Below are 230,686 nucleotides of genomic sequence, written 5' to 3' on the forward strand. Positions count from 1 at the left end.
GAGTTTTTATTTTGGGGACACAACGGTAATGACACCGATACCAGTGCAACACCAGTAACCTATCAAGTCGGGTTAACGAATACCGTAACTACAACTACAGATAAGATGAATCGAGTTTGGAAAATATCAGAAGTGAATTCAGATATTCCTACCGTTGAAATAAGAGTTCATAAAAATGATTTAACGGGTCTACCAGCTGTTACCGCAGACATGGAATATGTTCTACTTGTAGCAGATGACGAAAACTTTAGTACAAATTTTAAAACACTTTTTTTTGAAGAAGATGGTGATTACTATAGAGTTAAATATGACTTCAATGGAGTAGAGTTTTTTAGTTTAGGAACAGCAGCAATAGTATACACATCAAGAGGTTTAGAATTTGATGGTTCTGACGATCATTTAAATGTTGAAAAAGGTGTGGATTTAAATAATAACTTTACAATTTCTGCTTGGGTAAACAGTTATGGCGATAATGATCGTAATAATGCAAAAACTATTTTATCAAAAAGACAAGGTGGTTCTGGATACCATTTCTACCTAAATAGTGGTAATAGATTAGTGATGTGGTGGAATAATGGATCCAACCAAAGTCTAACTAGTAATACTGCTTTAACAGATAATGTATGGAGACATGTTGCGGTAACTTATGACGGTACTATAAAACTATACATTGATGGTGTATTGGATAAAGAAATAACTAAAACTGCTCCAATTGCAAATTCGAATCTATTCACGATAGGTGCTCGTAGAAATAATAACGGTTCTTTAAATAATGAATGGAAAGGTGGACTAGATGAGTTAAGAATATGGAATCAAGCTCTGACAGAGTCACAATTAAGATATATCATGAATCAAGAAATTCAAGATATTTCTAACCAAGTAGAAGGAGAAATTTTACCGACTACGGTCACTAAAAATGAAGTTGTATCTATAGACTGGGGTCAATTATCAGCTTACTATGACTTGAACAGTTATATAGGTACAGCACTTAATGATAATTCTATTAATAAAGGATACGCTCAACTCTTTGATAGAGATCGTTTCTCTATGGATCTTCAAAAGGCTCCACTACCCTACATCTCAACCGCAAACAATGATTGGGAAGATATAAATGCCTGGGAAAACGGATCAGAACTTTTCACACCTGGAAGTTTTAGAAATATTAATGGAGCTACGGTTAAAATTGATTGGAACATCGTAAAATCAAAACATGATTTAGAAATTAATAATACAGATATAACATTATTAGGCCTTATAGTGGAATCTGATCAAATTAATGTGAACAACGATCATGGACTTACGGTTACCCATCATCTTTTACTAGATGGAACAATTGATCTAAAAAATGAGTCTCAGTTAATTCAAAATACGGATAGCGATTTAGTAGCGACTAGTACAGGTAAAATCGAAAGAGATCAACAAGGAACTTCAGATAAGTTTAGCTATAATTACTGGTCTTCTCCAGTAAGTTTAATAAATTCAAGCAGCATCAATACTAATTTTTCAATTAACGATGTTCTTAAAGATGGAACTCTTGTAGATACTCCTAGAGATCTTAACTGGACATCTACAGCAGTTAGAGATGGCGCTGCAGGTAATGCCACGACAGCTGCTACAATATCTGGTAGATGGCTTTATAAATATACCAACCTACTTGCCGGACAATACTCTAACTGGACTTACCTAGGACCCAACGGCACCTTAAAAGCTGGTGAAGGATGGACTATGAAAGGTACAGGAGCCTCTACAAGCAATCAAAATTATGTGTTTGTTGGAAAACCTAATAACGGAGATATAGACTTAACTGTTTTTGATGGTAATATATATCTTGTTGGTAACCCATATCCTAGTGCCCTTGATGCACATGAATTCATTAATGATAATCCAGATCTAGATGGTACCATATACTTATGGGAACATTGGGGTGGGAATTCACACCAGTTGCAATTGTATCAAGGTGGTTATGCAATGTATAATCTATCCGGTGGATTAGGTAACGCAACAATAGGAACATCTCATCCATCTGTTAATCAAGGTGGTATAGCTGTAAAACAACCAGAAAGATTTATTCCTGTTGCACAAGGTTTCTTTGTGACAGGTATTGCAAATGGTAGTGTGCGCTTTAGAAATGATCAAAGACAGTTTGTAACTGAAGCTTCTGGTAACAGTATCTTCGTGGCTGCACCAGGAAGCAATGCAAACAACAATCCTTTTTCTAACTATAATACGTCATCAGATTTAAGACCTAAGTTCAGATTTGGATTCGATTCTCCTAATCTTATTCATAGACAGTTATTATTGACCATAGATCCTAATGCTAGCAATGGTTTTGATAGAGCTTTTGATGGTTATCAATATGATCCACAAATTGACGATATGTCTTTTAATTTAAATAACGAAGAGTTAAATATTCAAGCCATTGATCAAGTAGACATCACTACGGTACTACCTCTTCACATTAAAGTAGGAACTGCAGGATCAATTTCAATTAAAATTGATGAGCTTGAAAACGTTGATCCTTCACTAGATATTTATCTTAAAGATGCTCTTAATAACACTTTTTATAACTTAAGAAACGCTAATTATGTAAGTGATCCACTTGCAGTAGGTGACTATAGTGATCGATTTTCAATTGTATTTAATGAACCTACAACCCTTAGTAGTGATAGCAGTCAGCTGTCTGAAAGTGATATCATAATTTTCACACCTGCTGGACAAGATGCTTTACACATTAAGAAAGGTATTCAGATGGATATCAGTACCGTAACTTTTACAAATATGTTAGGTCAACAAATTAATACTTGGGACGTTAGCAATCAACATGGAATTATAAAAATACCAGTAGACCAAATTGCAACGGGCAACTATATTGTCACAATGCAAACTAGTTATGGTACACAAATAAGGAAGGTAATCATAAAGTAATCGGGACTTTATGATTCCAAAAGAAAGCCCCAACTGGTTAAACAGTTAGGGCTTTTCTTTTATCCTATTGAGTTGACTAGTCATCAACCATCATTAAATTTTGGGAATATCTTTCAATATCTCTATTAAATACTTCCAGAATTTCTGAACTGATGGAATTTCAACATGTTCATCAGGGCTATGCGCTCCTCTAATATTAGGGCCAAAAGAAACCATATCTAATCCTGGATAACGTTCTCCTAAAATCCCACACTCTAGTCCAGCGTGACAAGCCACTACTCTAGGAGTATGATTAAATAAAGTCTCATACTTTGCTTTAGCAATTTCTAAAATAGCACTATCAGTATTAGGCTGCCATCCTGGATAATCTCCAGAAAGTACCACATTCATTCCTGCAAGTTTCATAACAGCACTTATTGATGAAGCAAGATCAGTCTTAGAACTATCTACAGAAGAACGCGTTAAACAAGCTATCTGTAAAGATCCGTTGTCCAATACTACCCGAGCAAGATTATTAGAAGTTTCAACTAGATCTGCAATATCTGGACTCATTCTGTACACTCCATTGTGAATTCCTAATAGAGTAAAAACTAAGTTGCGGCTATCACTTGCACTCAACACTAGTTTAGATGCTGTAGTGTCTGTTAAAGAGATATCGAGCTTTGCCTCTAGTGATTTGTATTCATCATGGATGGCTGCTTTACAACGTTTAAATTGATCCATTAACTCATCAGTTTTCTTAAAACTGATGATCGCATTTGCTTCGCGTGGTATCGCATTACGCAAGCTACCACCATGAATGCTTTCTACATGAACATCTTCTACCTTTTGCATCGCGTCTAGCAAGCGCGTCATCATCTTATTTGCATTACCCAAGCCCTTAATAATGTCCATACCACTATGTCCACCATTAAGTCCCTTAACCGTCAGAACTGCTGTAGTATAATCCACAGGTATGTTTTCTAGTTCGTATTCCTTGGTTGCTGTAATGTCTACACCACCTGCACAACCTATATCAATCTCATCATCTTCTTCAGTATCTAGATTTAAAAGTATTGTACCAGATAAAATCGTCTTATCCAGTTCTTTTGCACCTGTCATACCTGTTTCTTCATCGATAGTAAATAATGCCTCTATCGCTGGATGAGCAATATCACTAGAGGATAATACAGACATAATAGCCGCTACTCCTATTCCATTATCGGCACCTAGTGTTGTTCCATGCGCAGCAATAATATCTCCATCTACATACATATCAATACCTTGAGTAAGGAAATCAAAATCTGTGTCATTATTTTTTTGATGCACCATGTCTATATGCGACTGCATGATTATCGTTTTACGATCTTCCATTCCGGGACTGGCAGGTTTTTTAATAATTACATTACCTATCGCATCTTCTATAACCTCGAGACCTAGTTTTTTACCAAAATCTACCATAAAAGCTCGTACACGTTCCTCCTTTTTTGAAGGTCTCGGTACGGCGTTTAAATCTGCAAAATGATTCCAAAGCACCTGTGGTTCCTGCTTTCTTACTTCTTCTGACATAGCTTCTTTATTTTGAAGGGCTAAGATAAGATAGCATAATGGCTCTACCATTTGATTACCGCTTTTTTTCCTAACAATTGTTATATTGCTCGCATGAATTTAAAACGAAATATACTTCTTGCTTTAATCGCTAGTCTCACATTAGGCCTAGCACCATTTAGTCCAGAACCTCATATTTGGGGTAAGTTAAAATGGATTGCTGGTGGTGGCGATGGAATGGGATTAATGGATTATTGGGACACCTTCATGCATGGTGCACCATGGATTGCTTTAATACTTTTCTTATTTCTTTATATGGTAAGAAGTTTTAAAAAAGCGACAGATTCTTAAATTTTCTATTAACTGACAGCATCTTATTGGATTTAATAAAACCATGTAAATCATTCTTCAAGGTTCAATTTCATTAAACAATACTTGACATTATTCACTCTATACAACGGCTAGCGTCAGTATTATTTAGATACTGTGTTATTATACGCTTTCGCGAAAGCGAGACCAATACAACTTTAGAAATGCCATTTTTACAACAATAATGACATCGTGTCACTAACACTGTCATGGCACAAACATTGACCTAAGGAAAGTGTAAAAAATTGAACATTAAAATTAAAATACATTTATAATGAGTAAAATAATCGGAATAGACTTAGGGACGACAAACAGCTGTGTTTCTGTAATGGAAGGAAGCGAGCCTGTAGTAATTCCTAATGCTGAAGGAAAAAGAACTACTCCATCTGTAATCGCCTTTGTTGAAGGTGGTGAGATTAAAGTAGGAGATCCTGCAAAAAGACAAGCGGTAACTAACCCTACTAAAACGGTTGCATCTGTAAAGCGTTTTATGGGTAACAAATTTAGCGAGTCTAGCAATGAAGCTTCACGTGTACCTTACAGTGTAGTTAAAGGTGATAATGATACACCACGTGTAGATATCGATGGTCGTTTGTATACACCTCAAGAATTAAGTGCTATGATTCTTCAAAAAATGAAGAAAACAGCAGAAGATTATCTAGGACAAGAAGTAACTGGTGCTGTAATTACTGTACCTGCTTACTTTAACGATTCTCAACGTCAAGCAACTAAAGAAGCTGGTGAGATCGCAGGTCTTAAAGTAGAACGTATCATTAATGAGCCTACTGCTGCGGCACTAGCTTATGGTATGGATAAAAAAGATACAGATCAAAAAATCGTTGTATTTGATTTCGGTGGTGGAACACATGATGTTTCTATATTAGAATTAGGTGATGGTGTATTTGAAGTACTATCTACTGATGGTGATACACACTTAGGTGGTGATGATGTAGATCAAAAAATCATCGACTGGTTAGCAGATGAATTTAAGACTGCCGAAGATATCGATCTTAGACAAGATCCTATGGCTTTACAACGTCTTAAAGAAGCTGCTGAAAAAGCAAAAATTGAACTTTCTTCTAGCGCACAGACAGAAATTAACTTACCATATGTAACAGCTACTGCTAGTGGTCCTAAGCACCTTGTAAAAACACTTACAAAATCTGCTTTTGAGAAACTTATCTCTGACTTAGTAAAAAGAACTATCGCGCCATGTCAGACAGCATTAAAAAATGCAGGTCTTTCAACTGGTGATATTGATGAAATCATCCTAGTAGGTGGATCAACTCGTATTCCTGCTGTACAAGAAGCCGTTGAGAAATTCTTTGGTAAAGCTCCATCAAAAGGTGTAAATCCTGATGAGGTTGTAGCGATAGGTGCTGCAATTCAAGGTGGTGTTTTAACTGGTGATGTAAAAGACGTTCTTTTATTAGATGTAACTCCACTTTCTTTAGGTATTGAAACTATGGGTGGTGTAATGACTAAATTAATTGAGTCTAACACAACCATTCCTACTAAAAAGTCACAAGTATTCTCTACAGCGGCAGATAATCAACCTAGTGTTGAGATCCACGTGATTCAAGGAGAACGTTCTATGGCTGCAGATAACAAGACGATCGGTCGTTTCCACTTATCTGACATTCCACCAGCACGTCGCGGTACTCCACAAATTGAAGTTACTTTTGACATTGATGCTAACGGTATCATTAAAGTAAGTGCAGAGGATAAAGCAACTGGTAAGAAACAAGATATCCGTATCGAGGCTTCTTCTGGACTTAGTGAAGAAGAAATCGAGAAAATGAAGCAAGATGCTGCTGCAAATGCTGATGCTGATGCAAAAGCAAAAGAAACTGCAGACAAGTTGAACGCGGCAGATCAGATGATTTTCCAAACTGAGCAACAGTTAGAAGAATTTGGTGATAAGTTACCAGAAGACAAAAAAGCACCAATTACTGAGGCGCTTACTGAGTTAAAAGCTGCTTATGAAACTAAAGATATCGCAGTAATCGATCCTGCTCTAGAAAAACTAAACACAGTTTGGACAGCAGCAAGTGAAGAAATGTACAAAGCTCAAGCAGATGCTCAAGGTGGACAACCTGGACCAGACGCTGGCGCACAACAACAAGCTGGTGATGACACAAGCGATGTTGAAGATGTAGATTTTGAAGAAGTTAAATAAGCATAGCTTATTGAGTTTACAGTAGCAAATATTGTAAATAGTAATATTATAAATCCCTAAACTAAAAGTTTAGGGATTTTTTGTTTAGGGTATTTGCTTGCGCAAAAAGATACTCTCTAAAAAGGTCAGTTTGAGCTCTGCTCACCTTCAGAAAAACGAGTTATGGAACTGCATATTAAAAAAAGTAATCTTGTCAAATACGATATAGAACCATTTACCGATTCTAATGCTCCACCTCTAAATTATAAAAAGTAACTTGCTCAAAATCTGATGAACTCAGTACTGTTTTGTTACCAGAATAAACTCCTGCTTTAAAATACAACCAGTCGTTTGCAAAGCCACTTCTGGTCATGTCTACTTCTTTAGAAGCGATATTTTTCCCTTCATCATCATAGAGATCTACTTTTAGAGAATTGCCTTTTGCCTCAATTTTATATGAGAACTCTTCATTAAGCGCTATTCCATTACTAGGACTACTTGCTCCATTATATTTTCCGACAGCACTACCCTTCTCATCTACATAATTTCCTATCATATTAATATATAGTTCTTGAGAATAGCGAGGCTCGTGCGCAAAGTAGATAGCTCCTTTTCTATGATCAGGTTGTTTGTGATAATACAAACGTATAGGCTCATCATCACTCGCGTGAATTTGCCCTATTATTACCCTACCTACTTGTTCGTTGCTGCTAGAAGTCTCAGTAACACGATTAACTTTTAAAGTTGCTTTTAAAACACCATCAATCGCTCCAGCCTTTTCTTGATTCTCAATCGTTGATGAACTAAAGACCCAATTGTTACCTGTGATTCCTTTAGTGTTTATACTGGAATTATTTCCTCGCAACATTTCGCGTAGTTCTACTCTTGAATAAGTGGAGTTTTGTGTCGTCCCAGCACCTTTAGGATAATTTTTGAAAACCATTCCACCATCTTTTGGGTCTGTGTAAAACTGATTTTTAAGTGTAAATCCATTATTTATTTCTTCAACCGTTTTTTCTTTTCCAGAGGACAATGTGATTTTCCAATGAGATAAATCAAAGTTCTCAGCAGGTGTTAAATTAGGATCTAATTTATAAGATGTTGAAGTACCTTGAATGGTGTTCTTATGAGCTGAGCAGGCGTAAACAAAAGCAACAATTAAAAGTGATAATATGATGTATATCAGATGCTTTTTAAAAGAATAATCCATCGTTAATTTCATGAGCTTGTAAATTACTTAAATTGGTTGACCAATTTAACAAACCAAATATAGGTGATTAAATAAATAATAAAAGGATTTCATTTTCATTATCAATTTTATATTGGTTGTACAATAGGCAGGAACAAGCTTAAAGTTTTATATTTAAACTTTGATTTTACTCCATGAAAAACATCACCACAACCCTACTTCTACTTTTATTTTTCCAATTGAGTACCGCGCAGAATGAAACGGTAAACTTAATGAAGAAAAAAGCTTATGAATTAATTGAAGATATTAGTGATCGAGAAGCTTTTGGTTTATCGACTTATAAGAGTCATATGGTTTCATTAATTCTTTTAAATAAAGCTGCAGACTCACCAGATTTATTAATGTCTGATGAGGATAAAGAAATTATAAAAGCAGTGAGTAGAACTCGATATGCAGAACTACTTAAAGAAGACCACGACGGCATAAGAGACGCAGCACAGAAACTCAATATCAATTGGAAGAAAGTTGAATATGTGGATTTGCTCTATAAAACGCGAGCCATTTTTAAATTAGGGCAGCCAGGTTATGAAGGCTTACTAATTTTTAAAGATAAATCTCAAAAGGATGTACTCTTCACATTGCATGTAGACTTTATCATGTTGGGTACTGAGCCATACATCATTGAAATGGTGGATTTAAAAAAGGAAGAGAAATAATTAAAACATTTACTTAGATGAATAATGCAATCATAATTGCAATTACAATGGTGGTTACTCTAGCCATTGTGATTTTCTTCTTCTACTATTTATCAATAATAAAAAAGAGAGACGCTAAAACTATAGATGCTGACTGGCATCATTTTCAAAATGCTGTGAAGCATCATCGTATTCAGGCGATAGAGAAATATGGAACTCAACTAATCTGGAATGAGCACATAACGGTAGAACAAGTAAAAGAAATGTCTGCAGTGATGAAAAAGCTAGAAAAAAGCCATCCCGAATTGAATGAACTCAAACTAGTGATTTATAATAAGCGTAAAGATTGGAGTAAAAAATATCCTAGACATTATAGTGGTAATCCTTACATGTAAAGAAGCTCGGGTATTTAATATGATTTACTAGTAAAGTAGACGTTTTTTAAAGTTCTTAAGGATTGTTTAAAATACCTTTTCGCGTAAGCGAACTGTATAAATCGCTTTACCTTTACCTTATAAACAAATAACGTGGCGAGAAGAGCACCAGCATCCATAAAAGAACAAAGTAAAAAGGGAAAAACCTTCTCTTTTAGCGCATTAAAGACCTTACCTAGATTTTTTAAAGAAATTTGGCGTGCGAGTCCTAAATTATTTGTGACCAATTTTGTGGCAAGATTGCTTACAGCTATTAGTCCTGTAGCACTTTTGTGGGTCGGTAAATTAATCATCGACGAGGTGATTTTACAAATCTCACTGGATCAACAAGACCTGACGCAATTATGGACCTATGTAGGTATTGAACTAGGAATAGCTATTATAGCTGATTTATTGAATCGATTGATCAATTTAACGGACGGACTTATAGGTGATCTATATTCTAATGCTTCTTCAGAAAAAATCATTAGAAAAACTAATGAACTAACTCTAGAACAATTAGAAGATCCTGATTTTTATGATAAACTAGAGCGCGCAAGACAACAAACTAGTGGTCGTGTAGGATTGATGAGCGCCTCTTTAAGTCAGATACAAAGTATCATTTCTATAGGATCATTAATTGCTGGTTTAATTTACTTTGAGCCGTTGTTGATTATCCTATTAGTATTAAGTATCATACCATCATTTATAAATGAGGCAAAATACAGCTCTCACCGCTACTCTGTGGCACGCAGCTGGACGGCAGAACGTCGTGAACTGGACTATCTAAGGTTTATAGGAGCTAATAATCAAACCGCCAAAGAGGTCAAACTTTTTGGGCTAACCGATTATATCGCTGCACGCTTTAGAAAATTATCTGGTGATTATTATGAGATCAATAAAAAGCTATCCTTAAAGCAAAGCATTTACGGCTCTCTATTTAACGTCTTGGGAATATTATCTTATTATGGAGCTTATATTTTCATCATTTTTAAAGTGATTTCAGGTACCTTAAGTATTGGTGAATTAACGTTCTTATCTGGTTCGTTTAATAGACTGCGCAATAATTTACAAGGCTTCTTTTCAAGATTTACAGCCATTTCAGAAAGCTCTTTATATTTAAGAGATTACTTTGATTTTCTCGATATTGAGGTTATTGATGAAGCGACTGTCTACACTCCTATTCCTGCAGAAATAAAAGAAGGTTTTGAAATTAGAAACGTTCATTTTGGATATGCAGGTAGTGACTTAGAAGTCTTAAAAGGCATCAGTTTTAAAATTAGAGCTGGTGAGAAAATGGCATTTGTGGGACAAAATGGTGCAGGAAAAACTACCTTGATCAAATTGATTCTACGTTTCTATGAACCTACAAAAGGGGAAATTTTACTAGACGGAATCAATATTTCTAAATTTAATAAACAAGAGTATAGAAAACGTTTTGGAGTCATATTTCAAGATTTTTTTAAGTATGAATTCAGCTTACGCGAAAACATTGCTGTCGGAAACATTGGTGAATTAACTAACGATCCTATGATACACGACGCAGCAGATCGCAGTCTCGCTAACCAAGTAGTCGAAGTTATGAAAGATGGAATCGATCAACAATTAGGTAGACGATTTGCAAAAGGGCAAGAACTAAGTGGCGGACAATGGCAAAAAGTAGCACTTGCTAGAGCGTATATGAAAGATGCAGATGTAATTGTACTCGATGAACCTACTAGCGCACTAGATGCACAAGCAGAATATGACGTGTTTGAACGTTTTATAGGACTTACTAAAGGTAAAACTAGCATCATCATCTCACATCGATTTTCTACTGTAAGAATGGCAGACAGAATATTGGTCCTTGAAAACGGTACAGTAGCAGAAATAGGAACGCATGAAGAACTTATGTCAGAACCTAAATTATATGAAAAGCTATTTAATTTACAAGCAGCAGGCTATCAATAAAAGTACTTTATAACAATGAACGAATTAGAACAATTAGGCAAACGTAGAACCATCTTAATTTCTATTAGTATTCTGTTAGTTTCTCTTCATACCATATATTTCTATCAATCTGCCTTACCAGAAATCGATACTTCAAAACTGATACAGCAAGGTATAAGGTTTATACTGACTGTGGTTTTATTAATTTTTGTATTTCAAGCAAAACAATGGGCCAGAATTATCGCTATTGTTCTTTTTTTTTAGCACTAATAGCTGCTACCATCGGACTTGTAGCTTTATCCGGTGCTTTTGTAAATAAAATCCCAATGCTAGTTATGATATTCATTTATGCTATCGCGATTTATCATTTATGATTTTCTGAAAGTTACAAGGCCTATTTTCAATATAAAAACCCAAGAAAATAATTATTAGACACTTGCCATTTATTCACAAATGATTAATATAAACAAGATCGCTATAACCATTCAAAATGCATAATTTAGCCATCCTAAAAGACATTCATTAACTCAAAATATGACACAACAACAGTTCATTTATTTTGATTATACTCATACTCTAAAACCAAATACATGCAAGATTTAACAGGTAAAAAAGCAATAATCACCGGTGGTAGTCGTGGCCTAGGAAAAGCGACCGCAATAGCATTTGCAAAAGAAGGAATAGAAATAGCCATTACAGGAAGAAATGAAGAAGCTCTTAAAGCTACTGTTTCTGAACTAGAACAGTTAGGAGTTAAAGCTACTTATGCCACATTTGATGTAGGCAATTATGAAGAAGTACAGGTTGGTATAAAATCGTTGATAGACACTTTAGGTTCTATAGATATATTAGTAAATAATGCCGGTATTGCAGCTTTTGGTACATTAAACGATATGCCTGTAGAACAATGGAGTCAGATTATACAAACTAATGTCATGGGTATGTATTATGTTACTAAAGAAGTATTACCACATCTTATTGAACAAAATCATGGAGAAATTATTAATGTATCTTCTACAGCAGGACTAAATGGTAATGCTAGCACATCAGCATATTCTGCATCAAAATTTGCTGTAATCGGAATGTCAGAATCGTTAATGAAAGAAGTACGTAAGAATAACATTAGAGTATGTACTCTTACACCTAGCACTATTGCATCTGATATGTCTATTGATTTAGGTATTGCTAGTAAAGACTCAGAAGACAGTGTTTTACAACCAGAAGATTTTGCAGAACTAATTGTTGCAGGACTTAAATTACCTAAAAGAGCGATGCTTAAAAGCGCTGCTTTATGGTCGACAAATCCATAGTAGCATTTTTAAATCATTTCATAATGTCCTCAACTCATACCATTATATCTCAAATTTTCAAAGACATTGTACTTTCTCAAAATGAAAGTCGAATAATTGAAGATAAAATGGAACGAATTGAATTAAAAAAAGGAAGCTCTTTACTTCAGGCGCAGGACACCGTTTATCATCAATATTATGTTGATCAAGGCTGTTTACGCACCTATTTTATAGATGCTGCTGGTAAAGAGCACACCATCCAATTTGCTATTAACGATTGGTGGATTAGTGATTATACGGCTTTTTTTAATACAGGTAAGGCTATTATGAATATAGAAACGATACAGGATACTACAGTTTATAAAATTTCAAGGTCTAACATGGATGCTTTACTGCTAGAGATACCACAATTGGAAACCTTTTTTAGAAAAAAAATGGAAGGAGCTTTTGCGAGTTTTCAAAAAAGGATTCTCGCTAGCCTTTCTCAAACTGCCAAAGAACGTTATCTATCTTTTATTACTACCTACCCTAATATTGAACAAAGCGTGAAAAACTATCACATTGCTTCTTTTCTAGGTATAACCACAGAGAGTTTAAGTAGAATAAGAAAAGAAATTGCACAAAACAGTGTTTCTTAACATACATCAATTTTTAAGGCTTCTATTCATCATAATTTTGTACTAACAATATCAATAATTATAAATGAATAAAATAACTTTAGTCTTTATCGCTACATTATTATTAAGCTCTTGCGGTTCAAAAACACAAGAGAAGGATAATCTAGTAGAAAATAAAAACATAACAGAAACAAAAAACACAGCTATGAAAAATGTATTATTTGTATTAACGAGTCACGATGAATTAGGCGACACTGGAGAAAAAACAGGTTTTTGGGTTGAAGAATTTGCTGCTCCTTATTACCTACTTACAGATAAAGGTGTTAACGTTACACTTGCATCACCTAAAGGTGGACAACCACCTATTGATCCTAAAAGTGAACAACCAGATTTTCAAACACCTTCCACAAAGAGGTACTATGAAGATCAAGAAACACAGGATAAGATTTCTAAAACAATTATATTAAGCGAGATTTCTCAAGCCGACTATGACGCGGTATTCTATCCTGGTGGTCACGGACCATTATGGGATCTTGCAGAAGATGAAAACTCTATCAAACTGATTGAGTCCTTCTACAATAACAATAAAATAGTTGCTGCCGTATGTCACGCACCAGCAATTTTTAAGAATACTAAAAATACAGACGGTTCTCCATTAGTAAAAGGTAAAAAAGTTACTGGCTTTACAAATGGTGAAGAAGATGCTGTACAGCTTACAGATGTGGTACCTTTTCTAGTAGAAGATATGTTGATAAGCAACGGTGGTATTTATTCTAAAAAAGACGACTGGAATCCTTATGCCGTTGAAGATGGTTTACTGATTACAGGTCAAAATCCTGCTTCATCAGAGCTTGTTGCAGAAAAGTTACTTGAGAGATTGAAATAATCCATAAATAAGTATATAAAAAAGCCCAAAGCTATTAAATAGCTCTGGGCTTTTTTTTACGCTTTCGCGAAAGCGTAATAACCACAATTTATTGCTATTTAAACCTTATGGACGTGTTCATAATTACGTTTCACAAAGTCTAAAACGTTTGCTAGCACAGATCCCATATTACGAGATCTTTTAAACTTCACATCTTTAGTAAATTCATGTAACTCGCGACCTAGTTGTTTTGTTTTTTCTGGTGTACTTACCTTATCTGCTCTCATGCATTTCATAAGACTGCGATAGCGGCTTTGTGTATTAATCAATCTCTTAGAAATCAAAGCACGCTCTTCTTTTTTATACTGATCGATACTTTGGTTTTTTAAACGATCGGTAACATTCTGAACCATCGGTAGATTCTCTTTAAAAAACTGAGGACGATAAACTTTTAATCTACCTTCATAACACTGTTGATCAAAGTCAATCGCTCGTATGGCATAACTAACACGATCAAAATCATGTGTAGGAATCACGACATAATTATAAGCTCGCATATCACCTAAAAGTCTGATAAAACAACGCTCATTAAATTTTACAAACTCTTTTGCAATTTGTGTAAGTTCAGACTCAGTACAATCTTTAATATAGTCTGCAATAAATTCATCACCTGGTATGCCGGCAATGTGCTCTTCAATGAGCGTATTATCATAAACTAAAAAGTTGATACGATGTGGTGATAAAAGGTGCTCTAACTCTAATCCATAAACACGCGACGCATCTGCTTTTTTTACATAGAAATATGTAAAACCATCATTTAAGATGTTTCTAATCTTAATACGGAATGGTTTTGTATTACCAAAGGTGCAATAATCAACAGCATCTACACTTAAATAATCTAGTAGATCATCGCTACCATCACTGTGTAAAATATCATAGACTTTTTTAAGAGCAGCATCTATAATATCACGCTCTGAGTCTGAGTAATAGCATCTTACCCATAAGGTATCTTCTTCATTTTTATCATAGACTGTAATACAGCCTTGAAACCTTAATAGATCATCATAAGACACTTGTATACTAGTTTGCCTATTATATCTTTTTAGATACGCATTAAGTGCTTGACTTACAGGATAAGTAGGTTTTTTACATGAAAGTAATTTTTCTTCTATCATAGATTTGTACCTTTTTACGGTAACAATTTTATTATTTTACAGTCATACATAATAACCAAAATAAATCGCTTGTGAAAACTATTCTAGAAATAAAAAACCTTTCTAAAAACTACAGCGGTCTCAAAGCTGTAGATAACGTAAGTTTTAAAATAGAAAAAGGTCATGTTTATGGTATCCTAGGTCCTAATGGTAGTGGAAAGTCAACTACTTTGGGTATGGTACTCAATGTTGTGAATCCTACTTCTGGTTCTTATGATTGGTTTGAAGGGACAACAACAAATCATGATGCACTTAAACGTATAGGAGCTATTATAGAACGACCTAATTTCTATCCTAGCATGACCGCTGTTCAAAACTTAGAACTGGTTTGTAAAATTAAAAATATTGCTAAAGATAAGATTGAAGAAAAGCTGGCTGTGGTAGATTTGCTAGCACGCAAGCATAGTCCATTCAGTACGTATTCTTTAGGTATGAAACAACGACTGGCTATTGCCAGTGCACTTTTAAATGATCCAGAAATTCTAATCCTAGATGAGCCTACTAATGGTCTAGATCCACAAGGTATACGTAAGATTAGAGATATTATTCAGGACATCGCAAAGTCAGGAACCACAATTCTACTAGCTTCTCACCTACTGGATGAAGTTGAGAAAGTATGTACACATGTTATCGTATTGCGACAGGGAAAAACTCTTTATTGTGGCGCGGTAGATGAAATGAATCATAATTATGGTGTGGTACATCTAGATGCTACAAATAGAGATGGTCTTTTTGAATTTTTAAAGGGGCAACCATATGCTGTTTCTGTTAAAGAGGAAATCGAAGGTTTTAAAGTAGTCCTTAATCAACCTGTTGATCTAGGTAAAATTAATGCTGCAGCTTTTGAAAAAAATATTTCTCTCAACAAGCTTTTCCTTAAAAAACAAAGCCTTGAAGATCAATTTATTCAACTTACTAACCACAACTAGCCATGAAAAGATTACTCGATATAGAATTCCATAAATTTAAATACAGTAAAAGCTCTAAAGTCCTTACTATAATCTATTTAGTCATCGTTATTTTATTAATGTTTACTGGATTAATTCAGGTGAATATCAATGGATTTAAAGGTAGCTTATCCGATTTAGGTATTTTTAATTTTCCATATATATGGCACTTAAGTACTTACATGGTAAGTTTCTTGAAAATTTTCATTGCGATAGTAATTGTTTCTCTTACTGCAAATGAATATAGTAATAGAACTTTAAAGCAAAATCTTATTGATGGACTAAGCAAGAAAGAATTGATACTATCAAAATTATATCTAGCGATTACACTTGCACTACTTACTACAATGATTGTATTTATTGCATCTTTAATATTAGGTTTATTTCATTCTGACTATCTAGAGATTGGAATAATTTTTTCTAAAATGGAGTATCTACCTGCATTTTTCATTAGTCATTTAATGTTCTTCTGTTTTTGCCTATTTGCAGGTGTATTAGTAAAACGCAGTGCATTTGCCTTAGGATTGATAGGTGTATGGTGGATTTTCGAGCTGGTTATCAGGGGAATAAGCTCTTTCATTGATTTTAAATATGAAGTCGATACTTGGAATGTTATTCAACATATTTTACCATTAGAATCCGCTAGTTTATTGATAAAAGAGCCTTTTACAAAAATATCAATTGTACAAGGAGGAATTGAACAAATAACTCAAGGTGAATACATTAAGGATTACGGTGTAAGTTTTATAAACGTAGCAGTGTCCATGGTTTGGAGCTTTTTGTTTATTTTTTGGTCTTATAAAATCTTAAAACGTAGAGATCTATAATTAGCATAAAATTGTGATATGTATGTATTATTTTCGCAACTATGATTTTTATGAAAAAGAAAATAGTTGCGATAGTAATTTTACTAATAGTCGCTGCATCTCAATTATCAACGGCTCAATTAGAAGCCTCTAATTGGTATTTTGGGTTTAATGCTGGTATCACCTTTGATCCAGTAACTGGAGCTGTAACACCTGTTACAAATGGACAACTAGATACTTTTGAAGGTTGTGCATCAATCTCTGATTCGAGTGGAAACCTTCTTTTTTATACGGATGGAATTACTGTATTTGACAGAAATCATTTGATCATGCAAAATGGTCAAGGATTGCGCGGTAATCCATCAAGTACACAAAGTGCTATTATTATACCTAAACCTCAAGATCCAGACATTTACTACATATTTACTGTAGATACCGCTGCAACTGGTGGTCAGGATAGTGGTTTACACTGGTATGAAGTAGATATGACCGCAAACCTCAATCAAGGTGCTGTGGTTTCTAGTATTACAAATCCTAATAATTTAATTAATACATGTTCTGAAAAAATTACCGCTATTAATCATGGAGTTAATGATGAAATATTAGTCACGGCTCTTGCAGAATTTAATGGGATAGGTACAGCTTTTGATACCTTTTACACATTCACCGTTAGTCCTACAGGCATAGATCCCGTACCGGTTAAATCTCAAGTAGCTACAACTATCAATAATGGTGGACGACGTGGTAATTTAAAAATATCCCCAGATGGTCAGTACATGGTTTCTTGTAATATGGGGACGGGTAGTTTTTTATATGATTATGACCAATTGACTGGAATTGTTAGTAATGAAAGACAACTCCAATTCACAGGTCAAAATAGGAGTGGTTATGGTGTAGAGTTTTCTCCAGATAGTAGTCTTCTCTATGTTTCGGCATCAAATGATGCAAATAGTAACGATCCTGCAGCACATTCTTCTACTCTATTTCAATTTGATATGACTAGTCCTAATCCTGAGTCATCAACCGTTGTTATAGATACAAGGGCAGGATATAGAGGTTCTTTGCAGTTAGGAATTGATAAAAAGATTTATAGAGCATTATCTGATACTTATAACGATGGTCGTAGCTTTTTAGGTGTGATCAATAACCCCAACGTTGCAGGTCAAGGTTGTAACTATGTCCATGATGCAATTCCTCTAGCAGGAAGATTATCTGCCCAAGGTTTACCACCGTTTATACAAAGTTTCTTTGCTTTAATAGATGTAGAGTTTACCTGTTTAGGTGATAACACAACTTTTGAATTTGATTCAGACACACCACCTACTTTAGTAGATTGGGACTTTGGCGATGGAACGAACTCTTCTGTTGAAAGTCCTACACATGTTTATGCAGCGCCTGGTATTTATAATGTAGTACTTACTTTAACCATTAACGGTTCTGTGCGAACCTATCGTAAAAGTGTTCAAATTTTTGATACACCAATTGCAAATGCAGCAATTGATGTTAATGTTTGTGATATTAACAATGATGGTACAGAATCCTTTGATCTAACAGCAACTGCCACTCCACAAATATTAGGAGCTCAAGATGCCACCATCTTTAATGTTGAATACTATTCATCACAGGCAGATGCTGATAATGGTGCAAATCCAATATCGCTACCTTATATAGCAACAACATTGACACAAACATTATTTGCTCGTGTGAGTAATAATAATAACGAAGACTGTTATGACACGACTAGTTTTGATATTGAGATTTTTACGCAACCAGTTGCAAATGCTGTCAATAACCTAGAAGTATGTGATGATGACTTTGACGGTTTCCAAACCTTTGATTTAAGCCTTCAAACACCAGTAATTTTAGATAGTCAATCAACTACAGATTTTACAGTCAGCTACCATGCGTCTCAAGCAGATGCTGATTCTGGCAACAGTCCTCTAGCAACAAATTATACAAATGCTACTGCGTTTAATGAGAATATATTTGCTAGAGTGGTTAATATTAATGAAGCTAGCTGTGTCGACACCACCAGTTTTGATTTAATCGTTAATCCTAAACCAGTCGCAAACGATACTAATGCATTTCAGTGTGATGAGGATGGTACCTTAGATAGTAGAACTATATTTAATTTATCTGAATTTGATGACACTATAACATCTAGCGCAACTGGTGTTACCGTAACCTATCATATCAATCAGAATGATGCAGATAATAATATGTCGCCTTTAGACAATACTAGTTATACTAACACAACACCATTACAGACTGTTTATGCACGAGTTACAGATGATACTACTAACTGCTATACCACATCTCTAGTTACTTTATCTGTTAGTGCAAGTGATGCACAAGACACCATTCTTATAGGTTGTGATGATGATGGCCTTGCAGATGGTATTACCACATTTAACCTTAGTGATGCAGATAGTTCTGTATTAATAACAGCTCCTTCAAATGTAACCTTGAATTATTATGCAAGTTTAAACGATGCATTGACAGAACAAAATGTGTTACCAATCACTTATGATAATACAACTCCAAATAGTCAAATTATATTTGCAAGAGCAGAGTCACCTGATGGAAACTGTTTTGGTATTAGTGAAGTAGAACTTGTAGTTAACGATTTACCCGTTATTGAACCAATAGAGCTTATCGATTACTGTGGAAATAATCCACAACCACTTACTATTGATGCAGGTATCATAACAGGTTCTCCATCTGATTATACTTACTTATGGAGCACATCAGAAAATACATTTAGTATACAAGTAACTACTGGTGGTGATTATACAGTAGCAGTTACTGATACAAATGGATGTACTAGTAACAGAACAGTCACGGTAATTATAAGCGAGACCGCAACTATAGATAATATTGACGTCATACATGCAGGTACCTCGAGTAACGGAACAGCAACCGCTAATGTGAGTGGTTTAGGCAATTATGAATATCGAGTAAGTCTAGAAGAACCATTCCAAGACAGTCCTATATTTGATGATCTTACACCAGGTTTTTACACCTTATATGTAAGAGATAAAAATGGTTGTGGTACAGTACAACAAGAATTTAGTGTCATAGGATATCCTCGTTACTTCACGCCTAATAATGATAATTATCACGATTACTGGCAGTTGATAGGTACTTCATTCATGTTTGAGCCAGGCGCACAGATTTTTATATTTGATCGCTACGGTAAGCTATTAAAACAAATCGCAGCAGATGGTGTAGGATGGGATGGTACTTATAATGGTAATCCTATGCCTTCTAGTGATTACTGGTTCACTGCAACTTTAATGGATGGAACGACCTTTTCCTCACATTTCACTTTAAAAAGATAAAATCAAATTGCCTATTTTTACTTCTTGGCAATGAGATATATTTTAATAGGTTTTATAATTTTTTGTTCCGCTTTCGCGAAAGCGCAACTAGAATCATCCCAGTGGTACTTTGGAGTTACTGCTGGAATCGACTTCTCGTCTGGTACCGCTACGGCTACCGGCGTAGGACAATTAGTTACTGGAGAAGGTTGTGCTACAATTTCTGATGATTTAGGAAATTTACTATTCTATACAGATGGATCGTTAGTATTCGATTCCACACACACATTAATGCCTAATGGTACAGGACTATTAGGTGATTCTTCAAGTACGTCTAGTGCGATCATCGTTCCACAACCTGGTAATGATGATTTATATTATATTTTTACGGTAGACACTAGCGATCAACAATATCGCATGAATGTAGGTTTCCACTACTCTATTGTGGATATGTCTTTGAATGGAGGAACTGGTGATATTGTCCCCACACAAAAAAACATTAATCTTTTACCTCTAACTTCAGAAAAACTGACTGCAATATCCAATGCAACAGGCGATGGGTTTTGGGTTCTTACACAGTTTGAAGACACCTACTATGCTTATGAAATTACGGCAGCTGGTCTCAACCTAGCACCAGTAACAAGTATTGTTGGACCAACTATAGAATTGATCTCTACTCCTATTACTAACGTAGATGTCGCAGCAATGCGAGGATACATTAAACTCAATGCTCGAGGAGATAAATTAGTCGCAGCTCATTTTTCAAACAACACTACGGCCGAATTTTCTGGAATCACTAATGTGCTAGAAGCGCGTAGTCTTGCTTATGCACAAGGTGGCGAGTTATATTTATATGATTTTGATAATGCGACCGGCGTGGTTTCTAATCCACAACCATTAATGACTCGAGCAGATGGTGCAAGCTTTTATGGAGTAGAATTTTCTGGTAATGGAAGATATCTTTATGCTGAGGCTGACTATATGTTACCATCTACAACAGTCATATATGAATTTTTAAGAGGAGAGATTTTACAATATGACCTAACAGCAGCAAATATTGTCGCCAGTAAAACTGTAGTCCATACAGATATGATAACTCCTTTTAGAGGTGCGTTACAGTTAGGTCTAGACAACAGGATTTATCATTCCCGAATTAATGAAAGTTTTTTAAGTGTCATTAATAATCCTGATGATAACGGTACAGCATCTAATTATATCTATAATGACTTTGCTTTAACTAATGGAGCACAAGCGATTTATGGGCTACCTATTTTTGTTCAATCATTTTTATTAAATGGAGATATAAATGCAGTAGACCATTGTTTTGGAGAATCTCAAGCATTTACTTTTAATACAAGTGCACAAGTTGAAAGTATATTATGGGACTTTGGTGATATAAACAGTTCTAATAACATCTCGATGGATTTAAATCCTAGTCATATTTTTAGTGCTCCAGGAACTTATACGGTCACAGCAAATGTTGAAACACTTGTATCCAGCTTTACAGAGACTATAGAAATTACAGTATTTGAACCAGCTATTATCGATGCAGTTCCTATGGATATCGAGTTATGTGATGAAGGTTTTGATACGGCAAGTTTTAATTTATCGATTATAGAATCACAGGTCAGTTCTACCTCAAACCAATCAGTCTCCATTCACGAGACTGATGAAGAAGCTAGACTAAATATTAATTCAATTAGCACAAATCTACCTTATCAAAATATAAGTTCTCCGCAAACATTGTATGTAAGAGTAAGTAATACATATTGTTATGACATCACTTCTTTTAACATCAACGTAAAAAACTGCCCTGTTGAAGTGTTCAATGTCCTTACACCTGACGATGATGGGATAAATGATACGTTCATCGTTTCTGGATTAAGAGACGTATATGATAAACATAAAATTTTTATATTTACCAGATATGGTATGAAAATTTGGGAAGGTGACAATAATACATCTTCTTGGGACGGAACCAGTAACCGTGGACTAGCGCATAAAAAAGGCAAAAGACTACCAACTGGAACTTATTTTTATATTATAGAATTTAACGAGCCTGGTTTAAAACCCATTGCTGGATATGTTTATTTAAATTAGAAAACTAACAACCCTAAATAACTCTACTCCTAATCAAGTACATTATGAAAAAAGCAATACTCTTATTACTGACATTAGTAATTTCATTTAGCGTCACAGCTCAAGAAGAATCATCCTGGTGGATTTTTGGAGATGGTGCTGGTGTTGAATTTAATCCAAACCCACAGAATAGATCAAGTGATCCTGCCGTTACAACTTCTGGTTACGATACTGATGAAGGTGTAGCATCTATCTCTGATGAAATGGGAAACCTTTTATTTTTCACAGATGGTTCAACCGTTTGGAATCGTAATGGTGTTGCTATGCCTAACGGGACAGGATTAGATGGTAACTTTTCCTCTACACAATCTGCTATCGTTATCAAAGCACCAGAAACAGCTGGTGTTTATTTTGTAGCGACCGTAGGTGCTGGAAATACCTCACCTCTTTCTTATTCTAGAATTGAGATGGCTCTTAATGGTGGGCTAGGCGACGTTGTACCAGGTGTTAAGAATGTAACTCTACTTGCTGCTTGTGCTGAGAAAGTAGCTGCTACGATTCAAACAGGTACTAACAACGCTTATATTATGACTTTTGGTAGATCTAACGCAACTAGTGTTTCTACAGGTTCTGGTGATAACAATGCCTTATTTGCTTGGGAAGTAAGAGGTATCGCTGGTCCTAACGTATCATTTGTACTACCGGCTCCTATTGCACAATCTGCAAATGGTGGTTTGCCATATTTTTCTACTCCACTAGCTGCAACCAATGGAGACCGTGGTATGTTAAGAGTTTCACCTGACGGAACTAAACTGGCTATAGGAACTCAAAACTTAACAAATCAAGGTTTATTCTTATATGACTTTAATCCTGGTAACGGTCAATTCAGTGGTGCCGGGCTACAATTAGATAATGGTCCTGTTTATGGTGTAGAATTTTCTGCTTCTTCACAGTATCTTTATCATGATTTAAGTAGTAATTATAGTCCGACAGGTGGATCAAATAAAAGGCTAGTACAATACGACCTTTGTGATCAAGCAAATATTGTATCTTCAAGAAATGAATTTGCAAATGTTCCAGAATCTAGAGGAACATTACAACTAGGTAGAGATGGAGAAATTTATGTAGCTCGTTTTGATCAAAGTTTTTTAGGTAGGATTGAAAATTCAGAAACTGCTACTCCTACTTATAATACGACTGCTGTTGACATTTCTCCAGGAGTAGGTAAACAAGGACTTCCTGTATTTGTTCAATCTAGTTTTGCTAGTTCGTTTACCGTAAATGATCAATGTCAAGGTGATGCTACAGAATTTATACTTGCTTGTTTACCTCAGGTTGCGGCATCGAATTGGGATTTTGGTGATGGTAATACACGAATGGTTACTGGTCCTGGTATTGTGACTAATACCTATGCAACAGCAGGAACTTATACTGTTTCTGTAAACGTAACAAATGTATCTGGAGATGTTAGAGATTTTACTCAAGATATTACGATTTATGAAAACGGAATTGTAGATCCAGTAGATGTTACTCTATTAGATTACTGTGATGATGACAATTCTGGTGATGAAATCGTTGATTTATCTCAATTTACCTTAGACGTGCTGGGCGCTCAAGACGCAGCTACTTTTAATATTTCTTACTATGCAAACTCTGTTGATGCAGATGCTGGTCAGAATCCATTACCATTAAATTACAATGCCACTTTAGGCTCTAATACTATTTGGGTACGCATTGAAAACAACACATCACCTATTAATGATGGTTGTTCTGCAATCGGTTCTTTCGTATTAACTGTGAGTACGGTACCAACAGTAAGTAACATTCCAGATTATGAGGTTTGTGATGATGCAAGTCAGGACGGAATTGAAGATTTTGACTTAGCTAGTTTCTTACCTACTATAGCAACACAAGCTGGTGATCCAGTAGATGTAGACTATACAATTCATGAGTCACAAGCTGATGCAGATATGAATATGGGAGCTATCGATACAACAGTTCCTTATACTAATACGACTTCTCCACAAGTTCTTTATGTAAGACTTCAAAACATTAATGATATAGATTGTTATGGAACTGCTCCATTTAACCTAGTAATTTTAGGAGCACCTACATTAGGTACAGTTGCTAATATTGAAGTTTGTGATGATGCTCCATTAGATGGAAGTTCTGATTTCACATTATCAGACCAAGACGCAACCGTTGCAAATGGCTCTTCCGGTACGGTAACCTACCACGCAACTCAAGCAGACGCTGAAAGTGGTGCCGCAGCACTTCCTAATGTATATACTGTAAGTGGTACTGAAACCATTTATGCAAGATTTGTAAATGACGCAGGTTGTGCTGGAACGACTAGTTTTGACATTACTGTACAAGCGGCTCCTGCTATAGGAAATGCTCCAGACTTAACAAATATCTGTGACGCTACTGTAGATCTTAATCAAAATCTTTTTGAATTATCTGTTCAAGATGCGGCAGTATTAAATGGACTTAACCCAGCAGACTATACTATAAGTTATTATACAACTGATAGTGATGCACAAAACGCAACAAATGAATTACCATTAAGCTATACAGTGCCGTTCCAATCAGGAGTTACAACTGATTTGTTATTTGCTAGATTAGAAAATAATACAACAGGATGTTTCAACACATCTCAGTTCACTATCATTTTTGAACGTTGTGAAATTGTTTTCCCAGAAGGTTTCTCTCCTAATAATGATGGTATCAATGATACATTCTCTATTCCTGGACTTGCAGAGCAATACAATAACTTTAATCTTCAGATTTTTAATCGTAATGGTTCTGTAGTTTATGAAACGAGCGCAAGCAACTATGAAGAATTTGCAGGAATCCCTAATAAAGGAGCTCTTGCTGGTGACGGTTTACTACCAGTAGGAACTTACTTCTATGTAATTCAATATAATGATCAAGATGAAAAAGACACAGCTAGTTGGGTTTATATCAACTACTAGTCTTTAAATTATTAAGTACAAAATCCCAGTTAACCGCTGGGATTTTTTATTTTTAATCAAATTCTTACAATGAAAAATTTTATAACTTTTTTTGTTTTATTCATTTCGTTCTTTTCATTTTCACAAAAAGAAAGCGCTTGGTGGGTTTTTGGCGACGGAGCAGCCATTGAATTTACAGATACAGGAATTCAAAATAGATCCAATAATACTAATATCGTAACGTCTAATTTTAATACTGATGAAGGTTGTTCTTCAATAAGTGATTCTCAAGGTAATTTATTGTTTTTTACAGATGGCAGTTCTATTTTTGACAGGAATGGATCAATAATGCCTAATGGTAGCGGGCTTACCGGTAATACTTCTTCTACACAATCTGCCATGATTGTTGAAGCACCGCATGGTAATGGTGTTTATTTTATCTTTACAGTAGGTGGATCCGGTAATGGTCCATTAGCTTATAGTAGGCTAGAAATGCAATTAAATAGCGGCCTAGGTGACATAGTTCCAGGTGTGAAAAATATTGTATTACTTAACTCCTGTAGTGAAAAATTAAGCGGTATTAAAAAACAAAATAGTAATAATGTATATATTACTACTTTTGCAGAGAACGATGTGACACCAACTCAAAGTGGAACTGGAGATTTTAATTCATTATACACTTATGAGATAATAGATGTAGGAACAAATTCCTATGTGAGCCCTACTGCAGTGCCTCAAATCAACAATTCAAATAGTAATAGATTTGAATCTACAATATTTGCAACTTCCAGAGATCGAGGTCAACTTAAATTCAGTCCTAACGGAAACTATGTTGCCTTAGCTAATCAAGGGTTTTCTTCAACTTCGAGCACTGACCATGGTGCATATTTATTAAAATTTGACAATGTTAATGGTCAATTTATTGGACCTATTTTGACATTAGAAAATCAGGGATGTTATGGACTTGAATTTTCTATAGACTCTAACTACCTTTATTATGATATTAGTGAAGCCTTCTCTCCTGCTTCTACTACTACACGGACTATAATCCAATATGACATTAGTGATCCTAGTAATATTTTGAACACAAGAAATGTAATTTCTTTTGAATCCTCATTTGCGGCAAGAGGTTCTTTACAGCTAGGAATGGATGGAGAAATTTATTCTGTAGAATTAAACAATTCTTTTATAGGTCGCATTAACAATAGTAGAACAGCTGCTGCCAGCTATACTAAACAATTTTTTAATATTTCTCCAGGACTGGCTCAACAAGGATTACCGAATATCTTACCTAGCACCATTCTATCCAATTATACGTTGAGTAATCAAACGGTGAATACTTCTGAAATCCAGATATTTCCAAACCCTACTTCAGATTATTTAGGAATTACGGCAAGTGAGGAGCTAGAATCTGTTGAGATTTTTAATATGGATGGGAAATCTGTTTTATCAAAATCATTACAAACAAATAGCGCTCACATTGACCTTACCGACCTTTTCCCTGGACTACACATTGTTAAGGTGCACAATCTAACTGGTAGTACTCAAGTATTTAAAGTAATTAAGAAGTAAGTTATTTACCTTTCGCGAAAGCGTAATTATAACTATCTTCATATCACGAAAACGTTGTAAAATTTATCATTTTATTATGCATGCATAGTATTTATTTACTATCTTTGGATGTAAGATTATTAGATGAGAGATAAAACAATAGATTATATACTAAGAGCGACATGGATGTCCATCTCTAAAATGTATAATGAACAAGCCGCTGTTAAAGGTAGCACTATGGCTACCGGATTTGCGCTCATAAGCATTGACCCTATAGAAGGTACACCTAGTACTGCTCTTGGACCTAAAATGGGAATGGAAGCTACTTCCCTATCTCGTACTTTAAAGACCATGGAGGAAAAAGGTCTTATCTCAAGAAGAAAAAATCCAGAAGATGGACGCAGCGTATTAATTCATTTAACAGACTTTGGTAAAGAAATGAGAGACTTCTCTAAAAACGTCGTAAAATCATTTGATACCGTAGTAAAACAAAATATCGAAGCCGAAAAATTAAATACCTTTTTAGAAGTTGCTTATCAAATCAACGATCTAGTAGGTCAAAAAAATATTTTTAAACAAGAAGCCATAGCTGATAAATAATATGGGAAAACGTAGAATTAAACATGTAACCGTAATAGGTTCAGGAATTATGGGAAGCGGTATTGCTTGCCATTTTGCAAACATAGGTTGTGAAGTACTCCTACTGGACATCGTCCCAAGAGAACTTACAGACAAAGAAAAGGCCAAAGGTCTAACTCTAGAAGACAAGGTTGTTCGTAACCGTATGGTAAACGATAATCTTACCGCTTCTATAAAGAGTAAACCAGCACCTTTATACAATAACTCATTTGTAAACAGGATTTCAACTGGAAATCTAACAGATGATTTAGCCAAAATAAAGGATACGGACTGGATTATTGAAGTCGTTGTAGAAAGGCTAGACATTAAAAAATCTGTTTTTGAACAAATTGAGAAGTATCGTAAACCTGGTACTTTAATTACATCAAATACTTCTGGTATTCCTATCTCTTTCATGAATGAAGGACGTAGTGAAGATTTCCAAAAGCACTTTGCAGTAACTCACTTTTTCAATCCGCCGAGATATTTAAAATTATTTGAAGTTGTTCCAGGTCCTAATTGTGATCCAGCGGTTACTGACTTCTTAATGGAATATGGAGAGAAATACCTAGGTAAGACATCAGTTCTTGCAAAAGATACTCCTGCTTTTATAGGAAACCGTATCGGTATATTCTCTATTCAGAGTTTATTCCACACTGTTAAAGAAATGGGTCTTACTGTGTCTGAGGTTGATAAACTTACTGGTCCTGTCATAGGGCGTGCTAAGTCTGCCACTTTTAGAACCGTAGACGTTGTTGGACTAGACACACTTGTACATGTTGCAAATGGTGTTTATGAAAACTGCCCAGAAGACGAGCATAAAGACACCTTTAAATTACCAGACTTCATCAATACCATGATGGAAAATAAATGGTTAGGTTCTAAAACTGGTCAAGGTTTTTATAAAAAGAACGTCACTAAAGAAGGTAAAAAAGAGATTCTAGCATTAGATCTAGACTCTATGGAATATGTAGTACAGCCACGTGCAAAGTTTGCTACTCTAGAATTAACTAAATCAATAGATAATGTAGCAGATCGTTTTCCTGTATTAATTAAAGGAAAAGATAAAGCTGGTGATTTCTATAGAAAATCATTTGCTTCACTATTTGCATACGTACAACATAGAATTCCAGAAATAAGCGATGAATTGTATCGTATAGACGATGCAATGAGTGCAGGTTTCGGTTGGGAACATGGACCATATCAGGTTTGGGATGCCGTAGGTGTTGCAAAAGGTGTGGAATTAATGGAAGCAATCGGTAAAAAACCAGCTGCTTGGGTAACAGAAATGCTAGAGAAAGGATTTGAGTCTTTCTATACCGTAAAAGATGGATCTACCTACTACTACTCTATCCCAGATAAAGATTATGTAAAGAAACCAGGACAGGATGGATTTATCATTCTAGACAATTTACGTGCAAATGCTCCAGTATTTAAAAATTCTGGTGTAACCGTTCACGATATCGGTGATGGTATCTTAAACGTAGAGTTTACATCTAAAATGAACTCTATAGGTGGTGATGTTCTTGCCGGTATGAATAAAGCTATTGATATCGCCGAAGATCGTTTTGACGGTTTAGTAGTAGCAAATAATGGTGCAAACTTCTCTGTAGGAGCAAATATCGGTATGATATTTATGATGGCTGTAGAGCAGGAATATGATGAGCTGAATATGGCTATCAAACAATTCCAGGATACAGTTATGAGATTGCGTTACAGTAGTATTCCTACTATAGTCGCACCGCATCAAATGGCACTAGGTGGTGGTTGTGAAATGACCATGCACAGTGATGTTGCTGTTGCAAGTGCAGAGACTTACATCGGTCTAGTAGAATTTGGTGTAGGTGTAATTCCTGGTGGTGGTGGATCAAAAGAGATGGCATTAAGAGCTAGTGACACTTTTGAGAAAAACGACGTAGAATTAAATAGACTTAGAGAATACTTCCTTACTATAGGAACAGCCAAAGTTGCAACAAGTGCTTATGAAGCATACGATCTAGGTATCTTGAGAAAAGGTGTGGATCATGTTGTTGTAAACGATAATAGACGTATTGCTTTTGCAAAAGCACAAGCAAGACTTCTAGCTGACAAAGGTTATACACAGCCTGCTATGCGCAAGGATATAAAAGTATTGGGCCAGCAAGCATTAGGAATGTTCTTAGTAGGAACTGACGCGATGAAAGCTGGAAAATACATAAGCGAGCATGACTTAAAAATTGCAAATAAACTAGCTTATGTTATGGCTGGTGGAGATTTAAGTGCTCCTACTCTAGTGTCAGAGCAATATTTATTAGATCTAGAACGTGAAGCATTCTTAAGTCTTACTGGAGAAAGAAAGACATTAGAAAGACTTCAACACATGATCCAGAAAGGTAAACCTTTAAGAAACTAAGAAAATGACAAACGCATATATAGTTGCCGCAAAAAGAACGGCAGTAGGAAAATCAGGTCGTGGTGTTTTTAGATTTAAAAGACCCGACGAACTAGCAGCAGAAACTATTCAAGGAATGTTAAATGACCTTCCTGATTTTGATAAAGGACGTATCGACGACATGATCATAGGTAATGCAATGCCAGAGGCTGAGCAAGGACTTAACATGGCACGTCAGATATCCCTTTTAGCATTAGAAAGAGTTGATATCCCAGGTATAAGTATCAATAGATGGTGTGCATCTGGACTAGATGCTATCGGTGCAGCCGTAGCAAGAATACAATCTGGAATGGCTCAATGTATAGTCGCTGGTGGTGTAGAAAGCATGAGTTATGTTCCTATGGGTGGTTATAAACCTGCTCCAGCTTATAGCCTGGCAAAGCAAGGTCACGAAGACTACTATTGGGGAATGGGACTTACTGCAGAAGAGGTTGCAAATGATTATAAGGTTTCTAGAGAAGAGCAAGATCAATTTGCTTATGACTCTCACATGAAAGCCTTAAAAGCACAAGCTGAAAACCGTTTCCAAGATCAAATTGTTCCTATCGATGTAGAAGAAACTTACCTAGACGAGAACGGAAAAAAGAAAACGAGAACCTATACAGTAACTAAAGATGAAGGACCTAGAAAAGGTACAAGTCTAGAAGCTCTTGCGAGATTACGTCCAGTATTTGCTGCAGGTGGTAGTGTTACAGCTGGTAACTCTTCTCAAACTAGTGATGGTGCTGCTTTTACACTTGTAATGAGTGAAGAAATGGTAAATGAATTAGGTATAAAGCCTATTGCAAAACTAGTAAGCTTTGCTGTAGCAGCTGTAGAACCAAGAATAATGGGTATTGCGCCTATAGAAGCTATTCCAAAGGCATTAAAACAAGCAGGTCTTGAAAAAGAAGACATGGCTCTTATTGAGTTAAATGAAGCTTTTGCAAGTCAATCTGTCGCTGTGGTTAGAGAACTAGGTCTTAATAAAGACATCGTTAACGTTAACGGTGGTGCTATTGCCCTAGGTCATCCACTAGGTTGTTCAGGTGCTAAATTATCGGTGCAAATCTTTGATGAGATGCGTAAGAGAGGAAATCAAGGAAAACACTGTATGGTTACCATGTGTGTAGGAACTGGACAAGGCGCTGCTGGTATTTTTGAGTTTTTAAATTAAGAATTACGCTTTCGCGAAAGCGAGATAACAATACATATTATGTCAACAGAAAATAAAATAGAAATGATACGCGGTGGACAATTCATCGTTAAGGAAACAAACCCATCAGAAGTATTTACTCCAGAGGACTTCTCTGATGAGCAAAAGATGATGCGCGATAGTGTAGAAGAGTTTGTAGATAAAGAAATCGTACCGCATAAGGAACGTTTTGAAAAGAAAGACTATGCACTTACTGAAGAAGTAATGCGCAAGGCAGGTGAAATGGGATTCTTAGGAATTGCTGTTCCTGAAGAATATGATGGATTAGGAATGGGCTTTGTCTCTACCATGTTAGTTTGTGATTATATATCAGGTGCAACTGGATCTATAGCAACGGCATTTGGTGCTCATACAGGAATAGGTACAATGCCTATTACTCTTTATGGTACAGAAGAACAAAAGAAAAAATACGTTCCTAAATTAGCTACTGGTGAGTGGTTTGGGGCTTATTGTTTAACAGAGCCTGGTGCAGGATCTGATGCAAATTCTGGAAAAACAAAAGCAGAACTTACAGCAGATGGAAAACACTACAAGATCAATGGTCAAAAAATGTGGATTTCTAATGCTGGATTCTGTAATGTATTTGTGGTATTTGCTCGTCTAGAAGATGATAAAAATATTACTGGGTTTATTGTAGAGAATGATCCTAGCAATGGTATTTCTATGGGTGAAGAAGAGCATAAACTAGGTATACACTCCTCTTCTACTCGTCAGGTATTCTTTAATGATTGCTTAGTTCCTGTAGAAAATATGCTTGCTGGCCGTGGTGAAGGATTCAAAATCGCCATGAATGCACTAAACGTAGGACGTATTAAACTAGCTGCTGCATGTCTAGATGCACAACGTCGTGTGATCACTCTAGCAACTAATTATGCAAATGAGCGTGAGCAATTTAAAACACCTATCGCAAAATTTGGTGCGATTAGAAAAAAGCTAGCTGAAATGGCTACTAACGCCTATGTAGGTGAAAGTGCTTCTTATCGCGCTGCTAAAGATATTGAGAATAGAATTCACTTACGTCAAGAAGAAGGAGCAACATTTGCAGAGGCAGAATTGAAAGGTGTAGAAGAATTTGCTATTGAATGTTCAATCCTTAAAGTTGCGGTATCTGAAGATATGCAAAACTGTAGTGATGAAGGTATTCAAATTTATGGTGGTATGGGCTTCAGTGCTGATGCACCTATGGAAGCTGCATGGCGAGACGCTCGTATCTCACGTATTTATGAAGGTACAAATGAGATTAACCGTATGCTAGCAGTAGGAATGCTTGTTAAGAAAGCGATGAAAGGACATGTAAATCTTCTTGAGCCAGCAATGGCAGTAGGAAATGAATTGACTTCTATTCCTTCTTTTGATACTCCAGACTTCTCAGAACCATTATCTGAAGAGATGGACATGATTAAGAAACTTAAAAAGGTTTTCTTAATGGTGGCAGGTAGTGCCGTTCAAAAATTCGGGACAGAACTAGAACAGAATCAACAACTGTTATTAGCAGCATCAGATATTCTTATAGAAATCTATATGGCTGAAAGTGCTATCCTTAGAACTCAAAAGAACATTGCACGTACAAGTGTAGAAGAGCAAAAAGAGCAAATTGCAATGTCTCAACTATATTTATATAGTGCTGTAAAAATAATACAAAATAGAGCTGAAGAAGGTATTTCAAGCTTTGCTGATGGAGATGAACAACGTATGATGCTTATGGGCCTTAAGCGTTTTACTAAGTATATCAACCTTCCTAACATTATCGAGCTACGTAATGTAGTTGCAGATAAAGTAACTGGAGAAAATAAATATCCATTTACTAAAGCGTAGTTTATAGTTAAGTTAGATTAAGTTAAGTTGGAACCGCTATCAATACCAATTGATAGCGGTTTTTTTTATGTTAAAATGGCTAGAAGTATTAACAAATCATAAACGTAGATGATATATCCTTAATTTACTTTTGTGCCCTATGAAAGAATTATTAGAAAATTTTAATTTAGAAAAAGGATTTGAACTTATCCTAGAATACGGTATACCTTTAGTTAAGGCAATACTTATCTATCTGATAGGTAGATGGCTTATTAATAAAGTGCTGAGAGTCACACAAAAATTCATGCTTTTAAGGAAATATGATGTGACGCTTGAAAAGTTTCTTTTAAATCTTATTAAGTGGGGACTTTGGATTCTTTTAATTGTTTCAATAGTAGGGACATTAGGAATACAAACGACCAGCTTTGCAGCAATTATAGGAGCTGCAGGTCTTGCGATAGGATTAGCATTGCAAGGATCATTATCTAATTTTGCTGGTGGTGTATTATTACTTCTATTCAAACCTTTTAAGGTTGGTGATACCGTTGAAGCGCAAGGGATCATAGGTACAATTAAAGAAATTGATATTTTACAAACTAAAGTTATAACTCCACAACGTAAACTAGCTATTATACCTAATGGACCATTACTGAACGGTAATATTATTAACTTTAATACAGAAGGTATTCTTAGATGTGACACGACTATAGGTGTGAGTTATGATGCTGATATTACAAAAACAATCGAGGCACTACGCAAATTAGCTACTGATCACCCATTGGTTCTCGAGGACCCAGCACCACAAATTGTAGTCGCAGCAAATGCAGACAGTTCTATAAATATACACGTGAGACCATATACACTTACTGATGATGTATGGACAGTACACTGGTATTTACAACAAAACTTCAAACCTACCCTAGATGCAATTGGTGTTGAAATCCCTTATCCACATCAGGTAGAAATACAAAAACAAGGATCATAAAAAATCTTCCTAATTGATAAAGCCACTTTATATGAAGTGGCTTTTTTATGCGCTTTTATTGTTCAATGGTATTTATTTTACGATAAAAAACTATTTATACAAAAACTCAATTCTTTTTCAGGCTACTCACTTATCGTTATTAAATTCGTTTTTTTTTAAATCAAAACAATAAAAATGATGCAAGAACCAATCGTAGAAGCAAAAAACGTAGATGTTAATATTGACCCTAGTGGATTTAGTATTGAGAACCTGACAGGCTATGCCTTAGAATATGGAGTACCTTTATTAAAGGCAATACTGATTTATATCATCGGTGCTTTTATCATAAAAAAGCTAGTTAAATTAGTTAGCAAACTAATGGATAAAAGGGATTATGATTTAACCCTTAAAAAGTTTCTTACTAACTTAATTAAATGGGTTTTAACTATCCTATTAGTAGTTACTGTAGCTGGCACTTTAGGTATAGAAACGGCTAGTTTTGCAGCTATATTAGCAGCAGCAGGTCTTGCTATAGGTCTTGCTTTACAAGGTTCATTATCTAATTTTGCTGGTGGTGTTCTTATCTTAATTTTTAAACCTTATAAAATAGGAGATTTAATAGAAGCACAAGGTGAATTAGGAGCTGTTAAAGAAATTGATATTCTAGTTACTAAGTTGATTACACCAGCAAATAAACTAGCCATTATCCCTAATGGTCCTATGGCAAATGGAAATATTGTTAACTATACTGCTGAAGGTAAAATGAGAGTTGATACCACTGTAGGAATAGGATATGGAGAAGACATGAAACAGGCTAAAGATGCTCTTCTTGCTATGTTAGAATCTAATCCTAAGGTACTTAAAGACCCGGCACCTTCTGTTAATGTGAGTGAGCTAGCAGAAAGTTCTGTAAACCTAGCGGTAAGACCATATTGTACACCAGAAGACTATTGGGACGTTTATTTCTGGACTATTGAAAATACAAAACTTGTATTAGATAGAGAGAAAATTGAAATCCCTTATCCACATGCAGTTGAGATACAGAAAGAAGCTTAATCAATTCTTTCTTTTATGTAAAGCCTCAATTTATTTTGGGGCTTTTTTTTACGCTTTCGCGAAAGCTTAAAATGACATCACTCCTTTAACAATTTACTAAATGTTTGTAATGTTATAGGTATTATCTTAGGGCAAAATTATCAATCATGAAAAACGGTTTGCTTTTATTGCTGTTCATCAGTATGTTTTCAACAGCTCAACTGCCTAGCGCACATCAACAAGATTTATATAAAATTATAGATGAAGTAAGTGCTGATAGAATTGAAAATGATGTAAAAAAGTTGGCTGGATTTGGGACAAGAAATACATTTTCAGATACCGTATCCAATACTCGTGGAATAGGTGCTGCAAGAAGATGGATAAAAGCAGAGTTTGATAAAATATCTGCAGATTGTGGTGGTTGCCTTGAAGTATTTTACCAAAAAGATCTAGTTACTACAGATATGGGAAGTCGCGTTCCTAAAGATGCTTATGTAGTTAATGTAGTAGCCATACAACGTGGAACTACAAATCCTAACGACATGGTCATGATGAGTGGTGATATAGATTCTAGAGCTAGCGATACAATGGACTTTAAAACAGATGCGCCTGGTGCAAATGACAACGCAAGTGGTATGGCTGGTACTATAGAAGCCGCTAGGGTTTTAAGTAAGCGCAAGTTCAAAAATAGTATTGTGTACGTAGGTTTAAGTGGTGAAGAGCAAGGACTATTTGGTGGTAAGGGACTTGCCGACTATGCGAAAAAGAAAGAATGGAATGTCATAGGCTTTTTAAATAATGATATGATAGGAAATATTAAAGGTGTAGATGGAGTCATTGACAACAGAGAGTTCAGAATATTCTCAGAGCCTACTGACCCAACCGAAACAGAACGCCAGCGTAATGGTCGTAGGTTTTATGGTGGTGAAGTTGATGGTATTTCTAGACAACTAGCACGTTACATCCATAAATCAGTAAAAACCTATATGCCAGAGATGAAGCCTATAATGGTATATAGATTAGATCGTTTTGGCCGTGGTGGACATCACAGGCCGTTTGCAGATTTAGGTTTTCCAGGTATACGTATCATGGAGGCACATGAAAATTATACACAGCAACATCAAGATATTAGAACAGAGAATGGTGTGAATTATGGTGATGTTGTTGAACATGTCAATTTTCCATATGCCCGTAAACTAACTGCTGTCAATGCTATAAATCTAGCACAATTAGCCTGGGCTCCTACCCGACCTCAAAATGTAAAAATTGGTGGGATTGTAGAAGCTAATGTAAGATTAAAATGGGATCCTGTTAAAGATGCAGTGGGATATAAAATATACTGGCGTGATACAACGAGTCCTACATGGGATCATTTTAGATATGTAGGAGACGTCAATGAATATACTCTAAATGAAATCGTAATTGATAACTCGTTTTTTGGAGTTGTTGCAGTAGGTAAAGATGGAATTGAAAGCATGGTCAGTTTCCCTAGTGGCGTTTTTAGGTAGTATATCTCGATTAAAAAATAAAAAAGCCTGTTCTTAATGAACAGGCTTTTTTATGGGATACTTGTTTATTGAACTTAAAATCAGTTACTTTATTCGTTGTAATTATAAATACCCTTTATGGGGTATATAATATCATCACATAATCAACCATATTTAACCAACCAAAAACTCAACCCTATGAAAATTAGACTTGCCATTTTATGCTTATGTACTTTTGCCATATTTTCTTGTAAAAATGAAATAAAAGCAGATGAAGATATTGAAAGTAAAGAGCTCAAAAAAAAGGATACAAACAGCGCTATTTTAAAAACCAATCAAGATCCTTATGATTACTGTAGTATTCTAGAAACTTATGTTCAATTAGCAAATACAGATATGGAAACCTACCATATTGCAGAAACCGGTATGAATGATAATATAGGTTTATCTGCAATGATTTATATGGACGTCAACACCAAAACCATTACTCAGATTGATTTTGAATCTAAAAATAATTTTAAGAATGTAGAAACTGCATCATTTGAAAAAGTTGATAACGAATATGTGCTGAAAATAACGCTCTATGAATCACCACAAGCTGGTGATGTATTAACGACTATCACAGCTGCAGTTTTAAACGACGTAAAGCCTACTATGGATTTTAAAACTGTAATTGACATTAACGACGAAAGTATGACGTGTGGACAAAATAAAATGGATTTATTTATTCCTCTTAAAAAAGGTCACTCCTTTAAAAGACCTAGTTTAAGTAGTGGAAACTAGATTTTTTCTATACATAAGCCTGATTTTGTGCTTTACTCAGATAGGGAATTCCCAATCTGCCAAATTAGAGTCGTTAGGAAAGCTAAATGCAGCATCTAAATTTGTAGAGTCAAAAGAACTAATCAAAACCATGGATACTCTTGCTTTTTCAAATACTGAAAAAGCAAGGTATTATTATGAAAATGCTATAATAGAATCCAATACATCGACTGATTTAATGCATTCTTACAAGCTGTTATTGTCAGCAAAAAGACATGTTCCTGAAGACTCTCTAGAGCTTAGGTTTAAGATCAATGACGAACTTATCTATACTTACCTTTCAACTATTGAAAATGCGCTGCCGTTTGAAGATCTAGTTAGAGAAAACTGTGATATTGCTCACCTCTCACAAGATCCTAAAATGCTGGTGAATTGTGACTTTTATTATATATATAATGAAGGTTATGAGACAGAGGCAAGTATTGAGCGCTCAATAGGCAGATTACACCATTCAAAATATATCGCTAAAGAAAATGATTTAATAGATATGGTGAAAAGCATTGAATTGAATCTAGGTATTTTATACGACCTCGCAAATCGCAAAGACTCTGCTTTATATTATTTTAATTCATTAATCCCTTACTATGAACAGCAAGAAGATTTTGAAACACTTAAAGATTTATATAACAGTAAGGCTCAAACTTTAAAGCAATCTAAAAGATACGAAGAGGCTATTTATTACTACAATAAATCTTTAAATGACCACTACCCTATTGATAATCAAGAAAAAATGGTCATGGTAACTAGAAACTTAGCGGAGGCTTATTACCTTAATAAAAACTATGAAGAAAGTGCCACATTGTATCGTGATAAAATAAGAATTTCAGATTCTCTGAAAACCGTCGCTGCAGCCAGATCCTTAGAAGAACTAGAAGCAAAATATCAAACCACTCAAAAAGAAAAAGAAAATCTAGAACTTAAAGCTGATAAAGAAAAACAACGCAATCAAATTTATGCACTCTCAGGAGCAGCAATAATTTTGTTACTATCTGGTGGCCTCATCTACAACAACCAACGAAAGAAAAAATTAATTGCTCAGAAAGAGCAAATAATCCAAAAAAGTCGTGCCGATACCATTCTTAAAAATCAAGAATTAGCAACCATAGATGCTATGATTACGGGACAAGAAAAAGAACGTAAAAGACTCGCAGAAGAATTACATGATGATCTAGGAAGCACATTAACCACTGTCCGACTATACTTTGAAAACCTAAAAGAACAATTCAGTGAAGAAAAATCCGAGCTAGTTTTTAATCGAACAGAGAATCTACTAGATGAAGCATATGAAAAAATACGTCTAATGTCTCATACCAGAAATAGCGGTGTCATGGCTAGTAAGGGATTGATTCCTACTTTGGAATCGCTAGCAGACAAAGTTTCACAAGGCGGAAAAGTACATGTAGAGGTATTACATCATGGTCTGGATCAATCCTTAGAAAATAGCCTAGAACTTACTATCTTTAGAATATTGCAAGAATTATTAAGTAATATCATTAAACATGCACAAGCTACAAATGCTGTAATCAGCCTTACCGCATATCAAGACAGTATTAATATTATGGTCGAAGATGATGGTATAGGGTTCAAAAAAGAATCAAATCAAGAAAAGGCTGGTATAGGTTTACATAATATTGAAAAAAGAATTGAAGATTTGGATGGTACCATAGAAATCGATTCTCAATTAAATCACGGAACTACTGTTAATCTAGATATACCCCTAAAATGATAAGATTACTAATAGCCGAAGATCATCAATCGCTCATAGATGGTCTTTTATTACTATTTAAAGATGTTCAAGAGATTGAAGTCGTAGGTACCGCAAAAGATGGTAAAGAGTTACTTGAAAAATTAGACTTTAAAAAGCCAGATGTTCTATTAACAGACATTAGTATGCCACGTATGAATGGTGTTGAATTGTGTAAAAAAGCTTTAAAAATACGTCCTACCTTAAAAGTAATTGCCTTCTCCATGTTTAATAACGAAGATGCGATACGAGAAATGATTAAAGCCGGCGCTTATGGTTATATATTAAAAACCAGTAGTCTAAAAGAAGTCAAAACTGCTATAATTAAAGCAAGTAAAGGACAACGATACTTTGATGCTTCTATTAATATCAATGAAATAGAAAGCAATGAAATTTCTAATAATAAAACAATACTGTCACCTAGTGAAACGAAAATTTTAAAGTTAATAGCACAAGGAAAAACATCATCAGAAATTGCCGAAATACGATTTACAGCTGTTAGCACAATTATTAAACATCGTAAAAATATTATTCAAAAACTAGGCTTACAAGGCAAAGGAGAGTTATTAAGATATGCTTTACAAAAACACCAGCATTACAAGTGATTCACAATTGTTAAATGAATTATTTGTTTTTACTAGAAATACTTTAAAATATACCCATTAAAGGGTATTTTATAAATACACAAACTACTTTAACTTTGAATTGTTATACAAGATTGAATAGGAATTATTTCCTTATACAATAATTTTAGGGGGAAGGAAGTCCTGATAAGACTTTCTCATTTACGGTCGGAAATCTTTTCCGACCGTTTTTTTTATGCTTAATCGTATATTTGATAAATCAAAATTCCCTAAATGAAAGTCCTTAAATACCTCTTTCTCTTTATACTAGTAATTATCATAGGTGCAGCAGTATATTTTTCTTTACAAGATGGTACGTATTATATCACAGAAAAGAAAATAATTAAAGCACCGCCAGAGATGATTTATGAAGAAATTTCAGATTTTAAAAACTGGAACCATTGGAATCCATGGACTAATTCTACTGAAGTAACTAACACGTTAGGTGATATAACGACAGGTATTAATGGAAACTATAGTTTTAAAAATGAATACGGTAATGGTTCTATGACAATTACTGCTTTAGAACCCAACAAAAGTGTGGCGTCGGAAATAGAATATCATACTAGTATTTCTGATTCAAAAAGTGTTGTAACAATGACATTAAACCCAGTGCCTGAAGGGACAGAAGTTGTTTGGAATATTAAAGGTGAAGATGGCCTCAAAAATAAGGTTATGAATTTTATTCTAGGATTAGATCTAGAAGAGGAAATCAGACCTATGTATAAAAAAGGCCTTAATAATATAGAAGAATATCTATTAGTAGAAATGAAAAAGTTCGAAATCAGTAATCCTGGATTAGTTGATTATGGAGGTGGTTATATACTTTATCAAACAACCTCTACTAGCATGGATAAATTTTCTGGTGAAATGGCAATCATGTTACAAGATATTATGAAGTACATGAAAGAAGAAAATATATCTATGTATGGAATGCCTATGAGTATTTATGAAAAATTTGATCATAATAACAACAGTGTAATTTTTTCTGCAGCTATACCGGTAAGAGATCGTGTAATTCCAGCGACAGACGTAGCGGTATTATGTACTTATATAGAGCCTACAAGAGCGGTTAAAGTTACCTTAAAAGGTACTTATGACCACTTACAAGAAACATGGGATAAGGGACAATTATTTATGGCACAACAAGGATATATACCTGGATTACAAGCACCATTTGAGGTTTATAAGACAGATCCGGCTTTAACACCTAATCCAGCAGATAACATCACTGAAATATATTTACCAGTTGTAGAAAATGATTAAGCAGCTTCTTTTAGTATTTATTGGTGGAGGCTTCGGTTGTGTACTACGTTTTTTATTTTCTGTATGGATTAATACAGATCAGATCAAATGGATACCTACTATTGTTGCTAATGTTATAGGCTGTTTTTTGTTAGGATTATTTCTATCACTTTCTCATAAAAACATACTAGATAGTCATGGCTATATTTTATTAGGAATAGGCTTTTGCGGTGGCTTAACCACTTTTTCTACCTTTTCTGTAGATGTATTTAAACTCACTAATGAATCTAATTATTTAGGAGCCTTAATTTATCTACTATTAACTATTATTCTAGGATATATAGCCGTTTACTGTGCTTATTATCTAGGCAAACAACTTAATTAATGCCTAAATTATTTATCACCTTACTGTGCTTTTTCATTTTGATATCGTGCCAGCAAGAACAAAAACCTGTATTAACCACCACGAGCTCAACTCAGCACAAAGCTCCTACTCTATTAAAAGACGCTTATAATGTAGGTTTTTTAGTGATGGACGGTACTTTCAATACTGAACTGACTGCTCCATTCGATATTTTTCAACACACACGCTTTCGCGAAAGCGTAAAACCAATGAACACATTTACAGTTGCACAGTCTAAAAATATTATCACAACATTTGAGGGATTGAGGCTGCAGCCAGATTATGATTTTAATGACGCGCCTCGAATTGATATTTTAGTTATTCCAAGTGCCGAGCATCATCTAGATAGTGACTTAGAAAACACTGAGGTAATAAATTGGATTAAACAAACTGGTAGTGCTGCCACTTATATAACATCACATTGCGATGGCGCGTTTATGCTTGCACAAGCAGGCATATTAGACCACGTGGTGTCAACCACATTCCCTAGTGACGTCCATAAAATGAGGGAAAGATTTCCAAATCTAGACATACGGGAAAATGTATGGTTTGTACACGATGGTAAAGTAATTACTAGTGCTGGTGGTGCACGATCTTTTGAAGCTGCTATGTATTTATGTGATGTACTTTACGGGCCAGATGTTACAAATGATCTTGCTGGTGGTTTAGTATTAGAATACAATCTTGCCGACTATCCACATCTTATAATAAATCAAAAAAAAGGAAATTAATCGCCTGCATCTTTTATAGCATCAGGTAACTTTATAAGATTTTCTATTCCGGATTTTTTCATTTGTTTTTTCACATCTTGCCAGTCCTCTTTTGAAGGTTCTTTAGGTGCTTGATCTTCTGCCAGTTCTGGTTCAAAAGTTAATACAGCCCATGATGGAAAGTGGTCACTTTCAAAATTAGTACCTGTTCCAGCATCCTTTAACCTAAATTCTGGAGAGGTAAGAATATGGTCTAGTGGCCATCACATTAATGGGTACTGTGCATGGTAGGTGTTATAAAAACCTCTACCTATCCTTAAATCTAACAGCTTACCAATCGTTTTAGTAAGTTGAGTGCTATCAGACCAGGCAACATCATTAAAATCCCCTAAGACAATTACTGGAATTTCAAAATTATGACTTGCCATAGCCGTTAAAATCAACTCTTTATCGCGATCTGTACTCATAGGATTGTGCTGTGGCATCGGTGGCGTGGGATGTATGGCAAATAGCTGAAACGGTTTTCCATTTCTCATAATCACTTTAGCCTCTATAGAAGGTATATCTGGATCGACTTTAAATCTAATTTTAATATCGGTAAGTTCTAATTTTGAATAAACCAACATACCATAAGTATTATCTTGTGGTTGTTCAATCTTAAAAGGATATGCCTCACCGATTTGCTGTTTGATTTCTTCACTCCATCTTTGGTCGGTTTCTGTAAAAACAATAAGATCTGGTTTTTGCTCCTTAATTTCTTGATAAAGATTACCACCGCTATCATTTTTCTGTAAAACATTAGCCGTATAAATCTCAATTATTGAATCCTCATTAACATGCTCAGAACTATCATTTACCTCAACTTTTACAAAAGGTGTGTAATCGATAAACTTTACAAATTGAAATATAAAACAGCCTATTAAAATACTTATGTAGGCATAATCGTTTACCCATTTGGGTTTAAACGTAAAGAAATATAGAAGGATGGCCAAAAGTGTAAAAGCCGTGAGCTGTAAATGTGGAAAGTCAAAGATGCGTATCCACCAATAGTCTACAGCAATAAGAGGTAATAAACTTAATAAAGCAGCTATTAAGCCTAAAACCTGAAAAATTTTCCTCCACATAAACGTTTTATGTTAAAGATAATGAGTATTACCATTTAACCGTTTATAGTTGAGGAAAATTTAAGTTTATTTGTTAAATTTTAATAATTTATTAAAATTGGTTCCTGTTAAAATCATCATTCCCTATTCCTTTAGGATTAGGTCCCCATTGATTAGCACCATGTTTACTATCCTCAACGCAAAAAATTAGTAAGATGATACCACCTATAAAAGGTATAAGTCCCATAAAGTAAAACCAACCACTACGACCAGTGTCATGTAATCTCCTTACGATAACAGCTAATGATGGAATTATAGTAGCTAAAATGTATAATAACATAAGAATTCCAAATGGAATTGCTATTGCTTCATTTTCTGATGCAGCTCCTATAATCACAGGTACATACAAAATCATAAATACAATAAAATTAAATAATTGCCAGTACCAGTATTCTGATCTTCTTGCACGACCTGTAAAATCAGTATATTTATTAAAAACCGATTTTACTGCCTCCATCATGGTCATTCCATTGGATTCTGGCATAAATGGTTCTCTCTCACGACGTGAGCGTACTTCTGTGTTTTGGGGTTGGTTATTGGTTTCCATATGTTAAATTTAAGAAGGCAATTTAAGCACTTATTTTCTTAAATCTAATAGTGAAATGTAAGATTTTTTTTACTATGCTTTCGCGGAAGCGTTATCTAACAAGACTTCTTTAAAATGGATAACCTATAGCAAAATTGAAAACTGGGTTTTCTATATCAAAATTCCATCGCTCACCAGACGGCATAGATGGGTCATGCCATGGAGCAGCAAGATCAAAACGTATTACAAATCCCTGCACGTCAACTCGCATTCCTAATCCTGCTCCTATCCCAAATTCATTATAAAAATTACTAGAAAATTCACCACCTGGTAATCCATTACCTGCTGTGGTCCATACATTTCCTGCGTCTACAAAAAGTGCCCCTTTAAAATAACTGTAAATAGGGAAACGGTATTCAATGTTTGCTTCTAATCGTACATTACCAGATTGATCAAAAAAGGAACGGTCGTCATCGTCCTCTGGACTATAAACTCCTGGCCCTAATGATCTAGTTCTAAAAGCGCGAACACTATAAGCTCCACCTGAAAAATATTGCTTACTAAACGGTAACACATCACTATTACCATACGGTAAGCTATAACCAGCAAAAAATCGAGTGGCAATACGAGAATCTTTGTTTAACAAATAGTGAAATCTGAAGTCTACATCTGCCTTTGCATATTGTGCATATTGTAGTCCTAAAAATTCATTCTTTCCTTCTTCATTTTCTTTACTTAATAAGCTGATGCTATTACCAGCTATATCTACTGTATTATTTACATAAAACAAAGCTTTTTTACGTTCATCTATAAGCTCATTATAAGTAAAAGAATAGGTTAAACCAGAAATGAATTGCTGCTCAAAACTGTTTTGTAAAAAGGTATTCTCATCTAGTATTTCTTCAAATTCTGTAGAGGTATTTAACAGATTTACATAGTTAATAGAAATAGGATTGAACTCGTGTGTTACATATCGATTTGCTTGCCAAGTATAACCAAAACTACCTGAAAAAGTCAACAAGCTATATAGTTGACTTCTATTTAAAATAGTTGCGCTGAGACTGGTTTTGGTCTTAGGAATTGCATATTCGAAATAATCACTATCTACGTTTATAGGCGCCAGCATGCGTGGAAAGATTAAATCTGCTCCTAGTCCGAATTCTGTACTAGTCTGTCCGGCATCACTATTTCCTGCTATTTGCACTTCATAAGTACCAGTTGCTTTTATATTAAGGACTTCACCACCTTTAAAAAGATTACGGTTAGAAAACGTAAGTCCTAAACTAGGACCCGTAAAATCATTGGATTTAGTTACCGCCTGTAATTCTGCACGGATAGCTCTTTTATTCAAAGGCGATAAATAAATACTAGCTTCTAAATAATTAAGACTGTCGTTGGATTCTTGTAGTTCTTTATATTCTATATTGACAAATTTATAAGCACCTATGGATCCTAATCGTCGACTAGTGGCTCTAGACTTAGTAGGATTGTATAAATCACCTGGTTCTAACAATATAAAAGGATCTAACCGATCTGGTCTAAAAAAATCAGATTCTTGTATGTAATCCTTATCAGCATAATGTACACTATCTATAACCACAGTATCATTACTTGTTACATTATATGGGTAGACTTTTACAGCCTTTATTTGATAAGGCTTTATTGCTTTAGTAGGTACGTCTTTTTTGAGCTTTAAGAATAAATCAAACCTTCTATTATCATACTGATTAGTATCTGCCTGAAATATTAAAAACCCAGAATTAAAATTATAATAGCCTTTGCTTTTAAGGTTGTTATCTATACGCTCTCGCTCTTGCGTTAAGGCAGACAGATCAAAGCGAGATCCCACTTTAATGGGAGAATCTGACAATTGATTTTCTAGAACTTTATAAAATGGTATAGAATCATTATCAACCTGATAGGTTTTTAATCTATACGGATTAGGTAAACTTACTTGATAGGTTACACTACCTTCTTTTTGCTTTTGGTTTTCAATAGTTTTTGAAGTTATATTAGAGAAGAAAAAACCTCTATTCTCTAATCTATTGCGCAATAGATCTTTAGTTGCCTCTTGTTCTACATCAGATAAATAGACAGGCTTCTCTCCTATCTTTCTATTCATAAATCGCGCTATAAAGCCACCACTATCCCTTTTAACCTTATAAAAGTAATGCAAGCCTGGTCTCATTCCTAAAAAAGTGCTATTAGGTTGCGGTGATATAGTGAGATCTAATTGAGCTTTTAACGCAGCAACATCTTTTACATCTGTAAGTGAATCTAGCTTAATATCAACATATGTTTCATTAAGCAATAGTTCATCTTCAGGCACATATTTTTTAACAGCGCAAGAAGTTATAATTAAGAAAAAACTTAAGGTTATAAAACCGTGTATGTAACTGTTTGCTTTCAATGGCCTGATTTACTTATTATTTGATTCTGATGATTTTATGTCTTCTTGCTGTTCTTCTTCTTCCTCTTTGCGAGCCTTTTGATTTTCTTCAAGAACTGTTTTAGCAAATAAATTTTTGAATTCATTAAACTCTTTAGTGAATATTAATGATATACCACTAACTATTAACTGCCCGTCGATGACATTATCATACTGATTTCTACGAAAACCCTTTAAACGCCATTGACCAGTTTGAGATAACAAATACTCAATACTCAGATTACCTATCACTGGAGTTTCTTCACCATCTTGTGCAGATCCTTGTATATCCACCTCGCTACCTACACTCACAACCAGACGATCATTCAGTAATTTTTTGCTAGCTGTTACATCCAGCTGTGTACGTTCTTGAGAACTGGTACCTTGATAATCCGTATAACTATCTACACCAAAGCTAAAATCTATACCTGTCTTACCCAATAGCTTACCTCCATATTGATTCAATTGATCACTTAAAGCTTGATTTAAATTATCTCTTGCAATAGTCGCCGTGCCGCCATTACTTCCATCTGTACCAGAGGTAGGGAAAAATCGGTTAAGTACGAGAAGAGAAAAAACTTGCTTATTCAATTCTTGATCTTGATTATTCAGCTGTTGCAGTCTACCATATACCTGACCACCTACAGCACCTTGTTCATCATTAGGTAGATCAATTTTAAAGCTGATCTCTGGCTGCATTAATTCACCATCAACATTTAAATACACTAAGAAAGGTAATTGCTGTCGGAAACTATTCTTAGTACTCAAATCTGCACCACTAGTTTGACTCGCCATTAAAGCGCTGGCACTAGTTTCTACCTTATAAATAGCACTAACATCTAGGTTAGCATCAAAAGGATCACCAGACCAAGTAACGCTACCACCTTTGGCTAGATCAAATCTTCTAGATACTATCTCATATAAATTGAGTTGATAGTAACCACTATCGATTTCATATCGTCCCGTTAACGTCATTCTACCATTAGGTGTCATTCTATACTTAAGATCACCACTTCCAGCCACTTGTAAATTATCGCCTGTACTAGGATCAATGATAATCTTTAGTTTTGCGTCATCTCTTATTTTAAAATTTGCTGTAATATCAAATCCTGTAAGCGTTGCAGATTCCTCTTCAGTCTGCGTTAAAATTGCATCGGGATTTTGTCTATTCACAAATTGTACGATACCATCACGTTGAACCACATCTAACTCTGTTGCTGGAACAACATAGGTGACATCTGTAACGTCCTTAACAGTTAGATCTAAATTAATAACCGGTATGGTCAGATTACCTGTTATGGATGCACTTGCGTCAAAGGTTGCTTTACCATAGTAAAGATCATTATCCTTTGCGGTACTATTTAAGGCTGTAAAATCTTTTGCTTTTAATTTCAAATTAAAAGTAGGCACTAATAAACTCTTAGTTCCTATACTTCCATCTACGGTAAATATATCACCTTGAGCATCTGCTATACGCAACTTGTTTAAAGTAATACCTGCATTATCTACAGCTATTGTTTCATCCTTTAAAGTAAAATTAGTATCTAACATGGCTACATTTATACTAGCCTCATTAAATCTCAATTCTCCAATATAATCCGGATCTATAGTAGTTCCTGTTACTTTAAACTTTCCGTTAATAGAACCACTACCTTCCTTAAGTAAATCATCTGATAGACCTGCTATTGTTGATACATTAACTTTATTAATATTTAAATCTAGATTAAGGTTTGCTACTGTATCTGTTGCTTCATAATCGCCTTTAAGTTCAAGGTCTACATCTGCTCCTTTTATATCAAGATTCATATCATAGCGTGACCCATCTAACGATTTTGCATCTAGGTTCAATTGACCTAAAGGTACTTCCATAGCATGTAAATCCTTGATTTGCAAGTCTGCTAGAATACCTGTAGCACCATAAATATCATTAAGTATAAATTCCCCATTAACAGTTCCGGTTGCTAATTTCTCATCAGAATTTAAATAACTTAATAAGCCTTGAAGCTTAAAGTTTTTAAGCAACAGAGCGATATGTTCCTTATCCGTATTAGGACGATCGCTTCTTAATTCTATACTTTGATTATCATTACTTAATTTAAAATTTCTGAATAGCAATCGTTGCTCACCTACTGCTATTTCATTAGAATCAGGTATGTTCCACGGTTGTTTATTAAGAATTAAATCATCTATGGATAGATTAAATATAAGGTTATCAATTCCATCGATATCACGCTTTCGCGAAAGCGTGCTCGCAAAGTGAATTAATCTTTCTTCATCATCATAAGAAGTGAAATCTAGGTTAAGTTTATTCTCTGCAACTATACCTGTCAAAGCTGTGCGCTTAATATTTATAGGTCCTGCAGCAATATTTTTAAATCCTAATTGAAATTGTAAATTTTGAGCGTCTGACTGAGATGAAATCACTAAACTATCGATCTCGCTATCTGCATATTTGATATAATCTACCTTAATATCACTATCTAATTTACGCTCTTTTTCATTAAAATCCACTGCTATATTGATCGTGTCTAAGGATTGTAATTGTGGTAAAATCACATCACGTAGGATAGGTGCTGGCCTTATGTTACCTTTAATTTTCATTACAACCGGTTGTAAGGTGTCCATGTCCTGATTGGTCGTTAGATACCTATCTATATGGCGTTGTAATGCTGCGGTTATATTTGCTGGATCTGCATTAGATCTCAATTCTAGATCTAGCATTTTGTTATTCACATTTAAAGAAGTAGAATCGTTGGTTACAAAGGCATCCATACTTAAGGTACCTAACAAATAAGACTGTTCATCAAAAACAGCAATTCCATCTTCTACAGTAGAGTTAATTTTATAACTAGCTTCATTACCAGAATAAGACACCTCTACTTTACCAGCGGCTTTTACATTTTGAGAAGTGATACCGAAAGCTCTCAAATCTATTCCAGCGATATCAATAATGGCATTTACATCATTTGCATTTTGGTTCAATTTAAGATTTGCGTCTAACGCTATATTGATATTATCGTCCTTAAATTTTGAAGTAATTATCCCAGCTCCATTATTCATACTTCCTTTAATCGGGATATTAGTTAATGGATAGTCGTTGTAAGCAAAGCTAGTTATGGTACCTTCAATACTAGCATCTAAATCATTGACATTAAAACCATTACCGCTTGTCTGAAGTTGTAAGCTTAAGTTCCCCAATTCTGGCATGGAAAGCATTTTTGATAGCTCTAATTCTTCCAGAAATAATTTAGAGTCAAATTCAATTTTTTCACCATTTTTGAAATCACCATCGATTATCATTGAACCATAACTGGTCATTAGATTTGCTTTTCCCTGCACATTATTAACATTACCTGATACATTTGCTGTTAATTGTGCTTTTTGTGGTAAGGTAATGCCTAGGTCTTTTTCATTTATGAATGGTAACAATGAATTTCTATCGGTAACAACTTTTATGTTAGGTAAGTTAAACGTTAGTTGATCTACATCGGTAACTTGAGTTAAAGTACCATTTGCGGTTACAGAATTGCGTCCCCAATTTAAAGTAAAGCGATCTATTTTTAAATTTTCAGTGCTACCAGTAGCAGTCAGTCGTCCTGTTAATGGTTGTTTTGATAATTGCTTTACATATTCATTTCTATATAAATCGGGCTGGAAACTATAAAGATCTTTTAAGTCAAATATATACGATGGTATCGTTGCGTTTACTTTCAATGATTCTGGATTATTAACAAGCTGGTCAATACCATTGTATGCTAAACCAATTGATCCATCAATGGAACTATTATTAACTCTTGCTATTAAGTCTTTTATAATCAAATCATTATCTGTCACATTAATTTCACCTCTTAATTGATTAACCGTCAATCCAGAATACTCCTTAAGTGAAGTATTATCTAACAATACACGCGCACTTCTATCGGCAAGGTTAAAATTGCGTAAATCAACATTAATATCTGTCAACGAAATTGCGTCTGGCGATAATTGAGTAGTTGATGGTTGCGCACCATTTAGACTATAAAAAAAGCTATTGTTTTTAAAATTTAACTGATTTAAGGAAACATTTAAATCTGGCCATTCAATTGCTATAGGTTCATTGTTTGATTGTAGTGATGAATCTGCAATTTCAATCATAGATAATTCTATATGACTATCCTGCAATTTCACACCATCTACCACATATTGACTATTCTGAACGTCTGCCTTAGGAATAGATGATTCTAAAACGCCAAAATGAGTTTGCAGCACAATGGCTTCTGGTTTTGAGTTGTAATTTAATTCAACATTTGTCAATTGTATATTACGAGCTGACAACAATGGTAATGGAGAATCATTTGCATCATCTGTAATGGCCTCTGCTAGGTTCGTATCTTGCTCAGGGAAATCATCTTTTTCAGATTTAGCAAATGAGGTAACTACATCTTGCTCATAATTGATAATGGCATTTTTAAGTGACAGGTTTTCAATGTCAACTAACATGCGCTCTAGATCTAGTTCATTCATTTCTAGAATTAACTCATCAAAGATTGCAGTTGCATCCATCTCACCTACTTGATCTTTGTAAATAACATCAAAATTTGTAAGAACGATATTCCCTATATTAAGATTTAATGGTTGACTAGCCGTTGTATCTGGTGCGGTAGCAAACGCATCCATTAAAAATTGATAATTAAAACCTTCAATAGAATCTTTTCTAACAACTCTAGCTGTAAGACCATTCCATTTAAGATCATCAATATCGATACCTGTACCATTAATGAGTGGCCATAACGCTAAATCTGCCTCTAGACTACGAGAATACACTAGTGTGTCATTGTTAACATCACCCATATATAAGCCATCAACTTGAATATTACCATCAAAAGTAATGAAGGCACGATCTAACTGGATTTCAGTTCTTGTTTTTCCTTTTACATAATCGATTACCTGTCCTATTATGATACTTTGTCCCCATGGACTGCGTATGAACAGCAGCAATAAAATGAGGAAAATAAGTATTCCTAACATGGTGCGTGCAAATCTGCGCAGCCATCTGTATCGTGGTTTATTTGTGGATTTTAATTCTTTTTCTTGCAATTATTGACGGTATAAGACCTTAAGTTCTTAATAGAGTGCAAATTGATAAAAGTTCAATGATTTAACATAATTGGCCACGGTAAATTTCTGTTAAGAATGTATAATCAGATAAAAAATCAGGCTAAAAACGTTTTTTATAAGTAATTGATTTAAATAAAGCAGTAAGGTGTTATAAGTATGCTTTCGCGAAAGCGTATATGAGAAAAGCTATTCTGAATATATATATATAATATAAACTAAGCTTTTTTAGTAGGACGTTCTCCTAGATCATATTTAAAACCAAGACCGATGACCTGTCTAATTTGAAAACCTCTGGTTGTATTATCATCATATATCGCCTGAAACTCAAAGTTACCACTGATGTATTTATTGACCTTTAGAAAAAGATTGAGGTTATAATCGATATCAATATTCTCTGGATCTGCTAGATAGTCACTATATAAATTTATTACATTTTCCATTTGAATATTCTTGGCAACCTCAAATTTTGTATAACCACGGAAAGAGGCTCCTACTTCCCATCTAGCTGTTTTATTAGCCTCTACCCCAAAAAATGGTGTGTAGTCATCTACCGCATCTGGATCATTGATATCGACGTCAGTGAAGCTAGATGATACGGTTATCAATCTAGTAGTAGCAGGTGCGATGTTGAAATTGAAGTTTTTAGATTTTTTCCATAAAAAACCTAAACCTAATTGAAAATATGAAGGTGAAAAACCACCTGAGGTCTCGCGCCGCTTTTGAATAGATCTGGTAACGCCATCGTCACCTGTTTCTTCTTCTGTAAAGAATTCATATCCAGATATAAATTGTGATCTAAAGTTGAAAATAGTACTATAATTCCAGTAGCTCTGTTTAATTTGATTACCTAGTATACTATTCAATTCTAGACGATCAGTCGTCTTGCGCAAGTAGCGCTGATCTTTTACTTGAGAAAGACCAAAATCACTAATTAATTTAGTATCCCACGATAACTTCTTACGCTTGTATTGCATGTCATAACTGATCCCTAGGTTACCTGATACATTAGTAACTCCACCACCTTGCCAGTCGTCATTAAAAGCACTTTGATTAAATAAAAAACTTACTCTTCCCCATGATGCCCAGTTCGTACTTTGAGCAGTAGGAATACTATCTTGAGCAAAGTTTATTGAACTGAATAAAGCAAAGAATATGAGTGAATAAGTAGACTTCAAACTATAATTTTAAGGGTAAAAAGCAAATATATAATTACTATACTCTTATGTATGTCTACATCATTACTTTAAGTTTTCTTTAAGTTTTAGAAACCTTCTATTAAAAGGATTAATACAGAAAAAGCCTCTACTTAACGAGAGGCTTTGTTTTAATTATTATAGAATAAATATTATTCCACAACCAACTTCTCTACCTTTTGTCCTAGGTCACTTTGAATAGTAACAAAGTAAATTCCAGAGCTTAAGTTTTCTAAAGAAATGCGTTGCTCTGTTGCATTTCCAGTAAAGTTGGTTTGTGATAAAGTTCTACCGTTTATATCCATAATCGTCACGCTTTCAAGGCTATTTGAAGCAGATAAATTGATGAAGCTTTTCGCAGGGTTAGGATATACTTTTATAGAACTGTCTGTAGATTCTCCTACGCTTGCTGTGCTCATTACCGTTACCGTTTCGGTATTGGTGATGATCGGGAAATTGAAGTCAAAGAAAATCTCTGCGGTGTTATCAAAAGTATCTCCTGCTACCAGAGTATTTAATGTCTTGATTTTAAATAAGACATAACCATCGTTAGTTGCATCATTAAAATCCAGATTAATGTCTTCATGAATAAATTCTACCACATTTCCTTCCCTAATTCTCGTGTAATAATCATGACTACCACCTAGGGGAATCAACGTCGAGATATCAAATTGGGTTAAGTCAATTTCATCTTTTACTACAATATTCACAGCACTTGCCGTTCCTGTATTCTCAAAACGAATCATGTAATGAACGTACTGACCAACATCTGCTGGGTCTATGGTCTCACCTTCTAGACAGGTCTTGTCATTAGGATCATAAGAGTTGACAACGGTTTGATCAAAGACCATCACATTATCTGCTGGCATAACATCTGTTCCAGTTCCTGTAACCGTTCCAGTAAAAGTTAGGATGTCACCACCATTCAATGGATTAGTAGATTGAGTAGGCGTATTCAACGTCATTGTGAACTCATACTCTTCCATTTGGAATGGTTGCAAATTGCTAAAAGACCAACTCAACTGATTACTAGGTGTGTTTCCAGCATTAGGATTAGTCGATATTAAGGTCATAAAGTCTTCTTCAAAATCTAAGGTTACGGAACCACTAGCTGTTTGATTACCTTTGTTTTTTATCACTACTTTATAGTCCGTATCAAATCCTGGTCTTGCTTGTTCTAGTGGAACTACGATTACTTCGAGGTCTTCTATAGATCCTACTGCGGTCATGCAGAAATCAAATTCTATAATAGGCGCAATTGTATTTGAATAAAAAGAATTCTGATTTAATTGCCAAAAATTTGGATTCTCTAAAACTGGTACAATAGCGTGATTACCAGCATTAACAGGTAAAGAATAATCACCATTAAAATTTGTATAAAATATACCGTTACTATTGAAAGTGTTGTAAGTAAACTTTGCATAAGGATATCTTGGGTCATTTATATCACAACCATTCAAATCCGCATCTATGATTACAGAGCCTTCAAATTTATAAGAAACACCACCAGGGATCAATGAACAATAACTACTCAAATTTAAATTTAATCCATTAGTATTAGCCCAATTAGCTAAACCTACTAGTTCATAATTATCAGCACATACAGATTCAAGACTTGGCAAATTGTCAAATAGCCATAAGGTATTTCTACCATTCTTAATATTAATATCAGTTAATAATGGATTTCCACTCAACTCTACACTGTTTGATCCTGGAGTAGTTGTAATAAACAATAAACTACCATCAAATGAGGTCAAGTTATTACCATCAGCATTAATATCCCTTAACTCTTCCATATTATCAACTACAAGGCTTGTTAGATCATTATTACTTACATGCAATAATTCTAATCTAGAAAATGGAATTAGTGATAAATTAGTTATTTGATTATTATCTAATCTAAGTTCTGACAAATTGGGCATTTTAGATATGTCAAAAGAGTTAATGTTATTATTGTTTAGATTTAAAATATTAAATGCTAAATATTGATTATTAGATATTGAAAATGTTGATACCTGAGAATTATTGGCACTAAGGTTTCTGAGCGATGTTTGGTCTGAAATATCAAGTGTAGCAAAGTTATTATCAGAAAGGCTCACGTATTCTAACGAATATAAACCAGTTAAATCAATCGCAGTCAACAAATTGTCCTGTAAATACAACCATTCTAAATTAATTAAACCATTCAAATCGACTTGAGAAATATCATTACTTTGTAAATATAATTCCTCAAGCTGATTTGAACCTACAACGGAAATATTAGAAATAGAATTGCTTCCTAAAGATGCTTTGACCAGGGATGGTTTTGAACTAATGTCGATGGACGTAACTAATGACATAGAGATAAGAATATCTTGCAAAGAGGTTAAATTATTTAAAGACACTGCGGATAAGATATCATCATCTCTTAAAATTATATTCTCCAAAGTGGTAAGATTATCAAAGTTGACAGTTGTCAACATTCCATTATTTGAACAATTAATGGTCTTAATCGAACTTAAACCCTGAATATTAAAATTAGTAACTGGAGTATTAGTCATTTCAAGGACTTCCAGATTGCTAAAATTATTCAGTCCTGTAATATCGGTTATAGTAGTATAATTTAATTCTAATTGATAAACATTATTTGCTTCTGCTACACTTATCATTTGATCATTATTTGCATCAATAATCAAGGGATTCCCGTTTATATCCTTTGCAGTTCCATTAAATAATCCAGAAAGCACAAGCTGATTTTCTAATTCCGAATCAGGAAAACTTATATTCTGAGAAAAACCCAAACTAGAAGATAACATAACTAAAAACACTATCAATTTTCTCATAATCAATTATTTCCCACAAATAAAAGGAAAAACTAACTAACTAACTAACTAGATTTATATCTTTTTAATAAATGAATGCGGTAGAAATTACCGAATCTGCTTTGTAGTGGATTGACATATCGCACATCACATATAACCTTTGTTAATGAACCGTTCTCGACTCTCGCTCAAACTGACATCTTTCTTAATCTGAAATTTCCCTCTAACCGGTGAGGTTTCGCAAGGCATTAGCGGTGGTAATCTCACAGGTTTTCATTAAACACTGCTGATTTATTAAAAAAATTCAAATTAGTTCAAGTAGATTCCGCATCAAGTGCGGAATGACAAGGTTTTAAATGCGTTTATAGATTCATAAGATTCCGATTTCGCTTTGCTCATCGGGATAAGCGATTCATACGCTAGCAGAGCTTGAAATCATTCAAGGTTCAAAAGATCCTGAAGCGAGTTCGGGATAAGCGACCACTAAGGCTTTGCAATTGCAAAGCCAAGTGTCTGCTTACATATTTCGTCTATACTGTCCTCCTACTTCAAACAACGCTTCAGTAATCTGACCTAAAGTACAAATCTTAGTAGCTTCCATTAGATGCTCAAAAATATTTTCTTGTTTAACAGCAGCTTGTTGTATGTTAGATAGTTGTTCTTGTTGCGCTTTCGCGAAAGCGGTATGTAAATTATCCTTAGTAGCAATTTGAGCTTGTTTCTCTTCTTCTGTCGCACGTATCACCTCAGCTGGTAAAACCGTTGGGCTACCTTTAGAACTTAAGAATGTGTTTACTCCTATGATTGGGAACTCGCCTGTATGTTTCAACATCTCGTAGTGCATCGATTCTTCTTGAATCTTGCTGCGCTGGTACATGGTTTCCATCGCTCCTAGCACGCCACCACGTTCTGTAATTCTATCAAATTCTTCTAAAACAGCTGCTTCTACTAAGTCTGTCAACTCTTCAATGATAAATGCTCCTTGAATAGGATTCTCATTTTTGGCAAGACCTAATTCTTTATTAATAATCAACTGAATCGCCATCGCACGTCTTACAGATTCTTCTGTAGGTGTGGTAATCGCCTCGTCATAAGCATTAGTATGCAACGAGTTACAGTTATCATTAATCGCATACAGTGCTTGCAATGTCGTACGGATATCATTAAAATCAATCTCTTGTGCATGTAATGATCTACCACTCGTTTGAATATGGTATTTCAACATTTGTGCACGAGAATTTGCACCGTATTTGTTTTTCATCGCTTTGGCCCAAATCTTTCTCGCCACACGACCTATCACTGAATACTCAGGATCGATACCGTTTGAGAAGAAGAAACTTAGGTTAGGACCGAATTTATTGATGTCCATTCCGCGACTCAAGTAATATTCTACATAAGTGAATCCGTTTGCTAATGTGAAAGCCAATTGCGTGATAGGATTTGCTCCAGCCTCGGCAATGTGATAACCAGAAATCGATACACTATAAAAGTTACGTACTTTTTCTTCAATGAAATACTGTTGTACATCACCCATTAAACGCAACGCAAATTCTGTAGAGAAAATACAAGTGTTTTGAGCTTGATCTTCTTTTAAAATATCGGCTTGCACGGTTCCACGAACTTGTGCTAGGGTTTCCATTTTAATACGAGCATAGTCTGCTGGTTCTAGGATTTGATCTCCTGTAAGACCGAGAAGCATTAGACCAAGACCATCGTTACCTTCCGGAAGTTTAGTTACATCTACCTGACCATTTTTAGAATATACTTTTTCGCCTTGAGCGTTTAAATAAGAAGGACGTTCTACATTATTATCATCATAAACCTCTTTAAGCTTTGCCTCTACTTTATCACCTAAACCATTCTCAGTGATAAATCGTTCACAGTTCTGATCGATGGCAGCATTCATAAAGAACCCTAATAGCATAGGCGCTGGACCATTAATAGTCATCGATACTGATGTCATCGCGTGAGACAAATCAAATCCAGAATATAGTTTCTTTGCGTCATCTAGACAGCAAATACTTACTCCTGCATTACCGATTTTCCCATAAATATCTGGTCGCAATCCTGGATCATTACCGTATAAGGTCACACTATCAAAAGCAGTACTTAAACGTTTTGCTGGCATTCCAAGACTCACGTAGTGAAAACGCTTATTAGTACGTTCTGGTCCACCTTCACCTGCAAACATTCTTGTAGGATCTTCACCTGTTCTTTTAAACGGATATAATCCTGCGGTATATGGAAATTCTCCTGGTACATTTTCTTGCAAACACCATTTCAAAATATCGCCCCATGCGCTATACTTTGGTAACGCTACTTTAGGAATCATTTTATGAGATAGTGACTCTGTATGTGTTTCAATTTTAATGACCTTGTCACGTACTTGAAACTCATAAATAGGTTGCTTGTATTTATTCACCTTTGCATCCCAACCAGTAATTACTTCCCAATTATATGGATCAAGGTCTTTTAATGATTTGTTGAATTGTGCAATTAATAAATCAGCAAATTCTCTATCTTCAGCTACAACTTGTGATATGATGTAGTCTTCGTTTAAACCTTTATCAGTAATGAACCGTTCTCGACTCTCGCTCGAACTAGCATTCTCGTTTTGGTCTATTAATGTATTGATCGTTTGAAAAATACCATATAATTTTTGTGCCACGGTAGACTGTGTAGCAGCAGTATTATCATAAGCTCTATTACTTTCGGCTATCTCGCTTAGGTAACGTGTTCTAGATGGTGGAATAACAAATATCTTTTCACTTTGTGCTTTGTTAAGCTCATTTTTAGAACTTAAATCCACACCTGTTTTCTCGGTTACCTCAGCCATTAATGCTTCATATAACGCATTCATTCCTGGATCGTTAAATTGGCTTGCTATAGTTCCATGAACTGGAAGAGTTGCTGGATCTGTTTCCCAAAGATTATGATTGCGCTGGAATTGTTTTTTTACATCACGTAGTGCGTCGAGTGAACCACGTTTGTCAAATTTGTTGATGGCTACCACATTTGCAAAATCTAGCATGTCGATTTTCTCTAGTTGTGTGGCTGCACCAAACTCTGGAGTCATTACATATAAAGACACATCACTGTGTTCTAAAATCTCTGTATCACTCTGCCCTATTCCACTCGTTTCAAGAATGATCAGGTCATATTTTGCAGCTTTTAAAACATCTACAGCTTCTTGTACATGCTTAGAAAGAGCTAAATTAGACTGTCTCGTTGCAAGAGATCTCATATAAACACGATCATTATTGATCGCATTCATACGTATTCTATCACCTAATAAAGCACCACCGGTTTTACGCTTTGATGGATCTACAGAGATAACACCTATATTTTTTTCAGGGAAATCGATTAGGAATCTGCGTATCAATTCATCTACTAGAGATGATTTACCAGATCCACCGGTTCCTGTAATTCCTAAAACTGGAGTTCCTGCTAGTTCTTCTGCATCGAATTTAAATTCTGCTTGGAATTCTTCATGTCTGTTCTCTGCAAGTGATATCAATCTTGCGATAGTAGGTACATGTTTCTCTTCTAGTAATTCTTTTGTAGAGAGGTCTTTTCCTTGTTTCGCTTTCGCGAAAGCGGGAACAGCAACATCACATCGCTGCACAAGATCATTAATCATACCCTGCAAGCCCATCGCACGACCGTCATCTGGAGCATAAATACGAGTAATGCCATAATCCATCAAATCCTTAATCTCTGACGGTAGAATTACACCACCACCACCACCAAAAATCTTGATGTGACCAGCTCCTTTTTCTACTAGTAAATCACGCATATACTTAAAGTACTCGTTATGACCACCTTGATAAGAAGTCATCGCGATACCACTTGCATCTTCTTGAATAGCAGTATTTACCACTTCTTCTACACTTCTATCGTGTCCTAGATGTATTACCTCACAACCGGTAGATTGAATGATACGACGCATGATATTAATAGCGGCATCATGACCGTCAAAAAGACTAGCAGCAGTAACGATACGTACTTTATTTACTGGGATATATGGAGTTTGATCTTGCATTATGATATTCTCAATTTATAAAAGCAAAATTACGAAATCGATAGCGTAGTATGATATATTGTAATTAAACTTTTACATTTATTTATAGTCTTAATTTTATTCTTATTCTTGTTACTCATTCATTATAAAACAACCGATTATCATGAAAGTTTCTTTATCTATATTTTTACTAAGCATTTTTATAGTAACCTCTTGTAGTTCAAATGATAATAATGATGACGATATCATTATGGACCCGATAGAAATAAATTATTTCCCACCATTAACTGGCGACACATGGGAGACAACTTCTCCAACAGATTTACAATGGGATAATCAAAAGCTTACTGAACTTAACACTTTTTTAGAGCAAAATGAAACGCGTGCATTTATCATTTTAGTAGATGGTAAAATCGTCGTTGAAGAATACTGGAATAATGACTTACTAGGTCAGCCATTTGATAGTAATAGCACCTGGTATTGGGCAAGTGCTGGTAAATCTCTCGCTAGTACTGTGGTAGGTATCGCACAAGAAGAAGGTTATTTAAATATTAATGATAAGACATCTGACTATCTAGGCAATGGCTGGACCAACATGTCACAAGATAAAGAAGACTTAATTACTATAAAGAATCACTTAACTTTTACGACCGGAATCGACTATAATGTAACAGATGAACAATGTTATGATCCAACATGTTTAAATTATCTAGTAGACGCTGGGAATGAATGGTACTACCATAATGGTACGTACCTTATCACTCATGATATCCTAGAAGCAGCAACTGGTGTCACTAATAATCAGTACACCAATAGTTCTATACTTAGTAAAACAGGTATGACAGGACAATGGACGAATACAGCATTATTTACCAACGTATTTTTTAGTAACGCAAGAAGTGCCGCAAGATTTGGCTTATTAACACTTGCCGAAGGGAATTGGGACGGAACAACGGTATTAGGCGATAGTACCTATTTTAATGCGATGACAAATACTTCTCAAAATATTAATGAAGCTTACGGTTATTTATGGTGGTTAAATGGTAAAAGTACCTTAAGATTTCCTGGATCTACAGCAACTATCCCGTCATCCCTAACGCCATCTGGACCAGTGGATATGATTAGCGCCTTAGGTAAAAATGGACAGTTTATAGATGTCGTACCTAGCTTAAATATGGTGGTTATAAGAATGGGTAACGAGCCATCTGGCAGTTTAGTACCCGTTATATTACATGATGAGATGTGGGAAAAAATCGTAGAAACGATAAATTAAACAACTAAAGTTTTGTTACATACAATAAGACGCAATCTATCGGATATTATTTTTGAAGGAATTAAAAATAACGATTGAAAAATTACAGAAGATTTGCAAGAATAGGAATAGCTACTAAAGGTGCCGTTTTTTTATTGATGGGAATAACCGCACTAATTACAGCGTTTCAGCTCACCTATGCGCTTAAAAGTGGTGATGACGTTTTAAAATGGATCTCTCATTTAAGCTTTGGATGGTTCTTAATTTTATTAATGAGTATAGGTCTAGCTGGTTATATTTTCTCCAGATTCTTTCTAACTTTTAATATGCAAGATTATGACAGTGATTCTGGAAAACCAACTTTCCGTAGAGCCGCCTATTTTATAAATGGTATAGGATACTGTCTACTTTTATTTACTTGTTTAAAATTACTATTCGGTATGCCAGACGATGATGGTAATGCTGGATGGAAAATCAAAATACTACAATCGGTATGGGGAAAAATCATTGTATTTATAATTGCTACTGGACTGGCTGTAAGTGCTATTAATGAATGGTGGATCTCTTTTTCAACCATGATGGACAAAATGACTCATAAAGAAAATCTTACCGATCATCAATACAAATACCTCATGCTTTTAGGTCGCATAGGTAGATTCAGTCGCGGAATTGTATTTGCTGTTTTTGCATATATCCTAGCGCGATCTGCATATTACAATATGCAAAACTTACCTAAAGGCGCAGACGCTGCCTTTGCGTTTATGCATGTCGAGTATGGAGCTATAATTATGGGACTAGTCTCTAGCGGTGTACTTTTCTATGGTCTGTTTTTAATTCTAAGTTCTAAGTACAGAAATATACCTATCAGATAAGGTTATGAAAGATCTTGCTCCTAACCATAGACTCAATAAAACCTTCCTACCCATTATCTTAACATTTATAGGTTGCTTAATATTCATTGCTGCTCTTAAAAACCATTTATTTTTCTTGGGACCTGTAATTCTAATTAGTGTGATTATAGGTTATTTAATTGCAAGACGATCTTATAATGAACATGCTAATGCCTTTTATGATTCTGAATTTCTATATCTTACCTATAAAAGTGGGACTATCAAAATAAAGTTACAAGACATTATTAGTGTTAGACTTTCTAAACCCGAAGTAAAACTGATGGGCATTCCCTATCACGATTATATGATCACTTATCAAAATGAGGACCGATCAAAAAATTCTTATAGCTTTTTGGTGAACTCTATCAACTACAATATTGAATCGTTTGAGAAAATGATCAACTACTATTCACCTAACACTCAAATAGATCACTATTAGAACTGGAAAATACGCTTTCGCGAAAGCGTATGTAATCAACTGGTAATATTAATTAAAACATTGATGGTTCAAAGATTATAAATCAGAACATTCTCAAATACGTCTAGATGTGATAAAGAAGTTACAAATCTTCACAAATTTTTAAGAATTGAAAATTCTATCTTCACACGCAATATGAAGAAACTAATTTTTACTTTTATTGCGTCCCTTTTATTCCTAGGTCACGCCACAGCTCAAGAAAATCGATTATTCCCTACACAACCCAATACCAGTGAGATATATCACAATCTAGAGAAGTTAGGTTTTTTAGGTACGGCACTATACATAGCCGCTCATCCAGATGATGAAAACACACGTTTAATCTCATGGCTTTCTAATGATAAGATGGCACGTACTGGTTACTTATCATTAACCAGAGGTGATGGTGGTCAAAACCTTATAGGTCCAGAATTGCGTGAGCAATTAGGTATGATACGCACACAAGAATTGCTAGAAGCGAGACATCGAGATGGCGGCGAGCAGTTCTTTACACGTGCAAACGATTTTGGCTATTCTAAACATCCAGTTGAAACCCTAGAAATATGGAATCAACAAGAAGTTCTTGAAGACATGGTGCAAATTATAAGAACGTTTAAACCAGATGTCATCATCAACCGATTTAATCATCGCACGCCTGGTACCACTCATGGTCATCATACAACCAGTGCTATGTTAAGCATGACTGCATATAAAAGTGCAGCTCTTAAAACAGCATATGCGAGTCAATTAAGTCGCCTAGACACATGGCAACCTCAACGTATATTTTTTAATACTAGTTGGTGGTTTTACGGAAGTCAAGAAGCTTTTGAAAAAGCAGACAAAACCAATTTACTAGAGATCGATGCCGGAACTTATTACCCATGGAATGGTTTATCTAACAGTGAGATTGCCGCATTAAGTCGCAGTGAGCATAAATCACAAGGTTTTGGTAGTAGTGGTTCTAGAGGATCACAAACTGAATATCTCGAGTATTTAGAAGGCTCTTTCCCAACCGATAAATCAGATTTGTTCTCGGGCATTAATACTACATGGACACGAGTATCTGGTGGATCTAAAATTCAAACCCAACTTAATAAAATTCTATCGAGTTATGATTTTAAAAATCCTGAAGCTAGTCTACCAGCACTAGCTGAGTTGCATCAAGCCATTTCTAGACTTAAAGATGAGCACTGGAAAGCCATCAAATTAAGAGAACTTGAAGATATTATTCTTCAAATCACTGGTGTTTATCTAGAAGCGAGCTCAAATCAACAATATATTACTGATGGTGCCACCACACCTATTAATGTTGAGGTAACAAATAGATCTAATGATGAGATAAATATTTCCTTAACGGCTAACAATATGATAGCGTTAGATCAATCTCAAATTAACACCACATCTAATTCCAGTACAATTGTAAAAGGTACCCTAACGATACCGCAGTACTTCCAGCCCACGTCACCTTATTACCTTAATGAACCAGCATCCCTAGGTATGTATACTGTTAAGGCTATGAATGAAAGAGGTTTGCCAGAACTTGAATCACCATTTGCAGTAAAGGCAGTCGTAACCATACAGAATATAAAAATCTATAGAGACTTAAAAATTCAATTTAAATCAACTGATCCTGTACGAGGTGAGATACATGAGCCATTAAATGTTGTACCTGCCGTATCAGTAAGTGTTCAAAATCCTGTTTATATTTTTAATGAGGAATCTAAAATAATACAGGTAAGCATGACCGCAAATACAGATTTAAAAGCGGGAACTATTGAGCTATACGCACCTAATGACTGGATGATCAAACCTTCTAAAATTGAATTTGACACCATGACTTCAGGAACCGTGCGTACTTATAATTTTAACATAGTACCTCCTAAAAGAGCCTCACGTGGTGTGGTAAGTGGTCTGGTAAAAATAGGTGATCAATCATTTTCTAAAGAGGTTATTTCTATAGATTATAACCATATACCAGATCAACAGTTAGTGCGCAACAATGAAGCTCAAGTTGTTAAACCTAATCTTAAAAATAGAGCTACCACAGTGGCTTATATTAATGGCGCCGGCGATGATGTTGCCACCGCAATAGAAGCGATAGGATCAAAAGTATTCCGTTTTGAACCTAGCGAGGTTCCTAGTGATTTATCAAAATATGATGCTGTTGTGGTAGGAATTAGAGCGTTTAACGTCGCACCTACTGAAATGGCAGCGTTGCAAGAACGTATAGATACCTATGTAAAAAATGGTGGAACGTTAATGATGCAGTACAACACAAGCAGACGTATAAATCCAGATGCACTAGGGCCGTTATCTATTACGCTTTCGCGAAAGCGTGTAACCGATGAAAATGCGGCTGTAACATTATTAGAACCTAACCATGCGATTTTAAACAAGCCTAATAAAATTACAAGTGTTGATTTTGAAAATTGGGTACAAGAACGTGGATTGTATTTTCCAGAAAAATGGGATCCAGCCTTTACTCCTATTCTAGGAATGAATGATAACGGTGAAGAGATGACTAATGGTAGTTTAATTGTTGCGAGATATGGCAATGGGCATATTATATATACAGGTCTCAGCCTTTTTAGAGAGTTACCTGCTGGTGTTTCTGGAGCTTACAAATTACTTGCAAATATGGTAAGTATAGGTGTAGATGATCAACCGGTTAAAAAGAATAGTGATGAAAAGTTCTAAGAAATGGAATCGTATTTACATTCTTGTGATTGTTGCAAACATCATTTTTGCAGCTATATTTTACTTAATTACTGCCGTTTATGGAAATAATTGATTGGACGATTCTTACATCAACACTAGCCTTTATAGTGTTGTATGGAGTTTATAAAACTCGAGGAAAACAAACCAGCGAAGAGTATATTAAAGGTGGTGATGCAAGATGGTGGACGGTAGGACTATCGGTAATGGCAACACAGGCTAGTGCTATAACATTTTTAAGTACACCAGGACAGGCTTATACAGATGGTTTAGAATTTGTCCAGTTCTATTTTGGTCTGCCTATTGCGATTATCATAATTTGCGTGACATTCATTCCCATTTATCATAAGCTTAAAGTATACACTGCTTATGAATTTTTAGAAAAGCGATTTGATGTTCAAACCAGATCACTAGCCTCAATCCTATTTCTTATACAACGTGGACTAGCTGCAGGAATTACCATTTATGCGCCAGCCATTATACTGAGTGCCGTACTGGATTGGGAACTAAAATATCTAAATATAATTATAGGAATTCTAGTTATAATTTATACCGTATCTGGTGGAACTAAAGCGGTAAACGTTACCCAAAAACAGCAAATGATCATCATCATGGCAGGTATGATTACTGCCTTTGTTCTTATCGTTACACAGTTACCTGATAATGTAACCTTTGACAATGCATTAACCATGGCCGGTAGCGCAGATAAGATGAAAATTTTAGATTTTGATTTTTCATTAAATGATCGCTACAATGTATGGAGCGCCATTTTTGGTGCTAGTTTTTTAATGTTGAGCTATTTTGGAACTGATCAATCACAAGTACAACGTTACCTGTCTGGTAAATCTATTAAGCAAATGCGTATCGGCTTATTATTTAATGGATTACTTAAAGTACCGATGCAATTCTTTATTCTTATGGTAGGTGTCATGGTTTTTGTATTCTATCAATTTAATGATACACCTTTGAACTTTAATCCTGCTGCCGAAAAAGCTGTTATGGAAAGTGAATATGCAGCAGATTATGAAGCCTTACAAGAGCGCCACTACTCTATCCTGCATGAAAAGCAAACCATGCAAGATAACTATGCCAAAAAGCTGAATAATCAATACATAGCACCTGAAGATAAATTAGAGTCACGTCTGAATTACTTCCGTCAGGCAGAAGAAGAAAACAGAGAAGCTGCAAGACAATTAATAGCCAAAGCAGACGATGGTATTGAAACTAATGATAAGGACTTTGTTTTCATTCATTTTATTCTACACCATTTACCTAAAGGCTTGATAGGTCTTTTACTTGCCGTAATTTTAAGTGCTGCAATGAGTTCAACAGCGTCAGAGTTGAATGCCTTAAGCTCCACGACTGCCGTAGATATTTATAAGCGTTTTAATCACAATGATACTAAGGATGATGATCATTATGTGCGCATGAGTAAATGGTTTACACTTATGTGGGGAATAATAGCTATTATTTTTGCTAGTGTTGTATCGTTATTTGATAATTTGATACAGCTAGTAAATATTATAGGTTCGTTGTTTTATGGAACTATCCTTGGGATTTTCTTAGTGGCTTTCTATTTAAAAAAAGTACGTGGTCGTTCGATATTTATTGCCGCGTTGATTTCAGAAGCTATTGTGATAGCATTCTATTGTGTAGATGAGTTTGTTCCTGATGTGAAATTATTACCGTTCTTATGGTTGAATCCATTGGGAGCATTGATTACTGTAGGACTAGCATGGTTGATAGAATCTAGTGGTTCTAAAAATGATACTGAAGAAATTACACATTTTCAAGACGTTTAAATTTTAAAATCATATGATACATTATTATTACTCAGACGGCATAAATGAGTTCGGCCCGTTTCATCTAAATGAGTTAAAAGAAAAGGCATTACGTCCTGATTTTAAGATTAGGACTGAAAATAAAAGTTTTGTTGCAACTGCCTCTAGCATTGCAGAATTAGATGTTTTATTTCAAAAGCCTGCTGCAGCTGTTCAAAATGTGACCTTCCATAAGCAAACTAATTTACAACCAGCTACCCAGAAGTCATCAAGCGATAAATTATTGATTGCAACCCTTATTTTGTGGTTATCAACAATGTTGTTAAATGCTATTGTGAGTGCCATTTTTAGTTATAGTTACTCTTCAAATTCTCAATATATCTTTTTGGGATTAGTTAACTTAATTTCGGCTGCATTACCATTATTGATAGCTTTAAGTATACAGGATAAAACTCTTAAAGTCATCGGGATTATTATCTCCGTAATCTTGATGATTAGGTTTATTTTTGGTGCTGTGCAATTAATGACATTCTCTTTTTAAAACAAAAAAACCACTTAATTTCTTAAGTGGTTTTTTAAATCCGCTTTCGCAAAAGCGATATTATTTACAGGTTATTACATCTTAACGCCCCATTCTTTAAGGCTATCTTTATTCATCTTTACATAGTCAGCATTACCTGCAGCAGTAGCTAATGCTAGAGACTGCTTTGCAGATGCTATAGCGGCACTCGTATTGCCCAATTTAGCTTCTATAAGTGATTTTTTACGGAACATCCAAAACGCTTTAGGGCTCAATACAGTTGCCTTAGTAATCCATTCGTGTGCTTTTTCTAAATCTTTATCTGCATCAAGATAAAAAGATGCTGCAGAATAGTAATCGTTTGCGCTAGGACCTGCCATTACTTTATCAATACTAGCTTCAGTTTTTGCTTTAGTAGGCACTGAGAAAGGAACTGCTACCATAGTATTAGCCCACATAATTTGTAAATGAGCACCATCCATGTTAATCTCATTAATTGCCATGGTAAAACTTTCTTGAGTATTTTTTAGTTTGCTTACGGGCACGGTAACCATTGCAGCTACTTTAGAATCGTCCCACTCTCTAGGTGTTCCCCAATTAGAATGATCAGTATAAAAATAAACATCCCATTCTTTTTTACCAGGCTTAGTAAATACTGCATAAGTCCCAGCTTTTAATTCATTCCCAGCCACCATCACATCATCAGAGAATGAAACCTCAGAGTTAGCATTTGCACCGGTTCTCCACATTTTATCAAAAGGTACTAAATCGCCAAAGATATCTCTATCTCTCATAGCCGGTCTAGAGTATTCTAGGGTAACCTCTGTAAGACCTACAGTTTGTTTAACCATAGCACTAGGGCTAGGTTGTGGTGCTTCAATTTGTGCTGTAAGAGTTGTAGCTACAAACAAAGACATAAAAGCAAGTAATGTATATTTCATAATAGAAAAAATTGAATTAATTTAAATGTAAATAAACAGCTTTTATCGTTTATCTATTGTTAGGGTTTTCTTAATACCTTAAGCTTTGGCACTTGAAAAGAAAATCATTTTAACAGCCACAATTATTAAGATGACTCCAAAAATCTTTTTTAACAACTGTTGATTTATACTTATGGCCAATTTAGTTCCAAAATAACCACCAAAAACAAAAGCAACAGCGATCACTAATGCATAACGCCAGTCGAGTTCATGACCATTTTTATGATACGTATATGCAGCAAGAAATGTGACAGGAACTGCTAATACAGCAAGGCTTAATCCTTGTGCTTGATGCTGACTATAACCTAAAAACCATATTGCTAGTGGCACCATAATAACGCCACCACCTACTCCTACACTACCACTTAAAAACCCTGCTAATAAGCCTAATAGCAATAAGAGTAAAATAATTTCTAATGTCATTTTCTTTTTTGGTTTCATAGTTATAATAAAGGAGCCCACAATCTACAAAAAGACTCTTTAAACTTATTTGCTTTATCTCTTTTTATCCACAGCTCTAATAAAACTTCTTCGCAATATTCTAAATCCTTTTGAAATTGGACATTTAATTCTTGTGAAACCTCTTCATCATAAATTAATGCGTTAATCTCAAAATTAATATCAAAACTGCGATAATCCATATTTGAAGTCCCTATGGTACAAAACATATCATCAACTACCATTGTTTTTGCATGTAGCATTCCCCTATGATACCAGTGAACATATATACCACTTTCTAATAAATCCTGGAAATATGATCTAGACGCATATCTTGCTGCCCAGCTATCTCCTTTTTTAGGCACCATGATGTGAATTTCTACACCACTGCGTGCAGCACTTTTTAAGCTCGTTAAAATCGCTTCATTGGGTATAAAATACGGTGTGGTGATATAAATACTTTTCTCTGCTGTGTTAATAGCAATAAAAAGTGCTTCCATAATATTTGCCCAGTCTGTATCGGGACCACTAGCAGCTATTTGAACGGCTTTATTTTCAGGAAAATCAATCTCTGGGAAATAGCTAGATGGAATTTCATAATTTTCATCTTGTCGTTTCACAAAGTACCAGTTCAACAACCATTGCGCTTGCAGGCTTTTAACAGCATGACCTTCTATACGCAGGTGTGTATCACGCCAGAACTGACCATTGTGATTTACGGGCTCATTCACATAATCATCACTTATATTCACGCCACCTATATAACCTATACTACCATCTATAATAAAAATTTTACGATGATCGCGATAATTTGCCTTACGTGTAAATTTTGAAAAAAGAACGGGCATAAATGCCTCATACTCGATACCTACAGCATTCATTCTGCTCTTATTAGCTCTAGAAATAGAACTTCCTACAGAATCATAAATAATTTTAACTTTAATTCCACGTTTTGCAGCTTCTATTAAAGCATCGATCACATCTGTCCCGATATGATCGTCACTCAAAATAAAATACTCAAGATGAATATGATTTTGAGCGTTTTTAATATCCTCAAAAACACGATCAAATTTTGATCTACCGTTGATTAAAACATCTAAATTATTGCGTAACGTTAAGGGTGCTGCCTGGTTATGTCTTAACAGCTTCACCATTTTAAGACGATCTATTAAAAAAGTCTCTTCATATTTATCAAGATCATCATTTGATACATGCAAACGTTTATTCCAGTCTTGAATAAGTTCATTTGCATTAAGATCTTTTCTTTTAAAAATTTTAGATTTTCGGTATTCAAGACCAAAAAAGTAATAGATACCCAATCCTAAAAAAGGTAAGGCTACTAAAAACAATAATGAAGAAACTGTTTTACGTGGGTTCTGATTACTACGTATCAAGAAAAACGCTGCACTTAACGCAACGACATAATTGATAATAAGAAGACTTAAAAACCAATTACTAAGAACCCAGTTTAACATAACTAGTCGTAGTAACCATTTTCTGGAATTTCAATTTCGTATAATTTCCCAGACTTGTTATTCAACTTATTTTCTCTCAACCATGGATTATGGATTTTTAAAATTTTATAGTTTATAGAGTTCGCTTTCGCGAAAGCTGCTAAATCATCAATCTCATAATCCACTAAGATTTTTTTAGTAGGTACTTGGTAATAGTATTGCTCAGGCTCCACATTAAAACCAAAGCTTTCTGGACTTTTAAGAATTTCTTTTAACGCTAGAATCCTAAACACATATCTACCTGTCTCCTGTCCTAGCAATAAATCATAATAAGAAGTTGCTTGTTGTCGCTCTAACTCGCGATTTATCCCAGCATTTCCCGCATTATAGGCAGCAGCAGCAAGTGTCCATGTTCCCATTCTTTCTTTACTATCCTTTAGGTATTTACAAGCAGCGCGTGTCGCTTTCTCTAAGTGGTAACGTTCATCTACATTACTATTTACTTCTAAGTCCAATTCTTTACCAGTTGCGCTCATAATTTGCCAGAAACCACTAGCTCCTGCAGGTGACTTTACATTATCGAGACCACTCTCAATAACCGCTAGATATTTAAAGTCATCTGGGATTCCTTCTTCTGCCAGTATAGCTTCTATAATAGGAAAATATTTTTTTGATTTTTTAACTAGCATGATTCCGTTAGATTGCCAGTAGGTATTTACTAAAAATTCACGGTCTGCACGCTCTTTAATATCAGGATGATGTAAGGGTACAGATTCTCCTGCAAAATCTAATGTTTTAGGAAGCTCTAACGCATATACTCCATAATCGCCCACTCGTGATGGATCTTTTAACTCTGGAGTCTTCATAGGCTCCATTTCTTGAAGACTAGAGTTTTGTTGCACAGCACTTACTGCTAGCAATAAAACGACTACTATTCCTGCTCCTAATAATATCTTTTTCATGCGTTCTATTTTTGGTTTAAAGATAAGGGAATCCCATTGAGTCTAAAACTGTTATTGTGAAATGATTTGAGGTAAGTTATCATTAAACCAGCGGAATCTATTAATAATCATTATATGAGTTCCATCTGGTACTATAGTCACATTTTTTATGTATTTGATGGGAAAAATCGGGTCTTTATCTCCATGAATATGTATTACATCTTCAGGCATATCTTGTTGATCCCAGTTGATTATCGTATCCAGTGCCCAATCTAGATAACGTCTATCATTAACTGATAAATATTTCTTGTACAGCTCAAGCTTTTTAGGTGCAATTCCAAAGGTATACTTAACTAAAGAATCCATATTTTCAAAAAGACGAGTAGGCACGATCTTATGAAGCTTAGTGACTTTGCTAAAATGCATACGTCTAGGGAACTCGCTGTTACTTTTTGCACTAGAAATGATAATGGTTTTACGTACTATAATTTGTTTTGCAATCTCTTGAACAATGATACCACCAAATGAGACTCCTATAACCACAGGGTTTTCATGATGGATTTGTTTTATTAAACGTGTAACATAATTCTTTAAAGGCTCATTTTTTTCAGGAATGATCCAGTGCATAAAAAACATTTCAAATTGTTCTGGTGGAAGCTTAATATTCTCAAATATCAAATCAGACGCAGCCATACCAGGCATAAAGTAAACAGGAATCATATTTTAAGAATAGATTTATAATCAATGTTTTAACAGATGCTATGATTAAGAAAATGTTATTTTAAAGTATCTTTACAAAGTTAATAAGAGCAATTTTTATGCTTTCACTAATCAACCACAAAGTTTTAATAAACTTATCCTTTAGTGAATATACCTAATCATATTTAGGAGTTAAAAAGAATGAAAATGGAAACATCAACTACGATTGAAATTACTGACAACACCTTTTTACGTCAGTATGAATGTACCAAAAATGGAGATTTAGCAAAAATTGAATATTCTCAACAAGAGCGAAAAATTTTCTTGACTAAATTTATCATTCCAGAGTCTTTAGAAGATGATGCTGATTTTAAAAATGAATTTTTAAGAGCTGTATTTCTTAACATTAGAGATGAAAAGAAAATTAAAGTAGTACCTACACATCCTAAAATAGCTGGATTTGTTCGACGCAATCGTCATGAATTTAAGGAAATGCTACCTGTGGGAATTAGTATTTAAACCTAATTAACACTTAACCACATTTGTCTAGCTGCATCTAAATCTGATGGTGTATCGATACCTATACTTGCATGGTCAGTAATGATCATGCTTATTTTTTTACCATGCTCGAGATATCTTAAGCACTCTATCTTCTCTTTTAATTCTAACGGTGTTGCACTAGAATTGTAAAAATCAATCAATGCCGCTTTTCTAAATGCATAAATCCCTATATGTTTATATACTGGCACCTCTACGTCAGTTGCTCTATTAAATGGAATTGGACTGCGAGAAAAATAGATAGCGTTACCTGATAAATCAGTAATAACCTTAACGTTATTAGAGTTATGAATGTCTTTCTCTTCTTTTAGCTCATGCATTAATGAAGCTAAAGCTATTGTCTCATCATCATCATTTTCAAATACTTCTAGCAATTTTTTTAAATCTGCCTGATTAGTAAATGGCTCATCACCTTGCACATTGATGATAATATCTGCGTCTATATTTTCGACAGCCTCGGCAATACGATCACTACCACAATCATGTTGCTTTTTGCTCATTACAGCCTTACCACCATGATCTGTAATCTCTTTAAATATAATTGAACTATCTGTAGCCACAATTACCTGATCAAAAAGATTTGTAGCTAGCGCAGCCTCATAAGTTCTTACAATGACAGACTTACCGCATAGATCTTGCATCAATTTTGCTGGAAATCTACTTGCTTCATATCGTGCTGGTATTACAGCAATAACTTTTAAACTCATGAATTAAAAATTAAGTGGTAATAAATTGAAAGTGGTACGTTCCCTTACCGGAATAGCCATCTCTTTAAAAGAGTCTATGATTAAATTAATATCAGATTGATTCATTATAATAAGGTTTCTATATCGTTCTGATTTCAGTTTTAAAGTTAAACGTCTATCATTTTTAGAGAATAGCGTTATGGAAATCAATTCTTCAATTTCATTAAATGGAATTGATTTAACAACCGTTGATTTAAAGAGATAATAATAGATTGCAAACAGAGCTACTGCTATATAAGCTCCTATTAAAAATCCTAACCAGAAAGAAGAAATATCATTTATGATAATCACTGTACACCATAAAATTGATGAACACAATAATACTATTTGCATCATTCGATAAGACCTTAAGTGGTCTTCAATGCTTAATATTTGTTTTTCAGTATCAAATCTTAATACCGAAGACTTTCGACCTTTTAGTACAGACATTATATGTTGAATGGTTTATGAAATCGGCTTTCGCGGAAGCGGTTTTTTCTTAAATAACTTCTTGTACAGTTTTCTAATTGCAATAAAAATCAACACAACAATTACTGCTGCAAAAATAGGTGCTATTAAAGAAAGAAAGCTTAGAATACCACTAAAACCTGCCTCGGCAGTACTTATTACAGGATTACCTATACCACCAGTGGTTGCTGTACTGGTTAAACGAGCAGCACCAGCAGTGCTAGCTACACTTGCTGCAGTTCCACCACCTGCAATAATCGCTAGTGTCCAGGTGTATACAGGATCTAAATCTCCTACTACACTTACCATAACTGCAGTACCAGCAATGGCCGCTAGCGGTACGGTGATAGTGTCTAATAAGTTATCTACATAAGGTATATAATAAGCCATTAACTCTACAATCGCTGCAACACCTAGTATGAGAACGGCGCTTAAACTACCTGCCCAAGCCCAATCTGGATTAAGCGGTACCATACCCATGTAAGCCGCGATACTTAAAAATAAAAGCGGTACAAAAACTCTAAATCCAGCACTAGCAGAAAGTCCAATTCCCAAGCATATACTGACAAAAATTTCAAAATTTGATGTAATCCATTCCATGGTTATGATTCTATAAAATAATCCTTATTAAAGCCTATAAGATACAAATTTGTTTTGGCACGCGTCACAGCGGTATACAACCAGCGCAAATAATCCTTTGATGGACCATCTGGTAAATATGGTTGTTCTACTATCACATTTTCCCATTGTCCACCTTGTGACTTATGACAAGTTATTGCATAAGAGAATTTAACTTGTAGCGCATTAAAAAACGGGTTTTCTTTAATCTCTTTATATTGTTTCCATTTTGGTAACTTAAGATAATCCATTCTCACTTCTTGATATAGTTTATTTGAATCATCATAAGTTAAAGATGGAGATTCTGACTCGAGTGTATCAAGCAATAGTACTGTTTCAAAAGGTTTTTCATCTGGATAATCTACCATACGCACCTTTACCTCTGCAAATCTGAAGCCATAAATATTTTTAAAATTATAAATTTCTAAAATTTCTATAATATCTCCATTTGCTATAAAACCAGCAGCACTACTGGGCTTTAACCAGTGGTAATTGTTTTTTACCACCATAAGGTAGTCGCCAGATGCTAGTTCGCTTTCGCGAAAAAGAATCCTAGACCGAATTTGTTGATTATATAAATTTGCTCTTTTATTAGACCTAACGATAATGGCAGTTTCCTCATGTCCTTGAGTGTCATAAGCTGTTTGAATAGCCTCCATAATCTCGTGACCATCGATAAGTCTATTAATATCAATAAATGGGTCTACATCAAATTTGAAGTCGTTATCTAGTTCTTCTATATGATTTCTAATACGTGTAGCATTTAGCAATATGCCAGAATCCTTTTCTTGTCGCTTTACCTCATCCAGTTCAATACAAGTAACCTCTTTTAAATAACGTTGTTCTAATAGAGTAGGTTCTAAAGCAGGGGAAACATCTAGTTTTACAGGTGGTAATTGAGCTGTATCTCCTATTAAGAGAAGAATACAACCTACACCAGAATATACATACTCAATTAAGTCATCTAGTAAAGAACCATTACCACCGAACATTTTGTTCTCACTAGCAACATCAGGTATCATTGAAGACTCATCTACTATAAATAAGGAATTACGATGCTTATTTTGTTTTAAGGTAAACTCTACATTTCCACCTTTACCTTGTGCTTTGGGATAATAAATTTCACGATGTATCGTACTAGCCGTTTTATTACTATAACTACTAATTACTTTTGCCGCTCGACCTGTAGGTGCAAGCAGCACACAACTCATTTTGGCTTTCCATATATTCTTAACAATGGCACTAATTATAGTCGTTTTTCCTGTTCCGGCATATCCTTTTAATAAAAATAGTCTGTCCTTATCTTTATCAATGACAAAAGAAGATAGCTCTTCAAGCGCTCTATCTTGTTCATTTGTAGGGACAAAAGGAAAATCGGTGTGTATTATTTTGTAATATTCTGCTGCAGTCATGAATTATTGGTGAAAACCTGATGATAAACTTAACTCAAATTTGAAATGTGACGCTAGGATGAGTCAAAAAATATTGTAGATTTGTTAGCTTTGAAACCAAGATAATTATTTTAAAAAATATGACTGCTCTCATTACATCAATAGTATTAGGAATTTTAGCATTAGTAGGACTAGCTTTTCTAATTAATAAATTACCTAAGAAATTACATATTGTTATTATAGTGTTCTTATTAGCATTGATTGGCTACTTTGGATATGAACTATTTGATTCAATAGCAGCTCCGGTAAAGTTTGAAAAAGTAAAAGAAGAAAGATATAAGAAAGTAATTGCCCAATTGATTAAATTACGTGAGGCAGAAAATGCTCATAAAACAATTACTGGAAAATATACAGATGACATTAATAAACTTGCAAAGTTTGTAGACACTGCAAAATTTGCATTAGTACAAAGAAGAGATAGCTCTGTAGCTGATCGCGATAAGAACAAACGTTTTGGACTTAACGCAGACAATGGTGGTTACTACAAAGAAATTGTTGTTACAGATACACTAGGATATAAATCTGTGAAAGATTCATTATTCCAAAACGTAGATATTGCTACTTTACTAGACTATTCATTTACGACAGAAGGCAAGAAGATTGAAACTCCTGGGAAAATTTCTTTGGAAACAGGTACTTATTTTGATGATGATAATGCCATCAGTGTATTTGAAGCTAGAGCAAAGAAATCAGATATCTTATTTGATCAACCAGAAAGGTTACTTGAACAAGAATTAAGAACTAAAGCTGTAGAAGGTGTTACTGGAGAAGAAATTGTTGTAGGAAGCTTAACTGAAGTAACAACAAGTGGAAACTGGCCTAGACAATATGCCACTAGCCCAAAGTAATATGTCTGCAATGCATAAAAAAATGTCCGTCTTGATTCATCAAGATGGACTTTCTTTTTTTATCTACTCATCAAAGGGTATTGAAAATCGCATTCTTAAATCTTTTAAGCATGAGTCTAATCCGATTGAAATACTACAAGAGATTGAAAATATTTACGAAACTGAGGTTAATTTAAATCAACAGTTTGAAGAAGTAACTTTAATATATAATCACTCGATTTTTACAGGTGTCCCATCTAGCATTTATGATGAGCAACACCAGTCTGATTACTTAAAGTATAATGTACGCCTATTAGAGACAGATGTGATAAGTACGGATGACGCTATCGAAGTATTAGACTATAAAACAGTTTATATCGCTTATACTAATATTAATAATTACTTTTTTGATAAATATGGTGATTTTAATTATTACCACTACTCTACTCTTTCTTTACAAAAACACTATTCTAGAAATGACCTGTCCAAGTCAGAAGTTATCATTGATATAAAAGAGTCACAATTTTATATCACTATTTTTGAAAAAGGAAATTTGAAATTACATAATAGTTATCCTCATCAAGCAGCAGAGGATATTCTCTACTATACATTATTTACCGCACAGCATAACCAATTGGATCCTGAGAATATGGCTTTAAAGATTATAGCAAGTGCAAAAAACGATGCGGTTTACGATTTACTTTATACCTATGTACGTGAGGTTAACTACGTCATCGACTCAAACACTTATATAGAAGACATTTTATGCGTATAATTTCAGGAATACATAAAGGGAGAAGAATACAGGCTCCAAAGAATTTACCAGTAAGACCTACTACAGATATGTCTAAAGAAGCCCTATTCAACATTTTAAGGCATCGCAAGCATATTCCAGGTATCAAAGTATTAGAGCTATTTGCTGGAAGTGGTAATATGAGTTATGAATTTGGTAGTCGTGGTGCATCTAGTATTCTAGCAGTAGACCAACATAAGCCGTGTCTAGATTTTATAAAAAAAACAGCAAGCGCTTTAAATCTACCTATTGATACCAATAAAGCAGATGCTTTTAGTTTTTTAGAAAAGCATAAGGGTAGTTATGATTTAATTTTTGCAGATCCACCATACGGATTAGAAGAAGAGCAATTTCATTCCATTGCTACTCTAGTCATGGAAAACGAACTTTTAGTACCTGGTGGAATTTTTATCATGGAGCATTCTAAGCATACTGATTTATCCAACCATCAATGGTTAGAAAGCTCTAGAAGATATGGTGGTACAGTATTTAGTTTCTTTGAAAATCCTGATGAGGAAGAATAAAATCAAACTAATTTATTTCAATAAGACATTGTTTTACAATGATTAAAGAAGCTCTTCTTAAAGAATTAAACGATTTGCAATCTGAAGTAAATTTAACGGATTTTAATACGCTAGAACGTAAACTTAAATATTTTTTGAGGTTTGAATTAGGTGATAATTTAGAGAACGGAACAAAACAACGCGTTAATCAGGCTACTATTCGAGCATCAGAACTTTTTGAAAGTCATTTTACAGAAGACTCTAAAATCTATATAATTATCTATGATTTCAGTAACAAAATATTTAATAATACCTCAGTCTATATTCATGAAATTCTCAATGATAATGAAATTAAAGGTGAAAGTTATGATGAAAAGTTAGCCCTGCGATATTTTGACTATGAAACGGAAATTGAATGGGTTGAAGGAAAACTATCAATATATTCTGGAAAAAGGAACAAAATTTCTCATGAGAAAATTTTCAACGGAATTGCTAATTATGAAATGGGATTCGAACCTTACATTCATCAATTAATTTACTTTTTTGAGAAGAAAACTCAAAAATGGTTTTGGATGTATGATGATAGAGGATGTCTGATGTATAGTAATGAAACATCGGAATTAAAAGATAACTTCACAAAATTTGACTCTTGGATTGTTGAATCTCAAAGAAATCAAATGAAAGAACAATTTAGGTAATTATTTAATTCGCTATGAGTTTTGAGATTGCTTAAATGATTAAATTATATATTCCTCTTATTAAGTAAAAGACTGAAGTTAATCTTAAGAAATCTAATCCCTACCCCATCAAATTAATATCAGCGATGTTTTTAATTCTATTTCTTTCTAAGAATGCATCAATGGTTTCAAAGTGTTCTATCACACGTTGATCTTTAAATTCAAATACTTTTTCTGATAAGCCTTGCAAGAAATCTCTATCGTGAGATACCAAGATTAAAGTACCATCATAAGTAGATAAAGCTTCCTTTAAAACATCTTTAGATTTAATATCTAAATGGTTTGTAGGCTCATCGAGAATTAACAAATTCACAGGTTCTAGTAATAACTTTACCATAGCTAGCCTGGTTTTTTCACCACCAGACAAAACACTCACCTTCTTTTCTAAGTCATCACCACTAAACATAAATCTCCCTAGAATATTCTTTAATTGTGTACGCACATCGCCTTCTGCCACTTCATCAACTGTTTGCCATATTGTTAAATTATTATCTAACAAAGCTGCCTGATTTTGCGCAAAATATCCAACTTTTACATTGTGACCTAGTTGACAATTACCTTCTACTTCTATCTCATTAAGAATAGCTTTGATCATCGTTGACTTTCCTTCACCATTACGACCTACAAAGGATACCTTTTCGCCTCGAGCTATAGACATATTTGCATCTTTAAAAACCACGTGATCTCCATAAGATTTTGATACATCTTTAACGGTTACAGGATAATCACCAGATCGTGGTGATGGCGGGAAACTGAGTTTTAATGCAGACGTATCTACCTCGTCAATCTCAATAACCTGTAACTTCTCAAGCATCTTCTCTCTAGAATTAACCTGATTAGTTTTAGAATAAGTTCCTTTAAATCGTTCTATAAAAGCTTTAGTATCGGCGATAAACTTTTGTTGTTCTTGATATGCTTTAATTTGATGTGAACGACGATCTGCTCTTAACACTAGGTAATGGGAATAGGTTGCTTTATAATCATGGATTTGTCCCATGGTAACTTCAATAGTGCGATTAGTGATGTTATCTATAAATGCTTTATCGTGTGAGATAACCATTACAGCGTCTGCTTTATTAACAAGAAAATCTTCTAACCAAATTACAGATTCTATATCAATATGATTGGTAGGCTCATCGAGTAAAATCAAATCTGGTTTTTGTAATAGAATTTTAGCAAGCTCAATACGCATACGCCATCCACCACTAAATTCACTGGTTGGTCTTGTAAAATCTTCTTGTTTAAATCCTAGACCTTTGAGAGCTTTTTCTACTTCGGCATCATAATTTACTTCTTCTAGCGCATAGAATTTTTCTCCTAAATCTGTTACACGTTCAATGATTGCCATATACTCTGCACTTTCATAATCTGTACGAGTCGTTAAAGCCTCATTAAGTTCATCCATTTCCTTTTTCATAGATGTGACGTGTTTAAAGGCTTTGGCTGTTTCTTCAAAAACGGTACAATCATCTGAGGTTAACAAATGTTGTGGTAAGTAAGCAATAACAGTATCACCTGGAGTTCTCACATGACCACGAGTAGCTTTTTGTTCACCAGCGATGATCTTCATCATGGTAGATTTTCCTGCTCCATTTTTACCCATCAGTGCTATTTTATCTGTTGGATTAATGACAAATGAAACATCACTGAAAAGTGTGGTACCACTAAATTCTACGGCTATATTTTCTACTGTAATCATGTTGAAGTTTTTGCAACGGCAAAAGTATGATTATTCTATACTTATATAGAAATCTAAATATGATTAAAGAGAAGGAATTTGTAAAAATTACTAAACGTAAAAAAAGCAGGTCTATAAGCCGGATTCTGTTACTTGATTTCTCAAGCACTCTATCATTTATCTAGAATTACAATTACTTGCAATCTCTATCTGTTTACCCTTCAGAATCGCGCGGATCGCGCTCAATCTCTGATATACGCAACATTTCACCGTATAGAGTTTACCTGGTTTCACTACAGCATTACCTGTACATACTTTCTGTTGCACTAGTCCTATTACGCTTTCGCGAAAGCGTAATGACGGCCATTAACCGTTATACTATCCTATGGTGCCCGGACTTTCCTCTTCATAAGAAGCGATAGAGCGACCTGCTGACGCAAAATTACTTTAAATATTGACACCGATGTTGATAATTTAATGAAATAAAACAGTAGAAATAATAGCCAAATTTAACGAGGCGTTTATCTTTGAATCGATGGAGCCATTTATAGTATCTGCTAGAAAATACAGACCCGAGACTTTTGAAGATGTCGTAGGACAAAGCGCTATTACTAAAACGCTTGAAAATGCAATTGCTAGTAATCATCTAGCACAAGCTTTGCTATTTACTGGTCCTCGTGGTGTAGGAAAGACAACCTGCGCCCGTATTCTTGCAAAAAAAATCAATCAACAAAATGCCGAGGTTGATCCCGATGAGGATTTTGCCTTTAATATTTTTGAACTAGATGCTGCTTCTAACAACTCTGTAGACGATATACGTAGTCTTACAGAGCAAGTACGTATTCCTCCACAAGTAGGTAACTTTAAGGTCTATATTATTGATGAGGTACATATGCTATCAACAGCGGCTTTTAATGCGTTTCTTAAAACCTTAGAAGAACCGCCAGCACATGCTATATTTATTCTAGCAACTACAGAGAAGCATAAAATTATACCTACCATTCTATCTCGTTGTCAGATTTTTGATTTTAAACGTATTACTGTGGCAGACATGCGAGGCCATTTAAAACGTATCGCAGGTATTGAAGGAATTACAGCAGACGATGAAGCATTGCATATTATAGCTCAAAAGGCTGATGGTGCCTTGAGAGATTCACTTTCTATATTTGATAGGGTTGTCAGTTTCTCAGGTAAAGACCTGACAGTACAAGCGGTAACTGAGAATTTAAATGTACTTGATAGAGAGACTTATTTTAACATCAGTGACCTTATCATAACTGGTAACATACCGCAATTACTGGTAGATTATGATGTGATCATGTCTAAAGGTTTTGACGGTCATCATTTTATCGCTGGCCTTGCTTCTCACTTCAGAGATTTAATGGTTTGTAAAGACGAGAGAACTCTTCATCTACTAGACGTGTCTGATACAGTGAAAGTAAAATATGCCGAACAATCCAGAAAAGTCGATTTAGTATTTTTAAGAGAGGCCATCAATTTAAGTAATGAAGCCGATTTTAAATATCGCAGCAGTCGGAACCCGAGACTACATATTGAATTGTGCCTTATGCAGCTTGCCTCTATCTTAACAGATGGAGAAAAAAAAAATGATGTAAACTACATCATTCCAGCTTCCAATTTTAAGAATCATCCTGTTGCTGCTGAAGCGTCTAGCTCTTATCAAACACCTCAAGAACCAGCAAGTAAACAAATTGAAGAAGCTACAGCGGTGCAAGCTAGTCAACCTTCAAAAATCGAAGCGTCTAACGCACTGAATCGTACTAGTAGTAATCAAAGTATCGATATCTCTATAGATAAAAAAGAGCTAACTAAACCTATTATTGAGTCATCAACCGTTTCTCATCAGACATCTAGACAAGATACCACGACTGCCCAACAAAACTCTAATAAATCTATTGAAGAAGCTCGTAAAGCCTTATTAGATAGAAATAAAAACAATGTTAGTGGTTTATCGCTACAAGCCATTAATGCAAAAAAGGCTCATGTAGTTAAAAACAATCAGGATCACATAGAAACGGACGCTCTTCCTGAAGAAAATTTTACAGAGCAAGATGCTCAAGAGTGCTGGTCATCTTATGCCGCACATTTAAGAGAACGTGGTCAATTGATTCTAGCCTCTATAATGGAGGCTGATACACCTAAACTTATCGATCACAAACTAGTATTGCGCTATCCTAATCTTTCTATGAAAGAAGATTTAGAGAAAGCACAAGGTCAAGTTCTAGAACATATCAAAGCTGCTTTGAAGAATTATAATATAGAATTAGAAATTCATGTTGATAAAGCTGTACAGAAAAAATATGCCTATACCGATCATGAAAAATTCCTCAAACTAGTGGAAAAAAATCCAGCGATAGACTTGTTGCGTCGCAATTTTGATCTTGAGTTTTAAAACAAAAAAAGTCCTTAATTAAGGACTTTTTTTAAATATTTACACTTTAAAACTACTATAGCTTATAGGCAAGACCTAATTGAAAGTATCTATTATTTGCTTCATTAAGTTCTCCAAATTCTCTATCAAATACATTAGATAAACCATAACCATAGCGCACATCAATCGCAAAACTGTCGCTAAAGTTGTATCCAACACCACCTACAGCCGCAAAATCATAGTTATAATAATCATTATTATCTCTTTGTCCTACATTTACACCTACTTGAGGACCTAATTGTAAAAAGAACTTCTGACCTAAATTTACTTTAGCAAGTACACTTACTTGAAGCCAATTTGTTTTAAGCTCTACATTATCTCCAGATTCTAATCTGATTTCATCTGCCTTTGCACCTAATGCAGACAGACCTATCTCAGGCACTAAAGAAAAGCTTGAGCTTACTGGTATGTTAGCAAAAAAGTTTGCGTGAAAACCGATGCGGCTATCTAAATCGATATCGTCACCTTCAAGAGAAGAGTAATTCAATCCAGTTCTAAATCCGTAGCTAGCTGTAGTTTGAGCAACACCTATAACTGGGATAGATATTAAAGCTATAAAAAGTAATAATTTTTTCATTTTTAAATAATTATGGCGACAAAGTTAAAAGACACATTGATTTTGTAGTAAATATAATTCAAAACTTAGCTTCTATCGTTGATCTGCATTAAAAATAGATTTAATGATACCATCAGCAAGACCTATTTTAGGCACATATATATTCTTTGCACGACTCCATTTCATGGCACTTAAATATATACGACAAGCTGGGATAATAACATCTGCCCTATCTTGATTAAGATTTAAATAGTAAACGCGCTCTTCATAAGTATAAGATTGAAGCTTTTCATAATAGCTAGACAAGTACAAATAAGACAATGGTTTACCCGTAGATTTTTGACTAGATTTATAAATATTATTGATGTTACCACCAGATCCTAATAGTTCAACTTTAGCATAAGGCTTGCATATTTCCTTAATCCATTGTTCTGCTTCAGACCATAGTTTCTTAGTAACCATATCATTAAGCAATCGTACTGTGCCTATTTTGAATGACCTCGAAGCCTTTGCTTCACCATCTCCAAAAAGAGTAAACTCGGTACTACCACCACCTACATCAACATATAGATATACTTTGTTGTCATGTATCATAGAGTGTAAATCTGTCATCGCAATAATAGCTGCTTCATGAGATCCATCTATAATTTCAATATTGATTCCGGTTTTTTTCTTTATCTCTCTTGCTACCTCTTCTCCATTTTGCGCTTCACGCATTGCGCTTGTAGCATAAGCCTTATAATTTTCGACTTTATGAACATCCATTAGTAAAGCATACGATTCCATACTTTTTACCATCCTGTTCATATTCACTGATCCTATCTCTTTAGTTGTAAAAACATCTTGTCCTAAACGTATAGGTACCCTAACTAGGCTGATTTTTTTAAATACTGGAGGCTCATCATCAAATAAGGTAACCGATGCGATTAATAATCTAATGGCATTAGATCCTATGTCTATGGCTGCATATTTACGAATTCTAAAACTCATGTATTAAAGTTGATTTTTGTAATAATCATATGTTACAAATTGGGATCGTATAGGGCTATCATCCTGTTTTACATATAAATTAAGTTGTTCTGAACAAATCTCTCTGGCTTTTACATTATCATTCCAGCAGATATCTAAGGTATCTAAAATTTCTTTCTTAACAGATTCATCATATATAGGACAAGCAATTTCAACACGGTTATCGAGATTGCGCCCCATCATATCTGCACTCGATATATATACTTCTACATCTCCATCATTATAGAACTGATAGACTCTTGGGTGCTCAAGGTACTTATCTACGATACTAATAACCTTAATATTTTCACTCATACCTATCACTCCAGGAATTAAACAACATATACCTCTAATGATAAGATCTATTTGAACACCTGCATTAGACGCTTCATAGAATAGTTCTATCATCTTAAAATCAGAGAAACTATTCAATTTCATTCTTAAATGTGCTTTTTTTCCCGCTTTCGCCAAAGCGATTTCTCGACGAACCTTTTTCTCTATATTATTTCTAAGTGAGTGAGGAGATACTAGAAGATGTTTGTATCTATATAACTTATAATTGACTTCAAAAAAGTCAAATACTTTATCTACTTCTTTAAGTATTTTTTTATTTGCAGTAAACAAGGTGTAATCTGTATAAATACCGGCTGTAGCTTCATTAAAATTACCAGTAGATATAAATCCATATCTTACTATTTTACCATCCTCTTCTCTATTTATAACACAAGCTTTACAATGCACTTTAAGACCAGGAACTCCAAAGATGAGCTTAACTCCTTCTTCCTGCATTAGTTCTGCATAATTAATATTTGCCTGTTCATCAAATCTCGCTTGAAGCTCTATTGAAACTGTAACTTCTTTACCATTTTTTGCAGCATTTATTAATGATGCTGCGATTTGAGAAACTTCTGCAAGTCTGTAAATTGTAATTTTAATGTTAAGCACTTTAGGATCTAAAGCAGCTTCTCTTAAAAATTTAACCGTATTAGAAAAGGTATGATATGGTGCATATTGTAAAATATCTCTTTGAGAAATTTTCTCTAATAGACTACCTCTCATAGATACTCCTTTTATAGGTAATGGAGTTTTTTTCTCATACAATAAATCTGTCCTACCTAGTGAAGGAAACATTAAATAATCACGTCTATTGTGATATCGACCACCTGGTATTATAGAATCTGTATCATCTATTTCTACCTTACTCATAATAAAATTTAGTGTTTCTTGATGAATCGATTTATCATAGACAAATCTTACTGGATCACCGTCTTTGCGATCTTTAACACTACGACTTATTTTTTCAATGAGACTTTTTTTAAGGTCTATATCGATGTCCAACTCTGCATCAAGAGTCACTTTAATCATGTGCGCTTCTAGATGGCTGTATTCAAAAATATTGAAGATATAGTGCATCCTATCTCTAATCAAATCATCTAAAAGGATAATATATTGTTTATCATCACCATCAATTGAAGGTAACTCTATAAAACGATTTAGGGATTTTGGAATTTCTAGGAGCGCATATCTTACAGGTAAACTTGAATCTTTCATTACCATTCTTACAGCCAAATATCCTAAACCGTCTCGCAAGGTTGGAAATTCAGACTCATCACTTACCATTATAGTTGCAAGTGCAGGACTCACATAATTATTAAAATAAGATCTGATGTAATTTTCATGTTGGGGAAGAATTTCAGTTTCATCTACTAGAATGATATTTTCATTTCTTAGTTCCTCTTCAAGTTGATTTAGCACTTCAAAACTCTTGGCTTGATCTTTTATAACCTCGGCAGTTATTTTTTCTAATAAGTCCGCCGCAGTAACTCCACCTAATGATTTTGTAGCATTCTTACCAGCTCTTAATATACGTTGTATGGTTGCATATCTAACTCTAAAAAACTCATCTAAGTTGTTAGAAAAGATTCCTAAAAATCTTAATCTTTCAATTAAAGGAACATTTATGTCTGCAGCTTCTTGTAAAACACGATTATTAAATTTTAACCAGCTTAATTCTCTATTGAAATATCTAGGACTCATTTTAGATTTTTTGGGAAAAAGTGTGCAATTGTTTGACCGTTACTTATATCTGACCATTGAGTTGTATTAAACTCTATAATTACCGCGCCGGTAGTAGGTATATTATCAAAATAATTAGAACCTAGTGCATTCACTGTATCGGTAAGGCCGTGATTATGTGAAAAAACCATAAGTGTATCTATATCATTTGTGCATGACTTAATTTGACTAATTAAGTCATTACTATCAAATGTATAAAGCTCTCTTTTCAATTTAAATGATAGTAAATTATAATCGATATATTCACTTACAATAACGGCAGTTTGAAGCGCTCTGGCAGCAGTGCTACTCCAAATCTGTTGAGCGCTTATGAAAGCCGAATTGAGATGTTTTCCTATTAGATGAGCATCATTGATACCTCGTTCCAGTAGAACACGATCGTGATCACGAACGTTTAATTCCCAACTCGATTTGCCATGTCTGATTAAAATTAGCCTTTTCATAGCAAACTTTTTATGGAGCTAATCGATTACTAGACCAGTCTGATCCATTCATTACATATAAAAATCGATCATGAAGTCTATTGGGTCTACCCTGCCAAAATTCAAATGATATGGGAGAGATTGAGTAGCCACCCCAATTATCTGGCAATGGAATTTCTTGATTTTCAAATTTAATTTTATAATCTTCTAGTTGCTGCTCAAGTTCTGTTCTAGTTTTCACTATTGAACTTTGGTTACTTGCCCATGCTCCCAATTGGCTACCTCTAGGTCTACTTTTAAAATAGGAACACGATTTTTCAGTAGAAACTTTACTTACATCTCCTTTAATAATGATCTGTCTTTCTAAAGCAGGCCAAAAAAAATGTATTGAAACCTTGGAATGTAGCTCCATAGATTTCCCCTTCTCAGAACCATAATTTGAATAAAAGATAAAACAACCTTTTTCAACTTCTTTAAGTAACACAATACGAGATTTAGGATAGCCATCAACTCCTAGAGTGGTTAAACTCATTGCATTTACCTCATCAACCGACATATGTGATTTAGCTTCATTAAACCATTCCTCAAATAAGTCATATGGGTTTTGAGGAAGACTATCTTCTACTAAAGCACCTTTGCCATAATTTTTCCTAAGATTTTGAAGATCCCTTTGCATATAAATTGCTTTACCGCAATTTACGCAATAAAGGTTTTATAGGATAAATATGTCCATTAAAACTGAATCCATATTATATTAAAATTAGAAAAACAGAATCAATCAAAAAGTAATGATTTATCTAATTGTCTACAGGCATTTTCATAACCAATATCAAACATTTTACGCAAAGACCTAAAGCTAAATAAGCCAAATGGATAAAGCTCTTCTGGTTCAAACATTAAATCAGCTTGATAAAACTTAGAAGAATCTCGATGATATTGACTAATTGAATAAGCACGTCCTGCAACATCATAAGAATGTTTCATTTTTTTATTTAATGGCTCTATCTTGTTAACATAACTACCTAATTTTATATCACAATCTTCTAATAAGTCAATAGGAAAGTTATTAATTACTCCACCGTCAATGTAAACATTATCATTGATAGTTACCGGTGTAAATACTCCAGGAAAAGCTGCACTCGCTAAAATAGCCATGTACAACTCTCCAGAATCAAAAAGTTTAAGTGTTGCCTTATTGAGGTCTGTTGCAGCAACAATTAATGGTAGTTTTAAAGACTCAAATGAATCAACAGGAATATAGGAACTAATATGATCAATAAACACATTAGATTTTATAAAACCTGGTTGCCCAAACGCAAATTTACTAGGGTGAAATAAATTAGAACTTCTGAAAAATTTATAGATATCTTCAATATCTATGTCAGCAGCATATAAGGCGCCTATTAAAGCTCCAGCACTTGTACCTGAAATTTTATGAACTAGTACATCATGCTCTTTTAAAGCCTTAAGAACACCAGCGTGGGCAATCCCTTTTGCACCACCACCAGAAAGGGCTAATCCTACTTTCATAAAATGGAATTTAAAAATAAAAAAAACCTTAAAATCATAAGATTGAAAGGCTTTTTGTCGGGGTGGCAGGATTCGAACCTGCGACCTCCTCGTCCCAAACGAGGCGCGATGACCGGGCTACGCTACACCCCGAAAAGATCATCTATTATTTAGAAAATTGCGGAGAGACAGGGACTCGAACCCTGGCGACGGTTGCCCGTCGACAGATTAGCAATCTGCTCCATTACCACTCTGGCACCTCTCCTAAATAAAAAGAACTATGCGATTGTTTCCAAAAGCGGTTGCAAAGGTAATTGATATTATAGTTCCTGCAAGCATTTTTGAAACTTTTTTGTAAAAATTATTCTGGGTATTCTATTCTCAAATGATAGATATTAGCTAACTTCTTTTTAATCACTGACTTGATAATTTCAATTTGTTTAAACGTTATGTCAGCATTTATAAATTGTTTTTCTTCTACTTGTTTGTTAATGATATTTTCTACTAACATATTAATACTAGTAGAAGTAGGATTTTTCAAACTCTTAGAGGCTGCTTCAACACTATCTGCAATCATTAAAATTGCTGTTTCCGGACTAAAAGGTTTAGGTCCCGGATATTGATAATCCTTAATATCTAAATTAGGATTACTTGCTAATGCTTTTTTGTAAAAGTAATAAACGGTAGAATCACCATGATGAGTTCTTATAAAATCAATAATTCGGTCGGGCATTTTGTATTTCTTTGCTATCTCAATTCCCGTAATCGTATGATTAATAATAATGGAAGCACTCTCTTCGGGATCTAAGTCGTCATGGGGATTAATACCACTACCTTGGTTTTCAGAAAAATATGTCGGATTCCCCATTTTACCAATGTCATGATATAGAGCTCCCACTCTAGCTAACATTGCATTAGCATTTATAGCGTCTGCCGCTGACTCTGCAATATTAGCAACATTTAAAGAATGATGAAAAGTACCTGGCGCTTTATTAGAAAGCTCTTTTAATAACTTGGAATTAGTATCTGACAATTCTAATAAGGAAACATCACTAACTAAACCAAAAAGCTTTTCATAAATATAAATAAGCGGCCAAACAAACAACATCGCTAATCCACATAAAATGAAATAACTTACTTTATTCCACTCCCAACCTATTACACCGCCTTGATTAATAGCGTAAAATGCAAAATAAGAACTTACGTATATCAAAACAATTTGACCTATAGTAATAAAGAGATTAGCTCTTTTATAAATTTCTGAACTAGATAAAATAGTTACAATTCCGGCAATTATCTGAAGAAATAGAAATTCCTCTCCATTAGGTACTATAAAGCTTAATATTAAGATTGTCAAAACATGAGTAAACAGACCTACTCTTGCATCAAAAAAAGATTTAAGAATCAATGGTAAAATACACACAGGAACAACATATACATAAAGAGAATTTATATTTACAACTAAAGTTGTAAGTAGGATAATTGTTAGTAAGTTGAAAAATATAAAAAGTAATTTCCGAGAGTTGTTATAAATATCTGGTCGATAATTAAATAGGAATAATAGTAAAATCGTAAAGGTTAACGCCACTAAAATAATATAACCTATTAATCTCCAAACATATTGAGATTCCGACCAAGTTTGCGCTTGATAAGTTTCATTCAAAGTATTTAGTATTTGATATTTTTCTCCTTCAACAATTTCGCCTTGAGCTATTATACGAGAATTTAAAGGCACCACACCTCTAGTAGGTAATACTTTACTCACTTCATCTTCTATAATTTGATTAGTAAGATTCAGATTTAGATTTACATTGGATTTAATGTTTTTTAATAAAACCTCAGCAAGCCACTTTTTATCCTTAAACTCTGTTTCTTTAATTATAGAAGTTATTTTGTTTTTAAGGTCCTTAGGCTTCACTATTTTATGATAAGCAACCTCTTCAAAACCTTCCTTTGTTTGAATTATAACAGACTGATTTTCATCTATTTCAAGTGGCTTTTCTAGATAATAATTTGTGTAAAATTGATCTAAAACAAAGTCTACTTCATTAAATTCTCTATCTAAATTTGATGTAATGATAGTATCAGGAGTGATAATTCGATACTCATTTTGAACAATTTCCTTGACAACATAGGATATATTAGGTTCGATATCAAAATACTTAGGCGTATTCTGCTTAATAAAATCAATTTCTTGTTTAATAGCATCTGGACTTTTCTTTATAGGAAAAGAAAACGGAGCATATAATGTCTCATATTGCCATGGTTCACCTTTTTTGTAATCGTATTTGAATCGATCACTTTTAGGGAAAAAGTAGATTGTTATAATTGTGGACGCAATTATTATGGCAATTCGGATTAAAATATCCTGATACTTATAGAAACTAGAATTATTCTTTTTCATCATTTACAAATTAACAATTTAGTTTGGAGATCTGTTTAAAAGCTACATAAAATATGTTACTCTATTAATTACAACTCTAATTAAGTATAAACTTCACTTTTTATCATATGAATATTGTTTATTTTCGCGCTAAAAGAGATTGTAATGAAGAAAGTAGTTATTGTATCATATGCTAGAACACCCATAGGCAGTTTTATGGGGAAATTATCTACTATCCCTGCTACTAAATTGGGTAGTATCGCTATAAAAGGTGCACTTGATAAAATAAATTTAGATTCGAATTTAGTAGGAGAAGTTATAATGGGAAATGTAGTTCAAGCAGGCACTGGTCAGGCGCCGGCAAGACAAGCTGCATTAGGAGCGGGATTATCTATGGATGTTCCGTGTACCACCGTTAATAAGGTATGTGCAAGTGGAATGAAAACAGTAATGATGGCTGCTCAAGCTATCGCCTGTGGTGATAAAGATATTGTAGTCGCTGGTGGTATGGAAAATATGAGTATGATTCCGCATTATGTGCATATGAGAACAGGACAGAAATTTGGCCCAGCTACTTTAATAGACGGAATGCAAAAAGATGGACTCGTTGATGCATATGATCAGAATGCGATGGGTGTTTGCGCTGATTTATGTGCGCAAGAACATGATTTCTCAAGAGCTGATCAAGATGATTATGCCGTACAGTCTTACCAAAGGTCAGCACTTGCTTGGAAAAACGGGAAGTTTGATAATGAAGTCGTTCCTGTTGCTGTTCCTCAACGTCGTGGTGAAGACATTATTGTAGATCATGATGAAGAATATACGAACGTTAAAATAGAGAAAATTCCAGCTTTACGAGCTGCATTTAGTAAAGACGGTACCGTAACCGCAGCAAATGCCTCGACTATCAATGATGGTGCTGCTGCTTTGATTTTAATGAGTGAATCAAAAGCTTTATCTCTAGGCTTAACTCCTATTGCCACTGTGTTAAGCTATGCAGACGCGGCACAAGAACCAAAATGGTTTACAACTGCTCCTGCAAAAGCTTTACCTATTGCATTAGCAAAAGCAGGCCTCACTCAAAATGATGTAGACTTTTTCGAGTTTAATGAAGCTTTTGCCGTTGTTGGATTAGCTAACATGAAGATTCTAGGATTAACAGATAAAAATGTTAATGTATATGGTGGTGCAGTTTCATTAGGTCATCCATTAGGATGCAGTGGTGCACGAATTATCACAACCTTATTAAGTATATTAAACCAAGAAAATGGTTCTATAGGAGCTGCAGCAATCTGTAATGGTGGCGGTGGCGCAAGTGCAATGGTAATTAAAAAAGGTTAATTTTTTTATGAAGTACGGGATTTGCCCTATTTCGGTTGCGCCAATGCGTCTTGAAGCAAAGGATACTAGTGAAATGGTATCTCAAGTACTCTATGGAGAATATTTCAAAATAATTGAAGAACGAAAGAAATGGGTCAAAATTAGATTAGCTCATGATTCTTATGAAGGGTGGATCGATATTAAACAAATTATTGAAATAGAAGCTGAAACGTATCATGAAATTGATCGTTCTAAGCATGAATATGCCAAGGATTTAATTAGTCATATAACACATCATAATGAATCTTTGAGTACAATCACAATCGGCGCTCAGGTTTCAACTTCAAAATACCTAGCAGATTCTTATCAGCTTGAAAGTACTTCAGGAAGTAATAAATCAGATTTAATTAATAACGCCTTATTATTACTTAACTCTCCTTACTTATGGGGTGGAAGAACTCCGCTAGGAATAGATTGCAGCGGCTTTACCCAATTGGTTTATAGATTGTGTGGATTTAAATTAAATCGAGATGCCAGTCAACAAGCTAAGCAAGGAGAAGTACTTAGTTTTATAGAAGAAGCAGAAGAAGGAGATTTAGCTTTTTTTGATAACAATGAAGGTCACATAACACATGTAGGTTTAATAATGAGAGATAATTACATTATTCACGCACACGGTAAGGTCCGAATAGACCGGTTAGATCAAAGCGGAATATTTAATGTGGAAAGACATTTACATACTCACAAATTAAGAGTTATTAAAAAAATTATGTAATAAAAAAAGCCTGCTAATAGCAGGCTTTTTTTATTGCATAATTGAAAATTACAGCTTAGCCTTCATTGCTGTAATTTTATCTTCCATAGAAAATACACCATAAAGACTAATAAGCGTATTAATTATATTCTTGTTACTAGAATCAAGATTATGAGCCTTTTCATACACCTGTATTGCTTTATTATAAAGAGTTTGTTGATCAGCAGCACTTGTCGTTTCTAGATTTCCTTTTTGCACATAGGCTACACCTAAATTAGATAGAGAAATAAAATTATCAGGTTTCATAGATAAACTTTTCTCATAATACTTAATAGCCTGATCATATTCTTTAGCATTAATTGCTGCTAACGCTAGATTATCATAAACTTTAGGATCTTTAACTTCATCTGACAATGCTTTATTTGCTTCCTCATATTCTTTCATCATCCCTAAAGTCAAATAATTATCTGCTTTAGATATCTTCAAAGATTCATCATTACCATAAAGCTTTAATGCTTTAGAAAATGTTGCTTTAGCTGATGCCATGTCACCATTATTCTTTTGTAACCAAACTAAATTAGTTACTATACGTCCTAATTGTGAAGGGGATTTAGATTCTGAAGGAGAAACATGTGACCCAGTTTTAACGGACACATCTCTCAAAGTCAAATTTGGAAAAGACTCTTCTACCTTTGTCAATTTATTAACAGCTGTATAAGTAATTACTTCACCCGTAAATCCTTTATTGAATAATTTTAAATATTGCTCCTCTGCTTGTTCAAATTCTCCAACTTGATAAGCTAAATTTGCAGCATTATAAAGCATATTTAAATCCTGTGGTGATTCAGAAGAAAGTTTATTAACTATCTCTAAAGCACCACTATTATCTTTAGAATTTAATTTTTTATTTGCAATTTGCAACAAACTATCGTTAATATACTTTTTTACTTGGCCCATCAATGCAGGATTACTATACCCTAAACTTTCTGCTTTATTCATAGCATCTAAAGCAGCATAAGCAGTTTCTAAAGTAGGCTTAGTCTCACCTGTTACATCTATTAGTGATGCAGCCTTGTAAAAACTATACTGTCCTTTATACTCTTCCTCTACTTCAGATTCATTAATAGTTGAAAAAATCTCAATCGCTTCAGGTAAATCACCTTTCGTAATTGCATTTTCAATCTTTCTGAATTCACGCTTCTGAGCAAATCCTAAAGCAGCAATTGCTAGAAATAATATCGTTAATCTAATTTTCATCTTGAAATGTTTTTAATTTATTCTTCGCTATCATCATTTACAACAGTCGTGCCATCACTATTCAAATCAGCGTCACTACCGTCTTCATTGATTTCAGAGTCTTCTTCCTGAGCAACTTTCGCGACAGCGGCAATTGAATCGTTTCCTTTTAAATTAATTAAACGCACTCCTTGGGTTGCACGTCCCATAACTCTCAGGTTTTTAACATCAATACGTATAGCAACTCCTGACTTATTGATGATCATAAGTCCATCATCATCCGTTACATTCTTAAGAGCTACTAATCCTCCAGTTTTTTCAGTAACAGAAATTGTTTTCACACCTTTTCCTCCACGATTGGTTTCTCTATAATCATCTAGACTAGACCTTTTACCATATCCTTTTTCGGATACTACTAAAATATTAGAATCCATATCATTTACAGCAACCATACCGATGACCTCATCATTATCATCTGCAAGTCTTATTCCTCTAACACCGCTAGCATTTCTACCCATAGCACGTGTTTTTGCTTCGTCAAATCTGATAGCCTTACCACTTTTAAGACCTAACATCACATGGCTATCACCAGTTGTAAGCTTGGCCTCTAATAAAGTATCTCCTTCACGAATAGTTATTGCATTAATACCGTTAGTACGTGGTCTGGAATACTGTTCTAAAGATGTTTTCTTCACCACACCTTTTTTAGTACACATGATCACATAATGACTATTAATATATTCTTCATCTTTAATATCTTGAGTACAGATGACAGCTTTTACATTATCGTCTTGTTCAATATTTATTAGATTTTGAATCGCTCTACCTTTAGATGTACGACTACCTTCAGGAATTTCATAAACTCTCATCCAGAAACACTTTCCTTTCTCTGTGAAGAACAACATATATTGATGATTGGTCCCTACAAAAATATCTTCTAGGAAGTCCTCATCACGTGTTGTACTTGCTTTTTGTCCAACTCCACCTCTATTTTGAGTTTTATACTCAGTAATAGGAGTTCTTTTAATGTATCCTGCATGCGAAATAGTTATAACAACCTGTTCATCAGCAATCATATCTTCTATAGATAAATCACCACCTGCATATTCTATTTGAGAGCGACGTTCATCACCATACTTTTCCTGTACTTCAATTAATTCTTCTTTAATAATCGTCATACGACGATCTCTATTTGCAAGAATATCTTTTAAGTCAGTGATTGTAGCCATTAAGTCTTCGTATTCATTACGTAACTTATCCTGTTCAAGACCGGTAAGTTGTCTTAAACGCATTTCTACAATTGCTCGAGCTTGAATTTCTGATAGCTCAAAGCGCTCAATTAGTTTTTCGCGAGCCTCTTCTCCATTCTTACTACTTCTTATTAAAGCAATAACTTCATCTATATTATCAGAAGCAATAATTAATCCTTCAAGAATGTGGGCTCTTTCTTCTGCTTTACGCAATTCAAATTGTGTGCGTCTTACAACTACTTCGTGTCTATGTTCCACAAAATAGTGGATCATCTCTTTTACATTAAGAAGTTGTGGACGTCCTTTTACAAGGGCAATATTATTAACACTAAAAGAAGATTGTAAAGCCGTATGCTTATATAATTTATTGATGACAATATTAGGAATTGCATCACGTTTTAAAATATAAACGATACGCATTCCATTACGGTCAGACTCATCTCTAATCATAGAGATACCTTCTAATTTCTTCTCGTTAATTAGATCTGCCGTTTTCTTAATCATATCAGCTTTATTCACCTGATATGGTAATTCATCAACGATGATACATTCTCGACCTTTTACTTCTTCTAGTCTCACACGACCACGTATTTTAATACGTCCTCGTCCTGTATGCATAGCATCCTTAACACCATCATAACCATATATAATACCACCAGTAGGAAAATCTGGAGCTTTTACATGCGTCATTAATTCATCGATCTCAATGTCATTATTGTCTATGTAAGCAATAGTTCCATCAATAACTTCTGTAAGGTTGTGTGGCGGCATGTTAGTAGCCATACCTACAGCGATACCAGAAGCTCCATTAACTAATAAGTTAGGAATTCTAGTAGGCATTACAGTAGGCTCATTTAATGTATCATCAAAATTGAGCTGTGTATCTACAGTTTCTTTATCTATATCTGCAAGGATTTCTTCAGATATTTTTCTCATTCTAGCCTCAGTATAACGCATAGCTGCTGGTGGATCACCATCAACACTACCAAAGTTACCTTGACCATCAACAAGCATATATCGTAGTGACCAATCTTGCGCCATACGCACCATAGTGTCGTAAACAGACGTATCACCATGTGGGTGATACTTACCTAATACTTCACCTACTATTCTCGCACTCTTTTTATATCCTCTATTAGACAATACACCTAGCTCATACATACCGTAAAGAACACGCCTGTGTACTGGTTTTAATCCATCTCGCACATCTGGCAGTGCTCGTGACACTATGACTGACATCGAGTAATCGATGTATGCTGATTTCATCTCATCCTCGATGTTAATCGGGATTAACTTTTCTCCATCTGCCATTTAAAAAACGTTTAATTAATACTTTTTTAATAAGCAAGCAATTTAATGAAAAACCTAGTCTTAATAAGGCTTTACACCATCATAACCACTCTTTTTATTAACATACTAATAACTTAAATGTGGATAAGTTTAACAATTGGGTTATTGCGGTGTTTTAAAGGGTTTTGTCCTACGCTTTCGCGAAAGCGTGTTCTTTAAAATCATCATTTAACAAAATGGTATACATATTGAACTAAGAGAATTCATTACATTTAACTCAAAGTAGCAATATGGACGATAATTTTTCACCAAGAGTCAAGGACGTGATTGCCTACAGCAAAGAAGAAGCGCTTAGGTTAGGACACGATTTTATAGGAACAGAACATTTAATGCTAGGTCTATTAAGAGATGGAGATGGCAAAGCCATCGATATATTGAATAACTTAACAGTAGATTTAGATCATTTGCGTCGTAAGGTTGAGATACTGAGCCCAGCAAATCCTAATACCCACATAGCAGCAAATGAAAAAAAGAATTTACATTTAACAAGGCAAGCAGAACGCGCTCTCAAAACGACGTTTCTGGAAGCTAAATTATTTCAAAGCTCATCAATTAACACGGCTCATTTATTATTGTGCATCTTGCGCAATGAGAATGATCCGACAACTAAACTACTTAATAAACTTAAAGTTGATTATGACAGTGTTAAAGAAGAGTTTAAAACTCTATTATCACAAGAAGACGGATATACTGAAGAACCTATAGAAGGAGCATTTAGTGATGACAATGATTCTAATGATGATAATCCGGGAGAAGAAAAAGAAAACTTATTCTCTCAAAGCGGCTCCACTAAAGGTGGTAAGAAAAGTAAAACGCCTGTTTTAGACAATTTTGGACGCGATTTAACCAAAGCTGCCGAGGACGGTAAACTAGATCCTGTTGTTGGACGTGTGGAAGAAATACAACGTGTTTCTCAAATCTTAAGTCGTCGCAAAAAGAATAATCCACTTCTAATAGGAGAAGCAGGTGTAGGTAAAAGTGCTATTGCAGAAGGTCTAGCATTACGTATTGTAGAGCGTAAGGTATCTCGTATACTTTATGATAAAAGGGTAATAACATTAGATCTAGCTAGTCTGGTTGCCGGAACTAAATACAGAGGTCAGTTTGAAGAGCGCATGAAAGCTGTCATGAATGAATTAGAAAAGAATAAGGATATCATTCTTTTCATAGATGAAATTCATACAATCGTAGGTGCTGGTGGTGCTGCTGGATCACTAGATGCTAGTAATATGTTTAAGCCTGCACTAGCTCGAGGCGAAATTCAATGTATAGGAGCAACTACTCTAGACGAATATCGTAATAGTATTGAAAAAGATGGCGCTTTAGAAAGACGTTTTCAAAAAGTGATGGTAGAACCTACAAGCGTAGAGGAAACGATTACTATACTTAATAATATAAAAGAGAAATATGAAGAACACCATAATGTGTCGTATACCGATGGTGCTATTGAAGCTTGTGTGAAGCTTACAAATAGATATATGACCGATCGTTTTCTTCCAGACAAGGCTATCGACGCACTTGATGAAGCTGGTTCTCGTATCCATATTACAAATATAGAAGTACCGCAACAAATTCTAGATCTTGAAAAACAACTAGAGGAAGTAAAAGAAGAGAAGACTGCGGTAGTTAAAAAACAGAAATATGAACAAGCTGCAAAGCTGCGTGATGATGAGAAAAAATTAGAAAAAGCTCTTACTGAGGCTCAAGAAACTTGGGAAGAAACATCAAAACTTCATAAAGATACTGTTACCGAAGAAAATGTAGCTGAAGTAGTAAGTATGATGACCGGTATACCAGTGAATCGTATTGCTACTAAGGAGATGAAAAAACTATTCAATCTAGGAGATTCTATTAAAAATAGAGTAATTGGACAGGATAAAGCGGTAAAACAGGTTGTTAAAGCGATACAGCGTAACCGTGCTGGATTAAAGGATCCTAATAAACCAATCGGTTCTTTTATATTTTTAGGACAGACTGGTGTAGGTAAAACACAACTTGCAAAAGTGATTGCAAGTGAATTATTTGATTCTTCAAACTCATTGATACGTATTGACATGAGTGAATACATGGAGAAATTTGCGATATCTAGACTTATAGGTGCTCCTCCTGGATACGTTGGATATGAAGAAGGTGGACAACTTACAGAGAAAGTAAGGCGTAAACCTTATGCGGTTATACTTCTAGATGAGATTGAAAAAGCACATCCAGATGTATTCAACATGTTACTTCAAGTGTTAGATGACGGATATCTTACAGACAGTTTAGGACGCAAGATTGACTTTAGAAACACGATTATCATCATGACTTCTAATGTAGGTGCGCGTAAATTAAAGGATTTTGGATCTGGTGTTGGATTTGGTACCGCTGCTCGCAAAAGTGCTGAGGACGATAACGCACGTGGCGTTATTGAAAGCGCTTTGAAGAAGACATTTGCACCTGAGTTCTTAAATAGGATTGATGATGTAATTGTATTCAATGCATTAGAGAGAGACGATATACACAAGATAATTGATATCGAATTAGTAAAGCTATTCGATCGTATTAAAGGTTTAGGTTATAACTTAACCTTAAGTGAGTCTGCAAAAGATTATATCGCAGATAAAGGTTTTGATAAACAATATGGAGCAAGACCTCTTAACCGAGCAATTCAAAAATATATTGAAGATGCCCTTGCAGAGGCTATTGTAAATAGTGAATTGCAAGAAGGTGATTCTATATTTATGGACTTAGATAAAAAGTCTAATGAGCTCAAAATTAAAATAGAAAAACCTAAAAAGTCAGATAAACCAGAAACCACTTCTGAATCTACAACAGATAATTCTATAGAATCTGAATAATTATTAAATTTCAATGTAAAAAACGTCTTAGTCATCACTAAGACGTTTTTTTATGGTTTTAAATAATGGTGACTTTTAGAGGATTAAAACTATCAATTATTAGTAAACTACTATTAATCAGTTAATAAAGTCATTTCATCGAATTACTAAATATGTGATACAACGCTTTTATAGAAATTCTTCTACCTACATATCTTTAGATTAATAAAAATCACAATATGAAAAGAGTTGATTTAAATTTTGGGGTATTTGAACTTCATTCTCAAATAATCATAGGTAAAATGAATGAAGGGATTCACTATGATGTTTATAAAAACAAAGTATTTAATAATCTAATCGATAAGTTTTACGGTACTTTAAAACCTTTCTCTTTTATCTGCATAAGAGATAAAAACTACAGTCTAGATCCAATGATCCATAGATATAATTCAAAATATGAAAATTTCTGTAGTATCGCGGTTGTAGAAAGAAATCTAATGAATAAAAGCACGGTACAACTAGAAAGTATATTTTTTAAGCCTGGTAAATTCTGTAAATTCTTAAGTGTCACAGAAGCCATTTTATGGGCTAATCATCAGATCGCTTTAAAAAGACTTGAAACCGAAAAAATAAACTTACTTAACTAAAACATACTTATCATCAACATATAGAAACGTCTAAATTCATATTTTGATATTTCTACATGATAGCTGTTATTGCTTTTAATCGAATAAAGACAAATGGTATAATATTGATATAGAACTACAACGTTTGAGTCATAATTTTTTGTTTCTATTAAGGATTAATTAATCAATTTATTACATTTTTATTATGCGCGCATAATAAAAAACACGTAGTTTTGCACGCTTTTTAAAAGTAGAATTATGAAAACAGTTGATTTACAGTTTGGTGAATTTCAATTTTATCCTGAAGTTATTATAGGTAAAATTAAAGAAGGGATTCACTTTGACATGTCTAAAAATCAAGAACTCGTGCAAGTAGCTATAGAACACTACGGTCTAGACTTTCCACTTTTTTATATCAGTTTAAGGGAAAATGATTATAGCATTGACCCATTAGTTCACACTAATAATTCAAAATTTAAAAATTTGTGCGGTATTGCTATCGTAGAAAAAAGACTTCAAGGTAGTAGTACCGCTAGTTTAGAAAGTAAATTTTTTAAACCTGGTAAACTATTAGCTTTTCAAGATGTTGAAGAAGCAATAGTGTGGTCTAACAAAGAAGTTTCTCAGAGAGTAATTGATATCAATACTGGATTATCCCTTAATTAAAAATAACATCAGCATCAAGTTTAGTATGCTCCATCATCTGTTTAGCTTTTACTATATCATCGTGCAAGACGCGATCAGTATCCAAAGTTGAAACACTCACTCTTAAACTAGATTTAAGATGTTCTAAAAAGGCAGACGTTTTTTTAGGGTGACGTTCCTCAATACCTTGTGCAGCGGCTAATAATTCGATTGCAAGAACAGATTGAACATTTTTAATAATGCGGTTTGCTTTAGTTGCGGCATTAGCTCCCATACTTACATGATCTTCTTGCCCGTTTGAAGATACTATACTATCAACACTTGCTGGTGTAGCATATTGTTTATTCTGGCTTACGATACTTGCAGCAGTATATTGTAAAATCATCATACCACTATTTAATCCAGGATTATTTACTAAAAATGCAGGTAAGCCTCTAGTGCCACTCATTAACTGAAAGGTTCTGCGCTCACTAATGCTAGCAATTTCGGCCATGGCGATACCCAGATAATCTAAAGCTAGTGCTAACGGTTGTCCATGAAAATTTCCGCCTGAAATAATCGCTTCTGATTCTGGAAAAATATTAGGATTATCCGTCACAGAATTCACCTCAGTTAACACAGTTCGTTTTACAAATTGTAAGGTATCCCATGTTGCTCCATGCACCTGCGGTATACATCTAAAGCTATATGGATCTTGAACATTAACCTTCTCGCCTACCGCAATTTGACTATCTTCTAATAAAGAAAGTATCAAATCTGAACTACGCAATTGTCCTGCATGTGGTCTTATAAGATGAATGCGTTTATCAAAAGGAGATAGGTTACAATCAAAAGCATCAACAGACATAGCACCAGTGACATGAGCCCAATACCATAATTTATGAGATTGGATTAATGTATGCGCTGCAAAAGCTAACATAAATTGTGTACCGTTAATCAGTGCAAGTCCTTCTTTAGATTGCAGCTTTAATGGTTCCCATCCCATTTTTTCATTCAATACAGCCGCATTAATTTTTTCTCCTTTAAAGTAAACTTCTCCTTTGCCTATTAAAGGTAAGGCAAGATGTGCTAGAGGCGCAAGATCACCACTTGCACCTAGCGATCCTTGCTCGTATATCACAGGATAAATCTCATTATTAAAAAATGCAATTAAACGTTCTACTACAGCTCTACTAATTCCACTATGTCCATAACTTAAACTTTGAATTTTTAGAAACAGCATCATTCGCACGATTTCTTGTGCAACCTCATCACCGGTTCCACAAGCGTGTGACATCAAAAGATTATGCTGTAATTGCTGTAGCTCACCAGGACCTATGTGCGTATTACATAAAGATCCAAAACCTGTATTAATACCATAAGTAGCAGCAGCATCTTCACCACTGAAACGATCGTCTAAATAACTTCTGCACTTATCAATACGTTCCTTAGCATCAATCGATAAGGTTAATTTTACTGGTTGTTCTACTATATTATATAACTGTTCTAGAGTTAATAACTTAGACGATATAAGATGTTCCATTTAATAGGGCTGTTTATGGATATGCAATTATAAGTAAAGTAAAGTTAAACGAGACAGGATTCTTATTGTTGCTGCGGTTGTTGAGGTTCTGGTCTAAATAAATCTAGTATTGCAGCACCTACAAAATTTGATATAATACTTGCCTTTAACCCTTCGTGCGCATAGGTTTGACTAGCTATATCTCCAGCTCTACCATGCAAAAAGACTCCAAATACTGCTGCCGTAAGTGCATCGTATTTTTGAGCCAGTAAGCCAGCTATTATACCAGATAGAACATCTCCACTACCTGCTGTTGCCATTCCAGGATTACCTGTATCATTAATATAAAGATTCTTACCAGATACGACTATAGTGTGTGCTCCTTTAAGAACAATAATAACGTCTTTATCTATTGATAGCTTTTTAGCTTTCTCTAGACGATCATAATCATCCTTCCACTGCCCTATCAGATTTTCTAACTCACCATCATGTGGTGTTAAAATGGAGTTTTTGGGAATTAATTTCCAATAAACCGAGTTATCAGATAGAATGTTTAACCCGTCTGCATCGATAACTACTGGTAGAGACTGTTGTGATAACGCTTTCGCGAAAGCGGAACTCACATCATCACCAGTACCTAATCCAGGACCTACACATAAAGTGATGTCTTTTATATCATGCTCAAAATCAGTAATGAAATCTTCACCTAAACTAGATATGGTCATGATTTCTGGTAAGCTACTTTGTAAAATGACATTTGCATGTGCAGGAATATATGCGGTCACTTTTCCAGCTCCCATGTTCAATGCTGCACTATTGGAAAGCACTGCAGCGCCTACTTTTCCTTTACTACCAGCCATTGTGAGCACATGCCCATAATCGCCCTTATGACTAAATTTCTCGCGTGGCTTATACATGCTTTTTGCAGCATCTGGTGTAATGATTTGTGCCAGCGGTTCTACTTTCATCATGTACTCTGGATCAAGTCCTATTTGAACAACCTCAAAAGTACCTGTAAATTTACCTGTCTGTGATAAGAAAAAACTAAGTTTAGGTGTCTCAAATGAGAACGTGTGCTGTGCCTGTATTATAGGTGTGGCTATATCTTGTGGTGTGTTTGCATACAAGCCACTAGGCATATCTATCGCAAGTTTAAAGGCAGGCGTTTTATTAAGATAATGTACTAGATCTGCCATCCAGCCATCGATAGGTCTATTAATTCCTGTTCCAAATATGGCATCTATAATTATATCCTGAGGATGCAAATCAGGAAAATCTTCCTTACAAGAAAGTAAAATAGGCCAGTCTTTAGTAACCTCTTTTATTTTATCATAATGATATAAAAATTCTGGCGCACGCTTTTTACTGCAATTGGTCACATAAGTCGTGACATGATAACCATGTTGAATCATTTGTCTCGCAAGAGCTAGTCCATCACCACCATTTTTTCCTATGCCACAAAATATTTTAATAGGTACAGGTGATCCCTGCAATCGCTGGTGAATCTTATCAAATATAAGTTTTGCGATATGCCCCATTAAATCATTGCTCGAGATCTGGTTCTTATCTATGGTAGACTGATCAGCTTCTGCTAGCTGTTGTGCGCTTAGTATTTTCAATGTATTTGTTTTAACAGCTTGCAATTTAACAAATGAGTGTCTATTCTTTTAATGCTTATGGTAGTATTTCACATTTTTCTATGACTATGTTTTTTAAAATTAAAAGGTTTAATCCATACATTTGCTGCACTGAAAAAAACACCTCATGAAAAATACAGCACTTACAGCAATACACGAAGCGCTAGGCGCAAAAATGGTTCCTTTTGCAGGTTTTAATATGCCTGTACAATATGAAGGAGTTAATATTGAACACCAGACCGTACGTGATAATGTAGGTGTATTTGATGTTTCTCACATGGGCGAATTTTTGATATCTGGTCCTGAAGCTTATAATTTAGTTCAGAAAGTATCTTCAAATGACGCGTCCAAACTTACTGTAGGTAGAGCACAATATGCATATTTACCTAACGAGACTGGTGGTATCGTTGACGACATGATTGTATATAAAATCAAAGAAGATCAATATTTACTAGTTGTTAATGCGTCTAACATAGATAAAGATTGGGCTCATATCACAAATCATAATACCATGGGAGCTGATATGAGAAATCTATCTGACGATTACTCTTTACTTGCTATACAAGGTCCTAAAGCAGTTGAGGCCATGCAGTCCTTAACACCTGTAGACTTAAGCGCTATAAAATTTTATCATTTTGAAGTGGCAGAATTTGCTGGTATAGAGAATGTCATAATAAGTGCTACTGGCTATACCGGTTCTGGTGGTTTTGAAATTTATTGTAAGAACAGTGAAGTAGAACAAATCTGGAACAAAGCATTTGAAGCAGGTGCAGACTTTGGAATTAAACCTATCGGTCTTGCTGCTCGTGATACACTGCGACTAGAAATGGGTTATTGTTTATATGGTAATGATATCGATGATACAACATCACCATATGAGGCTGGTCTAGGTTGGGTAACTAAGTTTACAAAAGAGTTTGTGAATCACGAGCAACTTCTAGAACATAAAGAGAAAGGAGTTGACAGGAAGTTAATCGCTTTTGAAATGGATGAGCGTGCTATACCTCGTGGTGGTTATGAAATTAAAGATAGTAACCAACAAGACCTAGGGATTGTAACCAGTGGTACCATGTCTCCATCAATGGGAATAGGTATAGGTATGGGATATGTACCACCGATATTTGCGACACCTGGAAGCAAAATCCACATCCAAATACGCAAGAAATTAGTACCTGCTACCGTTATTAAATTACCATTTTATAAAAAGTAATTAATTGAATCGTATTCTTATTTTAGGAGGTAGTGGCTTTATAGGTAATGCACTCTACAAAGAGCTTGCACCCTATTATGATGTCCATGCTACTTATAAAACAGATCACAAAGACTTTGATAAGAATCAACATTTCCACCAGCTGGATATGGAACTAGAAGATATTCATGGTCTTTTAGATTCTCTAAAGCCTAAATTTATAGTTAGTGCAGTGCGTGGTAATGTTAACTCGCAGGTACATTTGCACATGAGGCTTATAGATTGGGTTCTTAAAAACGATTCTAGAATTATATTTATGTCTAGCGCAAATGTATTTGATCGTTTTACAAATTTCCCTAGTTATGAGTATGATAAAACATTCTCTGAGAGTGTTTATGGTAGATTTAAAATAAAAATAGAGAACGCCTTATTGAGGTTGCATCCATCTAAATATGTGATTTGTAGAATCCCTATGATTTTTGGTAATAACACACCACGAGTAGATGATTTGAAACAACAGTTAGAACAAAAGGAAGCTATTGAAGTGTTTCCAAATGTAGTTATTAACGCTACTCATATTAATAAATTAACACAGCAAATTCACTATTTGATTAATAAGCGACGTCGTGGTGTTTTTCATTTAGGCAGTATGGATTTAATACATCATATTGATTTGATACGCGAGATATGTCAGGCTTTAGGCTATCCACATCCATTATTAAAACAGGTATTTAATAGTAATGAGGACCGTCAATTATCTGTACTTCCTAAGGATAATATGCTGCCTAAGCATTTACAATTAACTATTGAAGAAGTTATTGAAAGCTGCGCTGTTCTTTAAGGTTTGCTTTCGCGAAAGCGGTTCCTAAAAGGAATTAATCCTTAACAGTGTTTCCCAACATTTTATAAGTAAAACCGCCTAATATTAAAATAACGATTCCCATGATGGACCAAAGCCATAATTCATTATCAAATAATGAAGTCTTGCTTTGAAGATTCTTCTTTGATACCAGATTCTCATTACCTACGGTGAGTGCTTTAATATTTACTGGCACATTGTTTTTAAAATTAATAATATCATATTGTGGTTTATGAACTGATTTATTTCCATAAACAAGTTTATAGTCTGCAGACTCTGTAAATCTCGCAATCAACTCATATTTGAATCCTTTTACCTCAACAGATTTGATATCCAATGGTTGATTATCACCGTTAGAAATCACCATTTTAAATTTCTTAGCCATCGTGCTATTAAACTCAAATTCATTATCTTCTAAAGATGTTAATGTTCCTCTTTTAAATGTTGTATAATTATAGAGATATCCTTTCTCCGTTTTTACACTATCTAATAAATATCGCATACTGATAGGTCTAAAATAATCATTGCTACCATTTACATTTATCTTCATAGAACTTACCGGTACCGGATTTACTAATTCAAATTCGACCTCGCTGGACTTCATTTTTTTGTCTTGTGAAGTCTTTATTTCTTTTACTTTATAATCTATTAAAATACCATCTGTCAGTTTTTGCATAAATATATGGACAGACGTTAAGGTAGGTTGCTTATCACTCTTAACTGCGATACGATAGTACAGGTAGTTAGCGGTTGGAAACTTTAAGTTGGTATAACTATAATTTGTAGATGTATTATCTATATCTAAAATTCTATAGTTTTCTAGAATATTAAACCATTGCTTCTGGTCGTGACTACCTTCTAAATTTACTTTCCAGTCAAAGTTTGCGTCTGCAAATAGAAGTTTAATGTCACTTATATCTGATTGTTGATTTAGCTTAATAGTGTAAAAATACCCGTCATCTGTTTTAGAGGAGTTGATGATCTGACAACTATGTTCTTTTATAACTAGATGATCTTTATTAACCTTTAAATAATAAGGAACCTCAATTGTATCCATCTTTTCATTAATACCATAAATGCGTATATCTTGAAATGATGGTTGTAATTTACCAAAAACATTATCTGGTATGGTAACGCTATGCCAATCATCACTTATACCTTTAAGAGAGCGTTCATAACTATAGTTTGGTATTTGAGCAGTAGCACACCAACTTATCAGTAGTATAAAGCTAACGCACAATTTAATTTTTATATGAAACATTTTAAATATCGTTTTGGTTGTCAAATTCATCAATGAATTCCTTTGTTTCTTCAATAGATTTCATGGAATTTGTATCGCTGGTATAGTTAATTTTATTCTTATTCTTATTGTATAAGAACGAGATAATTAGCAATAGTATCCCTAGAGAAACGAATACAATCGTTTTAGATATAGTATTTAAATGCGCTATATCATAAAAGAATAACTTAATTAAGGTAATTGCAAATAGTGCCATTCCTCCTATTCTCAAATATGGTTTATTCTTTAAAATACCGAAACCTATTAAAAGGAAAGAATAAACACCCCATAGAATACTTAATCCTAATTTATAAGAATCTCGTGCACCTGCCAGATCTAACCAATGAATCAACTCACTACTCACCACCCAAACTATTGTTATGTGTAAAATAACATCATAAGCAATCTTGAAGCCTTTATGAATATCATCTTTTTTAATGTAACGATATAAGGATAGCATTGAAAAACCTAGAAACGCAAAAGATATATAGCGTATTATTAGATAAAACGAACCTCTATTATAGTAGATGGACGGTTCTATATAAGCATCTCTTAGTTCACTTAATGCGTATAATCCTTGTGTTAGAAATACAACGACACTTATAATTGTCAGTATCAAGATTGAATTTTCTAGGACTATGTTTTTAATCTTTTTGTAGTTTAAATACCCAATGACACCTAAAAATAGTAGCGTATAGTTAATAACCCAAACTATTTTAAAATCCCTTAAACTATAATCATTAACGGTAACTACATAATCACTGATAGATTTATTCTGTAGTTCTGACAATGAAAACAACTGATTCCAATAAGCTTCTATTTCCAACCTAAAAGAATAGTACAAACTGAATACAAACAATATAGGAACAGCATATGACACTATCTTTAACCAAGTGCTACCTTCTTTTAATGACGATAGGAAATCACCCTTACTTTGTAAGAATACTATAAAACCGATTGCAGTTGTAAATAGAATAGAAGTTAGAAAACTAGTATTTAACAATGGTGTTATTAAGTTATCCTCTAGATGGTAATAGCTATCATAATTATACGACCAGTCATGAATCAAACTTATGAAAGCAAGTGCTATCAATGGGTAAGATAGCTTTTCATAAATAGAAATCTTTTTTGATGTACCCAGCCAAAACAATAATGTAGCTTGAGCTGTCCATAATAAAGTAACCCAATTACCATCTAGTTGTACTGGTATAGCAATGGATATAAATGCTAGTACTAGTGCTGTTGCTAGATAGAATAACTTCTTATCACTCAATTGCTTTTTATAAATGATAGTAGCTACTATAAAATGGATCACAGCATTTCCTAAGGTAAATAGTCCTAGATAGTCCTCGCCAATTGCGTTATCATTAAGAATTGCATAACCTAATCCATAAAATATGAACGAATTCATTAAAAGCATTACGATATCAGTAGCTGCAAAACCTTCTTTCTTGACCAATTTATAAGCTAAGAAAGTCAAATAAAAAGTGAGATAAAAAAGTAGTAAGAAACTTAAAGCAAGGATAAAGTAAGAATCATTGCTATAGTCCATCACAAACCATGATAGATAAATTAACCATGTCAATCCAAAAGCCGAATAATATAATGGTTTCCAATACTTTTTAAAGGCAATTATTAAAATCCCAATATTAATAATAGCGATATAGCTGAACAAGACTTCTACTCTACCAGAATCATTACTTAATAAAAATGGAACTGCATAGGCACCTACTAAACCTAGATGTGCTATAATCTGGCGGTTATAATTTAAAGATGCCACTATAGTAAATACCGTAAATAAAACCATCATAGCAAATGCTAACGTCTGCGGTATTAGTTCATAAAAACTATAAGCAAAAAAGGTAATAAAGTAAAGAATAACAATCGCGCCACTTACCAGTACTGCGCTGTAAGACTCGTATTTCTTCTTTAACTTAATCCCAAATCCTAATAAGCCGATAGCAGATAAATAACCTAATACAATACGCGTTAAAGGACTTATTAATTCATTCTCAATTGAATATTTTGCTCCTATCCCTATCCCTATCACTAATATTAGAATTCCTATTTTGTTCAATAAGTTTTCTCCTATAAACTTTTCAAGATTAGATTTTCTAAATGGTGAAAGCTTCTTAGACTTTTGAGAAGTATTATGAGTTACTTTACTATTTTGATTTTTCTGATGTTGAAAACTTGGTTGTGCTATTGTCGCTTCATCATGGACATTGGAATCTATCCATTCCCTATGTCCAGTCACAATAGGTTCACTTTTAACCACATAATCGGTTTGATCTAATGTTGCTTTTTCAACATTATCAGATGCATCAATAGAAGATTGTAATTGATCTAGTTTATTTTTTAACTCAAATATCTCATACTTAAAAGCCTCTTGCTTTCTAGAGAGTATTCCTATTTGTTCAATCAATTGCTTGATTGTCTCTTGATGATTTGTCATAACAGAATTCTTGTAGGAGATATATTGCTAGATATCAACTGCTAATTTAATTAAAAACAGAGTGTTAGTTTATGCTTACACAATACGTGGTTTGATAATCTTAAATCAATAAATGACTAAATAATCTATTGTTTAAAAAATCATACACTCATATATCAAATAAAAATAGGTCAGCTTGTATAATAAAGATGACCTATTATTTTTAAAATATTACGATTAAAACAGATTTACATCATATTCCGATCATTATGGAATGTATCGATCTGTTCCCCAATTAGGTTCACGTTTTTCTAGGAAAGCCTCACGACCTTCTCGAGCTTCATCAGTCATGTAAATAAGACGTGTCATTTCACCTGCAAATACCTGCTGCCCTACCATACCATCATCTGTTGCATTCATAGCAAATTTTGCCATTTTAATTGCTATAGGAGATTTTTTAAGTATTTCTTGTCCCCAATCATAGGCTGTTTGATCCAGCTCTTCATGCGGTACTACAGCATTAACCATTCCCATGTCCATAGCCTCTTGAGCGCTATAGGTTCTTCCTAAAAAGAAAATCTCACGTGCTTTTTTCTGTCCTACCATCTTTGCTAGATAGGCACTTCCATAACCAGCATCTACACTAGCCACGTCGGTATCTGTTTGTTTGAAAACACCATGCTCTTTACTAGCGATGGTCATATCACAAACTACATGTAGACTGTGTCCACCACCTACAGCCCATCCAGGTACGGCACATATCACCACCTTAGGCATAAAACGGATCATGCGTTGTACTTCTAGAATATTTAATCTACCAGTACCAGAATCATCCTTATAACCATCATGACCACGAGCATTTTGATCGCCACCACTACAAAAAGCCCATCCACCATCTTTTTTAGACGGTCCTTCACCGGTTAAAATAACCACTCCTATAGATAGATCTTCTTGTGCATCATAAAATGCTTTAATCAATTCGGCAACTGTTTTAGGTCTAAAAGCGTTGCGCACCTCTGGTCTATTAAAAGCTATACGGGCAATACCGTTACTTTTTTTATAGGTGATATCTTCAAATTCTATGGCAGTTTTCCAGTTGATGGACATATATATAATTTTAGATTACAAATATAAGTCCTATCCTATTGATACCATACTCTCACCACCTCAATCATATAAACATAGCCGCCGCCCATATTCAATTTTTTGGTGTTTGTTTTCTTTTTTGTGTAGCTCATTGTGGGAACTAATAAGGTTTCTACATTAATGATTTTAAAATTGTAATTTTTACGGATCCATTCATTAACGCGCTCTAGAACCGCTTCTGTTGATTCATAGTCATTTCCCGACCAAAAGCTTTTTTTAATTACTTGTGGTTCAAAATCTTTAAAGTGTATTTCGTTTGTCATATTTAATTAGTAGCAGTTAGGGCATAATTGTTACGCTTTCGCGAAAGCGTATTTCATCAAGTCAAACTAAGGTTTCATAGAATGAGAATGACATAATATGATTTTACCACGTATTTTACACCTAATAATCAATAATTTAGTAAAATGATTCAGCAATTGTAGGGGATTGATGAGTTATTAAAATCGGGATAGGCGCATCTGTCTCGATTTCTTGTTTAAGAAATTCATGTTAATCTTACACAAAACAAGTGGCCGTATCGTAAATTTGTAGCATGAGCGAGGAAAAAAAACCAGATTATGTTGTGTATGATGAAGAAACTGGCACTTATAATGCCGCACTTCTTCCCTATTCCAGTGGCGTTGCAGCTCCTAAAATAACAACACCTGATATCACATCATGGAAGCAAACCAATATTAATAAGGTCAACCATGAAATCAAATCCAAATTTGAACAACTCAAAGCAGAGTATGATGCCATAGTTAAAAAATTTAAGGATAACCAATTGGTATATGGAGCAAAATTCTCTTTTGAACCTATTGTAGGCGAAATCTACCACCTATATTTAGGTAAAGACGGCAGGCATTTCCTATCTGTCATTGCACCAAAAGAATGTAATTGGGATTTTGTAGGAACCTATCGCTTATCGAGTGAAAAGCTTTGGGAGCAGATTGAGGTCTCCTAGTTTTAAAAAGCCAAACCTCACAGGTATTGATTTTATGAGCAATATTTTATGTAATATATTGATTTCTTAATAAATCTATACTGATTTTAATGACTGAAACCTGTGAGGTTTTAGTATTAATGATTTTGATTCATGACGATTAAACCCCAACGGTTTCGCTTAAAAAACTCTTCAAACTTTATAAATATGACACATTTTAAAATCCATGCTTTAGTTTAAATACTAAACCTTTGGAGTTTAGCCGCAAGTGTAATTTAAAATCTCATTTTCCTTTTTCAGGGAAAGAAAAATCATTCTTTATTGAATCAAGTCAAACCTCACCGGTTATGACTTTACGAGTACTACTCTATTTAGAATCTTGATTTCTTCATAAATCTATAATGATTTTCAGAGCAAAACCTGTGATGTTTCATCTAGTCTAAAATATTTTTCAACTAAGTTTTTAGTTTAAACTAAAAACTTAGTTTATATTTGAACTAAGAAATTAGTTGAACATGAAAACACTCACCACTGCCGAAGAAGAAATCATGCACCATTTATGGGAGCTTAAGGAAGCAAATGTCGCAAGTATTATAGATCAAATGCCTGAACCAAAGCCAGCGTACAATACCGTTTCTACCATTATAAGAATCTTAGAGAACAAGAACTTTGTGGATTACCGTAAAGAAGGTCGTGGTCACATCTACTTCCCTAGCGTTTCAAAAGAAACATATACTGCGGCAAGCGCACAAAAAATGGCGAGCAACTATTTTAAAGGTTCGTTTAAAAATATGGTGTCGTTTTTTATGCAACAGGAAGATCTTAGCGTTAAAGATCTGGAAGAAATACTTAAGGATATAAATAAGAACTGATGGAAAATTATATCACCACCACAATCATTCTATTTACGATTGCAACACTTATTTATGAGTTATTGCTTAAAAACACTACCTTCTTTACTACAAATAGATTGTATCTCATAGCTATTCCAGTATTATTATGGTTTGTTCCTTTTATAAACATAGAGACTTTAAATCAAGAGCCTGAAGGTATTCCCATTGCTCCATCTTCTCATGTTGTATCTCAAATGACTTTCAACAAGTTTCAAACTGCTACTGAACCTAAATACCAATCACCTACTCCACAAGCACCAACTCTTGAAGAGCCTACTGTAACTTTCTCATGGTGGTGGATTTATTTTGCAGGAGCTTTTATATCGTTACTCTGGTTTATAAAAAATTATTATCAACTCAGCTTACTTCAATCTGCCGGAAAGGAATGTGAAACGAATGGAATTAAATACTATCGAATTAGTGATAGTAATATAGCTCTGTCTTTTCTGGGTAAAATCTTAATTGGTGAACAAATCGAAGAGCATCAATTAGACACTATTTTAGAACACGAGCAAGTACATATTGTTCAAAATCATCATCTTGACCTTTTATTCTTTCAGGTTTTAAATATTGTATTGTGGTTCAATCCGTTTAATTATCTATTTCTAAACAGATTAAAATTAACGCATGAACTCCTCGCAGATGCCGCTGTAGCAAACCAAATAGGTAAGCAACATTACACTGAATTATTGCTTAATAAACGATTTGCAACAAGTGATATTCCGTTTGCAAATATGTTCTTCAACATTAAAACTATTAAGACACGTATATCCATGTTATACAAAGATTCCAGTCCTAAAATCGCTAGCGTGAGATATTTAAGCTTGTTATTGTTACTAACTAGTGCTGTGGTTTATACTTCTTGTACAACCATAAAAGAAAAAGAACCTACTCTTGAAAATCAAATTAGTGAATTGAATAATAGAATCAAAGTGTTGGATTCTATAAGCCTCAAAGATTTAAATTCACTTTATGAATTACAAAATGTTATTACTTCATATTGTATTGATGAAGGTTTTGATTTTGCAAAAATCACTTCAAAGGATGATTTGAAGATAATTGATAGTATTTATAGAACATTAAAAGCTAAGGACTCTATGAAGTTAAAAGCTTTTAATCAAACTGTTACTCGTAAGGAATATTCAGAATTTGTAGAATGGGCTCGAGATAGTATTGACAGAACGAAAGCACGAATTACAGAAGATGGTAAGACCTTGACTTTTGATTATAAAAAACAAGAAAATTTTATTCTTCCTCTCTATTCTGAATTTAAGTTTGGTCAAAAAGATTATTATAAAGGAATTAGTGAAGAAGATAAACTATGGTACAAGAATTATGATTATAACTTTTGGGATTCTAAAAAAGATATAATAATCGATTCTACTAACGCAAAACAATTAGTCAAAGATTTTGCAACATATCGTAGAACAAAAGAAGGAATGCGTTACTTTGAAATTAAAAGGCAAATCACGACTAACGGAACATCCATCGTAATAGATGACAGTAAAGAGCCTAAAGATATAATGACGATAATTGAAAATCCTAATGGTAAAGTATTATACGGCACTTTCCCCTCACAAGGTGAAACTGGACTATCAGATATCAAATATGAAATCTTCAAACATTGGGCATTGCAAAACTATCCATCGCTTAAACAAACTGTAGTTTATAGTGAAGGAGCTATTAAGGATTATTACAACGGTAAATACAACGAATAACTAGACTCCACCAACTCAAAGCAAAGCGATTTCTTTTAACAGAAATCGCTTTTCCTTTTTATGCTAAAAAAATTAGCAATACAATCACCTAAATAACAATGTTTTATAAATTTTTTACTACTATGTTTTACAAAGTAGTGTAACATTTTAAAAAAAGTGTCGTCATATAAGCATAACAACAAAAAACAACTATTATGAAAGCGAGCGACACCTTTAAAACCATCACTGAATTAACGAATAAAAGATTCCGTCCAGACAGAACTTACAGCGATAACTGGAATGCAAAAAGACGTTACAGATTAGCATAATACATGCTATTAACTACTCTAATATTATAACCACATAAACTTACTATCATGCGTATTACTAATAGATTTATCGACTCTGATTCTGATTTCCCGATGTTATCACGTAACAGAATCACACCTAGAACAGGAAATGCTACTGACGATTGGGGAATTTCACCTTATCAAGCATAGTACTCTATATTAATTTATCATTTAGGATTTAGTTTGAATTAGCCTTCACTCGCCTATCATATAAATTATAACTAACCATAAACTGTGAAATCTCTTTTCAAATTGAAAAGAGATTTTTTTATATGTCCCTAAAAGAACTTTTTAAGATGCTTTCCTCTTTAAAAAACTTCTAATTGAAAAAATGAGGAGTAACACTCCAAGACTCAAAATAAAATATGAGGACTTATTACTTGGGACCGTATTTTTATCAATTATAATAAATTTCTTTACCAGTTTAGGAGAAGTACTGGCCAAGTGTCTCCACTGTTTATTATCTAGATCTATCCCGTACCTAACTAATCCAGTATAGGTTATACTATCTTTAAAGATGAGATGTTTATATTTTTCAATAAAATGATCTGTTTTTACTGGATCAGTTTGAGTATTAATTAAATTAAATACGTCTAAAACATTTTGAGACTTTTCAGATACAAAGACCGCTATAGAATCATTTTCAGTATTTAATGGAATGAATAACTCTTCGGCAAGACCATTACCAAAAACACTTTCAAAATAAACGGCCTCAGTTAAATTAACTTTACAATTTTCTAATTGCAGCCACTCTTTCTCAGGTAATTCACCATCAGTTAATGAATTAACATCAATAATAGAAGGTGTTTTATTTTGACTTGCGGTATAAACACCTTGACCACCACCCCAAATGCAAACTAATGCGATTAACAATAAAATATATCTCATAATTATTTTTTTGTTCTTATTAATATTAATAAGAACAAAAATAGAGTGTAATTATTAGTATAACAATACCTCAAAAAGGTTTTTTTATGAAGCTCATAGGAATCTTTTTTGTTCAATTGATTACATTTAGATACACTTAATAAAATATCATGAAAGTTTTAACTACTATAATGTTATTGATTGTGTTGAGCTCTTGTAAAAAGAAAATTCAAGAAAAAGAGCTAGTGGAATCTACAACAGTTACAATATCAAAATCAACTATATCTAACAATGCTCCTCAAGTAGATAATATTCCCTTTATTGACGATCAAAAAAACTATAGCATTACACCTATTGTTGAAGATCTTGATAATCCGTGGGGAATGACCTGGTTACCTAATGGTGACTTGCTCTATACAGAGAAAGAAAGACGACTTTACAAGTTCAATGGCTCAAAAAGCTTAGAGATTAAAGGTGTGCCAGAGGTTTACTTGCGTGGTCAAGGTGGATTACTAGACGTGACTGTTCATCCACAATTTGAAAAAAACAACTTCATTTACATCTCTTATGCTTCAAAAATGGGTGGTGGCGATGGAGGAAATACCACTATCGCAAGAGCTGTACTTAAAAACAATAAGTTAGAAGACCTAGAAGTCCTTTATAAAGCGATGCCCAATTCTAAAAAAGGGCAACACTTCGGTAGCAGATTTACATGGGATCGCGAAGGTCATTTATATTTCTCCATAGGTGATCGAGGTAACCGTGATGTGAATCCGCAAGATATTTATAGAGACTGTGGTAAAATTTACCGTATTAATGATGACGGCAGCATTCCTGACGATAATCCATTTGTAGAGATTGCAAAAAGTATTGATACCATAGGAATTAAAACTGCTATTTACAGTTATGGAAATAGAAATCCGCAGGGAATGACGACTCATCCAGTAACTGGGAAGATTATAGCTCATGAGCATGGACCACAAGGTGGCGATGAGATTAATATTATAGAATCTGGAAAGAACTATGGCTGGCCAGTCATAAGCTATGGTATTAATTATAGCGGCACGACATTTACTGACATTACAGAAAAAGAAGGCATGGAACAACCTATTTACTATTGGGTACCCAGCATTGCACCTAGTGGTTTTGCTATTATTAATAATCCAGCTTATAAAGAATGGAATGGTAACTTCTTAGTGGGATCATTAAAATTTCAATATCTTGAAATGCTTTATATGGACGGTAATCGAGTGACAAAAAGAGAAAAGGTTGCCGATAAAATAGGTCGCTTGCGCAATGTAAAAATAGGTCCTGATGGACTTATTTATATTGCTGTCGAAGGAAAAGGAATATTTAAAATCGAAAAAAAATAATATGAAATATTTAATTACTCTAGTTGCTCTTATGGTGTTAACCAGTTGTGGCAATTCTAAAAACGAAACTACGGCAGCCGCTCCTGTAGAAAAAAAGGAGATTAAAAAAACACCTCTAGAAGCAAGTGTCGCAAGAGGTAGAGAAATTTATAGAGAGAATTGTGTGACCTGTCATATGACTAGTGGAAAAGGTGTTCCAGGTGCTTTTCCTCCTCTTAATCCATCAAACTGGCTGACAGATAAACGAACGGAAAGTATCCATGCTGTAAAATACGGCCTTAAAGGACCTATTGAAGTCAATGGACAATCCTATGATAATATCATGCTATCACTAGGTCTAGAAAATGATGAAGTCGTTGACGTGATGAATTATACTATCCAAACTTGGAACAGTGGTGATATGGTGACACTAGAAGAAGTTGAAGCGGTAGAGAAGTAAATGAAATATTGGATTTTATATATCATTTTAATTGGGCTGGCTTCTTGTGAGGAGAAAGTAGCGTATGATGATGAATATAAATATAGCATTTGCCTTAAAGTACTCGAGAAAACTTTTCCAGCAGACAATAATGAAACTTTTATTATTAATCCAGAAATAAAAGATTTTAGGTTTAACGATGTATATATATTAATGTATCCTGAAAGAAAGCATACTTTTAATGAACACAAAAGTGAATATTTAAAAGAAATGGGATTAAGCCTAAACGCATATGAAGATGCTTTATACCTTAATACAGCAAATTCTTTTGATTTAAACAAACTTCAAAAATATAGTCGAAGTAAAAATGTAGTAAGGTTATCATACATTAGAAATAATCTGATTTTTATGGACGTCATTACTTATTGTGATGAATTAACAGTTAAAAGTCTAAAAAATGTCAATGAGAATGATGGGCCTATCTTTAGTATCACTTCATTCTTCATAAAAATTGATGATCAAGGTAATGCTGTCTATCAAGTCTACAATGGTTTAAGTTTTATGGTTCCGTGCCATTAGAATTTATAATATGCATATAAAAAAAATCCCGATGCTCACGCATCGGGATTTTATATGTTTACTAGTTAATTTCTAGTTGTATACAGATTCTTTTCCGTGGTGTACACAAAGCATGTAATAGATACAAGCGCGATACTTTGCACGCTCACTCTTACCGTACTTTTCAATAACAGCCTCTACAGACTCCATTAAATTATCACCTGAAAGACCTAATTTTTTCTTCAAGTAGTTAGTTACCACACGTTCCATCTCGCTTTTTTCAGCACTTACAGTTTCAGCATCTTTGTTATAGATTGATGGCCCTAATCCTTTAGTTACTTTTCTCAATAACTCTTCATCTAGTTTACCACCTACTTTTTCTTTGTAAGCTTTGGTATACTTCTCTACTCTTTCATCAAATTTACTCATTGTATTTTACGTTTATTAGTTAAGACTTTAAATGTAAGAATTAATAAGATATGATGAAATTCTATTTGAGAAATTTAAAGTAGTCTAGAAGAACGGTATCATTTTCAAGTCTAGGTGTAAATATTTCTAGTAATTGAGGTTTTGAATTATCATTCAGGAATTTTTCATACGCTTTCGCGAAAGCGTCTTCTCCATCAACCCTATGATAATTAATATCATACATTTTACATAAATGACTAGCGTCTAACTGGTGAGTCGTTTCAAAATAAGTATCAAAGGTGTGATTATCTTTTTCACCAGGTAGAATACGGAAAATTCCGCCACCACTATTATTGATAACAATTATTTTAAAATTTGCTGGAATGTAATTATTCCACAAAGCATTGCTATCGTACAAAAAGCTTAAATCACCTGTGATACATACAGTAGGTTTATCTTGAGCAACAGCAGCTCCTATGGCTGTGCTCGTAGAACCATCTATACCGCTAGTTCCTCGATTAGAGAATACGGTGTGCGTCGGGTTCATAGGGAAAAGCTGCGCATATCTGATTGTACTGCTGTTTCCCAATTGCAAAACGATATCATCAGGCAAACTATCAAATATCAAATTGAAGGCTCTAAAATCGCTCCATGGTATTGCAGCTAGGTAATCCGTTCTTTTGATTAGATAATTATTAAAAAACTGCAGCCAGTAATCTCTATAACTATCTGAAGTTTCATTTATAGATAATTGATCAACCCAATGTGATGGAGCTGTTTTAATGTGTCCAGCTAACTTGAAAAAAGTATCATATGCACGACGATTACCGATATGGTAATGATATTGTGTCTCAAACCTGCGCAGGTATTGTTTGATTTTTTTAGAAACGATCATTCCACCTATGGTAACGACCATATCAGGTTGCAAATGCGCAATAGCATCTTCATCATTTTCAATAGGCGCGATTAGGGTATCTATTCCCCATATAATTTTCTCATGTCTGATGTTAGAACTCACTTCACTCATTACCAACACTGTTGGATCACTGGTTAATAAGTTCAACTGATCTTGAGTAAATACATCAGGATTTAAAGTAGATAAAATGACCAACTTACGATTAGCTTTCTCCCATCTATCTATAAATAAGGATGGTATACTCGCATTAGTTTCAATAATAGGATCAACCACCTTAGGATCGACTTGAGGAACATTTACCGTATTGTAGAGCGGTTCTTCAAATGGTATATTGATATGTACAGGTCCATGATTTGTTATGGCGACATTAATTGCTTTATTGATTAGCCTTTCATTAGTCGCCATCGCTTCTTGATCATCTAGACTATTAATCATCTCTAGATGTGTATCATAAAGAATATGATTAGCATAAACATGTTGCTGTCTGATCGTTTGTCCATCACCTATATCTATTTTATGTGGTGGACGATCTGCACTAAGGACTATTAAAGGAATCTCACTATAAAAAGCCTCAGTAACAGCAGGATAATAATTTAACAATGCACTTCCACTGGTACAAACTACTGCTACAGATTGCTTTAATTGTTGTGCGATACCCATTGCAAAGTGTGATGCACACCGTTCATCAACAATACTATAACACTTAAAATAAGAATCGTTTGTAAAACCTATGGTAAGCGGTGCATTTCTAGATCCTGGAGAAATAACAATATGTTGCACTCCTCTTTTTTTAAAAAGAAGTAGTACCTGTTGCGCGTGAAGTATGTCTGATAGCATTATAGCAAAGGTAAAGCAGGCTTCAACAATCTTCAAATATGAATTGCTAAATGAATTACAATTATTTCAAATATTATAAGTCACTTCAACTGTTTATGCAGACCGTTTGACAATAGAAATGTCATTTTAAAAAATTGCGCTTTGCTATTCAAAATAAAATCATCATCTTTAGTTCTCTTAAACTGACCAACCTATGAGAATATTCAAATTTGTAATCCTCTACACCTTTATAGGAATATATGAATCGGTACTATTTGTAAGCTCAACAGCTACAAAGGTTAAGAACTCATTTACAAGAACAATTTCTCAATCTAGAACACAAACATCTAGAACTACTGCCCCACAAAGAATGCGCGGTGCTTTACTTAAAACAGCATTTAGAAGTATTTTATAATAATCGATGCATCGTTTGCAACTTTGCCCTAGTCTCTTGATACTCTAGCAAAGCATCACTTTTTGCTGTAACGCCACCACCTACATAAATAATGGCCTTTTTATCTACCAGTTGCATACATCTTAAATTTACAAAGTAATGATGTGAAGCACCGTTTACAATCCCTAAATAGCCTGTATAATAACTTCTATCATAGTTTTCGTTATTAACAATAAACTCCATAGATTCATCTCTAGGTAATCCGCAAACTGCTGGTGTAGGATGCAAAGCACCTAACAGATGTTCTATCTGATTTGTACTAGATCGAGCTTGTATAAAAGTTCGTAAGTGTATTAGATGTCCAGCTTGAACCGTTTCTACTGGTGATTGTTTGATATCTATTGCACCAGACTCCTTAAATTTAGAGATGATAAAGTCTGTTACTAATTGTTGTTCTTCTTTTTCCTTATCGCCCCATACATGATTTAAACTACCATCATCAACTGCTGTACCTGCAAGTGACATGGTAGAAACCTGAAGCGGTATGGCATCAGTTCTCGATTGTGCTGAATACAAACCATCACTTTGAGCATTCATCAATAATTCTGGAGTTGCACCCATCCATTTACCTACCTGTGGATGATAGAAAAAATATCCATTTGCGGTTGGATAGGTATCTAACAATCTCTCAAAAATAGTAAGATCAGAATCCTCAATAGCAAACTCTTGTTTTCTGGAAAGTACTACTTTACTTAATTGCTTTTTTTCTAATCGTGTCATGGCCTTTTCAAAAAGCTCTAAGTAAGCTTTTCTACCATCTTCTGGAATTATCGACTGTTTAATTTCTGGTGCTGATGCAGAAACATCATACCTAAAGTTTAAGACCTTATCAGCATGAATATAAACCTGATTTTCATTACTTTGGAATTTTGAAAAAACAGCATAAGCCACTTTGTCAGGTGTTGTTTTATGCCAGGTTTGATCATTTTGAGCAACTACTTTTACCTCAGCTGAACCTGCCATTTTAAGTGCCAAAAACGGAAGGTCTTGCTCAAGAAGGAAGTTTAAATATTGGAATAACTTTTCGCGCAAGCGGTATAATTTAAAAGGTTTAAGAGTCTTTTTTTAAAGCGATTGTGGTGAGCTTACAGATTGATATCAATCTTTCTTCTTCATCCACTATTCTGATTTCCCAAAGCTGTGTCGTTCGACCTTTATGCAAGAATCGAGCTGTCGCAAATACATCACCATCCTTTTTTGATTTGGTGTGATTTGCACTTATCTCTAATCCTCGTATTACAAATTCTTTTGTATTCAAAAAAATATAACTCGCCGCACTACCTACAGACTCTGCTAGAGCGACGCTAGCACCACCGTGTAACACTCCATCTGGTTGATGAACTCTCGATGTCACTGGCATGCGAGCTGTTAGAAAATCCTCACCTACATCAACAAACTCAATCTCAAGAGTTTCCATAAGTGTATTTTTACATATCTGATTGCAACTAGCAAGTATCTGTTCTTTGTCCATATCTTTACCAAAAATAAGGAACAGTCGTCAAACTATGGTAAAAACAATCGCTTATCAACATACTAATTCATACGAGGTATTAAATCCTGTAACTGAAACTACAGAGAATATATGGATTTGTTTTCACGGCTTGGGATACCTCGCTAGGTTTTTTAAAAGATATTTTACTGATTTAGACCCGTTAAAAAATGCAGTGATTGTTTTACAAGCGCCTTCAAAATACTATCTAGGTAAAAACTTTAAGCACGTAGGTTCTAGCTGGCTTACTAGAGTTGACACAGATCAAGAAATGCAAAACAACCTTAATTATGTAGATGCAGTTTTAAAAGAAGAAGGCTTACACCGCGATGAAAGAATGGTAATCATGGGTTACTCACAAGGTGTTTCAATTGCCACAAGGTTCTTATTACACTACAATTCGCCAGTTAAAGCTTTAGTAATGCACAGCGGCTCTATCCCTAACGAATTCAATGAATTAGATGGTGTGAAATTTAAATCTTTATCCACCAGAAACATTCATATATCTGGAACCAAAGACGAATATGTCACTGCTGATTTAATACAACGAGAAAATAAAAAAATCCAGATGCTTTTCGGCACGGAATGTGAATTACACAGACCAGATATAAAACATGAAGTTGACACTCAATTACTAGTCGACATCTCAAACACACTTTAAAAATGGAAATCATATTTGCTACTCATAATAATAATAAGCTCAAAGAAGTTCAAATCATGATGCCAGAAAACATCAAACTATTAAGTCTTGATGATATAGGAATGCATGAAGATATTCCCGAGACTTCAACAACTATTTCTGGTAACGCAGCACAAAAAGTTCAATTTATCAGACAGCGTTATGACCTACCTGTTTTTGCAGATGATACAGGATTAGAAGTCTTTGCTCTTAATAATGAACCAGGTGTTTATAGTGCCAGATATGCTGGCGAGCATAAAAGTAGTGAAGACAACATGGAACTTTTACTCAAAAACCTAGAAGACAAACGAGATCGTAGCGCCCGATTTGTGACCGTATTTGCACTAGACATGGATCGATACCAGACGCTTTTTGAAGGTGTTTGTGATGGTGTAATAACTAAGTCCTATCATGGCGATAAAGGTTTTGGGTACGACCCTATTTTTATGCCTAATGGTTATGAAAAAACCTTTGCTCAAATGAGTTTAGTCGAGAAAGGTGAAATAAGTCATCGTGGTATTGCGTTGAAAAAGCTAATTGCTTATTTAACTTAAGGTAGTTAATTAATTAATAAACCTCATTAAAACCCAACTCGTTACATTATTTTAGCTCACAGAATGAAAGCATTACAACAACTTACCCTACTATTAATCCTCTTAATTACAAGCACAGGTCTTGCTCAGGAGAATACGACTAGCACTGAAACATCTAAAAGCACGTCTGTTTTTGGTAAAATACTCAATGCCAAAAATGATAGCATCATCAGCAATGTGAATATCGTTAACCTTAATCAAGTAAAAGGTACGATCTCTACAGAATCTGGAGCTTTTAAAATTCCAGCTCGTGTTAACGATACGCTATTCTTCTCATATATAGGCTTTGAGACCATCACAGTTAAAGTAACAGAAGACTGGCTCAAATTTGGAGATGTCACTATTTCTATGACCGAAAAAGGAATCGCATTAGAAGAAATCGATATTAAAGTGGTGGCGCTTACAGGATTTTTAGAGATCGATGCGCGCAAAGCTCCTATCTATAATAATAGACGCTACAGCATTAGCGGTTTACCTAAAGCTTATGAAGCTGGTAATGATGAACCAGGCGCTGTAACTAAGGTATTGGGCTCTATATTTAATCCAGCAGATTTCCTTTATAATGTATTTGGTAAGAAAGGTACTTCCATGCGCAAATTAAGGCAGATTAAAGAACAAGATGAGATACGTAACTTACTACAAAGTAAGTATGACCGAGAGACCTTAATGAACTTACTTCAAATGGATAAAGTAAGTATTGATGCTATCTTACGCAATTGCCAGTACTCTAAATCCTTTATTGATACCGCAAATGATCTTCAAATACTAGACGCTATAAGCGAGTGTTATGAAGAATACAAGGTTCTTAAACGCAATTAAATTAAACCATCACTAAACTATATTATCTTGAATTTTAAACACACCATACTAGCCGTAAGCGCTGTTGCCCTTATCGCTTCTTGTTCTAGCAAGAAAAAATCCAACGAAGAAAAGGATAAAAAAGAAATGGTATCTACAAACGCATATGCAGATGTAGACGCTATGAAGTATGCTAATACAATTACTTTAGACGAACTTAGAGACCAACTATATTACTATGCTAGTGATGAAATGGAAGGTCGCTACACAGGATCTCCAGGACAGAAAAAAGCGGTAGAGTATCTTCAGTCCTTATATGAGAAAATGGGCGTCGCTGGTGGAAATCTGGACGGAAGCTATTTTCAAACGGTTCCTGGTAGTTACTTCAACAAACCAGACCTTACCTCAGAAAATGTTCTAGGATTCATTAAAGGAACTGAAAAGCCTGAAGAAGTACTGGTAATATCTGCTCACCTAGACCATATCGGTACTAAAAATGGTGTCGTATTTAATGGTGCAGATGATGATGGTAGTGGTACGATTGCACTTATCGAGATTGCCGAAGCTTTTAAGAAAGCAGCAGAAGATGGATACGGACCTAAACGCTCTATCCTATTCTTACACGTTACTGGTGAAGAGATCGGACTTTATGGTAGTAAGTACTATTCTGAGAATCCTGTATATGCTATGGAAAATACGATTGCAAATCTTAACATAGACATGATCGGTCGTATCGACCCTAAAAGAGAAGCAAAAACAGACTACATCTACTTAATAGGTAGTGATATGTTAAGTCAGGACTTACATGATCTTTCTGAAATGGCCAATGAAAAATACATGAAGTTAGATCTAGATTACACTTATAATGGTAAAGATGATCCTAACCGTTTTTACTATCGCTCTGACCACTATAATTTTGCAAAGAATGATGTGCCAGTGATTTTCTATTTCAATGGTACACATGAGGATTATCACCGTGCAGGCGATACACCAGATAAAATTGAGTACGAGCTTTATCAAAAAAGAGCTCAACTCGTGTTTGTAACTGCTTGGGAACTTGCAAACAGCCAAAGCAGACCTACTTTAAAATAGAGTTCTTACCTTAATAAAAAAAAGCAGCTTTCTAAATTAGAAAGCTGCTTTTTTTTATGCAGTTATTTTTGATATCTCGCTTTCGCGGAAGCTAACTAATTAAGCATCTACACCAGCAAACTCTTGTTGAATTGCAAGGCGTAATCTACGGTAGTAGTCCTCTTCTAACCAATCCTTATAGTTGTTTGTATTATTGATGATGCAATAAGAGTAACGACGGATTCTATCTTTAATATCTTCCTTAAGTAGTTTTGCAAGAATACGTGCATCAAAAACGTCTTCACTATTCTCCACACACCATTGTACGTGTTGTGCGATAGATTCATCTAAGACTTCTTTAGACTTACGATTTTCTTTAGTGATGCGTTTATAAGCACCTTTTACATCAAAAGTAAAATCAGTGGTGTTAGGAAACTCTGCTTTTACATCGACAGGTATTCTGTAAACAAAATTGCGTTCAATCTCTTCATCAGATACGATGTTCTCTACATAGAAATCCGGAGATCTGAATACTTGTTGCCAGTCCACAGGCTCATTCCATAAACCAAAACGAGCCACATTATTTCCTAGATCGACAATATGGAACTCTTTTTTATCTTTAAGGATACGAGAACCACGACCGATCATTTGATAATACAACGTCAATGATTTTGTCGCTCTGTTAAGTATAATACACTCTACACTAGGCTCATCAAAACCAGTTGTTAAGATACTTACCGACGTAAGAACAGCATCTGGTTTATTTTTAAACCACTTAAGAATCTCTTTACGCTCTTCTTTAGTATTGGTATTATCTAAGTGTCTTACTTCTATTCCTGCTCTTTTAAAAGTCTCTTCTACCTCTATTGAAGTACGGATACCGTTGTTAAAGATTAAGGTCTTCTTCCCTTTACACACATCGTTATAGGATTGCAGCAGCTTATCTTGCATTGATGAGTCGATGTAAAGCTTCTCACTAGACTTAACGGTATAATCACCGTTCATACCTATAGTAAGTCCACTAAGTCCTACATCATAAGTATGTGTAACAGCTTGTGCTAAGAATCCTTGATTTACAAGAGATGATATACTATCTCCTACGATAAGTTCTCTATAGTTATCCTTCATAGGTAACTTAAAGTTAGAACTTAAAGGTGTTGCTGTAACTCCTAAAATAAAACAGTGCTCAAAGTACTTGAATAATTTTCTGAAACTATTGTAGTGTGCTTCATCAATAATCACAAGACCGATATCCTCTAACTCAAGTTTATCATCTTGTAATCTATTGTTCAATGTCTCCACCATCGCCACAAAACATTCATACTCATTTTGATCATCAAGCTCTTTTACCTTAGAGTTGATCACTTTATTCTTCACATTAAAGCCATTAAGCATTTTAGAGGTTTGCTTACATAACTCGATACGGTGCGTGAGAATAACTACTTTTTTCTGCTTCTCTTTAAGATACTTTCTTACAATTTCTGAGAAAATAACCGTTTTACCACCGCCTGTAGGCAGTTGATATACAAGGTTATAATCGTCTGATTTATTATCGATACGGTCAAAAATCTCTGCAAGATCACGTTTCTGGTAATCATACAACGACTTTACTTTAGTATCAGGATTAGTGGTCATCAATGGCTTTCTTTAAATTTTGAGATTTGCAAAAATAGCGCTTTTAAATACTTTATACAGCCCATTTTTCTAGGTTTAACTAATAAATTTTTCTTTCCATTATATTAACAATGAACACCGCCTAAAATCATTATTTTTGTAGACTTATTTAATTAACAGTGTCAGATACAGCTAAAAGACATAAAAGCAAATTTAAATTCAATAGAGCGCACCGCTATTATAAGCTTACTGGGTTCTATTCTTTTGTAGTAGAGAGCATTAAAAAATCAATGCCGCCAGTACTTGTTGTGGTAGGTATTCTTGCTGCCATTCACTTCTGGGTGATGGATATTCCTTCTATGCTAGAACTAGCGGTAGAGAAATTACCAGATTATGGGGTTTTAGCTTTTTTCTATGTTTCTGAAACTATTCTAGGATTGATTCCGCCAGAGTTATTTATTGCATGGGCAGGAAAAACCGCTACACCTATTTTAAACTTATCTTTAATTGCACTGTTCTCCTATTTAGGCGGAATGACCGCTTATTTCTTAGGACGTCGTGCTCTTAAAATACCTAGTATACATTATTACCTTGAGGTAAGAATGGCAAAACAATTAGTAATGGCCAGAAAATGGGGTGGTATTCTTATCGCTGTAGGTGCTTTACTTCCACTGCCATTTTCTATTTCTAGTCTGGTGGCAGGTATGTTAAAGTATGATTTTAAATGGTGGCTTATCATCGGTCTATTGCGTTTTGTGCGTTTTGCGATTTATGGTGCCGCTATTTTTCAGGTAGTGTAATTTTTGATATTTAGTAGTTAGACGATTCAGGTGTTACACACCTACTTTTCCATCACTGGCAGATGCTGAAATAAATTCAGCATGACAGGTTTTAAATGGTACATAAAAAAACGCTTCAATTTCTTGAAGCGTTTTTTTCTAATTCTAAGTATTTAAAAATACTTACTGCTTTTTAGCATCTATTTTTGCTTGTTCCATACCTGACTCGATCATATCAAAGAATTGATCTAGTTTAGGAAGGATGATGATTCTAGTTCTACGGTTCTTTGCTCTACCTTCTGCAGTATCGTTACTGGCAATAGGCACATAGTAAGAACGTCCAGCTGCTGTCATTCTAGCAGGATCGATTTGTTCTTTCTCTTGTAAATAACGGGTAATCGATGCCGCACGAGCAGTACTCAAATCCCAGTTATCCTTAAACTTTCCAGATGCAATAGGTTGACTGTCTGTGTGACCTTCAATCATTACTTCCATGTTGGACTTATCTTTAAGTATCGTACCTACTTTACCTAATACATTATAAGCGTTACTATTGATCTGATCACTACCGCTAGAGAATAATAGTTTATCACTAATAGAGATAAATACCACACCTTTCTCAACGTTTACGTTAATATCTTCATCATTAACATTACCTAGTGAGCTCTTAATACTGGTTACTAAAGCAATTGTTACACTATCTTTTTTAGTAAGCGCATCATTTAAAGAACGGATTTGTAAATCTTTCTCTTTGATACGTTCTAACGAAGTTTCTAAAATCTCTGCATCTTTTTTAGAAAGAGTCGCTAGATCACCTACATTATTAAGTAAGGACGCATTACTTTCTCTCAGGTTTTGGATTTCGCTCTGTAAAGCACTTAATCTTGCTTGTGCAGCTTTCTCATCAGACAGACAGGCGTTAAGTTTAACGGTTGCGGTATCTAAAAGTTCTTGAGTAGATTGCTGTTTAGCAAGTGCTGCTTCCAGGTCTTTTTTTGATGCACAAGAAAATAGTGTTCCTGCACACAAAATCGCTATGATTATTTTTTTCATTGTTATTGTTTAATTTGAATTCAAAAATAAGAAAATGACAATTCTTGTGTTAATACTTAACAGACATTTATCAATTATTATTTTACAGATTGATAATTTGAACGGTTTTTAACAAAAAACTGATAAACTATAGAGAATACCGCAGGCTTAGTTGATGTTTTCTTAGCATATCGTTTTACTTCTTGTCTTTTTTGAAGCATGGTTCTTAGTCCACCATAAAACGATGCGTGCGCTTTTAATATTGCCATAAAGTGCGCTGGTTTTGCCTTAAAGAGAAATTGCAAACCAGCAAGCCCATCCAGTACCATGCGCAAGAATAAGATGCCCAACCAGTTAGCACTATGATCGTTCTTTACGATATTATAAAGACTGTTTCTAAAATTGTAAAAAGTCTTACGTGGATTGAGTGCCGCTAGCGTTCCACCACCTAGATGATATACGGTAGCATCTGTGGCGATCGCTATTTTATAACCGGCATGACGCAAGCGCCAGCACAGATCAATCTCTTCTTGATGGGCAAAATAAGCCTCATCCAGTGCGCCTACTTCTAGAAATGCTTTCTTCTTGACAAATAATGCTGCTCCACTAGCCCAATCCAGATTTGTACTATCGCTATACTGTTGATGGTTCTCTTCTACCTGGTCAAAAATGCGACCTCTACAATAAGGATATGCCAGTCTATCCAGATAGCCACCTGCCGCACCTGCATATTCAAAATAGGTGCGTCGCTTATCATCCAGCAGCAATGGTTGTGCTGCTGCAATAGTAACATCAGACTTAAAAAGTGTGGTGATAGGTGCTAGCCAGTCCTCAGTGACCTCTATATCATTATTTAATAAACATATGATCTCTTCATCGACAGATTGTAGGGCAACATTATAGCCACCGGCATAACCGCGATTTTCATCCATCGCTATGATCTTTACAGATGGATACTGCTCTTTTACCCATGATAGCGATGCGTCTGTTGAGGCATTATCTGCCACATAAACGGTATGCTCTTTACTATATAAGACGACGCTGGGTAAATAGCGTTGCAATAGCGCTAGACCATTCCAGTTTAAAATAACGATTCCTATTTTCATGTATAATCTGGTAAATCCTGGATAAATTGATAGCGTTGCGCCTCATAATCCATGGTGCAAAAGTAATGTTCCATTCCATTAGTGACCATTAAATACTCAGATTCTAGTGCGAGATTGTATCGCGCGATCTGGTCAAACACGGATTGATCTATTTTTATTTGCGGCGCTTTACACTCAATCACCGCATATATAGAACCATCTTTATTAAAAACGAGGATGTCATATCGCTTCTTTGTTCCTGCGACATTGAGCTGTTTTTCTACATTAATAAGACTGTGTGGTATACGCTTTCGCGAAAGCAGCCAAAACACCACATGCTGCCTCACCCATTCCTCTGGTGTGAGATGGACAAATTTTTTACGTATCTGGTCAAAAATCAACCGACCTTTTTCAGTACTTTTAACCCTGAAATTTCCTGCCGGTAGTCGTAATGGCGTCATACCGCAATATTACAAAAACCACCACGGCTCTTTATGAGTGATACCAAAAAAATTATAGAAGATATAAAGAATAGGAAACTTGCGCCTATTTACTTTTTATATGGTAATGAACCTTATTTTATTGATGAGATAAGCGATTACATTGCTGCAAATGTACTGGACGAAGGCGAAAAAGGCTTTAACCAGATGGTGCTGTATGGTCGTGATATAGACATGGGCGAGCTGGTTGAAAATGCAAAGCGTTTCCCGATGATGGCAGACTATCAGGTGATTATCGTTAAAGAGGCACAAGATCTAGCACGTCACTGGGATAAGTTTGAATCTTATGCAAAACAGCCGCAACCTACTACGATTCTAGTCTTTAATTATAAATACAAAACGCCTGACAAGCGCAAAAAGGTGTTTAAAGAAATGGCAAAGAATGGTGTTTTCTTTGAAAGCAAACCGTTGTATGAAAATAAAGTCCTGCCATGGATCAATAGTCATTTAAAGAGTAATGGTTATAACATTGAGCCCAAAGCTGGACAGATGCTGATTGAGTTTCTGGGAACTGAGATTGCCAAAATCAAAAACGAACTGGATAAATTAATGATTATTGTCCCTGCGGGAACCATGATCACACCACAGCTGATTGAAGAAAATATAGGAATCTCAAAAGATTACAACAACTTTGAACTGCGCAAGGCGCTGGGATCTCGAGATACGGTAAAGGTGAATCGCATTATCAACTATTTTGCCGAGAATCCTAAGGACAATCCACTGGTGGTTACCATAGGTCAATTGCACAGCTTTTTTGTACAGTTATTAAAATTGCACGCGATGACCGACCGCAATCCACAAACGGTGGCAAGACAGATAGGTGTGAGTCCGTTTTTTGTACAAGAATATTTTACGGCAGCAAAGCACTACCCTATGAAACACTGCAGTCATGCGATCAAGATCATACGCGATATAGATATGAAGTCTAAAGGTGTAGGAACTAATAAACCACAACAACACGATTTACTACAAGAGTTGATCGTTAATATCATGTATCCATAATGTCTACTAAATTTAAAGCCTGGATCAGTGCCGCACGATTAAGAACCTTGCCATTAAGTATCAGCGGAATTCTAGTGGGAAGTGCTTATGCTTATTTAAGAGTTAGTCATCTTGAATATTTAAAAACATCAAATGTGCTAGGCGTTTTTAGTTTTGCGATTGAGGATTTTGTAAGTGATTTTTATTTCCTCATCCCTATTCTTGCACTCATCACCACATTAGGTTTTCAAGTGCTGTCTAATTTTGCAAACGATTATGGCGATGGCGTTAAAGGAACTGATAATGATGACCGTGTAGGACCTATGCGTGCGCTGCAAAGTGGTATCATTCTCGCACACGAGATGAAACGTGCGATGATCATCACTGCTGTGTTGACCTTAATAAGTGCGATAGCATTGATTTATGTGAGTCTAGGTATAGAGCAACTATTGATTTCGCTCTTCTTCTTGGTGCTGGGAATAGCAGCCATTTGGGCAGCGATAAAATACACCGTAGGTGATAATGCTTATGGTTATCGCGGTCTGGGCGATGTGTTTGTCTTTATATTCTTTGGTCCTGTAAGTGTGATGGGGATTTTTTACTTGATTACAAAAGCGGTGGACTGGAATATGATCTTGCCATCCATCACTATAGGATTGCTAAGTGTTGCTGTATTGAATCTCAATAACATGCGCGATATCGAGAGCGATAAAAAAGCTGGTAAAAACACCATCGTGGTAAAAATGGGTTCAATGAAAGCCAAGCTGTTTCATTATACTTTAATCACCATAGCATTAGTAACCGCATCCTTATTCTTTATCACCTTATATTATAAAGAAGTCATGGATGAAAACATGACACAACCATCATTGTTGATGTTCTTACCACTACTCGCTTTTCTACCGCTATTTTTACATTTAAAAGTGGTAGAATTAAACAAAGTACCAGCCCTACTCGATCCAGAATTAAAAAAGGTCGCGCTATCGACTTTTGCCTTTGCGTTATTATCTGTGCTATCGGCATGGATCGTTAGTTGATCATCTTATCAACAGATTAACGATTTGTTTTCCAGTTGTTTAATGAAAAACGGACAAATAATAACTTTTGCTTAACACTCTGTTTTAACAAATGTTAAGCTTGGATTTGGGATTATGTTCTAAATTAGAGCTGAATTTAAAACGCAGAATATCTGAATATACTTTACTTTAACTAAATCCTGAATTGTTATGGCTAGAGCTATGTTTGAGTACACTAAAACGGTACTAGAAAAGGTTAGTTTTAATCCTACACTCTTTTGTAAAGAATTTCAAAAGGCTGTAGAACGTTTATTACCATTTGAAATCGAAGAATTGATGATATGGATGAAACCTATGTTGTTGCAGCATCCAGAGCTAGCAACCTGCGTACCGTTACTACCCAAATAGAAATTTGACATTTTAAGAAAGAAATCCCATTGAAGTAAATCTTTAATGGGATTTTTTTGTTACCCATTTTTTTGAAGGAATTATCCACAGTTATGTTGATAAAGTATTCATTTTAATTCTTTTGGTACTTTATGGATCAGTAGGAATTTGCGTAGGTTTGAATTTACAACCGTTAGCCACAAGATAAAAAAACATCGTAAATGAATAAAGACAGAGCTGTAACCTACAGTCTTTTAGCACATATTAGAAATAATGGAACTTTGATAAAAGGACCGTTGGATATTTTCAAACCTTTAGTTAAAAGAATAATTTCTTTAATGAATAAAAAAGGTATTTATAGTGGCAAGAGCACAATGGAAATTAAAAAAGAGTTTGATTCTATTTATGATATTGACATTCCAATACCAGTTTTAAATAATGTCTTAAGACAAATCGCAAAGGACATAAATACTAACGAAAAAAAATCATTTGTTTTATATAAAGATAACGCATATAGCATATCTGAATACTCTTTTTTAGATTATGAAGAAACAATTTCTGCAAAGGAGTCAGCAATTAACGACATTGAAACTTTATTCCAAAAATTTTGTGAATCTTCTGATTTTGAAATTAAAAATAGTACTTCAATTTTCAGTTTTATTGAGCAAAATAAATTTGAACTTTCAAAATATTTTTCAAGTGATAATTCAATAGAAAAAGAAGATTTTACTGCGGAAGCTCAATTTGTCAATTTTTTTAGAAAGATACCGACTGTATATAGTCAGATTAAGGATATTTATATTGGTGCAATCATTTCTGGATTTATTATGTATAATCCTAGTGAAACAGAAATTGACGTAGAACTTCTTTTTGATACTAATTTCATAGTAGGACTATTAGACCTCAATACGCCAGAATCAACTCATACCTGTAAAACTTTGGTCGAAATTGCGAAAAAGCAAAATTTTAAAGTACGCGTTTTGACTGATACGATAGATGAAACAAAGAATTTATTAGACCAAAAAGCAAAATATTTTGATGCATCTTTTTTGCAAAGAAAAGTTTACGCTGAAGATATTTACAACGCCTGTGACAGAAAAGGCTTGAAAAAAAATGATTTAGAAAAAATTGCAGATAATTTGGAATTAGAATTATCAAATCTTGGTATATCAATTATCAATGACGAAAAATCCAAAAATGAAGCTAAATTTTCAAAGGTGTATGCTGAACTAAAAGAATTTAGACATAGTAAGATTTCAGCACTTCACGACGCAACTGCAATAACACACGTTAAAAGAACACGAAAGAAAAATATAAAAGAATTTGAGAAGGTTAATTGTTGGTTTGTAAACAATGTGACGACAGGAGAAGAATTAACCTTTAATAATGACAAAAGATTTCAGCCTGAAATCATTAATGCTGACAACCTATTGAATATTTTGTGGTTAAGTAATCCACAAACTAAATTAAAAATGGATGCTGATGATTTAGCAGACATTGGATTAACGTCTTCTATAGCAATAACTCTAAACCGAGATTTACCAAAATCTAAAATTATTAGAGAGTTAGATGATAATATTCACAAATACGCAAGTGAAGACTTAAGTGATTCGGATATTGTTAGAATTGCCACTAGAATTACTAACAAACAACTCACCGACATAAAGGAATTAAATAATTTAGCACAAAATAAAAAAGAAGAATTTGTCAGAAGATTAGAAGAAGAATCTAATAAGCAAAAGAAACTTGAGGAACATAGACACAAAAGGCTGGAAGACGTTCTAAAAGAATTTACCGAAAAATCAGAAGCTTTTTATAGCAGTCAAAAAAATATTGAAGGTAAGGATGAGCTAAAAAATCAAAGACTTGAAAATCTAGAATCAACAAATATTAATCTGAAAGAAAGATTGATTGATTCTAAAATGAAAAATTGGAAAAGAAAAAGTGTCTTAGTATTATTGGGTATCTATGCTTTTATAGGTGTTGTTTTTCTAATAATAATGTTTTTAAATTCTTGGGATATTTCAATTGCTACTAAGTATGTAACAGATTTCAAAGCAAATTTTATGGTTGCATTTGGGTTATGGACATTAGCAGTAATTTTGAACATTTTCGGTTTTAAACTAGTTTATGACCGTTATTTCAATAATTCGAATATTAATAATAAAAGAAAAACAATTAAACTGGAATAAATCCTGTGACTAAAAACATATACAACTCATATACAGTTATTTACTTAATCAAAGTAAAGGTATATTTGGAAAGTCGCCAAATTTTTAAAATTGGCTTATTGAGAAAAAAAGATAATAATTAAAATTTAAAAATTCGGCTAGTGCTTAACTGAAAAGTAATTACTAATCCACAAGATACTAGCAACATACACAACCGTTATTACCAATTTTAAAAAAAACTGATGAAAAAAATATTTGGAACTTTAATGGTGATTCTAATATCGCAACTTGGTTTTAGTCAGAACTATCAATCGGAATTTCAAAAATTCTGCGAGACGAATGACACGATAAATCAATTGAAAACTTTGAAAAAATGGCAATCTGAAAACCCAAAAGACGCCGAACTTTTTACAAGTTATTTTAACTATCATTTTATGAAATCTCGTCAAGAAGTCTTGGCTTTGACTACTGATCAACCAAATGGTGAAAGTCTTGTTTTAAAAGACAGTTTAAATCAAAACGCTGGATTTATAGGAAGTCAAATTCACTACAATCAAACGGAAGTTAAAAAGGGACTTGATAAAATTGACGAGGGAATTAAACTATACCCAAATCGACTTGATATGAGATTTGGTAAAATTTATGCACTCGGACAAATTCCTGATTGGACAAAATTCACAGCGGAAATTTTAAAAACAATAGAATTTTCTGATAAAAACAATAATGAGTGGACTTGGACTAATAATGTAAAACAAGAAAACGGAAAAGAATTTTTCCTTTCATCGTTACAAGATTACCAGGTTCAGTTATATAATACTGGTGACGACGAATTGTTAAAAAATATGAGAGAAATAGCAAATAAGGTTTTGGAATTTTATCCAAACCATATTGAGAGTTTATCAAATTTGTCGATTACATATTTATTAACTGGAGAATATGACAAAGGAATTGAACCTCTTTTAAAAGCGGAAAAGATAAACCCAAAAGATTATATCGTTCTTGGAAATATTGCTCAAGGCTACAAACTGAAAGGCGACAAAAAAAAGGCTTTTGAATATTACGAAAAAACAGCTGAATACGGAGACGAAAGAGCTAAAGAATATGCTAAACAACAAATAGCTGAATTGAAACAATAAAAACTGGTGCTAACAAAGAACTGAGGTAAAAAACAACACTCGCACCACTCACTCTAAATAACCCATAAAATCAACATCCATGCACATCTTTTTTAAACTATCGGTTTTTTGTTTGTTGATGGTGTTGGTTGGTCAGGCGCAACATCGTGTGCCTTCTGATTTTATCCCAGAAAACTATAGGGAATTTGAAACCATTTATGGAGACCTCAATAAAGATGGTCTAGAGGATTGTGTATTAATTATTAAAAAGGTAGATACTACTCAAATTGTGGTCAATCAATACGATAAAAAAGTAGATCGTAATAGACGTGGTATCATCGTGCTGTTTAAAAACGAGAACGGTTATCAGCTCGCAGATCAAAACCTAGATTGTTTCTCTTCAGAAAATGAAGATGGTGGCGTTTACTTTCCGCCAGATTTATGGATCTATATTAAAGACAACAAATTGCATGTACATTACGGTCATGGTCGTTATGGTTATTGGGACTACACGTTCCGTTTTCAAAACTCTAATTTTGAGTTAATAGGTTATGATTCTAGTAGTAATCGTGGACCAGTGACTTTAAGAGAAACCAGTATCAACTTCTTAACTAAAAAGAAGCTCGTCAAAGTAAACACCAATGAAGATTCTGAAGGCGGCGATGAAAGCTTTAAAGAAATCTGGAGTGATATTGAAATCGATCACCTCATCCAGTTGTCACAGATCAAAGACTTTGATGCATTAGAGATGTTTCAGTTTTAGAAAGTTATATATTGCTATTACAAGTGGCTTCTTCTCTCCTATTTTGATATTACTGATTGATTCTAGAGCTTTTTTTGATAAGCAAGACATCTTGAGAACGTCGCTAAAATTCAAATGATTGTATATTTAAAATGGTAATCTTTAAAAAATACTGTTATGTGCTTTATCCTCTAGGTTAATGTTTATTTTACGCTACATTTCAAACACATAACCATTTGCAATCATAAGATGCACTTAAAATCTAGAATTTAAATATGAATTTGCAACCCTTAAGAATTGAAGCTGGTTGGCAAGTGACCTACAACCAATTTTATGAAGTGGATCCCATACCAGGTCAAGAATCGTATTTTGAAGGTTCTAGTTTATTGATGTTGCGTAATAATGGGCGATTAAAATTAATAGACCTACAATGGCGACCAGAACTAGATCTGAATGGTGAATATCAATTACAAGTTTTAAATTTTGTAGAAAATTTTAATCCAATCACTAACGAGTTCGATACAGAACCTAATTGGGAACATCCTGTTTTAAATTTTGCTACAAAATCTAGGTTAGTACTTGTTGAAAAACTAGAAGACTTATTGCGAACGCTACCCGTTTTTGAGGACCCTAGAATGATAGAAAGAAGAGGTGTGATCGATAAGCTTTCAGAATCATACCGTTTGAGAATAGTAGAAAACGGTATCTCTACCGATTACATCAATGATATACTAGAAAACGGCAGCGCTCAACTCCAAGTTTATATCTTAAATCATAAAGATCTCACACGAGATATACTATTAAAGTTCGCAGAAAATGGACTCACCAAAAAGGTGAAAAACCAAGCAAAACAAAAATTAACGAGTAAAGGTTTTAGAGCATAAAATCTAATGCGATAAAATCATTACTTATCTTCATAAACTAGGTAGCATATTATTGATGGATACACTTTACTTATCGGCTGCCTAACTAAGTCTATTATTTTAAAAAATGAAAAACAAAACTTTTGGATATACCGAAGATTGGAAAACGAGTCACATGGCCTATTGGGTTCATATCGAGGCAGATGATAAGCCTTGGTACACATCTGAAAAATTTGATCCTCCAGCACCAGTTCGTCACGGCAGTTTAGGTTATCGTTACTTGACTATTGAATTAGATGGATTTAGATTTATGTTTACTAGTGAAGCTCAATTTGAAGAATTTAAAAAGATAATGGCTAGAAAACTACTTCCTACGACTATAGAGCTTTCCAGTAAAAGACCAGGAAGAAAAGGCCCCAATAGTCACTGGTTAAGTCGTTTACCAGCTAAAACAAAACCATGGAAATACCGAGGAAAGTTGATTAAATATTGTAACCAAATAGATTTTAACGAGAACTAAACGACTCACAAAAGCAAAGCTTAAACATGAGCTATCCAGAAATAGCTCATAAAATTATTCAACTTAAAGACGCAGATCTAGCCTTGCGAAATGAGCTTATTCAAAAAGGCCAACTCAGTAACGGTTATGATACAGATATGGAGCAATTACATATCAAAAATGCTGAACAATTAGATGAAATCATCAACCTCATCGGTTATCCTACCTTTGAAAAAGTAGGACAAGAAGCTAGTGAAGCGGCTTGGCTTATCATACAACATGCGATTAGCAAACCAGACTTTATGAAAAAGTGTGTACAGCTATTACAACATACAGATCATAACGATACCGTAAAATTAAATTTAGCTTACCTGACAGATCGCATTGCTGTATTTGAAGAAAGACAGCAGTTGTATGGAACTCAATTTGATTGGGATGCAAACGGAGAATTATCACCACAGGGATATGACGACCTCAACAAAGTAAATGAAAGAAGAAAAGCATTAGGACTTCATACTTTAGAAGAGCAAACACAAATGATAAGACAACGAGCTAAAGAGGAAAACCAATCGAAACCAACTGATCTTGAAAAACGGAAGGAAGAAATAAGAGTGTGGAAAAAAAAGGTAGGTTGGATGACATAGAGATCACTATAAAATCCACTAGAACCCTATAGCGATTTGGGTTGTTTTAATTTATTATAAAGAGTATAATCAGCTCAATCTATAAGAAATTAACAAAATTTAACATTTCTATTAAACCTTTTTAAAGAATGGTAGTCAAAGATTTATGACCAACTCATTTTAATTATATGAAAAATGCTTTTCTTGTATCACTAATTATCATAGTACTATGTTCTTCTTGCGATAGTAATGATGATGGATATAGTCCAGTACAAGATGATGTACTTGCAGGATTAAATCTACCCGATGATTATTACAATTATGCAAACATCACATTGCCTAACTATTATACCACGAGCGAGTTTCCGTCTCAATTTCAATTTAGAGCTGTTACTGCTTACGATAATACACCTGCCGATAATCAAATCACTGATGCCGGTGCTACACTAGGTAGAGTATTATTTTATGATCAAAAGTTAAGTGCTAATGGGTCCGTTTCTTGTGCGTCATGTCACCAGGCTGAGCATGGTTTTTCTGACCCAAATATTCAAAGTATAGGTTTTGATGGCGATTTAACGAGAAGACATTCTATGGGACTAGTTAATGCGAGATTCTATGCCGGTGGACAGTTTTTCTGGGATGAACGAGCAGCAACACTTGAAGAACAAGTATTGATGCCATTTCAAGATGATGTAGAAATGGGATTAACCTTAACACAATTAGTTCAAATTGTAAACGATCAAAGCTACTACCCTACTTTATTCAATGATGCCTTTGGTGATGAATCCATCACCAGCGATAGAATCTCTAAAGCACTTGCCCAGTTTGTGAGAAGTATGGTAAGTACAACTTCTAAATATGATCAAGCAAGAAGCGAAGTCTCTTCGCCAATTGTTTCTTTTCCAGGATTTACAGCACAAGAAAATCAGGGAAAGCAACTTTTCTATGCACCACGACAACTTACTAATGGAGTAATGGGTAACTGCGTGGGCTGTCACCAGACTGAGGCTTTTGTAGGACCTTTTCCTGTGACTAACATTCCACTTTCTACCTTTGCCACTAGCAATGGATTAGACACTACTTCTACCATAGATCTAGGTGTTAATGAGGCAACCGGTAACCCTAACGATATCGGTAAATTTAAAGTACCATCTTTAAAAAATATAGCAATACGCTCGCCATACATGCACGATGGTAGGTTTACATCGTTAGAAGAAGTGGTGAACCACTATAGTAATGGGATTCAAAATCATTCTAGTCTCATTTCACCTTTGGTAAATTCCAGCGGGCAAGTTGGTCAATTTAATTTTACACAAGCAGAGAAAGAGGCTCTAGTCGCCTTTTTAAAAACGCTTACCGATGATCAAATGATTAATGATGTAAAATATAGCAATCCTTTTGATTAAATATATTTTTACAATGAGCTGTTCCGTTTACGCTTTCGCGAAAGCGTGAAAACTACAACCTATGAAATATAAATTATTATTACTGATCACAATCTTGCTAGCCGCATGTACAGAAAGTAACGGCTTAAGCACTACAGATGACGTAAATCCCACTTCAAGTTCTCCTAATATCCTATTAATTATTGCAGATGATTTAGGAAAAGATGCTGCAAACGGATTTTCAGAGGGAACCATAAAACCTAGTACGCCTAATATAGAGGCTATAAGAAACACAGGTTTATCATTTACTAACTTCTGGTCCTATCCAACTTGCTCGCCTACGAGAGCATCGATTTTAACAGGGAAATATGGCTATAGAACTGGTGTAAAATGGGCTAGCGATGAAATCGATATATCCGAAAAAAGTTTACAGCAATACATCAATGAAGAAACTAATGATAAGTATGCCACAGCAATAGTAGGTAAATGGCATTTATCTGGTAATAGCAGTACGTTCAATCCAGAGGTCATGGGAATTGACTACTATGCTGGTCTTATAAGAGGCGAAGCGCAAAGCTATTATAACTGGTTACTTACAGAAGATGGTGCAGGCACTATCGAGACAGAATATGCTACTACTAAATTTACAGATATAGCGACCCAATGGATTGATCAACAAGAGAAACCTTGGTTTTTGTGGTTAGCTTACAATGCACCTCATACACCTTTCCATGTGCCACCTAGTGAGATGCATTCTCAAGGAAATTTAGCTCCGTTTTCTAGTGGTATGGATGAAACACCTTATTACATGGCAGCGATTGAAGCAATGGATTATCAAATAGGTCAACTACTTGAAAACATGACAGCAGCCGAAAGAAACAATACAATCATCATTTTTATAGGTGATAATGGGACACCTAATGAAGTGGTACAATCACCGTTTAACTTTAGTACTGCAAAAGGATCGTTGCATCAAGGAGGAATTAATGTCCCGATGTTTATATCGGGTAATGGCGTTACACGATCTGGTATCGATGAAAACTTAATAACGAGTAGTGACTTATTTTCTACCATCGCACAAATGGCAGGTGTTTCTTCAACCGAGATTAATGACAGTAAAAGTTTTAAAAACCTATTGTCGCAATCTGAGACCATTAGAAACTTTCAATATTCAGAAAAAGATGATGGTAGTAATAGTATATGGGTGATTAGTGATGGTAATTATAAACTATTTAAAAACGCTAATGGAAATGAAGAGTTTTACCATCTACCTAATGATCCCTATGAACAGATTAATTTACTGAACGGAAGTTTATCACCAACCGAAAATTCAGCAAAAGCAACGCTAGAAAGCCAACTAAGCATTATCAGAAATTAGTGATGATGGATTAAAATGGATCTTTGAACTAAAAATACAATTGCCATTGGCTTAATTAAAGGTAGCATCTTACTATAGACCTAGATCTAATCATCTAAATTTGCAGCCAGATAGCAAACAATAAAAATACCTTGCAAGAAGATTTAAAACAGCATAGAAATCAATGTTACACTTGTATGAGACCTGTAAGCACTTGCGTTTGTAAACATATCAAAACGTTGCAAACTAATACCAGGTTTGTTATTTTAATGCATCCCAAAGAGTATAAGAAACAAAAAAATGGTACCGGTCACATGACCAACCTACAACTAGAGAATGCAGAAATTATCGTAGGTGTAGATTTCAATAGGCATCAACGCGTTAATGAAATTCTGGCAGATCAAAATAACGCTTCCTTCCTACTCTATCCTGGTAAACAAAGTTTCAACTTGTCTACCAGTAATGATACAGAAATGAATGATTTTATGGGACAGCGTCCCTATCTATTTATACTAGATGGTACCTGGCCATGTGCTCGTAAAATGCTTAAACTAAGTACAAACTTGCAACAGCTTAAAAGAGTAAGCTTTGACAATACTATTAAATCAAAGTTTATCATCAAGCAACAACCAGAATCTCTATGTTTAAGTACCATAGAATCTGTTTATACCGTATTGAACTTACTTAAAACTGGCGGACTAGAAAATTGCGATACAGGTAAGTTTCTAGTTCCATTTGAAAAAATGATCGAATATCAACTGGATTATATGTTGAATCCAGAAAGTAAGAACTATGCAAAAACAGCAAGTAGAGAAATAGCTCCAAAGTTTCAATACAAGAAAAAGACACAAAGAAGCACCATTCTAGAATCATAGATTCACTTCTTGAAACGGATCGCTCAATATACTGCCGCTTCCATATCCTTTATAACAATTACTTAAAACGACTGAAAAGTCATCAATTTTAGATAATTTCACAGTCTCAAAAAACGCATCGCAATGGATTTTAATGTAGGAGATCAAGTAGACCTCATCATAGTAAATGAAACGCCTCTAGGTTACACGGTAATGATTAATGGTGTCCATGAAGGATTACTATATAGAAACGAGGTCTATGTAGAGTTAGAAGATAATTCTAAGCATACAGGCTATATTAAAAATATAAGAGAAGATGGCAAAATAGATGTTTCTCTAAGACCGCAAGGCTTCCTTAACGTGATCGATAGTGATGTAGACAAAGTGATGTCCTTGCTCAATGAAAGTCCTTATGGATACTTACTATTAACAGATAAAAGTCCGCCAGACCATATACGCTATCACCTTAACATGAGTAAAAAGGCTTATAAAAAAGCCCTAGGTCACCTCTACAAGCAGAAGCTGATTACTATTTCTGATGAAAAAGTAGCGCTGGTAGGTAAGAAATAAAGCTACCTCTACCATATCAATACCTATATCAAACCCTACTGGCTATCACTGGTAGGGTTTTATTTTAATGTAATCCACCATACTTTGTGAATAGATAAAGATGTTTTAATTACGCTTTCGCGAAAGCGATAACCAACTGTCATACAACTAATTGAATTATATAACTCTTTTCTAATACTTTAGGAACTGTGATAAGTTGTACCTTTTTTAAAATTTAAAAATGGTTGTACGATGAAAAGAAATTTGTTCTCACTTTTATTACTAGGATCTTTATTATTAACCTCTTGTGGCTCAGAGATTCCGATTGAACATTTAGAAGTCAAACCAGATAAAAACACGTACACAAAAACCATTTTAGAGAATGAAATAAAAGGTATTCATGTAGAGCACATTGCTCTTACAGGAGAACACCATCTAGAAGATCAATCGCAGGATGGATTTAAATACATCTATTTATTTGTAAAAGGAAACGGAACTGTAAATGCTGCAAATAAGGATTATGACATCGTACCAGAAACCATTTTACTGCCTAATGCGGTGTCATCTATTACTGTAAATACAACCGTAAGTGACACATTACATTATCTTAAAATATCTAGTAAGCTAACAGATCAAGATCTTATGGATCTAAAAGAGTTTCCTGTAGAAAACACTCTACAGGTATACTATGCAAAATTTACTGATTGTAAATCTTATACCGAGCCTATTAAGAGTCCTAATACGGTAAGTCGTACTATATTGCCTAATCAATATATTCCTAGAATTGCAATGGGTACCGTACAAACGACTGGACCAGATCGAGTAGGTGCGCACGAACATCCTATGTTAGAACAGTTATTTTTAGGCCTATCAGATAATAACTGTACTGTTTATGCAGATGATGCCCAGGTAGATTTCCCTGAATATTCTGTACTACACATTCCGTTAGGCTCTAGTCATTCTGTATCTGTAGAACAAGATGAATTGATGTATTATGTTTGGATGGATTTTTTCAGAGATAAAAAAGGGGAAGAATGGCTTAAAACCCATAATCAAGATGAGGATGAAGAATAAGTAAGTCTGCTGCTTATCAAATAGAAATAGCTCCAATCATCTGTGAATAGATCATTGGAGCTATTTTATGTTTTAAATGATTTTAAATTAATCTAGGAGCAATTAAATTACTTTTTTGAAATAGGACTTACAATCTGCACGTTAGAAAAAGCGATGGCGCCTTTAATAACACCTGCAATAACATTTTGCAACGCATCTATAATCTGTAATTTTAATTCACTTTGATGGTAAATTAAGCTTACCTCGCGTGCTGGTGATGGATCTTCAAAAAATCGTAAATTTTCTTTTTTACGATCACTTAAATCCATGGTGTTTAAATAAGGTAATAAAGTCATACCTAGACCTTCATCTGCAAGTTTAATAAGCGTTTCAAAACTTCCACTTTCCAGCATAAAATGTTCATCCTCAGTATCTCTGGTGTTACGACATAGGTTCAATACACTGTCCTTAAAACAATGTCCATCTTCTAATAATAGTAGCTCGTCTGCGTTTAGGTCCTCTACCTTAATTTTAGACTTTTCTTGACCTGCATATCTAGGATCATAAACTACAAAAGGCTCGTAGTATAAAATACGCTCTTTTATCATATCGTTATTAAGAGGTGTTGCTGCAATTGCTGCATCGATACTACCATCTTGTAAGGCATCAATAATACTATCTGTTGTCAACTCTTCAATACGTAGTTTAACTTTAGGATATTTATTGACAAAATTGCGTAAAAACATAGGTAACAATGTAGGCATTACCGTCGGTATCACTCCTATTTTAAACTCTCCTCCTATGTAACCTTTCTCTTGATCTACTATATCTTGTATACGGTTACTTTCATTGACGATATTACGCGCCTGATTCACAATTTTCTTTCCTGTTTCAGTAAGTTCAATAGGCTTTTTAGAGCGGTCAAATATCTGGATATCTAGCTCGTCTTCCAGTTTTTGAATTTGCATACTTAAGGTAGGTTGCGTTACAAAAACCTTCTCTGCTGCCTTAGTAAAATTTTGATATTGTGCTACAGCAAGAACGTACTTCAGTTGGGTGATAGTCATTATAGATATTTTAAACAAAAATAGATGATAGTATGTGATTTATCTATTGTAAAAACTTCCTTTTTTCTGGTCTATTTAACGTTTGGGACGTATTTTTAATAAACTTTTTAATTTCGCTTTTGCGAAAGCGTGATAAACCTCACATATTAAGAGATTTAAAGCTGATAAATCGCAGAAACATTATCGATTATAAAAATAAAAAAATGCTGGAACCTTTAACTAAAATTATCGCTTACACTTTTACTTTTATGATCCTTGCTGTAGGAATATGTGCAGGAGTTGTACTTTATATAGATCATAATGCGACATCCAATCACAGCAAACTGGCGATACAAACTGGTCCTGATTTAACACTTAAACCTCAGTTCAATGAGCAACAACTACTAGGTCAAAATTTATTCAAAGCAAATTGTGCTTCATGTCACAAACCTAACAAACGTGCGGTAGGACCTGCACTAGCTGGCGTGTCTAATAAATACGACCGAGACTGGATTTATTCTTGGATAGAAGATCCGCAGGCAAAAATAGCTAGTGGTGACGCAGACGCGATTAAAATCTATAATGAGTATAACCAAACTAATATGAATGCTTTTCCGCAATTGTCTCATGATGAAATAGATGCTATACTTGCATATGCAGATTACTATCTATAATGAAACATGGAATAACAGCCTGTGAATGGTGCCTTACTGAGTGTGATAACGACCATTTACAATGTAAGAAGTGTGGTGGACCTATTGCAGTTTTAGAACCTTGGGTTTTACAGTGTGGCTGGTGCAGCTCTTCTAACCGACGAGATTTAACCACAAATTGTAACAGTTGTGGTGGTGAGTTACCTCACATACCTGGCACACCTAGATTACCAGAACCACCTGTGGCACCTCGATATCTTGCACCAGGCTATGAGAAAAAAATCAAATATTGGAAAAACCCATCTTTTTTAGTCGGTGCTATTTTTTGTATTTTTCTTTTTCCAGGATTGTGTTTTTGGCCCATGTTGATTATTCCTTTAATAGGCTTTTTTATCTTGCGATGGAGTTTGAAAAATTCCAATCATAAATTAAATGCTCTCAAATCTGGTGTGCCTACACGTGGTATCATCTTAGATGTTTTTATCGATATGAATCAACATATCAATAACAGAAATCCTGTGCGCATCGATTATGAATTTGACACTCCAGATGGTAAACATACTGATTTTGTAAACGTATGGGATGAAACCAACTTACGCAGACCATCGGGAGAACACCTATGGATTGTCTTTAACCCTAAAAATCCGGCCGAGAATAATATCTGGCCACCATTAAGTTAATAACAGGCTATAATTAGTTACTTACACAAATAGATAAATTAACATTTTGTCAACTCATTATTGCTGTAGGTACATCTACTTTTATACAATCATTACATTTATATGAAGATCACAGCATTTGCCGGTAGTAACAGTAAAACATCAATCAACAAGAGATTAGTTACCTATACCGCATCATTATTTAATCAACCAGACACCACAGTTCTAGATCTTAATGATTATGATATGCCTTTATATGGTATGGATCTAGAATTAGAGAATGGGATTCCCAATGATATTCTCAAAATCTCAACTATTCTTAAAGAATCTGATTTGTTAATCATATCACTAGCAGAACATAACGGTGCTTATGCAACTGTTTTTAAAAACCTATTCGACTGGTTATCTCGTGTAGATGGTACTAAAGGTTTTCATAACAAACCTATATTTTTAATGGCTAGTTCACCTGGTGGTCGTGGTGGTGCAAGTGTTTTAGAAATTGCAAAAGCGAGATTACCTTTTAATGATGGTGAAGTTATAGACACCTACAGTCTTCCTAATTTCTCATCAAATTTTAATGATAAGGATGGTATAACAGATCCAGAATTAAAATCGATACTACTCAATAAAATAGAAAAAATAAAATCACAACTTAAATTTTAATATTATGGCAACGATAACTATAGGAGGCAATGAAATCTCTACCAGTGGCACACTACCAGAGGTAGGAAGTCAAGCACCAGAATTCAAATTAAAAAAAGCAGATTTATCTGAAGCTTCTCTTAACGATTATAAGAGCAAAAGAGTCATTCTTAACATCTTTCCTAGTGTTGATACTGATGTATGTGCAACATCTGTAAAGAACTTTAATAAAAGAGCTACTGAGCTGGATAATACCGCTGTACTTTGTATTTCTAGAGATACACCATTTGCTCAAAAACGATTTGCAAGTGATGAAGGATTAGAAAATGTTGTGAATTTAAGCGATGTCATCGATGGATCTTTTGGTAAAGATTATGGACTAACTATGACGTCTGGACCGCTAGCAGGTTTCCATTCTAGAGCTGTGGTAGTTCTTAATGAAGAAGGAAAAGTTATTTATAACGAGCAAGTTCCTGAAATTGCAGATGAACCTAACTATCTTGCAGCCCTAAAGACATTATTATAATTGGCACTAGGTACATTTTTATATAAAAGATTAAAAGGTTGCGGCTATGCTTTTAAAGGCGCCGTAACCTTATTAAAAACAGAAGCTAGTATACAAGTACAAGCTTTTATTGCAGTAGTGATGACCATTGCTGGGTTCTATTTTGATATCACTAATACAGAGTGGATGATTCAAATTATATCAATAGGTCTCATTATGAGTCTAGAAGGCATGAACACCGCAGCAGAAGCTATTGCTGATTTTATTCATCCAGATTTTCACGTTAAAATAGGACATATAAAAGATATTGCAGCTGGTGCGGTTTTTATAACTGCTATAACAGCAGTAATCATAGGGCTGATCATTTATGTACCATACATTAAAGCAGTTTTATTTTCTTAACTAACTAAATATCAGTGGTGTAAATTACTTTTATTACTGTATTTTAATCTATTAATATCTTCGTTGATTATTAACTGATAACTATCTATTGATAAGAGTACAATATTGTTATTTTTGTACGTTCACCTTATTATATGGCCAAAAAGAAAACCACCAAACCCAAAACACCTAAAAAACCGCTGATCCCTAGCTTTACATTAAGTAGAGTGCAAGAGGTTATTATAGGTTTATTGTTGATGGGATTAGGTGTCATCCTTCTATTTTCATTTATTTCTTTCTTCTTTACATGGCGTGAAGACCAAAGCATATTAGGTAATATTTCTGATCGTGAGATTGTCGCACAAAACTGGCTTAGTAAAATAGGTGCTGGTCTAAGTGACTTCTTCATCTACGATGGTTTTGGAATAGCCGCTCTGTCGATTCCTGTATTGATCATCATTACCGGTATTTTCTTATTTGCTGCAAAAAAGGATGTATTTACGCTTTCGCGAAAGCGTATCCTCAATCTATGGTTTTGGGGTCTATTATTAATGTTATGGCTGTCTATGACCATGGGCTTTTTCCATGCCTCTAATCCTTTATTAGGTGGTAAAGTAGGAATGGAACTGAACGATTTCATGCAAGATTATATCGGATTGCTAGGTACGATAGTAGTCATGATTATACTTGGTATCATTTACATGGTATTGCGTTTAAATATCACACCAGAAAAAGTAAGTGCCTATTTTACTAAAAAAGCAATTGAAGTTAAAGATAGTTTTGAGCCAGATTTAATCCCATCTGATGAAGAGCAAGACTGGGAAAAATCAACTATCGAAGGACAGACAGTCGTTGAAGAGGTTACTACTCCTACTCCACCAGAATCTGATAAAATGGAAGTTACCATTTCAGAACCTGAGATTATTCCAGAACCAGAAGTAATTCCAGAGCCTGTTCTTAAAACAATTCCTAAACAAGACGATGGTGATGTTGATGTAGAAATCAACGCCGTAATCGACGAAGATGAGGATATTAATAGTAAGGCAGAAAAGATTGTAGAAGACTTTGGAGAGTTCGACCCAACTCTTGAGTTGAGCAATTTTAAATTTCCTCCTCTAGAGTTACTTAAAGATTATTCTCAAGGTAAAACCATTACTATTAATGAAGAGGAATTACAAGCAAACAAATTAAAAATTGTTGAAACCCTAAACAATTATAAAATAGGTATTGCTAAAATTACTGCGACCATAGGTCCAACGGTAACTTTATATGAAATCGTCCCTGAAGCTGGAGTACGTATCTCAAAAATTAAAAATCTAGAAGATGATATTGCCTTATCTCTAGCAGCATTAGGTATACGTATCATTGCACCTATACCTGGGAAAGGAACCATAGGTATCGAAGTACCTAACCAAAACCCTTCTATCGTATCCATGCGATCTGTGATTGCATCACCTAAGTTCCAAAAAGCCGAAATGGAGTTACCTATCGCTTTTGGAAAAACAATTAGTAATGAAACGTTTGTGGTGGATCTTGCAAAGATGCCTCACTTACTTATGGCTGGTGCGACTGGTCAAGGTAAATCTGTAGGTCTTAATGCCGTATTGACTTCCCTACTCTACTCAAAGCATCCTGCAGAGGTGAAATTTGTATTAGTAGATCCTAAAAAAGTAGAATTAACTTTATTCAATAAAATTGAACGTCATTATCTCGCAAAGTTACCAGATAGCGGCGAGGCAATTATTACCGATAATTCATTAGTAATTAATACACTTAATAGTTTGTGTATTGAGATGGATCAACGTTATGACATCCTTAAAGAAGCGATGTGTCGTAATATTAAAGAGTACAATGCTAAATTTAAAGCGAGGAAATTGAATCCTGCAAACGGTCATAAATTTCTTCCATATATCGTATTGGTAGTTGACGAGTTTGCAGATCTTATAATGACTGCTGGTAAAGAAGTAGAAACTCCTATAGCCAGACTAGCACAGCTGGCACGTGCAATTGGAATTCATTTAATTATCGCGACACAACGACCATCTGTAAATGTAATTACAGGTATGATTAAAGCAAATTTCCCTGCTCGTGTATCTTTTAGAGTACAACAAAAAGTGGATTCTAGAACGATCTTGGATAGCGGTGGCGCAGATCAATTAATAGGTCGTGGAGATATGCTTTATACTTCTGGTAATGAAATTATAAGAATACAATGTGCCTTTGTCGATACTCCAGAAGTTGAAAAAATCACCGACTTTATAGGTTCTCAAAAAGCTTATCCAGATGCTTATCTACTACCAGAATACGTAGGTGAAGAAGGTGGCACAAGTCTTGATATAAGCATAGACGAAAGAGATAGTAAATTCAGAGAAGCTGCAGAAGTGCTCGTTATTGCACAACAAGGTAGTGCCTCACTATTGCAACGTAAATTAAAATTAGGTTACAATAGAGCTGGTCGTATTATTGATCAACTAGAAGCAGCCGGAATAGTAGGTGGTTTTGAAGGTAGCAAGGCGAGACAGGTTTTAATACCGGACCTTGCATCTCTAGAAGTATTTTTAAACGAAGAAAAAAACAAAGGTTAAGACCATGAAAAAGATTTTCATTTTATTACTATTATCTGTTGCTTTTATAAGTAACGCACAATCATCAAAAGCAGAACAACTTCTTAAAGAAGTAGCGACTAAGTTTAAGAGCTATGAAAATGTAGTATTCACCTATAAAGGTAATCTTCAAAATTCAAGGTCACAATTGAATATGGATGTTCAAGGTGAAGCCACTTTGAGTGGAGACAATTATAATGTGGAGTTCTTAGGAAGCACCTATGTTTTTAACGGTGATAAACTATATGTCATTAATCGTGAAGATGAACAGGTAACCATCTCTACGCAAACAGATAATGAGGACGGACTGATCTCACCTACTAACATATTAACGTTCTATGAAAAGGGATATCGTGCAGAATGGGATATAGAACAAAATGTTAGAGGTCGTAAGATTCAATACATTAAGTTAACACCTATTAAATCAGACTCTGAGTACAAACAAGTATTGCTAGGAATAGATATCAATACAAAACATATCTATAACGCCATTGTAACAGAAGTAAGCGGTACTAAAGCTACTTTTACCCTATTATCACTTAAGACTAATCAGCCTTTATCAAAGAAATGTTTCTACTTTGATCCTAAAGATTATGATGGTTGGGATATTGAGAATCTAGACTAAGTTGAAAATACTGGATAGATACATATTGACTTCATTTATAAAGACGTTTTTAAGCGTCTTTATTGTCATTATGTTTATTCTTATCCTACAGGCCATATGGCTTTACATTAAGGATCTTGCAGGAAAGGATTTAGATATGATTACCATAGCTAAATTTATGATGTATACTATTCCTGTAATTGTACCTCTAGCGCTACCTTTAAGTATCATTCTAGCATCTATAATGGTTTTCGGTAATATGGCGGAAAATTATGAATTTGCAGCCATGAAATCTAATGGTATATCCTTACAACGTGCCATGCGATCGTTAATCATTGTTGTCGGAACATTAGGTGTCACTTCATTTTTCTTTGCAAATACGGTGATTCCTTGGGGACATTTCAAGCAAGGTAACCTAAGGCGAAATATTGTAAATAGTAAACCAGCAATGGCCATAGGAGTTGGTAATTTCAACCAATTAGGTGATATTAATATTAAAGTAGATCAAAAAACAGGTGATCGCGGTCAATTTTTAGACAACGTTCTCATCCATAAAAAAAACCCGAAGCGAAATGGGAATTATACGGTTATAAAAAGTAGAAAGGGTGAATTAAAAAGCTCCTTAAAGTCTAATATCATTCAGCTAGTTCTGACGGATGGTAATTACTATGACGACCTTTTTCCTGAAAATGCGCAAAAAAGAAGAAGCTCTCCTTTTGTACGCAGTTACTTTGATACTTATACGCTTAATGTTGACGTGTCAGGATTAAATAATGTGGACCTTAATAAAGCAGATGTTACCGATAATCATCGCATGCTTAAAATTCATGAGCTACAAACCAGTATAGATTCATTTACTACAAAGTTTAATGATAATTTATCCTTCTATCATGAAGCACAGCACAGAAAATGGGCACCAGAACTGATGAAGTCAAGAATTACTGATACCATTAAGGCTGGTAAAATCACAGATAATTTTATTAGTGAATTAAAAATATATGATCAGCGACGTACTATTGAGAATACCATCAATAAATTAAAGCAACAACGATCATCTTTAAAAAACAGGTTATTTCAACTTAGTGAAGAATCTAAACGTATCGCAAAGCACGAGATTGAAATACAGAAGAAATTTGTTCTAGGAGCTGCATGTATTATACTATTTTTTATTGGAGCACCACTAGGAGCTATTATTAGAAAAGGTGGAATGGGATTACCATTAGTAATTGCTACCTTATTTTTCTTAACCTATCACTTCATCAATATTTTTGCAGAGAAAGCTGCCGTTGAAGGTGCATTCCCTACTTGGATAGGTGCCTGGATGGGAACATTAATCATTTTTCCATTAGGCATATTACTTACCTATCGAGCTACTACAGATCAAGGATTTTTTGATTTAGGAAGTGCTGTTGAATCCTTATTTTCTAAGTTTAAAAAAAAGCCAAAGAATCCTACTAGAGCCGTCTAATTCTTATCTTTGTGCAAAAGATGAAGCCCTATGACCGCTAGTACTGCAATTCAAAAAAATACTTCCTTTAAACTAGACTCTATTGAAGATGCTATAGAGGACATCAAAAAAGGTAAGGTTATCATTGTTGTAGATGATGAAAATAGGGAAAACGAAGGTGACTTTCTGGCTTCCGCACAATCTGTAACACCAGAAATGATCAACTTTATGGCCACTCATGGTCGTGGATTGATATGCATGCCTATTACAGAGTCGCGCTGTAAAGAATTAGAACTGGATATGATGGTTACTAATAATTCTGATCCTATGGAAACTGCTTTTACGGTTTCTGTAGATCTAAGAGGTCATGGAGTAACTACTGGTATTAGTGCCAGCGATAGATCAAAAACGATCCAAGCGATGATTCATGAAGATACTAGAGGTCATGATTTAAGTAAACCAGGTCACATTTTCCCTTTAAGAGCACGAGATGGTGGCGTTTTAAGAAGAACTGGGCATACTGAAGCTGCTATTGATTTTGCAAGATTAGCCGGACATGAACCTGCAGGTGTGATTGTAGAAATCATGAATGAAGATGGAACGATGGCTCGCTTACCTCAATTGATTGAAGTTGCAAAAAAGTTTGATGTAAAATTAGTTTCTATAGAAGATTTAGTGGCTTATCGTATGAAAAACGATAGCCTCATCGAGAAAAAAGAAGACTTTAATTTACGCACTCGTTTTGGTGAATATAGATTAAGAGCTTATCAACAAACCACAAATCAACAAATACACCTAGCATTAACCTTAGGTGATTGGAATGAAGATGAGGAAGTACTAACACGTATGAACTCTACTCAGGTTAATAATGACCTTTTCAGTACGCTTACATCTGAGGCTGACAGAAAAATAGACGCTATGTTTGAACGTCTTAATAAGGAAGGAAAAGGAGCAATTGTTTTCATAAATCAGCAGTTTCAACCTGAAAATATGTTGAGTAGACTAGAACAATTAAAAGAATTACAACAAAATGGCGAGGTAAAAGCGCCACGCAAAAACCTAGATAATAGAGATTACGGTATAGGTGCTCAAATATTGCACGACTTAAAAATCTCAAAATTAAAGCTGTTAACTAATAGTGAGCAAAGTAAGCGTATAGGTATGATAGGTTATGGTCTAGAGATCACAGAAACCATAACTTATTAATTCATGTTTACTAAAACCACAGAGCAAGACTCTTTATATGATGGACTAGAAAATATGTCCACCATAGAACTTCTTAATAACATCAATCGCGAAGATCAGAAAGTAGCTATTGCTGTACAACAGGTCATTCCACAAATTGAATCTCTTGTAAATAGTATCGTTCAAAAGATGAAGTCTGGTGGTCGACTTTTTTATATAGGAGCAGGAACTAGTGGTCGGTTAGGAATTTTAGACGCTAGTGAATGTCCACCAACTTTTGGTGTATCTCCAGATAAAATCATAGGCCTTATCGCTGGTGGTGACACAGCTATAAGACATGCTGTAGAAAATGCCGAAGATGATACCAAACAAGCAATTAAAGATTTACAAGCCTATTCTATTAATGAAAATGATACCGTGATAGGTATTGCAGCCAGTGGAACCACTCCATATGTTTTAGGAGGTTTAAAAAGTTGCAATCGTTTAAATATCTCTACAGGTTCTATTACTTGTAATGCAAATAGTCCCATTGCGTTAGAATCAAACTACCCTATCACTCCTATTGTAGGTCCAGAATTTGTGACTGGCAGTAGTCGCATGAAAGCTGGTACTGCTCAGAAAATGGTTCTCAATATGATCAGTACTACAGTGATGATTAAATTAGGACATATAAAAGGTAATAAAATGGTTGACATGCAATTGAGTAATGATAAATTAGTAGACCGTGGTACTAGAATGATTATGGAACAGACGGGTATTAATTATGAAAACGCTCAAAACGCATTAAAAGAATACGGTAGTGTACGATCTGCTATCAACCACATAGACAACTGTTAATGGAACAGCAACAACCATCAACAGATAAAGAAGTATTAGGAAAAGGCATCACAAGACTTATGACTGCCATTCCATTTTTAATTGCTGGACCTATCTTAATTTATTTAGGCGCTGGAAGTGATCATCCCATCATATTCTTAATGCCAGGTATTGCTTTCTGCATACTTGCGGTTGTTTTTATTTTTCAAGGAATCAATACTATATTAGATTCCATGTTTAAATCAGATAAAAAAAGGTAATATAAACCTTCTATTCTACGTTAAATAGAAATATTTTGAATCACGCTTTCGCGAAAGCTTAAAAACTAAAGTTCTATGATTAAATATTGTTACACAGCCCTATTAATTACCGTACTACTCTTATTTAATTCCTGTAAAGAAAAAGCAGAAAATTTAAAGGAATCTAATTATATAGTAACAGGCGATGTTATTGATTATGATGGAGATGTTGCACAAGTGAACATCATGGGATTTTTTGTAGATCCATTATTTAAAGGAAGTGTGGATGAAAATGGAACATTGGAAATTGAATTACCAAATGAGTTCAATGAAACCTCTCAAAAAGCATTTGATGATTACAATTCCTTAGGCGATGCGGCATATGAATTGAGCGCAATAGGTATAGAAGATGTTTTTAGTCCACTAGAAAACCTTACGATATCAAATCCGAATGCCCAAATTGCACTGGCTGGTAAATATTACGGATTTGAAACCTATCAAGACGGTATTAGAACAGGACGAATATTCCCTGGATCTTCAAGAGAATTTATAACATATAATATAAATCCAGAAAAACACGAACCTATTGAAGGTCATTTTTATATGTGGCTATATAGTGACAGCGATACGAGTATCAAGGGTTCTAATGGTTCACCTACAGAAGTAGATGAATCGGGAAATGTCATTAAAAAATCAATTAGGAATTATAATGTTACTCTATCTAAAGGTTGGAATGTAGTTAAATACAGTGTTATCGAGTTAGATAAAAACGTAGAAGGCGATTTGCAAGTCATTAAATCAGCGTTTAATACCGCAGGAAATTATAAAAATGAAATTAAATGGCATAATTTTCAATTGTAACATAATCCGCACTCGACAAGCAGCGATTAAATCAGTTTAAAGAGGTGATTAATAGACTGACTAGCAAGCATTTTTATACAGAAGTGTTTGTTAACGAATAATAAAGTCTATATAGCGAAAACTTAACTCAATTTTGAGAAATCCTTCTAGATAGAATTAGTTTTGTCCTACCCAATTAATAGGATCATGAAAAAAATATTCACACTTTTTATTTTAGGAATTATAGCAGCTTCTTGTTCTACTGAAGATGCAAATATTGATCAATATGAAGCTCAGAACATCGATAAGATGACTGAAGCTGATTTTGTTGATTTTATGCAGACAATCGCAATCAGTCGTGACGTTTTACCTCGTGAGTTAAATCCAGAGGAGTCTGTTTACCCATTACCTATCGAATCTATCACCACTACTGGTGAAGAGAAATTTCTTATTGAAGATCCAGATTTTGGTGCTTGTTTAGTTCAAGATATCAATTTACCAGGTACTGGTGCTGTAGGTAATCTTAAGGTTACAAAATTCAATGATAACGAAGGTAACGGTAACGGTAATACTAAATTTGACTTTAAATATACTGCTGCACCAGGATGGTACATCTCTTCTGTATCTATGAATATAGTAGGTGACTGTAACCTTACTCCATTAGTTAATGGTATTCCAGATGTATGTGCTTTCAATGTAAGAAACTGTTTTTCTGGAAGACGTACAGGTGTTACTTATAGATTTAGAGATAACTGTTTACCTGACTGTACTTGTCTTGCTGCTTATGTAGTAATGTATACATTAAAGGATAACGGTTGTGTTGATCAATGTGTAGGTGTATGGGTTGATGGTGAGCAATTAGGCTTAAGTGATACTGCAAAATCTAACACTTTCTGTCAAGACGAATGTGGAGAAGTTCAAGATAACTAGAACATACTTTTTATATTAAAGCGCTCCTTAAGGAGCGCTTTTTTTTTGCCCTAATTTTAAAAATAAAAAAACAAGATTGTACGTTACTTAAACAATCATGGCATCGTTTTAGTAACTTTGTATGTTAAAATCAATTCTATTGAAAATCACAATTAGTACTATACTATTTTTCATAACCTTCCTTTGCTATGGACAGGTGCAACAAATTGAAAATAATGACAGCACGTCTACAGAGAATGATTCCATCATTAATGTAATTTCTGAATATCAATTCATTGATGAAGAAAATTATCCAGATGCTATTATTTATGCAAAATCTGATGCTCAACAAGTATATGTAGTTCATCAAGGCATTAAAATGTGGTGTGACCAGGCTGTTTTTTATAAAAAAGACAATTTCTTAAGAGCACTAGGCTCTGTACGTATGAATCAAGGTGACAGCGTTCTCATGAATTCAAAATATGCAGAATATAATGGAAATACTCAATTAGCATTTGCTGCTGGTAAAGTGAATATGCGCAGTCCAGAGACTACTTTATCTACAGACACCTTATATTTTGATCGCAATAAACAACAAGCTTATTATAGAAGTGGTGGAACAGTTAAGGATACAGCTAGTACACTTACTAGTCGTGTAGGTAGATTTTTTATGCAAGAAAAAAAATATCAATTCATTGATGATGTGGTTATAGTTAATCCTGACTATACCATTAACTCTAGTCAAGTTAATTTTTATACTGAAACGGGACATGCTTATTTATATGGTCCATCGACCATAAAAGGTAAAGCGAGTACAGTCTATTGTGAACGTGGTTTTTATGATACACGTATTGACTATGGACATTTTGTTAAAAAATCTCGAATAGATTATAATAATAGAACCGTTACCGGTGATAGTCTCTACTTTAATCGTGTTACTAATTTTGCTAGCGCGACAAATAATATAGTCGTAACAGACACCATAAATAATTCTATTATTAAAGGCCATTATGCCGAAGTCTTTAGAGACAAAGATTCTGTTTTTATTACTAAAAGAGCGGTAGCTATATCGTTGCAAGAGGCCGATTCTGTATACATACATGCAGATACTCTAATGGTAACAGGTCCAGAAGATAATCGCATTGTACGAGGTTTTAGAGATGTAAGACTTTTTAAAAGTGATTTAAGCGGTCGATGTGATTCTATTCACACTAGGCAATCAACTGGACTTACTAAAATGATTAAGAAACCTGTGCTATGGAGTGGTAAAAGTCAAATAACAGGAGATTCTATTCATCTACAAAGCAATGTAGAAACAGAAAAACTAGATTCTTTAAGAGTGTTTTACAATGCCTTTATGGTAGATAAGGATACCATTCATGATGGTTATAATCAGATAAAAGGAAAAGAGCTCATAGGGTTATTTAAAGATAATGAGCTAAATAAAGTGAAAATTGATAAAAACGTTGAAAACTTACTTTATGTTTCTAATGAATCTGATGAGCTAGTTGGGATCAACAAGGGAACCAGTAGTAAGTTAGAAATCACCTTTAATAATGGTGATATTGCCATTATAAAACCTATAGGTAATCCTAAGGATGAAACCATTCCGCCAGATGAATTACCTGAGAATGCAAGAAGACTAAGAGGCTTTAACTGGCGAGGTGAAGAACAACTCAACTCTGTAGATGATCTATTTATGGGGAAACCTAAACCTGTACTTACTAAAATCCAAGGGCTACCACTGCCTTTACAGGAAGAAGATTTCTTTGATGAGAACAACTCTTCTCAAATTAACGAAAACTCACGTTTAAAGGATAAGAAGTTAATTGATAAAAAAGAAGATCAACAATTAATAGGTAAAAAGAAATAGCCTTGAAGCAAGACTTTTTTCAATATCAAGCTCCTACTACCCCATTTGCTCCAGCTCTTGAGGTATCACATGCGCGTGGAAATTACATTTATGATGTCCACGGCAATGAATACTTAGATTGTGTGGCAGGAGTCAGTGCACTACCACTAGGACATTGTCATCCAGCAGTCACTACCGCTATTAAAAAACAAGTAGACTTATACATGCACGTGATGGTCTATGGAGAATATGCTCAAGAACCAGCAGTCGAGCTATGTAAAAAAATAGCACAACACATGCCTGAACCTCTTCAAATGACCTATCTAGTCAACAGTGGTACAGAAGCTATGGAAGCTGCTATAAAACTGGCACGTAGAGTAACCGGTAGAAGTGAATTGATCTCTATGCAAAAAGCTTATCACGGCAATACTATGGGATCCTTAAGTTTAATGGACTATGAAGAACGTAAAGCACCTTTTAGACCTTTATTACCACAAGTAAAACATATCAAGTTTAATTGTATGTCTCAATTAAACTTAATTACTTCCCTAACTGCCGCAGTAATCATAGAATCGATACAAGGTGGCGCAGGTTTTATTATCCCACATGCATCATGGTTAAAAGCGCTAAAGAAAAAATGTGAACAGACTGGCGCATTACTGATTATAGATGAAATACAACCAGGAATGGGCCGTACAGGATCCATGTTCTATTTTACACAACATGACATCATACCAGACATGGTGATTACAGGTAAAGGCCTGGCCGGTGGACTACCCATAGGAGCATTAACTGCTAGTGTAAAACACCTTAATATGTTTAAAGAAGCTCCTATGCTAGGACATATTACCACATTTGGCGGTAACCCAGTTATAGCTTCTGCCGCACTTGCCACTATGACTGAACTTGAAAAAGGAGATCTCATTAAGGATGTAAGGATTAAAGAATTACGCTTTCGCGAAAGCTTAAAAAACAAAAACATTAAAGAAATAAGAGGTACAGGATTAATGCTAGCAGCCATACTGTCAGACGATCAATATACAGCCGCGATTGTAGATGAGTGCCGTAATCGTGGTGTAATTTTCTTTCTACTTCTATTTGAAAAAAAAGCTATAAGAATCACGCCACCACTTACCATAACTCAAGATGAGATAACGAAATCATGCGCTATATTAAATGAAGTCATCAACGAATTTTATGATTAAAACCTCTAGTAAAGGCTGTTTATAAAATGTTTATAACAGATTTTGAACTCTAATGGAAAGAATGGCAAATATTTTGAACTTAGTAAGAGTACAATTCTTAAAAACCAAATATGCATTTTGAACTTAATAGTGATGGCTTCATGAGCGTTAAAAAGTTTGAATTAATGCTTAAATCCAACGAGGTTGGGTTTTTTGATAGTGAAGAATTTCAACAGATTGTAGAACATTATCTAGAAGCTGGTAAAATGATTATGGCCCGTAAAGCCGTACAACTAGGTCTATCACAACATCCCAGTTCTGTTGAAATTAAATTGTTACAAGCAGAAATTCTTGTGTTTGACAATGAATTTGAACGAGCACATGACCTATTGAATAATTTGTATGAAATTCAGCCTCACAATTCAGAGATTTATATTCAAAAAGCAAATATTTTTTCAAAAACTGATGATCACGAAAAAGCAATTGACCTACTGCAACAAGCTCTGGAGCTAACAGAAGATCAAGCAGATGTTTATAATCTGATAGGCATGGAAAATCTTTTTATAGAAGATTATAAACTTGCCAAAGTAAATTTTATCAAATGTCTTGAATTGGATGAGACAGATTATTCTGCATTATATAATATCATCTACTGTTTTGATTTCTTAAAAGAAAATACAGAGGCTATTGAATTTTTAAATAATTTTTTAAATAGCAATCCATATAGCGAGGTAGCCTGGCATCAAGTAGGTAAACAGTATTTTGATCTTAAAATGTATGAGAAAGCATTAGCCGCTTTTGATTTTGCAATTATTTCAGATGAATTATTTGTTGGTGCTTATTTAGAAAAAGGTAAAGTTCTTGAGAAGTTAGGAAAATATAATCAAGCGATAGAGAATTATCAAATTACGCTTGAGTTAGACGATCCTACCTCATTTGCCTATTTAAGATTAGGAAAATGCTATCAAAAATTAGGAGCCTATGATCTAGCCGTTAAGTTTTATAAAAAGACAGTAAAGGAAGATCCTTTGTTAGATAAAGGATGGATTGCGCTAGTCGATTTCTATTCTAAGCAATTGAATTATCAAAAAGCATTGAGCTATATTGAAAAAGCTACAGAAATAGACAGTGAAAATGCTCTTTACTGGATTAGATATGCAAAATTAAATAAGAAATTAAACTTTTTTGAAGAAGCAGAATACGGCTATCGTAAAGCGGTCGATTTAGGTAATTATGAATTAGAGACCTGGTTGCAACGTTCTGATATTCTTTTACAACTAGGAGAATTAGATGGACTTATTTCTAATCTAGAACATGGCCTAGAGTTTTATCCAGATGATGCTGAGCTTGAATATAGACTCGCTGGTGCTTACTTTAAGTTACAAGACATTACAAAAGGGAGGTTTCATTTGCAAAACGCCTTTAAAAACGACCCAGAGTTCTTTATTATTATTGAAGAACTATATCCAGAAATTGTAGGAATGGATGAAGTTAAACTTATCATCACATAAACTAAAATCATGCTGTTTTTCTCAAAGAAAAGTTTCCTTGTAGATCATCTAGAAGGACTAGTAGATATACACAATCATATATTACCAGGAATTGATGATGGTTCACCAGATTTGATTACAACTATCGAGATGATTCGTTTGTTTAAAGAAATCGGATATAAAGGTTGTATAGCAACGCCTCATACGATGGAAGATTATTATGGTAATGATACTGAAACGATCACATTAAACTATAAGGATACCATTGACCAACTTCATGCGTCCGAGAATCATTCATTTATTGTCAAGGCATCATCAGAGTATATGATGGATAGTGGATTTGAAAAGTTGATAGAATCAGAGAAAATACTTTTTCTTAAAGATCGAATAATACTTACTGAGTTTTCTTATTTTCAAAAACCAGAGTATGTAAATGAGGTCGTTTTTGATATGCTACAAAAAGACATCACTCCTATACTAGCCCACCCAGAAAGATATCGATATATAAAGGGAATTGAAGAATTTAAGGATTTAAAAAATAGAGGTTTTCTATTTCAACTAAATCTACTTTCTATACATGGGCATTATGGTAAAGACGCTCAGAAAAAGGCTATGTTGTTATTAGAACATAACTTATACGATCTAGTGGGAACAGATGCCCATAAACCAGAACATCTACGCAAAATAAAGGAAATACAAATTAAATCTAATATAATTAAGAGTATTCAACCTGTTATAGAAAATAGTAAGCTAAACTTTTAATACTTAAAAGCTTAGCTTAGCCTTTAATTTCTCCATAAAAGTTTTCTTATCTGCCGAGTAAGAATACCCATATTTATTACCGTATCCAAAGTTAGTCAACTTAACACTGTTAATTACAGCGGCTACATTAGTCAACTTTCCATCCTCAATAGTATCTGAAATAAATTCTAAGAGACCACGATCGGTGTAATTTGCCCTAGTAACATATACAGTAACATCAGCAAATTTGTTAATTAGAAAAGTATCAGTGACAACAATTGTCGGTGCAGAATCTATAATTACTAGATCAAACATTCCTTTTGCTTCATCTATCATATCTTGGGTTCTATTCTGCATCCATAATTCTGCCGGATTAGGCGGTATAGAACCTGATAATAGCATATAAAGATTACTGTTATCATCGACTGGTACAACAAGATCTTCTAACTTTAAATCTGAATTTACTAAGTACTCTGTAACTCCTTTTTTACGTTTTAAAATAGCATCAAAGAATCTATGAAGTTGTGGATTACGGATATCACCACCAATAAGTAGTACTTTCTTTCCACTATAAGCAAAAGTACTGGCCAAATTAAATGCTGTAGTGGTTTTACCTTCACCTTTTACCGTAGAGGTTACCAAAACAACTTTGGTATCATCATGATTTAAGGCTCCTAATTTATATTGTAGGTTTGTTCTAATGATTCTAAACGATTCTGCGAGAACACTACGATCATTAGGAATAATACGATCCTTTGCATCACTTTCTAACTTTGGCACCTCACCTAGAATAGATACCTGAGGTAAGTTTCTTTCTAAATCTTTTCTCGATTCAATCTTGTTATAAAAAATTTGTTTTAAATAAACAAGTCCTAATGGAATTAAAACACCTAGAACTAAAGCAGCGAGTAATATAATCTTTGGCTTAGGAGAAACAGGTGTATCTGGTGCATAACCAGAATCTACTATTTTTGCTTTAGGAGCAGTAACTGCTAGCGAAATAGCTGTTGTTTCTTGCTTTTCTCTTAATAGTAAATAAATAGCTTCAACGACTTCACGATTCCTCTCTACACTACGGCTAGTTTTCTCATTATTAGGCACTTGTGAAATGTTAGCATTGATTTGATTAGACTTTCTCAGTAGGTTGTTTTGTTCCACTTTTAAGCCATTGATATAAGCATCAAGCGAATTAAATATGCCTCTTTTTAAAGAGCTTAACTCTGTCGATAACTTAACCATAACAGGGCTTTCTGAAGTTGAGGTCTGCCCTACTCTTTGATAAGTGGTCAATACTTCATTATAATTATTAATGAGACCTATCAATGAAGGGTCATTAATTCCAAGTCCAGAAGTAGTTACACTTTTTTCAATATCTGTAATCATGAATTCTTTTAAAGACCTTCCTATGGATAATTGAGTCTCTACTTTTAAAAGTTCAGATTCAATTTCATTCACTTTTTGTAAATCCAGTGAAGTCTCAACTCCAATATCAGTAAGTCCTTTATTGGTTTTAAAAGATTCGATACCCGTTTCTACACTATCTAGATCTTTAGTGATATCATTAAGGCGCTCCTCTATAAACTCAGCAGTATTATGTGCTACGATATTTTTATCATTTATAGCGTCCTTGTTATATTCTTCAATGAGCTGATTCAATACATCTTCAGCACGTTCACCTACCACATCAGTAATAGATAAATTGACGACACTACCTCTTTTACCCGAAGTGTTTACATTTAATCTTGAGTGATAACTTTGTACTACTAATTCTTTAGGGTTTATAACAATTTTTAAATCAGAAAGCTCCTTAGCATCATCTTGACTTACATGAAATGAAAGAGGTGAAAATATCAGCGATAAATCATCTATATTGATGATTTCTCCATATTCTTTAGTCAACCACTTTGAATCAGAATTTAACCTTAATCCAAATAACGAATCACTAACTTCCTTCACATAAAATGTAATCGGTTTTGTAAATTGAATTAAAGAATCTTTTTTTAGGATATTGACATCCAAAAAGCGATTGTTATATACATCACTTTCCTTTACATTACCTTTTCTAGAATAGGTTGTCGTCAAGTTAAATTGATCTATAACATTTGATAATAATCTCTTAGATTTAAGAATTTCAATTTCATTCTCTACACTATTAAAATTGCTACCAAATAATCCCATATCACCAAGCACACCTGTTTCAGACAAACCACCACCCATTTGAGTGTCTTTAATAATTATCGATGCTGTAGCTTGATACTTTTTGGTGGCATATCTCAAATATAATTGAGAGGCCACAATACAAAACAAAACGGATAGGATAATCCATGGCCAAGCTTTTATAAACGGCTTCAGCTGATCCCTTAAAGATTGTTCGCTTGTATTATTATCTTGATTATTCATTAATTATTTATTCAAATTTGAAAACACCACTACAGTTGTCAATAATAACGAAGCTATTGAAACATAAACGGAAATATTTCTATTAAATCCAGAAGCTTGTATTTGAGCTCCATTTGGCTCAACAATTATGGTATCATTCTGATTTAGATAATAAAATGGTGAGTAAATAAAATCGGCACTCGTTAAATTTACTCTAGTAGAAGTTTGAATTCCATTCATGTCTCTAATTACAACAATATTATCTCTTCTTCCATAAACGGTCAAATCGCCAGCGAGACCGATGGCTTGCAATAATGTTATTCTATTATCATCAACGCTATATGTACCTGGTCTATTAACTTCTCCCAAAAGTGTAATCTTATAATTAATTATACGAACATCAACAACCGCATCCTTAACATATTTAAGCATTTCATTTTTTAAATGATCTTGAAGTTCAATTCGAGTATATCCACTAACCTTTACTTTGCCTAATAACGGATAATTAATAAATCCTTCGTCATCCACCAAATAACTTTGCAACGTTTCTTGTGATCTAATAGAAAGTTCTTGGTTTACAACAGGACTTACCACTTTATTAAATGGTTGAACACTTTCCATATTTTCGCTCGTGACAATAATTTTTAAAATATCGTCATTTGTAATAACAGCATCATATTTTGAAGACTGGGATTCAGATAATGCCGTATCAATATCTTGAACGTATAGAATGTCTTTTTTAGAAACACAAGAAGTTGTAAATATCGCTATTACTAAAACAATAAAACTGAATTTTAAAAGTGTGATTTTTCCCATTTTGCAAATATAAGATTTTAGATTCTTATTTTGACATCTTTATCGAGCTCTTCGTAAATACTATTCTGACTTAAAAACTCTGGTATTAATTCCTTTAATTTTTTTACAACTAAAGTGTTATTCTGTTGTTCTGCAGCAGTAGCTATTTCAATAACAAAATTATTAACCTCTTCCATACAAAGAACTTGATCTTTTGCCCTCATAATTTTCTTATGATGCGTCTGTAGTGTTTTCGCTTTATCATTTAATAATTCCTCAAATAACTTTTCGCCAGGTCTTAAACCTATGACTTTAATATCAATTTGTTCGTAAGGTACAAATCCAGATAATTTTATCATTTTTTCAGCCAGATCCATGATTCGAATAGGTTTCCCCATATCAAAAACAAAAACTTCTCCACCTTGCCCCATAGTTCCAGCCTGCAACACCAGTTGGCATGCCTCAGGTATCGTCATAAAATATCTTATAATATCTTGATGGGTGACAGTTACCGGACCACCAGCTGCAATTTGCTTCTTAAAGTGAGGTATTACGGAACCATTAGAACCTAGAACGTTTCCAAATCGAGTTGTAATAAAACATGTTTTTGATTCTTTAGCTTGTAATGCCTGAACGTAGATTTCAGCAGCACGCTTTGAAGCACCCATGACATTAGTAGGGTTTACTGCTTTATCTGTTGAAACCATTACAAATCGGTCCACACCAAATTGAGAACTAAGGTTGGCAAGATGCATTGTTCCAATAATATTAACAAATACGGCTTCTGAAGGATTGTTTTCAATAAGTGGAACATGTTTATAAGCTGCAGCATGAAAGACAACCGAGATATCCTCTTTATTAAAAAGATTAGTCAATCTCTTTAAATTACCTACATCTGCTAATACAAATTCGAAAGCAACGTCCGCAAACCTTGACCTCAATTCTAGTTCAAGCTCATGTAAAGGAGATTCGGCTTGGTCTAGAACTATAAGTTTTTTAGGGTTGAACTGAGATACTTGTCTCACAATTTCACTACCTATAGAACCTGCACCACCGGTGACTAATATAATTCTATTATTAAGATATTCATCAATAAGGGAATCATCTAATACAATAGGGTTTCGTTCTAATAAATCCTCAATTTGGATTTCTTTTATATTACCTTGAACACTCTCAGAATCATTCCATTCTTTAATAACTGGAGCATTATAAATTTGAATACCATAATTGAGACATTCATCAACAATATTGTTTTTTTGTTTATTAGAAATCGTATTACCTACGATAACGATACCGTCAATATCATAAGGTTGTAAATTTTCATATAAATCGCTGCTATACTTAAATATAGGCTTTCCTAAAATCTTAATTTTCGAATGAGATTTAGTAAAAGATACAAAGCCCGCTAAATCGAAATCTTGATTTCTAGATATAGTCATAGCTTCTCCTACTGAAATAGTATCATCATTAACTCCTAATAGTAGCACTCTTTTTTTCTCTGAAGTATTAAGATTTGTAAAAAGTTGATAAACCGACTTTACCACCATTCTGAACAATAACATTAAACCAAAAGTTATCGTGGCAAAAATCGCTAGAAAAGGTACTAAGAAAAGTTTTTTATCAAAAAGAAAATGATAACCATAACTAATCATCATTAAAGCAACAGCTGCTGAAATAGCAGCTAAAGCTATTTTTAATATATCCACAGTGGTACTATGCCTTATTAATCCGGCATAGGTGCTAAAAACGAAAAAGAATGAAAACTGAACCAAACAAACTACAAAGCCTTGCTGCAATATGGTTAATGACGGATAAAAAGAAACCGATAAATTTTCAACTAATAAATAGCTTATTAAAAATGATAGAATGACAATGAATGAATCTATTGCTACCACAGCCCAGCGTGGCAGGTACGATATATTTCTAAACTTTAGATCGTTATCTCCGTTGAGTAGAACATGCGACAATCTTTTTTTAAAATAATCCCAAGTCATTGTATTAATATTAATTGGTTTAAAAAAGGGTAATGTAACCATTACCCTTTTAAATTCTTCTATATGAATATAAAACTACAATCTAATCTATCATATAGATACCTGATTACTGAGTTGTGCTTTATTTGATAACAATCCTTTCAACAAAGCGATTATTGCCCTGCTGTATAGTTAACAAATATACACCCATATTTAAACTATCCAAATTAGTCAGGATGACTTGACCGTTGTTCGCTTCAAAATATCGACGAATTAACAATTGTCCCGATAAATTGTGAATTTGAACCGATGATTCAGTATCGTTACTCAAACCATTAATTTGTAATGATCCATCTATTACAGGATTTGGATACATTGTAATAGAATCAGTTCTAACGACATCTAACTCACTTAAAGTAACATTTGAGAAGTAAATAGAAAATCTATCTAATGCAACTGTGGAAGGAACTGTGGTGTCAAAATTTAATGATATAGTGGTCATCACGTCTGCAGCTATGAGATGATACTGATTAGTATGAGCATCATATAAATAGGTATTCAAATTATTTACACCAGATAATCTAGTTTTGATATCATAGTTCCCATCGTTAAATCGCTTGATTTCTAAAGGGATTATGGTTCCATCAGTAGGATTAGAACGACTCTCTATGGCAAGTCTATTAGAATTGTTGATAATCGAAATATTTTCATCTAAATTTTCAATCTTCAATAAGTCAAACGAATCTATTCCGTCTAGACCATTCAAATCAAAATTTAATTTAAGACCATCTAAGGCTGTAGAGTTTGAATTGTAAACATCTAAAGTTAAAAACCCTTGTGGTGCGCTAAACGTAGATGTTAAGTTAGAACCAGATACTTTATAGCTTTCTTTAAAAGTTACACTAGGCACATCTGAATCTGCATCATTTAATACTTGTAAAAACATAGATTGACCAGGTTGTAACTCGCCAGCTACTTCTCCATCTGTCGGAGTACTAGTGGAATCTCGAAAATCATAAGCTCTATAAGCACCTCTTGTACCAGCTTGTGGATTCCATACATACATGAAGTTAGGATTCATGTCTTCTTGAGTACTGGTCATATTATCAAAAATCATGGCGCCAACATCCACCTTTGCTTGATAAGGATTACCGACAAATACAAAATCACCAGTCGACAAACTAGAATCAAAAGTTTGAATGGCATCGTTTAGTTTTAGTTCACCTGTAGTGGTTAACTTGGTATCATTAGGCGTATCACTAATCGTTAAATCAATGGAACGATCTCCTCTAATGAATAATCGGTAAGGTGTTCCTGCGCTTAAAGAAGCATTCATATCATCAGTAGCAGTTGGAGTTTGCCAGACCTGTGTTCCATCATTACTAAAAGTAAAAGCAGAAGGATTATTAGAACCCGAAATATCAAATCCACCAGATGTTCCACCCGTAATTTGTGTTCCTATTCCTGCTTGATATCCTGCATCACTAGGATTTAATCCCACTTGCTGCCAATTATCAAAAATAGTTCCCGTCATATCTACTGGTGAACTTACAAATCTAAAGGCACGTTGTGCTGGGTAAAACTGTTCTATTGTTACGTCTCCAATTAATGCACCACTGACTACTGGTGCAAGCACAGCACTCGTACCTGCTATACTTTTAAAAGTTAAATTATCATTAGTTGTTAATGAGCCATTAGTTAAAGTAAGGATACCTTCTAAATCTACTATACCGTTGATAACGGCTCCATTTGCATTATTTACTATTAAATCTTCAACAGAGATCGAAGAAACATTTAGTTCTTGTTCTAATACTCCTTCTAAATTAATAGTTGATTGATTCGAAATTAATGTTGCATTTAAAATAGCATTTATATCTCCTCTAAGGCTTATCACATTTGCACCTAAATCTAAGGTAGCTCCATTCTCAACCAATAGGTTTTTAGCATCTACATCACCTGTAAAAGCTATGGTACCAGAAGTTACTCTTATATTATCACTTGTTGTTGAATTTCCTTCTGGTGAAGTTGGTGACCAGCTCGAACCGTCATAAATATAATCAATAGATTCCCCTTCTCCTGGAGTCATATCAGCAACATTTGAAGAAATAATTGTCCAACTAGCAGCTTGCCAAACATCACTAGGTACATCTAACAAAGAGTTTCTTATTGCTCTACTATTTTCATACTCCCATAGTTCACCTGATCCATCAGTTCCTACCTCGCCATAAACATCAAATAAACTTTCAGTTCCTGAACTAGGTGTTCCTGTGAACAATGCATAAGTATCATCTCCATTACCGCTCACCGCACCACTAATAGCGTCTGGAGCAAAACCATAAGCCGATGTGAAATTCACACCACTACCGGCAACTATAAGATATTGTTTTGGGTTCAAAATCCCCACTAACTGTTCATTTTGAGAAGTAGTATTCGAATTTGCAAATCTTGCCAAAAAAACAGGATTTGTCGCAAAATCAATTGCGTCAGTTCCATTATTATAGATTTCTACAAAACGTGCATTTCCGTTATCACCAGGATCTGCAACTTCTGTAATAATTAATGTAGGTGCAGGCACAGGATCAAAGACTGTATAAATTTGCTCTGGACTTGTTGCTGTTTCTGGCATGGAGTTTTGATCAATAGCAACTATTTGATAGTATACTGTGGTTCCATCTGCTTGAGCATCTATTACCGCAGAATAAGTGTCACCACTGCTTAAAGTCATCGTTACTGAAGGCTGGTCATAAACACCTGTAGCAAACCCATATTCTAATACTACACTAGCAAGGCCATCTGCATCTGTAACATCTGCATTGATAGTTACTGTTTCAGTAGAAGCTGGTACTAATGGACTGTTTGAAATATTAGTTACTGATGGGGCTAGATTTGTATTAGCAGGTAATGTAGTAATTTCAATTTCTTCGAGTACCCATTCTTCTGCACCTAAACCTGTATTATCATATAAAAATGCGATATATGCTTCACCTTGAATAACAGAAGCATCTACCAAAGTACTAGATGAAGTGGAATAAGTACTACCTGAAGAAGTATTATTAGGGTCAAAAGTCAAATCTGTCCATGTCGCCGTAGTAGGATCTCCTGAACCATCATAATCTGTAGAATATCTTAATAAAAACTCTCCACTTTCATTTACAGCATTTCCAAAACGTTCTGATGTGGTCACTTCAATTTGATTGATACTTGCCATCGCAGGAAATGAAACAGGCGTTTCAGTAATCAACCAATCGATGTCTTCCGTACCTCCAAAACCATTCATAGTATAAGCTCCAGAACCACAAAGCCATTCATCATCACCAGCCTCATCAAAAGCTACCCATGCATTATTTGCACAATCATCAAATGACTCAATATAAGGTAGTGATATAGGTGCTACATCGTCCTCTAAAACAGTTAAGGTAAACTGACTGTTTAATCCAACAGCAGCCATATCGCCACCTTGTATATTTTGTAATTCAAACACAAAATCCTCATCCATTTCTGCAAGCATATCATCAGTTACAGTAACGGTTACCGTCTGACTGGTTGAAGAACCAGCTGGAAAAGTAAGAGCCTGAGTCATATAGTTCCCGATATTACTTGCCGTTCCAGAGGTTAGTACGACATCTGCAGTAGTAGCGGTAGTAGCTGATTCGTTAGAAATAGCAACCGTAAGATCAACTGTTCCAGCATCTTCATTTACTGTTAACGCATTAGGATCAAATTGAAGTGTAGTAGTTGCTGGACCAGCAGGATTACCTTGTACGCTGATATTATCAAAATACACTCCTTCATCAGTTGCCGTTAATCCATTCACTGTAAATAAAATGGTTAGCGAACTATTTCCATTTAGTAAAATAGTGTCTGAACTAAAATTTCTAAATTGATTGTCACCATTAGGCACAACACAACCATTAGAAGTACCAGTAGTTAATGATGGTAATAAAGTTGTAGGAGTACACTCACCATCTCCGTCAAAGTTGGTATCTAGTGCTGCAGGCTCATTTGAAGCGTCATTTGGTACATGCTGTATTGACATTAGGTTTTGAAAAACGCCACCATCTAAACTATATGTAATTCTAACTTCATCTGTAGAATCCCAATCCTGATAATGATGAGCTAATAAATCAATAGAAAAAGTAAAATCCGATAAATTTGAGATATCAATATTACTAAGATTTATAGTCGCTGGTGTAACATTTGTATCTTCTATAGCAAATAAAAAGGAATTATTACCACCTATATTAGGTTGGGATCTATTAAAAACATCTATAAACGAAGTTGATGAGCCTTCAGTAGCTGAAGTAGAATATCCTGAATTCTCTATCTCAAAGTCTTGAGTGTAGACTACTGTTTGAGCCATTAAATAGTTTCCAACCAACAGTAAACCAAATAGTAATATTTTTTTCATTTGTACGATTTTATAGAATTACAAAAATATTGTTATTACTACAAATTCATAATAGATTTACATTAAGCGTAGGTTAAGTTATTAAGTTTTATTTGATAACTGAAAATTCCTTCTGCTGATAATAAACGTCTTGCATGCTTATAGAATCCTTCATGGAATGAAAAGGCTTCGTTACCACTTTCTATTATTAGTAACCAATAAAAAAGCCGATAGCACTAATAATGCGCTACCGACTTTCTAAATCTAGAAATTGTTATTAATACGCTTTCGCGAAAGCGAACCACAACTACTTATTAAAAATAGTGTGAATAGAGGTTGTAATGCGTTGTCTATCTTCATCTGTCAGATTAGAACCAGAAGGTAAGCACAATCCATTTTCAAATAAAGTTTCGCAAACTTTATTACCGTAATAAGGATAGTCCTTATAAAGCGGTTGAATGTGCATAGGTTTCCATAATGGTCTGGACTCTATATTGTCTTTTTTTAAGGAAAGTCTGATATCCTCTCGTGTAATTCCACCTGTTTTTGAAGGATCTACTAGAATAGCACTGAGCCAGTGGTTGGAAATAAAATGATCATCGGGTTCTTTATGGACATATATTCCACTAATATGTTTAAATAGCTCTTCATAGAATTTATGGTTGGCCTTTCTTTTCTTAAGGTTATTTTCTAATTCTTTAAATTGTATTACTCCTAGGGCTGCATTTATATGACCTAACCTATAGTTGTATCCTAAGGTGTCATGATGATAGTATGGTAAATTTGTTTTGGCCTGAGTTGCTAGATGAAGTACTTTTTGCTTCTCTTCTATTGAGTTTACAACTAAAATCCCACCACCAGCTGTTGTGATTATTTTATTTAAATTAAAAGACAAAATTCCGTAATCTCCTATGGTGGACAGTTTTTTATTTCTATGCGCTGCACCTAAAGCTTCAGCACTGTCCTCAATTAACTTTATACTGTTTTTTCTAGCAAAGCTTCCAATAGCATCCATATCACTGGACATACCATACAGGCTAGTTACAATTATAGCTTTAGGGGTTTTTCCTTTTTTAACACATTCTAGGTAGGCTAGTTCTAAAGCTTCTGGACACATATTCCAGGTACGTTCTTCACTACCGACGAACACTGGTTTTGCTCTTTGATATAAAATAGGATTTGCGCAAGCAACAAAAGTCATAGATTGACACAGCACAATATCATCTTCTACAACACCTGCAAGAATTAAAGCCATATGAATTGCTGATGTACCAGAATTGAGAGCAACAACCTGCTTATCCGTATTTAGATAACCTTTGACTATTTTCTCAAAATCATCTATATCTTTATAGATGTCATCATAAACATTTATACTTGATGGTGTAGATAAGACAGTCTGATCACCATAAATTGGCGGTGATAAATAAATATGCTTTTTCATATTCTATGATGCTTTCACACGCATTTTAAGAAAGTAACGAACTAAGAATACATAACTTGAAGTAATTGAAAGTAAAACTAGTGTAATAATTAATAATTGCTCCCATAATCCCAATCGAAAACTGTAGTACACTATGATGCAGCATAATAACTGAATTACACTATATATTAATGAAGTAGTAATATGAGAAAACTGTTTAGAATCAACAAATAATTGATAAAGGTGATGTCTATGCGCTTCTGAAATTTTTTCTTTCATCTTAATTCTGCGTATGATTGTTAGTACGGTATCTACCCCATAAACTGCGACTAGCAAAATAGCCACTGGAGCTTTTAATGTAAAATAAAATTGATAAACCAGAAAAAACAAAACCACCGCTATAGAAATACTTCCTACATCTCCAGAAAAAAACAGCGCCTTTTTTCTGAAATTATAAAAACCAAAAACAATTAGAGAAAAAAGTAAATAATATAGTAAGTCTACGTTTACAAAAGTAGTTTCATAAATATTAAAAAATAGTAAAAAACCTACAATCACTATAGAATACATTCCGGTTATCCCATTGATACCATCCATAAAATTGAATGCATTTACAAACCCTACACCAACTATCAATAATAGAATTAATGATATTAAAGGGAAGTCTAAACTTACCTGATAGATAGCCATAGCTATAGCAATAAATTGAACCGGTAAACGTAATGCTGGTGGTTGTGGCCTTAAATCGTCTATAAAGCTTACCAAAGCAATAATAGTGGTGCCTATAAATAAATATGGGTATTCAAAACCACTGGTAATGAAAAAAATAAGTAATGCAATGTAGAATATGATACCACCACCTCTTATAGTAATCTGAGTATGTGAACTTCTGTGATTAGGCTTATCGATTATATTAAATCTGTCTGCTAATTTTAGATAGACGTAGGAAAGTATTGCTAGAATTATAAAAATTAAAATATATGTCATGTTTTAAACCAAATTATTAAACTCTTGTAAACTAGGTATTCTCTAATAGATTTAAAGAATTAAAAAGAATGACAAAAATATATGGATACTTTGACTATAAAGCATAAATACATATTTAATTATTTGTAATTCAAAAAATGTCAGTTTTAAATTGAGTTTATAAAAATAGAGATGAGAAACTATTGTAAACTTTAAAATCAAAAACAATTGAATCATATAAATTTAATGGTTTATTCATATATATTACGGATTTTTGTCAAGAAGTAAAATCACTATGGAATTAAAACAACTAGGGTCAACAGATTTAAAGATTTCTAAATTAGGATTAGGAATTGGAGGTATTTTAGGTATGAAGGCATTTAATGAAGACCAAGCAAGTAAGGTCTTACACGAAGCTTATAATAAGGGTATAAACTTTTTTGATACTGGTAGTGCTTATTCTTTTGGTAATGCAGAAGTAAGATTAGGAAATCTTATTAAAGACGTTAATAGAGATAAATTAGTAATAGCCACTAAGGGAGGAACAGTCCACGTCAAAGGAAATACTTACAAAAAAGATTATTCTAGAAAACAACTTACAGAGTCCCTAGAAACTTCGTTGAGAAAACTTAATCTGGATTATATTGATTTGTTTCAATTGCATAGTCCACAAGTGAAGCACTTAACAGATGATGTATTTGAAACACTTGAGTTATTTAAATCACAAGGTAAGATAAGAAATATAGGTGTTTCTTGCGATGGTAAGGTTCTAGATCATGTACTTAATCTAGACTTTTTTGACACAGTGATGTTGACTTATAATATACTAGAACAAGAAGCCGATAATCAAATTGAGAAAGCCGCCCAAAAAAACATAGGTGTATTAATAAAAAGCCCAATGGCTCATGGATTGTATAGCAATGATATATTTAAATTAAGAGGATTGAGTGACGTTTGGTACCTACTAAGGGTATTAAAGAATTATAGACCTCAATTATTTAAAGGTTATAAATATAGATACATCAACTCTTATCCTGACTGGAAAGGAGCTGAAATTGCATTAAAGTTTGTGATTGAAAATCAATTTGTAAATGCTGCAATGATAGGTACTACTAAAACACATCATTTAAACTCAAATATAAATGTAGTGCAACGTGAGATTAATCAAGAGTTATTAAATAAAATAAGAGGTTAAAATACTTAAAAGCTTAATTTTGCAAAAGTTATGACTGATATTCAAAATCCAAGAAAACCCAAAAAAAAACGCCTATATAGCTTAGACTATTTAAGAGGTATAGCAGCTTCAGGAATTATGATTTATCACCTAATAACATGGAGCTTTGGGAAATTTACTTCTGAAACTTTTTTAGGTAGATTTGGAATATATGGAGTTGGTATTTTTTATATTTTAAGTGGACTGACTCTATGTTACGTTTACTATGATAAATTTGAACCGACCAAAAAATTCTTGATTGATTTCTTTAAAAAAAGGATTCTTAGAATTTTTCCGTTATTATGGCTAGTTACAATTGTTTCTATAATTCTATCAAGAAAAATACCTGATTTTTTAGATTTAGCATTGAATTTAACAGGCCTTTTTGGCTTTGTTAAGTGGGACACCTATTTTTCTTCCGGAGTTTGGTCAATTGGGAATGAATTAGTTTTTTACGTTTTCTTTCCAGTATTCCTTTTGCTCGCAAAATATAAGGTGCGCTTATTTATACTATTAACAGCAATCATAATAGCTATTTATGTCTATTTTGCTTTTTACGTATTAGACCCATCAATTTCCTTACTTTATCAATGGGACATATATACCAATCCACTAAACCAGGTTTTTTTGTTCCTCTCTGGTTTTCTAATAGGTTATTTATTGAGAGAAAAAGTGTTGAACAAATATTTTAAAATCATTTTATTTTTTGGCGGTTTGTTACTTTTTATTCATATACCTTCTTCAGGTGATACCATAAATATTATTACGGGAATAAATAGATTAGCTTTTTCAGTATGTTGTATAGCAATTTGCATTTCACTTTACAAATCCGATTTAAAATTACCAACTTTTATTCATATTCCATTAATGTTTTTAGGCGATATCAGTTATTCTATTTACCTAATACATCCTATAGTATATTCTGTAGTAACATATATTGCTTCAACGCAGACACAAGTAGAGTCTAATGAAAATTTTAAATTAATTCTAATAGTGACATCTATTGTATTAACTATCATTACAAGTTACATTGTCTATGAAAAGTATGAAAAGTTTTTTTTGAAATTTGGAAGAGCTAATAAAAATAAATGACAATTAAAATAAAAAGTTAGCTTCTGACAGCACTTAATCTAAATAGTATATGCTCTTCAATATTTTATAGATAGTACTTCTTAACTCCATTAATGCCCCAATGAAAACTAAAATACAAAGAATGTAAAACGCTTAAGCCTTCTACCTCTCTGAGAAACTTAAGGTGTTTGATTATTAGTTTAAATTTATTATTGGTAGCAGACCCTTTAACTTGTCTATAAAACGCAAGTTCTTCATCTAAAGGAATTGCATGATGTCCCGCTTTTAAGATACTAAGCCATAACGCATAATCCTGCTTCCGCCTTAAGTCTGGCATATAGTATTTACCAATTAAATCTTGATTATACATTGCTGTTAAACAACTTATTTCGGTTCTTTTAAGTAAATCTTTATAGGTAACGGGTTTATTACTTACATGATAAGTTTGATTTATTACTTCACCAGCTTCATTCATAAAGCCGTATGATGTATGTGAAAATGCAGCTTGATGTTTTTCCATGAAAGAAACATGTCGTGATAATTTATTTTCAGTCCAAATGTCATCACTATCAAGAAATGCTAAATAAGTTCCCTGTGCTAAATCAATAGCTAAATTCCTTGCTGGTCCAGATCCAGAATTTTCTGGGAGTTGATGAACTTTTAATCTCTGATCTTTTACACTTAATTCTAGTAATAACTGAAAAGAATCATCAGTTGATTGATCATCAACAAGCACCCATTCCCACTCTTGAAGAATTTGATTCTTAACAGAGTCATAAGTTTCCTCAATGAAACGAGCCGCGTTATAAACCGGCGTTATAATAGAAACTATAGGTTTACTCATATTTTATTTATAAAATTTACTTCTCACATCTTTATGGAAATGATATCTTGTTACTGCAAGTCTTTCACCTACTTCAATAGGTTTACCTCTATGCAATCCTCTAGTATCTGCTATAATTAATCCACCAGCTTTAGAGGTAAATGTCTGTGGTTCTTTTATCACTCCTTTTTTTACCAATAACTCAATGTCGTCATTAGTGAATCGATAATCACTCAAGGATTTTCCTAATGCCTTTGCGACTGATAAATTATTTCTCCAGTTATTTGAACCTTCTACAAATTGAAAAGGGCCATTATCTTCTGTAACATCTGTAAGATATAAAATCGTTTTGAATTGATGCGCAAAAGGACTGTCCCTATGCCATCCTCCACCAGATCCTAAATTCCCTTTACCACTAGTTATCCATCCTAATAATAAAAAATGAAATGGATTAGAAGTAAAAGAAAACTTTGAATATAGAGGATTTGATTTATCATTAAGCTTCGGTACAGCAAAATTTGCTCGCTCATCTGCACCATAAATCCTTTTATCAAAACCGTTTGATTCAATCTTTACAAGATCATCATTTGAATAAAGGTCTACCACCACGTCTTTAATGAGTTTCAACTCTTCGTCAATGATAAAATCAGGAATATAATAATAACCCTTAGTATTTAAAGAATTGATTATTTCGTCAGATTTAATGAAGTTGCCCTTGTGTCCTATTTCAGACAGGAGTAATTTTAAGTGATTTATCATTATTTATTTTTAATAAAGGTATAGTTGTAAAGTACAAATAAACAAAGGAAGTATTGAAAATATTAATATTATCAAAAGGACTTTCAAATAAAGGTATAATAAATAAAGTACAAACTATATAGCCTGCTAAATTTAACTTTAAAGTGTTTAACTGAAGTGATACTTTAAGAATTTTTATAATTACAAAAATATATAGGCCGATTAGCAAAAGCCCTAAAAATAAGTTATTCGTGTAATAAATGGAAGCAAATATACCTGGTGATGCACCTGTTTTCTCCTTGTAATGATCGTTGAATAGGTTCAAATAATTTGCTCGGTTTATACTCCATACACGATCCCTCTCCACTGCCTGTCCGCTAAACAAATATTGTGCACGACTATACATATTGTTCCATGTACCAGGAATAGCATCAGTAATTGCATAGCTGCCTTCTTCATAGGCTTTATAAGCACCAAAATTAGAGGCATAATGTGTAGATAACCGGAGAGTTGTCGAATTCAATACTCTAGGTAAACCTTCTTCCGAAAAAAATACTTCTTGTGCTTTTTCAAAGCCTAATTTATTTGCGAACCCCATGAAAACAACACCAAAACCTAAAAACAGTAACAAAATAATTCTTACTGAAAAGTTATTAAATATTTTCAACTTATATCTTCTTGCTTTTATTGGCTTAACTAAGAAACTTTGCTTTTTAAGCGCAAAAATTATCGCCACAAATATCATTGGTAAATCTGTAGAACCTGATTTAGATAACCAAAAAGAGAGACCAATTAATAAATAAACATACCTGTCACCAAATACTCTCTCAGTTTTAAGAAAGTAAACTAAAGAAATAAAGAGATAAGTTTTAAAGAATATTTTCAACAAACTCAAAATAATAATATCGTTTCCAGCAGCTGTTAACCCTTCACCTGTATGCCTGAATTTAAAACTAAAGTTAATATAGAAATAAATTGAGGTCATTATAAACAGTAGTAATAAAACTAAAACTAATTTAGAATTAAACATTATAGTCGGCAGTTTAACCCGAGGTAATTTTAAAGATGCTAAATTATATGATAACAACATTAGTGCTAACAGAATAAACACATAAATCAATGAAGAAAAATCATTTGTCCCTTGAAATTGCGTTATAAAAGCATCTGGATTGAAAAGGTGATATAGAAAAGGAATTACAAAAAAAATGAATAGATAAATCCCCATCGAGAAGAAAAGGTTCTTATTTTTCTGTATTAATAAGTCTTTCATATCTCCTAACTTAAAATATTATTTAAGTAAAATTCCTTATTTTGATCACCAATGTAGTAGTCTAATTTTGTTAGATCAGTCAATACTAAATTTTGATTAATTGAATCTATGAGAGCTCCTTGAGTTTTAATTTCACGTAAAATCAACCCCTTTTCCATAAAGCCATAACCATCAATAGAATCAGACCAGCAACACGTTTTATAACAAATACAATTACTATATAGACCTTCTAAAGTAACAGCAGATTCGTTGGTCACGACGTATGTCGCATCAGCAAAATCAGCCCAAATACTATCATTAGAGCTTAATAGAAACTCCTGTGGGAATTGTCGCCGGTCTGCGGGATGCTTTCTGAGGAGAACTTCATAACCTTCATTAATTAAATTATAGTAAGTGGTAATGATCTCTGCCTTACTATCTAAAATGTTAGGACACAATACAACTTTTAAAGGGTTTTTCGACAATATATTAAGTTGTTTAGGAAATCGGAGGTCTCTATTTAAAACAACCTCTACCCTTCCATTTTCTTTTTTGTATTTATCTAAACTATCTTGACTAAATAAAATATTTACATCATGATAAAGAGGCGGGAACTCTTTGGTGATGGGTGCATGCTGAATATAAAAAGTTTTGGCATTACTCAACTTTGCTTGTCTAAATAAATCAAAATGCAATGGGCCATGATCATTAAATTGAATTACATTTTTAATAGTATGTTTTTCAAATATCATTTGGAATAAATTTGAAAGAGCTATGGTTTTAAATACTTTAATAGCATTAAAATTCATATGTCTATTTCTTAAAATTGTAAAGCAATTAGAAAAAAAGTTATAACTACTAAATATGAATAAGAGTAATAATTTATTAGAGAAATTGGATTCGCCTATTCCAATATTTACATTTTGAAATGAATTCTCTTTAAGTTTATCCATAACCGTTATATGATTCGCAGTAAAACAGAATGAAACAGAATCTGCAATCTTAACCTTCGAAACATATATTTTTAACACATAATTAATGAGCCAATAAACAGGTGAAAATAATATACCCAGAAGAATAATAATTATTAAAACAGCAGAATTATATGAACCACCCATTTTTTTAAAATGATCCCACCTAGTCTGACTGTACTCGTAGGCGTAGACTAAATTTGAACTTTTCATTAGGTTGTGTGACTTTTTTTAATAAATAATTTAGAACAAATAAATGTCAATATGGTGGCGCTCACCAGCATCACTGATTTACAAATTGCTAAATAAAATAGATCATTTGAGTCTTCTCCAAAGTACAAAAATAACAAATAGATAACGAAAGCAATTGCTAAAGAGAAAGTCATAAATAAAGTCTTCTTAAAGTAGATAAGATATGGGTTTATAAAGTGATAAATACTAAATCCATATAGTCCAAAAGAAAAAAGTAATAGTAAATACTCAACATTCTCAACTGTAATATACTCGACATTAACTAGATTAAGGAAAAGTAACAATCTGTATAAAATTAAGGGTCCAGCGAGTTGTATAAAGCCAAATACTAAAAGAAATGCTGTAATCCCTTTTTTAGTTCTAGAACTTAATTTACCTCCTTCTGCATATTCTCTAAACTGCGTAGGAGTATAAATTTTCTTAAATGCTTCCACCAATAAATTTGGTGCAGATGCTAAAGTAAAGAAGTAAGAATACACACCTAAAAAAGCTTTGGAATTACCTAATGCCAATATTATGAACTTATCTGATCCATTTACTGTAGAAGAACTTATTCCATAAATAGATAGGCTTAAGAATTCTCTTAACTCAATTCTCGCATATTTTTTCTTAAGCTGATATTTTCTTAACGCTTGAATTAAGCTTATAACATGACTTAAACAAAAAGCCGTAATAAGAAGTTCATATGTAATTATTCCACTAATATAATATCCAATCGCTATGATAACTATCAAAACTATAATACGTAGCAATGCACTCAAAACATATTTTAAATCCTCTTTTATAAATCTTAAGTAAAGAGTATAATAAATATAGGATGTAAATCCTAATAAAGATAAAATCTCTAACAGACTAACGCGTGTAAATGGTTGAAAGAATCCGTAAAAAATAATAAAAGAAAAAACTAATATTAAAAATACAAAAGCATAGTTATAAATAATCATTACGGACTTATCATCATAAGATGGTTGGAAAAAGTAACGACTAAAAAAGCCTAAAACTGGAGATGTTGCTATTAAGTTTACAATCAATAAAAATTGATAAAATAGTGACCATGTTCCAAATGACTCACTGGACATATATTTAGAAAGAAGTATACCTATAATCAACGGCATCCCTTTATCTAAAAAGGTTCCCAATAGATTTAAAGAAAACTTCATAGTTACTTATATTTTACTTACTCTCAATACGTGTTAATCTATAAAACTTAGACTTAATGGCGTGCCGCGTTCTAAATCTCTGGAAGCATTAGACTTTAAAACCTCGTTAAAGTGCTTAGGATGTAATCCAAATCCAGGACGGATAGACCTAACATTTTTAGTCGTAAATCTTTCACCTTTTTTAATGTCTTCTACAACATATAAAGACCTAGAAAATTCTCGACTTTTAAGTTTTTTATCCGTCATTTCATAATCAACCTTTCCTATAACTGCTTCAGCTTCCCTTACGGCGTTAACCATATCTGTAAACTCCTTTTCATCTAATGAAAAATGCGCATCTGCTCCACCTATTTTTTTATCCAAAATGAAGTGCTTTTCAATAACTGTTGCTCCCATTGCTACAGAAACTACTGGAGTTACTATTCCCATTGTGTGGTCTGACAATCCACTTTTGACATTAAATCGTTCTTTAATATCATTAATAGTCATCAAATTTGCATCTTCAGGAGCGGCTGGATAAGCACTGGTGCATTTTAAAATAGTTATATCGTTATTATTAAATCTTTTACAGGCAGCGATTGCTAATTCTATATCTTCGATTTCAGCAATTCCTGTAGAAATAATCATAGGCTTTCCTTTTGAGGCAGCATACTCGATTAAGGGAATATCTGTTATTTCAAAAGAAGCAATTTTATAAGCTGGAACGTTTAAGGCTTCCAGAAAGTCTACCGCAGAATGATCAAAAGGAGACGAAAAACAATCAATCTCTAATTCTCTTGCTAATTCTATAATAGGTTTATGCCATTCCCAAGGTAACGCGGCATCTTTATAAAGATCATGGAGGTATTGTCCATCCCAATGCGTACCATGATTTATTTTAAAATCTGGTTTGTGGCAATCTAAAGTAATGGTATCTGCGGTATAAGTTTGTAACTTAATAGCATCAGCTCCAGCCCTTTTTGCTGCTCTTACCGTGTCTAAAGCGATATCTAATTGACCACCATGATTAGCAGAAAGTTCAGCAATTATATAAGTTTGATTATTTAAACGCATAATTTTACTTGATTTTTAAAGAAAAATATAAATTATCTTCAACAGTTTCTACATCAAATTGTAGCTTGTTAAAAATATAAACTGAGGCTTTATTTTCAGGAATTACGAACCCAGAAATTATATCTACATCACTTCGGATATTTTTCAGCTTCATTATTCCATCTTTTAATATTTGAGTTCCAAATCCTTTACCATGAAACTCAGGATCTATTAAGTAACTTAATAAGGCATTGTTATTAGTAATATCAAACCTAATTGAACCTACTTTATTAATTCCATCATAAGCAATAAAATATTCACAATTATAATCACATAGTTTATTATTAAACCATTTAATGTGATCTTTAAGTAGAATTTTATTTTGATTAAATGAAAAAGATCTAATTGCAGGATTACTAGCCCAATTAAATGTTGTTTGTACATCATTCAATGTGGCCTTTTTCAAAACAAATGAATCAGCAATTAAGCTATGAATAATAACATCAATGAATTTCTCTTCAAACAAACAGTGTTCTTTTAAAGTTACTTCTTTATGGAAACCAGCCTTTTCAAGTGCTACATATAATCTAGGCCTTAAATCAAATGCATAAGTGAAGATTTTATGGAATCCTAACTCATGAAAACCTACTTTTTCAATTAGACCTAAGTAAACAAACCATAAGTCTTCAAAAAAATCTTTTTCTAGAGTACTATCCATAATAAAGGATATTTCTGCATTCTTATCTACCCAATTAATATGTACTAAGCCTCCGTAGCCAATACAGACATCATCTCTTAAAAAAGAGAATAATATTTGACTAGGGTTGTCTTGATCAAATAAAGCACTAACTGTATTACTAAAATAATAATCCTGATCTTTCTTGGTTAAAGGAGTAGCTTGACGCAAGTGATACATTTGTTGATTACGCCAGTCAAGTATCTTCAAGCGATCTTCATACCTGATAGGGACTAGTTGATATTCTCCAAAAGAAAAAACCTGTGTATTCAAAGATTTATAACTACTTTTCATCAGTCAAGTTTCTTACTTTGATTTGATTAACATTATTGTTAATGAGTAATAGCTCCTTGTCTTTATTAAACAACTCAATTATTTCGTAAACATTAAGAGTATCTGCATGGTAAGTTTCAATAAGTATCTTGAAAAGCTTTAAATCTTCCACAGTATCTATTGTTAATCTAATATGATGTGAATCTATATCTAAATCCATCAAGTAATGATTTATATCTCTCGGTAAGTTTTGAACCATATATGGTGTCACATGCTCAAACTCCTCATTACTTTTAGCGTTGTCAAATGCTTCTTTTAAAATATCAAATGAAAACATCTCAAATGATCCTCCGAGAGGTAATCGTTTATTAGAACCTTCAGAAAAATAATATCTATTCGAATTGAGCTTTACCTTGTTTACTTGTTCTTTAATAAAACTACCATCAATCAAAGGATTATCTCCAGTAATTCTTATAATATCATTGGCTCCAAAATATAATGCTGCGTCATAGAATCTTTTTAAAACATTAAAGGTATCTCCCTCAAAGGTTTGAACACCTATAGATTGAACGTAATTTAATAATTCCGAGTTACAGCCATTATCTGGAATAGCAACAACTATTTTTAATTGAGACTCTTGTAATCGTTTAATTTGATAACCAATCAGAGGTATCCCATTAATCTTCTCCATCACTTTTCCAGGAAGTCGGGTACTCCCCATCCTCGCTTGAATAATTATAACGGGATCTATTTTATTTATTTTACCGTCCATCCTCCATCTATAATAAAATTCTGTCCAGTAACATAGTTTGCAGCGTCAGATACTAGAAAAGTGAAAATACCAGCAAGATCTTCAGGGAATCCTATTCTACCTAAAGCTGTTTTCTTTTTTAATTCCTCAACAAATTCTAGATTTTCTTGAACACCTAAAGAAGGAAATGGACCTGGAGTAACTGTGTTTACGTTAATATTATAACCACCTAAATAACTAGCATAATACTTAGTTAATTGAATCACGCCAGCTTTTGCAGCACCATAATGCGGTGGATTTAAAAACTGAGGACAGTCTTCATAAATACTAAAATCTGGTGCCTGCATTCCATACATTGATGACACATTTACTATTTTACCATAATTCTGCTCTTTAAAAAACGGTATAATTGATTTTACACATCTAAAAACTGAATTTAGAGTACCATCTATACCGTAATTAAAATCCTCAGAGCTCATTAACTCAGGTGAATTTCCTTTTAAATAAAAGGCATTATTAATTAATCCGTCAATTTTACCATATTGCTTTTGAACTTGAGTCAGACCATCTATAATACTTTGCTCTATAGAGATATCCATTTCTTGAAATGCAACATTAACATTATCAGAAAAAACTTTTTCAAATTTTTCCTTAGATCGAGCAGCAATTATAACGGTTGCGTTATAATGTACGAGATGGTTAACTATTCCACTACCTAGGTAACCATATCCACCGGTTATCACAATAATTTTATTAGTTAAATCAAAAGTTTTTATCATTTTTTGGGCCATAACGCTGGGTTTAAAATTTTTTCTGACAATACAATGTCTAAATCTTTAATATGAACATTATAATCCAATTCACTTATATTTTGTGATAGTTGTTCTTTGGATTGAACCCCTATTACTACCTTATCTATAAAATCTTGCTGTAACACATAATTTAATAAATACTGTGCTAATTGATTGGAGTGCGTATTTTGTAATTCAGAAATCACTGGGATTGCTTCTTCTAAACCTTGCAATTCTTCAGTATTCATAAAAAAAAGACCTTGTAAGAAAGTTGAACGACTATGTATCTCAACACCTTGTTTACTTAATTTTTTACAAAGTTTTTTAAATCTATTATCTAGCAAATTAAATGGCACTTGAATTAAGTCAGGAAAAAAACCTTTTTCGTTGGCTATTTCAAACTCACTCACACTTTGTAAGGAGTAACCTATTTTTTCAACTTGTCCTATTTTTTTTAGATGTTTTAAAAAAGACCAAGTCTTAACATCAATAGAATCAGCGCGATGAGCTAGGTATCCGTATACAGATTTTGATTTGAGTTTAGTTAATGAATCCTGAAAACTGCTCTCGATACCTTTTTCAACCTCTTGAGGTAAAAATTTAGTGATTACTTTAAAATCACTAACTCCGTAATTACCTAAAACTAATTCTGAATCTCCGTAAGCGGATGCTGTGTCTAACGTTGTAATTTCATTTACTAATGCGAAGTCTAGTATTTGCTTAACCACATGTTGATCTGGCTTACCTAATTTATTGGAAATGCCATAATCGATACCAAATTGTACAGTACCAAGAGCAATTTTTGATAAATTACTCATTATAATAGGAATCTATCTTATCAATCACAAACTTTTGTTCATCGTCTGTTAGAGTAGGAAACATAGGCAAGCTTATACACTGTGCATAATAAGCCTCAGCTAGAGGTAAATCACCTTCTTTCCATCCTAACTCTCTATAATATGGCATTAGATGACAAGGGATATAATGTATTTGAGCATAGATACTATGTTCTCTCAAGTAGTTATACAGTCCTAATCGATCATTTACCTCAATCACATATAAATGATATGCATGCCCTTCAATCACACCACTTTGACCATGAATATAGCTCTTTCCTTCAAAGGCTTTAAAATATTGCTGCGCTATCTGAATTCTTCTCTCTATACCACTGTTTGCTCTTAACAGCTGGCTGGAACCTAATGCTGCCTGAAAATCAGTAATTCTATAGTTGTATCCTAACATTTGCATTTCCATATACCAAGCAGGATATTGTTCTGTACTCGCGTTCGCGGAAGCAAACTCCACACTATTAGTATATAAGTCATCGTCCTTTACTATTCCATGAGTTCTAAGTGCTAGAAGCTTTTGATAAAGTGACTCGTCATTGGTAGTTATCATTCCTCCTTCACCACATGCAATATGCTTTACAGGATGAAATGAGAATATGGCCAAGTCTGCAAAATTACCATTACCACAATGTTGTTTCACTCCATTAGAGTCTACAAAGAAGCCACCCGGTGAATGACAACTATCTTCTATAATCCAAAGACCAAACTCATCGGCAAGCGCCCTGAAAGCTTCTAGGTCTACAGCACGTCCAGCAAAATCTACTGGAACTATACCTTGATAGGTTCCTTTAGGAGATTTTTCTAATAAAGAACGTACTGAATAGATATCTAACAAATAAGTCTCAGGATCAATATCTGCAAAAACAACATCACCTCCACAATATCTAATACAATTTGCTGACGCAGCAAAAGTAAGAGGTGTTGTAATAACCTTATCTCCTGGCTTCACACCTAAAGCTAGTGCATTCAAATGTAATGCTGCTGTACCGTTAGATACTGCAACAGCGTACTTAGAACCTACATAAGTAGCAAACTCCTCTTCAAATTTTTTAATTCGAGGACCTTGAGTTAAATAATCAGCCTTCAGTGCCTCAGTAACTGCAAGTATATCTTCTTCTGTAATATTCTGTCTACCGTAAGGGATTGCCTTTGACATATTCAATAATTATACTTTAAAATCTGAATCTACGTGCTCTACTATCAGGTTTCTAAGCGTATCTACCGTATCCCACTCATCGTTTTCACCACTATTATATTTAAATTCTGGTGCGACCTGTTTTGCGTTATGCTTAGTAATAAATTCTTCCAAGTTCCACTTGTGAGTAGCAGGTAAAATAGTGTAGTATCTACCCAAATCATAGGTATAATAACTATCAGAAGAAGTAATCATTTCTTCGTGAATTTTTTCCCCTGGACGTATACCTACTACTGGATGATCACATTCTGGACCAATAGCTTCTGCTACATCAGTAATGCGGTAAGATGGAATTTTAGGAACAAATATCTCTCCACCCCAAGCGTGTTCTAGCGCATGCATTACCATATCTACTCCACCTTGAAGAGAAATATTGAAACGTGTCATTTCAGTTGAAGTTATAGGTAAAACGCCTTCTTTTTTCTTATTCAAAAAGAAAGGTATAACAGACCCGTTACTACCCATTACATTACCGTAACGAACTACACTAAATTTGATAGGATTCCATCCAGCTATGTTATTTGCAGCTACAAAAAGCTTATCAGATGCTAGTTTAGTTGCACCATAAAGATTTACTGGTGCGGCAGCTTTATCAGTTGATAAGGCTACTACTCTGGTAACCTCAGTCTCAAGCGCTGCGTTTATCACGTTTTCTGCTCCCATGATATTCGTTTTTACACATTCCATAGGGTTATACTCTGCAATTGGCACATGCTTCATTGCTGCAGCATGAATAATATAATCAACACCTTTAAAAGCCCTTTTTAAACGATCAAAATCTCTAATATCGCCTATAAAAAACCTTAATTGAGGAAATTTATCAGCAGGATATTCTTGAGCCATCACAAATTGCTTTTGCTCATCTCTCGAAAATATAATGATCTTCTTTACGTCTGAATGGTTCTCAAGTATATGGGAAGTAAGTGCTTTACCTAAAGAGCCAGTCCCTCCAGTTATGAGTATAGATTTATCTTTTAAATTCATTAGATTTATTGTTTAATAATTTCAAATTAATTCGAAATAATAAAATTAATTGGTTACTGAGTAACCGAATGCAAATATAGTAAGATTTAGCTTTCCTTTAAGATACCATTGGGAAAGTATACGTTTATAGAAATACTAATAAAGCTCTATTGTTAATCTTTAATAAATTTAGGCCAAAAAGCCATAAATAATACCACCCTTAACAACCTGTTTTAATTTATCCTTTACCAATTGTATATACATTAAAACCTATCTCCTTCATTTTGTCAGAATCTAACACCATTCTACCATCAAATAAGAAAGCAGGTTTAAGCATATCCACATAAATCTGACTCCAGTCATACGCCTTAAACTCATCCCATTCTGTTAGAACTACAGCTGCGTGAGAATCTGCAAAAGCAAACATAGGATCTTCAACTACAGTTACTAAATCTCTATTTTCTTTATCAGTTCTAGTATTCAAATACTCAAGATCTGCAAAGATTCGTTCAGCACTTACCTTAGGATCAAATATTACGACCTCTGCCTGCTCACTCAAAAGATAATCGACTACATAAATCGCAGCAGACTCTCTTGTATCGTTTGTATCCTTCTTAAATGCCCACCCTAGAATTACAATTTTTTTACCAGAAACCGTATTGAATAAGGTCTCTACTATTTTCTTAGCAAAACGTCTTTTTTGATGATCGTTCATGATAATTACTTGTTCCCAGTAATCTGCTACTTCTTTAAGACCATAGGATTGCGCTATATAGACTAAATTTAAAATATCCTTTTGAAAACAAGAACCTCCAAAACCTACAGAAGCCTTTAAAAACTTGGACCCAATCCTACTATCGGCTCCAATGGCTCGGGCAACCTCACCTACATCGGCTTCAGTAACCTCACATAATTCAGATATTGCATTGATACTGCTCACTCTTTGCGCTAAAAAGGCATTTGCAGTTAACTTAGATAGCTCAGAAGACCAAACATTAGTAGTTAAAATTTGCTCACGTGGCACCCAGTTCGCATATAATTCAACAAGGGATTTTTGAGCTAATTCCCCACGTTCACTAATTTCTCCTCCTATTAAAACCCTATCTGGATTCAATAAATCAGCAACAGCAGTCCCTTCTGCTAGAAACTCTGGATTTGAAAGAATATCAAAATTTACTCCATTACCCGTGTTTTCAAGAATTCGCTTTAAAGCTTCAGCTGTGCGTACCGGCAAGGTAGATTTTTCAACAATAATTTTATCAGTGGTAGCCACCGCAGCAATCTGTCGTGCACATAACTCAATATACTTCAAATCTGCAGCCATTCCTTTACCAACCCCATAGGTTTTGGTAGGTGTATTAACAGATATAAAAATCATATCTGCAGCCTGTATAGCCTTATCTACCTCTGTAGAAAAAAATAAGTTTTTCCCTCTAGTTTGAGCTACTAGTTCAGATAATCCAGGTTCATAAATCGGAATGTTATCCACATTAAGATCATTCCAAGCAGCAATTCTTTCGGCATTGATATCGACTACATTAACTTCTATATGCGGACATTTTGCAGCAATCATGGTCATTGTAGGTCCACCCACATATCCTGCTCCGATACAGCAAATATTCTTTATTACTTTCATTTACAATCTTTTATCAGCTTTATCTCCAAGAATACCTTTTACATCATAAATAGCTACCTTATCATTCGAAACAGTTTCAAGGTCTAATTCTAAAAATTCTTTATGAGAAACAGCTAGTACAATTGAATCAAACTTTTCACTACCTAACTCTCTAAGGTTACGAACACCATACTCATGTTCTACTTCATCAGGATTTGCTAACGGATCAAATATAGTAACGTTAATACCAAACTCTTTTAGATTAGACACCACGTCTATAACTTTAGTATTCCTAACATCAGGACAGTTCTCTTTAAAGGTAATCCCTAACATAAGTAAGTTTGAATTTTTTACAGTTATATCCTTTGACAGCATCAATTTAACTACTTCTCCAGCAACATAACTTCCCATCCCATCATTCATGCGTCTACCAGCCAGTATAATTTCTGGATGATACCCTACTTCTTGAGCCTTTTGTGCCAAATAATAAGGATCGACTCCTATACAATGTCCTCCTACCAAACCTGGTGAAAACGGAAGGAAATTCCATTTTGTACTTGCTGCAGCAAGCACATCACTTGTATTAATTTCTAGTCTATTAAAAATTTTTGCAAGCTCATTCACAAAAGCAATATTAATATCACGCTGTGAATTCTCTATTACCTTTGCCGCTTCAGCAACTTTTATGGTAGGTGCCAGATGGGTTCCTGCAGTTATCACATCATTATAAAGTTGATCTACTACTTTACCTATCTCAGGAGTACTACCAGAGGTCACCTTAAGAATTTTTTCTACCGTATGCTTTTTATCTCCTGGATTGATACGTTCAGGAGAGTAGCCTACATAAAAATCCTTATTAAAAATAAGACCACTAATCTTTTCTAAGACAGGAACACATTCTTCTTCAGTAGCGCCAGGATAAACAGTAGATTCATAGACAACAATATCTCCTTTTTTCAATACCCTACCTACTGTCTCACTAGCTTTATATAAAGGAGTTAGAATAGGACGATTATTCTTATCTACTGGTGTAGGTACAGTTACTATATAAATATTAGAGTCTGCTATATCATCACTTTCAGTAGTACAAAATAAACCATTTTCATCATTTTGTGATGTCTTTAATACTGCAGTTAGCACATCATCCTCCACTTCTAGGGTACTATCTACGCCTGTATTTAATTCTTCTACTCGTGGTTTATTAATATCAAAACCTACTACATTATATTTTGTAGCAAATAGTCGTGCAAGAGGCAATCCTACATAACCTAAACCTATTACTGTTATTTTCTTATTCATATTTAATGAAGATTGTTGATGTTATTACGCTTTCGCGAAAGCGTTATTAGTTGTTACAAATTAGCCCAATACCATTCTACAGCTTCATCGAGACCAGCTTTGAGATCAAACTTTGGATTATAATTTAAAAGACTTTTTGCTTTATCAATTGAAGCAAGGGAATGAGGTACATCTCCTGCTCTAAGTGGTCCATAAACCGTTTTAACATTTAAAATTTCAGAGTCATACTTTGATAAAGACTGTTTCAATAAATCTACTAATAGATTTAAATCTGTACGATCACCAAACGCTACATTAAAAACTGTGTTGATAGCATCTGGGTGAGTTGCAAGCATAGCTTTTTCATTAGCCTGTATTACATTATCTATATAGGTAAAATCTCTTGAATAGGTTCCATCACCATTAATAGTTGGTGATTGCTTACTCATCAACTGTTTGGTAAACAATGGGATCACAGCCGCATAAGCACCATTAGGATCTTGTTTACGACCAAATACATTGAAGTATCTGAGTCCAATTGTGTTTAAACCATAAGTCTTATAGAAAACATCAGCATATAACTCATTAACATACTTAGTAATGGCATACGGGGAAAGAGGTTTTCCTATGACATCCTCTACTTTAGGTAATGCTATGGAATCTCCATAAGTGGATGAACTTGCTGCATAGACCATTTTTTTTACTCCGGCTTCTTTACAAGCTACGAGCATATTTAAAAAACCTCCAACATTAACATCATTAGAAGTAATAGGATCTTTAATGGAACGCGGAACACTACCTAGCGCTGCTTGATGAAGCACAAAATCCGTTCCGTCCACTAAAGACCGGCAGGTTTCAATATCTCTAATGTCACCTTCAACAAAACGAAAGTTATCTTTATTCTGTAAATGAGAAATATTAATTAAATGACCAGTGGATAAATTATCTAATGCTATAACATCATATTCTTTTTCTACAAAATACTCACATAAGTTACTTCCTATAAAACCGGCAGCGCCAGTAATTAATATCTTAGTGTTTTTCGTCAATTAATTTATTTTAAACTGTTAAATAATCATTTAGGACAAAATACCTAAATAAAATGCAAATGTAATAATATTTACTTGTTCAATTTTCTTTTACGATTGAACTATAAATTAACAGAAATAAATATTCTTATCAAGTAAAATGTAAAAAATGATAGGTAATTCAACTTGATAGGTTAAAAAAAAATAAAAATTACTAGTTGTCTAATACAATATTTGTATATTTGTCAGTTGAAAGCAAGAATAAATCTTATGAAAAAAATTATTACATTATCATTTGCTTTGTGCGGCCTAATAGGTTTTTCACAGAATGATACGGAAGAAGTAAAATCTGATTACAACAAATGGTCGGTTGACGTAGGTGTTGGAGTAACTAAGCCAGTACGTCCGGTTAGTTCTGGTGCGTACACTAATACACCATCGCTTTTCCAAGCAGATCTTGGCGTTAGATATATGGTCAACGACAAATTTGGTTTTAATGCTGATTTTGGATACAACAATTTCTCTAGTGACAAAGATAGTCGCGATTTCGACTCTAGATATTACAGAGTAACCTTAGAAGGAGTAGTAAATGCAGGTCACATAGTTGGTTTACATAAATTACATGACAGACTAGGTCTTCTTTTACATGGAGGTATGGGTGTTTCTAATCTAAAAGGAACTGATCCAGTTGAAACTGGTGACGACTGGATGTTGAATTTCCAAGCTGGTATCACACCACAAATCAGATTAAGCAATAGTGTAGCTTTATTTGGAGATTTATCTGTTTTAGGTCACGTAAGACAAGATATTACTTTTGATGGTTTAGGTAGAGCAAGCACGAGAGGATTTGACGGTATGTTAGTTAATGCTTCTGTAGGTTTAAATATCTATTTAGGTAATGGTGACGTTCACTCTGACTGGTACACTTATGATGTACAAGAGAAAATTGACAATCTTACTGCAGATGTAGAAAAAATGGCTACAGATTATGCTGATGATGACAAAGATGGTGTGCCAAATTATCTCGACAGAGACAATACTACTGAAAGTGGTGTACGTGTAGATAATAAAGGTAGAGCGATTGATTTAAATAACAATAGTATTCCGGATGATATGGAAAGTGCTCTTGATGGCCGTTATGCTTCTAAAGCTGACTTAGCTAACATGAAGCCTGGTACTAATGGTGCTAACGGAATGTCTGACAAAGGTATCATCAAGAAATTGATTAACGAAGGGTACGTTAATGTATACTTCCAGTTCAATAGTACTAAGCCTGCTCTTTATTCTTTAGGTGCTATCAATACTCTAGTAACTTACATGAAGGATAACCCAAGTGCTACTGCAACTTTAACAGGTTATGCTGATGAGTTAGGAAGCCCAGCTTACAACAAAAACCTATCTGAGCGTCGTGCTAAGATGGTAAATGATGTACTTGTTGCTTCTGGCGTTGATGCTTCTAGATTATCTCACAATGGTAATGGTGAAGATGCTTCTGTTGACAAGAATTCTTCTGAAGCAAGACAACTAGTAAGAAGGGTTACTTTCAGAGTTAACTAATTACTATCTTTTTACATATTAAAAAGGGTCGCAAATTGCGACCCTTTTTTTACGCTTAAATTTTTAAGCTTTAAAATTATAATCATCAGTAGATCTCAATACTAAAAAGAGAACCTATTCGTTCCTTAACAATTTTAAATAATAAAATTGATCATTCTAAACTTAGACTCCATTTAATCTACTTATACACTCTACGATACTCAACATAATACCCTAATTATAATGAAGCTCTAAAACATAAAACCTATAAGCTTACATTAATAATAACTAACTCTCTAAAGATTTGAATAGCTAATGGCTAATGGCTAATGGCTAATGGCTAATGGCTAATGGCTAATGGCTAATGGCTAATGGCTAATGGCTAATGGCTAATGGCTAATGGCTAATGGCTAATGGCTAATGGCTAATGGCTAATGGCTAATGGCTAATGGCTAATGGCTAATGGCTAATGGCTAATGGCTAATGGCTAATGGCTAATGGCTAATGGCTAATGGCTAATGGCTAATGGCTAATGGCTAATGCAAAACATAAAAAAAGCGGCTTACAGCCGCTTTTTTTCTTAATTATAGATGAGTAAATCTATCTTTTAAATTTCTTAACTCCTTCTTTTAACCACTCCTCATATTCGTCCACATCTGGAGTATAACCAATCTGTTCTACTCCTTTAAGGTCGTTACCATTCTCATCTACAAGTGCATAGTAAGGCTGTGCATTCACTTGATATCTACTAATCTGTAAATCACTCCATTTATTACCTACACTGCGTATACGCTTTTGTGTCACGTCAGAGGTATATTGATCTTCTTTAGGTAGTGCTTTCTTCTCATCCACATATAATGACACTAGAACAACATCTCTTTTAAGAATGCTTAATATTTGTGGTTCTGCCCATACTCTTTCTTCCATCTTACGACAATTGACACATGCCCATCCAGTAAAATCTATTAATACAGGCTTCTTCACTTTTTTAGCATAAGCTAATCCTTCTTCATAATCATCAAACGCTATAATATCGTGTACTGCAAAATGTGCATGTTCTGGCAACTCTACTGCTGCAGTAGCTCCACTGGCTTTTTTATAACCTACCCCATAAGGTGATTCACTGTATGTAGATGGTGGCGGGAAACCACTAATTAACTTCAGTGGCGCACCCCAAATCCCTGGTAATAAATATAATGAAAACACTAAGGAACATAAACCTAATAACATACGACCTACAGAAATGTTTTGATCTGGTCCATCGTGTGGTAACCTTATTTTACCAAATAAATAAAGCGCTAATGCTCCAAATACAGCTACCCAAATAGCAATGAAAATCTCTCTTTCAATCCAGTGCCATTGCATCACTAAGTCTGCATTAGATAGGAACTTAAAAGCAAATGCTAATTCTAAGAATCCTAAAAATACTTTTACTGTATTTAACCATCCACCTGACTTAGGTAGCGAATTCATCCAACTTGGGAAAATCGCAAATAACGCAAATGGTATTCCCAGACCGAAACCAAAACCAGCCATTCCAGCTGTTAATGCAGTCGCTCCACCATCAGTAGAGAGCACACTTCCTAAGACTGCTCCTATTACTGGTCCCGTGCAAGAAAAAGAAACTAAAACTAAAGTAAGTGCCATAAAAAAGACACCAATTAATCCACCAACGTTGGATGCCTTATCTACTTTATTAATTAATGAATTAGGCATGGTGATTTCAAACGCACCAAAAAAGCTTATCGCAAATATGATAAACACGACAAAGAAGAAGATGTTCAACCATGGATTTGTACTGAACTCATTAAAAATATCAGGCGATACCGATTCAAATAAGTGAAAAGGAAGACTGAATAATACGTAAATTAATAGGATAAAAACACCATAAAGAACGCCTTGTAATTTACCACCAGCTTGTTTTGTAAAGAATGATACCGTCATAGGTATCATAGGAAAAACACATGGTGTCGCAAGTGTCAATATACCAGCGACAAGACATCCAAAGAAAATAGTCCATAGACTCTTATTTTCCTCATCATCATCTTCATCACTATCTACATCCTTTTTCTCGTGCTTATCGCCTTTTTTTTTTATAGAACTGGCTTCTGGACCTGTAGCTTTAGTAGGCTCTTCACCTGCATCATAGAAAGCGTTAATAATATCATCGGGAACCACATCAACGTTTTCATCGAGTTTAAAGATTAAAGACTCTGGTGACGGTGGCAGGCATTGTGTATCATCACATACCATAAAATAGGCCTCAACAGCAATATATTTTGTGTCAGGATTTTTTAAAACTATTTTTTGCTCAAATCTGGCAAAATTGGCAAATTGATACACATCCATTCCCCAAATTTCTACATACTCAGCATACGTTCCTGTTTCTTTGTTGATTCCTACGAGTTCAAAATCTTCAGTCCCAAAAAAGTTGAATTCGGTAGCTACCGGACCTTCATCCTTCTCACCTTTAGCCTGAGAATAGACATGCCATCCTGGCTCTATATTAGCTTCGGTGATTAAAACGTATTCCGTATCTGAAATCTTTTCTACACTTGTAGTCCAGTCTGTAGGGTCTTCAACTTGGGCTGTAAGTTGAAGACTGATGAGTGCTGTTAAAGCTATAAAGAGCTTTCTCATATTTTATAAGTTATTTTTAATAATTGGTTAGTTGAAGAAGTTACTTTACCATGTCTACTAGAACGTATTCCTACAATCCATAGTATTTCATCTTCCCATGTCAATACTACTATTTTTTCTTTAGCTATGAAAGAAACTTTGCTATCAGTTAATACATCACTTACTAATTTACTTCCCTTCATGCCCAACGGTTTAATGCGATCACCATTTTTCCAACTGCGCAATATTAGAGGATAACACACTTGTGATGCATCTAGAAATAGAACGTTTTTATCATGATTATCTTTTACAAAGGCATTTGCATCTTCTACATTAATCTTTTCTATATCAATAGATGCATCATAAAAATGATACTGAACACATGAATCATCAATAGTTAATTCTATCGGTTTTAATAATCTTAGCTCTTCAATAACAACTCGTTCCCTATCCTTAAATAGGACAAATTGATCTGATTCAATTCGTTTACCTGACTGCCCATCAACTATATTCATAACATCTTTCATGTTATAAAATCCATATGCCTTTACAACTTCATATAAATAAGCCTGTGGATTACTGAATGTTTTTAGCTGACTGAGATTAATCTTAATTCCTGTAGGTGTGGTTTTAATCACGCTTTCGCGAAAGCGTAATACAGCATCATTCACCAGATCTTGAGATCCTTTTAGATAACCTAGAGATTGTGCAAAATGTGTTTTAAACTGTGGTAAAGCTTCATGTAATAAGGGTAAAATTTGATTGCGTAATTGATTACGTTGATATTTATTGCTACTATTACTAGAATCTTCTCGCCATGAGATCTGAGCATCAATAGCATAATTCTGAATCTGTTCTCTAGAGAAAGGTAATAACGGTCTAATCACGCGTCCGTTAACTCTTGGAATCCCTTGCAAACCATTTAAACCTGCGCCACGATTGAGATTAATAAAAAAAGTTTCGATCTGGTCGTCTAAATGATGCGCGGTAAGTAAATAATCATAGTTGTGATCATTACATAAATCATCAAAAAAATCATATCGTAATTCTCGAGCCGCCATTTGAGTAGAAACACCGCGTTTACTAGCATAGTCTAGTGTATCAAATTGAGCAACATGACAATCCATTTTCAATCTGCCGGCTAGTTGTCTAACAAATTGTTCGTCTTGATCACTTTCTGAGCTTCTAAGATGAAAGTTGCAATGCGCAAGTGCAATCTTATAGCCAGTATTAAATAATAAATGTGTTAGTACCACACTGTCTAGACCACCACTAATGGCTATCAACAATCGCTTTTCCCTAAGGTTAGAAAAATGGTCGTGTAGATGTTCTTGAAACGCTGTGAGCATATCACAAATTTAATCAAAAGAAATTCCTTGATGGCTTAAAACCTCAATCATTGCATTTGCTTTTAAGAGACATTCTTCATACTCTTTTTCTGGTTGTGCTGCTGCGGTAATGGCACTACCTACACTGAAAGAAAGATATTTGTTTTCTGAATTATAAAGTATACTGCGTATGACAACATTGAAATCAAAATCGCCATCAGGTTTTATGTATCCTATTGCACCACTGTACAGACCTCTTTTAAAAGATTCATTTTTTTCAATGATGTTCATAGCGCTTATCTTAGGGGCACCAGTCATACTTCCCATAGGAAAGGTGGCTTTTAAGACATCTATAAAGTTAAGTTCTGGTTTTACTGTAGCAATAACGGTACTGATCATTTGGTGTACCTGCTTAAAGCTATAAATACCATACAACTCTTCTACATCAACGCTGCCTTTTTTAGCGATTTTAGATAAATCATTGCGCACTAGGTCTACGATCATTACATTTTCTGATCGTTCTTTAGGATCATTAAACAATTGCTCTTTTAGATCTTCATCCTCAATGAAATGCTGTGATCGTTTTGCAGTTCCTTTAATAGGTTGTGAGATAAGCTGCGATCCTACTTTTTTTAAATAACGTTCTGGACTTGCACTCATCACGTGGTAATTATTAAGTCTAGCATATACAGCAAAAGGCGGCTCACTAATATCATTCAGCTCCTTAAAGGCTTTTAAAGTATCTAAAGAAACGTTTTCGGCAAAGAACTCTGTACAAAAATTAGCCTCGTATATATCTCCACGATGAATGTGATCTAGAAAATTTTGTGCTTTATCTAAATAACTTGCTTTAGAATCTTTGGCCATTAATTTCCCAAATCGCAAAACTGTTTTAGGCTCTTGAATCTGATGTTCAATAATTTTATCGAGCAACTTTTTAATATCTAATTCACTAGCGTGATAGCTATGAATCAATAAGTGATCTGATGCTAGTTCAAATATTACCTCAGGCACATAAAAACACAGATCTGGAAATTGTGTTCCATCTGGATTTTTACTTTTTAAATCTTCTAAATCGTTTTTTAAATCATATCCCAGATAGCCAAATATCCAATCTTGGTATTCGTTATGAAAATCCTCTAGTTTAGAGAATGCACCATTATATGTAGTAGACAAAGAGTCTATGCAACCTACCGCTAATAAGGATTTATAGGTGTCGTGTCCGGTACCACCATGATTACTTTCTAAGAAGATGAGGTATTTATCTTTACGATAAAAACTCAATAATAGATTTTTTATCGGTATTACCTCATCTAACTTATAGCGATATGTTGCCCGCGTTTTTCTCACATGGTAAAAATAACTGGAAGTTATCTATGATACCACAATATTGACATCAATCTATTAAAAAGAATACACTACTCTACCTTTGATGAAAAATGGAGTTCCTGGTGTAAAGTGAATTTCTTCAACAGATGCCGTTTCGTTTTGCAATCTTGTTTCGGTAGCAAATTGTGTTTCATTCCACTCTACGTCAAACAGGTTTTCAATTGTGAAACCTACATTTAAACGCTCGCTAAAATCATAGTTTAAATTAAGCTCATTTACAAAATAACCTTGAGCGATGATGCTGTTATCTTCATTTGCAGCACGATCTGCGATGTAACGGTATCTTAATGAAGCATTCCAGCCTTTATAGCTTTTAAGACTTAAACCACCTGTACTAGTCCATTCTGGAGCTAATGGGATATAATCTTCACCTGAAGGTTCTTCAATCGCTCTAGCATGCGCATAATTAAGGTTTGAGTCTAGAAATAGGTAATCTGTAAGTTGATAGTTCAAGCCAAGATCAAAACCATATCGTTCGGTTTTCCCACTAGGTTCAACAATACCAGCATCTCCTACATAAACAAACTCTTGTTCTAAGTATAAGTACCATAGAGCAGTATTGATCACAAGACGATTAGTAGGTTTAAAAATAGTTCCTAAATCAGATCCATATGATTTAGGCAGGATTTTATCTGCTTCATTCTGTATCACAACTCGTGTATCATTACTATGTAAACCTATCCCATTTTTAAGATATAATTGCCAATTACTGCTAGCTTGATAGGCTAAATTTAATTTAGGTAATAAGGCCGTTGCATTTTGTGATAGTGTATCAAAACTGTCGTCTAATCCATCACGGTATACAAACTTAAAATACTCTAATCTTATTCCTGCATCTATATTTAAATTACCAGTCGTAAATTCTAAACCAGTCCATAGAGAAGAATTAGTCTCGTTGATATCACCTAATTGTATTTGCTCTAAAGTTGTTCTTCTATTTAAAGTTCTCGCTAGTGAACTTCCATCTGTTCTATCATTACGTAAACTAATACCAGTGTACCAATCGAGATTATTCTCGCCAATGACATACTCTTTATTATAGACAGCGTTAATACCTATCATGTCTCTAGTCTCCTGTTGTTTTATCTGATCACCATTTAAAGGATCTTCTAAGAAAAAGGTGAAATTAGAGAATAACTCAAAGTTATAATGCGTGTAGAACGCTTGTGTCTTAAGCTGTTCTGTGTCGCTCAAATTAAAATTATACGTAAAATTTAGATTAGTTCTTGAGGTGCTTCCACCTTCGGTATCATCAATCGCTCCAAACCTTCCTATCAAACCAGTTGCAACTGCACGTTCTGGTATCTGACCGCTAGCATCCCACTCACTTGTAAAGTATGATGCTGTTAGATTAAACTCATCACCAGTTTTTGTTCTATGATGCAGTTTAGTAAAGATATTAAATCGATCAAAATTTTGCGGACTATCAAACGGTCCATCAAAAGTGATGTATTCACTAGCAACATATGCACTTGTATTTGCATTGTCCACAACATTAAACATACTTAATAAACGTTGGTAATTAAAATCCCCTATTTCTGTCTGTACAAGATTGCGCTGTAAAAACTCTTTAGTATTCAAGTTTACATGTCCAGCAGTAGCAAAATTACCTTTGCTAGCATCATAACTACCTTTTCCATAATCAATAGAATTAATAGTTTCTGGTATTAAAAAATGTAAATCTGCATATCCTTGTCCATGGGCATGAGATACCATATTAACAGGCATACCATCAACTCCTATAGCTACATCAGTACCATGATCAATATCAAAACCTCTAAGAAATAACTGTTCTGCCTTTCCTCCACCTGCATGCTGTCCTATAAATAATCCTGGGACAGTTTGTAATATTTCTTGAGAAGAGTTTACAGGATTAATCTGTAAATCCAGTAAGGCTAGTGTATTAAATGTATCTACATCATTACTTATTACTATCGCATCTAAATCTACTGAAGATGAAATCATAACTATTTGTAAAACTAATGATGGATTCTCTATAAGAATCTCACTAGATTCAAAACCTACATGACTAAATAATAAAGTTTGATTAACGTCTACATTTTCAATACTAAAAAATCCTTGACTATTGGTATGTGTATGATTTTTTGTTCCTTTTTGAAGAATATAAAGGTCCTTAATAGGACGCCCATTTTCATCCGTAACGTATCCCGAAATGCTGTGTGCATAAGCTATGAAACTACTGAAAAATAAAAAGAAAACTAGTAATGAACAGGTTAGAGTATTCAATTGCATGATTAAAAAAAAATGGTTGTTAATGATAACAATTACGAGAAAACCATTTACTACAGTTTTAAAAAATATGTTAAAAAAAAGCCGATTCAACAAATGAATCGGCTCTAGGATCAAAAAATATATTGTTACTATACGTGCATTGCTCTATCTGCAGTAGCCGCTAGCGCTGCTTCTTTTACAGCTTCTGCATATGTAGGGTGTGCATGAGACATACGTGCAATATCCTCTGCACTAGCACGGAATTCCATTGCCGTCACAGCCTCAGCAATTAAGTCTGCAACACGAGCTCCTATCATGTGAACACCTAGTACTTCATCAGTCTTCTCATCTGCGATGATTTTAACCATTCCGTCTATGTCACCACTTGCTCTAGCTCTACCTAAAGCTCTCATAGGGAATTGACCTACTTTAATAGCAGTTCCTGCTTCCTTCAGTTCTTCTTCAGTCTTACCTACACTTGCCACTTCTGGCCATGTGTAAATTACATTAGGGATAAGGTTATAATTAATGTGAGGTTTTTGACCTGCGATAGTTTCTGCTACAAAAACACCTTCTTCCTCGGCCTTATGGGCAAGCATTGCTCCTTTAACCACATCACCTATTGCATAAATGTTGGATACATTAGTTTGTAAATGCTCATTAGTTTCTACCTGTCCACGCTCATTAATTTTAACTCCTGCGGCTGTAGCATTTAATTTATCTGTGTAAGGTCTTCTACCTACAGATACTAGACAGTAATCACCAGTAAAAGTAACTTCTTCACCTTTTTTATTTTTTGCAGTAACGGTCACCTCATCTCCATTGCGCTCTACTTTATTCACAGCGTGAGATAAATGGAATTTTATCTTTTGCTTTTTTAGGACTTTCATCAACTCTTTGGAAAGCATTTTATCCATTACAGGAGTAATACGATCTTGATATTCAATTACGGTAACTTCAGCACCTAGTCTGCGATATACCTGTCCTAATTCTAGTCCTATAACTCCACCACCTATAACAATCATATGTTTAGGGATTTCTTTAAGAGTAAGTGCTTCTGTAGATGTGATTACTCTTTCTTTATCTAGCGTTATAAATGGTAAGCTACCTGGTTTAGAACCTGTAGCGATAATGGTATTTTTTGCTTCAATAGTTTGACTACCGTCTGCACCATCAATGTTGATGTGAGTGGCATCTTTAAAAGATCCCATCCCAGTATATACATCGATGTTATTTTTCTTCATTAAAAAAGCTACACCGTCACAAGTTTGATCTACTACTTGCTTTTTACGAGCAATCATTTTCTCAAAGTTGATTTTGATCTCGCCCGGAATTTCAATTCCATGTTCTTCAAAATGCTTCATCGCATCATCATAGTGGTGCGATGAGTCAAGTAAAGCTTTTGAAGGAATACAACCTACATTAAGGCAGGTTCCTCCTAGTGTGTTATATTTTTCAATAATTGCAGTTTTCATACCTAGTTGTGCGCAACGTATTGCTGCCACATATCCTCCAGGTCCTGATCCTATTATTGCTACATCGTATGTACTCATAATGAGAATTTAATGGTTTCAATTAAGATTCAAAGATAAGAAAGGCTGGATGGATAGACTTTAATTTTGAGTATTAATTAGGGTAGTAATTTGTACGCTTTCGCGAAAGCGTATTCACAAAATCATTTATTTTACCATCAATCTGTAACATTACGGATAAAGAAGTTACTTATACAATAACCTAATCAATTAACGTGAGTCAACAACTCGAATCAGAATTTATAAAACAACTGGAGGAAAACCAGAATATAGTCCACAAAATTTGCAGACTATATACTAATGATCAAGATGCGCATAATGATCTTTTTCAAGAGGTGACCATACAGTTGTGGAAGGCTTACCCAAAATTTAGAGGAGATGCTAAATTCTCTACGTGGATGTATCGTGTAGCACTTAATACGGCTATCACACTATATCGCAAGTCTACCAGACGTGTAAAAACTACGGATTATGATAATGTCCAGTTTAAAATAACAGACTTACAAGAAGATGATGAGACTGCGGAGCAGTTAACTCTTTTATACGGAGCCGTTAAACAGCTTAACGATATTGAAAAGGCGCTCGTTTTTCTATATCTCGAGGATAAAAATTATAAAGAAATATCAGAAACCCTAGGTATAAGTGAGGTAAATGCTAGAGTGAAAATGAACCGAGTGAAAACAAAATTAACTAACATTATAAATCCATAAATGATGGATCAATTAGATATACTTAAAGAAAAATGGAATACTCAAAATAGAGAGTATCCACAGGTCAGTGCTGATAGCATTAAAAAAATGCTGGCACAAAAATCCACCAGTATTGTAAAGTGGTTATTGATTATTGCCATTATTGAATTTGTGGTAATGTCTAGTATTAATTTTCTATACTCCTTCTTAGGCAGTCCTGATGAATTTACTAGAGAGCTTATGAATTCAAATTTCATGAAGGTATCATGGGCAATTCATATTGTAGCCATTATTTACTTCATATACCTATTCTATAAAAACTATAAGAACATATCTGCAACACAACCAACGCGCAGTTTGATGAAAAATATCATCAAGACTAGAAAGACCATGAAATGGTATATCTGGTATAATATTATTGGTGGATTTATTTCTGGAATGATTACAACAGTATACATGCTTAATAATCACCCATTGATTAATGAATTAATGGAAAGTGGTAAAATGGAAGGACATGAAACGATGTTCTATGTTTTAACCTTTTTAATACTTACCGTTATCTATATCATATTCTTAGGATTTATATACCTGATTTATATGCTTATTTATGGTATCCTTCTAAAACGTTTAAAAAACAATTATGAGGAATTGAAACGCATGGAAGTCTAAATTATCTGGGGACTTCTGAATATACGATAGCCAGCATTACGTTTATGCTAAGCCGCTTACCATATTTAAATAATACGGTTTTATTACTATTTTATCTAGAGACTGATAGAGAACTATATGGAGTTTCAGTTAGGTACATACATTTAAGCGATTATCCTATATACTTGCGATAGATACTCATCATATAAAAAAAGCCTGTCTCTACAAAGAAACAGGCTTTTTTTATATGGTATAAAGTATATTAGAACTTGTATCCTATAGATAAGTGACCAGTTCTAGTACGCTCATCATTTGAGAAATCTACATTATCTACAAGGTCAGTAATCCCTAAGTCAAACGTTCCTTTGATAAAAAGACCATTCCCAAAGTCATAACCTAATCCACCTGTTAACGCGAATGAACTGTTTACTTTACCTTCAATATCTTCACGATCTCCATCTTCTACAAATGACTGCTTTGCATTTAATAAGAACCCTACTTGAGGTCCTGCATGTAAACTAAAACCTTCAGTAAGGTAATATTTAAAATGAACTGGCACGTTGATAAATCTCAAGTATATTGTACTAGTAGTACCGTTAAAATCTAAAGATTCACCTTCACCAGAGTAAAATGCTGCTGCTTCAAATGACCATTTATCCCCTTGAGGAAACTCTGCAATAAGACCAATATGGTAATTTGATTTATTGTCTGCAAAATCACCGCCTAATGCGTTATCCACTTTAGAAAGGTTGTAACCTCCCATAATTCCATAAGAAAAATCTTGTGCTTGTGCTGCTGTTGTCACTAGTAATAATGCGACTAAAGAAATGTAAAATGACTTCATTGTTAAGTTTTTGGTTTGTTCAAAGATATAATAAATAAGTAAAAACAATAATAGACAATTAAAACTTAGCTTATGTACTTCCACAATCCTTTTTTAGATTGTAAAAACTGAAGCACTTTTTTAATACTTGTATTTTCTGGTAATGCAAGTGTTGCATCTTTTTGTAATAATTCTTTTGCTGTTTCTCTTGCAACGGCCAGAATATCATTGTCTTTAACTATGTCTGCAACTCTTAAAGCGAGTACACCACTTTGTCTCGTTCCCATCATATCACCAGGACCACGTAGTTTTAAGTCCACTTCTGCAATCTCAAAACCATCTGTGGTTGCGACCATGGTTTCTACTCGAGTTTTAGCCTCGGTACTTAATTTATAACTAGTCATTAGTATGCAGAAACTTTGATCTGCACCACGACCTACTCTACCTCTTAATTGATGTAATTGTGACAGGCCAAAACGCTCTGCACTTTCAATAACCATAACACTAGCGTTGGGCACATTTACTCCTACTTCAATTACCGTAGTGGCTACCATGATTTGAGTCTCGCCTTTTACAAAACGATCCATTTCATAATCCTTGTCTTCTGGCTTCATACGACCATGGACGATACTTACTTGATATTGCGGAGCAGGAAATTCTCTTACCACACTTTCATAACCATCCATTAAGTCTTTATAATCCAGTGTTTCAGATTCTTCTATCAATGGATAAACCATATAAATCTGACGACCTTTAGAGATCTCTTCTTTTAAAAATGAAAAGACACCTAATCTATTCTTATCGTATCTGTGAACCGTTTTAATTTCTTTTCTTCCTGGTGGTAACTCATCAATAACAGATATATCTAAGTCTCCATAAAGACTCATGGCAAGAGTTCTAGGAATAGGTGTTGCTGTCATCACTAATACATGTGGTGGTAAGTCGTTCTTTTTCCACAACTTTGCTCTTTGCGCAACACCAAATCTGTGTTGCTCATCTACAATCGCTACACCTAGGTTTTTAAACTTTACTTTATCTTCAATTAAAGCATGTGTCCCTATTAAGATGTTTAAAGTTCCATCTTCTAGATCTAAATGGATTACACGACGTGCTTTAGTTTTAACTGAACCTGTAAGTAAGGAAACTTTAAGACCTGTATTTTCTAATAATTCGGAAACACCTTGATAATGTTGTTGTGCAAGTATCTCAGTAGGTGCCATGATACATGCTTGAAATCCGTTATCTATTGCTAATAAACAAGTTAAAACAGCAACTATCGTTTTTCCAGATCCTACATCACCTTGTAGTAAACGATTCATATGGGCACCAGTTCCCATATCTGCACGTATTTCTTTCACTACTCGTTTTTGTGCACCGGTTAACTCAAATGGTAAATGATTTGAGTAAAAGTCGTTAAAATATTCTCCTACCTTTTCAAAAGCATAACCTTTTATGCGAGTTTTTCTGATCCGATTTTGCAATAACAACTCCATCTGTATAAAAAACAGCTCTTCAAATTTCAACCTGTAAATTGACTGTTGAAGCAATGCCGCACTTTTAGGGAAATGTGCATTATACATGGCTGTATTTTTATCTACTAATTGATGTTGAGACCTTATTTGCTCTGATAGTGTTTCTGTAAAAGAATTTTGCACTTCGCTAAAAAGCTGCTGCATCATACGCACTAACATCTTGTTAGTCACATTGCGTTTAGTCAGTTGCTCTGTAGATGGATATATGGGAGTCATCGCACTTTGTTGTCGTGATCGATGTTCCTTTAACAACTCTACATCTGGATGAGCGATATTATATTTTAATCCATATTTTGAGACCTTACCATAGACTACATAAGGTTCATTTAACTTCAAGTTATCTTTAAAATACTTTTGACCTTTAAACCAGACGAGCTCCATACTACCTGTACCATCTATAAATGTGGCAACCAGTCTACTACTGCGTCCATCTCCCATCGTCTTAATATGAGTGACCTTACCTACTATTTGTACATGTGCACTATCTGGAACCAGCTCACTGATTTTGTAATACTTTGTTTTATCGATGTACCGATTAGGAAAAAGATTAGCCAAATCACCGTATGTTGATATTCCCAGTTCTGCTTTCAATAATTTAGCACGAGCTGGTCCAACTCCATTAAGATAATCAATAGGTGTATGTAAAAAATTAGTAGGCAATCTTTAGCGCTTTTATACAAAAGTAACCTTCCTAAAGTAATGCTAAAAACCTTTTACCATTCAATAAGCAATACTAAGTAACGTTCTTAACTAGAATTTATCAAATTGCGTCATAAAGCTTGGCGTGACTTTTGTATTTTGCTTTCCCTATGAAGACATTTATTTCCTGGTCTATAGCCAGCCTTTTTTCTATATTTTCTATTGCTCAAGACAGTCCGTCACAGACTGATATTGTTGATTTTAAAAATGCAGCAGTAGATATTTACGTTAATGAAAATTCAGAGATTATATCTGGTATGATAACTTATACGGTCGATATTCTTAAAGAAACTCCTTCCTTATTTGTAGATGCAAAAAACATCACGCGTTACGATGTTAAAGTAGATGGTGAGCCTGTAAATGCAGATTATAATGAGAAGCAAATTGTTGTGGAATCACGCTTTCGCGAAAGCGCAACACACGACATCTCAATAGAATTTTCAACACAACCTAATACGGCACTGTACCATATCGATAAGGACAATGACGGTAAATGGGATCAAATATGGACACAAGGTCAAGGGAAATATACAAGTAACTGGTTGCCTAGTATAGATGACATGAACGATAAAATGGTTTGGGATATCAGTATCACTGCGCCATCTCAATATCGAGCTATATCTAATGGTTTGCTGCTAGAAACTACTGAGGTTGATAAGAATAGAAAATGGCAGTTTAACATGGATATCCCTATGAGTAGTTACCTAGTAGCTATTGTAGTAGGTAACTATGAGGTAGAGGAAAAAATGAGTGCTTCACAAAAGCAAATGGAACTTTATTATTACCCAGAAGATTTACAAAAAGTAGAACCTACTTATAGGTATACTGTGGATATGTTTGATTTTCTAGAACAAGAAATAGGTATTGAATACCCGTGGAAAGTATATAAACAAATACCTGTTAAAGATTTTCTTTACTCTGGTATGGAAAACACCACAGCAACCATTTATAGCGATCAATTTGTCGTAGATGATATCGCATTTAATGATGGAAATTATGTTACTGTAAACGCTCATGAGATGGCACATCAATGGTTTGGTAATTTAGTTACTGAAACCAGCGGAAAGCATCACTGGCTTCAGGAAGGATTTGCTACCTACTACTCTATGCTCGCAGAACAAGAGATTTATGGAGAAGATCATTATTACATGACTTTATTTGAAAATGCAGAGTCGTTAATTGCTCAAACTAAAGCTGGAAGAGGAACCGCTTTACTAGACCCTAAAGCGAGTAGTCTGACCTTTTATCAACATGGTGCATGGGCATTACATGCACTAAGAGATGAAATAGGTGATGTAGATTTTAAATTAAGTGTGCGCACGTATTTAAAGCAATATGCTGGCAGAAATGTAACGACTGATGATTTTTTAAAAATCGTAAGTAATACGAGTGGTAAGGACATGAGTGAATTTAAAAACAGATGGCTTACTAACACTCAATTCCCTAGCGCTGAAGCGTTACAGTTATTGCGTAAGAGTAATTTTATGGAGCAGTTCTTTCAACTTGCCGCACGCAGTATTTCTAGTTTTGATGAATCTTTTAATTCTTATAAAGAAACCTTGAGGTCGCCCGTTAATGAATTGCTTGTTGAAGAAATGATAAGTCAATTAATACTACACAAAAAAAACGATCGAATCATTGAACTTTATAAAGAAGCCGCTGCAACCGGAAATGTTAAGGTTAGACAAGCCATAGCTTTAAGTTTACAAAATTATGATCCTGCACTAGATAAATTACTGAAAACAATGCTAAATGATGAGTCTTATTTAACTAGAGAAAGTGCTCTATTTTTATTATGGCAAGGTAACCCTAGGGACCGACCTAGTATTTTAAGAAATGCTAAAGAAAGTTGGAATAGTATGAGCCCTTCTCTAGAAATGGCATGGAATGCTCTTGCACTCAATTCTAGTGATTTTAAGAACAACGAGAAGTATGATTTTCTACAAGGTATTTCTAAATTTACTAGTCCAGAATATAGTCCACAGACACGTACAGCGGCATTTGACTACCTCATCAATCTAGACGCTATGGGAACGCAAAACTATCGCGACTTAATAGATGCTTGTTTTCATCACAGCTGGAGATTCTACAAAAATAGTCGTGATATTTTTGAAGCACTTTATAAAAAAGATGAATCTAGGGTTTTAATAGACAGGATACTGTCTACAATGCCTGATGATGAACAGAAAAGAATAAGGGATTTATTTAAGGTCTAGAAAAGGTCCTTTACCTCAGATCTTAAATAGCTTAAAGCAGCAGCACTAGGTGCACGCTTGTCCATTAATTCATTAACGATGGCTTGTCTTAGATCTTCGCCCGAGTTGATTTTGCTACTCATAGCGACCTGTCGTATTTGTTGAATGGTCGTGTTTTTTGCAGCTCGTATAATATTCCAACATTCTTCACTCACATAAATTTGTTGTGCAATGTTGTGCTCAAATTCTTGATCAATAGCAGCTATTAATGTTTGCTCATACTGTAATTTAGTCATCGATCCTGCAAGCGTGCGTACTACTAGATTATTGGGTTTAATACGTTCTAGAAATAAAGTCATGCGCTCATAAGAAGCCATTCTAGTAGGTAAGGTTTTACCTTGTGATTTCCTTACAGTAATAAAACGACGTCTACGTTCTTCATTCTTCATGAAAGAAGAGAGAAAATAATAAGCAATTACAGCTATAATAAAGGAAGGTAGTAATGATTGAAATAAGGATAATAGAGCGTCTTGCATGGTTTAATTTTAATAATAAAATAACGCTCAAAAATAAGAGGTTATTTTATTCTGTCCCTCATTTTTTATGATCAAATTCATCTCATCTAATCAAACCTTTATTTAATAGATTGAACTGTTGTTTTGATCAGTTAACCATTTTAATCACATTATTCCATGTTTAAATTTGAATCAAAATAACAATCAAATGAAAAAATTTATCTTTTTAGCTTTAATCTGTTTAGCAGTTTCATCATGTAATAACGATGATGATATGGATCCGAACACGTGTAACGTTCAAGGATTTACATTTTCCTATGGCAATGAATCAGGTTTTATTCCTGAATCAGATCTAACAACCGAATTAGACCCTAATGGTAGTCCAGCATTAATGGAGATCTATGGTTTTGTTGGGCCTGACACTGTAGTATTCACAGCTCCATATAATAGTGATGGCGGTGACATTATTATTAACGGCTTGCCTAGTGAAACAATTTCAGCATCATTAGATGTTAGTGGTACTAACGTCGGTGATTTAATAAGATATTCATTGACAGGCACTTATCAAGGACAACCTTTGACAGGAGAATTTTGCGTAGTAGTCGATCTAGTACGACCTTAAATTTTAATTAAAATAAATATTAATAGTAGAAGTTGCTCTTTTAAAAAGAGCAACTTCTTTATTTACCACCTAAATGCAAACAATCTTTTAAATCTTGCATACTTTTAAATGGTACCGGTGTTTTTTGATACTTATAAGTATACTCTAAAGTTTGAGTCATATTACTATCTCCAATACTTACATCAACGTCGCGCATATCAAACTGACATGGATGTTCATATCCAGCAGCATGCGTTATCTCGAGTAATTCTTTATTGAACTTCTTAAAATAGCTCGCTAGTCTTCCTGCTTTTTCAGGAACTACAATACCACGTTGCAACCATTTATTTTGCGTTGCAATACCTGTCGGACACGTATTATTATGACAGGCTTGCGCCTGTATACATCCTATAGAAATCATCGCTTCTCTAGCTACATTTATAACGTCTGCACCCATAGAAAAAGCCATAGCCGCCTTTGCAGGGAAACCTAATTTTCCAGATGCTATAAAGACTAGATCTTCAGTCATATGGCGTTTTTGAAAAACCTGATATAAATCCTTAAATCCATAAACCCATGGCAGAGAAACATGATCTGCAAAACTAGGTGGCGCAGCACCAGTACCACCTTCACCACCATCAACAGTGATAAAATCTGGTCCTTTACCGGTTGCTTTCATAATATCTGCCAGTTCTTCCCATTGTTCTAACTTACCTATAGCCGCTTTAATACCAGTAGGTAATCCGGTCTCTTGCGCAATTTGCTCCACAAAGTCAACTAGACCTTCTATTCCTTCAAAAGCACTATGTGTAGGTGGCGATAGTACATCTTCACCCATAGGTACATTACGTATCTCACTAATTTCTTTAGTGATTTTAGAACCTGGTAACACACCACCTTTTCCAGGTTTTGCACCTTGAGATAACTTCAATTCAATTGCTCTCACTTGAGGATGATCTTTAACAAGTTGCTTTAACATGTCCATAGAGAAATTACCATCTTTATCTCTCACGCCAAAGTAGCCTGTTCCAATATGAAAAACGACGTCTGCACCACGTTTGTGATATGGAGACAATCCACCTTCTCCAGTATTATGATAGGCATGGACTTGTTTTGCTCCATTATTCATCGCGTCAACAGCTTTTGCCGATAGACTACCATAACTCATCGCGCTAATATTAATTACACTAGCTGGACGGAAAGGTCTTTTTCTACCCTTTGCAGCGCCTATAACTTTAGCACAAGGTAAAAAAGTAGGTTCTTGATGTGAAATATGATTTTTTTCTACCTTATAAGGCATCATTGCATTATTGATGAAAATATATTGATGAGCATAAATATCTCTATCTGTACCAAATCCTTCGTAATTATTTTCATTTTTTGCACTGGCATAAATCCAACCACGCTCAATTCTATTAAAGGGTAGCTCTTCACGATTATTTGCAACAATATATTGTCGTAGTTCTGGACCTACACTTTCCAACCAGTAACGGAAGTGCCCTACTACAGGAAAATTTCTAAGAATGATATGCTTCTTATTAAATATATCATATAATGCTACTACAACAACAACTATTACTAACCACCAGTACCACGCCAGGTCCAGAATAAAATCAATCATCTAAAAAAATTTGAATCGTAAAAATACATAAATGAGATTAAGAATTACGCTTTCGCGAAAGCGAAATAACAAGATCATAATTGATAAAATCAGAGCTCTTGAAGTTGCAAAAAATCGTTTATAAAAAATATGAATATTGGATAAAAAAACGCCCTTCAACTCGTATCTTGTCTTCCCTAGAAAAAGAAAAAAGTGCAAGATTATATATCTCAATTAAATGACGCGCAACGTGAACCAGTGTTGCAAAAAGATGGTGCCATGATCGTTATAGCTGGTGCTGGATCTGGTAAGACTCGAGTACTAACTTTGCGTATTGCATATTTAATGCAACAAGGTGTAGATGCTTTTAATATTCTATCACTTACGTTTACTAACAAAGCTGCTCGCGAAATGAAAAAACGTATCGCAGACATCGTTGGTCAAAGTGAAGCAAAGAATTTATGGATGGGAACCTTCCACTCTGTTTTTGCAAGACTATTGCGTATGGAAGCAGATAAATTAGGCTATCCATCAAATTTCACTATTTATGATTCTCAAGACTCGCAAAGATTAGTGAGCGCTATCATAAAAGAAATGGGACTGGATAAAGACGTCTATAAATACAAGCAAATTGCTTCTCGTATCTCTTCCATGAAGAATAGCCTTATTACTGTGAGAGCTTATTTTAATGATGCTGACTTGCAAGAGGCAGATGCGATGGCGCGCAGACCACGTTTTGGAGATATTTATAAAGAATATGTAGAGCGTTGTTTCAAGGCAGGCGCAATGGATTTTGATGATTTATTGTTGAAAACAAATGAACTATTAAATCGCTTTCCAGAAGTTCTGGCAAAATATCAAAATCGTTTTCAATACATTCTCGTTGATGAGTATCAGGATACAAACCATTCACAATACCTCATCGTAAAAGCATTATCTGATAAGTTTCAAAATATATGTGTGGTAGGCGATGATGCTCAATCGATTTATGCTTTCCGTGGTGCGAATATTAATAATATTTTAAATTTCCAACGTGATTATGAAGGTGTTAAGGCATACCGACTAGAACAAAATTATCGATCTACAAAAAATATTGTAGAAGCGGCAAACTCTATCATAGATAAAAATAAAACGAAACTGGATAAAGTCGTATGGACAGCAAATAATGATGGTCCTAAAATCATTGTACATCGTTTGATGAGCGATGCAGAAGAAGGTCGATATGTAGCTGGTTCTATATTTGAGAACAAAATGCAAAAGCAACTGGGTAATGATCAGTTTGCTATTCTTTATAGGACTAATGCGCAATCTAGAGCGATGGAAGATGCCTTGCGTAAGAGAGATATCCCTTATAGAATTTATGGAGGATTGAGTTTTTACCAACGTAAAGAGGTTAAGGATGTATTAGCCTATTTAAGAGTTATCGTTAATCCTAAAGATGAAGAATCCTTAAAACGTATCATCAATTATCCAGCGCGTGGTATAGGTGCGACTACTATGGATAAATTGATTGTTGCAGCAAAGCATTATGATCGCAGTATTTTTGAAGTTATAGAACATATCGATCGCATTGATATAGGTATTGCTAGCAGTACAAAAACAAAACTTAAAAACTTTGTCATGATGATTAAGAGCTTTCAGGCTCTTGAAGAAACACAATCTGTTTTTGAACTTACAGAATATGTGATAAAGAAAAGTGCATTAATTAATGAGCTTAAAAAAGATGGTAGTCAGGAAGGTATCTCTAAAGTTGAGAATATTGAAGAGCTACTAAATGGAATGCGAGACTTTGTTGAAGGTCAGAAAGAAGTTGATGAAGCTAGAGGTTCTCTTGCAGAGTTTCTAGAAGATGTCGCTCTAGCAACTGATTTAGATAATGAAAAAGACACCGATGATCGCGTTTCTTTAATGACTATTCACCTTGCCAAAGGATTAGAGTTTCCATACGTATATATCGTAGGAATGGAAGAAGATCTTTTCCCTAGTGGAATGAGTATGAATACTCGCGAGGAATTAGAAGAGGAACGACGCCTATTTTATGTAGCACTTACTAGAGCAGAGCATCAAGCATATCTTACTTATACCTTAAGTAGATATCGATGGGGAAAACTAGTCGATGCAGAACCTAGCCGTTTTATTACTGAAATCGATGACCAGTATCTAGAGTACACAACTCCTATGGATGATTATAGGTACAAAAGCGCCTTAACCGATCATTTATGGGATGAACCAGACAAATCTAAATTAAGACAGCGTAAACCAGTATCTGGTAAGCCACCTAGTGTTAGTAGACCTAGTGAAGATCAGATTAGAAAACTGCGCAAGATAAGACCTAGTTCATCTAGTAATAATAGTGCTCCATCAGGTTTTGAAGGAAGCTTAGAGCCAGGAATGATCGTCTCACATGGACGCTTCGGCCGAGGAACCGTTGTAAATATAGAAGGTGCTGGTGGTGAGAAAAAAGCAGAAATTAACTTTCAAGTCGGTGGAATTAAAAAACTATTATTACGATTTGCAAAATTGGAGGTTATTGACGAATAAACAATCTACAAGCATCAACACGATTAGGTGTTTAAATTAGCGCTTAATATTTAACTAAACGACCAATTAAACCAACCCATAATGAATAACCTAGACTACCCTATCAAATTTAGCTTCAAGGTAACCACGCTTTCAAATGATTTTACAGCGCGCAATGCCCAAGGACAAACCATAGCCTATGTAAAGCAAAAAATGTTCAAACTAAAAGAAGCTGTAAACGTTTATAGTGATGAGAGTAAAACAAGAGTTTTATTTACTATCGCTGCAAATAAATGGTTGGATTGGAGTGCCGCTTACAGCATGATGGATGCAAACAATAAGGAGATAGGTAAAATCGCACGCAAAGGATGGCGTAGCATGTGGAAAGCTGAATATAATATCATCGATCAAAACCAGCAACCACAGTATAACGTTAAGGAACAAAGTGCTTTTACTCGTTTTCTAGATAATTTATTAGGTGAGATTCCTATTCTAGGTTTTTTTACTGGATACCTTTTTAATCCGACCTATAACGTAACTAATAGCAAAGGTGAAGTTGTAGTAAAGCTAAAAAAAATGCCTTCGTTTTTAGGTAAGGAATTTGAACTTACTAATCATGCAGATATAGATGAAGATGACAAAGAAAGAGTGATGTTAGGCCTTATGATGATGATTCTGTTAGAACGTCGTCGTGGTTAAGTGCATACTCAGTTGATTTTTTTAAAACGCATCAATAGATAATTTAGCAATTGATGCGTTACTTTTGAATTTGATTTTATCTTAATTATTATTAGTGTACGAACATAATTTCCCTCATAAACGATTTAATATCACGTTAGAATTTCTAGAAAAGCATATTTCAAAAGACCAATCTATTTTGGATTTAGGAGTTGAAAATCCGTTTTCTAAGATAATGAAAGACGCTGGTTATGATGTACAGAATACCAGTGGTACTGACCTAGATGATGATGTGAGTGAAATAGAGAATTTTAATGGTAATGTCGTTACAGCTTTTGAAATATTTGAACATCTAGTAAGTCCTTACACCTCATTAAAAGCCATTTCAGGCAATAAAGTCGTAATAAGCGTTCCATTAAAACTATGGTTCACCAGTGCTTATCGTAATAAAAATGATATTAGAGATCAACATTATCACGAGTTTGAACCTTGGCAACTGGACTATGTACTAGAAAAAGCAGGATGGAAAGTAATCGATAGTATAAGGTTTACTAACCCAGTAAAGAAACTAGGTATTAGACCATTACTACGATATTTCACAAATCGTTATTATCTCGTTTATTGTGAAAAAATATCATCATAAACATAATGAAAATTGCTGTCATCATTCCTACTTATAATGAAGAACGTTTTATAGCCAAAACGCTCGACAGCTTACTATCCCAAACTTTCAAAATTTCCAAAATTTTCATTGTCAACGATAATTCTACCGATGGCACGTTACAAATAGCACAATCTTATCAAAATCAGCACGAATCAATAAGTGTTATTACTCATCAATCGAGCGATCAAAATATTCCTGGCTCTAAAGTCATTAATGCCTTTAATGTTGGTCTTTCAAATATCAAAATAACAGATTTTGATATTATTTGTAAATATGATGCCGATCTTATTTTCCCTGTTAATTATATAGAATTACTAGTGTCACGCTTCCGCGAAAGCGATACAAATGGTATGGTTGCAGGTCATTGCTCAATAGAAAACAATGCTGAATGGGAACTTGAAAAAGGAACGAATAAGGATCATATTCGTGGTGCATTGAAAGCATATCGCACCACCTGTTTTCAACAAATAGGTGGACTCAAATCGTCTATAGGATGGGATACCATTGATGAAATGCTAGCTCGTTATTATGGATGGAAAGTAGTGACTATTCCAAATTTACTTGTAAAACATCTTAAGCCTACTGGTGCCTCCTATAATTCAAAGGCAAAATACCTTCAAGGTGAGGCTTTCTACAAGATGCGTTATGGCTGGTGGTTAACTTTTATTACAGCTGCAAAAATGGCTTGGAATAAAAAGAAAATAAGACTTGTTTTAGACTATTTAAAAGGTTACAGATTAGCACAAAAAAATAACCTTGAACCGCTGGTGACAGAAGATCAAGGTCATTTTATAAGGTCATACCGGTGGAACGGTATTAAGTCTAAAATAGGCTTTTAAAGGCATTGTTCATTTTTGCCATTGCCGCAAAAACGAACCAAAAAAGTCTAGGCTGTGGGAAACCTGTCTAAAAATTTTAATATAATCGCTAAAGAAAAACTAAGACTTGAGCAACCTAAATTATTCAAGTTTAAAAAAGAGTTTTCTAACAACAATCAAAAGATTTCACTTTTCTTTTTCACGCTCCTTATATTTTCATTTTTCACGACAAACTTCCCAATGCCTTCTTCAAAAGTATCATTAAGTATAAAGCCAAAAAAAGAACCTTGAACCTCTGGTGACAGATGATCAAGGTCGTTTTATAAGGTCATACCGTTGGAACGGTATTAAATCTAAAATAGGTTTCTAGAAGTTGAAAGACATTCCGAAACTAATGGTAAACTGATTATACAAATCCTCTGCAGGAGTTAGATCCTCTGTTTTATAAGATGCAAATGGCACTGCAGCCTCTGTGTATAATCCAAAACCATCAGTAAAGAAATAACGAGCACCTAAGTGACCACCAAAATTCTTTGTACTAAATCCTAATCCTGGATAGATATCTAAATTAGGATCTACATTAATCACGTTACCTATGTTTGCATTAAAACGTAAACGTAGCATCGCTCTTTCATCAAAATCTACACTGATGTCATCATCTATACCTAAGGCGTATGCAGCCGTTAGACCAAAAGAGATGTTCTCTCCTACTCCATAATCATAGGTCGCTTGTACACCAGTTGATCCAGATTGAAAATCAGCACCTACTTGAAATTTTTGATCTCCTTTACCTGTATAAACTTGTGCTGTTGCAGCAGTGGTTGCTATAAGAGCAAGGATAAGTAATATTTTTTTCATTTGTTATTGTTTAATTATCAAAGCACAAATATAATTATTATGCTATTCTATTATTCACCAAAGTTACTTTAATACAGGTAATATAGGATTTCCAGTCGCTCCATTAGGAAAACTAATTCCTAATAGGCTAGAAATAGTAGGCGCTATATCAATAATATGAGTGCGTTGCGCACTAGTACCATTATTAATTCCTGCACCATAGAACAATAACGGTACATGCGTATCATAGCTTTGTGAACTACCATGAGTACTACCTGTTCTAGAATAACTTATTACTCCAGGCTCAAGAACATAAACAACATCACCACTACGTTTATGGTGAAAACCATTTTGAATTAGAGCTCCTACTCCATTAGTAAAATTTGAATTAGTAAGTGCCTCACGGGTAAAAACTTTATCAATAGACTTATAATTAGTTAATAAAGAACTTAAAAATCGTTGTACATCTTCAGATTTTAATTGAGCCATTTCAAGTTGCTCATAATCTAAGAAGACTTGACTATTAGAGATATTTTTTATGATCTTCTCATTACTATATTTAATCTTTAACTGTGCTTTTAAGAATTGCTCTAATGCATCATTTTCAAAGTACCCAGCAGCAATGCCTTGTGATTGTAAATATGCTGGATTATTAACCGCACCATGATCTGCGGTTAAGAAAACAGTGTAATTATCATTCCCAACTTGATGGTCTAAAGCGTTTAAAAGACGCTCTAATTCTAGATCTAATCTTAAATAAGTATCCTCTAACTCTACTGCATTTACACCATATTGGTGTCCTACATAATCTGTACTAGAAAAACTTATGGCTAGAAAATCAGGAATAGCATCCATTCCCATTTGCTCATTTTTTAAAGCCGCTATTGCAAAATCTGCTACTAGACTATTTCCATAAGGTGTTGCCTTTAATAAACTATAGCCTCCATTTTCATCTTGTAATGCAGGTAAATCATAAGGAAATGTTGCCGTTTCTTTTCCACGAGGTGCTTTCTCAAAATCATTTAAATCAGTACCACTAGCAGTATAGGTGGATAATGGGTAAAGTGTATTCCATTCTCTCATATAGGGTTGTGATGGATTACTAGCATTGTAATCTTTTACCCATTGCGGTAATTCATTGATATAAAAGGTAGATGAAATAAATGTTCCTTCATCACCACCACGATACCAATAAGCCGCATCAGCAGCATGACCTGCAGGCAATATAGCACCGCGATCTTTTATAGAAATACCTATTACTTTAGAACGACCTTGTGTATGTAGTTCTAATTCATCTGTAACAGTTGTTGTCAATAATCGTCTAGGCGACATTTTACCTTCTGCATTTGTGGTCCCTACAGGTTCCACAGTATCATCACTAGCATTATAAATTGATCTATTCTCAAATTTATCAAACCAGTTATTACCTATAATACCATTGTTCATAGGTGATGTGCCGGTATAAATGGAGGCATGACCTGGAGCAGTATAAGTAGGTACAAAATTATAATGGTTATTAGTAAGGTTAAAACCATCATTCATTAATCTTTTAAAACCTCCTTCACCATATCTGTTGTAAAAACGCGTGAGATAATCATAACGCATTTGATCAACTACTATACCTACGACTAACTTAGGTTTGGTTGTGTCGTTAGTATAACGTTCTTGATTAATTGATGTCTTTACGGTAGTGGTTTCTTGCTTTCGCGAAAGCGTACCACAACTGACCAATAGCGTCATAAATAGTAAAGCTGTCCAAAAAGTTTTCATGTCATAGATTTTGTGCAAAAATAAGGATAATGAAAAGCAGAAAGTTTAAGATTGCATTAAATCGCTTCATGGATTTTTTATCTACTTTTACCATTCATGAGATTTCTAAGACACATAGGTAAATATATGTTGATGTTAATTGGTGTTTTCAAAAGACCTACTAAAACATCTGTATTGAGAGAACTGGTACTTAAGGAGATAGACGACTTAATCATCGGCTCCATAGGTATAACGGCTTTTATATCCCTTTTTATGGGAGCCGTAGTGGCACTGCAAACTGCCTTAAACCTAGACAACCCTTTGATTCCTAAAAGTTTAATTGGTTTTGCGACTAGACAGTCCATAATTTTAGAGTTTGCACCTACATTTATATCAGTTATTATGGCTGGTAAAGTAGGCTCTTATATTACCTCGAGTATAGGTACTATGAGAGTTACAGAGCAAATTGATGCTCTTGAAGTAATGGGTATTAATCCTCTTAATTATTTAATTTATCCAAAGATTATAGCGCTATTATTCTATCCATTTTTAATTGCTATCATCATGTTTGTTGGGATATTTGGTGGATTTCTAGCCAGTGTTTATGGAAATCTGGTAAGCTTAGAAGATTTTGTTGTTGGTTTACAAGATACTTTTATCCCATGGCACATTGCATATGCATTTATTAAAACAATGGTTTTTGGTATACTGTTAGCGACTATACCTAGTTACCATGGTTACTATATGGAAGGTGGCGCATTAGAAGTTGGTAAAGCCTCTACGACATCTTTTGTATGGACATGTGTTGCCATTATTGTAGCTAACTATATTCTTACTCAAATACTTCTGACCACATGATAGAAATTAAAAACTTATATAAAGGATTTAATGGAGAAGCGGTCCTGAAAGGTATTAATGCTACATTTGAGCAAGGAAAAACAAATATGATCATAGGCGCCAGTGGATCTGGTAAGTCTGTATTTTTAAAAAATATGCTTGGCTTATTTGAGCCTGATGATGGTGAGATTATCTATTCTGGTGAATCTTTATTGGATATGGATATTGACCGCAAGAGTGAATTACGTAAGGAAATGGGAATGTTATTTCAACACAGTGCTCTCTTTGACTCTATGACCGTTGAAGAAAACATCATGTTTCCACTTAGAATGTTTTCTAGAATGAAACTTGCTGAGCGTAGAGAGCGAGCAAACGAAATTCTGGAACGTGTTAACCTAGTCAATCTGAATAAAAAAATGCCTAGTGAGATCTCTGGTGGACAACAAAAACGTGTTGCCCTAGGTAGAGCTATTGCAAATAATCCACAGTATTTATTTTGTGATGAGCCCAATAGTGGATTAGACCCTAAAACAGCTACCGTAATCGATCAATTGATTCAAGAAATAACACACGAGCGTAATATTACCACCGTGATTATATCACACGATATGAATTCTGTGATGGAAATAGGTGAAACCATTGTTTTTCTTAAAGACGGATTGATCGCCTGGGAAGGAAGCAATAAAGAAATCTTTAAGACCGATAATGAAGCGGTAACCGACTTCGTTTATAGCTCAGACTTATTTAAGAAAGTAAGAATTGCGCAGAATGAAGGTTTTTAAGCGTTCAAATATTCGTTAATAATTATATAACATTATTATTTCAATACGGCTATTTTCATATTTTTAAGAAACTTAAAAGTATAATATGGTCAGTAACAACATAAAGTGGTAGGTAGGTTTATTTCTAGTCATCGGGCTTATACTCGCGACTAATTTCATTGATCGCAATAACTTTAAGCGAGTACAAGATTCGGTTTCTACTATTTATGAAGATCGACTGGTTGCTAAGGATTTGATTTATGACATTCAGTTAGAGATTCACGAGAAGGAATTGCTTATTGTTTTAAATAACACTACCGCGTATTTATCTCAAAAGAACAAGGCTCAAGATGAATTAAATGATTCTATGACGCAGTTTTCTACCACTAAATTAACTCTCGAAGAAGAAAAGGTTTTTAATAATCTACAAACAGAGCTCGCTGCTCTATTCACATTATAAAACGCTACTGATTTTACAGCTGTAAACGGTCAAGACAACAGTCGCTTACAACAGCAACTAGACTTGATCAATGAGACACTTCTCAAACTGTCAAATATACAAATAAAAGAAGGCAATCGCCAGATACATATCGGTAAAAAGGCGATGGCATCCATGGAACTTTTAACTCAAATGGAAGTATGGATTATGATTGTTCTCGCCATTATCATTCAGTTTATTATTTTATACAGTCCGAAAAAGAATTAAAATAATACAACTCTCATTGCCATTTAAGGATTAGAAACTTCAACGGTATCTGTGGCACTAACCACACTACGTTCCAACTCATTAATTTTGACCTTGTCAGTTTTAAGGCGGTATTGCAACCAGTTTGCCATGCGTGTTTTTATCGCACCGCGATCTTGCTGGGTTAAAGTGGTATCGTTAAAACGGATATTATACTCTGCAATAGTGTCTGTAAGTTGTGTGATAAAATCCTTATTCACAGACTCAGCATAGCTGATACTGGAGATTTGAGGATAGTTCAATCGTACCTCTTCACTAATAATGTCAAAGTTCTTACCTTGTTCATTCACTCGTCTTAATTCATCCTCAAGGGCAGCAATACGCACATCCTTATCTTGTATCAAGCGCAGCTTATCAATAAGTTCTTCTTGTACCATTTCTACACCATCATTATTGACGTCAGGCATCGTACTACCTTGATAAAATCTTACGTTGGCTTCTTCTAGATGCTCTTGTGATTTAAATTTTTTCTTCCATTCATCAACGATAGGTTGTGGAACTGGCGCACCTAGCATGACTATGTCTAGGGTTTGAGTATCCTTATTCCAGTCATCGTTAGGTCTCATCCCATCGTATTGAACAATTTCATTCATAAATTGGTTCACGGCATTTTGTCTTAGTTGATCTTGTAATAACTGATAAAACAATACTACAGATGGAAGTAAAACTAAAAAACCAATTAGTGAAGCTAATCTAGACACACGTTTACGTTTAGCCTGATTTGCATATTTTACCATAGGAAATGCAAGAAGCTTACAAACTAGATATGTAGATAAAGCGATAAAAACTGCGTTAATACAGAATAAATAAATCGCACCTCCAAAAACTTTTAATTGCCACGTAGCAATACCATAACCTGCCGTACATAACGGTGGCATTAATGCAGTAGCAATTGCTACACCAGCAATGGCATTTGATATAGTTCCTTTCTTAGCTTTCGCAACAATTAATGCTAATCCACCAAAAATAGCAATAAGAACATCGAGTATTGTAGGATACGTACGAGCATCTAATTCACTGGTAATCTCCTTCATAGGAGTGATTAAAAAGTACAATGACGCTGTTAAAAGAGATAATCCCATCATTACACCTAGATTGATCAACGACCTGCGCAACATAGTATCATCGTTAATTGCTGTACCTAATCCCATACCTACAATAGGTCCCATAAGTGGAGATATTAACATGGCTCCTATTACAACTGCAGTTGAGTCTGCATTAAGTCCTATAGATGCAATGAATATAGAGAAGATTAGAATCCACGCATTATGGCCTTGAAAAGAGATATCTTTTCTAACCGACTCAATGGTTTCATCTCTATCAGAGTCTTTTCTGATATCTAATAAGTCATGTAAAAATGCCATGATATTATCCCAAATACCACTAATTTTTTGTTGGTTAACCTCAAGACTGTTATCAATTTCAGTCTGTGAATTTTGTGATTCTTGTGATTCCATTAACCTATTTCTTTACCGTACTTATCCATTGCTGTATTACGGATTTCTTTAATTTCTTGCTCAGCATTTTTAGGGATAATCATTAATACATCATCTTGATCAACCACGATATAATCTTCTAGACCTTGTAAAATTACTTTTTTACCAGGCGCTGTTCTCACCATATTACCATGTGATTCTATCGCTGTGACACTAGCATTAACAATGGCATTAGACTCTTCATTCTTATCTAGTTTGTCATATAAGGAACCCCAAGTACCTAAGTCATTCCAAGAGAATCGAGCTGGTAGCACATAAACTTCTTTAGAATTTTCCATGATGGCATAGTCTACTGATATGTTCTCTGCTTTTGGATATTCACTCTCTAAAAACGACACTTCTTCTTCTGTATTTAGAACCTGCATACCGTTGGTGAATAATTGGGTCATGGTAGGTTGCGCTTTCGCGAAAGCGTTAACCACAGCATCTACACTCCATATAAATATACCAGCGTTCCATAAAAAATTACCTGCATCTAGAAATTGCTGTGCTGTTTCTAAATTAGGTTTCTCACGGAATTGATTTACCTTTTTTACAGCTGTTGTCTCTTGATTATACTCAATATATCCATAACCAGTATTAGGTGATGTAGGTTGAATCCCTAGAGTCATCAATGCCTGTGGATGTTGCTCACAAAAGGCAAATGTGGTCGCTAAATCTTCATTAAAAAGATCTTCTTCGGCAATATAATGGTCGCTGGGCGCAACAATCATACTTGCCTCTGGATTCATTTTTTGAATTTTTAATGCTGCTAGTAAAATACATGGTGCGGTATTGCGCATGGCAGGTTCTGCAACTATATTCTCTGGTAAGACCTCAGGTAATTGCTCTTTAACAAGATCTACATAAGCCTCATTAGTTAAAATAAGAATGTTATTTGCTGGTATTTGAGCTTGCAGTCGCGTAAAGGTCATTTGTAATAATGATTTACCTAATCCTAGCATATCATGGAATTGCTTAGGAAATGACTGTTTACTTACTGGCCAGAATCGGGAACCGACTCCACCGGCCATTATAACTGCATATTTATTACTCATTCTTAACTTTTTAAAACTTCTACCTGAACATTAGGCTGGAAAAGATAAACTTTACCACTCTCTATTTCTAAGCATTCATAGCGTTTACGCAACTTTTTACCTTTTTGAAATTTACGTCCATTATCTGTCGCAAAAATAGCGCCTTGCACTAACTCAAATATATAATTTTTATCAGTGGCAGCATCATACTTTTTAAGAGCTACACTTAAATGTGCATCAGTATCACTACTGGCTGTTGGATTTTTAAAATGTCTGGCCAGTAAAGGCAAAACATCATTGGGGAAAATGTCTGGTCTTAAAAAAGGTAGCATTAAATGTTGGAAGGTATGCTTCCACTCTACTCCATGTGGTTTAATAGCCCTACCATACTTTTTAAAAGCAACTAAATGAGCAATCTCATGAACCAATGTTACTAAAAAACGATACTGGTTTAAGTTAGCGTTAATGGTAATACGATGAGAACCATCTGGCAATGGTCTATAATCACCATGCCTGGTCTTACGTTCATTTACAATTTTGAGATGAACAGCATTCATCTCTAGCAATTGAGTTAAAGGCATTACAGCAAGTCGTGGTATATATTTATCTAAAACCGACACTAATAATTAGTTACTTTAATGAATTACAATTTAGGGATGAAAAGTAGGATTAGAAAGTGAATAATAGCTTAGTTATTAAGATACTTGATAAAAAGTTAATACTAGTAAAATCAAAAATCCCATCTAGAAACTTAGATGGGATTTAAAGTATTAAACTAAAAGTCGCCGCTACAGGTGAACGATGATATAATTTTATTTATTTCTTTCCTTTTTTCTGTTCTTCTTGTTGGGCTTGTGCTTGCTCCATGATCTCACTCATCTTTGAAGCAAAACGTCCTTTCTTCTTTTTAGGTGCTGCTTTTGCTTTCTCGATTTTAGCAAGTACTTTATCTTCTTTGATTACAAAGTTTTTAATTACTAGCATGATACCTATGGTAATCAAATTCGATACAAAGTAATACAATGACAATCCACTAGCATAGTTATTGAAGAATACTAGCATGAACAGTGGTGATAGATACATGATGAACTTCATGTTAGGCATACCAGGCTGCTGTGTGTTTTGCATGGTCTGACCAGTAGTCATTTGCATGTAAAAGAATATAGCAACAGAAGCTAGGATAGGAAATAAACTTACGTGATCACCATAGAATGGGATATCGATAGGTAATTTAAAAATCTCATCATAGCTTGATAAATCGTCTGCCCATAGAAAACTCTTTTGCCTTAAGTCAAAGGCTGTTGGGAAGAACTTAAAGAGTGCAAAGAAAACAGGCATTTGTAATAGCCCTGGCAAACAACCCGATAGTGGACTGGCACCAGCCTCACTCTGAATGCGCATCGTTTCTTGCTGCTTCTTCATCGCATTATCCTTATACTTCTCGGCAATACGATTTAATTCTGGACGTAGAATTTTCATTTTTGCCTGAGTCATATAACTCTTATATAAAACAGGAGATAAAATGATACGAACACATATCGTTAAAAGAATAATCGCTATTCCATAAGGTATACCTGCATTTTTAGTTAACAACGAGAATAATGGACGTATTACAAATTCATTAATCCATCCAAAAACTCCCCAACCTAAATCTACAACTTCATCAAGGTTACGATCATACTCAACAAGAATATCATAATCTGTTGGTCCAAAATACCAGTCCATATTATAAGCAAGCTCGCCACCAGTATATTCTAAGTCTATTTGAGAGTTGAATTTTTTAGTATAGGTATCTTGCTCATCATCTTGAGAAGCGATATTCTCAGAAATTAATTTAGCTTTCTTAAATGGTGTATCTGTTAATAGAATGGACGTGAAGAAATGTTGTTTATAAGCAATGTAAGAAACCTTGTCTTCTTCTTCGTCAGCTTCAGCACCTTGGCCAGTATAGTCATCACTACCATCACCGTACTCAAACTTAATTTCAGTATAACGGTTCTCGTTATCCATACCTTTAGAACGCTTGTAAGCAAGCATTTCCCAGTTAAGTTGTGGAGCGTCTGCCGTATTAAATGTTTGAGATAAACCTTGAGAACGGATGGTAAAATCCATCATATAATTCTTAGGTTGTAACTCATATCTAAATTCAAGAAATTGAGATGGACCGACATTTGCTTTAAAAGACAATACCTTATTTACACCATTCATAGACTGTGAAGGCGTAAAGCTCATATCTTTAGTATGCATTTTACGACCATCATTAGTTACAAAGACTAAATCTAGCTGGTGATCCTTCTCATTAGGTTTTGCCAGATAAACTGGTAAAGAGTCATAGGTTTTGTAGCTTTTCAATAACGCTTCTTGAATCAAAGCTCCTTTAGAATCAATTTTAAATTGAATTAAATCATTTTCAAAAGTGATGACTTCATTTGATCCTGCTTGAAACACACCATTGCTAATCGGCGTCGCTGCCGGTTCATTATTAGATGTTAACTGTGGTGTGGTATCTGGCGTCGATGCACTAGTCTCGGTAGTGGTTTCTGGATTAGCCTCTACGTCTGCTTGATTCTGACTGAACCAGTACATTAGGATTATGAAAATAAGTCCCATTCCTACTATTGACTTCCAGTCGATTGATTTTTGTTCCATAAAATTCCCCTTGCAAGGGCTGTACTGTGGTTCTTAAAAAGAACCTGTTGATTGATTTTTACACGCTTTCGCGAAAGCGCAATCTTTATAATCTTATTGCTTTCTCGCAGCTGCTGCCGCTACAAATGATTTAAATAAAGGATGTGGATTTGCCACCGTACTTTTATATTCTGGATGATATTGAACACCTATAAACCATGGGTGATCTTCTATCTCTATTATTTCTACTAATCCTGTTTTAGGATTAACACCGGTAGATTTTAATCCAGCTTTTTCTAGCTGTTCCTTATATTCATTATTATACTCATAACGATGTCTGTGGCGTTCAGAAATCATGCCTGAACCATAAATATCTGACACATTGCCACCGTTTAACTCACAATCCCATGCACCTAGACGCATGGTTCCGCCCATATTTGTGATATTTTTTTGCTCTTCCATCAGAGAAATTACCGGATTTGCGGTCTTCTCATCCATCTCTACAGAATTTGCATCTTTGAGTCCTAATACATTCCTACTATACTCTATAACAGCCATTTGCATTCCTAAACAAATTCCAAAGAATGGCATCTTATTTACTCGAGCATAACGTACTGCCTCGATCTTACCTTCTATCCCACGTTCTCCAAAACCTGGCGCTACTAATAAGCCATCTAGGTGCGACAACTTGGCGTCAATATTATCAACTTCAAGAAATTCACTATGTATGGATTCTATATTTACTTTTACCTCATTTGCAGCTCCTGCATGGATGAATGATTCTAGTATGGATTTATAAGAATCTTGTAATTCTACATACTTCCCTATTAAGCCAATAGTCACTTCACTCTTAGGATTTTTGTGACGTTGCACGAACTCATTCCAGTTAGTAAGGTCTGGAGCTTTTTGAATATCTAAATTTAGTTCCTCTAGAACGACTTTATCTAGACCTTCGGCCAGCATTTTATTAGGTACATCATATATAGTTTCTACATCAATAGATTGTATGACTGCCTCACGTCGCACGTTACAGAAACGTGCTAGTTTAGTTTTAATTTCTTCAGATAATTCATGCTCTGTACGGCATACTAATATGTCTGCCTGTACTCCACTTTCCATCAATGTTTTTACACTGTGTTGAGTAGGTTTAGTTTTTAATTCACCAGCTGCGCTTAAGAATGGAATCAGCGTTAAGTGAATAACCATAGAATTATGTTCTCCTAATTCCCAACTTAATTGTCTTACACTTTCTATATATGGTAATGATTCTATATCACCTACCGTACCACCTATTTCTGTAATCACGATATCATAGTCACCTGATTTACCTAAAATCTGGATTCGGTGTTTGATTTCGTCTGTAATATGTGGGATAACCTGAACGGTTTTACCTAAAAACTCACCACGACGCTCTTTTTGAATAACGCTTTGATAAATTCTACCAGTGGTAACGTTGTTAGCCTGAGAGGTGTTCACGTTTAAAAATCGCTCATAGTGACCTAAATCTAGATCGGTTTCTGCGCCATCTTCTGTGACATAACACTCACCATGTTCGTATGGATTAAGTGTTCCTGGATCTACATTAATATAGGGATCAAGCTTTTGTATAGTTACTCTAAAACCACGCGCCTGAAGTAGTTTTGCAAGAGATGCGGCTATAATTCCTTTACCTAAAGAAGAGGTAACTCCACCGGTTACAAAAATGTATTTTGCGTGTGCCATAAACGTGTTCTGAGCTTTTAAAATCAGCTGCAAAAGTAGTCATTTTATGTAGAATTATAGAAAGGAAAAAGGTGAGTATTTTAAGACTTTTAAATAGATATACACAGAATATTTATTGTGTAACGATAGTTAAAAGCTTTAATAGAATATCATAATAGAACAATGCTTAACTAGTTTTAAAAAACTCTTGAGAGATATAGGTTTCCCATTCTCTTTGCTTCGATAAAATCAGACCATGATTGGTTTCTTTATCATAACGTGCTTGCATGGTTTGCCTGTTAGACTCTACTCTTTTAAAAATACCTAGGATCTCTACTTTATAATTTTGAGTGGGATTGTAGTTGTCAAAAGCTCTCTTAAGTATCCGAGCATGCAACTCTGATATGTTCCAATGTAATTGCTCGTGTCTCAATAATTGTGCATCGTCTTCCAGCAAATCTTTTTTCCAACTAAGCTGTGGATAAAATTCACTGCGCACATCAAATTCAATGGTTACTTGATCACGAGTTCTTTTTGCCGAATATCCATAAGCTATTCCAGAATTAACACTTGCCGCATGATGTGCATCTACCGGTGGAGTCCCCATAAAATCATCCCAAGTTAAAACTGGTTTTTCTTGAAATGTAAACTTCTTCTCTGGTACTAACAAAGTAGTCCACAAAACAGATATAAGAAGAAGTGACCAGCGCATTGTTTAAGACCAGTTAAAAGTTATATTCTTAACAATATCTGGATGAAGACTTTGATGAACAGGACAGGTATTTGCTATACGTTCTAAAATAAGCTGCGCACGCTTATCACAATTACCCTTCATATCTAGAATAACATCTATTTGAGATATGCGACGTGGATTTGCTGCCATAATTTTAGTAACATGAGCAACACTTCCTTTTAAGTCTAATTCTAAATCTCTAGCCTTAATACCCATCATTGTAATCATACAGCTAGCAAGACCAGTGGCTATAGTATCTGTAGGTGAAAACGCTTCTCCTTTACCATTGTTATCCGTAGGCGCATCTGTCGTGAAAGTATCATCACTTTTTAAGTGCTTACTCTCACATCTTAAATCTCCTAAATAAGTTACCGTTGATGTCATTAATCCAATTCTTTAATGGTTAAATCTTCTTGATATTGCAATAGATAAACCGATTCGTTATAATAACCTGCCATGAATTTTTTTGAATAGTTGAATTTATTCTCTACTTGAGAAGTACTTCCATTATTCATTGCGCTATCATATAGATTACCGGCACTCGCATTTCTTAAGATAATATCCATTACTACGTCAAAGCCTCTCGTAGCGTAAGCATTAGGTGTTATTTGATATTTGCGATAATACTTTTTTGAAAATCCATTCTCACTTCCAAAGTCTCTATTAATACTAGGGTATGTATACTTTAATGAACCTAATCTCATATGAGGTAGTTCTAGTTCATCATAATTTTCATAACCAAACATGGTTACATTATGCGATTTTGCCTTTGCAGAATAATGTGATATCGCATCTGTTATAAAACCTTCATTATCTACCGCAAGTATTACCCAGTTATCTTTGTCAGAATCTAAAGCATTGATATAAGTCTGTTTATAGATGTAATTATCTTTATTAGGCTTCAATTCTATCGCATTTGGAAAAAGCGCTAGATACTCGTTCTTCAATTCTGGTTTTTTAGAATCCGTTACTAAGATAATGTTCTTCCCTTCCGAGTTTGCTACTAGATAATCCATGAGCTTTTGTTTTAAAAGAGCCTGATCTGGTCTAGCTTGGAAAAGATTTTTATATAGACGTACATCAGTGTTAGTCAGTGGTGATATGACAGGTATACCATCACTTTTCAATTCTTTAGCGGCCTCTACCACATTTTTAGCTAATAGAGGTCCTACAACAGCTGTATAACTATTAAAGTCATGAGAATTTATAATAGAATTCACCTTACTAGTACTTTTTTGGGTATCAAAAACATCATACGTCACCATAAGGCCTAGTGACTGTGCAGAGTCTCTGGCAATGGTCATACCACTATAAAAATCTAAAGCAATACGAGTTGCAGATTCCTTGCGCAATAACGCATCATCAGATGTTTCCTCTCCTAATTTATTAAGTGATAATGGCAACATCACAGCAAATCGCTGCGGATTATAATTAGATATACTATCTAAAAGGTTTGAAAATCCAGTGATTTTAGAATCCATGACATTTAACTGTCCTTTATCAGAATTAGGTATTCTAATGTTCATACCTAGTTTTAAACCGTCTTTAATATGAGGATTTAATGCAATTAATGAATCTTCAGTAATACCCGTTAAGTTTTCTAAAGAGTACATCGTCATTTTTGCAGGTACTTCATAGTTCACAAACTTATTTACCACTGCATTATCTGAATTTGAAATTGAACTATCAACAATTACAGGTGTCATAACCGGTACATTGATAATCATTCCAGGATGAAGATCTTTCATGTCTGGATTAAGAGATTCTAAGGCTGGAACTTTAATACCATATTTAGTTGCTATACCAAATTTGGTATCTTTGGACATTATACGATATTTTCCATCTCCTAAAGGAGTATCTGCACTAACAACATCAACAGGTGTTGTGACAGTTACCGGTATTTCAACTTCTTCAAAAACTGGTATTTGTATACGGTCACCTTTTCTAAGTCCTTTAGAATACAATTCTTTATTGGCCTCTTTAATATCTAGTTCTGTGACATCATATTTTTTTGCAATACCATATAACGTTTCTCTGCGACGAACTTTATGCTTCTTATATTCAACAATTTTACGTTGAGTCAGTACATTTGAGCTTGCAGGAATTAATAGTATAGAACCTTCTTTTAAACCAGATTTAATATCAGGATTAAGTTGGGTTAATTCTGTAGCATTAATTCGGTATTTACCTACGATACTAAAAACGGTCTCTCCTTTTTGAACGACATGCTGTTTGTAGTTCTGAAGGACTGTTGCATTCGCTTTCGCGAAAGCGAAAAAAACAAAGACTACTAAGATTATATTTTTCATATTATTTTATTCCCATTCTATAGTTGCTGGCGGCTTTGAACTGATATCATATACCACTCTATTAACGCCTTTTACTTTATTTATTATTTCATTGCTGGTCGCCTGTAAAAATTCATATGGTAAATTTACCCAATCTGCGGTCATACCATCTGTACTTTCTACAGCTCTTAATGCAACGCATTTTTCATAGGTACGTTCATCTCCCATAACACCTACACTATTTACCGGCAGTAAAATGGCGCCTGCTTGCCATACTTTATCATATAAATCCCATTTTTTAAGATTATTGATAAATACGGCGTCAACTTCTTGTAATATAGCGACTTTTTCTGGAGTGATATCTCCTAAAATTCTAATCGCTAATCCAGGACCCGGAAATGGATGTCTACCTAAAAGGTCTGCAGCCATACCCATCGACGCTCCTACTCTTCTTACTTCATCTTTAAATAATGCTCTAAGTGGTTCAACAATCTTCAATTTCATGAAATCTGGTAATCCACCTACATTATGATGTGATTTAATAGTTGCACTAGGTCCACCTGTTGCACTAACACTTTCTATCA

At 34.3% G+C, this 230,686-nt stretch carries 192 protein-coding genes, 2 tRNA genes and 1 other RNA gene (2 of these 195 running past the window's edge); 106 read left to right on the forward strand and 89 right to left on the reverse strand.

Features of this window, described 5'->3' with window-relative positions; all coding sequences use genetic code 11:
• Positions 1 to 2,925: the 3' portion of a LamG-like jellyroll fold domain-containing protein gene (locus R1T42_RS05310; RefSeq protein WP_317291575.1), read on the forward strand. The gene continues 2,412 nt to the left of window position 1, outside the view; the window shows 2,925 of its 5,337 coding nt (coding positions 2,413-5,337); its start codon lies off the left edge, out of view; its stop codon occupies positions 2,923 to 2,925.
• Positions 2,926 to 3,018: 93 nt separating this feature from the next.
• On the opposite strand, the gene R1T42_RS05315 is transcribed toward R1T42_RS05310, so the two are convergent.
• Positions 3,019 to 4,473 carry an aminoacyl-histidine dipeptidase gene (locus R1T42_RS05315; RefSeq protein WP_317291576.1) on the reverse strand — a complete coding sequence of 485 codons (1,455 nt, stop codon included), beginning with the start codon at positions 4,471 to 4,473 and terminating at the stop codon, positions 3,019 to 3,021.
• Positions 4,474 to 4,566: 93 nt separating this feature from the next.
• Between R1T42_RS05315 and R1T42_RS05320 the strand changes: the two genes are divergently transcribed.
• Positions 4,567 to 4,803 (forward strand): hypothetical protein, encoded by a 237-nt coding sequence (locus tag R1T42_RS05320; RefSeq protein ID WP_042272116.1) that lies wholly within the window; start codon positions 4,567 to 4,569, stop codon positions 4,801 to 4,803.
• Positions 4,804 to 5,095: 292 nt separating this feature from the next.
• Positions 5,096 to 7,000 carry a molecular chaperone DnaK gene (gene dnaK / locus R1T42_RS05325; protein ID WP_317291577.1) on the forward strand — a complete coding sequence of 635 codons (1,905 nt, stop codon included), beginning with the start codon at positions 5,096 to 5,098 and terminating at the stop codon, positions 6,998 to 7,000.
• Between the two features lie 223 nt (positions 7,001 to 7,223).
• Here dnaK and R1T42_RS05330 read toward each other — a convergent pair whose 3' ends face one another.
• A complete protein-coding gene (locus R1T42_RS05330) occupies positions 7,224 to 8,201 on the reverse strand; it encodes a polysaccharide lyase family 7 protein (protein ID WP_317291578.1) in 978 nt (325 codons plus the stop codon).
• A gap of 161 nt (positions 8,202 to 8,362) precedes the next feature.
• Between R1T42_RS05330 and R1T42_RS05335 the strand changes: the two genes are divergently transcribed.
• The 7 genes from R1T42_RS05335 to R1T42_RS05365 all read left to right on the forward strand — a co-directional run bounded on the left by R1T42_RS05335 (position 8,363) and on the right by R1T42_RS05365 (position 13,997).
• A complete protein-coding gene (locus R1T42_RS05335) occupies positions 8,363 to 8,884 on the forward strand; it encodes a hypothetical protein (RefSeq protein WP_317291579.1) in 522 nt (173 codons plus the stop codon).
• Between the two features lie 17 nt (positions 8,885 to 8,901).
• Entirely contained in the window at positions 8,902 to 9,258 is a 357-nt protein-coding gene (locus tag R1T42_RS05340; protein ID WP_317291580.1) for a hypothetical protein, read from the forward strand.
• 132 nt (positions 9,259 to 9,390) lie between these two features.
• Positions 9,391 to 11,226: an ABC transporter ATP-binding protein gene (locus R1T42_RS05345; RefSeq protein WP_317291581.1), complete on the forward strand. Its 1,836-nt coding sequence runs from the start codon at positions 9,391 to 9,393 to the stop codon at positions 11,224 to 11,226.
• Positions 11,227 to 11,241: 15 nt separating this feature from the next.
• The gene (locus R1T42_RS05350; RefSeq protein WP_317291582.1) at positions 11,242 to 11,469 is read left to right on the forward strand and encodes a hypothetical protein; all 228 of its coding nucleotides are present in this window, start codon (positions 11,242 to 11,244) and stop codon (positions 11,467 to 11,469) included.
• A 326-nt stretch (positions 11,470 to 11,795) separates the two neighbouring features.
• Positions 11,796 to 12,515, forward strand: coding sequence for a 3-ketoacyl-ACP reductase (locus R1T42_RS05355; protein WP_317291583.1), 720 nt, complete (start codon positions 11,796 to 11,798; stop codon positions 12,513 to 12,515).
• A 23-nt stretch (positions 12,516 to 12,538) separates the two neighbouring features.
• Positions 12,539 to 13,132 carry a Crp/Fnr family transcriptional regulator gene (locus R1T42_RS05360; protein ID WP_317291584.1) on the forward strand — a complete coding sequence of 198 codons (594 nt, stop codon included), beginning with the start codon at positions 12,539 to 12,541 and terminating at the stop codon, positions 13,130 to 13,132.
• A 64-nt stretch (positions 13,133 to 13,196) separates the two neighbouring features.
• Positions 13,197 to 13,997 carry a type 1 glutamine amidotransferase domain-containing protein gene (locus R1T42_RS05365; protein ID WP_317291585.1) on the forward strand — a complete coding sequence of 267 codons (801 nt, stop codon included), beginning with the start codon at positions 13,197 to 13,199 and terminating at the stop codon, positions 13,995 to 13,997.
• Positions 13,998 to 14,095: 98 nt separating this feature from the next.
• On the opposite strand, the gene R1T42_RS05370 is transcribed toward R1T42_RS05365, so the two are convergent.
• On the reverse strand, positions 14,096 to 15,151 hold the full coding sequence (locus R1T42_RS05370) for a hypothetical protein (protein ID WP_317291586.1): 1,056 nt from the start codon (positions 15,149 to 15,151) through the stop codon (positions 14,096 to 14,098).
• 71 nt (positions 15,152 to 15,222) lie between these two features.
• Between R1T42_RS05370 and R1T42_RS05375 the strand changes: the two genes are divergently transcribed.
• The 19 genes from R1T42_RS05375 to R1T42_RS05465 all read left to right on the forward strand — a co-directional run bounded on the left by R1T42_RS05375 (position 15,223) and on the right by R1T42_RS05465 (position 41,939).
• On the forward strand, positions 15,223 to 16,119 hold the full coding sequence (locus R1T42_RS05375) for an ABC transporter ATP-binding protein (RefSeq protein WP_317291587.1): 897 nt from the start codon (positions 15,223 to 15,225) through the stop codon (positions 16,117 to 16,119).
• A 2-nt stretch (positions 16,120 to 16,121) separates the two neighbouring features.
• Positions 16,122 to 16,964, forward strand: a complete 843-nt coding sequence (locus R1T42_RS05380) for an ABC transporter permease (RefSeq protein ID WP_042289057.1) — start codon at positions 16,122 to 16,124, stop codon at positions 16,962 to 16,964.
• A gap of 50 nt (positions 16,965 to 17,014) precedes the next feature.
• Positions 17,015 to 20,284: a T9SS type B sorting domain-containing protein gene (locus tag R1T42_RS05385; protein ID WP_317291588.1), complete on the forward strand. Its 3,270-nt coding sequence runs from the start codon at positions 17,015 to 17,017 to the stop codon at positions 20,282 to 20,284.
• Between the two features lie 30 nt (positions 20,285 to 20,314).
• Entirely contained in the window at positions 20,315 to 22,363 is a 2,049-nt protein-coding gene (locus tag R1T42_RS05390; RefSeq protein WP_317291589.1) for a T9SS type B sorting domain-containing protein, read from the forward strand.
• A gap of 44 nt (positions 22,364 to 22,407) precedes the next feature.
• A complete protein-coding gene (locus tag R1T42_RS05395; protein WP_317291590.1) occupies positions 22,408 to 25,317 on the forward strand; it encodes a T9SS type B sorting domain-containing protein in 2,910 nt (969 codons plus the stop codon).
• A gap of 69 nt (positions 25,318 to 25,386) precedes the next feature.
• Complete coding sequence (locus R1T42_RS05400; protein ID WP_317291591.1) at positions 25,387 to 26,868, forward strand: T9SS type A sorting domain-containing protein; 1,482 nt, start codon at positions 25,387 to 25,389, stop codon at positions 26,866 to 26,868.
• A gap of 123 nt (positions 26,869 to 26,991) precedes the next feature.
• Positions 26,992 to 27,447, forward strand: coding sequence for a MarR family winged helix-turn-helix transcriptional regulator (locus tag R1T42_RS05405; protein WP_036584968.1), 456 nt, complete (start codon positions 26,992 to 26,994; stop codon positions 27,445 to 27,447).
• Between the two features lies 1 nt (position 27,448).
• A complete protein-coding gene (locus R1T42_RS05410) occupies positions 27,449 to 29,857 on the forward strand; it encodes a 3-hydroxyacyl-CoA dehydrogenase/enoyl-CoA hydratase family protein (protein WP_042246971.1) in 2,409 nt (802 codons plus the stop codon).
• 4 nt (positions 29,858 to 29,861) lie between these two features.
• On the forward strand, positions 29,862 to 31,052 hold the full coding sequence (locus R1T42_RS05415; protein WP_042246968.1) for an acetyl-CoA C-acyltransferase: 1,191 nt from the start codon (positions 29,862 to 29,864) through the stop codon (positions 31,050 to 31,052).
• A gap of 39 nt (positions 31,053 to 31,091) precedes the next feature.
• Positions 31,092 to 32,906, forward strand: coding sequence for an acyl-CoA dehydrogenase family protein (locus tag R1T42_RS05420; protein ID WP_317291592.1), 1,815 nt, complete (start codon positions 31,092 to 31,094; stop codon positions 32,904 to 32,906).
• Positions 32,907 to 33,045: 139 nt separating this feature from the next.
• Positions 33,046 to 33,870 (forward strand): mechanosensitive ion channel family protein, encoded by an 825-nt coding sequence (locus R1T42_RS05425; protein WP_036584961.1) that lies wholly within the window; start codon positions 33,046 to 33,048, stop codon positions 33,868 to 33,870.
• Between the two features lie 174 nt (positions 33,871 to 34,044).
• A complete protein-coding gene (locus tag R1T42_RS05430) occupies positions 34,045 to 34,905 on the forward strand; it encodes a mechanosensitive ion channel family protein (protein WP_317291593.1) in 861 nt (286 codons plus the stop codon).
• 146 nt (positions 34,906 to 35,051) lie between these two features.
• Complete coding sequence (locus R1T42_RS05435) at positions 35,052 to 36,392, forward strand: M28 family metallopeptidase (protein WP_317291594.1); 1,341 nt, start codon at positions 35,052 to 35,054, stop codon at positions 36,390 to 36,392.
• 177 nt (positions 36,393 to 36,569) lie between these two features.
• Entirely contained in the window at positions 36,570 to 37,154 is a 585-nt protein-coding gene (locus R1T42_RS05440; protein WP_317291595.1) for a hypothetical protein, read from the forward strand.
• Positions 37,144 to 38,919 carry a tetratricopeptide repeat-containing sensor histidine kinase gene (locus R1T42_RS05445; protein ID WP_317291596.1) on the forward strand — a complete coding sequence of 592 codons (1,776 nt, stop codon included), beginning with the start codon at positions 37,144 to 37,146 and terminating at the stop codon, positions 38,917 to 38,919. The genes R1T42_RS05440 and R1T42_RS05445 overlap by 11 nt, the downstream gene beginning before the upstream one ends.
• The gene (locus tag R1T42_RS05450; RefSeq protein ID WP_317291597.1) at positions 38,916 to 39,542 is read left to right on the forward strand and encodes a response regulator transcription factor; all 627 of its coding nucleotides are present in this window, start codon (positions 38,916 to 38,918) and stop codon (positions 39,540 to 39,542) included. Before R1T42_RS05445 ends, R1T42_RS05450 begins: the two co-directional genes overlap by 4 nt.
• 252 nt (positions 39,543 to 39,794) lie before the next feature.
• Complete coding sequence (locus tag R1T42_RS05455) at positions 39,795 to 40,826, forward strand: SRPBCC family protein (protein WP_317291598.1); 1,032 nt, start codon at positions 39,795 to 39,797, stop codon at positions 40,824 to 40,826.
• Positions 40,819 to 41,190, forward strand: a complete 372-nt coding sequence (gene crcB, locus R1T42_RS05460) for a fluoride efflux transporter CrcB (RefSeq protein WP_036584950.1) — start codon at positions 40,819 to 40,821, stop codon at positions 41,188 to 41,190. Before R1T42_RS05455 ends, crcB begins: the two co-directional genes overlap by 8 nt.
• Entirely contained in the window at positions 41,190 to 41,939 is a 750-nt protein-coding gene (locus R1T42_RS05465) for a DJ-1/PfpI family protein (RefSeq protein WP_317291599.1), read from the forward strand. The genes crcB and R1T42_RS05465 overlap by 1 nt, the downstream gene beginning before the upstream one ends.
• 242 nt (positions 41,940 to 42,181) lie before the next feature.
• Here R1T42_RS05465 and R1T42_RS05470 read toward each other — a convergent pair whose 3' ends face one another.
• The 7 genes from R1T42_RS05470 to R1T42_RS05500 all read right to left on the reverse strand — a co-directional run bounded on the left by R1T42_RS05470 (position 42,182) and on the right by R1T42_RS05500 (position 59,168).
• Entirely contained in the window at positions 42,182 to 43,042 is an 861-nt protein-coding gene (locus R1T42_RS05470; protein WP_317291600.1) for an endonuclease/exonuclease/phosphatase family protein, read from the reverse strand.
• Positions 43,043 to 43,133: 91 nt separating this feature from the next.
• A complete protein-coding gene (locus tag R1T42_RS05475; protein ID WP_235183359.1) occupies positions 43,134 to 43,628 on the reverse strand; it encodes a DUF805 domain-containing protein in 495 nt (164 codons plus the stop codon).
• Positions 43,629 to 43,737: 109 nt separating this feature from the next.
• Positions 43,738 to 46,017, reverse strand: coding sequence for a translocation and assembly module lipoprotein TamL (gene tamL, locus R1T42_RS05480; RefSeq protein ID WP_317291601.1), 2,280 nt, complete (start codon positions 46,015 to 46,017; stop codon positions 43,738 to 43,740).
• A 9-nt stretch (positions 46,018 to 46,026) separates the two neighbouring features.
• Complete coding sequence (locus R1T42_RS05485) at positions 46,027 to 51,111, reverse strand: translocation/assembly module TamB domain-containing protein (RefSeq protein WP_317291602.1); 5,085 nt, start codon at positions 51,109 to 51,111, stop codon at positions 46,027 to 46,029.
• 236 nt (positions 51,112 to 51,347) lie between these two features.
• Entirely contained in the window at positions 51,348 to 52,307 is a 960-nt protein-coding gene (locus R1T42_RS05490) for a DUF3078 domain-containing protein (protein ID WP_317291603.1), read from the reverse strand.
• 170 nt (positions 52,308 to 52,477) lie between these two features.
• Complete coding sequence (locus tag R1T42_RS05495; protein ID WP_317291604.1) at positions 52,478 to 55,147, reverse strand: T9SS type A sorting domain-containing protein; 2,670 nt, start codon at positions 55,145 to 55,147, stop codon at positions 52,478 to 52,480.
• Positions 55,148 to 55,643: 496 nt separating this feature from the next.
• Complete coding sequence (locus R1T42_RS05500) at positions 55,644 to 59,168, reverse strand: methylmalonyl-CoA mutase family protein (RefSeq protein ID WP_317291605.1); 3,525 nt, start codon at positions 59,166 to 59,168, stop codon at positions 55,644 to 55,646.
• 142 nt (positions 59,169 to 59,310) lie between these two features.
• On the opposite strand from R1T42_RS05500, the gene R1T42_RS05505 reads away from it, so the two are divergent.
• From R1T42_RS05505 to R1T42_RS05530, 6 genes are all read left to right on the forward strand, one after another.
• Positions 59,311 to 60,420 carry a serine hydrolase domain-containing protein gene (locus R1T42_RS05505; RefSeq protein WP_317291606.1) on the forward strand — a complete coding sequence of 370 codons (1,110 nt, stop codon included), beginning with the start codon at positions 59,311 to 59,313 and terminating at the stop codon, positions 60,418 to 60,420.
• A 74-nt stretch (positions 60,421 to 60,494) separates the two neighbouring features.
• Positions 60,495 to 61,271 carry a DUF1206 domain-containing protein gene (locus R1T42_RS05510; protein ID WP_036584938.1) on the forward strand — a complete coding sequence of 259 codons (777 nt, stop codon included), beginning with the start codon at positions 60,495 to 60,497 and terminating at the stop codon, positions 61,269 to 61,271.
• A gap of 4 nt (positions 61,272 to 61,275) precedes the next feature.
• Positions 61,276 to 61,728: a hypothetical protein gene (locus R1T42_RS05515; protein ID WP_317291607.1), complete on the forward strand. Its 453-nt coding sequence runs from the start codon at positions 61,276 to 61,278 to the stop codon at positions 61,726 to 61,728.
• A gap of 174 nt (positions 61,729 to 61,902) precedes the next feature.
• Positions 61,903 to 64,443 (forward strand): PIG-L family deacetylase, encoded by a 2,541-nt coding sequence (locus tag R1T42_RS05520; RefSeq protein ID WP_317291608.1) that lies wholly within the window; start codon positions 61,903 to 61,905, stop codon positions 64,441 to 64,443.
• Positions 64,444 to 64,523: 80 nt separating this feature from the next.
• The gene (locus R1T42_RS05525; RefSeq protein WP_317291609.1) at positions 64,524 to 66,263 is read left to right on the forward strand and encodes a sodium:solute symporter; all 1,740 of its coding nucleotides are present in this window, start codon (positions 64,524 to 64,526) and stop codon (positions 66,261 to 66,263) included.
• 13 nt (positions 66,264 to 66,276) lie between these two features.
• Positions 66,277 to 66,783, forward strand: coding sequence for a hypothetical protein (locus R1T42_RS05530; RefSeq protein ID WP_317291610.1), 507 nt, complete (start codon positions 66,277 to 66,279; stop codon positions 66,781 to 66,783).
• 74 nt (positions 66,784 to 66,857) lie between these two features.
• On the opposite strand, the gene R1T42_RS05535 is transcribed toward R1T42_RS05530, so the two are convergent.
• The 5 genes from R1T42_RS05535 to R1T42_RS05555 all read right to left on the reverse strand — a co-directional run bounded on the left by R1T42_RS05535 (position 66,858) and on the right by R1T42_RS05555 (position 71,295).
• A complete protein-coding gene (locus tag R1T42_RS05535) occupies positions 66,858 to 67,703 on the reverse strand; it encodes a DUF2911 domain-containing protein (protein WP_317291611.1) in 846 nt (281 codons plus the stop codon).
• Between the two features lie 78 nt (positions 67,704 to 67,781).
• A complete protein-coding gene (locus tag R1T42_RS05540; protein ID WP_006795324.1) occupies positions 67,782 to 68,165 on the reverse strand; it encodes a sulfite exporter TauE/SafE family protein in 384 nt (127 codons plus the stop codon).
• A 20-nt stretch (positions 68,166 to 68,185) separates the two neighbouring features.
• Positions 68,186 to 69,655, reverse strand: coding sequence for a cardiolipin synthase (gene cls, locus R1T42_RS05545; RefSeq protein WP_317291612.1), 1,470 nt, complete (start codon positions 69,653 to 69,655; stop codon positions 68,186 to 68,188).
• A 2-nt stretch (positions 69,656 to 69,657) separates the two neighbouring features.
• On the reverse strand, positions 69,658 to 70,605 hold the full coding sequence (locus R1T42_RS05550) for a lytic transglycosylase domain-containing protein (RefSeq protein WP_394805719.1): 948 nt from the start codon (positions 70,603 to 70,605) through the stop codon (positions 69,658 to 69,660).
• A 42-nt stretch (positions 70,606 to 70,647) separates the two neighbouring features.
• A complete protein-coding gene (locus tag R1T42_RS05555) occupies positions 70,648 to 71,295 on the reverse strand; it encodes an alpha/beta hydrolase (protein WP_042246936.1) in 648 nt (215 codons plus the stop codon).
• 186 nt (positions 71,296 to 71,481) lie between these two features.
• Here R1T42_RS05555 and R1T42_RS05560 point away from each other — a divergent pair, with 186 nt between their 5' ends.
• Complete coding sequence (locus R1T42_RS05560) at positions 71,482 to 71,793, forward strand: GNAT family protein (protein ID WP_036584917.1); 312 nt, start codon at positions 71,482 to 71,484, stop codon at positions 71,791 to 71,793.
• A 2-nt stretch (positions 71,794 to 71,795) separates the two neighbouring features.
• Here R1T42_RS05560 and kdsB read toward each other — a convergent pair whose 3' ends face one another.
• Genes kdsB through R1T42_RS05580 form a run of 4 tightly spaced genes read right to left on the reverse strand, consistent with a single transcriptional unit; the run spans position 71,796 to position 75,055 of the window.
• Positions 71,796 to 72,539: a 3-deoxy-manno-octulosonate cytidylyltransferase gene (kdsB, locus tag R1T42_RS05565; protein WP_317291614.1), complete on the reverse strand. Its 744-nt coding sequence runs from the start codon at positions 72,537 to 72,539 to the stop codon at positions 71,796 to 71,798.
• A 3-nt stretch (positions 72,540 to 72,542) separates the two neighbouring features.
• Positions 72,543 to 73,007, reverse strand: a complete 465-nt coding sequence (locus tag R1T42_RS05570; protein ID WP_317291615.1) for a hypothetical protein — start codon at positions 73,005 to 73,007, stop codon at positions 72,543 to 72,545.
• Positions 73,008 to 73,022: 15 nt separating this feature from the next.
• Positions 73,023 to 73,625: a DUF4126 domain-containing protein gene (locus R1T42_RS05575; RefSeq protein ID WP_036584912.1), complete on the reverse strand. Its 603-nt coding sequence runs from the start codon at positions 73,623 to 73,625 to the stop codon at positions 73,023 to 73,025.
• Between the two features lie 2 nt (positions 73,626 to 73,627).
• On the reverse strand, positions 73,628 to 75,055 hold the full coding sequence (locus tag R1T42_RS05580) for an ATP-dependent DNA helicase (RefSeq protein WP_042271372.1): 1,428 nt from the start codon (positions 75,053 to 75,055) through the stop codon (positions 73,628 to 73,630).
• Positions 75,056 to 75,174: 119 nt separating this feature from the next.
• Here R1T42_RS05580 and R1T42_RS05585 point away from each other — a divergent pair, with 119 nt between their 5' ends.
• Genes R1T42_RS05585 through R1T42_RS05600 form a run of 4 tightly spaced genes read left to right on the forward strand, consistent with a single transcriptional unit; the run spans position 75,175 to position 77,915 of the window.
• Entirely contained in the window at positions 75,175 to 75,942 is a 768-nt protein-coding gene (locus tag R1T42_RS05585; RefSeq protein WP_052408588.1) for a hypothetical protein, read from the forward strand.
• Between the two features lie 22 nt (positions 75,943 to 75,964).
• Positions 75,965 to 76,696 carry a DUF3822 family protein gene (locus tag R1T42_RS05590; RefSeq protein WP_317291858.1) on the forward strand — a complete coding sequence of 244 codons (732 nt, stop codon included), beginning with the start codon at positions 75,965 to 75,967 and terminating at the stop codon, positions 76,694 to 76,696.
• Complete coding sequence (gene rsmD / locus R1T42_RS05595) at positions 76,687 to 77,238, forward strand: 16S rRNA (guanine(966)-N(2))-methyltransferase RsmD (protein WP_036584906.1); 552 nt, start codon at positions 76,687 to 76,689, stop codon at positions 77,236 to 77,238. Before R1T42_RS05590 ends, rsmD begins: the two co-directional genes overlap by 10 nt.
• A 38-nt stretch (positions 77,239 to 77,276) precedes the next feature.
• Positions 77,277 to 77,915, forward strand: coding sequence for a DUF3885 domain-containing protein (locus R1T42_RS05600; RefSeq protein WP_317291616.1), 639 nt, complete (start codon positions 77,277 to 77,279; stop codon positions 77,913 to 77,915).
• 100 nt (positions 77,916 to 78,015) lie between these two features.
• Here the strand turns inward: R1T42_RS05600 and R1T42_RS05605 are convergent, their stop codons facing one another.
• The gene (locus R1T42_RS05605; RefSeq protein ID WP_317291617.1) at positions 78,016 to 79,653 is read right to left on the reverse strand and encodes an ABC-F family ATP-binding cassette domain-containing protein; all 1,638 of its coding nucleotides are present in this window, start codon (positions 79,651 to 79,653) and stop codon (positions 78,016 to 78,018) included.
• Positions 79,654 to 79,751: 98 nt separating this feature from the next.
• An RNA gene (rnpB, locus tag R1T42_RS05610) (RNase P RNA component class A) lies at positions 79,752 to 80,067 on the reverse strand.
• Between the two features lie 100 nt (positions 80,068 to 80,167).
• On the opposite strand from rnpB, the gene dnaX reads away from it, so the two are divergent.
• Positions 80,168 to 82,045: a DNA polymerase III subunit gamma/tau gene (gene dnaX, locus R1T42_RS05615; protein ID WP_317291618.1), complete on the forward strand. Its 1,878-nt coding sequence runs from the start codon at positions 80,168 to 80,170 to the stop codon at positions 82,043 to 82,045.
• Positions 82,046 to 82,100: 55 nt separating this feature from the next.
• Here the strand turns inward: dnaX and R1T42_RS05620 are convergent, their stop codons facing one another.
• From R1T42_RS05620 to R1T42_RS05660, 9 genes are all read right to left on the reverse strand, one after another.
• The gene (locus tag R1T42_RS05620; protein WP_317291619.1) at positions 82,101 to 82,661 is read right to left on the reverse strand and encodes a porin family protein; all 561 of its coding nucleotides are present in this window, start codon (positions 82,659 to 82,661) and stop codon (positions 82,101 to 82,103) included.
• A 72-nt stretch (positions 82,662 to 82,733) separates the two neighbouring features.
• Entirely contained in the window at positions 82,734 to 83,630 is an 897-nt protein-coding gene (locus tag R1T42_RS05625; protein WP_317291620.1) for a Ppx/GppA phosphatase family protein, read from the reverse strand.
• A 3-nt stretch (positions 83,631 to 83,633) separates the two neighbouring features.
• Positions 83,634 to 85,685 carry a polyphosphate kinase 1 gene (gene ppk1, locus R1T42_RS05630; protein ID WP_317291621.1) on the reverse strand — a complete coding sequence of 684 codons (2,052 nt, stop codon included), beginning with the start codon at positions 85,683 to 85,685 and terminating at the stop codon, positions 83,634 to 83,636.
• Positions 85,682 to 86,167 carry a SixA phosphatase family protein gene (locus tag R1T42_RS05635; RefSeq protein WP_317291622.1) on the reverse strand — a complete coding sequence of 162 codons (486 nt, stop codon included), beginning with the start codon at positions 86,165 to 86,167 and terminating at the stop codon, positions 85,682 to 85,684. The genes ppk1 and R1T42_RS05635 overlap by 4 nt, the downstream gene beginning before the upstream one ends.
• A 10-nt stretch (positions 86,168 to 86,177) precedes the next feature.
• Positions 86,178 to 86,822, reverse strand: a complete 645-nt coding sequence (gene pdxH, locus R1T42_RS05640) for a pyridoxamine 5'-phosphate oxidase (RefSeq protein WP_317291623.1) — start codon at positions 86,820 to 86,822, stop codon at positions 86,178 to 86,180.
• A 98-nt stretch (positions 86,823 to 86,920) separates the two neighbouring features.
• Complete coding sequence (locus R1T42_RS05645; protein ID WP_042247121.1) at positions 86,921 to 87,676, reverse strand: patatin-like phospholipase family protein; 756 nt, start codon at positions 87,674 to 87,676, stop codon at positions 86,921 to 86,923.
• 57 nt (positions 87,677 to 87,733) lie between these two features.
• Positions 87,734 to 87,808: transfer RNA gene (locus R1T42_RS05650), tRNA-Pro, on the reverse strand.
• A 28-nt stretch (positions 87,809 to 87,836) separates the two neighbouring features.
• Positions 87,837 to 87,920 (reverse strand) — tRNA-Ser (locus tag R1T42_RS05655).
• 96 nt (positions 87,921 to 88,016) lie between these two features.
• Positions 88,017 to 90,059: an HD family phosphohydrolase gene (locus tag R1T42_RS05660; RefSeq protein WP_317291624.1), complete on the reverse strand. Its 2,043-nt coding sequence runs from the start codon at positions 90,057 to 90,059 to the stop codon at positions 88,017 to 88,019.
• A 144-nt stretch (positions 90,060 to 90,203) separates the two neighbouring features.
• Here R1T42_RS05660 and R1T42_RS05665 point away from each other — a divergent pair, with 144 nt between their 5' ends.
• Together R1T42_RS05665 and R1T42_RS05670 are read left to right on the forward strand one after the other, a co-directional pair.
• Positions 90,204 to 91,379 carry an acetyl-CoA C-acyltransferase gene (locus tag R1T42_RS05665; protein WP_317291625.1) on the forward strand — a complete coding sequence of 392 codons (1,176 nt, stop codon included), beginning with the start codon at positions 90,204 to 90,206 and terminating at the stop codon, positions 91,377 to 91,379.
• Between the two features lie 7 nt (positions 91,380 to 91,386).
• Complete coding sequence (locus R1T42_RS05670) at positions 91,387 to 92,133, forward strand: C40 family peptidase (protein WP_036584887.1); 747 nt, start codon at positions 91,387 to 91,389, stop codon at positions 92,131 to 92,133.
• Positions 92,134 to 92,181: 48 nt separating this feature from the next.
• On the opposite strand, the gene R1T42_RS05675 is transcribed toward R1T42_RS05670, so the two are convergent.
• Positions 92,182 to 93,369, reverse strand: coding sequence for a tetratricopeptide repeat protein (locus R1T42_RS05675; protein ID WP_317291626.1), 1,188 nt, complete (start codon positions 93,367 to 93,369; stop codon positions 92,182 to 92,184).
• A 17-nt stretch (positions 93,370 to 93,386) separates the two neighbouring features.
• Positions 93,387 to 95,909: a DNA gyrase subunit A gene (gyrA, locus tag R1T42_RS05680; protein WP_317291627.1), complete on the reverse strand. Its 2,523-nt coding sequence runs from the start codon at positions 95,907 to 95,909 to the stop codon at positions 93,387 to 93,389.
• Positions 95,910 to 96,178: 269 nt separating this feature from the next.
• Between gyrA and R1T42_RS05685 the strand changes: the two genes are divergently transcribed.
• The 3 genes from R1T42_RS05685 (at position 96,179) to R1T42_RS05695 (ending at position 100,056) form a co-directional block, all read left to right on the forward strand.
• Complete coding sequence (locus tag R1T42_RS05685; protein ID WP_036584883.1) at positions 96,179 to 98,785, forward strand: ATP-dependent Clp protease ATP-binding subunit; 2,607 nt, start codon at positions 96,179 to 96,181, stop codon at positions 98,783 to 98,785.
• A 218-nt stretch (positions 98,786 to 99,003) separates the two neighbouring features.
• Positions 99,004 to 99,411, forward strand: coding sequence for a hypothetical protein (locus R1T42_RS05690; RefSeq protein WP_317291628.1), 408 nt, complete (start codon positions 99,004 to 99,006; stop codon positions 99,409 to 99,411).
• Between the two features lie 237 nt (positions 99,412 to 99,648).
• Positions 99,649 to 100,056 (forward strand): hypothetical protein, encoded by a 408-nt coding sequence (locus R1T42_RS05695; RefSeq protein WP_317291629.1) that lies wholly within the window; start codon positions 99,649 to 99,651, stop codon positions 100,054 to 100,056.
• Here R1T42_RS05695 and hutH read toward each other — a convergent pair.
• Positions 100,049 to 101,557, reverse strand: coding sequence for a histidine ammonia-lyase (gene hutH / locus R1T42_RS05700; RefSeq protein WP_317291630.1), 1,509 nt, complete (start codon positions 101,555 to 101,557; stop codon positions 100,049 to 100,051). The two genes, R1T42_RS05695 and hutH, sit on opposite strands and share 8 nt — an antisense overlap.
• Positions 101,558 to 101,619: 62 nt before the next feature.
• Positions 101,620 to 103,155, reverse strand: coding sequence for an NAD(P)H-hydrate dehydratase (locus R1T42_RS05705; RefSeq protein WP_317291631.1), 1,536 nt, complete (start codon positions 103,153 to 103,155; stop codon positions 101,620 to 101,622).
• Between the two features lie 145 nt (positions 103,156 to 103,300).
• Here R1T42_RS05705 and gcvT point away from each other — a divergent pair, with 145 nt between their 5' ends.
• Positions 103,301 to 104,383, forward strand: coding sequence for a glycine cleavage system aminomethyltransferase GcvT (gene gcvT, locus R1T42_RS05710; protein ID WP_317291632.1), 1,083 nt, complete (start codon positions 103,301 to 103,303; stop codon positions 104,381 to 104,383).
• Positions 104,384 to 104,387: 4 nt separating this feature from the next.
• Positions 104,388 to 105,203 (forward strand): sugar nucleotide-binding protein, encoded by an 816-nt coding sequence (locus tag R1T42_RS05715; protein ID WP_042246893.1) that lies wholly within the window; start codon positions 104,388 to 104,390, stop codon positions 105,201 to 105,203.
• A 34-nt stretch (positions 105,204 to 105,237) separates the two neighbouring features.
• Here R1T42_RS05715 and R1T42_RS05720 read toward each other — a convergent pair whose 3' ends face one another.
• From R1T42_RS05720 to R1T42_RS05735, 4 genes are all read right to left on the reverse strand, one after another.
• Positions 105,238 to 106,482 carry a DUF3999 family protein gene (locus R1T42_RS05720; RefSeq protein WP_317291633.1) on the reverse strand — a complete coding sequence of 415 codons (1,245 nt, stop codon included), beginning with the start codon at positions 106,480 to 106,482 and terminating at the stop codon, positions 105,238 to 105,240.
• 1 nt (position 106,483) lies between these two features.
• Complete coding sequence (locus R1T42_RS05725; protein WP_317291634.1) at positions 106,484 to 108,955, reverse strand: DUF2339 domain-containing protein; 2,472 nt, start codon at positions 108,953 to 108,955, stop codon at positions 106,484 to 106,486.
• Positions 108,956 to 109,201: 246 nt separating this feature from the next.
• The gene (locus tag R1T42_RS05730) at positions 109,202 to 110,041 is read right to left on the reverse strand and encodes a 1,4-dihydroxy-2-naphthoyl-CoA synthase (protein WP_036584870.1); all 840 of its coding nucleotides are present in this window, start codon (positions 110,039 to 110,041) and stop codon (positions 109,202 to 109,204) included.
• A gap of 35 nt (positions 110,042 to 110,076) precedes the next feature.
• On the reverse strand, positions 110,077 to 110,343 hold the full coding sequence (locus R1T42_RS05735) for a hypothetical protein (protein ID WP_317291635.1): 267 nt from the start codon (positions 110,341 to 110,343) through the stop codon (positions 110,077 to 110,079).
• Between the two features lie 272 nt (positions 110,344 to 110,615).
• On the opposite strand from R1T42_RS05735, the gene R1T42_RS05740 reads away from it, so the two are divergent.
• The 4 genes from R1T42_RS05740 to R1T42_RS05755 all read left to right on the forward strand — a co-directional run bounded on the left by R1T42_RS05740 (position 110,616) and on the right by R1T42_RS05755 (position 114,095).
• Positions 110,616 to 111,026, forward strand: a complete 411-nt coding sequence (locus R1T42_RS05740) for a DUF2452 domain-containing protein (protein WP_317291636.1) — start codon at positions 110,616 to 110,618, stop codon at positions 111,024 to 111,026.
• A gap of 494 nt (positions 111,027 to 111,520) precedes the next feature.
• Positions 111,521 to 111,877 carry a BlaI/MecI/CopY family transcriptional regulator gene (locus tag R1T42_RS05745; protein WP_317291637.1) on the forward strand — a complete coding sequence of 119 codons (357 nt, stop codon included), beginning with the start codon at positions 111,521 to 111,523 and terminating at the stop codon, positions 111,875 to 111,877.
• Entirely contained in the window at positions 111,877 to 113,616 is a 1,740-nt protein-coding gene (locus R1T42_RS05750; protein ID WP_317291638.1) for a M56 family metallopeptidase, read from the forward strand. Before R1T42_RS05745 ends, R1T42_RS05750 begins: the two co-directional genes overlap by 1 nt.
• A 356-nt stretch (positions 113,617 to 113,972) precedes the next feature.
• Positions 113,973 to 114,095 carry a hypothetical protein gene (locus R1T42_RS05755; protein WP_262496362.1) on the forward strand — a complete coding sequence of 41 codons (123 nt, stop codon included), beginning with the start codon at positions 113,973 to 113,975 and terminating at the stop codon, positions 114,093 to 114,095.
• Between the two features lie 141 nt (positions 114,096 to 114,236).
• Here the strand turns inward: R1T42_RS05755 and R1T42_RS05760 are convergent, their stop codons facing one another.
• On the reverse strand, positions 114,237 to 114,833 hold the full coding sequence (locus tag R1T42_RS05760) for a hypothetical protein (protein ID WP_317291639.1): 597 nt from the start codon (positions 114,831 to 114,833) through the stop codon (positions 114,237 to 114,239).
• A gap of 149 nt (positions 114,834 to 114,982) precedes the next feature.
• Here R1T42_RS05760 and R1T42_RS05765 point away from each other — a divergent pair, with 149 nt between their 5' ends.
• From R1T42_RS05765 to R1T42_RS05775, 3 genes are read left to right on the forward strand one after another with little or no spacing between them, the layout of a single operon-like run.
• A complete protein-coding gene (locus R1T42_RS05765) occupies positions 114,983 to 116,185 on the forward strand; it encodes a PQQ-dependent sugar dehydrogenase (protein ID WP_317291640.1) in 1,203 nt (400 codons plus the stop codon).
• Position 116,186: 1 nt separating this feature from the next.
• Positions 116,187 to 116,624: a c-type cytochrome gene (locus R1T42_RS05770; RefSeq protein WP_317291641.1), complete on the forward strand. Its 438-nt coding sequence runs from the start codon at positions 116,187 to 116,189 to the stop codon at positions 116,622 to 116,624.
• A complete protein-coding gene (locus tag R1T42_RS05775; protein WP_317291642.1) occupies positions 116,625 to 117,182 on the forward strand; it encodes a hypothetical protein in 558 nt (185 codons plus the stop codon).
• A gap of 72 nt (positions 117,183 to 117,254) precedes the next feature.
• Here the strand turns inward: R1T42_RS05775 and R1T42_RS05780 are convergent, their stop codons facing one another.
• Positions 117,255 to 117,590, reverse strand: a complete 336-nt coding sequence (locus R1T42_RS05780; protein ID WP_006795449.1) for a DUF2853 family protein — start codon at positions 117,588 to 117,590, stop codon at positions 117,255 to 117,257.
• Between the two features lie 61 nt (positions 117,591 to 117,651).
• On the reverse strand, positions 117,652 to 119,322 hold the full coding sequence (menD, locus tag R1T42_RS05785) for a 2-succinyl-5-enolpyruvyl-6-hydroxy-3-cyclohexene-1-carboxylic-acid synthase (RefSeq protein WP_317291643.1): 1,671 nt from the start codon (positions 119,320 to 119,322) through the stop codon (positions 117,652 to 117,654).
• Positions 119,323 to 119,515: 193 nt separating this feature from the next.
• Between menD and R1T42_RS05790 the strand changes: the two genes are divergently transcribed.
• The gene (locus R1T42_RS05790; protein WP_317291644.1) at positions 119,516 to 119,716 is read left to right on the forward strand and encodes a hypothetical protein; all 201 of its coding nucleotides are present in this window, start codon (positions 119,516 to 119,518) and stop codon (positions 119,714 to 119,716) included.
• On the opposite strand, the gene R1T42_RS05795 is transcribed toward R1T42_RS05790, so the two are convergent.
• Together R1T42_RS05795 and R1T42_RS05800 are read right to left on the reverse strand one after the other, a co-directional pair.
• The gene (locus tag R1T42_RS05795) at positions 119,711 to 120,787 is read right to left on the reverse strand and encodes a chorismate-binding protein (protein ID WP_317291645.1); all 1,077 of its coding nucleotides are present in this window, start codon (positions 120,785 to 120,787) and stop codon (positions 119,711 to 119,713) included. The genes R1T42_RS05790 and R1T42_RS05795 overlap by 6 nt on opposite strands.
• Positions 120,788 to 120,806: 19 nt before the next feature.
• Complete coding sequence (locus R1T42_RS05800) at positions 120,807 to 121,226, reverse strand: PaaI family thioesterase (protein ID WP_317291646.1); 420 nt, start codon at positions 121,224 to 121,226, stop codon at positions 120,807 to 120,809.
• 34 nt (positions 121,227 to 121,260) lie between these two features.
• Between R1T42_RS05800 and R1T42_RS05805 the strand changes: the two genes are divergently transcribed.
• From R1T42_RS05805 to R1T42_RS05820, 4 genes are all read left to right on the forward strand, one after another.
• Positions 121,261 to 121,905 (forward strand): alpha/beta hydrolase, encoded by a 645-nt coding sequence (locus tag R1T42_RS05805; protein WP_317291647.1) that lies wholly within the window; start codon positions 121,261 to 121,263, stop codon positions 121,903 to 121,905.
• 2 nt (positions 121,906 to 121,907) lie between these two features.
• Positions 121,908 to 122,477 carry a non-canonical purine NTP diphosphatase gene (locus R1T42_RS05810; RefSeq protein WP_317291648.1) on the forward strand — a complete coding sequence of 190 codons (570 nt, stop codon included), beginning with the start codon at positions 121,908 to 121,910 and terminating at the stop codon, positions 122,475 to 122,477.
• 63 nt (positions 122,478 to 122,540) lie between these two features.
• The gene (locus R1T42_RS05815) at positions 122,541 to 123,335 is read left to right on the forward strand and encodes a carboxypeptidase-like regulatory domain-containing protein (RefSeq protein WP_042246848.1); all 795 of its coding nucleotides are present in this window, start codon (positions 122,541 to 122,543) and stop codon (positions 123,333 to 123,335) included.
• A 27-nt stretch (positions 123,336 to 123,362) separates the two neighbouring features.
• Positions 123,363 to 124,406, forward strand: a complete 1,044-nt coding sequence (locus R1T42_RS05820; RefSeq protein WP_394805718.1) for a M28 family metallopeptidase — start codon at positions 123,363 to 123,365, stop codon at positions 124,404 to 124,406.
• 99 nt (positions 124,407 to 124,505) lie between these two features.
• Here R1T42_RS05820 and R1T42_RS05825 read toward each other — a convergent pair whose 3' ends face one another.
• Positions 124,506 to 126,020 carry a DEAD/DEAH box helicase gene (locus R1T42_RS05825; RefSeq protein WP_317291649.1) on the reverse strand — a complete coding sequence of 505 codons (1,515 nt, stop codon included), beginning with the start codon at positions 126,018 to 126,020 and terminating at the stop codon, positions 124,506 to 124,508.
• A gap of 158 nt (positions 126,021 to 126,178) precedes the next feature.
• Here R1T42_RS05825 and R1T42_RS05830 point away from each other — a divergent pair, with 158 nt between their 5' ends.
• Positions 126,179 to 126,799 carry a YqaA family protein gene (locus R1T42_RS05830; RefSeq protein WP_317291650.1) on the forward strand — a complete coding sequence of 207 codons (621 nt, stop codon included), beginning with the start codon at positions 126,179 to 126,181 and terminating at the stop codon, positions 126,797 to 126,799.
• A gap of 162 nt (positions 126,800 to 126,961) precedes the next feature.
• Here the strand turns inward: R1T42_RS05830 and R1T42_RS05835 are convergent, their stop codons facing one another.
• From R1T42_RS05835 to R1T42_RS05845, 3 genes are all read right to left on the reverse strand, one after another.
• Complete coding sequence (locus R1T42_RS05835; protein WP_036584837.1) at positions 126,962 to 127,831, reverse strand: OmpA family protein; 870 nt, start codon at positions 127,829 to 127,831, stop codon at positions 126,962 to 126,964.
• Between the two features lie 77 nt (positions 127,832 to 127,908).
• Positions 127,909 to 128,916 (reverse strand): glycosyltransferase family 2 protein, encoded by a 1,008-nt coding sequence (locus R1T42_RS05840; RefSeq protein WP_317291651.1) that lies wholly within the window; start codon positions 128,914 to 128,916, stop codon positions 127,909 to 127,911.
• On the reverse strand, positions 128,913 to 129,356 hold the full coding sequence (locus R1T42_RS05845; RefSeq protein WP_317291652.1) for a type I restriction enzyme HsdR N-terminal domain-containing protein: 444 nt from the start codon (positions 129,354 to 129,356) through the stop codon (positions 128,913 to 128,915). The genes R1T42_RS05840 and R1T42_RS05845 overlap by 4 nt, the downstream gene beginning before the upstream one ends.
• Before the next feature lie 33 nt (positions 129,357 to 129,389).
• Between R1T42_RS05845 and holA the strand changes: the two genes are divergently transcribed.
• From holA to R1T42_RS05915, 14 genes are all read left to right on the forward strand, one after another.
• Positions 129,390 to 130,397 carry a DNA polymerase III subunit delta gene (gene holA, locus R1T42_RS05850; protein WP_317291653.1) on the forward strand — a complete coding sequence of 336 codons (1,008 nt, stop codon included), beginning with the start codon at positions 129,390 to 129,392 and terminating at the stop codon, positions 130,395 to 130,397.
• Positions 130,397 to 131,413: a 1,4-dihydroxy-2-naphthoate octaprenyltransferase gene (gene menA / locus R1T42_RS05855; RefSeq protein ID WP_317291654.1), complete on the forward strand. Its 1,017-nt coding sequence runs from the start codon at positions 130,397 to 130,399 to the stop codon at positions 131,411 to 131,413. The genes holA and menA overlap by 1 nt, the downstream gene beginning before the upstream one ends.
• A 189-nt stretch (positions 131,414 to 131,602) precedes the next feature.
• Positions 131,603 to 131,800, forward strand: a complete 198-nt coding sequence (locus R1T42_RS05860) for a hypothetical protein (protein ID WP_317291655.1) — start codon at positions 131,603 to 131,605, stop codon at positions 131,798 to 131,800.
• 200 nt (positions 131,801 to 132,000) lie between these two features.
• The gene (locus tag R1T42_RS05865; RefSeq protein WP_317291656.1) at positions 132,001 to 133,971 is read left to right on the forward strand and encodes a hypothetical protein; all 1,971 of its coding nucleotides are present in this window, start codon (positions 132,001 to 132,003) and stop codon (positions 133,969 to 133,971) included.
• A 221-nt stretch (positions 133,972 to 134,192) separates the two neighbouring features.
• Entirely contained in the window at positions 134,193 to 135,086 is an 894-nt protein-coding gene (locus tag R1T42_RS05870) for a tetratricopeptide repeat protein (RefSeq protein WP_317291657.1), read from the forward strand.
• Between the two features lie 79 nt (positions 135,087 to 135,165).
• Positions 135,166 to 135,828 carry a hypothetical protein gene (locus R1T42_RS05875; protein ID WP_317291658.1) on the forward strand — a complete coding sequence of 221 codons (663 nt, stop codon included), beginning with the start codon at positions 135,166 to 135,168 and terminating at the stop codon, positions 135,826 to 135,828.
• 254 nt (positions 135,829 to 136,082) lie between these two features.
• On the forward strand, positions 136,083 to 136,691 hold the full coding sequence (locus tag R1T42_RS05880; RefSeq protein ID WP_317291659.1) for a hypothetical protein: 609 nt from the start codon (positions 136,083 to 136,085) through the stop codon (positions 136,689 to 136,691).
• Between the two features lie 106 nt (positions 136,692 to 136,797).
• The gene (locus tag R1T42_RS05885) at positions 136,798 to 137,190 is read left to right on the forward strand and encodes a hypothetical protein (protein ID WP_317291660.1); all 393 of its coding nucleotides are present in this window, start codon (positions 136,798 to 136,800) and stop codon (positions 137,188 to 137,190) included.
• A gap of 26 nt (positions 137,191 to 137,216) precedes the next feature.
• Positions 137,217 to 137,813 carry a DUF6624 domain-containing protein gene (locus R1T42_RS05890; protein WP_317291661.1) on the forward strand — a complete coding sequence of 199 codons (597 nt, stop codon included), beginning with the start codon at positions 137,217 to 137,219 and terminating at the stop codon, positions 137,811 to 137,813.
• A 167-nt stretch (positions 137,814 to 137,980) separates the two neighbouring features.
• Positions 137,981 to 139,198 carry a cytochrome-c peroxidase gene (locus R1T42_RS05895; RefSeq protein WP_317291662.1) on the forward strand — a complete coding sequence of 406 codons (1,218 nt, stop codon included), beginning with the start codon at positions 137,981 to 137,983 and terminating at the stop codon, positions 139,196 to 139,198.
• Positions 139,199 to 139,259: 61 nt separating this feature from the next.
• Complete coding sequence (locus R1T42_RS05900) at positions 139,260 to 140,555, forward strand: sulfatase-like hydrolase/transferase (protein WP_317291663.1); 1,296 nt, start codon at positions 139,260 to 139,262, stop codon at positions 140,553 to 140,555.
• Between the two features lie 131 nt (positions 140,556 to 140,686).
• Positions 140,687 to 141,409 carry a tRNA-uridine aminocarboxypropyltransferase gene (locus R1T42_RS05905; RefSeq protein ID WP_317291664.1) on the forward strand — a complete coding sequence of 241 codons (723 nt, stop codon included), beginning with the start codon at positions 140,687 to 140,689 and terminating at the stop codon, positions 141,407 to 141,409.
• A 123-nt stretch (positions 141,410 to 141,532) separates the two neighbouring features.
• A complete protein-coding gene (locus R1T42_RS05910) occupies positions 141,533 to 141,958 on the forward strand; it encodes a S1 RNA-binding domain-containing protein (RefSeq protein ID WP_317291665.1) in 426 nt (141 codons plus the stop codon).
• A gap of 231 nt (positions 141,959 to 142,189) precedes the next feature.
• Positions 142,190 to 143,011 (forward strand): hypothetical protein, encoded by an 822-nt coding sequence (locus R1T42_RS05915; protein ID WP_317291666.1) that lies wholly within the window; start codon positions 142,190 to 142,192, stop codon positions 143,009 to 143,011.
• Positions 143,012 to 143,118: 107 nt separating this feature from the next.
• Here the strand turns inward: R1T42_RS05915 and R1T42_RS05920 are convergent, their stop codons facing one another.
• Positions 143,119 to 144,057 (reverse strand): hydrogen peroxide-inducible genes activator, encoded by a 939-nt coding sequence (locus R1T42_RS05920; protein ID WP_317291667.1) that lies wholly within the window; start codon positions 144,055 to 144,057, stop codon positions 143,119 to 143,121.
• 203 nt (positions 144,058 to 144,260) lie between these two features.
• Between R1T42_RS05920 and R1T42_RS05925 the strand changes: the two genes are divergently transcribed.
• The 17 genes from R1T42_RS05925 (at position 144,261) to R1T42_RS06005 (ending at position 160,807) form a co-directional block, all read left to right on the forward strand.
• Positions 144,261 to 144,710 (forward strand): c-type cytochrome, encoded by a 450-nt coding sequence (locus tag R1T42_RS05925; protein ID WP_317291668.1) that lies wholly within the window; start codon positions 144,261 to 144,263, stop codon positions 144,708 to 144,710.
• On the forward strand, positions 144,710 to 145,369 hold the full coding sequence (locus R1T42_RS05930) for a hypothetical protein (protein ID WP_317291669.1): 660 nt from the start codon (positions 144,710 to 144,712) through the stop codon (positions 145,367 to 145,369). Before R1T42_RS05925 ends, R1T42_RS05930 begins: the two co-directional genes overlap by 1 nt.
• Positions 145,370 to 145,471: 102 nt before the next feature.
• Positions 145,472 to 146,011, forward strand: coding sequence for an NADPH-dependent FMN reductase (locus R1T42_RS05935; protein WP_317291670.1), 540 nt, complete (start codon positions 145,472 to 145,474; stop codon positions 146,009 to 146,011).
• 4 nt (positions 146,012 to 146,015) lie between these two features.
• Positions 146,016 to 146,516 carry a thiol peroxidase gene (gene tpx / locus R1T42_RS05940; RefSeq protein WP_317291671.1) on the forward strand — a complete coding sequence of 167 codons (501 nt, stop codon included), beginning with the start codon at positions 146,016 to 146,018 and terminating at the stop codon, positions 146,514 to 146,516.
• Positions 146,517 to 146,897, forward strand: a complete 381-nt coding sequence (locus tag R1T42_RS05945; RefSeq protein ID WP_317291672.1) for a diacylglycerol kinase — start codon at positions 146,517 to 146,519, stop codon at positions 146,895 to 146,897.
• Positions 146,898 to 147,031: 134 nt separating this feature from the next.
• Positions 147,032 to 149,461, forward strand: coding sequence for an FtsK/SpoIIIE family DNA translocase (locus R1T42_RS05950; RefSeq protein WP_317291673.1), 2,430 nt, complete (start codon positions 147,032 to 147,034; stop codon positions 149,459 to 149,461).
• 4 nt (positions 149,462 to 149,465) lie between these two features.
• Entirely contained in the window at positions 149,466 to 150,104 is a 639-nt protein-coding gene (locus tag R1T42_RS05955) for a LolA family protein (protein WP_036584798.1), read from the forward strand.
• A 25-nt stretch (positions 150,105 to 150,129) separates the two neighbouring features.
• A complete protein-coding gene (locus tag R1T42_RS05960; protein WP_317291674.1) occupies positions 150,130 to 151,551 on the forward strand; it encodes an LptF/LptG family permease in 1,422 nt (473 codons plus the stop codon).
• Positions 151,552 to 151,581: 30 nt separating this feature from the next.
• Complete coding sequence (gene ribB / locus R1T42_RS05965) at positions 151,582 to 152,736, forward strand: 3,4-dihydroxy-2-butanone-4-phosphate synthase (RefSeq protein ID WP_036584793.1); 1,155 nt, start codon at positions 151,582 to 151,584, stop codon at positions 152,734 to 152,736.
• Positions 152,737 to 152,739: 3 nt separating this feature from the next.
• A complete protein-coding gene (murQ, locus tag R1T42_RS05970) occupies positions 152,740 to 153,552 on the forward strand; it encodes an N-acetylmuramic acid 6-phosphate etherase (protein ID WP_317291675.1) in 813 nt (270 codons plus the stop codon).
• On the forward strand, positions 153,552 to 153,791 hold the full coding sequence (locus R1T42_RS05975) for a DUF6095 family protein (protein ID WP_036584789.1): 240 nt from the start codon (positions 153,552 to 153,554) through the stop codon (positions 153,789 to 153,791). Before murQ ends, R1T42_RS05975 begins: the two co-directional genes overlap by 1 nt.
• Before the next feature lie 75 nt (positions 153,792 to 153,866).
• Positions 153,867 to 154,631: a hypothetical protein gene (locus tag R1T42_RS05980; protein WP_317291676.1), complete on the forward strand. Its 765-nt coding sequence runs from the start codon at positions 153,867 to 153,869 to the stop codon at positions 154,629 to 154,631.
• 186 nt (positions 154,632 to 154,817) lie between these two features.
• Positions 154,818 to 155,540: a hypothetical protein gene (locus R1T42_RS05985; RefSeq protein WP_317291677.1), complete on the forward strand. Its 723-nt coding sequence runs from the start codon at positions 154,818 to 154,820 to the stop codon at positions 155,538 to 155,540.
• A gap of 139 nt (positions 155,541 to 155,679) precedes the next feature.
• The gene (locus R1T42_RS05990) at positions 155,680 to 157,392 is read left to right on the forward strand and encodes an OstA-like protein (RefSeq protein WP_317291678.1); all 1,713 of its coding nucleotides are present in this window, start codon (positions 155,680 to 155,682) and stop codon (positions 157,390 to 157,392) included.
• A 2-nt stretch (positions 157,393 to 157,394) separates the two neighbouring features.
• Positions 157,395 to 158,576, forward strand: coding sequence for an aspartate aminotransferase family protein (locus tag R1T42_RS05995; protein ID WP_317291679.1), 1,182 nt, complete (start codon positions 157,395 to 157,397; stop codon positions 158,574 to 158,576).
• A 110-nt stretch (positions 158,577 to 158,686) separates the two neighbouring features.
• Positions 158,687 to 160,066 (forward strand): tetratricopeptide repeat protein, encoded by a 1,380-nt coding sequence (locus tag R1T42_RS06000; RefSeq protein ID WP_036584781.1) that lies wholly within the window; start codon positions 158,687 to 158,689, stop codon positions 160,064 to 160,066.
• Positions 160,067 to 160,075: 9 nt separating this feature from the next.
• Positions 160,076 to 160,807 (forward strand): tyrosine-protein phosphatase, encoded by a 732-nt coding sequence (locus R1T42_RS06005; RefSeq protein ID WP_317291680.1) that lies wholly within the window; start codon positions 160,076 to 160,078, stop codon positions 160,805 to 160,807.
• 3 nt (positions 160,808 to 160,810) lie between these two features.
• On the opposite strand, the gene R1T42_RS06010 is transcribed toward R1T42_RS06005, so the two are convergent.
• From R1T42_RS06010 to R1T42_RS06035, 6 genes are all read right to left on the reverse strand, one after another.
• Complete coding sequence (locus tag R1T42_RS06010; protein ID WP_317291681.1) at positions 160,811 to 163,186, reverse strand: GumC family protein; 2,376 nt, start codon at positions 163,184 to 163,186, stop codon at positions 160,811 to 160,813.
• Between the two features lie 3 nt (positions 163,187 to 163,189).
• A complete protein-coding gene (locus R1T42_RS06015; protein ID WP_317291682.1) occupies positions 163,190 to 163,981 on the reverse strand; it encodes a polysaccharide biosynthesis/export family protein in 792 nt (263 codons plus the stop codon).
• A gap of 17 nt (positions 163,982 to 163,998) precedes the next feature.
• Complete coding sequence (locus R1T42_RS06020) at positions 163,999 to 165,954, reverse strand: polysaccharide biosynthesis protein (RefSeq protein ID WP_317291683.1); 1,956 nt, start codon at positions 165,952 to 165,954, stop codon at positions 163,999 to 164,001.
• A 121-nt stretch (positions 165,955 to 166,075) separates the two neighbouring features.
• A complete protein-coding gene (locus tag R1T42_RS06025; protein WP_317291684.1) occupies positions 166,076 to 170,341 on the reverse strand; it encodes a T9SS type A sorting domain-containing protein in 4,266 nt (1,421 codons plus the stop codon).
• Between the two features lie 286 nt (positions 170,342 to 170,627).
• The gene (locus R1T42_RS06030; RefSeq protein ID WP_317291685.1) at positions 170,628 to 171,761 is read right to left on the reverse strand and encodes a DegT/DnrJ/EryC1/StrS family aminotransferase; all 1,134 of its coding nucleotides are present in this window, start codon (positions 171,759 to 171,761) and stop codon (positions 170,628 to 170,630) included.
• Between the two features lie 3 nt (positions 171,762 to 171,764).
• The gene (locus R1T42_RS06035) at positions 171,765 to 172,727 is read right to left on the reverse strand and encodes an MraY family glycosyltransferase (protein ID WP_317291686.1); all 963 of its coding nucleotides are present in this window, start codon (positions 172,725 to 172,727) and stop codon (positions 171,765 to 171,767) included.
• A 274-nt stretch (positions 172,728 to 173,001) separates the two neighbouring features.
• On the opposite strand from R1T42_RS06035, the gene R1T42_RS06040 reads away from it, so the two are divergent.
• The gene (locus R1T42_RS06040; RefSeq protein WP_317291687.1) at positions 173,002 to 173,901 is read left to right on the forward strand and encodes an aldo/keto reductase; all 900 of its coding nucleotides are present in this window, start codon (positions 173,002 to 173,004) and stop codon (positions 173,899 to 173,901) included.
• A gap of 30 nt (positions 173,902 to 173,931) precedes the next feature.
• Positions 173,932 to 175,011, forward strand: a complete 1,080-nt coding sequence (locus R1T42_RS06045; RefSeq protein ID WP_317291688.1) for an acyltransferase family protein — start codon at positions 173,932 to 173,934, stop codon at positions 175,009 to 175,011.
• Positions 175,012 to 175,075: 64 nt separating this feature from the next.
• Here the strand turns inward: R1T42_RS06045 and R1T42_RS06050 are convergent, their stop codons facing one another.
• The 15 genes from R1T42_RS06050 to R1T42_RS06120 form a co-directional block, all read right to left on the reverse strand.
• The gene (locus tag R1T42_RS06050) at positions 175,076 to 175,834 is read right to left on the reverse strand and encodes a glycosyltransferase family 2 protein (protein WP_317291689.1); all 759 of its coding nucleotides are present in this window, start codon (positions 175,832 to 175,834) and stop codon (positions 175,076 to 175,078) included.
• A 3-nt stretch (positions 175,835 to 175,837) separates the two neighbouring features.
• Entirely contained in the window at positions 175,838 to 176,572 is a 735-nt protein-coding gene (locus R1T42_RS06055; protein WP_317291690.1) for a phytanoyl-CoA dioxygenase family protein, read from the reverse strand.
• A complete protein-coding gene (locus tag R1T42_RS06060; protein ID WP_317291691.1) occupies positions 176,541 to 177,821 on the reverse strand; it encodes a hypothetical protein in 1,281 nt (426 codons plus the stop codon). Before R1T42_RS06060 ends, R1T42_RS06055 begins: the two co-directional genes overlap by 32 nt.
• 5 nt (positions 177,822 to 177,826) lie before the next feature.
• Positions 177,827 to 178,918 (reverse strand): hypothetical protein, encoded by a 1,092-nt coding sequence (locus R1T42_RS06065; protein WP_317291692.1) that lies wholly within the window; start codon positions 178,916 to 178,918, stop codon positions 177,827 to 177,829.
• Between the two features lie 65 nt (positions 178,919 to 178,983).
• Positions 178,984 to 180,183 (reverse strand): lipopolysaccharide biosynthesis protein, encoded by a 1,200-nt coding sequence (locus R1T42_RS06070; protein WP_317291693.1) that lies wholly within the window; start codon positions 180,181 to 180,183, stop codon positions 178,984 to 178,986.
• A 33-nt stretch (positions 180,184 to 180,216) separates the two neighbouring features.
• Positions 180,217 to 181,236 (reverse strand): pseudaminic acid synthase, encoded by a 1,020-nt coding sequence (gene pseI / locus R1T42_RS06075; protein WP_317291694.1) that lies wholly within the window; start codon positions 181,234 to 181,236, stop codon positions 180,217 to 180,219.
• Between the two features lie 4 nt (positions 181,237 to 181,240).
• Complete coding sequence (locus R1T42_RS06080) at positions 181,241 to 182,245, reverse strand: GNAT family N-acetyltransferase (RefSeq protein ID WP_317291695.1); 1,005 nt, start codon at positions 182,243 to 182,245, stop codon at positions 181,241 to 181,243.
• Positions 182,235 to 182,996 carry a cytidylyltransferase domain-containing protein gene (locus tag R1T42_RS06085; protein WP_317291696.1) on the reverse strand — a complete coding sequence of 254 codons (762 nt, stop codon included), beginning with the start codon at positions 182,994 to 182,996 and terminating at the stop codon, positions 182,235 to 182,237. The genes R1T42_RS06080 and R1T42_RS06085 overlap by 11 nt, the downstream gene beginning before the upstream one ends.
• Positions 182,981 to 183,766, reverse strand: coding sequence for an SDR family oxidoreductase (locus R1T42_RS06090; RefSeq protein ID WP_317291697.1), 786 nt, complete (start codon positions 183,764 to 183,766; stop codon positions 182,981 to 182,983). The genes R1T42_RS06085 and R1T42_RS06090 overlap by 16 nt, the downstream gene beginning before the upstream one ends.
• Positions 183,751 to 184,584: an aldo/keto reductase gene (locus R1T42_RS06095; RefSeq protein ID WP_317291698.1), complete on the reverse strand. Its 834-nt coding sequence runs from the start codon at positions 184,582 to 184,584 to the stop codon at positions 183,751 to 183,753. The genes R1T42_RS06090 and R1T42_RS06095 overlap by 16 nt, the downstream gene beginning before the upstream one ends.
• Complete coding sequence (gene pseC, locus R1T42_RS06100) at positions 184,577 to 185,770, reverse strand: UDP-4-amino-4,6-dideoxy-N-acetyl-beta-L-altrosamine transaminase (protein ID WP_317291699.1); 1,194 nt, start codon at positions 185,768 to 185,770, stop codon at positions 184,577 to 184,579. Before pseC ends, R1T42_RS06095 begins: the two co-directional genes overlap by 8 nt.
• Positions 185,771 to 185,779: 9 nt before the next feature.
• Positions 185,780 to 186,793 (reverse strand): UDP-N-acetylglucosamine 4,6-dehydratase (inverting), encoded by a 1,014-nt coding sequence (pseB, locus tag R1T42_RS06105; protein ID WP_317291700.1) that lies wholly within the window; start codon positions 186,791 to 186,793, stop codon positions 185,780 to 185,782.
• 217 nt (positions 186,794 to 187,010) lie between these two features.
• Entirely contained in the window at positions 187,011 to 188,408 is a 1,398-nt protein-coding gene (locus tag R1T42_RS06110; RefSeq protein ID WP_317291701.1) for a nucleotide sugar dehydrogenase, read from the reverse strand.
• Positions 188,409 to 189,686 (reverse strand): nucleotide sugar dehydrogenase, encoded by a 1,278-nt coding sequence (locus tag R1T42_RS06115; RefSeq protein WP_317291702.1) that lies wholly within the window; start codon positions 189,684 to 189,686, stop codon positions 188,409 to 188,411.
• A 53-nt stretch (positions 189,687 to 189,739) separates the two neighbouring features.
• Positions 189,740 to 190,714: an SDR family oxidoreductase gene (locus R1T42_RS06120; RefSeq protein ID WP_317291703.1), complete on the reverse strand. Its 975-nt coding sequence runs from the start codon at positions 190,712 to 190,714 to the stop codon at positions 189,740 to 189,742.
• Between the two features lie 249 nt (positions 190,715 to 190,963).
• Here R1T42_RS06120 and R1T42_RS06125 point away from each other — a divergent pair, with 249 nt between their 5' ends.
• Positions 190,964 to 192,250 carry an OmpA family protein gene (locus R1T42_RS06125; protein WP_317291704.1) on the forward strand — a complete coding sequence of 429 codons (1,287 nt, stop codon included), beginning with the start codon at positions 190,964 to 190,966 and terminating at the stop codon, positions 192,248 to 192,250.
• Between the two features lie 579 nt (positions 192,251 to 192,829).
• Here the strand turns inward: R1T42_RS06125 and R1T42_RS06130 are convergent.
• From R1T42_RS06130 to lpdA, 5 genes are all read right to left on the reverse strand, one after another.
• A complete protein-coding gene (locus R1T42_RS06130; RefSeq protein ID WP_317291705.1) occupies positions 192,830 to 194,869 on the reverse strand; it encodes a protein-disulfide reductase DsbD family protein in 2,040 nt (679 codons plus the stop codon).
• The gene (gene tilS / locus R1T42_RS06135) at positions 194,866 to 196,197 is read right to left on the reverse strand and encodes a tRNA lysidine(34) synthetase TilS (RefSeq protein ID WP_317291706.1); all 1,332 of its coding nucleotides are present in this window, start codon (positions 196,195 to 196,197) and stop codon (positions 194,866 to 194,868) included. The genes R1T42_RS06130 and tilS overlap by 4 nt, the downstream gene beginning before the upstream one ends.
• A 9-nt stretch (positions 196,198 to 196,206) precedes the next feature.
• A complete protein-coding gene (locus tag R1T42_RS06140; RefSeq protein WP_317291707.1) occupies positions 196,207 to 197,526 on the reverse strand; it encodes an anthranilate synthase component I family protein in 1,320 nt (439 codons plus the stop codon).
• A 54-nt stretch (positions 197,527 to 197,580) separates the two neighbouring features.
• The gene (locus R1T42_RS06145; protein WP_317291708.1) at positions 197,581 to 199,818 is read right to left on the reverse strand and encodes a TonB-dependent receptor; all 2,238 of its coding nucleotides are present in this window, start codon (positions 199,816 to 199,818) and stop codon (positions 197,581 to 197,583) included.
• 128 nt (positions 199,819 to 199,946) lie between these two features.
• Positions 199,947 to 201,350: a dihydrolipoyl dehydrogenase gene (lpdA, locus tag R1T42_RS06150; protein ID WP_317291709.1), complete on the reverse strand. Its 1,404-nt coding sequence runs from the start codon at positions 201,348 to 201,350 to the stop codon at positions 199,947 to 199,949.
• A gap of 194 nt (positions 201,351 to 201,544) precedes the next feature.
• Here lpdA and R1T42_RS06155 point away from each other — a divergent pair, with 194 nt between their 5' ends.
• Together R1T42_RS06155 and R1T42_RS06160 are read left to right on the forward strand one after the other, a co-directional pair.
• Positions 201,545 to 202,039: an RNA polymerase sigma factor gene (locus R1T42_RS06155; RefSeq protein ID WP_042289292.1), complete on the forward strand. Its 495-nt coding sequence runs from the start codon at positions 201,545 to 201,547 to the stop codon at positions 202,037 to 202,039.
• A 3-nt stretch (positions 202,040 to 202,042) separates the two neighbouring features.
• Positions 202,043 to 202,687, forward strand: coding sequence for a hypothetical protein (locus tag R1T42_RS06160; protein WP_317291710.1), 645 nt, complete (start codon positions 202,043 to 202,045; stop codon positions 202,685 to 202,687).
• A 241-nt stretch (positions 202,688 to 202,928) separates the two neighbouring features.
• Here the strand turns inward: R1T42_RS06160 and R1T42_RS06165 are convergent, their stop codons facing one another.
• Both R1T42_RS06165 and recG read right to left on the reverse strand, forming a co-directional pair.
• Positions 202,929 to 203,510, reverse strand: a complete 582-nt coding sequence (locus R1T42_RS06165; protein WP_042297232.1) for a porin family protein — start codon at positions 203,508 to 203,510, stop codon at positions 202,929 to 202,931.
• Positions 203,511 to 203,575: 65 nt separating this feature from the next.
• Positions 203,576 to 205,681: an ATP-dependent DNA helicase RecG gene (gene recG, locus R1T42_RS06170; RefSeq protein ID WP_317291711.1), complete on the reverse strand. Its 2,106-nt coding sequence runs from the start codon at positions 205,679 to 205,681 to the stop codon at positions 203,576 to 203,578.
• A gap of 149 nt (positions 205,682 to 205,830) precedes the next feature.
• Between recG and R1T42_RS06175 the strand changes: the two genes are divergently transcribed.
• Positions 205,831 to 207,936: a M1 family metallopeptidase gene (locus R1T42_RS06175; protein WP_317291712.1), complete on the forward strand. Its 2,106-nt coding sequence runs from the start codon at positions 205,831 to 205,833 to the stop codon at positions 207,934 to 207,936.
• On the opposite strand, the gene R1T42_RS06180 is transcribed toward R1T42_RS06175, so the two are convergent.
• Positions 207,933 to 208,451 carry a DUF7935 family protein gene (locus R1T42_RS06180; protein ID WP_317291713.1) on the reverse strand — a complete coding sequence of 173 codons (519 nt, stop codon included), beginning with the start codon at positions 208,449 to 208,451 and terminating at the stop codon, positions 207,933 to 207,935. The two genes, R1T42_RS06175 and R1T42_RS06180, sit on opposite strands and share 4 nt — an antisense overlap.
• 253 nt (positions 208,452 to 208,704) lie before the next feature.
• On the opposite strand from R1T42_RS06180, the gene R1T42_RS06185 reads away from it, so the two are divergent.
• Positions 208,705 to 209,052 (forward strand): hypothetical protein, encoded by a 348-nt coding sequence (locus tag R1T42_RS06185; protein WP_152556448.1) that lies wholly within the window; start codon positions 208,705 to 208,707, stop codon positions 209,050 to 209,052.
• A 58-nt stretch (positions 209,053 to 209,110) separates the two neighbouring features.
• Here R1T42_RS06185 and R1T42_RS06190 read toward each other — a convergent pair whose 3' ends face one another.
• Positions 209,111 to 210,652: an FMN-binding glutamate synthase family protein gene (locus tag R1T42_RS06190; protein ID WP_317291714.1), complete on the reverse strand. Its 1,542-nt coding sequence runs from the start codon at positions 210,650 to 210,652 to the stop codon at positions 209,111 to 209,113.
• A gap of 192 nt (positions 210,653 to 210,844) precedes the next feature.
• Between R1T42_RS06190 and R1T42_RS06195 the strand changes: the two genes are divergently transcribed.
• The 4 genes from R1T42_RS06195 to R1T42_RS06210 all read left to right on the forward strand — a co-directional run bounded on the left by R1T42_RS06195 (position 210,845) and on the right by R1T42_RS06210 (position 215,332).
• Positions 210,845 to 213,172, forward strand: a complete 2,328-nt coding sequence (locus R1T42_RS06195) for an ATP-dependent helicase (RefSeq protein ID WP_036584717.1) — start codon at positions 210,845 to 210,847, stop codon at positions 213,170 to 213,172.
• 81 nt (positions 213,173 to 213,253) lie between these two features.
• Entirely contained in the window at positions 213,254 to 213,850 is a 597-nt protein-coding gene (locus R1T42_RS06200; protein WP_317291715.1) for an LURP-one-related/scramblase family protein, read from the forward strand.
• A 94-nt stretch (positions 213,851 to 213,944) separates the two neighbouring features.
• Positions 213,945 to 214,472 (forward strand): methyltransferase domain-containing protein, encoded by a 528-nt coding sequence (locus tag R1T42_RS06205; RefSeq protein WP_317291716.1) that lies wholly within the window; start codon positions 213,945 to 213,947, stop codon positions 214,470 to 214,472.
• 5 nt (positions 214,473 to 214,477) lie between these two features.
• The gene (locus R1T42_RS06210; protein WP_317291717.1) at positions 214,478 to 215,332 is read left to right on the forward strand and encodes a glycosyltransferase; all 855 of its coding nucleotides are present in this window, start codon (positions 214,478 to 214,480) and stop codon (positions 215,330 to 215,332) included.
• A gap of 345 nt (positions 215,333 to 215,677) precedes the next feature.
• Here the strand turns inward: R1T42_RS06210 and R1T42_RS06215 are convergent, their stop codons facing one another.
• Positions 215,678 to 216,169, reverse strand: a complete 492-nt coding sequence (locus R1T42_RS06215) for a DUF6646 family protein (protein ID WP_042249518.1) — start codon at positions 216,167 to 216,169, stop codon at positions 215,678 to 215,680.
• A 63-nt stretch (positions 216,170 to 216,232) separates the two neighbouring features.
• Positions 216,233 to 217,918: an alkaline phosphatase PafA gene (gene pafA / locus R1T42_RS06220; protein WP_317291718.1), complete on the reverse strand. Its 1,686-nt coding sequence runs from the start codon at positions 217,916 to 217,918 to the stop codon at positions 216,233 to 216,235.
• A gap of 96 nt (positions 217,919 to 218,014) precedes the next feature.
• Between pafA and R1T42_RS06225 the strand changes: the two genes are divergently transcribed.
• The 3 genes from R1T42_RS06225 (at position 218,015) to R1T42_RS06235 (ending at position 219,955) form a co-directional block, all read left to right on the forward strand.
• Positions 218,015 to 218,755, forward strand: a complete 741-nt coding sequence (locus R1T42_RS06225; protein ID WP_042249524.1) for an MlaE family ABC transporter permease — start codon at positions 218,015 to 218,017, stop codon at positions 218,753 to 218,755.
• A complete protein-coding gene (locus tag R1T42_RS06230) occupies positions 218,752 to 219,516 on the forward strand; it encodes an ABC transporter ATP-binding protein (RefSeq protein ID WP_317291719.1) in 765 nt (254 codons plus the stop codon). Before R1T42_RS06225 ends, R1T42_RS06230 begins: the two co-directional genes overlap by 4 nt.
• Positions 219,517 to 219,646: 130 nt before the next feature.
• A complete protein-coding gene (locus R1T42_RS06235; RefSeq protein ID WP_317291859.1) occupies positions 219,647 to 219,955 on the forward strand; it encodes an MCP four helix bundle domain-containing protein in 309 nt (102 codons plus the stop codon).
• Positions 219,956 to 220,224: 269 nt separating this feature from the next.
• Here R1T42_RS06235 and R1T42_RS06240 read toward each other — a convergent pair whose 3' ends face one another.
• The 9 genes from R1T42_RS06240 to guaA all read right to left on the reverse strand — a co-directional run.
• Positions 220,225 to 221,697, reverse strand: coding sequence for a DUF389 domain-containing protein (locus R1T42_RS06240; RefSeq protein ID WP_317291720.1), 1,473 nt, complete (start codon positions 221,695 to 221,697; stop codon positions 220,225 to 220,227).
• Positions 221,697 to 222,773, reverse strand: coding sequence for a mannose-1-phosphate guanylyltransferase (locus R1T42_RS06245; protein WP_317291721.1), 1,077 nt, complete (start codon positions 222,771 to 222,773; stop codon positions 221,697 to 221,699). The genes R1T42_RS06240 and R1T42_RS06245 overlap by 1 nt, the downstream gene beginning before the upstream one ends.
• Positions 222,774 to 222,775: 2 nt before the next feature.
• On the reverse strand, positions 222,776 to 223,333 hold the full coding sequence (locus R1T42_RS06250) for a SprT-like domain-containing protein (RefSeq protein ID WP_051788730.1): 558 nt from the start codon (positions 223,331 to 223,333) through the stop codon (positions 222,776 to 222,778).
• Between the two features lie 235 nt (positions 223,334 to 223,568).
• On the reverse strand, positions 223,569 to 225,401 hold the full coding sequence (gene yidC, locus R1T42_RS06255) for a membrane protein insertase YidC (RefSeq protein WP_317291722.1): 1,833 nt from the start codon (positions 225,399 to 225,401) through the stop codon (positions 223,569 to 223,571).
• 93 nt (positions 225,402 to 225,494) lie between these two features.
• Positions 225,495 to 227,102, reverse strand: a complete 1,608-nt coding sequence (locus R1T42_RS06260) for a CTP synthase (RefSeq protein WP_036584689.1) — start codon at positions 227,100 to 227,102, stop codon at positions 225,495 to 225,497.
• Positions 227,103 to 227,268: 166 nt separating this feature from the next.
• Complete coding sequence (locus R1T42_RS06265) at positions 227,269 to 227,793, reverse strand: DUF922 domain-containing protein (protein ID WP_042249543.1); 525 nt, start codon at positions 227,791 to 227,793, stop codon at positions 227,269 to 227,271.
• A gap of 3 nt (positions 227,794 to 227,796) precedes the next feature.
• Positions 227,797 to 228,198, reverse strand: coding sequence for an OsmC family protein (locus R1T42_RS06270; RefSeq protein ID WP_317291723.1), 402 nt, complete (start codon positions 228,196 to 228,198; stop codon positions 227,797 to 227,799).
• Positions 228,198 to 230,123 (reverse strand): amino acid ABC transporter substrate-binding protein, encoded by a 1,926-nt coding sequence (locus tag R1T42_RS06275; RefSeq protein ID WP_317291724.1) that lies wholly within the window; start codon positions 230,121 to 230,123, stop codon positions 228,198 to 228,200. The genes R1T42_RS06270 and R1T42_RS06275 overlap by 1 nt, the downstream gene beginning before the upstream one ends.
• A 6-nt stretch (positions 230,124 to 230,129) precedes the next feature.
• A protein-coding gene (guaA, locus tag R1T42_RS06280; protein ID WP_036584681.1) for a glutamine-hydrolyzing GMP synthase crosses the window boundary here: on the reverse strand, positions 230,130 to 230,686 show its final stretch. 979 nt of this gene lie beyond the right edge of the window; 557 of the gene's 1,536 nt are visible here — the last part of the coding sequence; the start codon falls outside the window, past its right edge; its stop codon occupies positions 230,130 to 230,132.

Origin of the sequence: Nonlabens ulvanivorans, assembly GCF_032922765.1 — a bacterium.
Lineage (GTDB): Bacteria > Bacteroidota > Bacteroidia > Flavobacteriales > Flavobacteriaceae > Nonlabens > Nonlabens ulvanivorans.

Bases quoted from the DNA above. Each gene is read 5' to 3' on its own strand.
- R1T42_RS05720 (WP_317291633.1), bottom strand. From the start codon at position 106,482: ATGTTTCATATAAAAATTAAATTGTGCGTTAGCTTTATACTACTGATA.
- R1T42_RS05775 (WP_317291642.1), top strand. From the start codon at position 116,625: ATGAAATATTGGATTTTATATATCATTTTAATTGGGCTGGCTTCTTGT.
- R1T42_RS06130 (WP_317291705.1), bottom strand. From the start codon at position 194,869: ATGAGAAAGCTCTTTATAGCTTTAACAGCACTCATCAGTCTTCAACTT.
- R1T42_RS05420 (WP_317291592.1), top strand. From the start codon at position 31,092: ATGTCAACAGAAAATAAAATAGAAATGATACGCGGTGGACAATTCATC.
- R1T42_RS05865 (WP_317291656.1), top strand. From the start codon at position 132,001: ATGAATAAAGACAGAGCTGTAACCTACAGTCTTTTAGCACATATTAGA.
- R1T42_RS05750 (WP_317291638.1), top strand. From the start codon at position 111,877: ATGGAAAATTATATCACCACCACAATCATTCTATTTACGATTGCAACA.
- R1T42_RS05800 (WP_317291646.1), bottom strand. From the start codon at position 121,226: ATGGACAAAGAACAGATACTTGCTAGTTGCAATCAGATATGTAAAAAT.
- R1T42_RS05475 (WP_235183359.1), bottom strand. From the start codon at position 43,628: ATGGAAACCAATAACCAACCCCAAAACACAGAAGTACGCTCACGTCGT.
- R1T42_RS06245 (WP_317291721.1), bottom strand. From the start codon at position 222,773: ATGAGTAATAAATATGCAGTTATAATGGCCGGTGGAGTCGGTTCCCGA.
- R1T42_RS05845 (WP_317291652.1), bottom strand. From the start codon at position 129,356: ATGACGCCATTACGACTACCGGCAGGAAATTTCAGGGTTAAAAGTACT.
- R1T42_RS05580 (WP_042271372.1), bottom strand. From the start codon at position 75,055: ATGACTGCAGCAGAATATTACAAAATAATACACACCGATTTTCCTTTT.
- R1T42_RS05415 (WP_042246968.1), top strand. From the start codon at position 29,862: ATGACAAACGCATATATAGTTGCCGCAAAAAGAACGGCAGTAGGAAAA.
- R1T42_RS05935 (WP_317291670.1), top strand. From the start codon at position 145,472: ATGAAGATCACAGCATTTGCCGGTAGTAACAGTAAAACATCAATCAAC.
- R1T42_RS06055 (WP_317291690.1), bottom strand. From the start codon at position 176,572: ATGATAAATCACTTAAAATTACTCCTGTCTGAAATAGGACACAAGGGC.
- R1T42_RS06185 (WP_152556448.1), top strand. From the start codon at position 208,705: ATGGATCCGAACACGTGTAACGTTCAAGGATTTACATTTTCCTATGGC.
- R1T42_RS05915 (WP_317291666.1), top strand. From the start codon at position 142,190: ATGAAAAGAAATTTGTTCTCACTTTTATTACTAGGATCTTTATTATTA.
- R1T42_RS05825 (WP_317291649.1), bottom strand. From the start codon at position 126,020: ATGACCACTAATCCTGATACTAAAGTAAAGTCGTTGTATGATTACCAG.
- R1T42_RS05515 (WP_317291607.1), top strand. From the start codon at position 61,276: ATGAAAGATCTTGCTCCTAACCATAGACTCAATAAAACCTTCCTACCC.
- R1T42_RS05620 (WP_317291619.1), bottom strand. From the start codon at position 82,661: ATGAAAAAATTATTACTTTTTATAGCTTTAATATCTATCCCAGTTATA.
- R1T42_RS05665 (WP_317291625.1), top strand. From the start codon at position 90,204: ATGAAGAAAGTAGTTATTGTATCATATGCTAGAACACCCATAGGCAGT.
- R1T42_RS05765 (WP_317291640.1), top strand. From the start codon at position 114,983: ATGAAAGTTTTAACTACTATAATGTTATTGATTGTGTTGAGCTCTTGT.
- lpdA (WP_317291709.1), bottom strand. From the start codon at position 201,350: ATGAGTACATACGATGTAGCAATAATAGGATCAGGACCTGGAGGATAT.
- R1T42_RS05440 (WP_317291595.1), top strand. From the start codon at position 36,570: ATGAAAATTAGACTTGCCATTTTATGCTTATGTACTTTTGCCATATTT.
- R1T42_RS05585 (WP_052408588.1), top strand. From the start codon at position 75,175: ATGACTGCTCTCATTACATCAATAGTATTAGGAATTTTAGCATTAGTA.
- R1T42_RS05505 (WP_317291606.1), top strand. From the start codon at position 59,311: ATGAAAGTTTCTTTATCTATATTTTTACTAAGCATTTTTATAGTAACC.
- R1T42_RS05495 (WP_317291604.1), bottom strand. From the start codon at position 55,147: ATGAGAAAATTGATAGTGTTTTTAGTTATGTTATCTTCTAGTTTGGGT.
- R1T42_RS06085 (WP_317291696.1), bottom strand. From the start codon at position 182,996: ATGGACGGTAAAATAAATAAAATAGATCCCGTTATAATTATTCAAGCG.
- R1T42_RS05660 (WP_317291624.1), bottom strand. From the start codon at position 90,059: ATGAAAAAGAATAATTCTAGTTTCTATAAGTATCAGGATATTTTAATC.
- R1T42_RS05570 (WP_317291615.1), bottom strand. From the start codon at position 73,007: ATGTCTGTACTAAAAGGTCGAAAGTCTTCGGTATTAAGATTTGATACT.
- R1T42_RS06080 (WP_317291695.1), bottom strand. From the start codon at position 182,245: ATGAAAAGTAGTTATAAATCTTTGAATACACAGGTTTTTTCTTTTGGA.
- R1T42_RS05685 (WP_036584883.1), top strand. From the start codon at position 96,179: ATGGACGATAATTTTTCACCAAGAGTCAAGGACGTGATTGCCTACAGC.
- holA (WP_317291653.1), top strand. From the start codon at position 129,390: ATGAGTGATACCAAAAAAATTATAGAAGATATAAAGAATAGGAAACTT.
- R1T42_RS06270 (WP_317291723.1), bottom strand. From the start codon at position 228,198: ATGACATCAACGGTAACTTATTTAGGAGATTTAAGATGTGAGAGTAAG.
- R1T42_RS05755 (WP_262496362.1), top strand. From the start codon at position 113,973: ATGCGTATTACTAATAGATTTATCGACTCTGATTCTGATTTCCCGATG.
- R1T42_RS06025 (WP_317291684.1), bottom strand. From the start codon at position 170,341: ATGAAAAAAATATTACTATTTGGTTTACTGTTGGTTGGAAACTATTTA.
- pdxH (WP_317291623.1), bottom strand. From the start codon at position 86,822: ATGCAAAGGGATCTTCAAAATCTTAGGAAAAATTATGGCAAAGGTGCT.
- R1T42_RS05900 (WP_317291663.1), top strand. From the start codon at position 139,260: ATGAAATATAAATTATTATTACTGATCACAATCTTGCTAGCCGCATGT.
- R1T42_RS06040 (WP_317291687.1), top strand. From the start codon at position 173,002: ATGGAATTAAAACAACTAGGGTCAACAGATTTAAAGATTTCTAAATTA.
- R1T42_RS05560 (WP_036584917.1), top strand. From the start codon at position 71,482: ATGGAAACATCAACTACGATTGAAATTACTGACAACACCTTTTTACGT.
- menD (WP_317291643.1), bottom strand. From the start codon at position 119,322: ATGCTATCAGACATACTTCACGCGCAACAGGTACTACTTCTTTTTAAA.
- rsmD (WP_036584906.1), top strand. From the start codon at position 76,687: ATGCGTATAATTTCAGGAATACATAAAGGGAGAAGAATACAGGCTCCA.
- R1T42_RS05320 (WP_042272116.1), top strand. From the start codon at position 4,567: ATGAATTTAAAACGAAATATACTTCTTGCTTTAATCGCTAGTCTCACA.
- R1T42_RS05885 (WP_317291660.1), top strand. From the start codon at position 136,798: ATGAAAAACAAAACTTTTGGATATACCGAAGATTGGAAAACGAGTCAC.
- R1T42_RS05315 (WP_317291576.1), bottom strand. From the start codon at position 4,473: ATGTCAGAAGAAGTAAGAAAGCAGGAACCACAGGTGCTTTGGAATCAT.
- R1T42_RS06110 (WP_317291701.1), bottom strand. From the start codon at position 188,408: ATGAAAGTAATAAAGAATATTTGCTGTATCGGAGCAGGATATGTGGGT.
- pseB (WP_317291700.1), bottom strand. From the start codon at position 186,793: ATGAATTTAAAAGATAAATCTATACTCATAACTGGAGGGACTGGCTCT.
- R1T42_RS05695 (WP_317291629.1), top strand. From the start codon at position 99,649: ATGAAAACAGTTGATTTACAGTTTGGTGAATTTCAATTTTATCCTGAA.
- R1T42_RS05645 (WP_042247121.1), bottom strand. From the start codon at position 87,676: ATGAAAGTAGGATTAGCCCTTTCTGGTGGTGGTGCAAAAGGGATTGCC.
- R1T42_RS06200 (WP_317291715.1), top strand. From the start codon at position 213,254: ATGAATAACCTAGACTACCCTATCAAATTTAGCTTCAAGGTAACCACG.
- R1T42_RS05410 (WP_042246971.1), top strand. From the start codon at position 27,449: ATGGGAAAACGTAGAATTAAACATGTAACCGTAATAGGTTCAGGAATT.
- menA (WP_317291654.1), top strand. From the start codon at position 130,397: ATGTCTACTAAATTTAAAGCCTGGATCAGTGCCGCACGATTAAGAACC.
- R1T42_RS05430 (WP_317291593.1), top strand. From the start codon at position 34,045: ATGATGCAAGAACCAATCGTAGAAGCAAAAAACGTAGATGTTAATATT.
- R1T42_RS06275 (WP_317291724.1), bottom strand. From the start codon at position 230,123: ATGAAAAATATAATCTTAGTAGTCTTTGTTTTTTTCGCTTTCGCGAAA.
- R1T42_RS06265 (WP_042249543.1), bottom strand. From the start codon at position 227,793: ATGCGCTGGTCACTTCTTCTTATATCTGTTTTGTGGACTACTTTGTTA.
- R1T42_RS06015 (WP_317291682.1), bottom strand. From the start codon at position 163,981: ATGGGAAAAATCACACTTTTAAAATTCAGTTTTATTGTTTTAGTAATA.
- tpx (WP_317291671.1), top strand. From the start codon at position 146,016: ATGGCAACGATAACTATAGGAGGCAATGAAATCTCTACCAGTGGCACA.
- R1T42_RS05725 (WP_317291634.1), bottom strand. From the start codon at position 108,955: ATGACAAATCATCAAGAGACAATCAAGCAATTGATTGAACAAATAGGA.
- pseI (WP_317291694.1), bottom strand. From the start codon at position 181,236: ATGCGTTTAAATAATCAAACTTATATAATTGCTGAACTTTCTGCTAAT.
- R1T42_RS05455 (WP_317291598.1), top strand. From the start codon at position 39,795: ATGAAAGTCCTTAAATACCTCTTTCTCTTTATACTAGTAATTATCATA.
- R1T42_RS05985 (WP_317291677.1), top strand. From the start codon at position 154,818: ATGAAAAAAATATTCACACTTTTTATTTTAGGAATTATAGCAGCTTCT.
- R1T42_RS05890 (WP_317291661.1), top strand. From the start codon at position 137,217: ATGAGCTATCCAGAAATAGCTCATAAAATTATTCAACTTAAAGACGCA.
- R1T42_RS06225 (WP_042249524.1), top strand. From the start codon at position 218,015: ATGAGATTTCTAAGACACATAGGTAAATATATGTTGATGTTAATTGGT.
- R1T42_RS06190 (WP_317291714.1), bottom strand. From the start codon at position 210,652: ATGATTGATTTTATTCTGGACCTGGCGTGGTACTGGTGGTTAGTAATA.
- R1T42_RS05535 (WP_317291611.1), bottom strand. From the start codon at position 67,703: ATGAAATATACATTACTTGCTTTTATGTCTTTGTTTGTAGCTACAACT.
- gcvT (WP_317291632.1), top strand. From the start codon at position 103,301: ATGAAAAATACAGCACTTACAGCAATACACGAAGCGCTAGGCGCAAAA.
- R1T42_RS06160 (WP_317291710.1), top strand. From the start codon at position 202,043: ATGGATCAATTAGATATACTTAAAGAAAAATGGAATACTCAAAATAGA.
- R1T42_RS05950 (WP_317291673.1), top strand. From the start codon at position 147,032: ATGGCCAAAAAGAAAACCACCAAACCCAAAACACCTAAAAAACCGCTG.
- R1T42_RS06240 (WP_317291720.1), bottom strand. From the start codon at position 221,697: ATGGAATCACAAGAATCACAAAATTCACAGACTGAAATTGATAACAGT.
- R1T42_RS06030 (WP_317291685.1), bottom strand. From the start codon at position 171,761: ATGAAAAAGCATATTTATTTATCACCGCCAATTTATGGTGATCAGACT.
- R1T42_RS05380 (WP_042289057.1), top strand. From the start codon at position 16,122: ATGAAAAGATTACTCGATATAGAATTCCATAAATTTAAATACAGTAAA.
- R1T42_RS05815 (WP_042246848.1), top strand. From the start codon at position 122,541: ATGAAAGCATTACAACAACTTACCCTACTATTAATCCTCTTAATTACA.
- R1T42_RS05925 (WP_317291668.1), top strand. From the start codon at position 144,261: ATGCTGGAACCTTTAACTAAAATTATCGCTTACACTTTTACTTTTATG.
- R1T42_RS06050 (WP_317291689.1), bottom strand. From the start codon at position 175,834: ATGAGTAAACCTATAGTTTCTATTATAACGCCGGTTTATAACGCGGCT.
- R1T42_RS05360 (WP_317291584.1), top strand. From the start codon at position 12,539: ATGTCCTCAACTCATACCATTATATCTCAAATTTTCAAAGACATTGTA.
- gyrA (WP_317291627.1), bottom strand. From the start codon at position 95,909: ATGGCAGATGGAGAAAAGTTAATCCCGATTAACATCGAGGATGAGATG.
- R1T42_RS05920 (WP_317291667.1), bottom strand. From the start codon at position 144,057: ATGACTATCACCCAACTGAAGTACGTTCTTGCTGTAGCACAATATCAA.
- R1T42_RS06115 (WP_317291702.1), bottom strand. From the start codon at position 189,686: ATGAATAAGAAAATAACAGTAATAGGTTTAGGTTATGTAGGATTGCCT.
- R1T42_RS05405 (WP_036584968.1), top strand. From the start codon at position 26,992: ATGAGAGATAAAACAATAGATTATATACTAAGAGCGACATGGATGTCC.
- R1T42_RS05470 (WP_317291600.1), bottom strand. From the start codon at position 43,042: ATGTGGAGGAAAATTTTTCAGGTTTTAGGCTTAATAGCTGCTTTATTA.
- R1T42_RS06175 (WP_317291712.1), top strand. From the start codon at position 205,831: ATGAAGACATTTATTTCCTGGTCTATAGCCAGCCTTTTTTCTATATTT.
- kdsB (WP_317291614.1), bottom strand. From the start codon at position 72,539: ATGAGTTTAAAAGTTATTGCTGTAATACCAGCACGATATGAAGCAAGT.
- R1T42_RS05390 (WP_317291589.1), top strand. From the start codon at position 20,315: ATGAGATATATTTTAATAGGTTTTATAATTTTTTGTTCCGCTTTCGCG.
- R1T42_RS05555 (WP_042246936.1), bottom strand. From the start codon at position 71,295: ATGATTCCTGTTTACTTTATGCCTGGTATGGCTGCGTCTGATTTGATA.
- R1T42_RS05735 (WP_317291635.1), bottom strand. From the start codon at position 110,343: ATGACAAACGAAATACACTTTAAAGATTTTGAACCACAAGTAATTAAA.
- R1T42_RS05355 (WP_317291583.1), top strand. From the start codon at position 11,796: ATGCAAGATTTAACAGGTAAAAAAGCAATAATCACCGGTGGTAGTCGT.
- R1T42_RS05910 (WP_317291665.1), top strand. From the start codon at position 141,533: ATGGATTTTAATGTAGGAGATCAAGTAGACCTCATCATAGTAAATGAA.
- R1T42_RS05425 (WP_036584961.1), top strand. From the start codon at position 33,046: ATGAAAGAATTATTAGAAAATTTTAATTTAGAAAAAGGATTTGAACTT.
- R1T42_RS05790 (WP_317291644.1), top strand. From the start codon at position 119,516: ATGAGAATATTCAAATTTGTAATCCTCTACACCTTTATAGGAATATAT.
- R1T42_RS05955 (WP_036584798.1), top strand. From the start codon at position 149,466: ATGAAAAAGATTTTCATTTTATTACTATTATCTGTTGCTTTTATAAGT.
- R1T42_RS05860 (WP_317291655.1), top strand. From the start codon at position 131,603: ATGGCTAGAGCTATGTTTGAGTACACTAAAACGGTACTAGAAAAGGTT.
- R1T42_RS05670 (WP_036584887.1), top strand. From the start codon at position 91,387: ATGAAGTACGGGATTTGCCCTATTTCGGTTGCGCCAATGCGTCTTGAA.
- R1T42_RS05540 (WP_006795324.1), bottom strand. From the start codon at position 68,165: ATGACATTAGAAATTATTTTACTCTTATTGCTATTAGGCTTATTAGCA.
- R1T42_RS05870 (WP_317291657.1), top strand. From the start codon at position 134,193: ATGAAAAAAATATTTGGAACTTTAATGGTGATTCTAATATCGCAACTT.
- R1T42_RS05625 (WP_317291620.1), bottom strand. From the start codon at position 83,630: ATGAGTTTTAGAATTCGTAAATATGCAGCCATAGACATAGGATCTAAT.
- R1T42_RS06095 (WP_317291698.1), bottom strand. From the start codon at position 184,584: ATGAGTAATTTATCAAAAATTGCTCTTGGTACTGTACAATTTGGTATC.
- R1T42_RS06125 (WP_317291704.1), top strand. From the start codon at position 190,964: ATGAAAAAAATTATTACATTATCATTTGCTTTGTGCGGCCTAATAGGT.
- R1T42_RS06070 (WP_317291693.1), bottom strand. From the start codon at position 180,183: ATGAAGTTTTCTTTAAATCTATTGGGAACCTTTTTAGATAAAGGGATG.
- R1T42_RS05675 (WP_317291626.1), bottom strand. From the start codon at position 93,369: ATGAAAATTAGATTAACGATATTATTTCTAGCAATTGCTGCTTTAGGA.
- R1T42_RS05500 (WP_317291605.1), bottom strand. From the start codon at position 59,168: ATGCAAGATCAAACTCCATATATCCCAGTAAATAAAGTACGTATCGTT.
- R1T42_RS05635 (WP_317291622.1), bottom strand. From the start codon at position 86,167: ATGAAAAGGCTAATTTTAATCAGACATGGCAAATCGAGTTGGGAATTA.
- R1T42_RS05530 (WP_317291610.1), top strand. From the start codon at position 66,277: ATGATACATTATTATTACTCAGACGGCATAAATGAGTTCGGCCCGTTT.
- R1T42_RS06020 (WP_317291683.1), bottom strand. From the start codon at position 165,954: ATGACTTGGGATTATTTTAAAAAAAGATTGTCGCATGTTCTACTCAAC.
- R1T42_RS06065 (WP_317291692.1), bottom strand. From the start codon at position 178,918: ATGGGTGGTTCATATAATTCTGCTGTTTTAATAATTATTATTCTTCTG.
- R1T42_RS05330 (WP_317291578.1), bottom strand. From the start codon at position 8,201: ATGAAATTAACGATGGATTATTCTTTTAAAAAGCATCTGATATACATC.
- ribB (WP_036584793.1), top strand. From the start codon at position 151,582: ATGACCGCTAGTACTGCAATTCAAAAAAATACTTCCTTTAAACTAGAC.
- R1T42_RS05600 (WP_317291616.1), top strand. From the start codon at position 77,277: ATGATTAAAGAAGCTCTTCTTAAAGAATTAAACGATTTGCAATCTGAA.
- R1T42_RS05465 (WP_317291599.1), top strand. From the start codon at position 41,190: ATGCCTAAATTATTTATCACCTTACTGTGCTTTTTCATTTTGATATCG.
- R1T42_RS05435 (WP_317291594.1), top strand. From the start codon at position 35,052: ATGAAAAACGGTTTGCTTTTATTGCTGTTCATCAGTATGTTTTCAACA.
- ppk1 (WP_317291621.1), bottom strand. From the start codon at position 85,685: ATGAGTCCTAGATATTTCAATAGAGAATTAAGCTGGTTAAAATTTAAT.
- cls (WP_317291612.1), bottom strand. From the start codon at position 69,655: ATGTTAAACTGGGTTCTTAGTAATTGGTTTTTAAGTCTTCTTATTATC.
- R1T42_RS06250 (WP_051788730.1), bottom strand. From the start codon at position 223,333: ATGCCTTTAACTCAATTGCTAGAGATGAATGCTGTTCATCTCAAAATT.
- R1T42_RS05930 (WP_317291669.1), top strand. From the start codon at position 144,710: ATGAAACATGGAATAACAGCCTGTGAATGGTGCCTTACTGAGTGTGAT.
- R1T42_RS06005 (WP_317291680.1), top strand. From the start codon at position 160,076: ATGCTGTTTTTCTCAAAGAAAAGTTTCCTTGTAGATCATCTAGAAGGA.
- R1T42_RS06090 (WP_317291697.1), bottom strand. From the start codon at position 183,766: ATGGCCCAAAAAATGATAAAAACTTTTGATTTAACTAATAAAATTATT.
- R1T42_RS05365 (WP_317291585.1), top strand. From the start codon at position 13,197: ATGAATAAAATAACTTTAGTCTTTATCGCTACATTATTATTAAGCTCT.
- R1T42_RS06180 (WP_317291713.1), bottom strand. From the start codon at position 208,451: ATGCAAGACGCTCTATTATCCTTATTTCAATCATTACTACCTTCCTTT.
- R1T42_RS05875 (WP_317291658.1), top strand. From the start codon at position 135,166: ATGCACATCTTTTTTAAACTATCGGTTTTTTGTTTGTTGATGGTGTTG.
- R1T42_RS05395 (WP_317291590.1), top strand. From the start codon at position 22,408: ATGAAAAAAGCAATACTCTTATTACTGACATTAGTAATTTCATTTAGC.
- R1T42_RS05690 (WP_317291628.1), top strand. From the start codon at position 99,004: ATGAAAAGAGTTGATTTAAATTTTGGGGTATTTGAACTTCATTCTCAA.
- R1T42_RS05520 (WP_317291608.1), top strand. From the start codon at position 61,903: ATGAAGAAACTAATTTTTACTTTTATTGCGTCCCTTTTATTCCTAGGT.
- R1T42_RS05400 (WP_317291591.1), top strand. From the start codon at position 25,387: ATGAAAAATTTTATAACTTTTTTTGTTTTATTCATTTCGTTCTTTTCA.
- R1T42_RS05370 (WP_317291586.1), bottom strand. From the start codon at position 15,151: ATGATAGAAGAAAAATTACTTTCATGTAAAAAACCTACTTATCCTGTA.
- R1T42_RS06010 (WP_317291681.1), bottom strand. From the start codon at position 163,186: ATGAATAATCAAGATAATAATACAAGCGAACAATCTTTAAGGGATCAG.
- pafA (WP_317291718.1), bottom strand. From the start codon at position 217,918: ATGAAAACTTTTTGGACAGCTTTACTATTTATGACGCTATTGGTCAGT.
- R1T42_RS05835 (WP_036584837.1), bottom strand. From the start codon at position 127,831: ATGAAAAAAATAATCATAGCGATTTTGTGTGCAGGAACACTATTTTCT.
- R1T42_RS06165 (WP_042297232.1), bottom strand. From the start codon at position 203,510: ATGAAGTCATTTTACATTTCTTTAGTCGCATTATTACTAGTGACAACA.
- hutH (WP_317291630.1), bottom strand. From the start codon at position 101,557: ATGGAACATCTTATATCGTCTAAGTTATTAACTCTAGAACAGTTATAT.
- tilS (WP_317291706.1), bottom strand. From the start codon at position 196,197: ATGCTCACAGCGTTTCAAGAACATCTACACGACCATTTTTCTAACCTT.
- R1T42_RS05760 (WP_317291639.1), bottom strand. From the start codon at position 114,833: ATGAGATATATTTTATTGTTAATCGCATTAGTTTGCATTTGGGGTGGT.
- R1T42_RS06215 (WP_042249518.1), bottom strand. From the start codon at position 216,169: ATGAAAAAAATATTACTTATCCTTGCTCTTATAGCAACCACTGCTGCA.
- R1T42_RS06060 (WP_317291691.1), bottom strand. From the start codon at position 177,821: ATGAAAGACTTATTAATACAGAAAAATAAGAACCTTTTCTTCTCGATG.
- crcB (WP_036584950.1), top strand. From the start codon at position 40,819: ATGATTAAGCAGCTTCTTTTAGTATTTATTGGTGGAGGCTTCGGTTGT.
- R1T42_RS05880 (WP_317291659.1), top strand. From the start codon at position 136,083: ATGAATTTGCAACCCTTAAGAATTGAAGCTGGTTGGCAAGTGACCTAC.
- R1T42_RS05575 (WP_036584912.1), bottom strand. From the start codon at position 73,625: ATGGAATGGATTACATCAAATTTTGAAATTTTTGTCAGTATATGCTTG.
- R1T42_RS06260 (WP_036584689.1), bottom strand. From the start codon at position 227,102: ATGGCACACGCAAAATACATTTTTGTAACCGGTGGAGTTACCTCTTCT.
- R1T42_RS06000 (WP_036584781.1), top strand. From the start codon at position 158,687: ATGCATTTTGAACTTAATAGTGATGGCTTCATGAGCGTTAAAAAGTTT.
- R1T42_RS05805 (WP_317291647.1), top strand. From the start codon at position 121,261: ATGGTAAAAACAATCGCTTATCAACATACTAATTCATACGAGGTATTA.
- R1T42_RS05840 (WP_317291651.1), bottom strand. From the start codon at position 128,916: ATGAAAATAGGAATCGTTATTTTAAACTGGAATGGTCTAGCGCTATTG.
- dnaX (WP_317291618.1), top strand. From the start codon at position 80,168: ATGGAGCCATTTATAGTATCTGCTAGAAAATACAGACCCGAGACTTTT.
- R1T42_RS05335 (WP_317291579.1), top strand. From the start codon at position 8,363: ATGAAAAACATCACCACAACCCTACTTCTACTTTTATTTTTCCAATTG.
- R1T42_RS05780 (WP_006795449.1), bottom strand. From the start codon at position 117,590: ATGAGTAAATTTGATGAAAGAGTAGAGAAGTATACCAAAGCTTACAAA.
- R1T42_RS05525 (WP_317291609.1), top strand. From the start codon at position 64,524: ATGGAAATAATTGATTGGACGATTCTTACATCAACACTAGCCTTTATA.
- murQ (WP_317291675.1), top strand. From the start codon at position 152,740: ATGTTTACTAAAACCACAGAGCAAGACTCTTTATATGATGGACTAGAA.
- R1T42_RS05385 (WP_317291588.1), top strand. From the start codon at position 17,015: ATGAAAAAGAAAATAGTTGCGATAGTAATTTTACTAATAGTCGCTGCA.
- R1T42_RS06145 (WP_317291708.1), bottom strand. From the start codon at position 199,818: ATGCAATTGAATACTCTAACCTGTTCATTACTAGTTTTCTTTTTATTT.
- yidC (WP_317291722.1), bottom strand. From the start codon at position 225,401: ATGGAACAAAAATCAATCGACTGGAAGTCAATAGTAGGAATGGGACTT.
- R1T42_RS06210 (WP_317291717.1), top strand. From the start codon at position 214,478: ATGAAAATTGCTGTCATCATTCCTACTTATAATGAAGAACGTTTTATA.
- R1T42_RS05350 (WP_317291582.1), top strand. From the start codon at position 11,242: ATGAACGAATTAGAACAATTAGGCAAACGTAGAACCATCTTAATTTCT.
- R1T42_RS06035 (WP_317291686.1), bottom strand. From the start codon at position 172,727: ATGACATATATTTTAATTTTTATAATTCTAGCAATACTTTCCTACGTC.
- R1T42_RS05730 (WP_036584870.1), bottom strand. From the start codon at position 110,041: ATGTCCATCAACTGGAAAACTGCCATAGAATTTGAAGATATCACCTAT.
- R1T42_RS05895 (WP_317291662.1), top strand. From the start codon at position 137,981: ATGAAAAATGCTTTTCTTGTATCACTAATTATCATAGTACTATGTTCT.
- R1T42_RS05770 (WP_317291641.1), top strand. From the start codon at position 116,187: ATGAAATATTTAATTACTCTAGTTGCTCTTATGGTGTTAACCAGTTGT.
- dnaK (WP_317291577.1), top strand. From the start codon at position 5,096: ATGAGTAAAATAATCGGAATAGACTTAGGGACGACAAACAGCTGTGTT.
- R1T42_RS06230 (WP_317291719.1), top strand. From the start codon at position 218,752: ATGATAGAAATTAAAAACTTATATAAAGGATTTAATGGAGAAGCGGTC.
- R1T42_RS05340 (WP_317291580.1), top strand. From the start codon at position 8,902: ATGAATAATGCAATCATAATTGCAATTACAATGGTGGTTACTCTAGCC.
- R1T42_RS05740 (WP_317291636.1), top strand. From the start codon at position 110,616: ATGAGCGAGGAAAAAAAACCAGATTATGTTGTGTATGATGAAGAAACT.
- R1T42_RS05975 (WP_036584789.1), top strand. From the start codon at position 153,552: ATGGAACAGCAACAACCATCAACAGATAAAGAAGTATTAGGAAAAGGC.
- R1T42_RS05980 (WP_317291676.1), top strand. From the start codon at position 153,867: ATGATTAAATATTGTTACACAGCCCTATTAATTACCGTACTACTCTTA.
- R1T42_RS05745 (WP_317291637.1), top strand. From the start codon at position 111,521: ATGAAAACACTCACCACTGCCGAAGAAGAAATCATGCACCATTTATGG.
- R1T42_RS05810 (WP_317291648.1), top strand. From the start codon at position 121,908: ATGGAAATCATATTTGCTACTCATAATAATAATAAGCTCAAAGAAGTT.
- R1T42_RS05450 (WP_317291597.1), top strand. From the start codon at position 38,916: ATGATAAGATTACTAATAGCCGAAGATCATCAATCGCTCATAGATGGT.
- R1T42_RS05590 (WP_317291858.1), top strand. From the start codon at position 75,965: ATGTCCGTCTTGATTCATCAAGATGGACTTTCTTTTTTTATCTACTCA.
- pseC (WP_317291699.1), bottom strand. From the start codon at position 185,770: ATGTCAAAGGCAATCCCTTACGGTAGACAGAATATTACAGAAGAAGAT.
- R1T42_RS05605 (WP_317291617.1), bottom strand. From the start codon at position 79,653: ATGATTACAGTAGAAAATATAGCCGTAGAATTTAGTGGTACCACACTT.
- R1T42_RS06045 (WP_317291688.1), top strand. From the start codon at position 173,932: ATGACTGATATTCAAAATCCAAGAAAACCCAAAAAAAAACGCCTATAT.